This is a genomic window from Sphingomonas rustica, from assembly GCF_039652585.1.
GTDB classification, from domain to species: domain Bacteria; phylum Pseudomonadota; class Alphaproteobacteria; order Sphingomonadales; family Sphingomonadaceae; genus Sphingomonas; species Sphingomonas rustica.
In genome coordinates, this window is the sequence record NZ_JBDIZK010000006.1 from 112220 (window position 1) to 306554 (window position 194335).

The window sequence follows — 194335 nt, forward strand, 5'->3', positions numbered from 1 at the left end:
AGGTGCCCGAGCCGAGGATGCGGAGTTTCATATGAGCGCAACCTTCGAGAGGACAGGCCCTCCCCTAGCCCCTCCCGCAAGCGGGAGGGGGACTGGGTGCGCTTGGGTCATCCGCGGGTCTTGTTGAAGAGCGTGTGGAAGTTCTGGCGGGTAACCTCCGCCAGATCTTCGGCTTTTTCGCCGCGCAGTTCGGCAAGGAAGCGGCAGGTGTCGGCGACGAAGGCAGGTTCGCCGGTCTTGCCGCGATGCGGGACGGGCGCGAGGAACGGGGCGTCGGTTTCGATCAGCAGCCGGTCGAGCGGCAGCCGCGCCGCGGTGTCCTGCAGGTCCTTGGCGTTCTTGAACGTCACGATGCCCGAGATCGAGATATAGAGGCCGAGGTCCAGCGCGATGTCGGCAAAGGCGGCGCTCGCGGTGAAACAATGGATGACGCCGGGAAAGGCCCCCTTCCCCATCTCCTCACGCAGAATCGCCGCCGTGTCGTCCTCGGCATCGCGGGTGTGGATCACGATCGGCAGCTGCAGCGCGCGCGAGGCGGCGATATGCGAGCGAAAGCTGGCGCGCTGGCGGTCGCGGTCCGAATGGTCGTAATAATAGTCGAGCCCCGTCTCGCCGATACCGACGACGCGCGGATGCCGCGCGCGATCGACCAGCTTGGCGGTGTCGACATCGGGATGCTGGTCCGCCTCGTGCGGGTGGATGCCAACCGTAGCCCAGACATCCGCCTCGCGCTCGGCGACCGCCAGCACATCGTCCCACTCGCTCTCGCGGGTGGCGATGTTCAGCATCGCCTCGACACCGGATGCACGGGCGCGGGCCAGCACCTCGGGCTGCGCCTCGGCCAGGCCCTTGTAGTTCAGGTGACAGTGACTGTCCGCGAGCCTCACTTTTCCTCCGCCGTGCCGAGTTCCAGACGAGGGAAGATGGGGCTTGGCGCGGTGATGTTGAAGGTGCCGGTCGCCGGATCATGGCCCAGCTGCGCGATCAGCTTCGCCGACGATCCCGGAACGACCGGCTGGATCGTCAGCGCCAGCCGGTGAATCGCCTTCAACAGCGTCGAGAGTACGGCATGCATCCGCTCGGCATCGGTCTTGCGCAGCGCCCAGGGTGCCTGGACGTCGATATACTGGTTACAGGCGAACACGCCGGTCATCCAGCTTTCGATCCCCTGGCTCAGCGCCAGATCCTCGAACGCCTTGCCGAAACCGGCACAGGCGGCATCGACCTCGGCCAGCAGCGCGTCGTCCGCCGGCTCTGAGCGGCCGGCCTCGACCTTGCCGTCCAGGTTCTTGGCGATGAAGGCACAGACGCGCTGGCCGAGATTGCCGAAGCTGTTCGACAGGTCGGCATTGGCGCGGGTGACGATCGCCTCGTCGCTGAACGTGCCGTCATTGCCGAAGCTGACGTCACGCAGCAGGAAATAGCGCAGCGCATCGACGCCGTAGAGCCGCGCCAGCTCCATCGGATCGACGACATTGCCGACCGACTTCGACATTTTTTCCCCGCGGTTCAGCAGGAAGCCGTGGCCGAACACCTGTTTCGGCAGCGCGAGCTTCGCCGACATCAGGAAGGCGGGCCAATAGACTGCGTGGAAGCGGACGATGTCCTTGCCGATCAGGTGCAGGTCCGCCGGCCACCATTTCTCCATCGCGGCGGCATCGTTCGGATAGCCCGCGCCGGTCAGGTAGTTGGTCAGGGCATCGACCCAGACATACATGACATGGCCGGGCGATCCCGGGACGGGCACGCCCCAGTCGAAACTGGTGCGGCTGACCGACAGGTCGACCAGCCCGCCCTCGACGAAGCGCATGATCTCGTTGCGGCGCGAGTCCGGGCGGATGAAGTCTGGCTGGGCCGCATAGAGGTCGAGCAAGGGCTGCTGATATCTGGAAAGGCGGAAGAACCAGGTCTCCTCGGCGGTCCACTCGACCGGCGTGCCCTGGGGCGACAGTTTCTGGCCGCCCTCGCCCTCGACCAGTTCCTTCTCCTCGTAGAACGCCTCGTCGCGGACCGAATACCAGCCCTCGTAGCGATCCAGATACAGGTCGCCGGCATCCGCCATCGCCTGCCAGATCGTCTGGCTCGCGGCGTGATGATCGGGTTCGGACGTACGGATGAACCGATCATAGGAAATGTCGAGAGCATCGGCCATCTCATGGAAATAGCTCGACATTTCATCCGCAAGCTCACGCGCGGTCATGTCGCGGTCGCGCGCGGTCTTGACCATTTTCAGGCCATGCTCGTCGGTGCCGGTCTGGAAGCGGACCTCGCGGCCCTGGTCCCGCTGGAACCGGGCGATCGCGTCGGCGGCGATCATCTCATAGGCATGGCCGATATGCGGCCGGCCATTGGGATAGTGGATCGCGGTGGTGATGTAATAGGGTCGGGACATGCGCGCGCTGTAGGGGAAGTCGGGGGCACGAGTCACCCCTCTGCCCCCAGCAAAATCAGGGTCGGCCCAGCCGCGCGATCAGCCCGCCCATCTCGAACACGGTTCCGCTTGCGTCCAGCGACAGGCCCTGCGCAGCCCCGGCCAGATTGCGGGCGGCGGCATAGGCATCGAGAGCGACGCGCAGCGGCTCCCCCGACAACATCCGTGCGCGTTCGGCGATGAAGCTGGGTGCGCGTTCCAGGAACGCTTCGTAGCGCGGCTGAGCTGCCTTGAGCCCGAGCAGCCGGGACAGCCGGGACCGAACCGCGTTCGACGGGTCGCCCGTGGTGGCAATCAGGGTCATGTCCGCCTCGAGCGCGGCAAGATCGAGGCCGGCAAAGCCCAGCGCGCGGCCGGGGGACCCTTCCCCTGCCCGCACCAGCGCGTCGATCTCGCTTGCGGTCGCATCGGGCAGTTCGGCGCGCAGGATCGGCGCGACCTCGGCCGCGGTCAGCGGATCGAAGCGCAACAGCCGGCAGCGCGAGCGGATGGTCGGCAGCAGGCGTCCCGGCGAATGGCTGACCAGCAGGAAGATCGTGCCCTGGGGCGGCTCCTCCAGCACCTTGAGCAGCGCGTTGGCGGCGCCCGGGCGTTCGACCTCGTCGATCGAATCGATCACCACCACGCGGCGCTCCGAAAAGCTCGGCTTGGTCGCGAAGCTGGCGATCAGCTGGCGGACCTGGGCGATCGGGATCGACCGCGCCAGCCCCTGGTCGGGCTTGTCGGCATCCTTGGGCAGCCGGCGCATCTCGCGATAATCGGGATGCGCGCCCGATGCGAACAATTGCGCGGTCTGGCTGGTGTCGGGGATATTCCAGCCGGGCGAGAGCCGATCCGGCTCGGCGCCTTCGGCCAGCATCCGCCGGGCCGCCATCCGCGCGAAGCTGGCCTTGCCGACGCCCTCGGGGCCGGCGAGCAGCCAGGCATGATGCAGCGCGCCCGACGCCATCGCGGCGGCCAGCGCGGCGCGCGCCGCTTCGTTGCCGATCGGATCGGTCATCATCGCCTCATCGACCGGACCCGGACGCCGTGACGGTGCCGGGTCCGCGGTGTCGCATCAAAGCCCGAACATGCCCCAGAAGCCCAGCCAGGCGCGGCGGAAGAAGCCCGCCTCGGCAACATCGGCCTCGGCCACCAGCGGCAGCGTCTGCGGACCGCCATCGGCGGTGGCGATCACCAGGTCGGCGACATGGTCGCCCGCCTTGATCGGCGCCTTGATCGGCCCGGTATAGACGATCTTGCCCTGCATCGCCGGGCTGGTGCCGCTGGGCACGGTGATCGCCAGATCCTTCGGCGCCACCAAGCCCACCAGGGCCGACCCGCCGCCCTGGACTTCCGCATCGCCGACCTTGCGACCCTTCGCGACCACCTTGTGCGGGGTCCAGGCGCGGAAGCCCCAGTTCATGAACTTCACCGATTCGGATGCACGGCCGTTATAGGAGTCGAGCCCGGCAACGACCATGACGAGGCGGCGGCCATTCTGTTCGGCCGAGCCGGTGAAGCCATAGCCGGCCTCTTCGGTATGACCGGTCTTCAGGCCGTCCGCGCCCGCGACCACGCCCAGCAACGGATCGCGATTGTCCTGCTTGATGACCTGTCCGGTGCTCAGCGTGCGGGTATAGTTATGCTGGCTGTAGAACTGCTTGTAGAGCTGCGGATGGTCCTGGATCGTCGCCTGCGCCAGCTTGGCCAGGTCGCGCGCGGTCACGAAGGTGCGACCTTCGTCGGGCCAGCCGTTGGAATTGCCGAAATGGCTGTTGGTCAGGCCCAGCTTCTTGGCCTGCTGGTTCATCAGCTCGGCAAAGGCGGGCTCGGTACCCGAAATCCCCTCCGCCAGCACCACGCAGGCATCGTTCCCCGACAGGGTGACGATGCCGTACAGCAGTTCCTGAACGCTCACCTGCTCGCCGGTTTCCAGGAACATCGTGGATCCCGCCTGCGGGCCATGCCATTTGCGCCAGGTCTCGGGCGCGACGGCGAACTTCTGGTCGAGCTTCAGCTTGCCCTGCTTGATCAGGTCGAAGGCGACATAGACGGTCATCATCTTGGCCATCGATGCCGGCGGAATGCGGCGATCGGCATCCTTGGCGAACAGGGTCGCGCCCGATGACAGGTCGACCATATAGGCAATGGGCGCCGGCGTGTCGAAGACCGGCCCGGCCGCCTGGAGCGGCATGGCCAGCGAAACGGCAATCAGGGACGCAGCGGCGAAATACTTCTTCATGGAGGTCTCGAATCCAACGCAGTCGGGGGTTTCGACGACCTTCCTAGGCGGTGATCACCGCCGGGTGAAGACCCGTGCGTCGCCGAAACCGGCCTGAGCGGCGCGCGCACGGCCGCGGCCCGCCTCGGCTGCGGTGGCGAACGGCCCCAGCTGGACGCGGTTCAGCCCGCCGCCCGGCGTCACGAACCCGCCCAGCCGACGCGCCAGCGCCTGTGCATTGGCGGCGTTCGAAAGCGCCGCGACCTGGACATAATAGCGCCCGCCGCGCGCCGCCGGAGCGGTGCTGCGCGCGGGTGCGGATGTGGGCGCCGTCCCGCGCGTGGATTGCTGGACATAGGCGCGCACCGGCTGACGTCCGGTCGTCGCGGGTGCCGGCGGAGCGGCGCGGGTTTCGTCGGCCAACTGGCGGCGCAGCGCGTTCAGCAGCACCGGCGGCGTATCGGGCCGCTCGCCCGCCGGCCTGCCCGCAAAGAGCGCGGCCTGGTCGCCCGCGGTCGGGGTCGAGCGGCGCACGCGCACCGCAACCGTGTCGCGCGTCGCGCCCAGCAGCCGGGCGGCGGCGGGCGACAGCTCGATCAAGGGGGCGGGCTGCGTTGCGGGCTGGCCCGACGTGCCGGTGACCAGCACCAGGATCGTCTTTCCGGTGTCGAGCGAGGTGACCTCGACAAAACTTCCCTCGGCCAGGGTCGGGCTGAGCGCAACCACCGCGCCGGCGGTCGCCTCGCCGCCCTCGACCGGGCGGATCGCCGCCTGTCCGACCCGGTCATAGCGGTCGCTGCCGCGCGAGGAAGCGGCGGGACCGGCGGCGCCCAGCGTCGGGTCGCGCCAGCCATCCTGCGCTGGTGCCGGTGCCGATGCTGGACGGGTGCCAGGCCGCGAATAGCTGGTCCCCGCGGCGTCCTGCCCCGGCTGAGCGCGGACCGGCTCGGCCCAGGGATCATAATCGTCGACCGGCGCCGAAGCCGCGATCGGCGCGAGCGAAGGCTCGCCGGACCCGGCAGCTGCGGGCTGCGGGGGCGGCGCGGATGCCGCGCGGGGACCATAACCATAGCCGCCGCCACAGGCGGACAGCATCAGACTGGCAGCAAGAATGCTAGCGTTCGACCTCATCGGCGAGCAGGCCTACCGACAAAGCGTAAAAATTTGAGCAATTATAATCGAGGATCACGCGATAATTTCCGGTGAGCAGATAGGCGGTCTTTCCCGGGCCATCGGGCTCGAGCAGCGTCGCCTGGATCCGCTCGTCCGGCCAGGACCGGCCGATCGGCACGATCCCCATCGCCCGCCATTCGGCCAGCGACTTCCACTGGCTGTGCCGCTCATGCACCCGCGGGCATCGCGGCGAGGTGACCTTACCGCCGATCGCCGCGCGGTTCAGGCCCGCCGGAACGCTGACCGCGAAGCCCCAGGGCTGGCCCGGGCGCCAGCCGGCATCGACGAAGTAGTTGGCGATAGAGGCGAGGGTGTCGGGCTCGCTGGTCCAGATATCGGCCATGCCGTCGCCATCGCCGTCGCGCGCGGTGCGCAGATAGACCGAGGGCAGGAATTGCGGCCCGCCAAACGCCCCTGCCCAGCTGCCGACCAGCTTCTCGCGGGGCACGCCGCGGTCGATCATCTTCAGCGTGGCGATGAATTCGCCCGCGAACAGGCTGCGCCGGCGCCCCTCATAGGCAAGGCTGGCCAGCGCGCGCGGCAGGTCGAAATTGCCCATCACCCGCCCGTAATTGGTCTCATGGCCCCAGATGGCGACCATGATCGATTCGGGCACGCCGGTCTCGCGCTCGATGCTGGCCAGGCGCGGGCGCTGCCGCTGATAGGCGGCACGGCCGCGCGTGATCCGCGATGCATCGACATGCTTCAACCGATAGGGCTCGAACGCCGGGATCCGGGCGTTGGGGCTGGTCTCGGGCTGTTGCCGGTCCAGTTCGACCACGCGCGCATTATAGGTCAGCGTCGGGATGACCATGTCGATCGCCCGCCGGCTGACCCCCGCCGCCGCCGCCTCGCGCGCCAGCTGGGGCAGATAGGCCTGGAACCCCGCCTCGCTCAGCGGCGCGCTCTGCTGCGCCTGGACGCAGGACGGCAGCGCCACCGTCGTCATTACCGCCAGGGTGACGGCCCCCAATCCACGCAACGCAACACCGAATTTGAGCATGTCGGGCATAGTGACACAGCGATTCCCGCGGATGAAGCCCCCGATGGATCGTTTCATCAACAATTCTGCCCGCTTGCGCTCACCCCCTCCCCCGCGCTAGCGCACGCGCCAACGGAAGAGTGGCCGAGTGGTTTAAGGCAGCGGTCTTGAAAACCGCCGTGGGTGCAAGCTCACCGTGGGTTCGAATCCCACCTCTTCCGCCAGCGCTGCCCTACCTACTAGGAAATTGAAAACCTATGAGCGGACCGCCGTCTGTCTTTATCTCTTACTCGTGGGACAGCGACGAGCATAAAGTATGGGTCCGGGAATTAGGCGAGCGCTTGGTGCTAAATGGCGTCCAGGTGAAGCTTGATCAGTGGGACTTGGTGCCGGGTGATAGTCTCACGCACTTCATGGAAAGCCAAATTGACGCCTGCGATTTCGTCCTAGTTGTCTGCACACCCAGTTATGCCAGGAAATCGATCTCCCGATCTGGGGGCGTTGGTTACGAGCAGCAAATTATATCGGGAAGCCTTGCGAGCGGCGTCGAACGCAGGAAATTTATTCCGCTCGTTCGAGACGGCGAAATGAGGGCTGGCCCGGAATTTGCCATCCCACCTCATTTTCAAGGCATTCTTGCGATAGACATTCGAGGGCCAAATGGTCTGGATAGTCAGCTTGAGAGTTTGCTTCGTGCGATCTTCAAAGTGCCTGCCGCCGCTGCGCCCGCTCTCGGGCGCCCCCCAGCTTTTGTTCAGGAGGCACAAACTGGGAGCGTCTCCGACAAGCCTGACAAGCCTGCGCGACTGTCTATGATCGAATTTGACGGCTGGCAATTGATCAGCGGTGTTGCGATGAACGAGCAATACCCGAATACATTCTCTATTCCGACAGCTGAACAGCGTGCAAAAGTAGTGCCGTCAGATTTCGTGAAACTTAGCTTTGAAGTGGGTGCATACGACCCAGAGGAAGAAGATGCTGTAACGACGCTTGGCGAGAGGATGTGGGTTGAGGTCAAGGGCGCCTACGGTCCCTACTTGTGGGGCACACTCTCAAACCTACCAACGTTTGACGGGGCAGAAATCGGACTCGAATTTGGGTCTGAAATTGTGTTCTTGCCTGAACACATAATCGACATTGCCAGTGCGGAACAGCAAGCGCGAGACGAAGCTGACATGTTAGTGCGGAAGAAAGCCGCGAAGGATCCCGAATAATTAGTTAGGGCTGCAGAAATCGCGTACATCCTGTCTCTACAGACCTTAGCGTGGACGCACACGAATGAGTTCTGGAGCAGGCTATAACCGCACCTATGACTATGCCAGCGATTGGTCACGGTAACATAAATCAAGGCGGGATCTCGGATGTTGGCGCTGAACTTGACCGATTGGCTTTCAAGGAAGTCTATTGAGGCTTGAGCCGCACTGCGAGAGGAGCACGCGCTCTCACACGCCCGCCGGCAACCCCATCAGCATCTCGTCCAGCATCCGCTCATGCCGCGTCTCCGCCTCGGCGATCGCGGCGCAGCGGGCTTTCCACGCCAGTCGCCGACCCGGCGTATCGGGCTCGACCCGCATCCGCAGGATCTGACGATACGCAGGCGCTTGGTGGTGGCGCAGCAGCGGCACGATGCGGCCTGCGCCGTCGTCGGTGATACGGTCCGCGGGCAGCCGCTCGAGCAGGCGGACGCCGGCCGTGGTCATAGCGTCCACCGCGGCGCGGGCGTCGGGGCTGTCGCTGCCATCGTCGGCGCCGAAGGGCAGGATCGGTTCGGCATCGAGCGACTGGCCGTCGAACAGCCAGCCTTCCTCCCACACCGCGCCGATCCGCGTCAGCAGGGTGATCCGCGCCCAGAAGCTGCGCCAGGGTTCCTCGGCCTCGGCTTCGCAGTGCGCTTTGGTCCAGCTCCCCCCGGCGAGGCGGAAGATGCCCGACCGGAGGCTCCACAGGTGCCAGCTTCCGACCGCGCCGGCCAGCGCGCTGTCTTGCTCTCCGGCCTGGACGAGCCCGCCGCGATAGGCATGGATCGGCACGCCGTGCGTCGCGTCGGTCGCCACCAGTCCGTACAGGTCGATCAGCATCCGCAGCGCCAGCGGGTCGCCCGTCTCGCGCACCCGGCGCAGCACCGGCGTTTCCCCCGCCAGCCCGGTGACCAGCGCGACCGGCAGGAAGATCGCATCGGCATCGCGGTCCAGCCCGGGAAGGTCATAGACCGGGCGCAGCTTCGTCCAGCCCGCGCTGCGCGCCACCAGCCCGGCCGCGATCAGCTCGTCGATCGCCTTTCGCGCGCGCGGCTTGCCGATTCCGAGATGCGTCTCGCACGCCTTGGCCGACCAGCGGGTGCGGGCATGGCCGCTGCCGGTGCCCGCCAGCAGCACCAGCCATACCAGCGCGAGCGTCATCCGGTTGCCCGTCTCCGCCTGCCACACCCGTTCCCACAAATCGCGGCCGAGGACGAAGAAACATCCTCCCGTCCCGGCCCTTCTCCCGCCGCCACTTCCCTTCCCCTCGCCCATCGCACCGTTCCGCATTCGCCCGGACCCGGCCAGTCGACCCCATCAAGGCGGTCAAGGTCCTCAAGGCGACCAAGGAGATAGAAGAGGGAATCCAGTTTCCGTTGCGGAGCGCACAGTCGTGCGGGGAATGACGATGGGTGCGATGGATTTGCGGACGAGCGTTGCGGTGGGAATTGCGCGCCTCGTTGCGAAGCATGCCCCCGCCCGACGCGATCCGTCACCCCGGCCGGAGTGCCGGGGGGGCTACCCGTCCTCCATCCCACAGCCCGGAGGTGAGCCACCACAGCCGGGGCACGATCGCGTCTCGGCGGGCACCTCGTGTCCGCGATGCGCCGCACGGTGGACCGCGGCATTGCCGCCGGGGTGACGGGGCGGACGGCACAACCGCCACGATACGCTAACCGCCGCCGACCGCCGAACACCGGAGACGGGACAAGGACGGGACACCAACGGGACGGTCCCGGGACATCCGCGGACGCGCGAGTCCCCGCCCCGGACTGTGCGCCTCGCTTGAACCCACAACGCGATGCGCTACGGGCCAGCCGTGCTGGTGGTTCAGACGATCCGCAGACTGGGCGGCGACGTCAGCCAGACCGCATCGGCGGGCACGACGCTGCGGCTGGGCATCGCGCGGCCAGGGTGCCCGACGATCCGAATTGATCCAGCCGGATCGCCCGGGCACAGCGACCATTTGCCAAACATCCGCGGCACCTATATGGCTGGTATCGCGGGCAATACTGTAGTCGGCGTTAACCAAAAATTAACCACAGCAATCGATATCAGGCGCCGTCTGACGTGGTTCTCGCGAATCGCGTCGGCAACTATCTGGTCACAGCGATAACGTCTGGGCCGCTCGCAAACGGTTGGGTCGCAATGTCGTATATCAATAGTGAGGAACTGCTCGCGCAGGCCGCGCAGCTGCGTTCAATGGCGTCCGGCGATGCCGCCGCCGATCTGAAACTCGCACTGACGGAAATGGCGGATCGCTACGAGCGACGCGGGAGGGCTGCCCGCCAGGCGGGTAGCTGAACGCCGCGGATTCCCGGGCGATTTCGGCGTGATCAGACCGGTTGGCCGTTTATCTTGAACCGGCAGGCGGATGCGCTACGGGAAGCCGTGCTTCGCTCGCTCCCGCCCCTGCCCAGCTGGTCCGCCGCGCTGATCGCCGCCGTGATCGGGTTCGGCGGCACGGTGGCGCTGGTGGTGCAGGCGATCCGCACGCTTGGCGGCGACGTCACCCAGACCGCGTCGGCGGTCACGGCGCTGTGCCTGGGCATCGCGCTGGCCGGGGCGCTGCTGTCGTGGCGGTTGCGCATGCCGGTGGTGCTGGCCTGGTCGACGCCCGGCGCGGCGCTGCTCGCGGCGAGCGCGCCGGGGATGGCGTGGCCGGTCGCGGTCGGCGCATTCGCCGTGGCAGGCGCGCTGACGGTGGTGCTGGGCCTGCTGCCCGCGCTGGGACGCCTGGCCGAGCGGATTCCGGCATCGGTGGTCTCGGCGATGCTGGCCGGGGTGCTGCTGCCCTTCTGCCTCGGGCTGTTCCGGGCCGCGGGGGTCGATCCGCTGCTGGTCGCGGCGATCGTAGCGGTGTTCCTGATCGCGCGGCTCAGGGCGCCGCTCTATGCGCTGCTGCTCGTGCTGGTCACCGGGATCGTCCTGACGCTGGTGCGCGGCGACATGGCCGCGCTGCCGCACGGGCCGCTGTTCGGCACGCTTTCGCCCGTCATGCCCGCGCTCGACCTGCGCGCGATGATCAGCCTCGCGCTGCCGCTGTTCCTGGTCACCCTGGTCTCGCAGAACCTGCCGGGGCTCGTCGTCCTGCGCAGCGCCGGATATGCGCCGCGACCGGCGCCGCTGCTGATCGGCACCGGGATCGCCAGCGTCGCGGTGGCGCCCTTTGGCGGCCATGCGGTCAACCTGGCGGCGATCACCGCGGCGATCTGTACCAGCCAGGATGCGCATCCCGATGCCCGGCGGCGCTGGACGGTGGGGCTGATCTATGCCGGCTTCTATCTCGTGCTGGCGGCGTTCGCGCCCGCGCTGGTTCGGTTGTTCCTCGCGCTGCCGCCGGCGGCGATCGCGGCGCTGACCGGTGCGGCGCTGATCCCGGCGTTGATCGGATCGATCGAGACGATGCTGGGCGTGCCCGAAGAGCGCGACGCGGCGATCGTCACCTTCCTGGCGGCGGGATCGGGCCTGGCGCTCTGGGGGCTCGGCTCGGCTTTTTGGGGGCTGGTCGCGGGTTTCTTCGCACTGGGCACGAAGGCGGTACTGCGCCGGCGCTGACCGGTCAGTGCACCGCCGCCTCGATCGCGTCGAGCAGACAGTCGGGATCGATCGGCTTGGTCAGGAACGCCAGCGCGCCGCCGGCCAGCGCCTGATCGCGCGCGGCTTCGGTCGGGAAGGCGGTCATCAGGATCAGCGGGTTCGGCCAGCCGCGGCGCAGCATCTCAGCCTGCAGCTCGAGCCCGTTCATGCCGGGCATGTGCAGATCGGTGACGATGCAGGCCAGACCCGCCTGATCGCCGCAGTCCAGCAGGTCCTCGGCACTGGAAAAAGCGCGCGTGGTCATGCCGACCGATCGCATCAGGCTGTCGAGGCTGCCGCGCACGCCGGCGTCATCGTCGACGATGGCGATGACTGAAGATGAAGACACTGGCGATACTCCTGGATACGCGGCACGGGTCGTGGAAGGGGACGGGAACGGCATCACGCCGATGGGGCGAAGCGGTGGATGGTCGCGTCGCGCACGCCCAGCGCCTCCGCCATGCGCACCAGATCGGCCAGCGACTGCGCCTCCATCTTGCGCATCACATTGCCGCGGTGGATCTTCACGGTGATCTCCGACAGGTCGAGCCGGGCCGCGACCTGCTTGTTCATCAGGCCGGTGACGACCAGGCTCATCACCTCGCGCTCCCTGGGGGTCAGCCGATCGTGATGCTCGCGCAGCTTCGCCACGCCGGCGCCTTCCGCGCGGCGGACGCGATCCGCCTCGATCGCCCGGTCGACCGCCTCGAGCATCTGATCGTCGCTGAACGGCTTGGGCAGGAAGTCGAGCGCACCGGCGCGCATCCCGCGCACGGTCATCGGGATGTCGCCATGCCCGGTCATCAGCACGACCGGGATCGCCATGCCCAGCTCGACAAGCCGTTCCTGGAAATCCAGGCCATTCTCCCCCGGCAACCGCACGTCGAGCACCAGGCAGGCCGGGCCCGCAGGCACGCCGGCGGCGACGAAGGCATCGGTGCTGTCGAACAGGGCAACCTGCATCCCGGTCGAGCGGAACAGGCTGCCCAGCGATCCGCGCACCTCCGCATCGTCATCGACGATGCACACGGTTGCTGCGACTGAGCGGTCGGAGGTCATGCGGCTTCTCCCTGGGGCAGGCGGTCGAGGATCGGCAGACGGAAGCGGAAGGTCGCGCCGCCCTCGGGATTGTTGATCGCGGTCAGGCTGCCGCCATGCTGCTCGACGATAGAGCGGCAGATCGACAGGCCCATGCCCATCCCGTCGCTCTTGGTGGTGAAGAACGGGCGGAACAGGCGCTCCGGCTCGCCGGCGATGCCCGTGCCGCAATCGCGCACCTCGATCGTGACCAGCGGCCCGTCCGCCGCGGCGCGGACGCTCAGCGCGCGCCGTTCGGCATCGACCTCGCCCATCGCCTGCACCGCATTGAGCAACAGGTTCATCAGCACCTGCTGCACCTGGATCCGGTCGCCCGCGACCGCAGGCAGCGCCGCCGGAATGTCGAGGGTCAGCGCGACGCGGTTCGCGCCGATCTCGCGGTCGAGCAGGGCGACGGTCTCGTCGACGATCGCGGCAAGATCGATCTCGCCATGCCGCGGGTCGGCCTTGCGCGACATGCGGCGGACGCGGTCGATCACGTCGGCGGCGCGCAGCCCGTTCGACACGATATGGCCGAGGCAATCGGAGACTTCGGCCGCGCCCGGCGCCTCCTGCTTCAGCCAGCGCTGGCCCGACTTGGCATAGGTGACGATCGCCGACAGCGGCTGGTTGACCTCATGCGCGATCGATGCCGCCAGCTGGCCCAGCGTCGTCATCCGCGCGACATGGGTCAGCTCCGCCTGCGCCTCGACCAGCCGCGCCTGGATGCGGTTGCGATCGGTCACGTCCAGCGCCATCACCAGTACCCGCGTCCAGGCATCGTCGCCGGGCGGCAAGGTGACGCGCAGCACCACGTCGAACGGTTCGCCATCGGCGCGCAGGAAGCGCGTCTCGCGCTCGACCAGCGTCTCTCCCGCCAGCAGCGCGGTCAGGATCTGCCTCAGCGTCGCGACGCCTTCCTCGGTATGATGCGCGACGGTCAGCGACCCGACCAGATCCTCGCGCGACGCCAGCCCGAACATCTGCGCCGCCGCGCGATTGGCGTCGCTGACGCGCGACTGATCCGCCACGATCCGGGCAAAGCCGTCGTCGAGCGGCAGTCCCTGGTCGATCAGGTCGAGGGCGATGCGCCAGTCGACTTCCATGATCGGAAAGCCGGCGGCGTTGAAGATCGAACGATAGCGCAGGTCCGAACGGCGGCGCGCCTCGGCGGCGCGGCGCTGTTCGGTCAGATCGGCGCTGGTCTCGATCACCCCGATCGCCCTGCCGGCAGCGTCGTGCCGCGCGAGCCAGCGGCTGGCCAGGACGATGCGTTCGCCGTTCTTGCGCACCCGGCTGATCTCGCCGGACCAGCCGCCGCCGGACGGCATGGTCGCGGCCGGGTCACCCTGCCCGTCCATCCGCGTCTGCAGCACCTCGCCGGACCGCCGGCCCAGCACCTCGTCCCGGCGCCAGCCATAGAGACGCTCGGCGCCCTCGTTCCAGTAGAGGATCCGGTCGTCGGCATCGCGGATGATGACGGTGTCATGGGTCAGTTCCAGCGTCCGCGCCTGTTCGGCCAGCGTGTCGCGCGCGGTCCGGTCGCGCACCGACAGGGCGGTGGTGATGCCGATCGCGGTCAGGCTGACCACCAGCCGCATCGCGGCGCCGTCCAGCGGCTCGTCCCAGTGGCTCAGCGCATAGCCGAGCAGCGCCAGCAGCGCGCAGGCCACCCCCGCGGCGACCACCGGATCGCGTCGATTGAGCCGGGCGACCAGGAGCACGACGGCGGTGTAGAGCACCGCGACCGCGCCCTGGAGCGGACTGATCACGTCGAGTGCGAAGATGCCGATCGCCATCAGTCCCGCCGCGGCGATTTCCCACCGCACCGGCCATCCCGTCCCGCTCATCGCCGCTCCCCGCCAGGGTCTGGCCCAGCTCGTCCAGACGGGCTCGACGCTGGAGGATTCGTCCCGATTCCGCAACCGCCGGAGCGGCGGCGGCATGTCCGGCCGCCCATTCGGCCCATATTGCGGGACCGGTCCGCTCATGGCCGGCCGGAGATCAGGACGAAGCGGGTGCCGGGCCGGGCGTCCTGCCAGCAATGCGCCGCGTTCAGCCGTGCGGCCATCAGGTCGATCAGCCGCGACCCCATGCCGCTGCCCCGGGTCGCCCCGTCGCCCCGGCCATGGCCGCGATCCTCCACCTGAAGGCGGTAGCCGCCGAACGGCATCGCGTTCAGCGTGATGCGGATGTCGCCGTGCGTGTCGGGGGCATAGGCATATTTGCAGGCATTGGCGACCAGCTCGGACACCAGCACGCCGATCGCATTGGCCGTGTCGGGCGGCACCGCGACCGCGTCGGCGCCCACCAGGACCCGCCGCGCGGCCGCGCCCTGCCCGCATCCCTGCTCCAGATCGGCGGCCAGTTCCTCCAGGTAATCGCCAAGCGCGACATGGGTTGCGGCATGGCTGCGGTACAGATGACGGTGGACGTTGGCGATCGCGCCGATCCGCTGGCCGGTCATCTGCAGCACCGCGCGGGCATGCGGGTCGATCACCGCCCGTGCCTCGACCGAAACCATCGCCATCACCAGCTGCAGGCTGTTGGCGATGCGGTGGTTCATCTCGTCCGCCGCGCTCGGATCGCCGATCGGCGGGAGGACCACCACGTCTCCGGTCGTCGATGGGGTGAAGCCGTTCGTCATGCGCATCGCCTGGCCCTTCTGCCTGCCGCCGGGACGGTGGGGATGCGCCCTTTATCCGCCGATGCCGGGCGAGCGACTATCATACTCAGGTTTGGCGCGACCCGGCATTGGGTTAGACTTTGATATGATAGTCATGGAGGATCGGAGCGGTTTGGATAGGGCATGCACTGCTTCAGGAGGACGCGATGACCGGTTGCCGCCACAGCATGACAATTACCGACGTGACGCCCAGCGCGAAGGGGTGCGAGGACTGCCTGAAGATCGGCAGTCCGTGGCTGCACCTGCGGATCTGCCGCAGCTGCGGGCATGTCGGCTGCTGCGACCAGTCGCCGCATCGCCACGCCCGCGCGCATTTCGATGCGACGCGCCACCCGATCATCGAGGGCTATGACCCGCCCGAAGGCTGGGGCTGGTGCTATGTCGACACGGTCGAGGTCGACCTGCCCGACCAGACCCCGCAATGGGGCCCGATCCCGCGCTATTACGAAGGGTGAGCCTGCGGCACTGGTGATCGCCCTTCCCCGGTCCCATCTGGGCGCTGAAGAGGACCGATCGCCAGATGCCACGCGCCAATTCCTATTATCAGGGCCCGGTCTCAGACCATTTCGACGGCCAGCGCTTCTTCAACCCCGGCCACCCCGATACCGACCGGTCGCTGCGACAGGTGCTGAGGTGGAAGTGGCGCGAGAAGGCGGCGGCCTGGCCGAAGTCCGTCGAGATCCGCCAGGTCGTGCCGGACGCGCGGGTGGACGGGTTGCGCGTCACGATGATCGGACATGCGACGGTGCTGATCCAGTCGGCGGGGCTGAACCTGCTCACCGATCCGGTCTGGTCCGACCGGGCCAGCCCGGTGCGCTTCGCCGGACCTCGCCGGGTGACGGCACCGGGAGTCGCGTTCGACGACCTGCCGCCGATCGATGCGGTGCTGTTGTCGCACAATCATTACGACCATCTCGACGCCGACACGCTGCGCCGGCTGCATGCCGTCCACCGGCCGCTGATCGTCACCCCGCTGGGCAATGACACGATCGTGCGCCGGATCGTGCCCGACGCGCGCATCGCCGTCGGCGACTGGTGGGACGGCGTTGCGCTGTCCGATGGCGCCCGCGCCGATATCGTCCCGGCATATCACTGGTCGGCACGCGGCCCGGGCGACCGGCGGATGGCGCTCTGGGGCGGGTTCATGCTGCGGACCCGCGCCGGCCTCGTCTATTTCGCAGGCGACACCGGCTATGGCGACGGCGCGATCTTCCGCCGGATGCGCGAGAGATACGGGGCGGTCGACATCGCGCTGCTGCCGATCGGCGCCTATGCGCCGCGCTGGTTCATGGCGGACCAGCATACCGATCCGGACGAGGCGGTCCGGATGCTGATCGACCTTGAGGCGCACGGCGCGATCGGCATCCATTGGGGCACGCTGCAGCTGACCGACGAGGCGCGCGACGAGCCCGAGGCGCTGCTGCGCCGGGCGCTGTCCGATCGCGGCATCGCCCCCGATCGCTTCCCCGCCGCCCTGCCGGGCCAGAGCTTCGACCTGACGGTTGATGGCGGCGACCGGCTGCTCGTCCTGCGCGACCGCTAGGTGGCGTGGATGAATTCGTACCGGGCGGCAGCAGTTATCATGTCACGGTTGCGCAGAGCGGATCACGTTCACCAGTACCAGTTCATCCTCGGCTAAAGTCGTCCAGCACCACACACCTGAAAGTCCCTCGAGGGGCACGATGTTGCGCTCTCTTTCATCGGCGTCGCGTGCAATCTGATCCGAGACTCCCTCAATCGGCTGCTCCCGTCGCAACAGGGCGGCCCATGCGGTTATCGCATTCTCCTGATCCGATGCCCGGACCTGCGAGATGTACGTTCCGCCAGCATAGTCGCACACGATCGTGAAGAGGGTCGAGGTCATCAGGCTGGCATACAGCGTCCGAATCGCCGCCGCCATAACAACGCGGGCCGATATCATGGCGGGAACCTGCCATTGAAGCATGAACGGCACAGCCGTCCGCGACCAAATCCAGGCACCGGGCGGAAAAGCGGCATGGACCTTCTCTCAGCCGCTCAACACCCAGGCCCCAGCGTCGGGCACGATGCGGCGCTATAAAGGCAGCGGAACCGGATCGAACCCGTCTCGGCCATTTCACAGTCAACCGGGGCCGTCTGCACCCGTTGCGGCCAGCCTCCCAGCGGCATCCTCAGAAGGGCAGATCGCGTCACCGCCGGATAGCTGTTCGAACTTGTCGACGCCGGTTAAGCCTTGCGTACACCCGCCCCAAACCTTGGTTTGGATTGGCGCAGCCGGAACGATCCGTATCTCTTGTCCTGTCGGCAGGACATCGACCCTGCCCTGCACAAGGAGAAAGACGATGGCGAACACGGTGTCACTCGCAGAGCGTTTTCTGGGCACGCCGACCGATCTAGGCGCGGACGCGACCCGCGACATTTCCGCAGGACTTGGCGGCTTGTTGGCCGATGTCTTCGCACTGTATCTGAAGACCAAGAATTTCCACTGGCACATGAGCGGACCGAATTTCCGCGACTATCACCTGCTGCTCGACGAGCAGGGCGACCAGATCTTCGCGATGACCGACGTGATCGCCGAGCGCGCGCGCAAGATCGGCGGCACGACGATCCGCTCGATCTCCGACATCGCCGGCCGCCAGCGCATCCTCGATAATAACGAGCCCTATGTCGATCCGCAGGACATGCTGGCCGAGTTGCACGGCGACACCAAGCAGCTGGTCGCCGAGATGCGCCGCGTGCACGAGCTGTGCGACAGCTACCATGACGTCGCCACCGCCAGCCTGATCGAGGTCTGGATCGACGAGAGCGAGCGCCGCGCCTGGTTCCTCTACGAAAGCTGCCGAACCGCAGTCATCCGCTGATCGGCCAGCGGCGGCGTGGTCCCTCCCCCGGCCCCCTCCCATGGGCCGCGCCGCCAAGCGATTGATAACATTCATAAATCCTCTCCCGGAGGGAGAGGGGGACCGCGAAGCGGTGGAGAGGGGGTTTCCGCACCACGCAGGTCTCGTTTGGGGTAACCCCCTCTCCACCAGCCTGCGGCTGGTCCCCCTCCCCCTCCGGGAGAGGATTTTCGACTAATTGTCAAACACTTGAACCGCTGCCTTGAGCGCCAGCCACCACTGTCCCCAACATGCGCGCTGCCGCCTGCACCAAATCTGCACCGACATCTCACCGCGCCGACGATCGGCTCTCGATCCGCCCACGCGATTGCAGTCGAGATGAAGGAGATGGTCGGGATGCGAGTGGCAGGTACGGCGCGAGGGAGTTTCGCGATCAAGCAGGCGGCGGCGGCGCTGCTGATGGTTCTGGGCAGCTGGTTGTTCTACGATCAGTGGATCGGGGCGACCTTGGGCGGGTTCGCGCTCGCATGGCTGGTCGTACTGGTGGTGGCGGTTCGCCCGGTGCGGCGCAACCGGCAGGCGATGATCGCGGTGCTGGTTGCGGCCTTCTTTGCCGTCACCCTGATCGAGGCACCCGGGCTGCTTGGCTGGACCCTGTTCTGGACGGCGATCGGCAGTGCGGCGTTGCTCCCGCGCCGGCGGTTCGACGATGCGTGGCGGTGGTTGAACCGGCTGGTGTTCGCGACCGGCTATGGCCTGGCGCGCCCGATCCTCGATGCAAAGCAGCTTGCGAAGATCCGGACCCGCCGGCGGCATACGAACATCGGGCGGGTGGCGGCGGTGCTGGCGCTGCCGGTGATCGGCGGGGCGGTGTTCATCGCGCTGTTCGCCGGCGCCAACCCGCTGATCGGCGAGATGCTGGGGCGGGTCGAACCCGCATCGCCGGTCGGCCTGATCCCCAGGCTGGTGGTCGCCAGCCTGATCGGGCTGGCGATCTGGCCGACGCTGCGACCGCACCCGTTCTCCACACGGATCGAGCTTCGCGAGGCGAGCATGGGACGCGGACTGCCGGTGCCGGTGATCTCGATCACCCTGTCGCTGGTGACGTTCAACGCGATCTTCGCGCTCCAGAACCTGTCGGACATCGTCTTTCTGTGGAGCGGTGCGCCGCTGCCGGGCCAGGTCACGCTGGCCGATTACGCCCATCGCGGCGCCTATTCGCTGATCGCGACCGCGCTGCTGGCCGGGCTGTTCGTGCTGACCGCGCTGCGTCCCGGCAGCGAGAGCGCCAGCCGACCGGCGATCCGCGCATTGGTGGCGCTGTGGGTGGCGCAGAATTTGTTTCTGGTGGCGTCGTCGATGCTGCGCACCTGGGACTATGTGCAGGCCTATTCGCTCACCGGGCTGCGCATCGCGGCGCTGGCCTGGATGATGCTGGTGGCCGTCGGGCTGGTGCTGATCTGCTGGCGCCTGCTGGCCGGCAAGTCGTCTGGCTGGCTCATCAACCGCAACGCGCTCGCCGCCGGGCTGGTGCTGGCCGCGACCTGCGTGGTCGATCTCGGGTCGGTCGCGTCTCACTGGAACGTCCGCCATGCGCGCGAGGTGGGCGGCGCCGGACAGCATCTCGACCTGTGCTATCTGCGCCAGCAGGGACCGTCGGCGTTGACCGCGCTTGCCGAACTGGAAACGCGCGTCACCACGCCGGTCCTGCTCGACCGGATCCGTGCCGTCCGAAGCGATATCCTCGACACGGTGGAATATAGCCAATCCGACTGGCACAGCTGGACCTGGCGCAACGCCCGCCGGCTGGCGGCAGCCAAAGCGGCGCTCGGGGCAACGCCCCCGACCGCGGCTCACGCGCCCAACGGCCGCGACTGTGACGGGACGCCCTTCCGAGAGCCCGAACCGGTGCCGCCGGCGTCGGTCGCATCGCCCGATGCTGCAACCCCCACGCCCATCGAAGGCGCACCGCAGCCGCCCAGCCCCACGCCGTCCCCGTTGACGGGAGCCGCACGATGATGATGATCCCGCAGTCCATGTCCCGCACCATCCTCGTCGTCGATGACGATCCCCATATCCGGCAACTCCTCGTCTTCGCGCTGGCCAAGGCCGGTCTGGAGTCGATCGAGGCGCCCGATGGCGAACAGGCGCTGGCGATGGCGTACAGCCATGCGCCCGACCTGGTGGTGCTCGACATCAACATGCCCCGGATGGACGGGCTCGAGGTCTGTCGAAGGCTGCGCGCCGAGGGCGAGGTGCCGATCCTGTTCCTGTCGTCGCGCGACGACGAGATCGACCGGGTCTTGGGGATCGAACTGGGCGCCGACGATTATGTGGTGAAACCCTTCAGCCCGCGCGAGGTGGTGGCACGGGTGATGGCGATCCTGCGCCGGACGGGATCGCAGGCGCAGGCGCAGGCGACCGGGGCGGCGGAACCGGCGATGCGCCAGGGCCGCCTCTCGCTGGACCTCGACGGCTGGCGCGCGGACTGGGCGGGGCATGAGGTGTCGCTGACCGTCACCGAATTCTCGATCCTGAAGCTGCTGGCCGGCACCCCGGCCAAGGTGTTCAGCCGCGACGCGATCATCGACCGGCTGCACGGGCCGAGCTTCGCGGTGACCGACCGCACGATCGACAGCCATATCCGCAACTTGCGCGGCAAGTTCGGCGCGGTCGGGGGCAGCGACGTCATCGAGACCCGTGCCGGCATCGGCTATCGCCTTGGCCCCTGTACCGGCGGCGGCGGGTGATCGGCCGGCTGAAGGAGGCGATCAAGCGGCGCTGGCCGCCGCTGCGGCTGCGCACGATCCTGTTCGCGACGCTGCTGGTCGTCGCCACGCTTCCCGGCGTCGGCGCGGTGTTCCTGCGGGTGTACGAGAATACGCTTGTCCGCCAGACCGAGGCCGAACTGATCGCCCAGGGCTCGGCACTGGCCGCAACCGCGCGGGCGGTGTGGCCGGGGGCGCCGCCGCTCGCCTATCCCGACGAGCATGACTATCATCCCGAACTGCCGCGGATAGACCTGAACGCGACGCCGATCCTTGGCGTCCGTCCCGACGGGGTCCAGGATGGCGGCACCGTCGAACCCGATGCGCGTGAGGCGTCCGCGCGGCTGTTGCCGATCTTCGCGGTCACCGGCCAGACGACCTCCGCGGCGCTTACCCTGATCGACTCCAGGGGACGGGTCGTGAACGGATCGGAGGCGGGGCGAAGCTATGCGGCGCTTCCCGAAATCCGCGCCGCGCTGGCCGGCAAGTCGGATACGGTGCTGCGCCGGCGCGGCAATTACCGGCCCGTCTACGCGCTGGAATGGCTGTCGCGCGCGGCGGCGATCCGGATCGACCACACCCGCCCGATCATCGTCGAGGGTCGCGTGGTCGGCGTCCTGCTGCTGTCGCGGTCGGCGCGGACGCTGTTCAAGGGCATGTATGACGATCGCGGCAAGATCATGCTGGGCGTGCTGCTGATCCTGGCGACCCTGGTCGTGCTGAGCGGGCTGATCTCGCGCGGCATCGCCCGGCCGATCGAGGCGCTGAGCGCGGCGACGCGCGATCTGGCGCGCGGTCGCGGGAGCGTGCCCGAGGCGTCCCGCACCGCCGCGATCGAGATCCAGGGCCTGTACCGCGACTTCGCCGCGATGGCCCAGGCGATCGACCGGCGCTCGCGCTACCTGCGCGATTTCGCCCATGCGATGAGCCACGAATTCAAGACGCCGCTTGCCGGCATCCGCGGCGCGATCGAGCTGCTCGAGGATCATGATGCGACGATGTCGCCCGAGGATCGCCGTCGTTTCCTGGCCAATGCCGATGCGGGCGCGGAGCGGCTGTCGGCGCTGGTGACGCGGCTGCTCGAACTGGCGCGCGCGGACATGACCCGGCACGATCTTGCCGCTGCCACGCCACTGGCGCCGGTGCTGGCCCGGGTTGCCGACGCGATGCGCGGCGACGGGTTCGAGGTGACGGTCGCGGTGGACGGGATCGGCGATGTCGCCGTCCCGGAAACCACGCTGGAGGCGATCGCGACCACCCTGGTCGAGAACAGCCGCCAGGCACGCGCGAGCGCGGTTCATATCCTCGGCGCGCGCAGCGGCGATCGCGTGACGCTGACGCTGTCCGACGACGGATCGGGCATCGCGCAGGCGGATCGCGAGCGGATCTTCGAGCCCTTCTTCACGACCCGCAGGCCGGAAGGGGGAACCGGCCTGGGCCTGTCGATCGTCGCGTCGCTGATCGAGGCGGCGGGCGGATCGATCCGGCTGGGCGAGCCGCACGGCAGCGGCGCCTGCTTCGTGCTCGAGCTCAACGCGGCGCGGCCAGCGCCTCTTCGGTCGGGGTGAAGGCCGATCGCCCCGGCCGATCGGTCGGCACGTCGGTTGCGAAATAGGCGACACCGGTGCCCGAGGCAGGATCGACCCACAGCCCTGACTTGAGGCGATAGGCGTCGCCAGAATGGCCGAAGCGCGCGACGCCGTCGCCGAACGGGTCGTCGTGGCAACCGGTCACCGGCGTGACCAGGAAATGGACCGCCAGGCCGTAGCTGCAGGTGAAGCCGCCGGTCGGCGCATCCACCGATCCGTCGCCGCCGATATCGCCATTGGCGTCCGCGCCGGACGCCCCGTTATAGGTCCAGAGCGGCGTCTCCAGCAGCGCGAAGCTGCGCGGCGACAGGATCCGGACCCCGTCGACACTGCCCCGCCCGAGCAACAGGCGCCCGATCTTCGCCAGGTCGCGCGCCGAGATGCGCAGTCCGCCCTGGGGCGAGAAGATCGCGCCATTGGCCCCTGCCCGCCAGCGCGACAGGTCGCAGGTGCCGTCGGCGGCGGGCGTGACCGAGCAGGCCGGCTTGGCGCCGTGATTGTCGTCGCGAACCGGCTTGCCGTCGCGGTACAGGACGACCGCTCGCGCTGCCGTGGGCGCGGCGCAGCGCTCCCAATTGTAGCAGGCCTTCAGCTTCAGCGGACGCAGCACGAGCCGGTCCATCAGCCGGTCGAACCGCTCGCCGGTCGCGCGCTCCATCACCGCCGCGATCACCGGGAAGTTGAGGTTGGTATAGCGGAACCAGCGCCCCGGCGGATGGGCCGCGTCCCACGCTTTCGGATCGGCCAGCACGGTGCGCATGTCGGCGTCGAGCGGCAGGACATAGTCGATCCCGTCCACCAGGCTGGAGCGGTGCGACAGCAGCAGCCGAAGCGTGATCGGCACGTCGGGAAAGGCCGGGTTGCGAAGCCGCCAGCCGAGCAGCCTCGACACATCGGCATCGAGATCGAGCCGCCCCTGCTCCACCAGCTTCAGGACCGCAATCGACACCACCAGCTTCGAGATCGAGGCCACCCGCACCGGATCGTCCGCGGTGACCGCGCGCGCCGCAGCGACATCGGCATGGCCGCGGGTGAGGATCGCGGTTTCGCCCTTGCGATCGAACTGCACCCGGACGATCGCCGCGGGGCGTGGCGGGTCGGGCGTGGCAACGGGGGTTGTTTGGGACAGGGCAGCGGCAATCACGATCGGCAACAGCGGCATCGCGGCTCTCCTCCAACGACAACGGGCGAAGGGTTGCCCCTCCGCCCGTGATCTCATCGATTACCCGACCGCCCTGCCAAAGGCGGCGCGGTCGAGCAAACCGGTCACTTCAGTTCGAAGCGCACACCGACGCGGAAGGTCCGCCCGAGCATGTCCGAATAGGTGCTGTTCGCGGCAAGCCCGGTCTCCGGCACCAGCAGCGGCCAGCGGTTGAACAGATTGGTTACAGTAAAGAAGAACTGCGCTTCTGAATCCCAGTTGGTCTTGATCTTCTGCGAAATGTTGAAGTCGACGTAGAACAACCCCGACACATGATTGTCGTCGTAAGTCGGGAACTGCGTCGTCGAGACTGGACAGCTCGTCTGGCACTCGATCCCGTTCGCGACATACTTGCCCGCGCTGACGCCGCGACCGACCACCGTCGTCGAGAAGGTGTCCGTGTCATAGCTCACGCTGCCGCGGAAGAGCCACGTCGGCGTGCTTCCCTGCCCGCCGTTTGCACCCACTGTGCTGACGGGAATATTTCCGACGATCCCCGGATCGCTGATATTCTCGATATAGCGTGTTGCGACACCGCGCAGGCTCAAGTTGCCAGGGCCGACCGCAACGCGATACGCTGCATCGATGTCGACACCCCGAACCAGTCGCCGGGCAAAGTTGAACGGCTGGCTGGTGAACAACAACCTCGAACTGTTGTTCGGGTCCTGTACCATGGCGGCACAATATTCTGCCCGACCTTCGAAGCAGCGGTTGATGATTTCCTGAGCACTCAGACTATCGATGGCATCCTTCATGTCGATCCGGAAGTAATCGACCGATGCCGTAAATCCGGGCAGGAAGCGAGGCGAGAACACCGCGCCGACGTTCCACGAGTCTGCCTTTTCCGGGCGGAGGTTGGTATTCCCGGTGACCGTCGCCGAGTAGGAAATGGTGGCCGGATACGTAGCATTACCCGGCCCAGATCCGGGGGTGAAGGGATTACGGACGGAATCGCTGTTGGACGATCCGGCCTGATATAGATCATTCAGGTTGGGCGCACGAATATCGCGCGAGCGCGTGACCCGCAGCCGGATATCATCGATCGGCTGCCATGTTGCACCCGCCTTCCAGGTCGTCACGTAACCCGAGGTCGAATAGTCGGTGGCACGAACGGCACCGTTAAACTCGAGCCCCAGGCCGAGCGGGATCACAGTCTCGAGATAGGCTTCCTTGACGTTGTACCCGCCGATGGTGGGCAGATAATTGCCGACCGACCATTGATTCGCCGTCGTGCGTCCTCCGCCGGGGTTATTGGTCGTCACGGGCGCAAATTCGACCGGGACGGAGCCCGTGATCTTCTCCTCGCGATATTCGCCGCCGACCGAGATGCTGACGTCGCCAGCCCAGGTCGCGAATGGCGTAAGCGCGAGGTTGATGCCTGCCACACGCTGCTGGACGACCTGATCGCGATAGGGATCACCGAGGACATAATCGATCGCAGCCGGGTTGGCGACGCCGACACCCAGGCGATTGAGCGGCACGCAGGCGCGATCATCGTTGGTGGTTACCGTATCCACGTTCACCCGGCACTGGATCGAGCCCACCGCATAGCCGCCGGCATTGCCAGCAGCGGCAAATACCGCATCGGTGGCATTCGCCATCCGCTGGGTATGCATGATATTTCGGAGTTGCTCACGGAGATTGGCCCGCCCGTACTGACCATAGATGTCCCATCGCGCGGATTTCCCGAACGCCTCGAACTGGCCTTGTGCGCCCACGACATAGCGTTGGACTTCGCGTCGGTTGTTGATCGCACGAAACGGCAGGTCGACTGCAGTGGTGGCAAGCGTGACGGTGTTGATGCCGTTCAACCGGCTCGCGCCCAACGCGTTGACCAGAAATGCGTTATCCCGCTGAAGCGTGATGCCCGTCGCCAGGTTCGGGCCCGCGTTGAACAGCACTTCCTGCCAGTTGTAGGAGCCCTCTGCGAACAACTCCACGGAGTCGGAGACTTCGAAGCTCAGACGTCCGTACACACCGTGGCGATCGTCCTTGGGCTGAAGACCGATGCGCCGGCCGGAATCGTTGACCTGCCATGACCCGCCCTGGGTCAGTGACGGCGCAGACGCCCCAGTCGGCGACGGATAGGTCAGCGCACCATATTGGAACTGGTTGAGCGATCCACCCTGCCCGAAGTAAATACCGCGAAGGTCGTTCGCGGTCCGCCCGCTTCCGGCAATCACGCTGTTTCCGGTAATCAGGCCGCCAGGGGTCGAGTTAGCCGCGCCGACCTGACGACGGATCAGGAACTGCGGTGTGGTACTGGTCGCGGTCCAGTTGGGGTCCTGGATGCGGACATAGCCCGTCTGGTTCCAGTCGCGGTCGATCTCGAAGATGCCGTCGCGATGTGCGATTTCACCGCTGAGCAGGATGTGCCCCCGACCGCCGGCGAATGATTTTCCGAAAGCGGCATCGAACGAATAATTTCCGCCGTCGCCATAGGTGCTGATGCCGGTATCCCCGGTTACCTTCAGTCCTTCATACTTTTTGTCGAGGATGAAGTTGACGACGCCAGCGACCGCGTCCGATCCATAGGCTGATGACGAGCCGCCGGTCGCGATCTCGACACTTTTGACGAGCGATTGCGGGATCGTGTTGATGTCAACAAGGCCGGTAATGGTGGAGCCGACCGATCGCCGACCATCGATGAGGACCAGCGTGCGGACCTCGCCCAGGTTGCGCAGGTTCAGGGCGTTGATCCCGGCCTGGCCGCTGCTGAGGTTCAGGCGGGAATTCTCCGGGCGGGTCGAGCCTGCCAGCGCGGGCTGCTGATTGATCAGGTCGGCCAGGTTGTTCGACGGCGACTGGTTGAGGATTTCCTCGGCCGACACGACGTTCAGCGGCGTCGGCGACTGGAAGCCGCTGCGGACGATGCGCGAACCGGTGACGACGATCTCGCCGTCCTGCTCGACCGTCGATTCTGCCGGCTGCGCCTGGGTGGCGCTGTCCTGGGCCATGGCCGGTGCCGCAGCAGAAAGTGCGACCAGTGCGCTCCCCGTTACCAGAGCCAGTCGGAGCGATGTCGATCGTACCATTGTGCTTACCCCCTTCAACTCGCATTTTTCGATGCGTACCCCGATATTAAGTAACAAGAATGTTGCGGCGCGCCATAGTTTCTGTTCCGCCCGCCATAACCTCGCGGCATCCGTTACCCCCGCGCCCCTTGAAAGCGTGACGTCGCGGCAACAGTGGCCGGACAAAGCGCATTGACTGTCCCGCCGCGTCGCTGGAACCTGTGCGAAACCGGGTGCGGGAAACATGCAAATGCAAGTGAATCTGCCAGACTATCTGAGGCGTTACGCGTGATTGACGCCAAAATGGGCGGAGTCGCGGCGGCCCCGCCGGTGGTCCAGTCGCGCGGCGCGCGCATGGCGCTGTACGTCCTGCTCGGCTTCGCGGCGGGCCTGCCCTTCTACATGTTCTCGACGATCCTGTCGGCGCGGCTGACCGAGCATGGCGTGGCGCTGGCGGTCATCGGGTTCTTCGCCTGGGTGCAATTGCTGCCGACCTTCAAGTTCGTCTGGGCACCGCTGCTCGATCGCTATGACATTCCCGGCTTCGGCCGCTTCTGGGGGAAGCGCCGCGGCTGGATCATGCTGTCGCAGCTCGGCATCTTCACCTCGATGCTGGCGATGGCGTTCACCTCGTCCGATGCCAGCCTGCCGCTGACCGCGCTGTTCGCGATCCTGCTCGCCTTCTGGACCACCACGCTGGAGGTCGCGGCGGACGCGTGGCGCATCGAGCTTGCCCCGACCCAGCAGGAACAGGGACCGGTCGCCGCCGCCAATCTGTGGGGCTATCGCACCGCGATGGTCGCAGCGGGCAGCGGGGCGATGCTGCTGGCCGACCAGGCCGGGCGGTTCTCGGCCACGCTGGGATCGGTCGGCATCCTGCCGGGCTGGACCTCGTCCTATCTGCTGATCGCGGTCGCCGCCTTCATTCCCTTCCCGATCCTGGCGGCGATGCGCCCCGATCCGGCGCATGGCGGTGGCCGCATCGTCGCGCTGATGACCGGCATCGCCGCGAGCGTCCTGATCCTGGGCCTGGTCGCGCTGGGCACCGCCGCGATAGGCTGGGTCGTGCTGGAGACAGCCGGTGGGATGGGGTTCAGCAGCAAGACCAACGTCACCCCCTGGGTGCTGGGGATCTGCATGTTGCCCTTCGTCGTCATGGCGATTGCCCTGCCCCGGATCCGAAAGGCCGGGCCGGACTCGGCGATCCGCACCTCTGCCGCGATCGGTCCCTATGTCGATTTCTTCTGGCGCTACGGCTTCACCGCGATCGCGCTGATGGCGTTCGTCTCGGTCTATCGCATGGGCGACGTGCTGGCGCTGAACCTGTCCAAGCCCATGATCCTGAACCTCGGTTATACCAAGACCGAGATCGGGCTGGCCGACGGACTGGTCGCGCTGATCGCGAGCATCGTCGGGGTCGGCATCGGCGGGTTCATGACCACGAAGCTGCGCTTTGCGGTGACGCTCAGCATCGGCGCCTTCTTCGCAGCGCTGGGCAATTTCGGCTTCGTCTGGCTGGCGCATGTGCCCAAGAGCGACCTGGCGCTCTACATCGCCACCGCGCTCGACCAGTTCGGCAACGGCATGGCCGGGGCGGTGTTCGTCGTCTATCTCTCGATGCTGGTCAATCCGCGCTATCCGGGGGCGCAATATGCCTTTCTGTCGGGCTTTGCCTTCCTCCTCTCGCGCCTCCTGTCCGGTGCGGGCGGCGCGGTAATCGAACGGCTGGATGCGGCGGGCTATAACGGGTTCGACATGTTCTTTCTCGCATCAGGCGTGATCAGCCTTGCCGCATTGCTCTTCCTGCCGATCGTCGCCCGCGCGACGCCGCGTCCGGACGACCGGCCATGAGCGGGATCGACGCCGCCTTCGCGCCCGCCGAGCGCTATCTGGCCGAGGGGCGCATCCCCGGCGCAACCCTGGGCGTGGTGACCGCCGACGGGCAGCGCTGGACCCGGACCGCCGGCATGGCGGCGCTGGTGCCCGAGGCCGAGCCGCTGACCGAAGATCACTGGTTCGACCTCGCCTCGGTGTCGAAAGTCGTCGCGACCACCACGATGATCCTGACGCTGGCGGACCGGGGCGCGCTCGACCTCGACCGGCCGCTGACCGACGCCATCCCCGATCTGCGCCAGTATGACGTCGCCAACGCCGCCGAGCGCCGGCTGACCTTTCGCGACTGCCTGGCGCATCGCAGCTTCTTTCCCGCGGTCGAGCCGATCTACACCTATGGCGACGATCCCGACCGACTGCGCGCCTTCGTGCTCCAGCGCGAATGGCGTCACGGGCCACCGGTCTATTCGGACATCAACTTCATCCTGCTGGGCATCGCGATCGAGCGGATCACCGGGCGGCCACTGGGCGACTGGCCGCTGGGCAAGGGATTGAGCTTCGGCCCGCCCCCCGGCCCCACGGTCGCGACCGAGCGCTGCATGTGGCGCGGCCGCGTGCTGAAGGGTGAGGTGCATGACGAGAATTGCGCGGCGATGGGCGGCCAGACCGGCCATGCCGGGTTGTTCGGCACCGTCGCCGGCGTGCTCGACTTCGCCCGGGGCCTGCTCGACGGCAGCGGTGCCAGCCCGGCGATGATCGAGGCGATGCGCACGCCCTGCTACGAGCACCGCACCTGCGGCTGGGAACGCAAGTTCGCCGGCTGGTCGGGCGGCGAGGGCTGTTCGGACGAGACGATCGGGCATACCGGCTTTACCGGCACCGGGCTGTGGGTCGATTTCGGGCGCGGGATCGCCTGGACACTGCTGACCAACCGGGTCCATCCGACCCGCCATTTCGACAGCGGCATCTTCGAGCTTCGGCCCGAGACGGGCGATGCGGTCGCCGCCGCCTTTGCGTGATCAGGAAAAGGGGAAAGACGATGATTGCCAGGACGCTGCTCGCTTTGCCGCTGCTGTTCGCGCTCACCGGCGCTGCCGATGACGAGGTCAGCGCGGAGGATCGGCTGATCCACGAACAGATGCTGGTGCTCGACACCCATCTCGACACGCCCGAATTTTTCGAACATCCCGGCTGGCGGTTCGATCGCTGGCATGACTGGCGCTTCGACAAGAGCCAGGTCGACCTGCCGCGGATGGAGGCCGGCGGGCTCGATGGCGGCTTCTTCGTCATCTACACCTCGCAGGGCGAGCTGACCCCTGCGGGCTATGCCAAGGCGCGCGACGGCGCACTGACCCGGGCGATGTGGATCCAGCGGGTCGTCGCCGCCAACCCCGACAAGCTCGCCTTCGCCACCACCGCCGCCGATGCCGATCGGCTGCACAAGGCAGGCAAGCGCATCGTCTATCAGAGCATCGAGAACAGCTACCCGCTGGGCGAGGATCTCGGCCTGCTCCAGACCTTCTTCAACATGGGCGTGCGGATGGCCAGCCCGGTCCATTTCCGCAACAATCAGTTCGCCGACAGCGCCACCGACAAGCCGCGCTGGAACGGCCTCAGCCCTCTTGGCAGGCAATGGGTGGCGGAGATGAACCGGCTGGGCATGGTCCTCGATGCCAGCCATGCCTCGGACGCGGTGTTCGACCAGATGCTGGCGCTGTCGAAGACGCCGATCATCCTGTCGCATTCGGGGCCGCGCGCGATCTACGACCATCCGCGCAACCTGGACGACGACCGGATGCGCAAGCTGGCGAAGTCGGGCGGCGTGCTCCAGATCAACAGCGTCTATCTGGTCGCAGGGGACCGCAACGCGGCGCGCAATGCCGTGTCCGATCGCCAGGACGGCTGGTGGGCGCTCAGCAACGCCGAACAGCGCAAGCTGATCGCCGACCGCACTGCGGCGCTGGCGAAGGATCCCTATGCCGGCGCCGATTTCGAACTGTTCATGAAGAGCCTCCTCCATGCCATTGCGGTCATGGGCGTCGATCATGTCGGCATCGGTGCCGACTGGGACGGCGGCGGCGGGGTGCGCGGGATGGAGGACATCACCGCCCTGCCCCGGATCACCGCCCGGCTGCGACGCGAAGGCTATAGCGAGGCGGACATCGCCAAGATCTGGAGCGGCAACGCGCTGCGCCTGCTGCGCCAGGCCGAGGCCTATGCGGCGAAGCGGTGATCCCGCTAGTACGGCTCGGTCGTCATCTCCACGGTGATCCGGAACGTCTTGATCTGCCCCCAGTCCTCGCGGCGGCTCACCGGCGTCTCGTCGGACACCATCGCAATCATGAACGATCCGCGTTGCGGGTCGACGAAGCCGACCGGTGCCGAGTCCCACTGGCAACAGGAACGCTTCAGCGGTTTCAGTCCGACAGCCCGGATCAAATACGCCTCCACCGCAGCCGTATCGCGGCCCGCGACGTCGTAGGTCGCGCGGACTGGCGCACCGAGATCGTCGGGAACGGCGGCGCACCCGGTGTAGCGGGCTCCTTCGGGCTTTCGGCCGAGCCGTCCCAGCAGGTCGCCGCACCCTTTGGCGACAGCTCCCGCAGCCGGTGCGCGGCCGGCTCCAGCCTACGGAGGCGCGGCTTGGGCGCAGCCAAGCAAGGACAAGGCCGCGAGCGCGAGCGGCAGGCCTGTCATTTCCGCACGACTAGCCTTCCGACACGCCGGCCCTGTGAACCAGGCACCCTTTGTGCGATCAGGTATCGATATATCGCCGTCCATTTCTCCAGCTCGTAAACTGCGGCCCGGCGCCGGTCAGTTCGCTTCGGCGATCGCGACCAGCGCCGCGTCCATCGCCTGGGTGGCGTTGACGCCGTCGGGCACGTCATTGGCATAGGCGGAGAAGGTCAGCGTCCGGCCGCTCTTCGCGACCATCCAGCCCGACAGGCCGTTGCTGGCGTTGATCGTGCCGGTCTTGGCGAAGATGCGCCCCTCCAGCGCGGTACCGAGGAAACGGCGGCTGAGCGTCCCGTCCCTGCCGCCGATCGGCAGCGTCGCGCGATAGGCAGCGCCCCAAGGCTGCGCCGCGACCCAGCCGAGGAAGCGGGTCATGCCGCGCGGCGCGACACGGTTATAGGACGACATGCCCGACCCGTCGGAGAAGTCATAGGCGGTGCGCGGCACGCCCGCCGTCGTCAGCATCGTCCGCACCTCGGCCAGCCCGTCCTGGGTCGATCCGGTACCGCGCACCAGCGCGACCCGGCGCAGCAGCAATTCGGCATGAAGGTTCTGGCTGACCTTGTTGGTCAGCGTCAGGTCCTCGGCCAGCGGCGGTGGGGTCAATGCGGCCAGCGGCTGGGCGCGGGGCGGCCGAACCACCGGCGCCCCCTTGCGGATCGCGGGATCGTCGCTGGCCTCGGCGTCGCGATGACGCGACATCACCAGGCCGGTGACTCGTACGCCACGCGCCTCGAGCAGTGCCTTCAGCCGCCAGGCGGCATAATGGGCCGGATCGTCGATCCCGACGCGCAGCGTGTCCGCCGGCGCGCCTGCCTTGATGGTGCCGGTGATGCGCAACATCATGTTGTTGGGATAACGATCATAGCTCAGACCGGTGGCGCCATCGGCTACGGTGACCGCGCGATTGTCGATCGCGTAATAGTCCACGCTCTCGATCTTCGGCGGCTGGCCGACATTGCCCGGGGTAACCGTCAGCGCGATCTCGTTGTCGTCCAGCGTCAGCGCCGAGATGCCGGTGCCATAGCGCGACGGGATGTTGTTCCAGCTCATCCCCAGGCTCCAGCGCTGGTCGGGAAAAAGGCTGTCGTCGCCTACGACATCCTCGACCCGCTTCGTCCGCGCCGCGACGGCGTCGGCAAGCTGCGCGAGGCAATCGGTAACGCAGTCCGCCGCGCTCGACAGCCGGGCATCGCCGCGGCCCTCCAGCACCACATCGCGTCCCTCGATCCGGACCGCGGCGCCGCCCGCGGCGTCGGGCTGATCGATCGCGGGGATCAGATGGAATGCCGCCGCGGTGGTGAACATCTTGGTGTTCGAGGCAGGAATGAAGCGCTGGTCGGGATTGACCGCGACGATCTCGCGCCCCGCCTCGTCGGTGACGACCAGGCCATAGCGAACCCCGGGACCGGCGCCGGCGAGCACGGTTTCGACCCGCTGCTGCAGCGCGGACGCGGTCTGCGCCAGGGTCGGCTGGGTGAGCGAAGCGGAGACGAGAAGCGCAAGCGCCAGAACGGGTCTGTTCATGAGGCGCGACCCTAAGGCCAAAACCGGCCGGTGCAATTCATTCAGAGCCTTGGCGCGTCCATAACCGCCGGGAATGGCTGCGGGTTTGACGTCTTGCCCGCACCGCGCCGCCGCCTAGTCTGCCGCCATGGGTCTGCACAACTGGCTTCGCGGCGCGATCGGCGCATTGGGATTGATCGCGGCAGCGCCGCTGGCGGCACAGCCTGCCGCCGCGCAGGCGTCGGCGCCCCGGGCATCCGATCCGCTGGCCGAGGCGCTGGCGCTTCCCTTTGCCAATGGCCTGACCGGCGCGAAGGACCGCGAACGCTTCGCCTGGGTCGTCAACCAGGCGGGCGTGCGCAACCTGTGGGTCGCCGATGCCGGCAAGCCTGCCGAGCCGGTCACCCGCTATCGCAGCGACGACGGCCATCCGCTCTATCATGTCGCGATCAGCGACGACGGTCAGCGACTTGCCTGGGTCAAGGGCGGCGATGACGAGTTTCCCGACGGCGCGCCGCTGAACGCTGCGGCCGAGGCGGTCGTGCCAAAGCAGCAGCTCTGGCTTCAGGCGCAGCCCGGCGCAGATCCGGTGGCGATCGGCGAAGGCCATTCGCCGACCTTCTCGCCCGACGGGGCGCGCATCGCCTTTGTCCGGCGCGGCGAGATCTGGCTTCATGACGCCAGCGGCGCCCGGCGGGTGTCGGTCATCGGCGGGACGGCCAGCGATCTCCACTGGTCGCCCGACGGCACTAACCTGCTGTTCGTCGACAATCAGGGCGACCATGCTTTCGTGACGCTGCTCGACCCGGCCTCGGGTGCGCTGAAGCGGTTCGGGCCGGCGCTCGGCTATTCGGTGGAGCCGACCTTCTCGCCCGACGGGCGGCAGGTCGCGTTCATCCAGTATCTCGATCCGCCGGGCGGCCCCGGTGCGGAGGGTGGCGCCTATTGGTCGCTGCGCATCGCCGAGGTCGCGAGCGGCGCGACCCGCACGCTGTGGCGCGCGCCGACCGGCATGGGCCGCCGCTATGCCGGCACCCGGATGCGCAACCTCTACTGGACGCGCGACGACCGGCTGATCTTCCCGTGGGAGCGCAGTGGCTGGCTCCATGCCTATGCGATCGACGCCGGCAAGGGCGGCGAGCCGCGCGAGCTGACGCCGGGCGCGTTCGAGGTCGAGACCTTCATCCTTGCCCCCGACGGGCGCAGCCTGGTGTTTGCCGCCAATCGCGACGAAGCCGATCGTCGGCATCTGTGGCAGCTGGGCGCGGACGGGAAGCTCGTCCGGCTGACCGGCGGCACCGGCAGCGAGTCCCTTCCGGTATTCGCGGGCGGACAGCTGGCCGCGATCGCGACCAGCGCCTCGCAGCCGGCGCATCCGGTGCGCCTCTCGGGCGGGCGGCTGACGCCGCTCGGCCAGGCGCCCGCGCTTCGCCGCTTCGTCGAGCCGCAGCCGGTGACCTATACCGCCGAGGATGGCGTCACCGTCCACGCCCAGCTGTTCCGCGCCTCGGGCAGCGGCCGGCATCCTGCGGTGATCTTCGTCCATGGCGGGCCGCGGCGGCAGATGCTGCTCGGCTTCCACCCCTATGTCTATTATTCCAACGCCTATATCCTGAACCAGCATCTGGCGGCGCAGGGTTATGACGTGCTGTCGATCAACTATCGCAGCGGCACCGGCTATGGCCGCGATTTCCGCGATGCGCCGGAGACGGGCCGCGACGGTGCCTCCGAATATCGCGACGTGGTTGCCGGAGGACGCTGGCTGGCCGCGCAGGCGCATGTCGATCCTGCGCGGATCGGCATCTGGGGCGGCAGCTGGGGCGGCTATCTGACCGCGCTGGCGCTGGCGCGCGACAGCGCGTTGTTCGCGGCCGGGGTCGATTTCCACGGCGTCCACTCGCTGCTGCGCTCGCCGTCGAACAGCCAGTCGCTCGAGGCCCAGGACAAGGCGCGGCGGCTTCAGTGGGACGCCTCGCCGATCGCGTCGATCGACCGCTGGCGCTCGCCGGTGCTGCTGATCCATGGCGACGACGACAAGAATGTCGATTTCGCCCAGTCGACCCTGCTGGCCCGCGAACTTGCCGCGCGTGGCATTCCCTATGAGGATCTGGCCTTTCCCGGGGATCGGCACGACTTCATCGTCTGGGGCAACTGGCTGACCAGCTACCGAGCCACAGTCGATTTCCTGAACCGCAATCTGAAGGACAAGCGGCCATGAAGCGCCTTTTCCTCGCCCTGGCCGCTGCCCTCACCTGCATAGGCGCCGCGCCCGCCGAACGCGCCACTCTGATCCACGGCGCCCGCGTCTTCGATGGCAGCGGCCGACCCGCCCAGGTCCGCGACGTGCTGATCCGCGGCGACCGGATCGTCCAGGTCGGCACGCATCTGAAGGTGCCCGACGCCGAAATCGTCGAGGGGGGCGGCATGACCCTGATCCCCGGGCTGCACGACCTGCATATCCACACGCCCGGCGAATATTTCGGATCGGCCGACGCGATCGCCACCGGCTATGGTCCCTATCTCGCCGCCGGCGTGACGTCGGTGAACGAGTTTTCGGTCGGACCGGAGATGCTGGCTCCGATCCGCAGCCTGTCCGCGCCGCTGCCGCATCTGTCGCTCGCGCTGCGGCTGGGCGTACCGCACGGCCACGGCACCGAGTCCGATTTCACCAACGGCATCACCGCCCAGGTCACCACGCCCGAGGCGGCGCGCACCGAGATGGCCCGGCTGCTGCCGTACAAGCCTGATGTGATCAAGGTGTTCACCGACGGCTGGCGCTATGGTCGCGATGCCGACCGGCCAAGCATGGACCTGCTGACGCTGACCGCGATCGTCGAGGCCGCGCATGCGCAGGGCGTGCCGGTGGTGACGCATACGGTAACGCTGGCCGGCGCCAAGATCGCCGCGCGCGCCGGGGTCGATGCGCTGGCGCACGGGATCGGCGACCTGCCCGCCGACGCGGAGCTGATCGCGCTGATGAAGCGCCACCGCACCGCCTATGTCCCGACCATGGCAGTCTATGAGCCGCAGCAGGACCGCAGGTTCCTGAACGACGAATGGGTCCGCCTGCGACCGCAGGATCGCGCCCGCGAAGAGACGCGGCTGGCCAGGCCGATCGAGCCGGTGCCCGATTTCGCGGCCAAGCGCTGGTCGATACTGCAGCAGAATCTGCGCATCCTGCACAAGGCTGGGATACCGATCGCCACCGGCACCGATACCGGCATCGGCGGCGTCTATCCGGGCATCGCGCTGATCCGCGAGATCCGCCTGTTCGTCTCGCTGGGCTTCACGCCCGCAGAGGCGCTGCGTGCGTCGACCGCGACCAGCGCGGCGATCATGGGCAAGTCGCGCACCCATGGCCGCATCCTGCCGGGCCAGCGCGCCGACCTGGTCCTGATCGGCGGCATGCCCGATCGACGGATCGAGGACATCTATCAGGTGCGCCGGGTCTGGGTGTCGGGAGAGGAAGTCACCCTTCCCGCGCGCTAGACGTCAGGGGGTCTGGTAGCCCAGCGCGCGCAGCGCCACGCTGCCCGATCGGGGATCGGAGCTGAAATAGAGCCCGCCTTCGGCCGTGCCGTTGCCCGGAATGTAATCGATCGTCGCGCTGCTGGTCTGTCCGGCGCCGTTGCCTTTGTTCAACGCGCCTTCGACCACAACCGCCGCCGCCGATCCGCGCGAGATATTGCGCGCCTCGAACTCGACTACGAAGCCGGAGCCCGCCGGCGTCACCCGCTTCATCGCGACTTCGATGACCGGTACCTCGTCGGGTTCGCCGGTCATCGCCTCGCGCGCCAGCACGCCGAAGATCGCCAGCGTCAGCAACAGCCCGATCGCGGCCGCGACCCATTCCAGCAGCGGCGTCCTGGCACCGAGAGAGTCGTTATCGGCCATCCGCCCCCCTAGATCACGAGCCGGGCGACGGCCGCGCCGATCGATGCCGGGAAGCCCAATACGACGAGCGATCCGACGATCGACGTCGCAGCATTTCCATCCAGGCTGCCGAACGTCCACAGGATGTAGGCGCTGATCGTCAGCGCGATCGCATAGCCGGGCAGCGTATAGGCCAGGAACAGCCGCATCGGGCCATAGCCTTCAGGTGCCTCTTCCTGCCCCGCCAGACCGATCGCGAAGACCAGTGCGTGCAGCATCAGCAGCGAGAACGCCATCAGCGCCAGGCTGTGCCACGCGGTCATCTTCAGGCCGATCAGCACTACTTCCTCGGTCGGCGCGACGTTGAACGCCAGGAACAGGGCACCCGCCACCATCAGGAACAACTGACCGGAATAGCCCGCTGCCCGCGCCTTCTGATCCTCATCGCGCTGCTCGGCCTCGCCGCCGCTCAACTGCTTGCGGGCGATCATTGCACCGAAACTGGCCGGGACGCTCTGCACCGCGACCATGCCGACCAGCTCGTCGAGCGGTGTCCGCGGTCCGGCGAGGCCGAACAGCGTCAGGATCAACGCGGCAGCGACGATCCCGACGCCATAGGCGGCCAGCGCGTCGAGCACATCCTCGGCCAGGCTGGCGGTCGGCTCGAACCCGCCGAAGCGCGACAGGATCACGAGGATGACGAAGTTCAGGATGAGGAACAGCAGCAGGCGCGCGGGCTGCGCGTTCAGGCCGATCGACCACATCTCCATCGTCATCAGCAGCGGCAGGCCGAACAGGATCGCGCCGGCAAAGGCGCGCGCGAGCCCAAGGGCATAATCCATATCCGGAGTTCGCGCGGCGCTGGTCATTTCGCGTTGGCAACCATCGGCGGGTGCCGGCGGTTCCGGACGATTACGCGTCGGCAGTCGAACGGTAGATGGCCTCATCCAGTTCGCCTTCCCAGCGCGCGACCGTCGTTGCGACGGTCAGGTTGGCGCTGGCGCTGGGCACCGTGCGGGTCATGTCGAGCAGCCGGTCGAACGGCAGGACGAAGCCGACCACCAGAGCGGTCTGTTCGGCCGACACGCCGACCGCGGACAGCACCGCCGCCAGCATGAACAGCGATGCCGAGGGGACCGGCGCCGTGCCGAACGCCGCCAGCGCGCCGGTAAGCAGCACCAGCGCATAGACCGTCGGCGTCAACGGAACGCCGAATGCCTGGAGCGCGAACATGCTGAGCAGGCCGACATACATCGCCGTCCCGTCCTTGCCGATGCTGGCGCCCAGCGGCAGCACGGTCGAATAGACGGGCCGGGCGATGCCCAGATTCTGCTCGGCAACGCGCATCGCGACGGGCAGGGTCGCGCCGCTCGACGCGGTGGAAAACGCGACGACCAGCGCATCGACGATGCCGCGGAAGAAGGGCATCAGCGGCAGGCGGGCTAAGAATTTGAGGATCAGGCTGTGCACCAGCAGGATCTGGATGAGCGATCCGAGGACCACGGCAAGCGCCAGCCAGCCGACATTGACGAACACCTCGACGCCCTTTGACGCGACCGCGCCCGCGACCAGTGCGAAGACGCCGAACGGCGTGGCCTCCATCACGATCGTCACGATCTTGAGCAGCACCGCCGAGGTCGACTGGAGCAAGGCGGCGAACGGCTTGCCCGCCTCCCCCGCCACCACCGTGCCGCACCCGACCAGGATCGCGACGAAGATCAGCGCCAGCATGTCCCCCTTGGCCAGCGCCTCGACGATGTTGAGCGGGATGATGCCGATCAGCTGCTGGTACGGCGTCACCGGTTCGCCCAGCGCGTGCGCGGTCGCGGTGCCCAGCGGCGCGCCGACGCCCGGCTGCACCAGCGTCGCCACCAGCATGCCGACCGACACGGCGACGGCGGTGGTCAGCGCGAACAGACCGATCGTCCTGCCGCCCAGCCCGCCCAGCCGCTTCGGATCGGCCAGCGCGGTGATCCCCGCGGCGATCGTCACCAGCACGATCGGCGCGACCAGCATGCGGATCGCGCGAACGAACAGGTCGCCCATGAAGGCGACATAGGGGGTGCCCGCCGGCCAGACGATCGCGAAGAAGAGGCCGAGCGCAAGCGCGCCGAGCACGCGCTTCCACAGCGGCACCGCGAACCACCAGCTCATGGGCAGCTGCCAGGCTTCGGCCTGTGCGGCAGTGCGCGGCCCGCCGCCTTGCCGGTCAGCGCGCCATTGTCGACCGCGACCACGCCGTTGACGACGACGGTGCGGACGCCCGACGCCAAGCGTGTCGGCTGCTCATAGGTCGCCTGCGAGGCGTAGCTTTTGGGATCGAAGACGACAATGTCGGCGAAATTGCCGGCGCGCAGGCGTCCGCGTCCTTCCAGCCCGAACCAGTCGGCGGTCAGCGTGGCACTGCGCTCGATAAAGTCCTTCAGGCTGATGACATGCTCGGTCTTGACGTACTTGTCATATTTGCGGGCGAAGCTGCCATAGATGCGCGGATGGCCGCCCGACGCATCGGACCCGGTCATCACCCAGGGGCGCTTCATGAAGGCGGTGATGTCCGCCTCGCTCTGGTTGAACGACACGACGCCGGGATCGGCGATCCGGATCACCGCGATCGCCGCGGTCACCGGGTCCTCGCCCCGCTCCTTCGCGACATCCGCCAGGGTTCGATTGAGATACTTGCCCTCGACGATCAGCAGCTTGTCCGCCCCGCCGCGCTTGCGCAGATTCTCGGTGATGCCGGCGCGCAGCTTCTCCGCCAGCGACGCATCGTCGAACCGCTTCAGCAGCGCCGGACGGCCGCCATCCTGGGCCCAGAGCGGCATCAGCGAGGCGACCAGGCTCGTGCCCGATGCCGACCATGGATATTGGTCGGCGGTGATGTTCAGCCCCGCGGCGCGCGCGGCCTCCACCTTCGCGATAATCTCCGGCGCCTCGCCCTGCACGTCGACGCCCAGCGCCTTGATATGGGCGATATGCGCGGGGATCGACGCCTCGCGGGCGATGGTGATCACCTCTTCGATCGCGCCGACCAGGCCAACCGTGTAGCTGGATTCGTCGCGGATATGGCTGTCATAGACGCCGCCATGCGCCGCCGCGACGCGCGACAGCTCGACGACTTCCCTTGTCTTTGCAAAGCTTTGCGGCGCATAGAACAGACCGGTTGAGAGGCCCAGCGCGCCTTGGCACATCGCCGAGCCGACCAGACCGTTCATCGCCGTCATCTCGGCATCGGTCGGCGCGCGGTCATCCTGGCCGATCACCTGCGACCGGACCGCGCCGAAGCCGACATAGGCGGCATAGTTGATCCCGACCGGCTTCGTCGCGGCGCTCTGCAGCAGCGTGCCGACATCGGGCGTCCCGCCGCCGTCATTGCCGATGAACGCGGTCGTCACGCCCTGCATCAGGAAGGCCGGGATCAGTCGCTTGGCCGGATCGTCCGAGGCCAGATCGTCGCCCATATGGGTGTGCGGATCGATGAAGCCCGGCGCGACGATCATGCCGCGTGCGTCTATCGTCCGCCTGGCCGAGATCTTCAGGGCCTTGCCGACCTTGACGATCCGGTCGCCGCGAACCGCGACATCGCCGACGAACGGCTCGCCCGTTCCGCTATAGACGGTGCCGCCGCGGATCAGCAGGTCCGTCTCGACCTTCGGCGCGTCGGCCGCGCCCAGCGTCAGTACCGCGAATCCACACAGGAGCGCCGTGCGCCATGCCGTCATGCCATTCCCCAGAAACCCGGTGCGGGCGGAACCATATAGCCGTCCCGGTCGCGAACCCCGCCCGGCCGATCCTCCCTGAGCCAGATCGGCCCGTCAAGGTCGACGAAATCGGACATGCGCGCGATGTGCAGCGCCGGCGCGATCGACAGTGAGCTGCTGACCATGCATCCGGTCATCAGGCCCAGGCCGCGGGAGCGTGCGGCCCGGGCCAGGAGCAGCGCCCCGGTGAGGCCGCCGGTCTTGTCCAGCTTGACGTTCACCACCTGATAGCGCCGCGCCAGTTGATCGATGTCGCCCGCGACATGCGCGGATTCGTCGGCGCAGATCGGCACATCGGGCCTGAAGCCTTCCAGCCAGCCATCCTCCTCGGCCGGCACCGGCTGTTCGAGCAGGTCGACCCTGAGCTCGACCAGCAGCGGCTGGATCGCGCGCACCAGCGCCTCGTCCCAGCTTTCGTTGGGATCGACGATCAGCCGGGCATCGGGCGCCGCGGCGCGGACCGCGGCGAGTTGCGCGTCGGGGGCGTCGGCGTTGACCTTGACCTTGATCAGCGGGGCGGCAGCGATCTCGCTGGCTGCGGCGCCCATCGCACTGGGCTGGTCGATGCCGATGGTCAGCGCGCTTGCCAGCGTTTCTGGCTGAGGATTGCCGATCATCGCCGCGACGCTTCGGCCCGACAGTCGCGCCTCGAGGTCCCACAGCGCACAATCGACGGCGTTGCGGGCAGCCCCCGGCCGCATCGTCGTCAGCAGATCGTCGCGGGTCGCCCCTGCCTCGATCGCGGCGCGGGCCGCCTCGATCTCGGCCAGCGCACGCTCGATGCTCTCGCCATAGCGCGGATAGGGAACGCCCTCGCCCCGTCCGACGACATCGCCCTCGGCGATCTCGACCGTCACCACATCCGCCGCGGTCTTGACCCCGCGCGAGATGCGGAACGGGCGGCTCAGCGCGAAGCGGTCGTGCTGCGCGCGGAGGGAGCGGTGCATAGCAATTCGTCCAGGATGGCATCGGTGCCGAAGGCAATGGGATCGGTCGTCGGCAGGCCCAGTTCGTCCGCGGTCCGCGCGCACAGGTCACGCGCCTCGGCCGGGTCCATCTGCGACGTGTTGAGGCAAATGCCCACTGCGCGGACGTTCGGGCTGGTCAGCCGCGCAACCTGAAGGTTCGCGTCCAGGCATTCCTTCAGCCCCGGCAGCTTGCGACCCGGAATGCCGCGCATATGCTCACGCAGCGGATCGTGGCACATCACGATCGCCTCGGGCTGGGCGCCGTGCAGCAGGCCGGTGGAAACGCCGGCGAAGCTGGGGTGGAACAGCGATCCCTGCCCTTCGATCAGGTCCCAGCCGTCATCGCTGCGCGCGGGGGTGATCATCTCGATCCCGCCCGAGATGAAATCGGCGACGACCGCGTCGATCGGCACGCCCGACCCGGCGATCAGGATGCCGGTCTGGCCGGTCGCGCGGAAATCGGCGACGATGCCGCGGGCGCGCAGCCCCTCGGTCAGCGCCAGCGTCGTGTACATCTTGCCGACCGAACAGTCGGTGCCGACTGTCAGCAGCCTGTGGCCGGCGCGCGGGTTGCCATTGCCCACGACCATATTGGCCGGCGCGTCGCGCACATCGAACAGCTGAAGCCCCTTCGCCTTCGCCAGTTCCGCCAGGCGCGGCACGTCGCGCAGCCGCTGGTGCAATCCGGCGGCGACGTTCATCCCCGCCTCCAGCGCAGCGGCGGCGTCCTCGACCAGGTCGCTGCCCAGCGTGCCGCCCGAATTGGCGATGCCGAGCACCAGGGTCCGCGCGCCCCGGGCAGCGCCTTCGGCGATGGTCAGGCGCGGCAGGCCGAGCGTGAGCGGACAATCGTCGTGGCGAAACTCGCCGACGCAATCATCGGGACGGAAGGCGGCCAGTCCGCGCGAGGTCTTGATGCCCGCGAAGTCGGTGCTGTGGCCGAGATAGAGGAGATAGGGTGCTGGTATCATGTCGATCCGACCGTAACTTGCCCGTTCGCCGGACCATCATAGTCTCTGCCACGGCGGATATGCTTTTCCGTTATGGCAGGTTGATGACCTGGGCCAGCGTCTTGAGGAAGTCGGTCGCCAGCGCCGTCGGCGGGCGGTTGAGCAGGAACATCGCCTGCACGTCGAAAGTGATCTGCGGGCGCAGCGGACGCATCGACAGGCCGGGCGACAGCGACGCCTGGGCGGTGAAGCTGTCGACGATCGTCATGCCCACCCCCTGCCGCACCAGTGCGGTGGCGATGTAGAAGGTGCGCGCGGACACGATCTCGTCGAGTTCGAGGTCGATGCGCAGCAGTTCCTGGTTGAAGATCTGTCCGATCGGGCCGCTGTTGCCGACGCTGATGAAGCGCTTGCCGCGGAGCGCCTCCAGTTCGATCCGCGGTGGCGCGTCGGGCATGTCCTCCTCGCGGTAGAGCAGGACCAGTTCGCCCTCCCCCAGCCAGCGATTGCCCAGCGGCGTCGCCGGCGGCACTTCATAGGCGATCGCGATGTCGGTTTCGCGCTCGTATAATTTGCGCAGCAGGTCGTCGTGATGGACGGTCTGGAGGTCGAACTTCACATCCTGGTGCGTGCGCATGAACCAGGCAACCGCGGTGGGCAGCGCCGACAGCGCCAGCGACGGCAGCGCCGAGACGCGCAGCGTGCCGCCCGCCCCGCGGCGCAGGTTGCGGGCACCCTCGCGCAGCGCATAGACCCGGTCCTGGATCTCGCTGACCTCGGTGAACAGCGTATGCGCGTCCTCGGTCGGGACGAGGCGGCCATTGGTGCGCTGGAACAGCTGGAAGCCGAGCAGGCTCTCGGCATGGCGCAGCATCTTCGAGACCGAAGGCTGCGAGACGTTCAGCGCGCGTGCCGCGGCGCTCACCGATCCGTTGACATAGACCGCGTGGAAAATCTCGATGTGTCGAAGGTTCATCGGCTCAGCCTAGACCGATGATCCGCGCGGGGAAAGCGGCGCAACCGCCGGCGCGCAGGGCCGTCCGGAGACAGCCGGACGCGTGACCGCGACCCGCCGGCGCCTGGCGCCGGAAGGCCGCAGCCACGCGAAAATCCGTCTTACTTCTTGCCGCCGAGCGACAGACCGCCGAAGCGCTTGTTGAAGCGAGCCACCTGACCGCCCGCATCGAGCATCTGGCCGCGGCCGCCGGTCCATGCCGGGTGCGCCAGCGGATCGATCTCGAGCTGCATCGTGTCGCCTTCCTTGCCCCAGGTGGAGCGGGTTTCGTACACGGTGCCGTCGGTCATCTGCACCTTGATCGTGTGGTAATCGGGGTGGATGTTCTTCTTCACGTCGAATTCCTCGAAAAGCCGCTGGTTCCGACCAGCAGCGGAGGCGCGCGCGTAGCAGCACGCGCGCCGAAGCGCAACCTCGTCAGACCTTCCGCGTCAGGCCTTGGGCGGATCCGCGATCATCGCGGTGAACTCGCATTCGGCCGCGATCTCGTCACCCAGCTTGGCCTTGCCCGCGAACTTGCAGACGCGCGACCGCTTCTGGACGAACTCGACCTCGAGGCGGAGCAGCACGCCGGGTTCGACCGGCTTGCGGAACTTCACCCCGTCGATGCTCATGAAATAGACGAGCTTCCCCGAACCCGCCAAACCGAGCGACTCAACCGCGAGCACGCCGGCGGCCTGCGCCAGCGCCTCGACGATCAGCACGCCCGGCATGATCGGACGACCGGGGAAATGCCCCTGGAAGAACTGCTCGTTGATCGTCACCGCCTTGATCGCGGTGATGCGCTGGTCGAGGATCAGTTCCTCGACCCGATCGACGAGCAGCAGCGGGTAGCGATGCGGCAGCGCCGCCATCACCCGTCCGATTTCGAACGGGCCGATATTCGTACCCGCCGCCGCTGCTTCCTCGCTCACCGGCCCGGGGGCGGCGTCTGGGTTGCCGGACGGGCCGGAGTCGGTGCCGGGGTGGCCGGACGCGTACCGGCCGGAGCAGCGCCTGCAGGCTGGGCCTGCTGCTGACGTGCGGCCTGAACCTGCGCGATGCGGTTCTCATATTCCTGGATCTGCTGATACAGCTGGGCCACGGTCTGCGACGGGTTCCAGCCGGCCGGCGGCGTCGTGGCGACGGTCGGCACCAGCTTGTCGAGCTCGGCCGCGACCAGCTGGGTCACGTCGGTGCCCTGCGGCGCATACTGGAATGCCGACGGCGCCAGGATGACGCTGATCTTGCGCGCGTTCACGACGTTGGTCTGCGCCGTGTTGTACTTTTCGAGGATCTTCTCGATCGCGAACATCTGCGCACGGATCAGCGGCACGCTCAGGCGGTTGATGTCGGCCTCGGCCTTCTGCTCGGCTGCCTGGATCGTGTTCAGCACCGGGTTGCGCGCGGTCTGGGCGGCCTGCAGTTCCTGCTGCGAAACCTGGCCGTCCTTGTTGCTGTCCATCTGCAGGTACAGCGGACGCACTTCGGTCTGGAGCGCGGTCTGACGGGCAGTGATCTGGTCGATCGCCGGCTTCTGCGCGGTGCCGATCTGCTGCATCGCGGCCTGATAGGCCTTCGACCCGATGATCGCCAGCGGCGGGGTCACCATGGCGATACCCTGGGTCTGAGCGGCTGCCGGCACCGCAACCATGATGGCGGGGGCCGCGAGAATGCCCGCGAGAATGAACTTGCTAGTCATCAGAACTGGGTTCCTACGTTGAAGGTAAACAGTTTGGGATCGTCGCCCGGCTGGGTCAGCAGGGCCTTGGAAACGTCGATGCGAAGCGGGCCGAACGGCGAGTTCCAGTTCACGCCAGCACCGATCGACAGGCGAGGACGGGCAGAATTGCCCAGGAACTGCTCGTAGAACGGCTGGGTCGGGATATTGTAGACCGCGTTGATCGAGGTACCCGCGCACGGACCGCCCGAAGTCGGCGAATAACCGACCTGGCAGGTCGTGAGCGAGCCCCCATTCGTCGGGTCGCTCCCGCTGACGAGATAGAGCTGTCGCCCGAACGAATCCTTGATCAGGTTATCCTTGGGCAGCAACGTCGGCGAACCATCCGCGTTCACGGCAGGCTTGCCATCGGGGCCGAGCAGCTGCTCGAAATCGATCGTCTTACCCGGGTCACGGACGTTCCACAGTGCACCGGTCTGAATGAAGATCGACGGACGCAGGCCCATTTCGGCCGCACCGGCGCCCAACGGGATCTCGAGCTCGGCCTTGCCCAGATAATAGCCTCTCCCGCCCAGCGCATCGTCCTGGAACTGTTCGCGGTCGGTGATCAGAGCCTGGGTGCCCAGCTTCGGATCGCCGGTGTAGCGGATGCGGAGGACGCGCGGTCCGACGCCGCGAATGTCGAAGCCGCGGAACTGCGGTTCACCCAGATAGAAGCGGTCCGTGATCCGGACGGTGTCGACTGCCGGATCTCTCGACTTCTCGAACGAGTGAATATAACCGCCCTCGGCGGCGAGGGAGAAGATGAACCCGCTACCCAGACCCCAATATTTATTGGCGTTGAAGCGTCCCCGAGCATAGCGGACGTCGCCGCCAAGACCGGCGAAGTCAGCGCCGAGCACGACACGCTGGCCACGTGTCGGGCGCAATCGGCTGTTCAAACTGTCGTAAATCAGTGAAAGCCCGACCAGCGACGTGATGCGCTTGCCGACGGCGTCGCAATAATAGCGTCCCGCCTTGACCCGGTCGCATACGCCATCCGTGTAGAAGGTAGCCTCGTTCAGGCTAACGTCGTCCTGCGCCAGATAATAGCGACCCGAGAAGGTCCAGTATTCGGTCAGCGGCACGCCGGCCACGACCTGCGCACCGGTCGAGATCTGGCTGTAGGTCGTGTTGCGATCCGAGCCGATATAGTTGAACGCGTTGAAATCGCGACGGAACAGGGTGACGCCCAGCGCGACGTTCTTGTCGAACAGATAGGGCTCGGTGAAGCCCAGCTCGACCGACTTCGAATAGCTCGAATAATCGACCGAGGCGGACAGCGTCTGCCCCTTGCCGCGGAAGTTGCGCTGGCGGATCGACGCCTGGAGGATGAAGCGCTCGAGGCTCGAAAAGCCTGCCGACAGCGTAAGTTCGCCGGTCGCGCGCTCTTCGACATTGGCCGACAGCACGATCCGGTCGGGCGCCGAGCCTTCCTTGCGCTCGATCTCGAACTTGTCCTGGAAGAAGCCGAGCGAGTTGATGCGATCCTGCGACCGCTTGACCAGGAAGGTGTTGAAGGCGTCGCCCTCCGCCACGCGCATTTCGCGGCGGATTACCTTGTCCTGGGTCTGGGTGTTGCCGGTGATCTCGATCCGCTCGATATAGGTGCGGTTCGCCTCGGCGATGTGGAAGTTCAGCGACATCGTGAGGCTCTCACGATCGCGCTGGAACTCGGGACGCACGTCGGCAAAGGCATAGCCGAACAGGCCGGCGGTCTCGCTCAGCCCCTCGACCGTGTCCTCGACCGCCTTGGCGTTGTACCAGTCGCCCTTCTTGATCGACAGGCTGGCGGCCATGCGCTTGTCGTCGAAATCGCGGATCGCGCTGTCGACGGAGATGTCGCCGAATTTGTAGCGCGGGCCTTCCTCCACCACATAGGTGATGATGAAGTCCTTCTTGTCGGGCGTCAGCTCGGCAACGGCGGATACCACGCGGAAGTCGGCATAGCCCTCGGTCAGGTAGAACTGACGCATCTTCTGCTGGTCATAGGCCATGCGATCCTGATCATAGCTCGTGTTCGAGCTCAGGATGTGCATCAGGCTGGACGTCTTGGTCGCCATCTCTCCGCGCAGCTTGCCGTCGGAGAAGACCTCGTTGCCGATGATGTTGATCTGGCGGACCTTGGACTTGGGTCCCTCGCGAATCTCGAAGATGACGTCGACGCGGTTCTGGTCGAGCATCACCATCTTCGGCTCGATCTCAGCGGCGAAGCGGCCCTGGCGGCGATACAGCTCGACGATGCGCGCCACATCGGCGCGAACTGCGGTCCGGGTGAAGATCTGGCGCGGCGCCAGCTTCACTTCCTTCGTGATCTTGTCGCTCTTCAGGCGCTTGTTGCCCTCGAAGATCACGCGGTTGATGATCGGATTCTCGCGGACGCGGACGATGATGTCGCCCGTCTCGACGCCCTGGATCTCGACATCGGCCAGCAGATCCGACGCGATCAGGTCCTTGATCGCCTGGTCGATCGTCTCGTTGGTGTAGGACGATCCGACGCGCAGCTGCGTGTAGGACAGGATCGTCTCGGGCTCCAGGCGCTGGGCGCCCTCGACCCGCAGCGAGCGGATCGTGCGCTGCACCTGCGGCGCGACCGCGGGCACCGACTGAGGCGCCGCAGCGGGTGCAGTCGTCGGCGCGACCGCCGGCGGCGCCGCGGGAGCGGTCTGCGCACCGGCAGGCATCACTGCCACGCCGGCCGACAAAATCGTGCCCGCGAGGAGCGTCTTGGCGCTCACGCCCATAATCATCGCCTTTTTAGCAGTCACCAAACCCACCCTAGTCGGAAATCAATCATTCAGCCGGTCCGCACGGCGGCGCACCGCCCTGCCCCAAGCGCGTCAGCCGATCAAGCCGGCCAAGTTCCTCCACACGCCGAAGGCACCCAGATCGTTGAACGTTACCAGAACCATCAATGCCAGAATCGCGACCAGTCCGCCGCGAAAGGCCCATTCCATCACCTGTGGCTCGACCGGGCGCCTCCGAACGCCCTCGATGGCATAGAACAGCAGATGACCGCCATCCAGCATCGGTACTGGCAACAGGTTGATGAAGCCCAGATTAATCGAAATCAGCGCGACGAAGACCACGAAGGATTCGAAGCCGAGCGACAGGCTCTCGCCCGACATCTTGGCAATGCGCATCGGGCCGCCCAGTTCGCTCACCGGAACGCGTCCGGCGATCAGCTGCCCCAGCCCATCGACCATCATGCCGACCAGCGAGAAGGTGCGTTCGACGCCGACGATCGGCGCCTGCCAGACCGGAACGGTCGACCGGACGATCTCAGCCGGCGCGGCGATGCCCAGCACGCCCCGGCGGACCTCGTTGCCGAACCGGTCCTTCGACACGTCCTGACCGATCACCGTCTCGGTACGGGCCTGCTGCCCATCACGGACATAGTCGATCTCGACGCGCATGCCGGCACGCATCGAGGTAAAGGCCGCCATGTCATTGAAATTGTCGAATTCGCGCCCGCCGATCGAAAGGATCCGGTCGCCTTCCCTGAGCCCCGCGGTCGCGGCCGGCGTACCGGCTTTGATCGGGCCGGCAACCGGCGGAATCGTTATCGTGCCATAGGCAGCGGCAAAGGCGCCGAGAATGACGATCGCGACCAGGAAATTGGCGATCGGCCCCGCCGCGACGATGATCGCGCGCTGCCACAGCGGCTTGGCCTGAAAGGTCCTCGCCCGCTCGGCCGCCGGAAGGGCAAGCCAGTTTGGATCGGGCTGACTACCCGGGTTCATGTCGCCGGCGAAGCGGACATAGCCGCCCAGCGGCAGCATGCCGAATTTCCAGCGTGTGCCGCGCTTGTCGGTAAAGCCGCCGATCTCGCGGCCGAACCCCACCGAGAAGACCTCTGCCTTCACGCCGAACCAGCGTCCGGCGAGATAATGGCCAAGCTCGTGCAGAAAGACGAGCGGTCCCAGCGCCAGAACGAAGGCGATGACCATCATCAGGATGCCGGGGGATTGGCTCAAGCGACGCAGTCCTTCACTCGCTCGATCGCCACCCGCCTGGCTTCCGCATCGACGGCCAGCACGGCGTCGAGCGTCTCCGGTGCGGGCGGATCGTAGCGGCTCAGCGTATCGGCAACGATTGCGGCAATTTCAAGAAAACCGACCTTCCCCGCCAGGAACGCCGCCACGGCCACTTCGTTGGCCGCATTCAGGATCGCCGGACGGGCGCCCCCCGCCTTGAGGGCAGCGCGGGCAAGCGCCAGGCACGGGAACCGCTCATAGTCCGGCGCCTCGAAGTCGAGCCGGGCAATTCGGGCGAGATTCAGGCGCTCGCACGGAGTTTTCATCCGGTCGGGCCATGCGAGCGCATGCGCGATGGGGATTCGCATGTCCGGCGCACCCAACTGCGCGAGCACCGATCCGTCGACATATTCGACCATCGAGTGGATCACCGACTGCGGATGAACGATCACGTCCAGCTGGTCGGCGCTCACCGGGAAGAGGTGGAACGCTTCGATCAGTTCCAGCCCCTTGTTCATCATCGATGCGGAATCGACCGAGATCTTTGCCCCCATCGACCAATTGGGGTGCTTGACCGCCTGCGCCGGCGTGATCGCCTTCATCTCGTCGAGCGACAAGGTGCGGAACGGGCCGCCGCTCGCGGTCAGGATGATGCGGGCGACGCGGTCCGGCGCCCCGTCCTCGAGACACTGGAACACCGCATTATGCTCGGAATCGACGGGCAGCAGCGTGGTGCCGCGCGCGCGCGACGCCGCCATCACGACATCGCCCGCCGACACCAGCGATTCCTTGTTTGCCAGCGCGACCGTGCCGCCCGCCTGCAGCGCCGCCATGACCGGCTTCAGCCCGGCAGTCCCGACGATCGCGGCCATCGTCCAGTCGGCGCCCATCCGTGCGGCGTCGCACACCGCATCGGCCCCGGCGCGCGCCTCGATCCCGGTGCCGGCAAGCCGGTCCCGCAACCCGTCCAGGCAGCGCTCGTCCGCGACTGCCGCCAACCGGGCGCGGGTGCGGATCGCAGCCGCCGCAAGCTTGTCGACATCGCAATTGGCGGTCAGGGCCACCACCTCGAACCGCTCCGGCTCGCGCTCGATCAGGTCGAGCGTCGAGCTTCCGACCGAACCGGTCGCCCCCAGGATCGTCACCGTCTTCATCGCAAAAGCACCACCAGCAGCGCCGCAACCGGCGCAACCGCGACCAGGCCGTCCAGCCGATCGAGCAGTCCGCCATGGCCAGGCAGCATCGTACCCGAATCCTTGACCCCCGCCACCCGCTTCAGATGGCTTTCGTACAGGTCGCCGACCTGCGCCAGCATCGCCAGGAACGGCGTCGCGATGGCAAGCGCGACCGGCAGATGGAACCAGATGGCGAGCACCGCGGCGAAAAGGCCCGCCGCAGCCACCCCGCCGAAAAAGCCCGCCCAGGTCTTGTTGGGGCTGATCGAGGGCGCCAGCTTCGGCCCACCGATCGCGCGGCCCGCGAAATAGGCACCGCTGTCGCACGCCCAGACCAACGCCATCGCCCACAAGGTGAGCAGGAAACCCGAGGGGGCCAGCATATCGGGCTCGTGCCGCAGCATCACCAGCGCCAGCACCGGGATCCCGACATACAGCACGCCCCAGGCCAGCCGCGAATGGCGGGTCACCGCGCCGACGAAGAACATCGCGCCCAGGACGAAGCCCAGGGCGAGAAAGCCCGGCCCTGCCGCCGCGGGCGACATCAGCGCGATCGGAACGGTGAGCGCATATTGGGCAAGTCTGCGTTGACCCGCGGTCGCGCCGACCAGATTTGCCCATTCGTAGAGCATCAGGATGCCACCGACGGCGACAAGCACGAAGAAGATCCAGCCCCCCCACCACAGCGCGCTGAATGCGACAGCGATCATCACGATCGCCGCCGATAATCGCCTGGGAAGATCGGGACTGGGATTCACAACCCGCCGAACCGGCGCTGCCGGCGGCCGAACTGGTCGATCGCATCCGCCAGCGTCTCGGCATTGAAATCGGGCCACAGCGCGTCGACGAACAGCAGTTCGGCATAGGCCGCCTGCCACAGCAGGAAGTTCGACAGCCGCTGTTCGCCCGAGGTGCGGATCATCAGGTCGAGCGGGGGCAGGTCGTGGGTCGCCAGCTCGCTCTCGAACATCGCCTCGTCGATGCGATCGGCGGTCAGTTCGCCCGCGGCGACGCGTTCGGCCAGACGCCGCGTCGCCGCGACAATCTCGGCCTGCGAGCCATAGTTCAGCGCGATCACCAGCATCGGCCCGGTGTTGGACGCGGTGCGCGCCATCACCTCACGGATCATCTCGACCAGATCGGCAGGCAGTGCCTGCCAGCCGCCGATGACCTTCAGCCGGACATTCTCGGAGATCAGTTCCTCGACCTCCCGCTTCAGGAACCGGCGCAGCAGACCCATCAGGTCGCTGACCTCCTCCGCCGGACGCCGCCAGTTCTCCGACGAGAAGGCGTAGAGCGTCAGGACCTCGATCCCCATGACGCGCGCGGCACGGCTGACGCGGCGCACCGCCTCGACACCCTGCTTGTGTCCGGCGATGCGCGGCAACAGACGCTTCTTCGCCCAGCGGCCATTGCCATCCATGATGATGGCCACATGCCGGGGGATCGAGCCCGTGATCGACGCAGGAACGGCGCTGGTCGCCATTAGAACGGCCTAGACCCGCTCGAAGCGAGAAAGAAAAAGGCCGGCCAAGTCGCTCACTTGCCCAGGATTTCCTTTTCCTTCGCCGATGCGACGGCATCCAGTTCGGCGATCGTCGCGTCCGTCAGCTTCTGCACCTCGGTCTCGTGACGCTTGCGCTCGTCCTCGCTGAGCACGCCCTTCTTCTCGTCGACCTTCAGGCTGTCCATGCCGTCGCGGCGGACGTTGCGCACGGCAACGCGTGCCTTTTCGGCATATTGGCCGGCCAGCTTCGCCAATTCCTTGCGGCGCTCCTCGGTCAGGTCGGGAATCGGCAGGCGCAGCGTCTGGCCGTCGACGATCGGATTGAGTCCGAGGCCCGCCGAACGGATCGCCTTGTCGGTCGGGCCGACATTGGTCTTGTCCCACACCTGGACCGACAGGAGCCGCGGCTCGGGCGCCGAGACGGTCGCGACCTGGTTCAGCGGCATGTGCGCGCCATAGACCTCGACCGTCACCGGATCGAGAAGGGCGGTGCTGGCGCGGCCGGTACGCAGCCCTCCCAGGTCATGCTTCAGGGACTCCACCGCACCATTCATGCGGCGTTCGAGGTCGGATTTGTCGTAGGCGGCCATTGCCGGCTCTCCTTATGCGGTCGATTCGGTTTCGTTGCGGACGATCGTGGACGTGCCCCGCCCTTCCAGAACCTCGGCCAGGTTACCGGATTCGCGGATGTTGAACACGACGATCGGGATATCATTGTCGCGGCACAGCGCGACGGCGGTGCCGTCCATGACCTTCAGATTGTCCTGGAGGACGCGGTCGAAGCTGAGCGAGTCGTAGCGCGTCGCGCCGGGCACCTTCTTGGGATCGGCATCATAGACGCCGTCCACCGAAGTCCCCTTGAACAGCGCTTCGCAGTTCATCTCGGCCGCGCGCAGCGCCGCCGTCGTATCGGTGGTGAAAAACGGAAGCCCGGTGCCCGCGGCGAACAGGACCACCCGGCCCTTCTCCATGTGGCGCTCCGCCCTGCGGCGGATATAGGGCTCGCACACCGACGCCATCGGGATCGCCGACTGGACGCGGGTGTCGACGCCGACCTTTTCCAGCGCATTCTGCATCGCCAGCGCGTTCATCACGGTGGCCAGCATGCCCATATAATCGGCGGAGGCGCGGTCGAAGCCCTGAGCCGCCCCTGCCAGGCCGCGGAAGATGTTGCCGCCGCCGACGACCATGCAAATCTCCAGGCCGCTTTCCTTGGCCGCCTTCACTTCCAGCGCCACGCGCTCGCAGGTGGCCGGATCGATGCCGAACTGGCCCTGGCCCATCAGGACCTCGCCCGACAGTTTAAGCAGGATGCGTTTGAAGCGGGGAAGCGTCATGAGTTCCGTAATGCTGTTGGGGAGCGGCGCGGACCTTAGATGCGACCGTCCGGGATGCCAAGCGAAGATGGGATGCAGATCGCGTGGATTTTCCACCGACCCGGCGTCGTTCCGTCGTCAGAACCAGGGAAATTCGCGCAGGAAGGTCTGGCTGTTCTGCGATGCCTGGTTGCACATCGGATCCTCCAGGCTGGCTTCGCCGCCCAGCACCAGCGCGCCGTCGCGGTCATAGGCGAACTGGGTGCGGCGGCCGCGGCCGCGCTCCTCGACCGTGGTGCCGCTGGCATGCTGCACCTCGACCAGATGGTCGCCGCTGCCGAAGCGCCGCGTACCGAACGCAGGGTTCGCCCCGCCGCCCCATTGTCGTGTCAGTGCCTCGACCGCAGCGCGTGCCTCGCTTCCATGGTCGGGAATATAGCGGATCTGGAACAGCTGCGGACAGCGTTCGTGGACCGGGTTGGCCGGGTCGCTCTCGTAATAGACTTCGAACCCCTCCGGCCCGACGGCGCAGGCGACCAGCGTCAGCCGTCCCACCGACGACGGAAACGCCCGCCTGGTGCGCTTCTCACGATAAGTGCGCCTGCCATCGGGCAGCGCGGTAGTGTCGAAGAGCGCCGGCGTGCAACTGGCATCGCGGCTGCGGGCGTGCGCCTCTGGGTCGGGCGGCATCGCCGGTGACGCGGCGAGGAGAAGGAGCACGGGCGCGAGGATCATGCCGTTGCCTAGCTGCTCGCCCCTGCCCCGCCAAGCCGACCGGACATGAAAACGGGCGCGGCCACCGCATGGCGGCCGCGCCCGTCGATCATTCAGCCGAAGCTCAGAGGCCGGCGGCCGCGGCGACCTCGGCAGCGAAGTCGCTCTCTTCCTTCTCGATGCCTTCGCCGAGCTGGAAGCGGACATAGTCCTTCAGCACGATCGTGGTGCCGGCATCCTTGCCCGCCTTCGCGACGACGTCGGCGATCGGGGTCTTGCCGTCCATCACGAACAGCTGGCTGAGCAGCGCGTTTTCCTTGGCGAACTTCTTCACCGAGCCTTCGACCATCTTGGCGATGATCTCGGCGGGCTTGCCGCTCTCGGCAGCTTTCTCGGTCGCGATCGCGCGCTCGCGCTCAAGCACGTCCTGGTCGAGGCCGGTGTCGTCCAGCGCCAGCGGGAAGGCGGCCGCGATGTGCATCGCGATCTGCTTGCCCAGCGGCTCGAGCACGTCGGCGCCCGCATCGGACTCGAGCGCGACGAGCACGCCGATCTTGCCGAGGCCCGGAGCGGCGGCGTTGTGCACATACGGCACGACCGCGCCCTTGGAGACTTCGATCGCCTTGACGCGGCGGATCACCTGGTTCTCGCCGATGGTCGAGATGTTGCTGGTCAGCACCTCGTCCACGGTGCCGCCCTGCGGCATCGCTTCGCCCTTCAGCGTGGCGAGATCGTCACCCTTTTCGAGCGCGATCGCGGTCACGTCGCGAACGAAGTTCTGGAAGATCTCGTTCTTGGCGACGAAGTCGGTCTGCGAGTTCACCTCGATCGCGACACCCTTCGGACCTGCGACGGCAATGCCGACCAGACCCTCGGCGGCGGTGCGGCTCGACTTCTTGGCGGCAGCGGCCAGGCCCTTGGTGCGCAGCCAGTCGACTGCGGCTTCCATGTCGCCATTGGTCTCGGCAAGCGCCTTCTTGCAGTCCATCATGCCGGCGCCGCTCTTTTCGCGGAGCTCTTTCACGGCAGCAGCGGTGATCTCGGCCATGTCTCTATCCTCGATATGGTCGCGCGAGTGCGCGACGCTGTTCAGAAATTCCGTTCGCCCCGACCAGGTCCAGGGGCGCATCTCCGCCGGCACGCGCCATGCGAAGGAACCGCCCCTCGACACGCTCGGGGCGAAACGGGAAGGGTGCGACGCCGCTACCCTTCCCGCATGACAGTTCCGCGACGCGGATCAGGCGTCGAGCTGACGCTCGCCTTCGGCAGCCGCAGCCGGCTCGGTCACGGCAGCAGGTGCTTCCGGCTCGGCAGCGGCAGGCGCTTCCGGTGCGCTCAGGGCCGGCTCGACCGGAGCTTCTTCCTGCGCGCCCAGATCGACGCCGAAGCGTGCCTGGCGATCCTGGTTGCCGCGGGTCGCGGCGACCGCGATCGCTTCGCAGTACAGGCGGATCGCGCGGCTGGCGTCGTCATTCGCCGGAACCGGGAAGGCGATGCCGTCGGGCGAGACGTTCGAATCGAGGATCGCGACGACGGGAATGCCCAGCGTGTTGGCTTCCTTGATCGCCAGCTCTTCCTTGTTCGCGTCGATCACGAACATGATGTCGGGAACGCCGCCCATGTCGCGGATGCCGCCGAGCGAAAGCTCGAGCTTGTCGCGCTCGCGGGTCAGGTTGAGCACTTCCTTCTTGGTCAGGCCGTGCGTGTCACCCGACAGCTGCTCCTCGAGCGCCTTGAGACGCTTGATCGAGTTGGAAATGGTCTTCCAGTTGGTGAGCATGCCGCCCAGCCAGCGATGGTTGACATAGTGCTGGCCCGCGCGCTTCGCCGCATCGGCGATGGCTTCCTGGGCCTGGCGCTTGGTGCCGACGAACAGCACCTTGCCGCCGCCGGCGACGGTCGACGACACGAACTCGAGCGCGCGTGCGAACAGCGGCACGGTCTGCGAGAGGTCGATGATGTGGACGCCGTTGCGATCGCCGAAGATGTAGGGCTTCATCTTCGGGTTCCAGCGGTGCGTCTGGTGGCCGAAGTGCGCGCCCGATTCGAGCAATTGCTGCATGGAGACGACAGGTGCCGCCATAGGGATAAATCCTTCCGGTTGTTCCTCTGGGAAGCGTGCACCAGGCAATGCCTGGCACCGGGTTATGATGCTTCCCATGCGGGGTTGAGGGCGCGCCGTTAGCGCCAAGTCGGGCAGAATGCAAGCGTTCGCCCGGCATGGCCGATCACGACGCAGCCTTGTGAGCCGATAGATGCGTATCGGCGAGATGGTTTGCAAGCGGTGCGCGGGCGGAACGTTCCTGCGCGATGGCATCACCGATGAGAATATTCGGATCGACTCTTTGCGGCCTCACTTCGTCGCGGCGGGAATTCCCGTTCCGGAACAAGAGACTAACGCGTGGATTGCGGTATTGATGTCGCGCGGAACATCGCGAACATCATGAGAACAAAAGCGTTGACAAGGGAAACATTGAGGGAACATAAAGGGCTCGACGCCGACATGGTCGGTGAGTGCAAAGGAACGTACGATGGTGACGCTTCTCGGGACGATGTTCTTCCTTGCGGTGATGGTCGCTTCGATCTGGACGATCGTCGAGACGGTCCGGCCACGCATGGGCCGGATCCTGTTCATGCTTCGCTATGGTCCGGTGATCGCGCCGGCGCTGCCGCAGCAGCACCGGGTCACGGTTCGCGGGCGTTCGGTTCCGCTGCGGATGCAGGTGCCGGCCCGGCTGCGCGCAACCGCCTGACCCGGCGATAGGATCGCACGCTGAACGGGATCGACCCGAGATAGAGGAGCGCAATGGCGGTCAGCGACTGCCAGGGCGCAGAGACGATGGCGGCGGCCAGGACGACCAGGACCGCGATGGCCTCGAACCGGATGCGCTGACGCAGCTTGAGCGCCGAGCCCGACCAGGTGGCGATGCTCGACACCATCAGGACCGCCACCAGGAACAGCCAGGGCGCGACCAGCATCGGCTCGCGGAACAGCGGCAGTTCGGTCACCAGCCACAGATAGATCGGCACCATCGCCAGCATCGCGCCAGCGGGCGCAGGCACGCCGGTCAGGAAGCCTGCCGACTTGTGCGGCTGTTCGGTCTGGTCGATCTGGGCATTGAACCGCGCCAGGCGCAGCGCACAGAACAGCGCATAGACCAGAGCGACCAGCCAGCCGATCCGCGGCACGTCGTGCAACGACCACAGGAACAGGATCAGCGCCGGGGTCACGCCAAACGAGATCGCGTCGGAGAGGCTGTCCAGCTCCGCCCCGAACCGGCTCTCGGCCCGGACGAGCCGCGCGATGCGGCCATCGATTCCGTCGAGCACTGCCGCGATCAGCACCATGACGACCGCCGTGTCCCACATCCCGCCGATCGCGAAGCGTATCCCCGACAGGCCGAAGCACAGCGCCAGCGCGGTCACCGCATTGGGCAGGATCGCGCGAAGCGGGATGCCCCGCTGAAGACGCGGCGTCCGGGTGCGCCGCGCCGGACGGGGCGGGCGATCGGTCACTGAGCCACGCCACTCGCATTGGCGATGCCGCGCGCGGCAAGAACCGTTTCGCCGGCAACGGCACGCTGGCCCAGCGCGACATTGACGCCATAGCCTTCGGGCACGAACACGTCGACGCGGCTGCCGAAGCGGATCAGGCCGATGCGCTGCCCGGCAACCACCATGTCGCCCGACTTGGTGAAGGCAAGGATGCGGCGCGCGATCAGGCCGGCGATCTGGGTGAAGCCCACGCGCACGCCGTTGCGGTCCTCGACCACGAAATATTGCCGCTCATTCTCCTCGCTCGCCTTGTCGAGATCGGCATTGAGGAACTTGCCCGAGACATAGATGACCTGGCGGACGATGCCGGTGATCGGGGTTCGGTTGATGTGCACGTCGAACACCGACATGAACACCGACACGCGCACCATCGGCTGGTCGCCCAGCGCGTTCGGCCCGGCCAGCTCGCGCGGCAGCGGCACCCGCTCGATCATCGTGATCAGCCCGTCGGCCGGCGAGACGATCAGCCCGTCGCCCTGCGGCGTGACGCGCACCGGATCGCGGAAGAAGGCGGCGATGAACAGGGTGATGCCCAGCATCGGCCAGATCAGCAGATCGGTGAACCAGAAAACGATGAACGTGACGACCAGCGCGATCGCAACGAACTTGCGGCCTTCGGGGTGAACGCTGGGGAACCGCCACTTCACGGTGGAGGTGCCGACGGGGGGCTTGTCTAGGGATGCCATCCGCTGCGTCTAGCTGCCTCTCTCGCGCTTGCCTAGTTTCTCGAATCGCACCGCCGCACGTGCAGTTCCCGCGACGCGCGGGTGCCCGGGCGGGGCAACCCGTTGTCCGCCGCGCGACGAACTGTACCGCGACGCTTGATCCCCTGCCCTCTTTGCTCCTAGGGACCTCGCCAAACCTCCCTAAAACAGGAAAGCGAGCATATGGCGAAGATCAAGGTGGCAACGCCGGTCGTGGAGATCGACGGCGACGAAATGACGCGGATCATCTGGCAGTGGATTCGCGAGCGCCTGATCCTCCCCTATCTCGACATCGACCTCAAATATTACGACCTCTCGATCGAGAATCGCGACGCGACCGACGATCAGGTCACGATCGATTCCGCCAAGGCGATCCAGCAGTACGGCGTGGGCGTGAAGTGCGCGACCATCACCCCGGACGAGGCGCGCGTCGAGGAATTCAGCCTCAAGAAGATGTGGAAGTCGCCGAACGGCACGATCCGCAACATCCTGGGCGGCGTCGTCTTCCGCGAGCCGATCGTGATCCAGAACGTGCCGCGCCTGGTCCCGGGCTGGACCGACCCGATCGTCGTCGGCCGCCACGCGTTCGGCGACCAGTATCGCGCGACCGACTTCAAGGTGCCCGGCGCGGGCAAGCTGACCATGAAGTGGGTCGGCACCGACGGCCAGGAGCTGGAATTCGAGGTGTTCGACTTCCCGTCGGCCGGCGTCGCGATGGGCATGTACAATCTCGACGATTCGATCCGCGACTTCGCCAAGGCCAGCCTGAACTACGGCCTGGGCCGCAAATGGCCGGTCTATCTGTCGACCAAGAACACCATCCTCAAGGCCTATGACGGCCGCTTCAAGGACCTGTTCCAGGAAGTGTTCGACGCCGAGTTCGCGGACAAGTTCAAGGAAGCCGGCATCGTCTACGAGCATCGCCTGATCGACGACATGGTCGCATCGGCGCTGAAGTGGAACGGCAAGTTCGTCTGGGCCTGCAAGAACTATGACGGCGACGTCCAGTCGGACACCGTCGCGCAGGGCTTCGGCTCGCTGGGTCTGATGACCTCGGTGCTGATGTCGCCGGACGGCCGCACGATCGAGGCCGAGGCGGCGCACGGCACCGTCACCCGCCACTATCGCATGCACCAGCAGGGCAAGGCGACCTCGACCAATCCGATCGCGTCGATCTTCGCCTGGACCCAGGGCCTGTCGTTCCGCGGCAAGTTCGACAACACCCCCGACGTCACGCGCTTCGCCGAGACGCTGGAGAAGGTCTGCGTGTCGACCGTCGAGAGCGGCAAGATGACCAAGGATCTCGCGATCCTGATCGGTCCGGACCAGCCCTGGATGACGACCGAGCAGTTCTTCGAGGCGATCCGCGAAAATCTCGAGACCGAGATGGCCAGCTGGAACTGAGCTGACCTCTCCAACGACCGAAAAGGCCGCGACACCCGCAAGGTGTCGCGGCCTTTTTCATGCCCGGATCGACGTGGGATCGATTTTTCTTCGGCGTTTCGCACACATGTCATGACAAGCGCGGAACGAGCGGCTTTAATGCCGTCATGCTCAGTCTGGAGAATAGCAGTTTCAGCGACGCGCTGGTGATCCTCGGCGCGGCCGGCCTCGTCATCCCGGCATTCGCCCGGTTCCGCATCAGCCCGGTGATCGGCTTCATCCTGGTCGGCCTGCTCGTCGGCCCCGCCGGGCTCGGCAAGCTGGTCGGATTCGCGCCCTGGCTCTATTATTTCACCATCTCCGACCCGCATTCGATCGAGCCCTTCGCCGAGTTCGGCATCATCCTGCTGCTGTTCTCGATCGGCCTGGAACTCTCGTTCAAGCGACTATGGGCGATGCGCGGGCTGGTCTTCGGGGTCGGCGCGGCCGAACTGTTCGGCGCGGGCCTGATCCTGGCCGCCGCCCTCTACCTGACCGGGCTCAGCGCCGGCGGCGCGGTCGGCCTCGGCCTGGCGCTGGCGCTATCCTCGACCGCCCTGGTGGTCCCGATCGCGGGCACGACCAGCGCCGTCGGCCGCGCCGCCTTCGCGATGCTGTTGTTCGAGGATCTGGCGCTGGTCCCGATCATCTTCCTGCTCGGCGCGATGGCGCCCGCCGCCAGTGCGGCCGGCTGGGCCCCGCTGGGGATGATCCTGGCCAAGGGCGCTGCGACGGTGGCGGTGCTGTTCATCGGCGGCCGCTTCCTGCTGCCCCGGATGTTCGGCCAGGCGGCACGCACCAAGAGCCCCGAACTGTTCCTGGCGGCCAGCCTGCTCGTCGTGATCGCCGCCAGCCTGGCGACGGCCGCCGCCGGCCTGTCGCCGATCGTCGGCGCGCTGATCGCCGGACTGCTGATCGCCGAGACCGAATATCATACCGAGGTCGAGGCGATCACCGCGCCATTCAAGGGGCTGGCGCTCGGCGTGTTCCTGATCACCGTGGGCATGCGACTGGACCTGGAATTCGTGTTCGATCACTGGGTGACATTGCTCGGTGCCAGCCTGCTGGTGATGGTGGTGAAGACCTGCGTGACGATGGGGCTGCTCAAACTGTCCGGCGCACGCACCGGCACCGCGGCGGAGACCGGCGTACTGATGGCCAGCCCGTCGGAGACGACGCTGATCGTGCTGGGCGTCGCCGGTGCCGCCGGGCTGCTCAGCCCGAACAGCATGGCGTTCTGGACCACGGTGACCGCGATCGGCCTGACGATGACCCCGGTGCTTGCGAAAGCGGGACGAATCCTCGCCCAAAGGATCGAGCGCCGCGAGGTCGACGGTGCCGCCGCCAAGGTCGAACTCGATACGACCGCGCTCGGCACCGTCGTCATCGGCTTCGGTCGGGTCGGGCGGACGATCGCCGACATGCTCGAACGCCACGGCCTACCCTATATCGGCGTCGATGCCGATGTCGACAATGTGAACGCCGCCCGCAAGGAAGGCTATACGGTCATGTTCGGCGACGTGACCCGTGCCGAATTGGTCGACCGGCTGAACCTCGGCCATGCCAAGGCGCTGATCCTGACGATGGACGATCCGGTACTGACCGTGCGGCTGACGCGACGGGTGCGTGGCTGGGTCCCCAACCTGCCGATCATCGCCCGCGCCCGCGACGCGAAGCACGCCGCCGAACTCTACAAGGCCGGCGCGACCGATGCCGTGCCCGAAACGCTGGAAAGCTCGCTGCAATTGTCCGAGGCGCTTCTGGTCGACCTCGGCATCGCGGTCGGGCCGGTGATCGCGTCGATCCATGAGGAGCGCGACCGCATGCGCAAGGCGATCAAGGAAGCGGCGGGGCTGGAACGAGAGCCGCGTATCCGCCGTGTGCGTCGGGGAAGCGATGTCGAGGCTGGCGCTTGACGTCGTATCCGGGCAGTTCAGGTCCGGGAAACCCGTGGGCGACCATGACCGTCGGCCAGGTCGCCGGACAAGCGAAGGATAGTCCATGTTCGAAGCCGCGTTGCTGATCGCCTCCCTCCTCGGGACCCAGGCCGATGCCGATCCGCTTGCCCCCGCACGCGCGGGCAAGCTGCGCTGCGTCCAGCCCGATGTCGCGGCAAAGACCTGTGCGACGATCGTTCGCTACACCGTGCGCGACGATGGCGGGTTCGACGCCGCCATTTCGGGCGTGGTCAATCTCGCGCCGCTGGTGGTGATCGATTACAGGACCAGCGGCACGATCGAGGACGGTGCGGTCTGTTCGGTGGTCCGGCCCGCAGATTTCACCGCGGGACGACTGACCAAGGACAGCGCCCCCGTGACCGCCGCCGTCGAGGCCACGGTGCGGCCGCGGATCATGGCCGCGCTCCAGCCGCTGGCCGGCAAGAAGCGCTGCTACCGCGACAAGGCGGAGGGCAATTTCCTGATGTCCGACGTCACGGTCAACGGCGTCTACACCGCCGACCTGCGCCAGCGTGCCATGTGGGTGTCGCCCGAGGACGGCTACCGCACCGGCATGTGAGGAACCGGGCCGGCCGCGATCCGCGCCGGCCCGTTCGTCGTGATCAGGCCGCCGCGCGAGCCTGGGCGAGGACCGACTTCATCGCCTCGATCGCCTCGGCGCCCTTGGTGCCGTCGGGGCCGCCGCCCTGGGCCATGTCGGGCCGGCCACCGCCGCCCTGCCCGCCCAGCGCAGCGACTGCCGCCTTGACCAGATCGACTGCGCTCAGGCTGCCGACCAGGTCGTCGGTCACGCCCACCGCAACCGATGCGCGGCCGTCATTGACCGCGACCAGCGCTGCGACGCCCGAACCGATCCGAGCCTTGGCCTCGTCGACCGCGCCGCGCAGTGCCTTGGGCTCCAGTCCGTCGAGTACCTGGCCCGAGAAATTGATGCCGTTGATCTGCTCAAGACCCGCCGCGGGTGGCGAACCGGCCCCGCCGCCCAGTGCCAGTGCCTTCTTTGCATCGGCCAGTTCGCGCTCCAGCCGGCGGCGCTCGTCGAGCAGCGCAGCGACGCGTGCCGGCACCTCGTCCGGGGTCGACTTCAGCACCGAGGCGGCCTCGCGCAGGCGCTCGTCGCGCTGGGTGAGCCACAGCCGGGCGGCATCGCCGGTCAGCGCCTCGATCCGGCGAATGCCCGACTGAATGGCGCTCTCGGTGATGATCTTGAAGAGCGCGATATCGCCCAGCGCGTTGACATGGGTGCCGCCGCACAACTCGACCGAATAGGACGAATCCTCGCCTAGTCCCATCGAGAGCACGCGAACCTCGTCGCCATATTTCTCGCCGAACAACGCCATCGCGCCTGCGGCAACCGCGTCGTCCGGCGTCATCAACCGCGTGGAGACTTCCTGGTTCGCACGGATATGGGCGTTCACCTCGGCCTCGATCGCGGCAATATCGTCCGGGCTGAGCGCTGCATTGTGCGAGAAGTCGAAGCGCAGGCGATCGGGCGCGACCAGGCTGCCTTTCTGCGTGACATGCGCGCCCAGCCGATGGCGCAGCGCCGCGTGGAGCAGATGGGTCGCCGAATGGTTCGACCGCACCTGATCACGGCGCACGACATCGATCGCCAGATGCACGCTGTCGCCCACTGCGATCTCGCCTGCCTCGATCGTCGAGTGATGCGCGTGAAGCCTGCCAAGCGGCTTCGACGTGTCGTCAACGACCGCCCGCAACCCCTTGTCGGTGCTGATGATTCCGGCGTCACCCATCTGTCCGCCGGACTCGCCGTAGAAGGGCGTCTGATTGGTCAGCACGATGACGCTGTCGCCGGCGGTCGCACGCTCGACCCGGGCGCCGTCCTTGATCAGCGCAACAACCTGGCCCTCGCCTTCGGTCGACGCGTAACCGGTGAATTCGGTCCCGCCGAGTTCGTCGGCAATGTCGAACCAGACTTCCTCGCTCGCCTTTGCGCCCGATCCCTTCCAGGCGGCGCGGGCATTTGCCTTCTGCTCGGCCATCGCCGTGTCGAATCCGGCACGGTCGACCTGCAGCCCCTGGCCGCGCAGTGCATCCTCGGTCAGGTCGTAGGGGAAGCCGAACGTGTCGTATAGCTTGAAGGCGGTGGCACCGGGCAGCGTGTCGCCCTCGCTCATGCCCTGCGTCGCTTCGTCGAGCAGGCGCAGGCCGTTCGACAGCGTCTGGCGGAACCGGGTTTCCTCCTGCAGCAGCGTCGCCTCGATCAGCGGCTGTGCCCGGACCAGCTCGGGAAAGGCAGCGCCCATTTCGGCGACCAGGCTGGGCACCATGCGGTGCATCAGCGGATCCTTGGCACCCAGCAGGTGCGCGTGGCGCATCGCGCGGCGCATGATGCGCCGAAGCACATAGCCGCGGCCCTCATTGGCCGGCAGCACGCCGTCGGCGACCAGGAATCCCGCCGAACGCAGATGATCGGCGATCACCCGGTGGCTCGCCTGATTGTCGCCCGTCGTCACCGTGCCGGTCAGCGCGCCGCTCTCCGCGATCAGCGCCTTGAACGTGTCGGTGTCGTAATTGTCGTGCACGCCCTGCAGCACCGCCGCGACGCGCTCCAGGCCCATGCCGGTATCGATGCTCGGGCGCGGCAGGTCGCCGATGATCTCGTCATTCTCCTGCAGGAACTGCATGAAGACGAGGTTCCAGATCTCGACGAACCGGTCGCCATCCTCCTCGGGCGATCCCGGCGGGCCGCCCCAGATATGATCGCCATGGTCGTAGAAGATTTCCGAACACGGTCCGCACGGGCCGTCCGAACCCATCGCCCAGAAATTATCCTTGGTCGGGATGCGGATGATCCGCTCCTCCGGCAGGCCGGCGATTTTCTTCCACAGGTCGAATGCCTGGTCGTCGGTGTGATAGACGGTCGCGGTCAGCTTGGCCGCGGGAATGCCCCATTCCTTCGTGAGCAGCGTCCACGCATGCGTGATCGCCTGCTCCTTGAAATAGTCGCCGAACGAGAAGTTGCCGAGCATCTCGAAGAAGGTGTGATGGCGGGCGGTGTAGCCGACATTGTCCAGGTCGTTGTGCTTGCCGCCGGCGCGAACGCACTTCTGGCTGCTGGTCGCGCGGTTGTACGGGCGCGTTTCCAGCCCGGTGAACACGTTCTTGAACGGCACCATGCCCGCATTGACGAACATCAGCGTCGGATCATTGTGCGGGACGAGCGGCGCCGACGCCACCCGGGCATGGCCCTGGCTTTCGAAATAGTCGAGAAACGAGCGGCGGATATCGTTGGTGGACGTCATGCGTGCGACTTAGGGCGGAGCGCGGCTTCGCTCAAGTGAAACGCATCGATGAGCGCGATCGAACCCGACGGTGTTGCACCGGTGCGTCAGCCCAGTGGCCGGTCGATCGTCGAGGGCGGCTCGCTGAACCATTTCGGACCGGCGGCAGTCATGTGGAAGCAATCCTCGATGCGGATGCCGAAGCTGCCGGGAATGTAGATGCCGGGCTCGTTCGAGAAGCACATGCCGGCAGCCAGTCTGGTCGTCTCGCAGCGGACCAGGTTGACCGGCTCGTGCCCGTCCATGCCGATGCCGTGGCCGGTGCGGTGCGACAGGCCGGGCAGCTTGTAGTCGGGGCCGTAACCGAGCGTCTTATAATAGGCGCGGACCGCATCATCGACGCTGCCCGCGGTTGCGCCAATGCGGGCGGCGTCGAAGGCGATCTGCTGGCCGCGGCGCATCTGGTCCCAGACCTTGCGCTGCTCCGCGGTCGCCTCGCCAAAGGCGAAGCTGCGCGATACGTCGGCCTGATAGCCCTGGACGGTGCAGCCGCAGTCCATCAGCACGATCTCGCCGCGCCGAACCGCCTGCGGCTTGCCCGAGCCGTGCGGATAGGCGGCTGCCTCGCCCAGCAGCACCAACGCGAATTCGGGCCGCCCGCCCAGCTTGACCGTCGCCGCATTCATCAGCGCGCCGATCTGCGCCGGAGTCATGCCGGCCTCGATCCTCGGCACGGTGAAGCTATAGGCTGCGATCGTCACGTCGGTCGCCTGCTGCATCAGCGCGATCTCGGCGGGCGTCTTGATCATCCGGCATCCGCGGACCACCGGATTGGCAGAAACCAGCCTGGCACCGGGCAGCGCGCGTTGCAGGCCCGCCACCGCGAAATAGCGCACCGTTTCCTCGATCCCGACCGGGCGCGTCGCCAGCCGCCGGTCCTTCAGGAAGCCAGCGACGACCGCCAGCGGATCCTCATGCTCCTGCCAGACGCGAACCTCCGCCGGGATGCCGAGCGATTCGCGGACCGACGGTTCCTCGAAGAACGGGGTGACGATGCAGGGCTCGCCCTCGACCGGCAGGATCGCGGCGGTCAGCCGCTCGCTGCGGCTCCAGCGGACGCCGGTGAAGTAGATCAGCGACGATCCCGGCTCGATCAGGACTGCGCCGATCCCGTTCGCCTTCATCAGCGCCTGGGCCCGGGCGACGCGCCGGGCGCGCTCATCGGGACCGATCGGGACGGCACCTTGCGTCAGATCCTGCAACGCCTCCAGATCGGGTTCCGCCGCGCGCAGCATCGACGAGACGCCGAACAGGGGCAGCGTCGCTGCAGCGGCGATCAGGGAGCGTCGGGTCAGGGTCATCGGGTTCCTCCTGGCACCGCGATACGGTTCTTGACCCGGCGACAACAATCCCCTTCCTTGCGCGCACGTGTGTAAAGGGGATCCCGAGTGGGCAAGCGACTAACCTGGTTCATTCTGGCCGGCCTGATCTTCGGCGGACTGATCGGCTGGGTCCTGAACATCAGCCTGGACGACAATGGCGGCGCGGGCACGCAGCAGCTCGCCGATATCGCCTATTATCTCGACATCCCCACCCAGATGTTCCTGCATCTGATCAAGATGATCATCGCCCCGCTGGTGGTTTCGACGCTGGTCGTGGGCATCGCCCATATGGGCGGCGGCGGCGCGATCGGCCGGGTCGGGCTGAAGGCGTTCCTGTGGTTCGTGACCGCCAGCCTGGTCTCGCTGACGCTGGGGCTGTTGCTGGTCAATCTGCTCGAACCGGGCGTCGGGGTGAACCTGGCTTTGCCCGCGCGCGATGCCGCCAGCGGGGTCGACCGCTCCGGCTTCGATGCCGCGAAATTCTTCATCCACCTGATCCCCACCTCCGCCATCGACGCGATGGCGAAGAACGACATTCTTCAGATCGTCATCTTCTCGCTGTTCTTCGGCGTCGGCCTGGCCGCCGTGGGGGAAAAGGGCGCGCCGATCGTGCGCGGGATGGAAGCGCTGGTCGCAGTCATGCTGACCGTGACCGGCTATGTCATGCTGTTCGCACCGATCGCGGTGTTCTGCGCCGTCGCGCGCACGCTGGCAACCAAGGGGTTCGGCGTCGTCGGCCAGCTCGCCTATTTCATGGGCAGCTTCTATATCGGTCTCGCCGTGCTGTGGGCGGTCCTGCTCGGCGCCTGCTATCTCGTCATCGGCCGGCGGACGGGCACGCTGTTCCGCTATCTGCGCGATCCGATCCTGCTGGGCTTCTCGACCGCATCGTCGGAGGCGGCCTATCCGCGCACGCTCGACGCGCTGGACCGGTTCGGCGTGCCGCCCAAGATCGCCAGCTTCGTCCTGCCGCTGGGCTATTCGTTCAACCTCGACGGCTCGATGATGTACATGACCTTCGCGTCGATCTTCATCGCCCAGGCCTATGGCATTCAGCTCGACTGGGGCACGATGATCACGATGCTGCTGATGCTGATGATCACCAGCAAGGGGATCGCCGGTGTGCCGCGCGCCAGCCTGGTCGTGATTACCGGCACGCTGTCGCATTTCGACATTCCGGAGGCCGGCATCCTGTTGATCCTGGCGGTCGATCATTTCCTCGACATGGGCCGCACCGCGACCAACGTCGTCGGCAATGCGGTGGCCGCCGCAGTCGTCGCGCGCTGGGAAGGCCAGCTCGACGCCCCCCAGCCGCCCGACATGGACATCGTGCCTGCAACTGGCACGCCGGTGACGCCCGAAGTCGACAAGTTCGAGGATTATGGCGAGACGCCGCGGGGGTGATGGCGGGGGGCTGAAGGATATCGGGTCGCTATGGAAGTGGCCCGCGCGCATCGAGCGGTATCGCTCACGCATTCGATCCAAAGCGACAATCCTCTCCCGGAGGGAGAGGGGGACCGCGAAGCGGTGGAGAGGGATTGCCCACCAACGCTGGTCTCGTTCGAGGCAGCTCCCTCTCCACCATGCTGCGCATGGTTCCCCTCTCCCTCCGGGAGAGGATTTGGGGCCTTAGTCGTTTAGGTCTTTCAAGGCCTCATCGGCGCGCTTTCGGTGACGTCGGAGTCCGCTGGCCCGCCATGTGGCAACCCGCGTCTCGGCCCACACCTCAGGCATATGCGTAAGGCCCGCCCTTCTCCAGCGCGGCCTGATAGGCTGGGCGGGCGTGGATGCGGTCGAGCCACGCCTTGATCGCCGGGCGACCTTCGGTTGCGCCGGAGCGGGTCACCGCCGCCTCTAGCGGGAAGCTCATCATCACATCGGCGGCAGTGAAGGAGTCGCCGGCAAACCACTCGCGGCTGGCCAGTTCGGACTCGACCCAGTCGAGATGGACGTCGACCATTGGCCGGAACTTCTTGAGCGCGACCTTGCCCATCAGCGGGACCTTGCCGAGCACCAGCGTGACGAACAGCACCGGCATCAGCGAGCCCTCGGCATAATGGAGGAAGTGGCGATAGCGCAGCGCATCACCGCGATCGCCCGGCGCGCCAAGCCGACCGTCCGCCTTCTCGACCAGATATTCGATGATCGCGCCGGTCTCGGCAATCGTCTGGCCGTCACCGGTGATCACCGGTGACTTGCCCAGGGGATGGACCTGGCGAAGCTCCGGGGGTGAGAGCATCGTCGCCTTGTTCCGCTCATAGCGCTTGACCGTATAGGGAAGCGCCAGTTCCTCGAGCAGCCAAAGCACCCGCTGCGACCGCGAATTTTCCAGGTGGTGGACGGTAATGGTCATGGCGATCGAGTCCCCTGCAATAACCGACCCAGCCTAGCGAACCCACCGGCTTTGTCGAATGCCGAGCGTGGTGACGCGGCTTCCGCATTCGGCCGTGCGGACAGACGATTGCCTGTCCTGCCTGCCAGGCGTCAGGCGACCGAAGCCGGCCCATCCACGGCGACGAGATTCGGGCACAACGCCGAGAGCCCGGCGCGGGCGGGCGCCGGGCTTCCCGATGGGACGGGTCCCGTGACCACCGCCGACACGAGCATGTCGGCGCGGCCGAAACTGTCGAGGGAAGGCGGGGCAGCGCTCGGCCACCCCTGCCCTACTCAGAGATCTTCGTCGTCGCCGTCATCCGCGTCAGGACCGGCCATCATCTCTTCGGCCACCTGGGCGGTGCGGTTGCGGATCGCGGCTTCGAGCCGGGCGCAGAGCTCGGTATTCTCCTTGAGGAAATTCTTCGAATTCTCGCGGCCCTGGCCGATGCGGACGCTGTCATAGCTGAACCATGCGCCCGACTTCTCGACCAGACCGGCCTTGACGCCGAGGTCGAGGATCTCGCCGATCTTCGAAATGCCCTCGCCATACATGATGTCGAATTCGACCTGCTTGAACGGCGGGGCGACCTTGTTCTTCACCACCTTCACGCGGGTCGCGTTGCCGATGATCTCGTCACGGTCCTTGATCTGGCCGGTGCGACGGATGTCGAGACGAACCGAAGCGTAGAATTTCAGCGCGTTGCCGCCGGTCGTGGTTTCCGGATTGCCGTACATCACGCCGATCTTCATGCGCAGCTGGTTGATGAAGATCACCATGCAGCGCGAGCGGCTGATCGATCCGGTCAGCTTGCGCAGCGACTGCGACATCAGCCGGGCCTGAAGGCCGACATGGCTGTCGCCCATCTCGCCCTCGATCTCGGCGCGCGGCACCAGTGCCGCCACCGAGTCGACCACCAGCACGTCGATCGCGTTGGAACGCACCAGCGTATCGACGATTTCCAGCGCCTGCTCGCCGGTATCCGGCTGTGACACGATCAGCTCGTCGATGTTCACGCCAAGCTTCTTGGCATAGACCGGATCGAGCGCATGCTCCGCGTCGACGAACGCGGCGGTGCCGCCGGTCCGCTGCGCCTCGGCGATGACGTGCAGCGCCAGCGTCGTCTTGCCCGAGCTTTCCGGGCCATAGACCTCGATCACGCGGCCGCGCGGCAGCCCGCCGACGCCGAGCGCGATGTCGAGCCCCAGCGATCCGGTCGAGATCGCCTCGACCTGCATCGTCTCCTTCGACCCGAGCCGCATCGCCGAGCCCTTGCCGAAGGCGCGGTCGATCTGCGCGAGTGCGGCGTCCAGCGCCTTTTGACGGTCGTTCGAAGTCGCCATCTTGTTGTCGATCACCTTGAGTGAAGCAGCCATTCGAGGTCCCCGTCGCTAATCGGTTTGGGTCGTGGGTACAACCGTGTTGGAAACGACGTATTCCATTTGTTCTGGCGGAACAAGGGTAGAACTGAGATTCTGGAACAAAAAGTGTCCAAAACCGATGCGACTGCGATTGCAATCAGAAAAGCATGCGCAGCGGATTGGCCGGATCCGCCAGCAGTTTCACGGTCAAGGCCACCGACATGATGACGAGCAGCGGCCTTACGCCCCGTCCGCCGAAGCGGATCGCCAGCCGCGCGCCCAGCTGGTTGCCGACGATATTCGCCGCGGCCATCGACAGGCCGAGGACCCACATCACCTTGCCGCCGCCGATCATCGCCAGCAACCCGGCGACATTGGTCGCGAGGTTGAGGAACTTCGCATTGGCGATCGCGCGCACCAGCCCCAGCCCGCCCAGCGCGACCATCACCGTGATCAGGAACGATCCCGCGCCCGGCCCGAAAAAGCCGTCATAGAATCCCACTCCGGCGACCGCCAGCGAGAGCCCGGCCCGCCCCAGTCGCGCATGACGATCGACATCGCTCATCGGCGGGGCCAGCAGGAAGTACAGCCCCATCAGGATCAGCAGCACGGGAACGAGGCCCGCCAGGATCGAGGGATCGATATGCTGAACCGTCACCGCGCCCGCCACCGACCCGGCAAAGGCCGATGCGGCCGGAACCGCGAAGCGGCGCAGGTCGACATGTCCCGCCTTCCAGAAGGCGAGGAAGGAGGATGCCGTGCCGATGCTGCTCTGAAGCTTGTTGGTCGCCAGCGCGGAGACCGGCGGCACGCCGATGGCCATCAGCGCCGGAATGGTCAGCAATCCGCCTCCGCCGGCCATCGCATCGATCGTCCCCGCCACCAGGGCAACCGTCATCAGCAAGGCGAGCAGTTCGAACGTCAGGTCCATCGCGGCGCCGATAGTCGCCCTTCACCGCCACGGCCAGCCCGCTTCGTCGACCGACGCGTTCAGCCTCAGTGACGCGCCGCGCCGTCGAGGTGTCGCAACTTGTCGGGATTGCGCTGGATATAGATGCCGATGATCCGGCCCTCGCGGATCTCGAACGCCGTGGTCTGGATCAACCCATCCGATTCGCGACTGATGAATCCGGGCAGGCCGTTGATCACGGCATAGCGCAGAAGCTGCGACGGCCCCTTGCGGAACAGCACCGCAAAGCCCTTGTGCAGCTTCGCCACAAGATCGGCACCCTCGATGATCGCAGGCGCAGCCGGCCGCACCCCGCCCCCGTCCGAATGCATGGCGACGTCCGCCGCCAGCAACGCGCTAAGCCCCTTCATGTCGCCGCTGCGCGATGCCGCGAAGAAGGCCCGGGCGATGTCCATCCCGTGCGGCTCGCTGACCTCGAACCTCGGACGGTCGGCGCGGACATGGGCCCGCGCCCGGGTGGCCAGCTGGCGACAGGCAGCGGGTTCGCGCCCGATCGTCACGGCGATCTCGTCGAACCCCACCCCGAAGACGTCATGCAGCAGGAAGGCGGCGCGTTCGAGCGGCGACAGTCTTTCGAGCGCCAGCAGCAGCGGAAGGGTCACGTCCTCGACCTCCCCTTCCCCCTCCTCGACCACCGGCTCGGGCAGCCAGGGCCCGACATAGGTCTCGCGCCGCACCCGGGCGGACTTGAGCTGGTCGAGGCACAGCCGCATCACCACCCGCCGCAGCCAGGCTTCCGGTTCGGCAATGACCGACCGGTCGGCGCGGTGCCATCTGAGATAGGCCTCCTGGACCATATCCTCGGCATCCGCGACCGAGCCCAGCATGCGATAGGCGACCCGGCTGAGCCGGGGACGCAGCGGATCGAAGCTGGCGGCGGCATCCGCCTCGCGCCCGTCCCCGGCCTCGCCCGGCATCAGGCCGCCGCCCGTGCCGGGGCGCTGCCGGGATGGCTCAGCCGAAATCCGGCGCCGATCCGGTTGAAGGCGTTGATCGCGCCGATCATCAGCGTCAGGCTGACCCGCTCGGCTTCACTGAACTCGGCCTCGACCATTGCGTAATCCTCGTCCGCCACGCCCTGCGGCGTCAGCCGGGTCAGCGCCTCGGTCCAGGCCAGCGCCGCCCGCTCCCGCGCGGTATAGAGCGGCGATTCGCGCCAGGCGTCCAGCATGAAGATGCGCATCTCGCTTTCCCCCGCCTTGCGCGCGTCGAGAGCGTGCATGTGCAGGCAGATCGCGCAGTGATTGAGCTGCGAGGCGCGGATCTTCACCAGTTCCTGCAGCGGCGTCTCGATCCCGCTGTGCCGCGCCGCGGTCATCGCGAAGTCGATCAACGGCTGGGTCAGTTGCGGCTGGGTCAGATACGGATTCATACGTTCGGTCATCGTCACGGTCCTTGTCGGTCGGGCTCATTCCCGCCGTCATGACGATATCGCGGCGGCGCGTGTGACATGGCCGGCCGGCATCGCGGCACGATCCTGTACAACCCGTTGAATGAGCGCGTGATATTTATCGCGATCGAACTGTGCCGGGACCTGCACCGCACCGCCCTCTCAAAAAGAAGCATTGTGGCGAAATCGCGCGTTGCGGTCCGCGCCGAAACCCCTAGAGGCGCATCATGGCTCAGCACCCGCTTCGGTTTGCCAATTTCCGCTATTATCTGATCGCCCGCTTCTGTTCGACGCTGGCGCAGATGGCGATGGTCATCGTCATCGGCTGGCAGGTCTACGACATTGCCCGCCGCACCATGGGCATCAAGGAAGCCGCGTTCCAGCTCGGCCTGATCGGCGTCGCCCAGTTCATCCCGCTGCTGTTCCTGTCGCTGTTCGCCGGCTGGGTCGCCGACCGGATCGACCGGCGCTGGATCGCCCGATCGGCTGTCGGGCTCGAGGCATTGTGCGCGCTCAGTCTCGCCTGGCTCACCTGGTCGGATACGGTCAGCCTGCCTGCCCTGTTCGGCATCGCCTCGTTGCTGGGGGTCGCCCGCGCCTTTGCCGGACCGTCGCTCGGCGCGCTGGCGCCGAACCTCGTCCCGCGGGAGATCCTTCCGACGGCGATCGCGCTGAGTTCGAGCGCCTGGCAGGGCGCGGCGGTGATGGGTCCGGCGATGGGCGGCTATCTCTATGCCGCCACCGACTGGCTGCCCTATGCGGTTTCCGGAACCCTGTTCCTCCTGTCCTTCACCATGTTGATGCTGATCGGCCCGGTCCCGCGGACCAAGGTCGTCAGCACCGCCAGCCCCTGGCGGCAGATGGTCGACGGCCTTTTCTACGTGCGGCGCAACCGGCTTGTGCTGGGCGCCATCTCGCTGGATCTGTTCGCCGTGCTGCTCGGCGGGGCGACCGCGATGCTGCCGGTCTATGCCCGCGATATCCTGATGGTCGGCGCCGATGGGCTGGGCCATCTGCGTGCGGCCCCGGCGCTGGGCGCGGTCAGCATCGCGCTGATCTTCTCGTGGCGCCCGCTGAAGACCGAGGTCGGCAAGAAGATGCTGATCGCGGTCGGCGTCTTCGGACTGGCGACGATCGTGTTCGGCCTGTCCGCGCCGATTCTCATCCGCCTGCTCGGCCCTTCGGCGATCGGCAGCGACCTGGCGCCCGCGGTGCTGCTGGCGCTGGTCGCGCTGTTCGTGCTGGGCGCCGCCGACATGGTGTCGGTCTATGTCCGCCAGTCGCTGATCCAGATCTACACGCCCGACGAGATGCGCGGCCGCGTCGGCGCGGTGTCGACCCTCTTCATCTCGGGATCGAACGAGCTGGGCGAGGCCGAGTCCGGCTTTCTCGCCGCGCTGGTCGGTCCGGTCGCCGCAGTCGTCGGCGGCGGAATCGGCGCGATCCTTGTCACGATCGCCTGGGCCAGGCTATTTCCGGAACTTCGGCGGGCACGCACCTTTGATCCCCCTGAAACTCTGGAATTGCCCCCCAAGGAGATGACCACATGAAGGCGAACACGATCCTCGAGACGATCGGAAACACGCCCCATATTCGTGTCCAGCGCCTGTTCCCCGGTTCGGAAGTCTGGATCAAGTCCGAGCGATCGAACCCCGGCGGCTCGATCAAGGACCGGATCGCGCTGGCGATGGTCGAGGCGGCGGAGGCCGATGGCAGCCTGAAGCCCGGCGGCACGATCGTCGAACCGACCAGCGGCAACACCGGCGTCGGCCTGGCCATGGTCGCCGCGGTGAAGGGCTACAAGCTGATCCTGGTCATGCCCGAGAGCATGAGCCTGGAGCGTCGCCGCCTGATGCTCGCCTATGGCGCCAGCTTCGACCTGACCCCGCGCGAGAAGGGCATGAAGGGCGCGATCGAGCGGGCGATGGAGATCGTCGACTCGACGCCCGGCGCCTGGATGCCGCAGCAGTTCGAGAATGGCGCGAACATCGATGTCCATGTCCGCACGACGGCCCAGGAAATCCTGAACGACTTCGCCGACAGCCCGATCGACGTCGTGATCACCGGCGTCGGCACCGGCGGCCACATCACCGGCGTTGCCGAGACGCTGAAGAAGGCGTGGCCGGGCGTGAAGGTCTATGCGGTCGAACCCGAGCTCTCGCCGGTGATCTCGGGCGGCCAGCCGGGCCCGCACCCGATTCAGGGCATCGGTGCCGGGTTCGTCCCGCGCAACCTGCACACCGACGCGATCGATGGGGTGATCAAGGTCGATGCCGCGATCGCCAAGGACATGGCCCGCCGCGCAGCCAGCGAGGAAGGCATGCTGGTCGGCATCTCGTCCGGCGCCACGCTGGCCGCGATCCTTCAGAAGCTGCCCGACCTGCCCGAAGGCAGCCGGGTGCTCGGCTTCAATTACGACACCGGCGAGCGCTATCTGAGCGTGCCCGACTTCCTTCCGGAAGCCTGATCGCCTTGGCGCGCGTGCGGGATTGGCCGCTTGGCCGATGCCGCACGCGCGGCCTGATTATTTCGGCATGGTTCCAACTTGCGCATCCGTGCGTTAAGGCGCGCGGCCCGACGCCCCATGGAGCATGATCTTGACCGACCGTCCGACTTTCCCTCACCTGCCCGTCGCACGCTGAGAGCCGGACCCTCGCGCATGAAGATCGCCGCCACTCGATCGGGCACGCCCCTGCCCATCCTCGTCATCCTGCTGCTGATCGGCCTGGTCGCCATCGCTGCTCCGGTCCTGATCGTCAGCCTGACGCCGCGGGTGGTGGTCACCAAGCCGCCACGGGTCGTGATCTCGACCCGCATCGTCCCGCGCACCGAACTGCCTCCGGTCGAACCGGTCGAGCTGCAACCGGTCGATCCCGATGATGCGCGGTCGGTCAATGCCGCCATTCCGTTCTCGACCAAGCCCAATCCCGCCGCCCGCCCCTTTCGCGTCTTCGGCAGCGCCGACAGCCAGGCGCGCGCCGTCGATTGCCTGGCGGCCGCGGTCTATTACGAGGCCGGAAACGATGCCGTCGGCCAGCGCGCAGTGGCCCAGGTCATCCTCAACCGCATGCGCCACCCGGCCTTTCCGAAAAGCGTCTGCGGCGTCGTATTCCAGGGCTGGGAACGCAGCACCGGATGCCAGTTCACCTTCACCTGCGACGGTGCGATGTTCCGCTACAAGCCGAGTGCGGCGTCCTGGACGCGCGCGCGCGACGTCGCCAGCACCGCGCTGAACGGATCGGTCTACGCCCCGGTCGGCCACGCCACCCATTATCATACCGACTGGGTCGTCCCCTATTGGTCGTCCAGCCTCGAGAAGATCACCGAGGTGCACACGCATCTGTTCTTCCGCTGGGCGGGCTGGTGGGGCACCCCGCCCGCCTTCAACCGCAGCTATACCGGGGCGGAACCGAACATCGCGCGCATGTCGCTGCTCTCCGCATCCTTCTCGGGCGATCCGGGCGCGCCTCCAACGCCCGCGACGGAGCCGACCGAGGCCTCTCTCGACCCGCTTGCGTCGGTCGATCCGGAGTCGATCAAGGCGACCGATGTGCCCGAGGCAATGGGTGCGGACCCCGACAGCTTCCTCGTCACCCTGCCCAAGGGGATGAACGCGGAGAATTTCGCGAGCCTTGCGATCCGCACCTGCGGCGAGCGCAAGAAGTGCAAGTTCATGGCGTGGAGCGAGGCCGGCCAGACGCCCAGGACGCTTCCGCTCGACAGTGGCCAGGTCTCGACCATGGCGTTCAGCTACCTGCGCGATCTCGACACCGGCTATGCCAAGGCGCTGTGGAATTGCCGGCTTCATCGCCGGCCCAGCCCGGTCCAGTGCATGCGCGACCAGCCGCTGGGGCGGCCCGCGACGCCGGCCGTCGAGGCGGCACCGACGGATCTGGAAGGCAAGCCGACCAGCCCTGCGGGCCTGAGCGGCGTGCGGCGCCGGGAGCCCGCGGCCGCACCTGCCCCCGCACCGATGCCCAGCCCCGCCGCCGCGCCCGTTGCCGAACCGGCGCGGTCCGGACGGGTGCAGCGCAGGTTCAGGCTGCCCGCGGCGGATCCGTCTCCGGTACCGACGCCGACGACCCGCTGACGCAATAATTTAGTTCGTGCCGGGTTGCTCCAGGCGGAGCAGTTCGCTCATCGTCACGGCGCGATAGCCGCGGTCCTTCAGGCCGGTGAGGATCAGCGGCAGGGCCCGGCGCGCGGTATCGCGGCGTCGGTACATGGCATGGATCAGGATGATCGAGCCGGGGCGGACCTGCTTCAGGACCTGGTCGGAGAACGCCTTCGGATCGCTCGTCTCCGGATCCTCGATGTCCCACATGATCGTGCGGTGTCCGGTACGGGCAAGCGCGATCGGCAGGCCGGTCAGTTTCTTGCCATAGGGCGGCCGGAACAGCAGCGCGGCGTCGCCGCCTTCCCGGCGCAAGAGCGCGTCGGTGTCGCGGATGTCACCCTCATAGGCATCTGGGAAGAGACCCCACATCCGCTCGTGGCGATAGCTGTGATTGGCGATCTGGTGGCCCGCCGCGACCAGGCGGCGCGCCTGACCCGGATCGGCGACCAGATCGGCGCCGGTCAGGAAGAAGGTTGCCTTCGTGCCCTCAGGCGTCAGCGTCTGCAGGAAATAGTCGACACCCTCGGGGGTCGGGCCGTCATCGAAGGTCAGCGCGACGATCTTCTCGCTGGTCTCCACCCGACAGACCGGGGTGCCCACCCATTGCCAGCATCGTGCCCGGCTGGTCAGGAACCCGCCCAGCACCAACACCACGACGAGGATCAGCAAGATGCCGGGGATCCACCAGCGTCGGCGGATCCGCGTCATGTCAGTTGAGCGCCTCGAGCGCCTTTTCTACTGCGTTCATCGTGAAGGGCTTGCCCAGCACAGGACGTCCCCTGTGCGCTTCCGCCACCGTATCGCCGCTTCCGCCGGTCGCCAGGATGAACGGGATTCCGTCCGCCGCCAGCCGATCCGCGATCGGCCAGCTCTGTTCGCCGCCCCGAAGGTTGACGTCCATGATCGCGGCGTCGATCCCGCCCTGGGCGATCAGATCGAGCGCGCCCGAAACGCTGTCGGCAGTGCCGGCAACCTGACGGTCGAGCATCTCGAGGAAATCCTCGAGCATCATGGAGATGAGCGGTTCGTCTTCGACGATCAGGATGCGATTTAGCGCTGACATAGATGCCGGCCTTCGCAGATTGCGGCCGTAACGCCAAGCTATTTCGGTGCGAGAACGTCTCTCGCGGCTTCCGCAAGTTGCTGCACCGAAAAGGGTTTCGGCAGGAAAGCGACATTGTGAAGGTCGATCGAGCGGCGCAGCTGTTCTTCCGCATAGCCCGACATGAACAGGATCGGCAGGTCGGGGTAACGCTCGCGCACATGGCGGGCCATGGTCGGCCCGTCCATGGACGGCATGACCACGTCGGAGATCAGCAGTTCGGGTCGTTCGACCTGATCGAGCAGCTCCAGCGCAGCCTCGCCATTCTCGGCGGTCAGCACCGTATAGCCCTGGCGGGTCAGCGCCCGCTCGGCGATGGCGCGCACCATGTCGTTGTCCTCGACGACCAGGATGGTGCCCGTGCCCCAGGTGTCGAGCGACCGTTCCTTCGTCGGTGCGGGCAACTTGGCGATGGTCGCCTCGGTGGCGGTGTGAACGGGCAGGTAGATGACGAACTCGGCACCGCCCGATGGCTGGTTGCCCGCGAAGATGAACCCGCCCGACTGCTTGATGATGCCGTAGACGGTCGACAGCCCCAGCCCGGTTCCCTTCCCCTTCTCCTTGGTCGTGAAGAACGGCTCGAAGATCTTTCCCAGGATGTCCGCAGGGATGCCCGCGCCGGTGTCGGCGATGCGCAGCGAGGTATAGTCGCCGACCGGAAGGAAATCGTCGTCCATCTGGCGGACCTGCGACGCCGCCACCGCCGCCGTCTCGATCGTCACCGTGCCGCCGCCGCGCTCGCTCTTCGTCAGCATCGCGTCGCGGGCGTTGACGACCAGGTTGACGACGACCTGCTCCAGCTGTCCCGGATCGGCACGCACCGGCCCCAGATTCCGGCCGTGCCGGACCTCCAGATGCACCGTCTCGCCCAGCAGGCGCTTCAACAGGTTCGACACTTCCGAAATCACGTCGGGCAACTGCAGCACCTGCGGGCGCAGCGTCTGCTGCCGCGAAAAGGCGAGCAGCTGGCGCGTCAGGCTGGCGGCGCGGTTCGAGTTTGCGCGGATCTGCTGGATGTCGTCATAGTCGCTGTCGCCCGGCGAGTGGCGCGACATCATCAGGTCGCAGTGCCCGATGATCGCGGTCAGGATGTTGTTGAAGTCGTGGGCGACGCCGCCGGCCAGCTGTCCGACCGCCTGCATCTTGATCGCCTGGGCGACCTGGCGCTTCAGCTTCCCTTCCTCGCCCGAATCCTTGAGGCTGATCAGCACCGCCGCATCGCCCAGGCCGCGCGCGGCCGCGATCGTCAGCGCGACCGGTTCCTCGGGCGCGTCGGTGAAGCGGACCGTCATCTCGGCGGACTGAGCAGAGCTGCCGGCGAAACGCCGCACCGTATCGGCCAGCGCCGACTTGTCCTCGCGAACGACGAGATCGCCGGGATAGAGCGGCGGGTTCGCCATGTTGATTCGCGCGGCCCGGACGAACGCATCGTTCATGTGAACGAACCGGCCGTCGCGATCGATCAGCGCCATTCCCGCCGGCAACAGCGCGATCAGCGACCGGACATGCGCCGCCGCGCTTCCGCCGACCGCCGACCCGGCAAGGGTCTGGGGTTCCTCGTCCAGCGCCGCGACCAGCATCGGCGCATCCTCGCCGTCCAAGAACGGGATCTGGAGGATGCGGATCGGCAGGCCCGCGGCGCCGTCGCGCTCGAAACGCACGCGGCCGCTGGCATCGGTCGCCATCAACCGGGCAAAGTCCCTGCCCTCGACCTGCGCCTCTGCATTGCCGGTCGCGCGGGCTCGGAAGACGCGGTTGGCGGATCGAATGCGCCCCTCGGGCGTGATCATCGCCAGCATGATCCCGGCAGCGCCCATGCGGTCGCCCGTCTGCCCGGACAGCAACGTCTCGACCTGCGTGGCCAGGTCCAGCGCCTGGACCCCGATGAAGCGCCACACCAGCGTGTCCTCGCCAACGCGGGCGACGCGCACCGTGACCGGCGCCCCGAACACCTGGATCCCGGCCGTTCGCGCCTCGCCGTCGCGCCATGCGGCATGACCGGCCTCGGTCAGTCGCGAATTCGCGATCTCGCCGATCGGCAGGTCGGGCGGGGTCGGAAAGCCGGCAAACAGGACCTCGTACCGATCATTTGCGCATACCAGGCGCCCGGCACGATCGGTGACGGCAAGCGCATCGTTCGATGCAGCCGCCAGGGCGTGCGCGACCGACCAGTCGATCACCGTCTCCGGCACCTCGACGGTCTGGAACAGCCGCCTGGATGCCAGGAGGACGCCGGCGGCCAGGATCCCGGCGGCGACGAACCCGATCGCGACCGGGCGCTCCCCCAGGCTCAGCAGGATCACCGCCCCTGCCACGAACCCCGCCATCACTGCCGCGAGCAAGGGCAGCAACGATCGCGATGGAGCGGGGGGAGTTGCGGGAAGGGTCGCCATGTCTCGTGTTGAGACGGCATCGCGTGGCGGTCAAGAGAGAGACAAAAATCTCGCCCGTCCCGACGCTTCGCGGCGAATGGCGTGCAGGACCGCCCCCTTTCGCCGGAGCGAAGGGGGCGGCTGTGACTTACCAGATCCGGACGCGTTTCTCAGGCGTCAGGAACAGCTTCTGGCCCGGCTGCGGCTGGAAGGCGGCATACCAGGGATCGAGGTTGCGAACGACCGCGGCGCGCTGCTCCGACGGCGAGTGCGGATCGGTCAGCAGGCGCTGGCGCAGGTTCGGCTCGCGATAATTGCGACGCCATACCTGTGCCCAGCCGAGATAGAAGCGCTGATCGGCGGTGAACCCGTCGATCACCGGCGCCTCGGCACCGTTCAGCGACGCCTTGTACGCATCATAGGCAACGGTCAGTCCGGCCAGGTCGGCGACATTCTCGCCCAGCGTCAGCGCGCCCTTCACATGCAGGCCCGGCAGCGGCTCATAGGCATCATATTGCGCGACGAGCTGATCGGTTCGCGACTTGAACGCGGCGACGTCGGCCGGAGTCCACCAGTCGGTCAGGCGGCCCTCGGCATTATATTTGGCGCCCTGATCGTCGAAGTGATGGCTCAGTTCATGGCCGATCACCGCACCGATCCCGCCATAATTGACCGCATCGTCGGCATTCGGATCGAAGAAGGGCGGCTGCAGGATCGCCGCGGGGAAGACAATCTCGACCATCCCGAAATTGGCATAGGCGTTCACTTCCGTCGGGGTCATGCCCCATTCGGCGCGATCGATCGGCTTGCCCAGCTTGCCGACATTATAGTCGTGCGCCCAGTTGTTCGCCCGGACAGTGTTGCCATAGGCGTCGCCCGCGACGATCCGCAGCCCGGAATAGTCGCGCCAGCGGTCGGGATAGCCGATCTTGGGCGTGAACGCCGCCAGCTTGGCATGCGCCTTCACCTTGGTTTCCGGCGCCATCCAGTCGAGTGCGTCGATCCGGCGGCCCATGGCGGCGATGACGTTCTTCACCAGCTTGTCGGCCGCCGCCTTGGTCTCGGGCGGGAAATATTTGGCGACATAAACCTTGGAGACCTCGTCCTCGAGCGCGTTCGAGGTGAAGTCGACGGCGCGCTTCCAGCGGACCTGCTGCTCTGGCGTGCCCGACAGGGTGGTGCCGAAAAAGGCGAACTGTTCCTTGTCGAACGCGGCGGGCAGCACGTCGGCGAAGCCATCGAGGCTGCGCACCAGCAACTGGTCCTTCAGCACCGACAGCGGCGCCGCGCGGACCTGTGCGGCGATGCCCTTCACCGCGCTGGGCTGTGCCACGATCACCGTGTCGACCGGGGCGCCGATGCCGGCGAAATAGGCCTTGAAGTCGAAGCCCGGCGCGGTGCGCGCCAACTGGGCGACGGTCATCTTGTTATAGGTCTTGGTCGCGTCGCGGCTGTCGACCCGGGTCCAGTGCGCCCGCGCGATCTTCGTTTCATGGTCGAGGATCGCCTTGGCGCGCGCAGCGGCATTCGCTTCACCCGCCAGCGTCAGCACATTGGTCAGGTGCGTGAGATAGGCGGCGCGGGTCTCGACCATCTTGGCGTCGGTGGACAGATAATAGTCGCGGTCGGGCATGCCCAGGCCCGACTGGAACAGGCTCAGCGCATAGACCTCGGGCTGTTTGTCGTCCTGGCCGACATAGCTGCCGAACGGCGTGGGCACGCCGTTGCGATCGGCCTGGGCCAGCAGCGCGGCATAACCGGCCTTGGACGACAGGCCCTTGATCTGGTTCAGCCAGGGCGCGATCGGCGTCAGGCCCTTCGCCTCGATCGCCCCGGTGTCGAGGAATGCGGCATAGGCAGCGCCGATATTCGAATTGGGATCGGCCTTGACCCCTTCCAGGATCTCGTGCGTGCGCGTCTGCGACAGGTCGGCCAGCACGTTGAACGCGCCATAATTGGACTTGTCGGCCGGGATCGGCGTGGTCTTCGCCCAGGTACCGTTGGCGAAGTCGTAGAAATTGTCGCCGGGGGTCGCGCCGCGATTCATGCCGGCCTCGTCGAAGCCGAACGATCCGATCTGCGGCTTGGGACGCATGGGCTCGGGCGCCGGCGGCGGCGAAACGACGTCGACGACCGGGCCGGCGGTCTGCGCCGCCTGGTCGGTCGCGCACGAAGCGAGCATCAACGAGCCCGCCAGGATGGAAGTGGAAAGCAGCGAAAGGCGCATTTGGGCATATCCCGTCAGAAAATCTGGATGCGCCGTCTTACGCCACCATGACGGTTCGTCAATCAAGCGGGCCGGCGCTTCGCCCAGCCCTAACCCACAATGTTTCTACGCTTTTTCCGCTCGTGCCAGTGCACGCTTTTTCCATTTGCTCGCGATCCACCAGCGCCATGCCAGCCGCGTGACGAAATAGCCGAGCACGGTCAGGACCGCGGTGACGGTCACCAGCCCCAGCAGCAGCGCGGGCCCGGCATCGTTGAACAACCAGTCGAACCACCCCTGCCCCTCGACCGGCGGCCGACCGGACCCGCCCGCACCCTGGCCCAGCATCATGCTGCCGACCCAATAGGCGAACAGCCACAGCGGCGGAGTCGTCAGCGGATTGGTGAAAAAGGTCGTCGCCGCGGCGGCGGGGATATTTGCGCGCAGCGGCAGCGCCAGCAGCGCCGATGCGGGAATCTGTCCCATCGGCACCAGGATGCCGGTCACCATCCCCAGCGCAACGCCGCGCGGCACCGACCGCCGATTGAACCGCCACAGCGACGAGTGGAGCAGCCGGTGTGCCAGTGGCTTCAGCCAGCGATTGCTCTCGATCGACTCGCGGGTGGGGACATTATTGTCCACCCAGCGTCGGAGCCGGGACCGCGGATCGATCTCTTCAGCCACGATCGCGCAGGATCCGCTGCTGGTCACGCTTCCAGTCGCGTTCCTTGATGGTCTCGCGCTTGTCATGGGTCTTCTTGCCCTTGGCCAGGGCAAGTTCGACCTTCGCACGTCCGCGTCCGTTGAAATAGATCGACAGCGGGACCAGCGTCATGCCCTCGCGCGCGACCGCACCGTGCAGCTTGTTGATCTCGCGCTCGTGCAGCAGCAGCTTGCGCGGCCGCTTCGCCTCGTGGTTGAAGCGGTTGCCGTGCGAGAATTCGGGGACATTGGCGTTGATCAGCCAGACGCCCTTGTCGTTGACCTCGGCATAGGCCTCGGCGATCGATCCCTCGCCGAAACGCAGCGACTTCACCTCGGTCCCGGTCAGCGCGATCCCCGCCTCATAGGTCTGCTCGATGAAATAGTCGAAGCGCGCGCGCCGGTTCTCGGCGACGGTCTTTACCTTGTCGAATGTTGCGGGACGGGGACGTGCCATGGGAGGTGCGATGTAGGGAGGCGAAACGAAAAGGGAAAGCGCCGTCTTCGACATGTCCGACAAGGCGGTCGATCGGAGAGCCTTGTCGCCGCGCCGAATGACCGTCCCGATCGCAGCCTCAGATCAGTCCGGCATGCGCCAGCGCCGCGTCGACCGCGGTGCGGCTCGCCTCGCTCGCAGGCGTCATCGGCAGGCGCAACTCGGTCGGGAAACCAGGCCGGATCCGGCTCAGGGCATATTTGACCGGACCCGGCGATGCGTCGGTGAACATCGCGATGTGCAGCGGATACAGCCGGTCCTGATAGGACAGTGCCAGCGCATAGTCGTCGGCGGCCAGCGCTGCCTGGAACTCGGCGCAAAGCCGCGGTGCGACATTCGCCGTCACCGACACGCATCCCACCCCGCCCATCGCATTGAACGCCAGCGCGGTCTCGTCATTGCCGGACAGCTGGATGAAGTCGGGTCCGCAGGCGGCCCGCTGTTCGCTGACGCGCCCCAGATTGCCGGTGGCGTCCTTCACCGCCGGGAACTTGCCGGGAAAGGCCGCGACGATCCGACCCATCGTCGCCGGCTGGATGTCGGTGACGGTGCGGCCCGGCACGTTGTACAGCATGATCGGCAGCTCGCACTCGGCGGCGATCGCCTCGAAATGACGGAAGATGCCTTCCTGGCTAGGGCGGTTGTAATAGGGCGGCACCATCAGAACGGCATCGGCACCCGCTTCCTTCGCCGCGCGCACGTTGGTGATCGCGACCTGGGTATCGTTCGACCCGGCGCCGGCGATCACCGGCACCCGGCCCCTTGCCTGATCGACACAGACCCGGACGACCTCGAAATGTTCCTCCTTGGGCATGGTCGCGCTCTCGCCGGTCGTCCCGCACGGGACCAGCGCCGACGATCCTTCGGCAATCTGCCATTCAACAAGGTCGCGATAGACGGACTCGTCGAAGCTGCCGTTACGGAACGGCGTGACGAGCGCAGGAATGGAGCCCGAGAACATGATCGCGAAAATGTCCCTGTATCGACAATTCAGGGGTGGCCAATAGGGCGGGATTCCGTATCATGTCCAGCATGCTTGCTCCCGTATTCAAGAGCGCAGCCCTGTTTGTTGGCGTATCCGCTCTAGCCGTCTCGTCCCAGATGTTGTCAGGGCAATTCGCCTGGTATGAGGCCGCGCTCGCCGGAGAGCTGCCGACCGCGCCTTCCACGATGCAGAGCGACCAGATCGCCCCCGCGCTCGACGAATGGCGCCGGCTCCAGCAATCGGACAACTGGCCCTTTGCCGATTACGCCAATTTCATGCTCGCCCATCCCGGCTGGCCGGGCGAGAACAGCCGCCGCGCCGCGGCCGAGACCGTCCTTCCCAGCGGCAGCGACGCGTCGGGCCTCGCCGTGCGGTTCTTCCAGCGCTTTCCCCCGGTCACCGCTGCCGGCCGCGTCCGCTATGCCGAGGCGCTGGCGGCCTCGGGTCGCCGCGCCGAAGCCGAGGAGCAGGCGCGCCGCGCCTGGCGCGCGGGCACCATGCGCGCAGCCGACGAGACGCGGCTGCTCGGCGCCTTCTCCGGCGCGCTGTCGCCGCAAGATCACGATGCCCGCGCCGACATGCTGATCTGGCAGGGTCAGGCGGTCGCGGCCCAGCGCCTGCTGGGCATGGTGTCGCCCGGCCAGCGCCCTTTGCTCGAGGCGCGCATCGCCTATCGCACCAACGCCGCCGACGCCGCGACCAGGGGTGCGGCGGTCGAGGCGGTCGGCCGCAGCGATCCCGGCTACATCGCCGATCGCGCGACCTGGCTGCGTGCCAACAACCAGGGCGTTGCCGCGCGCGCCTATCTCGCCCAGCCGAGGCGCCTGTCCTCGCTGCCCGGCCATGTCGAGAAATGGTATGAAGTGCTGCTGACCGCAGCCCGCGGCGCCCAGGCGGACGGGCAATATGACGTCGCCTACCGCATCGCCAGCCAGGTCGACGACGCCTATGCCCCCGGCACCGATGTCAGCGACAAGTCGCTGGGCGAGCGCGACGACTACACCAGCCTCACCTGGCTTGCCGGCACCGTCGCCCTGTACGATCTGCGCCGCCCGCAGGATGCGGTCGGCATGTTCGACCGCTATGGCCGTGGTTCCAAGACGCCCCAGACCCGGTCCAAGGGACTATACTGGGCCGCGCGCGCGGCCGAGGCAGCCGGACAGCAGGCTGCATCCACCGGCTTCTACGAACGCGCCTCGGGCTTTCCCGACCTCTATTACGGCCAGCTCTCGCTGGAACGGCTCGGCCGCCCGCTGCGCGCGCCGGCGGTGCTCACCAATCGCGTCACCGATGCTGCCGCCCGCGACAGCTTCTACCGGCGCGAGACGGTGCGCGCGGCGCAATTGCTCGGCACGCTGAACCGCTATGACGAACAGGGCCTGTTCATCCGCCAGATCGCGCGCGACGCGACGACCGACAACGACCATGTCCTTGCCGCCGAGCTCAGCCGCGCGATCGGCCGTCCCGATCTGGGCGTGATGGTCGGTCGCAGCGCGCTGGAGAACGGCCTGTCCGACTATACCGCCGCGGGCTATCCGTCGGTGAAGGTGCCGGCGACGCAGCAGGACTACTGGTCGATCATCCACGCGATCGCGCGCCAAGAGAGCCAGTTCGACCGCGCGGCGGTCAGCCATGCCGGCGCCCGCGGGCTGATGCAGTTGATGCCCGGCACTGCGCGCGAGACTGCCGGCAAGCTGGGCCTGAGCTATAATCGCGACTCCCTGACCGTCGACACCGATTACAATATCCAGCTGGGCTCCACCTATTTTCAGCGCATGCTGTCGCTCTATGGCAGCTATCCGCTCGCGGTCGCCGCGTACAATGCCGGGCCCGGCAATGTGAACAAATGGCTGCGCGCCAATGGCGATCCGCGGCAGTCGGGCGTCGATGTCGTTCGCTGGGTCGAGCAGATTCCGATCTTCGAGACCAAGAACTATGTCCAGCGCGTGCTGGAGAATGCGGTGGTCTACGACCTGATGAACCCCCAGCATTCGCGGAGCAAGGCACCCGCCAATCTCAGCTGGTACCTCGGCAAGCGACCGGGCTGATCGCCGGGCTTGAGCCTGCCGGTCGCCGGCCGCATAGCGGCGCGATGGATCGCCCCAACTATATCACCCCCGCCGGCTATGCCGCGCTGAAGGCGGAATATGACCAGCTGTTCGGCGACGAGCGGCCGAAGCTGGTCGAAACGATCTCCTGGGCGGCGGGCAATGGCGATCGCTCGGAAAATGGCGACTATATCTATGGACGCAAGCGGCTGCGCGAGATCGATCGCCGGCTGGGGTGGCTGTCGCGGCGGATGAAGGCGGCGAAGGTCGTCGACCCGACCCGGCAGGAGGATCGCAGCCGCGTGTTCTTCGGCGCGACCGTCACCATCGCCGACGAGGACGACAATCAGCGCATGCTGACGCTGGTCGGCGACGACGAGGCGGATGCCGGCGCCGGCCGGATCGGCTGGAACTCGCCCCTGGCGCGCGCACTGCGCGGCGCCGGGGTGGGCGACCTGCGCCGCGTCCAGCTTCCCGCGGGCGAGCGCGAATATGAAGTGATAGAGGTTCGCTATTCCTGAAACGCGGCGGAAAATGGCGCGCTTGCGGCGAAACGCGCATTCGCCATGCTGCCCATTGCGGAGGCCATGCTAAGGGTCGCGCCGGGCCGGAAACAGACCGGCCCGTGTGAGCGAGGGGACTATGGCGACACAGCGTATTTTCGTGTCGGGACGCGTGCAAGGCGTGACCTATCGGGACTGGACGGTCCGGACGGCAAAGAAGTTCGGCCTGACCGGCTGGGTGAGAAATCTGAGCGACGGTCGGGTGGAGATCCTGGCCGATGGCGAGGAGGAAGCGATCGGCCAGCTGGTCGAGGCCTGTCGCGAGGGGCCGACGATGGCCCGCGTCGACAATGTGTCGGCGGTGCACGACACCGACAAGCCGGTAAAGGGCTTCACCAAGCGGTTCACCGCGTCGGTTTGACGCATCGTCCGGGATCGGATCCGCCGCCCGCAGACAGGCGCAGACCCGATCCCGGACGCCGCAGGCGCTTGATCGCCATCATTGCGTCAACCTTGCGTTTCGCGGGTGTCGATTGACGATTGCCCCCCGTCGTGGGACCTTCCGCGCCTCACGAACGGGAGTTCCCCAATGCCCATTCCCGCCTCCTGGTCCCCGCGCCTGCTCAGCCTCCTGCGCATCGTCGCCGGGCTCGCCTTCCTGCAGCACGGCCTGTCGAAATTCTTCGGCATCCCGCCCTTTCCGATGCCGCTCAATCCGCTGCTCTACACGGCGGGCGCGATCGAGCTGGTCGGCGGCGCGCTGCTGGTCATCGGCCTGTTCACCCGCCCGGTGGCGTTCATCGCCTCGGGCATGTGCGCGGTCGGCTATTTCCTCGCGCATGCCGGCAACGGGTTCTTTCCCGCGGCCAATGGCGGTGAGGCGATCCTGCTGTACTGCTTCATCTTCCTGTATCTCGCGGCAGCCGGCGGCGGCTCGCTGTCGGCCGATGCGGCCCGCGGCAGTGCCTGACGCCGTTCGCCGTCATTTGACCCGGAGCGTCGCCCCGCGCTAGCGGTGGCGACGCGTCCGCACGCAAGTGACAGAGGAAACAGCGAAAACATGAACACCGGGTCCTGGTCAGCGTCTGTGCTGCGTCTGCTTCCCCTCGCGGCCCTGCTCGCCTCTGCCGCTCCGGTCACGACGACCGATCCGGCGGCGCTGTCTCAGATGGTCCGGACGCTCGCCTCGCCCGAATTCGAGGGACGCGGCCCCGGCACCCCCGGCGAGGAACGGACCGTCACCTGGCTGGTCGAGCGGTTCACGTCGCTGGGTCTCGAGCCGGGCGGCGAAAAGGGCAGCTTCATCCAGCGCGTGCCCATGGTCCACACCCGCATCACCGACGGTGCCATGGCGTTCGGCAACGACGCGGCGGACCAGTTCAAGTCGGTCAGCGTCACCACCGTCCGGCCGCAGCCCAAGGTCGCGATCGATGCGCCGATGGTCTTCGTCGGCTACGGCGTCCATGCGCCCGAGGCCGGCTGGGACGACTTCAAGGATGTCGACCTGAAGGGCAAGGTCGCGGTCTTCCTGATCAACGACCCCGATTTCGAGGCGCAGCCCGGCGACGCAGCAGCCGGCAAGTTCGGGGGGCGGCGCATGACCTATTATGGCCGCTGGACCTACAAGTTCGAGGAGGCGGCCCGGCGGGGCGCCGTCGCCGCATTGATCGTCCATGACAGCGCCGGCGTCGGTTATGGCTGGTCGACGGTCATCGCCAATAACGGCGAATATTATGACATCGTCCGCGGGCCCGAGGATCGCAACCTCGCGCTGCAGGGGTGGATCGAGCACGATGTCGCCGACGGCCTGTTCGCCCGCGCCGGGCTCGACCTGGCCAGGCTCCGCATCGCGGCGCGCCAGGCGGACTTCCGCCCGGTCGAGCTGAAAGGCATTCCCTTCCGCGCCGACCTGTCGGTCAAGGTCGACCGGATCGAGAGCCGCAACGTCATCGCGAAGCTGACCGGATCGAAATATCCGCAGGAAACGGTGATGTTCGGTGCCCATTGGGACGCCTATGGCAAGGCCGCCGACGGTACGATCCGTCCCGGTGCCAATGACGATGCGCTGGGCAGCGCCGGCGTCATCGATCTCGCGCGCCAGTTCAAGGCGGGCAAGCGGCCCGAACGTACGCTGGTCTTCGCGCTGTGGACCGGCGAGGAACGCGGCCTGCTCGGCTCAGAATATTATGGGGCGCATCCGCTCTATCCGCTCGAGACGACCGCCGCGAACCTGACGCTCGACATCCTCAACACCGGCGGCCTGTCGAGGAACGTCGTGCTCGTCGGCAACGGCAACTCGTCGCTCGACGCGATGCTGGCCGACGCTGCCAAAACCCAGGGGCGCGTCGTCACGCCGGAGACCTTTTCGGAAAAGGGCCTGTTCTTCCGCGCCGATCATTTCTCGGTCGCACGCCGCGGCGTGCCATCGCTGCTGATCATGCAGCTGGGCGGCGCGCCCGATCTGGTCGAGGGCGGCCTGCCCGCCGGCCAGCGCTGGCTCGACGGCTATATGAAATGCTATCATCAGGCATGCGACGCCTGGGACGCGGGATGGAACTTCGCCGCCGCCGCCCAGGATGTCGACCTGTTCCACGCCATGGGCAGCCGGATCGCCAATTCGCGCGACTGGCCGGCATGGCGTCGGGGCTTCGAGTTCGAGAAGATCCGGGAGGAAAGCGCGGCGCGCCGCCGCTGAACGACAGACGCGGCGCCGTCGTCCTCCGGTCGTGATGACGAGAGGATGGAGGGCGACCTGTGACCGAAACGCTGACACCTGCCGAATCGCTTGCCCGGGCGCGTGCGCCGGCTTTTGCGAACGAGAGCGAGGCCTATGCCCGCGCGCGCCAGGCGTTGCTGGCCGAGGAGATCGAGCTTCGCCGCCACCTGACGCGCGTCGTCGACCAGCGCCGGGCGCTGCCCGACGGTCCGGTGATCGACAAACCCTATCGCTTCATAGACGCCAATGGCGAGGATCGCGGCCTGTCCGACCTGTTCGGCGATCACGACACGCTGGTCGCCTATTTCTGGATGTACGGGCCTCAGCGCGAACGGCCCTGCCCGATGTGCACCAACTGGCTCGGCGCGGTGAACGGCAATGCCGCGGACATCAAGCAGCGCGTCGCGCTCAAGATCCTCGGCCGATCGCCCGTCGCCCGCCAGATCGCCTTTGCCCAGGAACGCGGCTGGCGCGACCTCGATTTCGTCCAGACCGTCGGCGACGACTATGGCAGCGATCTCGGCGTGCTGCCCGGCGACGGCAGCGAATATCCCGCGCTCACCGTCTATCGACGCGACGGCGACACCGTCCGCCTGTTCTGGGCAAGCGAGATGCGGATGGAGATGGCCGACCCCGGCCAGGACCCGCGCGACGCGCCCGACATCGCCAGCCTGTGGTCGATCCTCGACCTGACGCCGCACGGCCGCGGCACCGACTGGTATCCCAAGCTTCGCTACGACTAGCGCCTGCTCAGTTCCAGCGACGGATGACCTGTTCCAATCCGGTCACGACGCGCGCCAGTCGGTCGGTATCGACCTTGTCCGGCGTATCCTCGACGCTGTGATAATAGGGATAGCGGAATGGCGCGGTGTCGGTGATCATCAGCGCGGGGAAGCCGTTACGCTCGAATGCCCAGTGATCCGACCAGTCGACACCCTGCACAAAGCCGGGCGCAGTCCCGCCGACGCTGGGAAAGCGCGCCACCTCCCGGAACGATCCGACCGCGCGCCGCACCAGCGGACGCGACGAGGTGGTACCCACGAACGCGATGAAATTGCCGGTGCCGGGATAGAGCAGGCTCAGCGGAAACGGGTAACGCTGGCTGCCGGGCCGGTCGCTGTAAAAGCCCATTGTTTCCAGTGAGAACATGCCGGACACCGCTTCGCCAGAAGCCTTGAGCGCCCTGGCATAGACCAGGCTGCCCATTTCCTCGGTCTTGAAGAAGGGTGGCTCCTCATTCACGAACAGGACGAGCCTGATGCGAACCGGCGCCTTGCCCTTCAGGTCCGCCAGGCTGCGCGCCAGTTCGACGACGGCGGCGGTGCCGCTGCCATTGTCGTTCGCGCCGGGCGCTCCAGAGGCACTGTCGTAATGGGCACCGACCACCAGGGTCTCGGCGTCGGCCCGCGCCGGCTCGATCACGACCTCCAGATTGCGCGCCCGACCGTTCAGGAAGGTCTGGCGCCGGACCTGATGCCCCATGCCGGAGAGGGTCGATTCCAGATAGACCGCCGCACGCTCGAGGGTGTCCGGATGCGCCAGATTGTGCGGCTCGCGCCCGATCGCCTCGACGTGGCGCCGCAACCTCGCCGAAAGCTGGGCCTCCGACGGGCTCAGCCTGGCAAATGCGCCTCGATAGGAGGTGCCCGGAACCGACGTCATCCATAGCAGCGCCAGGATCGGGGCCGCGAACAGCCCGCACAGGATCGCCAATGTCACAAGTCGCGTCCGCCAGCTGATCATCGCCGCCCCCACCCCGTGTCAGGAACAGGCTAGGCGATCCATAAGCCGCAGTCACCGGCATCTATCGGAGAAGCCCGGTCCCGAGGGACAGGGCTTCTCCAATCGGTATCAGCGCGTCAGCTTCTTGTAGGACAGCGCGGTCGGGCGATCCGCGGCGTCGCCCAGGCGGCGGCGCTTGTCTTCCTCATAGGCGCCGAAATTGCCCTCGAACCATTCGACATGGCTGTTGCCTTCGAAGGCCAGGATGTGCGTGGCGAGGCGATCGAGGAAGAAGCGATCGTGGCTGATGACCACGGCGCAGCCCGCGAAATTCTCGATCGCTTCCTCTAGCGCGGCCAGCGTCTCGACATCGAGATCGTTGGTCGGTTCGTCGAGCAGCAGCACGTTGCCGCCGCGCTTCAGCATCTTGGCGATGTGGACGCGGTTGCGCTCGCCGCCCGACAGCTTGCCGACGTTCTTCTGCTGGTCCTGGCCCTTGAAGTTGAACGCGCCGACATAGGCGCGGGTCGACATGTCGTGGCCGTTGACCTTCACATAATCGAGCCCGTCCGAGATTTCCTGCCAGACGTTCTTCGACTGGTCGAGATGGTCGCGGCTCTGGTCAACATAGCCCAGGCGAACCGTGCTGCCGATGTCGATCTCGCCCTCGTCGGGGGTTTCCTGGCCGGTGATCAGCTTGAACAGCGTCGACTTGCCCGCGCCGTTCGGCCCGATGACGCCGACGATACCGCCCGGCGGCAGCATGAACGACAGATTCTCGAACAGCAGCTTGTCGCCATAGGCCTTGGTCAGGTTCTTGGCCTCGATCACCTTGCCGCCCAGGCGCTCGGGCACCTGGATGACGATTTGGGCCTTGCCCGGCGAACGATTGTCCTGCGCCGCGACCAGCTGCTCGAACTTCGAGATACGCGCCTTGGACTTGGTCTGGCGGCCCTTGGGCCCCTGACGGATCCACTCCAGCTCGTCGTTGATCGCCTTCTGACGGCCGGACGCCTCGCGGTCCTCCTGCTGCAGGCGCTTCGACTTCTTCTCGAGATAGGTCGAGTAGTTGCCCTCGTACGGGAAATACTTGCCGCGATCGATCTCGAGGATCCAGCCGACGACATTGTCCAGGAAATAGCGGTCGTGGGTGATCATCAGCACCGCGCCGGCATATTCCTTCAGATGGTTTTCCAGCCAGTTGACGCTTTCCGCATCGAGATGGTTGGTCGGCTCGTCGAGCAGAAGGATCGACGGCTTCTGGATCAGCAGCCGGGTCAGCGCGATGCGGCGCTTCTCGCCGCCCGACAGGTTCTCGACCGACCAGTCGCCCGGCGGACAACGCAGCGCTTCCATCGCGATCTCGAGCTGGTTGTCGAGGCTCCAGCCATCGACGGCATCGATCTTGCCCTGGAGCTCGCCCATCTCCTCCATCAGCGCGTCGAAATCGGTATCGTCCTTGGGATCACCCATTTCGGCGGAGATGGCGTTGAACCGGTCGACCAGATCGGCGGTCTCGCGCGCGCCGTCCTTGACGTTCTCCAGCACGGTCTTGGCAGGATCGAGCTGCGGCTCCTGCGGCAGGTAGCCGACGGTGATGTTGTCGCCCGGCCAGGCCTCGCCGGTGAAATCCTTGTCGATGCCGGCCATGATCTTCATCAACGTCGACTTGCCGGCGCCGTTCGGGCCGACGATGCCGATCTTGGCACCCTGGTAGAATTGCAGGTTGATGTTGCTCAGCACCGGCTTCGGCGCGCCGGGAAAGGTCTTGGTCATGTCCTTCATGACGAAGGCGTATTGCGCTGCCACGGGCTAGCTCCGTTTTTTCGGGGAAATTATATGCGGGAAAATCCGGCTGCGATGTAGCGATGGGCAAGCCGATTGGCAACGCGGACAGCCTCCGTCCGTCGTAGCGGGTCGCTGGCCCGGCTCAGGCCTTGTAGAGTTCCGTGTTGCGGCAATCATGGGTGCCGCGCACATCGACGATGTCACCCGGCGCCGTTTCGATCGGCTGGGGAAAGGCGGTGACGATCGCCGACCAGGACGAGAATGCCTCCGGCCCGGGCCGGTTCTCATAGGTTCCGCCCTGGCCGTCCATGTCCAGCCACAACCACTGGATCACGCCCGTCACCCGACCGCCCAGCGAGCGACAGGCAACGACATGTTCGTCCGGCTGGTACCGCGCACCGGCAAAGTCGAAGTCGAACAGGTCGATCGCGTCGCTGCGCAGCGTGACGCCGGCCGCATTGGGCCGGGCGGTCCGGACCACGGGCGCCAGTCGGTTATAGGGGGACAGGTCGAACCCGGCGACCTCCGCCAGCGGCCGGGCCTGTTCGCGCTGATCATCGACCAGCGCGATCCGCACCGCCCCGCGCGCCGGCACGACCGGCGCGCCGGGTGCCAGGAGGCGCCGCACCGCATCCTCATGCGCGGGCAGCACATGCTCGCTCAGCAGGTTGTTGCTGATGATCTCCGAAACCAGCAGGTCGGCACGCCGCCCGTCCAGGTCGCGATCCAGGTCCAGCGCATCCGAATGCGTGTTCACCACGCGAATCCGATCGGCATAGCCGTTGCGCGCGATCACCTCGCGCGCCGCCGCGGCGATCGATGGATTGCGTTCGCAGGTAATGACCTCCGCGGCGCCGGCCCGAGCCGCCATCATCGCCAGGATGCCCGATCCGGTGCCGATCTCCAGCACGCGCATGCCGGGTTTGACCACGGCGCGCAGCGCAGCGTCATATGCCGCGTTGCGCGGCGAGTCGCGCAGGATGACCAGATGCCAGTCGGGCACGCCGACGCTGAGGAACCGGCGAATCTCGACCGCCAGGGCCGGGTCCAGATCGGGATCGGCCAGCAGATCGCAGCACAGGTCGGTCGCGCGCTCGTGATCGTCATGCGTTCTTAGCAATGCGGCCACGCGGAACATCGCCCGCGGATTACCTTCCGCCTGCCGTAAAAATGCGTCGATCGTGCTGCTCCCCGGTTTCATCGGTCCGGCTGTGCCATCGGCGGCTGCCGCGGACAAGCCGAATGCCGGATTGGCAAAGGGTCGAACCGGCGATAGCGATAGGAAATGCGCACCTTCCCCCTGCTCGCCGCGGCCGCCGCCCTCGCCTTCGCCGTGCCCGCCCTTGCCCAGACGACGCCGGCCGATCTGCGCGACGCGGCGCTGAAGGACGATATCGCCTGGGACATCACCGAAGGGCTGACGACCGAGATCGGCCCGCGCCTCGCCGGCACGCCCGACGAAGCCCGTGCGCGCGCCTGGGCGGTGGAAAAGCTGAAGGCGCTCGGTTTCCACAATGTCCGGATCGAGACCTATCGCATGCCCGTCTGGGTCCGCGGCGAGGAGAAGGCGGAAATCCTGGGACCCTTCCCGCAGCGGCTGGTACTGGCGGCGCTGGGCAATTCGGGGTCGACCGGCACCCGCCCGCTCGAGGCCGAGATCGTCTATTTCCCCACGCTCGCGGACCTCCAGGCCGCGCCCGACGGCAGCCTGAAGGGCAAGATCGCCTTTGTCAGCCACGCGATGCACCGCACCCAGGACGGCTCGTCCTACGGCCCCTATGGTCAGGTCCGGCGCGCCGGCCCCGCCGTCGCCGCACGCAAGGGGGCGGCCGCCATCCTGATCCGCTCGATCGGCACCGATTATCACCGCAACCCCCATGCCGGCGGCACCAGCTGGCCCGAAGGCGTGAAGCCGATTCCGGCGGCCGCGCTGTCGCTGCCCGACTCGGAGCAGCTGGAACGCGTGATCAAGCGCGGCAAGCCGGTGAAGGTGCGCCTGACGCTGACGCCGCAATTCGTCGGGGAGCGCGAATCGGGCAATGTGATCGCCGAGGTGCCGGGCAGCGACCCCGGCGCCGGGATCGTCCTGGTCGGCGGCCATCTCGACAGCTGGGATCTGGGCACCGGCGCGATCGACGATGCCTCCGGGGTCGCGATCACCGCCGCCGCCGCCAAGCGGATCATGGAGTCGGGCCAGCCGCGCCGTACGATCCGCGTCGTCTGGTTCGGTGCGGAGGAAGTCGGCGTGTTCGGCGGCCGCGCCTATGCCGAGGCCCACAAGGGCGAGCGTCACGCTGCCGCTGCCGAATCGGATTTCGGAGCCGACCGCATCTGGAAGTTCGACGTGAACCTGCCGGCATCGGCCGCTGCCGTCGGCGACCGGCTGGCGACCGCGCTGTCGCCGCTCGGTATCACCCGTGGTCGCGACATTGCCGGCGATGGCGCCGATGTCGGGCCGATGATGCAACGCGGGGTCGCGGCGATCGACCTGGCGCAGGACGGCTCACGCTATTTCGACCTGCACCACACGCCCGACGATACGCTCGACAAGATCGATCCCGAACAACTGCGTCAGAACGTCGCAGCCTGGACCGCCATGCTGGCAATCGTTGCGAACGCGCCTGAGGAAATCGGACCGGTCACGCCGCGCCCCTGACTCCCACACTGCCGTTACGGAACCCCAACGGCAGCAGTGCGTTCGTGGCTGGTTCGCGGCTCAAATCGGGCAGAAATTTGTCCATCAGCTTGCGCTTGGATGAATTTGACATTGACCCCGTTGCGCGCTGCGGTATTCAATCCCCCGTCGCGCCGTAGGGTTACCGGGGGCGGACACAAGAATTTTGCATTGGGAGCAATCGAATGAAGAAGGTCCTCATCGTCGCCGCGGCGGCCGGTCTCGTCTCGCTCGCCGCCTGCAACGGCGGCACGACCAACACTGCGGTCGAGAACGAAATCGCGAACCAGGAAGCCAACGCGGAAGTCTATGACGCGCTGGGCGACAACGCGACCACTCCGGCTGCCGAGAATGCGTTCCAGAACGCCGAGGATGCGGCCGAGAACGCTGCCGAGGCTCTCGAGAACAAGCAGTAAGAGGCATCCCGGTCCCGCTCGGGACTGGATCCTTGCATGGGGCGCCCTTCCGGGCGCCCCGTTTTGCACTGCGGTATGATTGCCCGGGTCAGTCAATCCGAAACGGCCGCATTCCGGCCATCGAATTGCAATTGACGCAGGCGTAACGACCGTTATTGCACGAAATTCGCGAACGGCATTCGGGCCGCCGCGAAACTTTAAACGTTTCCATTGGGAGCAACCGAAATGAAGAAGGTCCTCATTGTTGCTGCTGCCGCCGGCCTGACCGCTCTCGCCGCCTGCACGCCGTCGAACACCAACAACACCACGGTCGTCAACGAGACGAACCTGATCGTCAACGAAGCGGACGTCGATATGAACTCGACCACCGTGATTGACAACGCAGTCGCCCCGATCGAGGCGAACGTGGTCGAAGCGAACGTTTCGAACGCGATGTAATTCGCATCCGCCGCGCTTGCGCGTCGGAATCGATACAGAAAAGGGCGTCCCTCGCGGGGCGCCCTTTTTCTTTGTCTGCAGGCTCCCGGTTCCCGGCCGAGCAGCCTTGCGCGCGCCCAATACAAGACCGCCCGGAACCGTCGAGCTAGGCAGATGCTCGCGGTTCCGGGCGGTGGGACCGGCGGCGGAGGGGGACTAGCACCCCGCCGCCGGTCCAGGTCGATTCGGGCTATTCGTAGCGTAGCGCGTCGATCGGGTTTGCCCGGGCGACGCGGAAAGCGTGGCCGGCGATGGTGCCTCCCGCAATTGCCAGCGCCAGCCCGCCGGCGAGCAGGAACGGGACCGGCGTCAGGCTGATCCGCCCGTCGAACGTGTTCAGCCAGCCGCGCATCACCCACCAGGCGATGGGCCAGGCGATCAGGTTGGCGATCACCACCGGCTTCGAGAATTGCCACACGAGCAGCCGGACGATGTCGATCGTCCGCGCGCCCAGGACCTTTCGCATGCCGATCTCCTTGGTCCGTCGCTCGGCGGTGAAGGCGGCTAGGCCGAACAGGCCCAGACAGGCGACGATGACCGCCAGCAGCGCGAATCCGGCAAACGTCTTCGCCCGTGCATCCTCGGCCGCGTAGAGCCTGCCGATCACGTCCTCGCTATATTCCGCCTGGAACGGAACGTCGGGGGCGATGCTGAGCCAGGCCTGCTCCACCGCGCGCCGAACGGTCGGGGCGTCGCCGTCGAAGCGGACCATCAGGTGCGACTGGCGTTCGCTCGCGGCATAGAAGAACATCGGGTCCAGCGGCGTGCGAACCGAACGGAAGCGCGCATCCTTCACCACGCCGATGATCCGCACCGGCATCATCCCGACCCGGTCGTCGAGCAGCCCGACCTGAAGCGGCTTGCCCACGGCATCCTCGGGCTTGGCAAAGCCCAGCCGCCGCGCCGCCATCTCGTTGATCACGACGACGCCGCCGCGCGCCTGGATCTTCGCCTCGGCATCCAGATCACCGGAGGGATAGGGCAGATCGATCAGGTCGGCTTCCCTGTCCTGTGCGAACCACCGGCCCGCGGCCATCGACAGGCCCATCGCGTCCTTCAGCCCCGCGCTGACCGAATAGAAGTTGATCGTCGCCGGCTGGGCGTTGCCCGGCACCAGCACATTGGTGTTGCTGTTGTTGGGCGTCGAGATTCCGATGCCGGTGCGTCCCACCGCCGTCACGCCGGGAATCCGCCGCACGCGGTCCTCGATCGCCTTGCCGCGAGTCAGCATCGAATATCGGTCGAGTCCCGATACCTGCAGGATATGATCGCGCTTGAACCCCGGATCGGCCGAACGCGCATAGACCGTCTGGCTGTAGACCACGGCGGTGCACACGATCAGGCCGATCGACACGGCGAACTGGGCGACGACCAGGATGGTGCGCAACCGCCCTGCCCCGGCGGTCTCCGTCGCCGACTTGTTGGCCCTCAGCACCTGAGCCGGCTGATAGCGCGACAGGAAGAAGGCGGGGTACAGCCCGCTCAGCACACCGACCAGGACCATCAGCACGACAACCGGCAGGATGATCCCGTCGGTGCCGAAATAGGACACATGGATGTCGGCATCCAGGAAGCTGGCAAGCGCGGGCATCGTCAGTTCGACCAGCGCGAGCGCGATCAGCATCGCCAGCGCGGAGATCAGGATCGATTCGCCGATGAACTGCATGACCAGCTGGCCGCGCGTCGCCCCAAGCACCTTTCTGAGCGCGACCTCGCGTGCGCGCTGGCTGGCGCGCGCCGTTGCCAGATTGGTGAAGTTCACGATCGCCATGCCCAGGATCAGCAGCGCGATCACCGCAAAGGTCAGGATCGTGCCGCGGTCGTTGCCGGGCGTCATCGCCCCGCCCTGCGCAGTCCCCAGATGGATGTCGCGCGCATTGACCAGCTGAAAATCCTGATCGTCGCCCGGATTATATTTTATCGTCCCGGAGGTCTGGTCGGGAATGTTGCGCTTTTCCCAGGCTGCCATCCGGGACTGCATCGCCGCGATGTCGACGCCCGGCTTCAGCTTCATCCAGATATAGCCGCTCTGGCATCCCCAGCATGACATCAGGCTCTGGTCCTCGCCGAGATAGCTGGGCAGGTCGAGCCGGGCGACGGTGTTGAGGGCCAGATGCGAGTATTTGGGCAGGTCGCGGAACACGCCGGTGATCCGCAGGTCCCGCTTGTCCCCCCGCGCCACCACCGTCAGCGTCCGGCCGACGACGTCCTCGGTTCCGAACCGGCGCACCGCTTCGGCCTGGCTGAGGATCACCGCATTGGGTTGGCCCAGCGCGCGCCGGTCGCCGCGGACCAGCGGCAGGTCGATCACCTGCAACAGGTCGTCATTGACGATCATGAACCGCTCCGACCGGCTCGGAACGCCGTCCTTCAGCACGACTGGATTGGCGGTCATCCCGTAGACCCAGGCCTCGACCTCGGGGAAATCCTTCTTCATCGCGGGGCCGGCGGCATAAGGCACCATCTGCAGTTCCGGGTCGCCCCCGGTGCCGAGATTCTTGTACCAGCTCTGGATCTGGTAGACATTCTCGCCGCCGTTCAGCCACTTGTCGTAGCTGAACTCGTACCGCACGAAGAGCAGGATCATCAGGCAGGCGGCCATGCCGATCGCCAGACCCAGGATGTTGATCAGCGCATAGGTGCGATGCTTCAGCAGCGCCCGCACGCCGACCGTCAGATAGTTGCGCCACATAAAGCGTCTCCTCCCTCAGCCTGAATGACGCGCGCCTCAGGCTGCGCGCCGGCGCTCCTGCAGGATGCGGCCGTCCAGCATGTTGACGACCCGCGTCGCGTAATCGGCATGCGCCGGCGAATGGGTGACCATCACGATCGTGGAGCCTTCCGAATTGAGCTGCTGGATCATCCGCATCACCTCCTCGCCATGCTGGGTATCCAGGTTGCCGGTCGGCTCGTCGGCCAGGATCAGCTTGGGGCTCGCGACCAGCGCGCGCGCCACGGCGACGCGCTGCTGCTGCCCGCCCGACAGCTGGCTCGGCCGGTGCCGGGCACGGTGGGCAATGCCCACCCGGTCCATCACCTCGTCGGCGCGGCGGCGGCGCTCGGTCGCCGACACGTCGTGATAGAGCAATGCGAGTTCGACATTCTCGCGTACCGACAATTCGTCGACCAGATTGAAGCTCTGGAAGATGAACCCGATATTCGCCTTGCGCGTCTGGGCGAGCCTCGCCTCGGTCAGCCCGGCGACTTCCTTGCCGTTGAACAGATAGGACCCGCCGCTGGGGCTATCGAGCATCCCGATCAGGTTGAGCAGCGTCGATTTGCCGCATCCCGACGGCCCCATGATCGCCACGAACTCGCCTTCGGCGATATCCAGGTCGATCCCGTCGAGCGCCGTCGTCTCGACCATGTCGGTGCGGTAGACCCGCGAGAGCTTTCGCATCTGAAGCATCATTGATCCTTTCACTGGGTCTGAAGATCGAGCCGTTCCTTGTCGGCGAAACCGGTATAGGGGCTGGTGATGACGTGCTCGCCGGGGTCGAGCCCCTCGAGCACCTCGATTACGTCGCTGTTGCGGCGGCCGAGCCGGACCTGGCGCTTCACCGCGCTGCGGCCGTCCGCCGCCACGACGAACACCCACGCCCCACCCGTCTCGCTGTAGAAAGCACCGTTCGGGATCAGCCGGGCCGCGGCGGAGTCGCCCAGGACCAGCCGCGCCTGCAGCGACTGGCCGCGCTGGATATCCCTGGGCTCGTCGCCGGTGAATTGCAGGTCGACCTCGAACTGCCCGTTCTGCACCTGCGGGTAGATCTTGGTCACCCGTGCGTCGTAGCGCCTGCCGCTCATCTCGACGCTCGCCTTCTGCTGCAGCCGCACGCGGCCGAGATAGAATTCGTCGACGCCCGCGATCAGCTTGTTGCGGCCGGGACTGTCGATCTGGCCGACCCGTTCGCCCCGGCGCAGCGACTGGCCGACCTGCACCGAAAAGCCCGACAACTGCCCGGCCACCGGTGCGCGCAGCTGCAGCGCGTCCAGATTGGCGCGCGCGATTGCCAGGCCCGACTGCATCGACTGCGCCGCCTGTTGCTGCTGCGACAATTGTCCGGCCTGCAGCCGCTCGTCGGTCGACTGGCTCCGCCGCAGCACCGCCAGCCGGCGCGTCTGATAGCGATACTCATCCTCGGTATCGGCAAACTGGCGTCCCGAGACGAAGCCGCGCTCAGCGAGCGGCTTCTCGCGTTCATACTGGCGACGCGACCGCTGGACCGCCAGTTCGGCCTCCAGCACCGCCCGCTCGTTGCCCAGGCGCGTCTGCGACAGCGCCAGCTCCTGACTGCGCATGTTGTTGATCTGCTGCTCGACCTCGGTCTGGCGCGCGAGAGTAGAGAGTTGCAGCTCGGCATTGGACAGGAGCGCGATCGGCTGGCCTTCGCTGACCGTCGCGCCGTCCTCGACCAGCATCTTCTCGACCCGGCCGCCCTCGACCGCATCGATATAGACGGTCAGCAGCGGGGTGACGCGCGCACGCAGCGGCAGGTAATCGTCGAACCTGCCGTTGCGCACTTCGGACACCGTCAGCCGGCTCGCCTCGATCGTCTGGCTTCCGCCGCGCGGCGCGAACCACAGGAATGCCGCCACCAGCAGCGCCGCCACCGCCACGCCCGCCGCAATCTTGTAGCGCGTCGGCATGGTCCGCCGCTCGACCACCCGGTCCATGCCGCTGCCGCTCACCGCGGCACCCGCATCGGGCTCCTTGGGACGGTTCAGCTTGAGCACGCTCATGCGTCCGCCTTCGTGTCCGCTTCCGGACAGTTGCGTCCGATATCGAACGCCAGCGTGACGAATGCGGCGCGCAGTTCGACCGATACCCCGCCCCGCTGCATCGCCAGCGTCATCCCGCTCTCCTGCATGCCAAGCGAGACTGCGGCGCTCAGTGCGGCGGCCAGCACCAGCACGGTCTTTCCCCAGTTCCTGATGGTCGGCTTGTCCGGCATCGTCTTCCTCCAGCCCCTGCTGTCGGTGACATCGCTGCACGGTCCGTGCCAAATGCGGATGCCCTCGCCTCGCCTCGATCTGGCATGCAAATTGATTGTCCGGCTCCGCACACCAGTTGTACGGGAGGGTTCATGGGGAGCAGTGCCGAATTCGATCTTTGCATCGTGATCGACGATGACGAGGACATCCTGCTGGCGGCGCGCCTGTTGCTGAAACGCCTGTTTGCGCAGGTCGTGACGGCACGGTCGCCCGAGGAGGCGATCGCGGCGATGGCCGGGCGCGAGCCCGACGTGCTTCTGCTCGACGCCAATTTCGCGCGCGGCGCCACCGATGCGAAGGAGGGGCTGGCCTGGCTCGACCGGCTGCTTGCCGCCGACCCCGACATGGTGGTGGTGATGATCACCGCCCATGCCGGCATCCAGCTGGCGGTCGAGGCGATGAAGCGCGGCGCGACCGATTTCGTGGCGAAGCCCTGGTCCAACGAACGGCTGCTCGCCACGGTGCGCACCGCCGCGACGCTGCGTCGATCGCGCGACACCGTCCGTACCGAGCGGGCCAAGCTGGTCGTCGCCAGCGCGGCGCCGGGCGATCCGTTCCCTCTGCTGGGCGACTCCCCGGCGATGGCGCGCGTCCATTCGCTGATCCAGCGTGCCGGGCCCACCGAAGCGAATGTTCTGGTGCTTGGCGAGAACGGCACCGGCAAGGAACTCGTCGCGCGCGCGCTGCATCGCCATTCGCGCCGCGCCGATCAGGCGATGCTCACGGTCGATCTTGGCGCTGTCTCGCAGGACCTGATCGATTCGGAGCTGTTCGGCCATGTGAAGGGCGCCTTTACCGACGCGCGCGCCGACCGGATCGGCCGGGTCCAGGCCGCCGATCGCGGCACCCTGTTCCTCGACGAGGTCGGCAACCTGCCGCTCCACCTCCAGCCCAAGCTGCTCACCGTCCTCGAACAGCGCCGCGTGACCCCGGTCGGCGCGAACAGGTCGGTACCGGTCGATATCCGCGTCATCGCCGCGACCAACCTGTCGCATGCGCGCCTGACCGACGAGAGCGTGTTTCGCCAGGATCTCCTGTTCCGCCTCAACACGGTCGAGATCCTGCTGCCCCCGCTGCGTGAGCGGCGCGAGGATGTGCCGATGCTCGTCGCCCATTTCCTCGATCTCTATGCGCGCCGCTATGAACGCGACGTCCCGCGCGTGGCGGACGGCGCGATGCGCGCGTTGGTCGCCCATGACTGGCCCGGCAATGTGCGCGCCCTGCGCCACGCGGTCGAGCGCGCGGTGATCCTGGGTCGCGGCGCACAGCTCGATTCGGAGGATTTCTCGCTGTCCGCCGCAAGCGCGCCGACCCCGCCGCGCCTGTCCCGCGAGGCGGTGGTGCCCGCAGCAGCCGAGGACCTCAACCTCGACCGGGTCGAGCGCCGCCTGGTCGAAAGCGCGCTGCTCAAGCACGGCTATAATATCTCGCTCGCCGCATCGGAACTCGGCCTGTCGCGCGCCGCGCTCTATCGCCGCATGGAAAAACATGGGCTCTGACTTCACCGTCCAGCTCGCGCTGCGGCTGCTGCTGGTCCAGCTGCTGCTCGCGGCGCAGGCATGGGCGATGCTGACTCCCGGGCTGGCGGCGGTGCGGATCGTCCTCCTGCTGCTGGTCGTCGGTGCAGGCTGGCTGCTGTGGCGCCATGTGCAGCGGACCAACCACCAGGTCGCGCGCTTCGTCGAGGCGCTGCGCCATGGCGACGGCTCGGCCCATTTCAGCGGCCGGTCGGGCTCGGGCTTCGACGCGATGGGCCGGGCGTTCGACGACGCGATGCGCGCGCTTCGCGACGAACGCCGCGCCGCCGGAGACCAGCTCAATTTCCTCGGCGCGCTGGTCGACGATACCCCGATCCCGCTGCTGACCGTCGATGCCGACGGAAGAATCGACCTGGCGAACAAGGCAGCCCGCCGTCTGTTCACCGAACATGAGGCGTTCACCCAGGAGGGGTTCCGCATCTACGGCGCGACCTTCGCCAATCGCCTCGACATCGCCGCGCCGCTGCGCGAGGAGGTGCTGATCCTCACGCTCCAAGGTCGCGCCAGCCGCGCGATCGTGCGTTCGGCGGCACTCGCCCGGCTGGGCAACAACATCCATGTGGTGATCGTCCAGCCGGTCCAGGAGACGCTCAACGCGATCGAGATGACAGCGCAGACCGACCTGGTCCGCGTCCTGACGCACGAGATCCTCAACTCGCTCACCCCCGTCACCTCGCTCGCCGCCACTGCCTCGACCCTGATCGCGCAGGTCGACGATCCGCGGCTCGAGGATGCCCGCCTCGCCGTCGCCACGCTCGAACGGCGCGCGGAGGGACTTGCCCGCTTCATCAACAGCTATCGCCAGGTCGCCAGCGAGCCCGTGCTGGACCGCCGCCCGTTCCAGGCCGCACCCTTTGCCGCCGAACTGGCCCGGCTGTTCCGTGCCGAACGTCCTGACGTGGCGCTCGACCTGCTGCTCGACCCGAGCGACTTCGCGATCGATGCCGACCCCGATCTGCTCGCTCAAGCGCTCATCAACCTGCTGCGCAACGCCGGCGAGGCGGCGTCAGGCCACGCCGCCTCGCCGCGTGTCCTGTTCGACCTGCGCCGCTCCAGCGCCGGGGAGATCGGCATCGCCGTTGCCGACAATGGTCCGGGCGTCCCGCCGGAGCTTCGCCGCGACATCTTCCTCCCCTTCTTCACCACCCGCGCCACCGGCACCGGGGTCGGCCTCAACCTCGTCCGCCAGATCGTCTTCGCCCATGGCGGGACGATCGATCTCAAGGACGATGCGCTCGGCGGCGCGCGGTTCGAAATCCTGCTCTGAACGGCGCCGTGCAAAAGCGATGGCGCTTTCTGCCGGGGAAATGCGTTCATGGGCCGGTCGCAAGGAGAAATCATGCCAAGTAACAGCCCCGCCAAGCTCGAGGTACGCAACGCCGTCCCCGCCGACGTCACCGGCATTCTCGCGCTGATCGCCCGCGCCTACCCCGATGCCGAAAACTACAGCTCGGGCCAGATCCGCGGTCAGATCAACAACTTCCCCGATGGACAGTTCGTCGCGATCTTCGAGGATCAGGTCGTCGGCTATTGCGCCTCGTCGCGCATCGACGAGGCGGTCGCGCTGGCGCCGCACGACTGGGCGACGATCAGCGGCAATGGGTTCGGCAGCCGCCACGATCCGACCGGCGACTGGCTCTACGGGATCGAGATGGCGGTCGACGACCGGGTGCGCGGCCTGCGCATCGGCCAGCGCCTGTACGATGCGCGCCGCGCGCTGGCCGAACGGCTCGAACTGCGCGGCATCGTTTTCGCCGGACGCATGCCGGGCTATGCCCGTGTCCGCCGCAAGGTCGACGGCGCCGAAGACTATCTGGCGCGCGTCCAGGCCGGCGAGTTTCGTGATCCCGTCCTCGGCTTCCAGATCTCCAACGGTTTCACCCCGATCGGCGTGCTGCCGCGCTACCTGCCCGGCGACAAGCCGTCGGCCGGCTATGCGGTGCACATGGTGTGGCGCAACCCCTATGTCGATCCGAACGAGCCCCCCGCCTTCCGCGTGCCGCGCGACGTCGAGAGCGTCCGCCTTGCCACGGTCCAACTCCAGGCGCGCGCGGTCAAGGATTTCGCCGAGTTCGTCCACAACATCGAATATTTCGTCGATGTCGCCGCCGATTATCGCTCCGATTTCGTCGTCTTCCCCGAACTCTTCACCCTGTCGCTGCTGTCGTTCGAGGCCGCTGGACTCTCGCCGATGGAGGCGATCGACCGGATGACCGATCATCGCGCGCCGATCGTCGCCGAACTGTCGCGCATGGCGCTGCGCTACAACATCAACATCGTCGGCGGGTCGCACCCGACCCGGACCGAGGACGGCAGCATCCAGAATGTCGCCTATGTCTGCCTGCGCGACGGATCGGTCCATGCCCGGGAAAAGATCCATCCCACGCCCAACGAAGCCTATTGGTGGAAGGTCAAGGGCGGCAGCTCGGTCGACGTGATCCAGACCGATATCGGCCCGATTGGCGTCCTGATCTGCTATGACAGCGAATTCCCCGAGCTGGCGCGCCGCCTGGTCGACGAAGGCGCCCGGATCATCTTCGTCCCCTTCTGCACCGACAACCGCCAGGGCTATATGCGCGTGCGCTATTGCGCCCAGGCCCGCGCGATCGAGAATCAGTGTTTCGTCGTCCTGTCGGGCAATGTCGGAAACCTCCCCGGGGTCGACAATATGGACGTGCAATATGCCCAGTCCTGCATCCTGACGCCCTGCGACTTCCCCTTCGCCCGCGACGGCATCGCCGCGGAGGCGAGCGAGAATATCGAGACGCTGACCATCGCCGACGTCAATCTGGCCGACCTGACCTGGGCCCGGGCCGAGGGCACCGTCCGCAATCTCGCCGACCGCCGCTTCGACCTGTACCGCATCGACTGGAAAAAGCCGACGGGCGGCGGCGCGCCACGCGAGACCAGCAGGCCGCGCGGAACCAAGGCGCCAGGCGGCGGATGACCGCGGCGGCGCGTGCAAACCGGTGATGGAAGAAGTTGGTCGGGGAGACAGGATTCGAACCTGCGACCCTCTGGTCCCAAACCAGATGCGCTACCAGGCTGCGCCACTCCCCGACGGCACGGCGCTTAGACCAGAAATTTCGCCACGCCTAGCCGTCTCGCGCCATCTTGCGGACTGCCTCGCGCTTCCGCTATCGCCGGCCATCGCTGGCGGGGCCTGTAGCTCAATTGGTTAGAGCTGGCCGCTCATAACGGCTAGGTTGCGGGTTCAAGTCCTGCCGGGCCCACCAGCGTCGCTTCGATCAGTTCGTCCAGGCCGGCGGGGCGAACGCCCAGCCGGTCGAGCAGGTCGAGCACTGCATCCCACCAGCGATGAAATGCGCGCAGGTCCGCTGTATCCCGGACATAGGGCGTGTTCCCGGGCTGAAGCGAAGGCGAGTGGAAAGCGAAGTTGAGCAGGCGCAGCCCCTCGCCCACCGCGACGCGCACCGCCTCGGTCGCCTCGTCCAGCGGCATGCCCTCGGGCGTCAGCGACACGCGCGAATAAAGCCCCAGTCGCGACGCAACCCCGCGTCCATGCGGAACCCGGCCCAGCCCGCGGTGCAGCGCCACGCCGCCGCGGCGCAGTCGACCGCGATGCACGGTCGTGAACGGCAGCTCGACGATCCTCCCCAGCCGGAACGCCGCGTTCGGCACCGCCGAAAAGTCCGGCCCGCCCTCGTCCGAATAATCATAGCCCGCACGCATCGAGCTATCGATCCGATAGCCTTGGTCCGCCAGCATCGCCGCCGTCTGCGGCCCGATGCCGTAACGCCCCGCACGAAATGCCCGCGGTCGGGCGCCAAAGGCGTGCTCGATCTCCTGCGTCAGCGCCGCCAGCTTGGCGGCCTGCAACCCGACGGGAAGATTGCAAAGGAAGCTGTTGATCCCGCTTACGATTTCCTCATGCGGCGGATTGACCCAGGGGTGAAGCTGCGCGCCGATCGCGGAGCGGCCATCCTCCAGGCACCCGGTCAGCACCGCGACCGAACGCGGGTCGGTCGCCACCGGATGATCGACCAGATAGGTGATCGGCACGCCCCGGTCGGCGAAACGGCGATGCGCCTCGGGAAGCGCCGCCATCGCTTCCGTGTTGCGCCGGGCCCGGTCCAGCGGCTGCGACCAGTCGAATTCTTCCTCGGTGTCGACGAAGATCGCAAAGCGCGTTCCGAACGCTGCCGGCCATTCGATCCGGTCCTGCGGCGCGGGCCCCGGGACGCGATACGGTGCGGGGGAAGCGTCTCGCCCGGCGCTCAAACGGGCTCGGTCCGCTCGCCCTGTTCCTGCTGCGCCACCGGAAGCGACAGGGTGATGCACCCCGTGCCGATCGCCAGGCTGCCGCCCAGTTCGCGCGCCAGATTATGCCCCAGCCGCAGCGCGAACCCGGTCCCGAGCAGCGCGGTATCCCCCGCCTCGTCGTCCAGATCGAGCAGCGTCTCGCCCGGTTGATGCATCAACGCCTTCGGACGATCGATCGTCGTTGCGATCATCGATTCGGCCGCTGGCGTGATCCGGACCGCAATCTGCTCGCCCTGCCCGCTTGCCGACACCAATGTCGCCATCAGCCGGGCGACCAGCCGCTCGACCGCACGGCGGTCACCGCTGACCGCCGCATCGTCGCCCTGCACCAGGATCGTCGATCCGCGCAGCTGCGTCAGCGGCGCCAGATCCTCGACGACCGCCTTGAGCAGCGGGCGCAACCGCACCGGTGCAGGCACCAGCGCAAGCGCGCCGCCGTCGATCCGCGCGGCCAGGTCCAGGTCGTCGATCGCGCCGATCAGGTCGCGGGCCTGCGTCCGAATGACCGACGCCCGCTCCCGATAGGGGTCGGCAACCGGACCCAGCATCTGCGCGTCGATCATCTCGGCAAAGCCGGCGATGGCGTTGGTCGGGGTGCGAAGCTCGTGAACCAGCTGGCGCAGCGAATCCAGCGGCGTCGCCCCGGGACCGCGCATCGGCTCGGCACGCTCGTCGCGCCGGGGGCGTCGCGCGGTGCCGCGATAGCCGGTGAACCGGCCGGTCGATGATTCGAATGCGGGCAGTGCGGAGATCAGCCAGTCACCGGATGCATCGCTCTCGCCGCCGATCGCCATCCGGGCATCGCTGAACGCGGCACGCTTGCGAAATGCCCCGGCGGCAACGCCATCGATGCGCGATTCTGCGCCGCGCTCGATGTCGCGCTCCAGCGAGAGGCCGATCAGCGGCCCGCGGCTGACGCCCTCGACCCAGCGGACCACCCCGGCGGAATCGGTTTCGAAGCGGAAGTGCTGCGACAGGACCGGCGCGCGCGGCGCGGCATCGACGCCATGCGCCTCGCGGTCGCGCCAGAAGGCGTCGATCCGGGCGACCACGTCGGAAATGCTAAACGGGCCGTCGATGCCGGCGCCATCCTCGATGCCGCCAGCCGGCGCGCCGCCGTCATCGTCATCGCGCTCGACGCGGGCAGTCGTCGTTTCGACAGGCTCGACGCGTGCAGGAGCCGGGTCCTGCACAACGCCCGCCAGCGCAAGCCAGGACAGGTCCGGCTCGTCACTGCCTGCCACCGGGATTTCGGGCTCGGCCTCCGGCCGCTCTCCGGCTGCCGCGCCGGGTGCCGGCGCTGTCGGCTGCGGATCCGCCTCGCTCGTCGGTGGCGCCGTGGTTTCCGACGTCATCACCGCCTCGATCCGCGTCAGCAGTGCGGAGAGCGATTCCGCTGCATCCGCTGCATCTGCGGGGTGAGGGACGTCGGCGATGCCCAAGGCGGCTTGTTCCTGTTCGATCGGCTCGGCCGAGGCCCCGATCGCGTCGCGGCCTCGCTGTTCTGCTTCGCCCTCCGCGGGCGATTTTGCAAGCGGGTGCGCATCATCGGCAGGGCTTTCGGCCGTGGAAACATCGTTACCGCCGTCGATTGCCCCACCGGGAGCCGCGATCCACCCGCTTTCATCGGTCAGGACGAAATCGACCGGCCCGAACGCCTCCAGCGCCCGGGCCACTGCCGGACCCAGATCCCGCCGGTTGCGCAGCACCGACCGCGCGCTCGGCGACAGGTCGGGCAGCAGTGCGATCCACTCCCTCTCCGCCATCCGCGCGTGGCGCAGCACCGGCAGCGCGATCCCGATCTCGTCGGTCGCAAGCATCCTCACGATCGGCTCGGGGGGCCGCGCATGCTCCAGGCCGCGCGCGCTTGCCGCCCGCACCGCGACAGGCACCTCGTCCTTTAGTTGCCGCAACATCGTCATTGCCCGGATATCCAGTTCGACCCTGCGCCGCCCCAGCAGGTCGACCAGCTGGAGCCAGGCCGACCGCTTCCCGACCGGACTGTCCAGATTGCCCGCCAGCACCGTTTCCAGAGTATCGTCGAAGCGCAACGGCCATCCCTGATCGGCACCTTGAACGCTGCGCCGCAAGGAATCCTTAACTGTCCCCGGAACGGCCCGAAACCGCTCATTTCGGCACGTCGCAATGTGGGACAAAGTCGTTGCGTTGTAATAATATTATGCGTAACGGGTTGGCGACAGCATGAATGCAATTCACCAACGCTGCAATTACAGGGAGTGAGCGCGCGATATGCGTTTCGATGACATCGACATGCGGATTCTCGCGTTGCTTCAGGAAAATGGCCGGATGACGAATGTCGAGCTGGCCGAGCGCGTCGGGCTCACCGCCCCGCCCTGCCTGCGCCGCGTCCGCGCGCTCGAGGAAGCGGGCGCGATCCGCGGCTATCACGCGGCACTCGAACCCGCCCAGCTCGGCTACAACCTGATCGTCTTCGCGCTCGTCAGCCTGAAGAGCCAGGCCGAGACCGATCTTCAGGCGTTCGAAAAGCTGGTCGCCGAAATTCCCGAAGTGCGCGAATGCCATATGCTGAATGGCGAGATCGACTTCATTCTCAAGATCGTCGCGACCGACCTGCCGACCTTCCAGAACATGCTGACGTCGAGCCTGACGACGGCCCCGAACGTGGCGCATGTGAAGACCAGCTTCACGATCCGCACCTCCAAGTCCCTGCCCGGCGTGCCCGTCCCGGCCTGAGCCGCGGCGTCAGCCATCCCGCGTGCCGCTCCTCTTCGATCCTCTGCCGACGGACCGGAGGGCCACAAGCCGCATGGTCGAGCACGCGTCTCTCCGCAGAATACTCACGAATAGGGGTGGCCCTTAGGCCACCCCATCTCGTTCCGGTCCGGGAAGCTGCGGCCCGGTGGGCCGGCGACGGCACCATCAGATCAGCAGCGTCTCGCTGTGCCCGCGCGCACGGCTCGAGAAGTGAGCCAACCGCTACTCGACCACCTTCCACTTGCCGTCGGCGCCCTTGCCGACTTCCACCACCATGGTCCGCGTGGTCTCGGAGGCGTTGGGTGGCTTGATCGTCACGTCGACCATGCAGGCATAGACGTCAGGCTTGGCCGTATTGCACATTCCCTTTTTCGAAATCGTCGCATCGCGCGCGGCCGCTGCCATCGCGGCGCTCTGCGCCGGGTCGTCGGTACCCGGGTTGCGGATCATTTCCTGCCGCGCCAGATCTTCGATCTCCTTGTCGCTCGGCCCAGAAATCGCACCGCATCCCGCAAGGGTGAACGCGATCGCCACTCCCGACATCATCGATCTGACCATGCATCCTGCTTCCGTTAGAGTTCGAGGCGCGCGTTGATCCCTGCGGCTCGGTCACCAGAACCATCGGCTCGCGAAGCAGTTGCGACGATCGGCTCGAAAGCCGCGCCCGAACCCCATCTGCACCACCAAAAAGGGGCGACCTCGCGGCCGCCCCTTCTCGTTCCGTTTCGGACGCTTCCGCTTACTGGAGCGGCGGCAGGTCCAGCCACAGAGTCCAGTATTTCGCGATGTCGTTCAGCGGTGCCGCCTGGACCTTGGCAAGCGCTGCCTTGGCCTCGTCCTTGCGGCCGGCCTTGGCCAGCGCCACGCCCAGGTGCAGGTTGGTCTGGTCGGCAGGCGCGCCGCCGCTCAGCGCCGTCTGGTACAGCTCGATCGCGCGCGGATAGTTGCCGGTCGCGGCGAAAAGGTCGCCGACGCTTGCCTGCTCCTTGCCGCTCTTCGCTGCCTTCGCCAGCGCATCGGGCGATCCGTCCTTGGCCGCCGAGTCCTTCGACAGACGCTCGATCTGCGCCGCGGTCGGCTCGCCACCCGGGATCTTGCCGGCCTTGCGACCCTCGTCCAGCACGGCCAGCGCCTCCTGCGGCAGACCCGCCGACTGCGCCAGCGAGGCATAGTCGAGATAGTCGTTCAGGTCGGCCATGGCGCCGGTACCGCGCAGCAGGCGATAGATGTCGAGCTTGGCATTGCGGTCCAGCTGCGCACCGCCGGTCCCGGCGGAATTACGATACTGGATGATGATCTGGCGCCAGTTGGCCAGCGTCGGGAAGTCGCGAATCTGGCGCAGCTGCCAGTCGGCAAGCGCGGAACGATCGCCCGTTGCGGCGACGCGCCCGACCGCCCAGCGGTACCAGCTTTCCTGGACCGGCTGGCCCGATGCCTTCACCGCCTCGATCACCTTGGCCATCTCGGCCACGCCCTGCGGGCGACGGTTGGTCGAATCATAGATCTGGGCGAGCATCAGCGACAGGTCGGGGCTGTTCATCCCCTGCTCGCGCGCCTTCACCAGGAACGGCTCGGCCTGGGCATATTGCTTCAGCTCGAACGATGCCTGGCCGCGATAGAAGTTGTACGCGCGCAAGTTCGCCTGCGGTGCCGCAGGATTGGCCAGCATCGCGTCCGCCGCGGCGATCAGCCGCTGGTTGTTGCGCGGATTGCGATTGACCTCGACCTCGAAGCGCAGGATCTGCGCATAGTTCTTCTCGTCGTCATTCTTCGCGACGGCTTCGGCCGCAGTCAGCTGGGTATCGGCCGTCGCCCAGTCCTTCGCGCCGATCGCGACGCGCGCGGCCTCTGCAGGCTTGCGGAACTCCTCGCTGACCTTGATCGCGGGGGCCTTGTCGTCCTTCTTCTGCGCCAGAGCCGGGGTCGCCGAAACGCCCAGGCTGAGGGCCATGGCAATCGCCAGCTTAGAAACCATCTTCATGATCTAAAACTCTCCTGCACGGGTCGCCGCTTGGTAGGGGGATCTGCGCACGCTCTAGAGGCCCAGCCGCCCCCGTTCAAGCGCACGCTTTGCCCTGTGGAAATGACAATCGTCGGGTGAACAAGCGTTGAACGATCGATTCCTATCCGAACCGATGACGAACTGGTCCGTGGACAGGACGAACCGAAAAACGGCCATGGTTTCAACGTCCCGGCGGGTAGCCGCCGGCGGGGATCCGGGCCCGCCCAGTGGGCAAACGCGCTGTATCACCATCGCACATGCGCGCGCACGCGTGGGCGCGCATGTGCGAGGCTTGGCAGTAGGCCCGCACCCGGCTAGAGCCGCCATGAAACTGCAACACCAACCTACCGGAAACCCGATCCCTTGACCGACGAGACCATCCTCGCCGACCCGTCCGATATCACGCCGATCTCGATCGTCGACGAGATGAAGACCTCGTACCTCGATTACGCGATGAGCGTGATCGTGGCGCGCGCGCTCCCCGATGTCCGCGACGGTCTGAAGCCGGTCCACCGCCGCATCCTCCACGCCGCGCAGGAAGGCGGCTATGTCGCCGGGCGGCCCTATCGCAAGTCCGCCCGCCTGGTCGGTGACGTGATGGGTAAATACCATCCGCACGGCGACAGCTCGATCTACGACGCCCTGGCCCGCATGGCCCAGGACTGGTCGATGCGCGTGCCGCTGATCGACGGCCAGGGCAATTTCGGATCGATGGATCCCGATCCGCCCGCCGCGATGCGCTACACCGAGGCGCGGCTGGCCAAGGTCGCCTCGGCGCTGATCGACGACATCGACAAGGATACGGTCGACTTCCAGGACAATTATGACGGCTCCGAAAGCGAGCCGACGGTCCTGCCCGCTCGTTTCCCGAACCTGCTGGTCAACGGCGCCGGCGGCATCGCGGTCGGCATGGCGACCAACATCCCGCCGCACAATCTCGGCGAGGTCGTCAACGCCTGCCTCGCCTATATCGACAATGGCGCGATCACCATCGAGGAACTGATGGAGATCGTTCCCGGTCCGGACTTCCCGACCGGCGCGCAGATCCTCGGCCGTTCCGGCTGCCGCTCGGCCTATCAGACCGGACGCGGCTCGATCATGGTGCGCAGCCGCTACATCACCGAGCAGCGCGGCGAGCGCCGCTCGATCGTGCTGACCGAGATCCCGTTCCAGCAGGGCAAGAACGCGCTGGTCGAGAAGATCGCCGAGGCCGCGAAGGACAAGCGGATCGAGGGCGTCAGCGACATTCGCGACGAATCCTCACGCGAGGGCGTCCGCATCGTCATCGACCTGAAGCGCGATGCGACCCCTGAAGTCGTCCTCAACCAGCTGTGGCGCCACACCCCTGCCCAGTCGAGCTTCCCGGCGAACATGCTGGCGATCCGCGGCGGCCGTCCCGAACTGCTGAACCTGCGCGACATCGTCGAGGCGTTCGTCAAGTTCCGCGAGGAAGTGATCACCCGCCGCTCGAAGTTCGAGCTGGCCAAGGCACGCGACCGTGCGCACATCTTGCTCGGCCTCGTCATCGCGGTCACCAATCTCGACGAGGTCGTCCGCATCATCCGCGGGTCGTCGAGCCCCGCCGTCGCCCGTGAATCGCTGCTGTCGCGCGAGTGGCCGGTCGCCGAGATCGCGCCCTATATCAAGCTGGTCGAGGCGATCGAGGTCGAGGCGACCGGCGAGACCTATCGCCTGTCGGATCTTCAGGTCCGCGCGATCCTCGACCTGCGCCTGCACCGCCTGACCGCGCTGGGCCGCGACGAGATCGGCGACGAGCTGCGCGAGCTGGCCGATACGATCGGCGAACTGCTCGAGATCCTGGGCAACCGCGCCCGCCTGTACGAGGTGATGGTCGAGGAACTGACGCTGGTCCGCGATCAATATGCGACCCCGCGCCGGACCGAGATCGCCGCCGCCGCGGACGGGATCGAGGACGAGGACCTGATCGAGCGCGAGGACATGGTCGTCACCGTGACCATGGAAGGCTATATCAAGCGGACCCCGCTCGAGACCTTCCGCGCCCAGCGCCGCGGCGGCAAGGGCCGTGCCGGCATGGCCACCAAGGACGAGGACGTCGTCACCAATTTGTTCGTCACCTCGACGCACACACCGGTGCTGTTCTTCTCTACCGCGGGCAAGGTCTATCGCATGAAGGTGTGGCGCCTGCCCGAGGGCGGGCCGGCCACGCGCGGGCGCCCGATGATCAACCTGCTGCCGCTGGCGGCGGGCGAGACCATCTCGACCGTGCTGCCGCTGCCGGAGGACGAGAATGAGTGGGGCAAGCTCCACGTCATGTTCGCCACCGCCAGGGGATCGGTGCGCCGCAACTCGATGGATGCGTTCACCAACGTGCCGTCGAACGGCAAGATCGCGATGAAGTTCGAAGGTGACGATACCGACGACCGCCTGATCGGCGTCGCTTTGCTCGACGAACAGAATGACGTGCTGCTGGCCACCCGCGGCGGCCGCGCGATCCGCTTCGCCTCGACCGACGTGCGCGAGTTCCAGAGCCGCAACTCGACCGGCGTTCGCGGCATCACCCTGCTGGGCGATGACGAGGTTATCTCGCTGTCGGTGCTGCGCGGGTTCGCGTCCACCACCGAGGAGCGCGAGGCCTATCTGAAGGCTGCCCCGTGGAAGGAGGGCGAGCGCGAAAAGACGCTGTCGACCGAGCGCATGGCCGAGTTCGAGGCGATCGAGGAATTCATCCTCACCGTCTGCGCCAACGGCTATGGCAAGCGGTCGTCGGCGTTCGAATATCGCCGCACCGGCCGTGGCGGCCAGGGCATCACCAATATCGACAACCTCAAGCGCAACGGCCCGGTCGTGGCCAGCTTCCCGGCGCATAATGGTGAACAGCTGATGCTGGTCACCGACCAGGCCAAGCTGATCCGCATGTCGGTCGGCGACACCCGCGTCACCGGCCGCGGCTCGGCGGGCGTGCGCCTGTTCGACGTCGCCACCAACGAGCATGTCGTCTCCGCGGCACGAATCGAGGAGAGCGAGGAGGAGGCGGAAGCCAATCTCGGTGACGGTCCCGTCGCCGGCGACCCCACCCCCGATGCGATCGTCGGCGAGGATGCGGCCGAGGGCGAAGCCTGAGCGCAGCGCGGATCGGCGACACAGGGAAAGGCCGGGGAGCGATCTCCGGCCTTTCGCTTTTACTGCGGAAACCATCCCTCCAGCCGGCGAGTTGAAAACCCATGAGCACTCCGACCGAAACCACCGCCTACAAGATCCTGAGCGACCAGGAGATGGAACAGCTCGAGCATGACGGCGAGTTCGCCGGCGCACCGGTCGATCTGGCGGATGGCTATATCCACCTCTCGACCGCGTCTCAGCTGCAGGGAACGCTCGACAAGCATTTCGCCGGCCGGGCCGATCTGTGGATCGCCGCGGTCGATCTCGAGGCGCTGGGTGACGCCGTGAAGTGGGAAGTCTCGCGCGGCGGCGAGCTGTTCCCGCACATCTATGCGACGCTGCCGCTCTCGGTCGTGACCGCCTATTCGCCGCTTCACCGCAACGCCGACGGCAGCGTCGCCCTGCCCGTCGCGGGCTGATCTATTCGGGGCGGTGCGACACCGCCTCGACGTTCATCCCGTCGGGATCGATGACGAACGCGCCGTAATAGTTGGGATGGTAATGCGCACGAATGCCCGGTGCGCCATTGTCACGCCCGCCGGCTGCGATCGCGGCGGCATAGAAGGCATCCACCTCGGCCCGGCTCGCCGCCGTCAGCGCGATATGCGTGCCCTTGCTGACCTGTGCGCCGGCATCGCCGATCCAGAAATCGGGCTTGCCCCCCTGGCCATAGCCCAGATGGGTGCTGCCATCGCCGGTCATCTCGGGCGTGACCGTCATCTGGATCGACAGGCCCAGCGGGGCGAGTGCCGCATCATAGAATGCCTGCGACGCGGCGATGTCCGACACGGTGTAACCGACATGATCGAGCATGATGGATCTCCTTCAGGGAACCAGATCGACGACGTCCATGTCGCCGCCTTCAGCCTGCAGCAACAGCGTGCGGTGGCAATGACAGGGATCACGTTCGTAACACAGCAACGCAGACGGCTTGTCCCGCGCCAGGTCGCGCATCCGCGCCGCTTCCGCCTGCGCCTCGGGCAGGCCCAGTTGCACGTCATAGACGGCGCGCAGCGTCCCGACGTCCCCCTTCTTGGCCGCGTCGCGCCCCGCCTTGGGCGTACCCAGCGCACGCAGATGGACATAGCCGATTCCGGCATCCTTCAGGCTGGCCGCCAGGATGGTCTTCGAAAAGCCCGGCCGCCGCGACAGCGGCAGCGCGCGCACGTCGATCACCTGCTCGACCCCGGCCGCCTTCAGCGCCGCCAGGAAGTCGGCCATCGTCGTCTGCTCATATCCGATGGTGAAGACGCGCGTCATGCTTTCTCCCGCTCCAGCGTCGTGACGACGCCGTGCGCGATCAACGCCTGGCCTGCGAAATAGGTCGGCCAGATCAGCAGTTCGGCCAGGCGCAGGTCGAACGCCCCGCCCTTGCCGAAGATCAGCAGGTCCGACAGCACGAACAGCATCGCGCCCAGCGCCACCTGATGCCGGGGGAAGCTGCTGGTGCGGGCGGTGCCCGCCATCAGGCCCAACCCGGCGGCATAGACCGCGACGCCCGTCGCCGCCTCGCGCTCGACTGGCAGCAGCCAGGATACGACGACCACGGCCGCAGCGATCACCAGCGCGTGCCAGACCGGCACCGCGCGGTTGCGCAGGTACAGGCCGACCGCGACCAGATGCCCGGCCAGGAAGGCGATCGCGCCGATCGCCAGCCCATGCGTTTCCAGCAGCACGTCGCCCAGCGCCCCCAGCGCCAGCGCCGCGGTGATCAGCCAGCCGTCCAGGCTGCGCGCATGGAGCGCCGCCCACAGCGCGAGCAGCGCCACGCCCGCCCCCTTCCACACCACCAGCAGATCGGGCGGGATCACCAGCCAGCGGCTGAGATAATAGCTGGCGCCGGCCGCCAGTGCGAAGATGAAGACGGTGCTGCGCATCGCCTTACCATGCCCGGCGGCTGGCCCTATGCCAAGCAGGCCGCTATCTGCCGCGCAATGACTCACGATATCCATATCATCGGCGGCGGCCTCGCCGGTTCGGAAGCCGCCTGGCAGCTTGCCCAGGCCGGGTTCAAGGTTCGCCTTTCGGAGATGCGCGGCTCGGGCAGCATGACCCCGGCGCACCAGAGTGACCGGCTGGCCGAGCTGGTCTGTTCGAACAGCTTCCGCTCGGACGACGCGGAGCGCAACGCGGTCGGGCTGCTGCATCAGGAGATGCGCGATCTCGGCTCGCTGATCATGGCGCAGGGCGACGTCCACAAGGTGCCGGCCGGCTCGGCGCTGGCGGTGGACCGCGACGAATTCGCCGACGGCGTCACCGCCGCGCTGGAGGCACATCCCAACATCACCATCGTCCGCGAACGCATCGACGCGCTGCCCGAAAACGGCCTGACGATCGTCGCCACCGGCCCGCTGACCGCGGAGAGCCTTGCCGGCAGCATCGGCAGCGCGACGGGCAAGGACCAGCTCGCCTTTTTCGACGCGATCGCCCCGATCGTCCATTTCGACTCGATCGACATGGAGACCGCCTGGTTCCAGTCGCGCTGGAACAAGGTCGGACCCGGCGGCACGGGCAAGGATTACATCAACTGCCCGATGACCAAGGACCAGTATATGGCCTTCCATGCCGGGTTGATGGCGGGCGAGAAGACCGAGTTTCGCGAGTGGGAGGACGTCCCCTATTTCGAAGGGTGCATGCCGATCGAGGTAATGGCGGAGCGCGGGGTCGAGACGTTGCGCTACGGTCCGATGAAGGGCGTCGGGCTCGACGATCCCAGGACCGGCCGCTGGCCCTATGCCGTCGTCCAGCTGCGCCAGGACAATGCCAGCGGCACTTTGTGGAATATGGTCGGCTTCCAGACGAAGCTCAAATATGCCGAGCAAGTGGCTCTGTTCCGGACGATTCCCGGTCTCGAGAACGCCGAGTTCGCGCGGCTGGGCGGGCTGCACCGCAACACCTTCATCAAGTCGCCCGAGCTGCTCGACCCGACGCTGCGGCTGAAGTCGGCGCCGCACATCCGCTTCGCCGGCCAGATCACCGGCTGCGAAGGCTATGTCGAAAGCTCGGCGATCGGCCTGCTCGCCGGCCGCTTCGCCGCAGCCGAGCTGAAGGGCGTCGAGCTGACCCCGCCGCCTGCGCAGACTGCGCTCGGCGCGCTGCTGCGCCACATCACCGGCGATGCCGAGGTCGAGACCTATCAGCCGATGAACGTCAATTTCGGCCTGTTCCCGCCGATCCCCGGCAAGAGCAAGAAAGCCGACCGCAAACTGATGTATACGTCGCGTGCGCGCGATGCATTCAGGGGATGGCTCACGGCCTGAATTGCCGCTGTCGGATCATAGGAAGCTTCCTATGAACTGATATCATCATTTTCGTCGTCCGCGGCCGGTGTCGCGGTCGGTTTCGGACAGGCGCAGCGCGGCTGTGCCGCTCGGCGTTTCGGCGCGGTGGTGGCGAATTCGGCCCGGGTCAGCGAGCCTGACCGGTCCTTGTCCGCCTCGGCGAAGCGGGTGGTGGTCTTCACCGCCCATTCGTCGAAGCTCAGCCGCCCGTCGCCGTCCTTGTCGAGCCTGGCAAAGGCCTTCCGCCGGGTCGCGAGATATTCCTCGCGCGTGATCGCCGCATTCTTGTCCTTGTCGACCCGATCGAACCGCTTCTGCTCGCGCGTCTTGTCGGCGGCCCGCGGCGCTTCCGCCGGCAGCGGATCCTCGGCACCGTTCACCACGCTCGCGGCCGGAGCCGGCGGCGGCGCCGTCTTCGCCTCGGTCGCGGCGACACTGCGGAACATGAACATGCCCGCAAGCGCCAGCACCAGCGCGCCCGCGGCTCCGACAAGATATCGCCACATCGTCCGACTCCCCTTGGCAGGGGACCAGACTAGCGCGTCCGGCGGTCAGCGCCCACTCAATCGGAACCAAATCAGACGCAATAGCCGCCCCGGCGACCCGATCGGCGCCGGGGTCCCCGCGGGCAGGTCGAGATCGCGCAGCGCCAGATGCGCTATCGCCCCCAGCGCGCGGCCCCGCCCGCTCCACCTGCGGGTCGTGGCGGCTTGCAACAGCGGCCGCGCGAGATCACGGGCGATCTCCGCGTCGCCGACAGTGCCGAGGTGGCGGGCCAGATCGGCGAGCGCCCACCCCTGCCCCGCCTCGGCCAGCGGATCGGTGCCTGCGCCCATCGAGCTGCTCCCCGCAGCGACGAACAGGTGCCCGCGTCCCTCGCCGAACCGGCGCAGCGCATCGGCGTCCAGCGCCTCCTCGAGCAGCACTTCCCAACCGTCGACGATCGGCGCGAGCGATGCTCCGGACACCCCTTGGGACACGACATGATCAGCGATGCCGCGAAGCACCGGCTCGGCAGGTGGCGGCTTGACGTCGAGATCGGCCAGCCGCTCGCGCCACCACGCCAGACGGATCTGGCCCAGCGCGGGCTCGCGCGTCGTCTGGAGCAACTGCGCCAGCGCATCGTCCAGCGCCAGCAGCGCGGCAAGCGCCGGGCGGCCGGCCGCCGGGGCATAGGTCAGGACCAGGTCGCGTTCGGGATGCGGCGAGGTCATGCGGCCAGCGCCTCCGCGCGCGAGCGGTAACGCCGGCTTAACCGCAGCGGCTTACCCGCGATTAACGTCACCCGGCGCATGTCCGGGTCTGATCGGGGAAGAGCATTCGGCATGTCGGCATCACAGGACAGCAATCGATCCGGGGCTTCGGCGTTCCTCACCCGGCTGGCGCGCGACCGGCGCGGCAACACGCTGGCGATGCTGGCAGTCGCGCTGATCCCGCTGCTGGGGCTGGTCGGTTCGGCGGTGGACACGGCCCGGCTCTACGTCGTCAAGGTGCGTTTGCAACAGGCTTGTGACGCGGGCGTGCTCGCCGGGCGCAAGTTCATGGCAAGCGGCGCCTCGACGACGCTGGACACCAATGCTGCCGATCAGGCGCGCGCGTTCTTCAACAATAATTTCAAGGCAGGCATCTTCGCCTCGACCTCGGTATCGTTCACGCCGTCGAAGACAGCGGACAACCAGGTCGCCGGCACGGCCAGCGTGACCGTCCCGATGACGCTGACCCAGATGATGGGGTTCGGCCCCACCCGTATTTCGGTCGCGTGCGAGGCCCGATACGACGTCGCCGATCTCGATATCATGTTCGTCCTCGATACCACCGGATCGATGGCCTATGCCGCCAGCGACACGACCCTGAGCGGCCAGACCGTCACCGCCTATACCCGCGCGGACGGGACGACCGGCTATTATACGGCGGAGAAGAGCAACGCGCGGATCAAGGCGCTGCGCACGTCGGTGCTGAACTTCTACGACACGATGGTCGCGTCCGCCGACGCCACGACCAAGATCCGCTACGGCTTCGTGCCGTACACCTCGACGGTCAATGTCGGGAAGATCATCCCGAGCAGCTTCCTGTTGTCGACTTCCTGGAACTATCAGACGCGCATTCCCATTCCCGACAAGACCTGGGGATCGTCCAGCAGCACGACGTACACGAAGACGTCGCAGAGCAGCTGCAACGGCTATGCGAGCCGAACGCCATCCAGCGGCTACAACAGTTCGGGCCAGTACACCGTGAAGTCGGTGAGCTGGTCGTCGAGCAACAGCGGCACCTGCACCGTCACGACCCAGACCTGGCAGCAATATTATACGTTCGGCGAACTGAAGACCGATATCTCCCAGTTCGTGAAGGGAGGCTGGGTCACCGATCCCAGCAAGACCGACGGGTCGACCAGCAAGTGGCAGGGCTGCATCGAGGAGCGCAAGACGACCGCATCCTCCTCGTTCAGCCAGAGCGCGCTGCCGGCAGACCTCGATCCGACGCTGGCGGCGACCAGCGACGACACCCGCTGGCGCCCGATGTGGCCCGAGATCATCTATGAGCGCAACGGCCAGACGGGTCCGATCGACGTGACCAGCACGACTGCGGCCGGCAGCAATTATGAAAGCATCGGAGCCAAGGCAAGCACCGGCTATGTCAGCTGCGGCAAGGAAGCCAAGCGGCTCAGCGTGATGACCCGTACCCAGGTATCGTCGTTCGTCAACGATCCCGATTTCCGCCCGATGGGCGGCACCTATCACGATACCGGCATGATCTGGGGGACGCGCTTCCTGGATCCCAAGGGGCCGTTCGCCACCGACACGGCCGCCTGGGCGGGCCGCAAGGAGCCGATCCGCCACATCGTCTTCATGACCGATGGCGAGATGGCGCCCAGCTACGACATCTACGGCATGTACGGCTATGAACGGTACGACAAGCGCGTGACCAATGGCGACTCCTCGGTTCAAACCGCGCGCCACAATGCGCGCTTCGTCGCCGAGTGCGAGGCCGCGAAGAACCGCAACATCACGGTATGGGTGATCGCATTCGGCCAGGCGCTCACCCCCGAGATGAAGCAATGCGCGTCGAGCACCGCAACCGCCTTCACGGCGGCCAGCGATGCGCAGCTGAACACTGCCTTTCAGACCATCGCGTCGCGCGTGGCGATGCTGCGGCTCTCCAAATGACGGCGCCCCTGGCTCGATCGCTGCGCCGGCTGGCGCGGGACCGGCGCGGCGTCGCAGTCACCGAGTTCGGCATCCTGGCGCCGGTGTTCGTCGTCTTGCTGCTGGGGCTGATGGACCTGTCCTACCAGGCCTATACCCGCGCGGTGCTGGAAGGCGCGATCCAGAAGGCCGGCCGGGATTCCGGGATCGAGGGCGCCCAATCGTCGACGATCGACGCCAAGGTCACCGCCGCCGTCAAGCAGGTCGCGAAGAACGCGGTGCTGACCTTCGATCGCAAAAGCTACTCGACCTTCAGCGACATGAAGCCCGAGCGCTTCACCGACACCAATGGCAACGGAAAGCGCGACGCCAAGGAATGCTATGACGACATCAACGGCAACCAGCAATGGGATGCCGATCCGGGCAAGACCGGCCAGGGCGGTGCGAACGACGTGACGCTCTACACCGTGACGGCCACCTATACGCGCCTGTTCCCGCTGGGGAAGCTGCTGGGCTGGTCCGACAAGGAGACAGTGTCGGCCAAGACCCTGCTCAAGAACCAGCCCTATGCCTCCCAGGCCATTCCGACCGTGGTAACCCGATGCAATTGAGCGCCTGCCTTCGCCGCTTCCGCGACAACCGTTCGGGCGTCACCCTGCTCGAATTCGCGTTCGGCCTTCCGCTGTTCCTGACCGCCGGCATGTGGGGCGTCGAACTCACCAACATGGCGGTCACCCATCAGCGCCTGAGCCAGCTCGCGCTGGAACTGGCCGACAATGCCTCGCGCGTCGGCCTCTATAGCGGCCAGGCGACGGTCCAGCTGCGCGAGATCGACCTGAACGACGTGCTGCAGGCGACGCGCACGCATGGCTCGTCCATCAACCTGACGGCCAATGGGAGGATCATCCTGTCGAGCCTGGAGAATATCAACGGGACCCAGCGAATCCACTGGCAACGCTGCATCGGCGCCAAGAGCGGCGCGGGCTATGATTCGAGCTATGGCACGACGAGCACGACCGCCGGCACCACGACGAACGCAAGCGATGCGGGAACGCCGGCCGCGACGGGGATGGGTGAAGCTGGTGCCAAGGTCAACGCGCCGCTCAACTCCGCGGTGATGTTCGTCGAGGTGAATTATCTCTACACCCCGATGATCGGCAATGGCTGGTTCGCCTCGCCCCGCAAGCTGAAATATGTCGCCTCGTTCATCGTCCGCGACAATCGCGACCTGACCCAGCTCTACAACCCCTCCCCCGCCGCGACCCGATCGACCTGCAATTTGTACGGCGCGTGAGCCGCGGGCACGCCGGTTCGGGTCCAGCCCTAATTCGACGCGCCGACGTCAATCTGCGGGTTGGCAACGGATCGATTTGAAAACCAGGGGCCAGGCGCTGTCCCAGGCAAAGCCGGACGGCGGCCGGCAAACCTCTCGCCTATGAAAAGAGCGCCGCCCGGGATCCCGGACGGCGCTCTTTCCGATTGCAGCCTGGAGAGAACCGGACACCAACGCCCGGCCCGCTATCCAATCAGCGATAGGTGACCTTCTTGACCGCCGCGACGACGCGGGCCGCGTCGACCAGCGCCAGCTTTTCGAGGTTCGCCGCATAGGGGAGCGGCACGTCCTCGTTGGTGACGCGAAGCACCGGGGCGTCGAGGTCGTCAAAGCCCTGTTCCATCGCCACGGTGACGATTTCCGATGCGATCGAGCAGACCGGCCAGCCTTCCTCGACCACGACCATGCGGTTGGTCTTCTTCAGGCTTTCCAGCACCGTCGCGGTGTCGAGCGGGCGCAGCGTGCGCAGGTCGATGACCTCCGCCTCGATGCCCTCGCCTGCCAGCGTCTCGGCCGCGTCGAGCGCGACGCCGACGCCGATCGAGTAGCTGACGATCGTGACGTCCTTGCCCTCGCGGACGATGCGGGCCTTGCCGATCGGGAGGACCCAGTCGTCAACCTTGGGCACGTCGAAGCTGCGGCCATAGAGCAGTTCGTTCTCGAGGAAGACCACCGGGTCCTCGCTGCGGATCGCAGCCTTCATCAGGCCCTTGGCATCGGCCGCGTCATAGGGAGCGATCACGATCAGGCCGGGGACGCTGGCGTACCAGGGGCCGTAGTTCTGCGAGTGCTGCGCACCGACGCGGCTGGCCGCACCATTGGGACCGCGGAACACGATCGGACAGCGCATCTGGCCGCCGGACATGTAGTTGGTCTTGGCAGCCGAATTCACGATGTGGTCGATCGCCTGCATCGCGAAGTTGAACGTCATGAACTCGACGATCGGCTTGAGCCCGCCCATCGCGGCGCCGGTGCCGACGCCGGCAAAGCCGTATTCGGTGATCGGGGTGTCGATCACGCGCTTGGCCCCGAACTCGTCGAGCAGGCCCTGCGTCACCTTGTACGCGCCCTGATATTCGGCGACTTCCTCGCCCATCACGAAGACGCGCGGATCGGCGCGCATTTCCTCGGCCATCGCGTCGCGCAGCGCTTCGCGCACGGTCTGCTTCACCAGCTCGGTGCCCTCGGGCAGGTCAGGATCGCGCACGGTGGCCGACTTGTCGCTGGCCAGCTTCGCGGTGCCGCTCTCGGCCTTTTTCGGCGTTTCGGCGGTCTGGGCCTCGGCGGCCTTCTGCTCGGTCGCGGGCGCCTCGGCCTTGTCGGCCGGAGCCGGCGTGGACGAAGCCTCCTCGTCGTCGCCGTTCAGCGTGGCGATGACGGTGCCGACCTTCACATTGTCGGTCCCCTCGGCGATGAGGATCTCGGCGATCGTGCCTTCGTCCACCGCCTCGAATTCCATCGTCGCCTTGTCGGTCTCGATCTCGGCCAGGATGTCGCCCGACTTCACCGTGTCGCCGGCCTTCACCAGCCACTTGGCGAGCGTGCCTTCTTCCATCGTGGGCGACAGCGCCGGCATCTTCAGTTCGATCGCCATCTCAGTAGGACTCCACCAGCACGTCGGTATACAATTCTGCCGGCTCCGGCTCCGGCGTGGATTCCGCGAAGTCCGCGGACGCGTTGACCACCTTGCGAATTTCCGCCTCGATCGGCTTCAGCTCGTCTTCCTTGACGCCCATCGCCTCGAGCTCGCGCTTCACCGCCTCGATCGGATCGGACTTGTCGCGAACCGACTGCACCTCCTCGCGGCTGCGATACTTGGCCGGGTCGGACATCGAGTGGCCGCGATAGCGATAGGTCTTCATCTCGAGGATGATCGGGCCCTTGCCCGCGCGGACCCAGGCAAGCGCCTCTTCGGCGGCGCCGCGGCACGCCAGCACGTCCATGCCGTCGACCTGGATGCCGGGGATGCGGAAGCTCTCGCCGCGCTTGTACAGCTGATCCTCGGACGAGGAGCGGTTGACGCTGGTGCCCATCGCATACTGGTTGTTCTCGATCACGTAGATGATCGGGAGCTTCCACAGCTCGGCCATGTTGAAGCTCTCATACACCTGGCCCTGGTTCGACGCACCGTCGCCGAAATAGGCCATGGCGACGCCGCCATCCTCGTTATACTTGTGCGCGAACGCCAGGCCGGTGCCGAGCGACACCTGAGCGCCGACGATGCCGTGGCCGCCGTAGAACTTCTTCTCGGTCGAGAACATGTGCATCGAGCCGCCCTTGCCGCGCGAGATGCCCGCGGCGCGTCCGGTCAGCTCGGCCATGATGACCTTGGGATCGATGCCGTAGGCGAGCATGTGGCCATGGTCGCGATAGCCGGTGATGACCGAGTCCTTCTCGCCGTCGAGCGCGGACTGCAGGCCGACCGCGACGGCTTCCTGGCCGATATAGAGGTGGCAGAAGCCGCCGATGAACCCGAGACCGTAGAGCTGGCCCGCCTTTTCCTCGAACCGGCGGATCAGCAGCATCTCCTTGTAGAACTGGAGCAGCTCTTCCTTGGAAGCCTTGTACCGATCCGGTTCGCTGGGACGCTCGCGGTTGGATAGGACGGGTTGGGGGGTTGGCGTTTTCGCCGGCGCTTTTGCCACGATCGGATGATCCTCATTCCCGGGGAGGGGGTGTCAGGGGGGTGCCTATAAGCGGGTTCATGGCCCGGACGCAACGTCAACGCGCACGGGGTTCGGCGCGAGGATGACGTAGCGGATACCGGTTACCGGCGAATTGGTTCGCGGGAGAGGCGGGTTGGTGCGACTCGCCAGGGCCATTGTTTCATTTTGTGAACGGGGCGGCCAGGGATCGGTATTGGCGGTGGTAAAGGCTCGTGTCCGCACCTCACCCGTCATGCCGGCCAAAGTGCCGGCATCCACCGGGCGGCAAATCCCGGAGGCGCGATGCGGCGCATCGTTCGAGTCCAGCGATGCTGGACTGCAGTTGCGGAACCCGATGATCCGGGATGGAGGATGGGTGGACCCCGGCACTCCGGCCGGGGTGACGCAGTTTTTCGGGTAAGCGCCTGCGCTCCCCGACACCGTCCAGGGGAAGCTAAAGCCCCTGCCCTATTTCAGCTTGACGACGACCTCGTCGGAGCGGGCGGCGCCGAGCTGCTTGCGCAGCAGTTCCTCGACCAGGTCGGGGTCGGCGCCCTTTTTCGGGTCGAGGAGATTGACGCGGTTGCGGAGCTCCGCACGCTTCTTGTCCAGTTGCTGATATTCGGCGGTGCGCGTGCCGACTTCCTGCGACACGTCCTTCATCGCGATGATGCCGTTCGGCCCCAGCACGGCGTTGTAGCCGAAGAACGCCATGATCACGATCGCCACCGCGGGCAGGCCCGCGCTGCGAAGGATATTGCGAAACCTGCCGGTTTGACGTCCCATGGCTCGATTCTTTGCCGAAATGGCACAGTTAATCAAGCGACAGGACGCCCCTCACCTCATTTAAGGATCGATTTTCCGGCATAGACCGCTGCGTCGCCCAGTTCCTCCTCGATGCGGATGAGCTGGTTGTACTTGGCGAGCCGGTCCGAGCGGGCCAGCGAGCCGGTCTTGATCTGACCGCAGTTGGTCGCGACCGCCAGGTCGGCGATGGTCGCATCCTCGGTCTCGCCCGAGCGGTGCGACATGACCGCGGTGTAGGACGAGCGCTGCGCCAGGCTGACCGCCTCCAGCGTTTCGGTCAGCGATCCGATCTGGTTGACCTTGACCAGCAGCGAGTTCGCAAGTCCGCGGCCGATGCCATCAGCCAGGCGCTTCGGGTTGGTGACGAACAGGTCGTCGCCGACCAGCTGGACCTTGCCGCCGATCCGGTCGGTCAGGATCTTCCAGCCTTCGAAATCATCCTCGCTCATGCCGTCCTCGATCGAGAAGATCGGGTAGCGGGCGCACAGGTCGGCGAGAAATTCGGCATTCTCGGCCGGGGTGAAGGTCTTGCCCTCGCCGGTCATGCGATAGGCACCGTCCTTGAAATATTCGGTGGCGGCGCAATCGAGCGCGAGCATGACGTCGTCGCCCGGCTTGTACCCGGCGGCCTCGATCGAGCTCATGATGAAGTCGAGCGCGTCGGTGGTCGAGGCAAGCGCCGGGGCGAAGCCGCCCTCGTCGCCGACCGAGGTGGCCAGGCCCTTCTCCGACAGCTTCTTCTTGAGCGTGTGGAAGATCTCCGACCCGCAGCGGACCGCCTCGGCGATGCTCTCCGCACCGACCGGCACCACCATGAATTCCTGGATGTCGATCGGGTTGTCGGCATGTTCGCCACCATTGATGATGTTCATCATCGGCACCGGCAGGACATGCGCGTTGACGCCGCCGACATAGCGATAGAGCGGCAGGCCGCGGGCATCCGCCGCCGCCTTCGCCACCGCCAGGCTGACGCCCAGGATCGCGTTGGCGCCGAGGCGCCCCTTGTTCGCGGTCCCGTCCAGCTCGATCATCGCACGGTCGACATCCGCCTGATCCTCGGCATCGAGCCCGAGGACCGTGTCGGCGATCTCGTCGTTCACGGCCTCGACCGCCTTGGTCACGCCCTTGCCCATCCAGCGCGACTTGTCGCCGTCACGCTTTTCGACCGCTTCATGCGCGCCGGTCGAGGCGCCCGACGGAACTGCGGCGCGACCGAAGCTGCCGTCCTCGAGCATCACATCGACCTCGACGGTGGGGTTGCCGCGGCTGTCGAGAATCTGACGAGCGTGGATGTCGATTATTGCGGTCACGAAATGGTCTCCCTAGGTAAGGGCTGATGCCTTGCGGGCGTGCCTCTAGCCATTTGCAAGGGAACTCGCAAACGCCGCCGCTGTTGTTCGGCATGAAACAAGGAAAGGCTTCGGCATGGCTGACCAGAATAAGATCAACCCGGGCGATGTGAGCTTCGACGCGGATCCCGCGCTCGAGACCGGGACCACCGGCGGCACCGATGCAGGCGTGGCATTCGACGCGGACGAGTCGATCGGCGAGACGAAGCGCAGCGCGACGCAGACGATCAAGGACGAAGCGAGCAAGCTCGGCACCAAGGCGGCCGACAAGGCGCGCAGCTTCGCCGCAGAGAACAAGGACAAGGCAACCGGAGCCCTGGACGAGGTTGCCAAGCTGGTCCAGGCGGCGGCGAACGACGTCGACGAGCGGCTGGGCGAGCAATATGGCCGTTACGCACGATCGGCGGCCGACGGCATCACCCGCTTCTCCGACGGTATCCGCGACAAGGAGGTCGACGACCTGATCGCCGACGCGTCGGACTTCGTGAAGAAGAGCCCGGTCATCGCGGTCAGCGCGGCAGCCGCGATCGGCTTCGTGCTCGCGCGGCTGGTCAAGTCGGGCATCGACGCGGCATCCGACCTGGCGGATCCCGAACCGAAGGACGCATCGCCGTCCAAGGCGCCGAACGCGACCACCGGTGACGGTTCGAGCGGGGCCAGCGGCGCCGGCGTCCAGGCATAAGGGCGGAACCGGAGTGACCGAACCGAAGCTGACGCCACCTGGCGACGAGAGCCTGGGCGAACTGTTCGGTCGGCTGGTCGAGGATGCGAAGGCGGTCGGGACTGCGGAAGTCGCCTATTACCGGGCACTGGCGCAGTCGCGGCTGGACGATGTCCGGTCCAGCCTGTGGATGGGCGCGGCGGCAGCCACGCTGATGATGGCGGCGTTCGTCGCCCTGTCGGTCGGGCTGGTGCTGACGCTGATCCCGCTGGTGGGCCCGGGCCTTGCTACGCTGATCGTGGTGGGCAGCTGCAGTGCGGCCGCCTATCTGATGGGCAGGCTGGCCTGGCGCCACGTCAAGCGCGTGCTGGGGCTGGTCCGATGACCGACATCCAGGCCGCCGAGGCACGGGCAAAGGCAGCACGCGAGCGGCTGTCGAGCACGATCAACCAGCTTCAATACCGGCTGAAACCCTCCACGCTGGCACAGGGCGCGATCGACACGGCGACCGAAAGCGCGAAGTCGATCGCGCTGAAGGGTGCGACCGAGGTGCGCAATCGCCCGGTGGCGGCAGCGGCGGTGGCCGGCGCGATCGGCCTGTTCCTGTCGCGCGGATGGATCAGCCGGACGCTGGCGAAGCGAAAGAAAGCCACGAACGACGGTGAAACCGATCCGCCCCGGGCGGGTTGATCTTCAAACGGCGCATTCGAAAGGACGAAGACGATGACGAACGAGACCGGTCGAAAGAACAGGAGCGTAAGCGAGTTCGCCGCGCAGAATCCGCTGGCGCTGGTTGCTGGCAGCGCGGCGCTGGGCGTGATCGCCGGCGCGCTGCTGCCCCGCAGCGAAAAGGAGCGCGAAGTGCTTGCCCCCGTCGGCCAGCGGATCGCGCAGCGCACCAGCGACACGATCACCGCGGCGAAGGAAGCGGGCCGCGCCGAGATCGAGGCGCTGATCCCCAATCGCGAATCGACCAAGGAGAAGGTCACCCAGCTGATCGGCAACGTGATCGACGCGTCGAAGCACAAGGGCCAGGTGCGCGAAGCCTGACCCGGCGGGCCGGGACAGGCCCGCCCGTCATCGGAAACACAGGGCGAAAAGGCGCGGCGCGATCCGCGCCTTTTCCGTGGCCGGCGGCGATGCAGCGCACGAGCCGATGAGCCTGGGGACTTGAGCCCCCTGCCCCAGCCGCTAAGGGAGGGGCGAAAATTCCCATCCCCGGAAGGCATTTCATGAGCAAGCTCCACCTCGTCTTCGGCGGTCGCGTAAAGGACCCCCAGGCGCTCGAATTCCAGGATCCGTCGAAGCTGGATATCGTCGGTATCTTTGCCGACTATGCCGAGGCAGAAAAGGCCTGGCGCGGCGCCGCGCAGCGGACCGTCGACGATGCCGAGATGCGCTATGTTGTGGTTCACCTGCATCGCCTGCTGGAACCCGACGCCTGAGGCCGCCTGCGCTGCAGGCGCAGAATATATTTGCGCGCAGAGACGCGGAGACGCAGAGAGCCAGTGAGGAGATCGGCCGGAGCCGACCTGCTCATGCAGGAAAGGGCTGCCGCGGGCACATCCTCTCTGTGCCTCTGCGTCTCTGCGTGAATAAATTTCCCGTAGACCGAAGCCGGGACGACCGCGCACAAACGAAAACGGAGCGCAGGCAGGTGCCGGCGCTCCGTTTGCGATCGGGCGTGGCGATCAGATGAATTCGATCTTCGACACCAGATAATAGCGGTCGCCGGCCGGGACCGACACTTCGACGTCCTCGTCGACCTTGCGGCCGATCAGCGCGCGGCCCAGCGGCGAATTGTACGAGATGCGGCCCTTGTTCGCGTCCGCCTCGGTCTCGCTGACGATCTGGTAGCGGATCGGCTTGTCGTCCTCGTCCAGCAGGGTGACGGTGGCACCGAAGACGATGCGGTCGCCCGACAGGTCGCGCGGATCGATGATCTGGGCACGGCTGAGCTTGCCCTCGATATCGGCGAGCGACGCCTCGATCTGGCCCTGACGCTCCTTGGCTGCGTGATATTCGGCATTTTCCGACAGATCGCCGTGCGCGCGCGCTTCCTCGATCGCGTCCACGATCAATGGCCGCTCTGCCTTCAGGCGTTTCAGCTCTTCGCTGAGCTTCTCATAGCCTTCCGCCAGCATCGGCAACTTATCGACCGTGGCCATTGCACTTCGTCCTTCGTCAATACCCTCTCCACCAAGCGTCCCATGAAACAGGCCGCCCGCACACCAAGATAAATTTGTGGGAGTCAAATTGTGCGTCTGCGAATGATAAGGCCGCGCGGGCCGCTTCGCAAGGGTTGCGCGCGCAAGTCCCCAAGCTCCACACTCGCGAGAGTGCGGAGCGGAAAGGATATTCTTGTCGCGGGCGCGGTGTCAGGCGGTCGGGCCGCCCTGCCGCTCCGCATAATAGGACTGGAGCGGACGCACGCCGAGACTGCCGCGGCCGAGCGCCTGGATCGCCTGAGCCGCCGCGACGCTTGCCTGCGCCGTGGTGAAATAGGGGATCTTTAGGTTGAGCGCCGAGCGACGGATGTCGGACGAATCCTTCAGCGACTGCCAGCCTTCGGTGGTGTTAAAGATGATCGCGACATCGCCGTCGACGATCCGGTCGACGATGTGCGGCCGGCCCTGCGCCACCTTGTTGACCTCGGTAACCTCAAGGCCCTGCTCGCGCAGATAGGCGGCGGTGCCGCTGGTGGCGATGATCGAGAAGCCCATCGACGCCATCAGCTGGACGCCCGGCAGGATCACCGGCTTGTCGGTATCCTTGACGCTGACGAACAGCGTACCCGACGACGGCAGCACGGTCCCTGCCCCCAACTGCGCCTTGGCGAAGCTGGTCGCGAAATCCCGATCGATTCCCATGACTTCGCCAGTCGACTTCATTTCCGGGCTGAGCACCGGATCGACGCCGGGGAAGCGATTGAACGGGAACACCGCTTCCTTGACCGCGATATAATCGATGTCGCGATCGATCTTCGGCAGGTCCTTCAGCTTCTCGCCCGCCATCACCCGGCTGGCGATCTTGGCGATGGGCACGCCGATCGCCTTGGCGACGAAGGGAACGGTCCGGCTGGCGCGCGGATTGACCTCGATCAGATAGACGATGCCGTCCTTCACCGCGAACTGGATGTTCATCAGGCCCTTGACGCTGAGCGCATGGGCCAGCGCCTCGGTCTGGCGCTCGATCTCGGCGATGATGTCGGCCGGCAGGCTGTAGGGCGGGATCGAGCAGGCGCTGTCGCCCGAATGGACGCCGGCTTCCTCGATATGCTGGAGCACGCCCGCGACCACGACATCGTCGCCGTCACAGATGGCGTCGACGTCGACCTCGACGGCGTCGCGCAGATACTGGTCGATCAGCACGGGCGAGTCGCCCGATACCTGGACCGCGGTCTGGATATAGTCGTCGAGCTGCTGGAGCCCGTCGACGATCTCCATCGCGCGGCCGCCCAGGACATAGCTGGGCCGCATCAGCACGGGATAGCCGATGCGATCGGCCACCGCGACCGCCTCGTCGCGGCTGCGGGCGATACCGTTGGCGGGCTGGTGCAGGCCGAGCTTGGCTACGAGCGCGGCGAAGCGCTCGCGGTCCTCGGCCAGGTCGATCGCATCCGGGCTGGTGCCCAGGATCGGGATGCCAGCTTCCTCCAGCGCGCGCGCCAGGTTCAGCGGGGTCTGGCCGCCGAACTGGACGATCACGCCGACCAGTTCGCCGCGCGACTGTTCGACATGCAGGATCTCGAGCACGTCCTCGGCGGTCAGCGGCTCGAAATACAGCCGGTCCGACGTGTCATAGTCGGTGCTGACCGTCTCCGGATTGCAGTTGACCATGATCGTCTCGTAGCCGGCGTCGGCGAGCGAGAAGCAGGCATGGCAGCAGCAATAGTCGAACTCGATGCCCTGGCCGATGCGGTTGGGCCCGCCGCCCAGGATCACGACCTTGCGCCGGTCGGACGGCATCGCCTCGTTCTCGGGCTCGCCGAAGAAGGGCGCCTCATAGGTCGAGTACATGTACGGGGTGCGCGCGTCGAACTCGGCGGCGCAGGTGTCGATCCGCTTGAACACCGGGCGGACACCCAGCTTGTGGCGATGCGCGCGGACATCGGCCTCGGTCGCGGCGCCGGTCATCGCGCGGACGACCTCGCCGATCAGGCCCGAGCTGCGCGCCATCGCCTCGCTGCCGGTGCGCAGGTTCGCCGATTGCAGCGCCAGCCAGGCGAGCCGCTTGTCGCTGAAGCCCATCGCCTTCAGGCGGCGCATGCCGGCTGCGTCCTGCGGCAGGCCGTCCTTGCAGACTTCTTGCTCGGCAGCGACGATCTCACCGATGCGCGCCAGGAACCACGGGTCGTAGCTCGTGAACTGATGAACCTCGGCCTCGGTGAAGCCCTCGCGCAGCGCCTGCGCGGCGATCAGCAGGCGATCGGGCGAGCGGACCGACAATGCCGCCTCGATGTCGGCGCGCGGCGCACCGGCCAGGCGATCGACATTGTTGAAGCCCACGAGCCCGGTCTCGAGCCCGCGCAGCGCCTTCTGCATCGATTCATGGATGTTGCGGCCGATCGCCATGACCTCGCCAACCGACTTCATCGCGGTGCCCAGGGTGGCCTCGGCGCCCTTGAACTTCTCGAAGGCGAAGCGCGGGATCTTGGTGACGACGTAATCGATCGTCGGCTCGAAGCTGGCCGGGGTCGCGCCGGTGATGTCGTTGGTGATCTCGTCGAGCGTGTAGCCGACCGCCAGCTTCGCGGCGACCTTGGCGATCGGGAAGCCGGTCGCCTTGGACGCGAGCGCCGAGGAGCGGCTGACTCGCGGGTTCATCTCGATGACGACCAGTCGGCCGTCCTTCGGATTCACTGCGAACTGAACGTTCGAACCACCTGTTTCAACGCCGATCTCGCGCAGCACAGCGATGCTGGCGTTGCGCATGATCTGATATTCCTTGTCGGTCAGCGTCAGCGCCGGCGCAACGGTGATCGAGTCGCCGGTGTGGGTGCCCATGGCGTCCACATTCTCGATCGAGCAGATGATGATGGCATTGTCCGCGCGGTCGCGGACCACCTCCATCTCATATTCCTTCCAGCCGAGCAGCGATTCCTCGATCAGCACCTCGGTGGTCGGCGACAGGTCGAGACCGTTGCGGACGATCCCGATGAATTCCTCGCGATTATAGGCGATGCCGCCGCCCGATCCGCCCATGGTGAAGCTGGGGCGGATGATCGCGGGCAGACCGACGGTCTCCAGCGCCGCCAGCGCCTCGGCCTCGGTATGGGCGATGGCGGAACGGGCGCTTTCCAGCCCGATCTTCGTCATCGCGTCCTTGAACTTCAGCCGGTCCTCGGCCTTGTCGATCGCCTCGGCATCGGCGCCGATCATGATGCAGCCGAATTTCTCCAGCGTGCCGTCGTTCGCCAGCGCCAGTGCGGTGTTCAGCGCGGTCTGGCCGCCCATCGTCGGCAGGACCGCGTCGGGGCGCTCCTTCTCGATGATCTTCGCCACGATCGCCGGGGTGATCGGCTCGACATAGGTCGCATCGGCCAGCTCGGGATCGGTCATGATCGTCGCCGGGTTCGAATTGACCAGGACGATGCGATAGCCCTCTTCCTTCAGCGCCTTGATCGCCTGCGTGCCCGAATAGTCGAACTCGCATGCCTGGCCGATGACGATGGGCCCTGCGCCGATGACGAGGATGGAGGAGATGTCGGTGCGTTTTGGCATCAGTTGGCGCTCTCGCGATACAGGCGGACATGAAGCGGCGTGCTGAACGACGCCGGGCAAATGTCTGAATTGAAATACGAAACGGTCATGGCATCAGTGCCCAGGCCCATCGGCTTGAGCAGTGCCATCCTCACCGCATCATCCCGACGAAGCGTTCGAACAGGTAGAAGCTGTCCTGCGGGCCGGGGCTTGCCTCGGGGTGGTACTGGACGCTGAACGCGGGGCGATCGGTCAGTTCGAAGCCGCAATTGGAGCCGTCGAACAGCGAGACGTGCGTTTCGCGGGCATTGGCCGGCAGCGTCTCGGTCTCGACCGCGAAGCCGTGGTTCATGCTGGTGATCTCGACCGAGCCGTCCGACAGGCGCTTGACCGGGTGGTTGGCGCCGCGATGGCCCTGGAACATCTTGGTCGTGCTGGCGCCGACCGCCAGGCCGAGCAGCTGGTGCCCCAGGCAGATGCCGAACAGCGGCTTGCCGGTCTCGAGCAGCTGGCGGATCACCGGCACGGCATATTCGCCGGTCGCGGCGGGATCGCCCGGGCCGTTGGACAGGAAGATGCCGTCCGGATCGAACGCCATGACCTGGTCGAAGGTGGCGGTCGCCGGCAACACGGTCACCTTGGCGCCGGCCTGGACCAGGTTGCGGAAGATGTTGCGCTTCGATCCATAGTCGATCGCGACGACGTGCGGGCGATCGTCCTGCGCGGCGCCGGCGTCATAGCCGAAGCCCAGCCGCCACACGCCGCCTTCCCAGCCGAAATGCGTCTCGCAGCTGACGGTGATCGCCAGGTCCATGCCCTCCAGCCCCGGCCAGTCGCGTGCCATCTGGAGGAGGAGCGGGATGTCGAACTCGCCGGTCGGCGAATGCGCGATCACGCCGTTGGGCGCGCCCTGCATGCGGATGCGGCGGGTCAGGGCACGGGTGTCGATGCCGGCCAGCCCGATGCGGTCATGCTTCTTCATCCACGCGTCGAGCCGCTCGGTGCTGCGGAAGTTGGACGGGTCGGTCACGTCCTCGCGCACGATCATGCCCAGCGCGTGCGGATCGTCCGCCTCGATGTCGTCGGGATTGGCGCCGACATTGCCGATATGGGGGAAGGTGAAGTTGATGATCTGACCGGCGAAGCTCGGATCGGTCATGATCTCCTGATAGCCGGTCATCGCGGTGTGGAAGCAGACCTCGCCGACGGCCTGGCCCTCGGCCCCGAACCCTCGTCCGAACACCACGTCTCCACTCGCAAGCACCAGGATTCCGGTCGCTCCAGCGGGCACGGACATGGGTTTGGCTTCGGCCATTGAAGGGTGGCGCTCCAGTTAGAATTGCGGCGATGTCGCTAAGGCCCGCCCGCTAGACCCCCTGCCCCCGCCCGTCAACCGGTTCACGCACCGTCGCGCTTGGTCTATCGTGCTTCCCTTTCCGACTATCGACAGAGAGACGCATGATTCGCGACGACATCAAGGCCGCGCTGGTGACTGCCATGAAGGCAGGCGAGAAGCAGGACGTGGCTGCTATCCGCCTGATCCAGAGCGCGATCAAGAATCGCGACATCGAGGCGCGCACGGGCAAGGCGCCCGAGGACGACGACGCGCTGGTCGTCGAGGTGCTGCAGAAGATGGTGAAGCAGCGCCGCGAATCGATCGAGATGTACGAAAAGGGCGGCCGCGCCGAACTGGCTGCCGTCGAGGCGGCCGAGGTCGCGGTGATCGAGCGTTTCCTGCCGCAGCAGATGAGCGAGGATGAGACCCGCGCCGCGATCGAGGCGATCAAGGCGGAACTGGGCGCCGGCGGCATGAAGGACATGGGGCGGGTGATGGCCGAGCTGAAGGCGCGCCACGCGACCACGCTGGACATGAGCAAGGCGAGCGGCCTGGTGAAGGCCGCGTTGGGGTGAGCTGACAAACGCCCCTCCCGCTTGCGGGAGGGGTCGGGGGAGGGCCTGTTGGACAAGGGGTCGAGGCGATCCACCGTCAGGGCGCGCGATCTGCGCAACAACCCGACCCTGGCCGAACGGGCGCTCTGGGCGCATCTCAGCAGCCGCCAACGTCTTGGCGTTCGGTTCAACCGCCAGGTCCAGCTCGGCCCCTATTTCTGCGATTTCGTCGCCCGATCGATCCAGCTGGTGGTCGAGGTGGATGGTGGCCAGCATGACTGGCAAAGTGCCGAAGACGCGACTCGAACGCGTTTCCTTGAATCGATTGGTTTTCGCGTGATCCGCTTCTGGAACAATGACGTGCTGGAGCGCACCGAGGGTGTGGTGGCCGAGATCGACCGGGTGCTTAGCGGAATGATTACTGGCGATGCGCGTTTGGACAGGCCCTCCCCTAGCCCCTCCCGCAAGCGGGAGGGGAATCAGTGAGGCGCGCGACTCCGTTGCGGCTTGAACACCAGCCCCCTCCCGCAAGCGGGAGGGGGAGTGAATGAGCCTCACGCCGCAATTCCTCGACGAACTCCGCTCGCGCACCCTGCTTTCCAGCCTCATCGGCAAGACGGTGAAGCTGCAGAAGGCGGGCCGCGAGTTTCGGGCCTGTTGCCCGTTCCACAACGAGAAGACGCCCAGCTTCTACGTCAATGACGACAAGGGCTTTTATCACTGCTTCGGGTGCAGCGCGCATGGCGACGCGATCCGGTGGCTGACCGACCAGCGCGGCCTGCCCTTCATCGATGCGGTGAAGGAACTGGTGCAGGCCGCCGGCATGGAGATGCCCGAGCAGGATCGCCATTCGGCCGAAAAGGCCGAGCGGGCCAAGGGCCTGCACGAGGCGATGGCGGATGCCGCCGCCTGGTTTACCGAGAAGCTGAACGGGATCGAGGGCGGCGAGGCGCGCGGCGTGCTGGAGCGGCGCGGCATCCGCGCGGAGACGGCTCGCGACTTCGGCATCGGCTTTTCGCCCGATTCGCGCGGCAAGCTGAAGGAAGCACTGAAACATTATGGCGATCCCGCGCTGATCGAGGCGGGACTGCTCATCTCGGTCGAGAACAAGGAGCCCTATGACCGGTTTCGCGGCCGGTTGATGATCCCCATCCGCGATGCGCGCGGCCGGACGATCGCGTTCGGCGGGCGCGTGATCGGCGAGGGCGAGCCCAAATATCTCAACTCGCCCGACACCCCGCTCTTCGACAAGGGGCGCACGCTCTACAATCTCGACCGCGCGCAGGCGGCGGCGCGCAAGGCCGGCCGCGTGATCGCGGTCGAGGGCTATATGGACGTGATCGCGCTGGCCCAGGCAGGGTTTGGCGAGGCAGTCGCGCCATTGGGCACCGCGCTGACCGAGCATCAGCTCGAGCGGCTGTGGCGCATGGCCGACATTCCCCTGCTGTGCTTCGACGGCGATGCAGCCGGACAGAAGGCGGCGATTCGCGCGGCGCACCGTGCGCTGCCGATGCTGCAGGCGGGCCAGAGCCTGGCCTTCGTCACCCTGCCCGAGGGGATGGACCCGGACGATCTGGTCCGCACCAAAGGCGCGCAGGCGTTCGAGGTGTTGCTGAGGGAGCCGCAGGGCCTGGCCGACCGCATCTGGGCGAGCGAACTGGCTGCCGAGCCGACCGACACGCCCGAACGCCGTGCCGGCTTGAAGAAGCGACTGATGGCGCTGGCCAGGTCGATCGGCGACCCAGACGTGCGTGATGAATATGTCGCGGAGTTCCGCAACCGTGCCGACGCGCTGTTCGCGCCGCCGCAGCGCGAGTTTCGCCCGCGCCAGGGCGGCGGCACGATGGGCGGCGGCACGCGCGGCGGCTATAACCGCGCCGGCAAGTGGCAGCCGCCCGAGCCGCCGCCCTCCGAGCGGGCGCGCAGCGTCCATGCCGGCGGGCTCGACCCGATCCTGGCGCGGGCGGTGCTGGCCGGGCTGATCCGCCACCCCGCCGAAATCGCGCGCCATATGGAGGTGCTCGGCAGCCTGCGCTCTGCCTCCGGGGCGCTCGGCAAATTGTTCGAGGCGGTGATCGAAGTCGCGTTGGAGGACCGGCAACTTGATAGCGCGCGTATCCTCACCATATTGGCGCGGTCCGGGTTCGATCAGGTGGCAGTCGATCTGTTGAGGGCCGACACGCTGCCCTTTTCGTTCACCAAGTCCCAGATGGTGGACGAGGTCCGGGCACGCGAGGATCTGAAGGAAGCGATCGAGGTGATGGTGACGCAGCCCATGGTGGATGCGGCCCTGGCCCAGGCAACCGCAGTGGTTGCCGAGCATTTCACCGAGGATGCGTTCGCCCGTCAGGTGTCCCTGTTGCAGCAGCGGCAGGAGCTCCAGGCGCGGCTTGCAAATCTGATGCTTGCGGATGAAGAGGAATTTGACGATTAGGCGGCTAGTAAAATTGCCGCCATCCGATTTTCGAGGATTTTAGATGGCGAAGGCGAACATGGCGGACGCGGATACCGGTGAGACGGGCGACGCGCCGCTGATCGATCTGAACGAGGGCTCGATCAAGAAGCTGGTCGCACGCGCGAAGAAGCGCGGCTACATTACCGTCGACCAGCTCAACGAGATGCTGCCGCAGGACCAGATGAGTTCGGAGCAGATCGAGGACGTCATGGCGGCGCTCAACGACATGGGCGTCAATGTCGTCGAGAACGAGGAAGCCGGCGAAGACGGCGATCAGGAGGAAGAGTCGGCCGACGAAGCCGAGTCGACCGATGCCAACGACGACTCGGCCCCTGCCTTCGAGACCACGAAGAAGAAGGAAACGGTCGATCGCACCGACGACCCGGTGCGGATGTACCTGCGCGAGATGGGCGCAGTCGAGCTGCTGTCGCGCGAGGGCGAGATCGCCATCGCCAAGCGGATCGAGGCCGGCCGAGACACGATGATCCTGGGCCTGTGCGAAAGCCCGATCACCTTCAACGCGATCATCGCCTGGTCGACCGCCCTGAACGAAGGCACGATGCAGCTGCGCGAGATCCTGGATCTCGACGCCATGCTCTCGAAGGATCCCGCCCCCGAGGCGCTGTCGGAGGACGGCGAGGACGATGACGGCGAGATCAGCGAGAAGAATGCGGGCCCGTCGTTCAAGGAAGAGGAAGAGCCCGAGGAGGAATCCGCCGACGGCGACGAGGATTCGATGACCGAGCGGCGCACGCCGCGACCGTCGGACGACGAGGAGGAGGACAATACCCTCAGCCTCGCCCAGATGGAGGAGACGCTCAAGCCGCAGGCGCTCGAGAAGTTCGCCAACATCACCTCGGTGTACAAGAAATTCTCGAAGATCCAGCAGCAGCGGCTCGATTCGATGGCCGCGGGCGGCGAACTGCCTGCGTCCGAGGAGCGCAAGTACCACAAGCTGCGCGAGGAACTGACCGCCGAAGTCGAGTCGGTGCAGTTCCATCAGGCGAAGATCGAGTATCTCGTCGACCAGCTATACAGCTTCAACCGGCGCCTGACCGCGCTGGCGGGCCAGATGCTGCGCCTGGCCGAACGGCACAAGGTGAGCCGTAAGGACTTTCTTGACCGCTATATCAACCATGAGCTGGACGAGAGCTTCCTGACCACGGTCGCCGGCATCGACAAGAAGTGGCGCGCCTTTGTCGAGAACGAGTCCGAGGCGGTCGATCGCATCCGGGCGGAGATTTCCGAGATCAGCCAGCAGACGGGCATGGCGCTGATCGAGTTCCGCCGTATCGTGAACATGGTGCAGAAGGGCGAGCGCGAGGCACGCATCGCGAAGAAGGAGATGGTCGAGGCGAACCTGCGCCTCGTGATCTCGATCGCGAAGAAGTACACGAACCGCGGCCTGCAGTTCCTGGATCTGATCCAGGAGGGCAATATCGGCCTGATGAAGGCGGTGGACAAGTTCGAGTATCGCCGCGGCTACAAGTTCTCGACCTATGCCACCTGGTGGATTCGTCAGGCGATCACCCGTTCGATCGCTGACCAGGCTCGCACGATCCGCATCCCGGTCCACATGATCGAGACGATCAACAAGCTGGTTCGCACCAGCCGCCAGTTCCTCCACGAGCAGGGCCGCGAGCCTACGCCGGAGGAAATGGCAGAGCGGCTGAGCATGCCGCTCGAGAAGGTGCGCAAGGTGATGAAGATCGCCAAGGAGCCGATCAGCCTCGAGACGCCGATCGGCGACGAGGAGGATTCGCACCTGGGCGACTTCATCGAGGACAAGAATGCGGTCATCCCGGTGGACGCGGCGATCCAGGCGAACCTGAAGGAAACGGTCACCCGCGTCCTGGCCAGCCTGACCCCCCGCGAGGAGCGCGTGCTGCGCATGCGCTTCGGCATCGGCATGAACACCGACCATACGCTGGAGGAAGTCGGCCAGCAATTCTCGGTGACGCGCGAGCGTATCCGTCAGATCGAGGCCAAGGCGCTGCGCAAGCTCAAGCACCCGAGCCGCAGCCGCAAGATGCGCTCGTTCCTCGACCAGTAAAGAGCGGTTCGGTTCAGCGAAATGCCGGCCGGAGCAAGGCTCCGGCTGGCGTTTTCGTATATTCGCCAGTGTAGGTCGGTCAAGGAGCGACCGAACGACACCTTGCGGACATCGACCGCGGATGCCCATCATCGACCCCGTAATTGGCGCTAAGTGCGGCTGGCGCTCTGACGACCGGGTTGCCGGCGTCGCGGAAGGGTTGCGCGTGCCGATCCACGTATATGCGTCACCATGGGTCGGTCAGACGACTTTACTAAAAAGCCCGCTGATCCTTTCTCGATAAAGTCAAAGGCAATTGCAGACTCAAATTGTTAACGATATCATCTCTTCAAAATAGGGAGAGGAACGATGCGCCTGCTTTATGGGGTCGCCGCGATTGCGGCGCTGACCTTCGCAACTGCCGCTCATGCTCAGGGGACGCCGCCTTCTGCGGCGCCGCCGGCTGGCGGCGGCGGCGGAGCGCCGGAATTTCGCGGACCCGACGAGCGGTTGATGGACCTTAATCGGATGAGCGACGACGTGAACCGGCGCTCACCGGGCAAGACCAGTTCGTCCCGTCCGGTTCCGGCGCGTCCCGAGGATGTCATCCAGGGCAGTGAAGTCCGTGATTCAAGGGGCGCGGTCATTGCGTCGGTGGAAAAGGTCGGCAACGGCTTCGCGGTGCTGTCCAGCCCGGGCGGCAAGATCGAGGTCGAATTCGCCTCGCTCGCGGTCAACAACAAGGGCCTTCTGATCAACATGCCAAAGGCCAAGTTCGATGCGATCCTGTCGGGCGGCAAGCCGAAATAGCTGCGAGCGCGGCGGCGGGCCTGGACCGGACCCTGCCGCCGCGGTCGTTCGACAGCCCCGATGATGGCCGGCCAAGACGGCCCTGCACCAATGGAGAGCCCCGTGGGTCTGACGGACATCGATTCCTTCGTCGCCCACTGGTGCGCCGCGTGGAACGCCCATGATGTTGAGACGGTACTGGCGCATTTTCACGATGACGCTTTGTTCGCGTCGCCCTTCGGTCGGCTGGTGATCGAGGGGAGCGACGGGATCTTTCGCGGGAAGGCGGAAATCCGCCGATACTGGCAGACGGCCTTGGCGATGGTGCCCGACCTTCACTTCGAGGTGGTTCGGTATTGTGTCGGCGTCGATGCCATCGTGATCGAGTATCGCAATCAGCGCGGGGTCGTCGTCGACGAGGTACTGATCTTCGATGGCGACCGCATCCGGCAGGGCTATGGGACCTATCCCCCCGAGATACTGCCGCACAGCTGATCCGCCGTCCGGCCGTCCGCCGCGAGATTACAGGCGAAACGCATGTTCGCTCGACCGGCCGATCAATCGAGTCCAATCCTGCGCGAACGGCTTGTCTTGAAGCCGGCGGACAACCTAGATTAGCGATCAATCGACGAACAAGTTTTCGTGATCACGCAAAGTATAGCGTGCTCGAATGATTGTGGTGTTGATCCACAGGGGGATCGGACAATGAGCAATCTGGCCGGCAAGGCCTATGGCATGAACGTGCTCACGCCGATGCGGCCTGGCCGTACATGGATCAACAACTTGCTGTTCATGGCTGCGCGAGCGCTTCCCAAAACCCTGTCCGGCCTGCTCGGCCTCGGTTTCATTCACTTCGCACGGTGGGTGATCATCCGACGCGACCAATGGCCGCAACTGGGCCAGCCCAAGGCCGATCTCGCCAATGATTACATGCTGTTCTGCAGCAATTTCAACGGGACATGGGACCAGTATATCGACGCCTTCGCCGACGGCATCCCCGGCGGGCTCGACCTGTTCTGGTATTCCAGCACCAAATATCCGAACTCGATCCCGATCACCCCGTTCAAGAACTATATCCGCGCCAATCAGATCGATACCGGCTATTATTACAATGCCACGCCGGGCAGCGGGCAGCGTGACATCAAGCTCGCGCTCAAGCTGGGCCACGACCTGGCGCAAGTCGCCGACCGGGCGGGCGTTCTGCGGGACAGCGAACTGGCCGCGGCGTTCGAGCGGTTGCTGATTGCCAATCAGGGCGGGCTCGGATCTCCCGGATATGCGCCGGTCGCAAGCTGCGACACCGCGGCTGCGGATCGCAATCGCGCCGATGCCGAACTCGGGCTGTGGGGAGAACGCGGCACGGGCGCGATCGAAGCCGATCGAGCGCTGGAGCCGATCCCGATGCAGGCGGTGCTGGCATCGTCCGCGGGCGACGACGATGCGTCGCAAGCGGCTGTCCGCGCCGTGGCCGATGCCGTGCTGTCGTCGAACAGGCCCGGCGATCCGCCCAAGGCAAGGGATCCGGAAGACCCCTCACCACCCCCGCCCGCTCCGGATTCGGGGGAGGAGCGTCATGGCTGATATCGACGTCTGCAGCTATTTCTTCACCGCCGCGATCCCGGTCTGCAACGAGGGCATCGTCGAGCATGACGGGATGAAAAGCTCGCCGATCCATGTCGTGCGGCAGGTACTCGAGACGCTGCCGACCGCGCTGCAATCGCACGCGACCCAGGAAATCGGCATCAACAGCCCCTTCTCGCGCAACCTCAGGACGCATTTCACCCGCTTCATCGTGCTCGACCAGCCCTATTTCAACGGGCGCGACCACAGCAACGCGCTGGTCAATGCGGCGATGGCGACCAACCTGCTGGACCCGCAGCCGGTCGACCAGATCCCCTGTCCCTATATCCTGTGGACCGCGGATTTCGACCTGCTCGACCCCGCCGGTACCGGCGAGCCCGGCCGCTACCTGGAGGAGCTGTGGCTCGAGATGGAGCCCGAGCTTCGATCGATCTTCCAATATTGCTATCAGTTCGACACGGTGACCGACCCGGCCAGCTTCGCCCGCTACATCATGCGGTGCCAGGTCGAGACGACCATGCCCTTCCACGATTACTGGTATGTCCCGCCCAAGCTGAAATCCATCTCCATCCCCGGACTTGCGGCGATCCCGGTCCTGGGTCTGGCGCTGCTCGCGGGAACGCTGATCGCCTGGCTGCTCCGGCTGGCCGGCTGGGCCTGGGCCGCCGGTTTTGCGCATTGGGGCGGCTGGTCATGGGCACCGTGGGCCGGCATCGCGCTCGTCGTGATCGGCGTGGCGATCGGCTATCATCGCATCCTGAGTTGGGGCGCCCGCCCCTATCCGGCCGCCCCCGGCAGTGATCTGCGCCACGTCCTCAAGAGCCTGTACCTGCAACAGGCGTTCACCCGATTCGCGATCGAGCAGCAGCATCGCGATCCCGGCGAATGGGGTGCTGCCTTCCGGCGGTTTCTCGAAATTCATCGCCCCGCCGATCTCGACGGACCGACCCAGCCGCCGGGCGTGATACGCAGCACGCTGTCGGGAGATGCGGCATGACCAACGCGGCCAATGCGGCGCCCGCCGCCACGCTTCTCGACCTTGCCGATATCCAGGGCGGCATCCTGCGCACCTATGGCGACGGTTTTCCCAAGGGGCGCAATTTCTATCTGACGGTGCGCGACGCCAGGAAGGGCCGCGCCTTTGTCGAGGCGCTGCGCCCGAAGATCACCACCGCCGCCCGCTGGAAGGACCCCAATCGCGAGGAACCTTTGCTGCGCACCCGCAATCCGCGGGTGAAGGACATCGCCCGCGCCGAGGGCCTGCCCGACTATCCGGGACGGGTGCAATTGTGGAAGCCGAAGGTGACGCTCAATATCGGCTTCACCTTCATGGGCCTGCTTGCCCTGGGCGTGCCGACGCGCACGCTGCGCGGGATGCCCGACGAGTTCATCGACGGCATGGAAACCCGCGCCGCCATCCTGGGCGACGACCCCTTTCTGAAGCAGCGCGATACAGTGTGGCAGGAGTCGAAGGGCGACAAGCGCGTCCACATCATCCTGACGCTCTATGCCCAGATGAACCCCGACGGGACCGCCTGCGACGAGTTGCAGCACGAGACCGACGCGATCGTCGCGCTGTGCGACAGCCTGCACGGCGGGGTGGTCCTGCTGGACGGCGTCGGGCCGGACAAGGGGCGGTGGCAGGACCTGTCGGCGGTCATGCGGCAGGACGGCGACCGCTGCTGGCCGACCAACAAGGAGCATTTCGGCCTGTCCGACGGCTTCGGGGATCCGGTGTTCTCGGGCCAGTTCTCCGGCGAGGCCGAGCGGCTGCGCGTGGCGGGCGGCGGCAAGCTGATGGCGGACGGCAGCTGGGAACCGCTGGCGACAGGCGAATTCCTGCTCGGCTATCCGGACGAGGCGCAGGAAATCCCGGGCGCGGCGATGCCGATCGCGTTCAGCCGCAACGGCACCTTCATGGCCTATCGCAAGCTGCACGAGGCAGTCGGGACCTTCCACGACTATATCGACGACCAGGCCAGCCGCTATGCCCGCACGTTCCAGGTGCCGCAGGACGAGGCGGTGCTGACGATCAAGGCGAAGATGGTCGGCCGCTGGGAAGACGGCGTGCCGCTGATGGTGGCGCCGACCTATGGCGCGTGGCGCCGGTTCGTCGCCGAGCTGGACCAGGCCCGCGCCGCCGGCGACAAGCCGAAACTGGCGGAGATCGCGCTGCGCTTCACCAACTTTACCTATGCCAGCGATCCGGTCGGCTCGAAATGCCCGTTGACCTCGCATCTGCGCCGCGCCAATCCGCGCGACACGCTGGGCCCGACCTTCGACGCATCGGGCCGGTCGCTCGACGGGTCGGCGATCATCAACCGCCGCCGCATCCTGCGGCGCGGCCTGCCTTACGGCGCGTTCGACCGGAACACGCCCGACACCGGTGGCGACCATGGCATCATCTTCATGGCGCTGTGCACCAGCCTGTTCCGCCAGTTCGAGTTCGTCCAGCAGCAATGGATGCAATACGGGCTGGACTTCAACACCGGCAGCGACACCTGTCCCGTCATCGGCAATCATGCGGTGACCGACGAACCCAAGCTGGTGATCCCGGTCGATCCCGATGCGGGCCGCCTGCCCTTCATCTGCGATCACCTGCCGCAATTGGTCGAGCCGCGCGGCGGCGACTATTTCTTCATCCCGAGCATGACCGCGCTGCGGATGATCGGAATGGGGATCATCGATCCGACCTGATCCGAACCCGCCCTTAGAGGAGGCGCCCGGTGCAATGGCTACTCAACCTGCCGATCGTCCTGTGGCGCCGGCTCCTGCTGCTCCTGCAGGGACTGGGCGCCCTGGCGGCGCTGATCGGCAGCGGGATCGCCGCGTTGTTCGGCAAGGGCGGCACCGCAGCCGGGCGGATCGGTGCGGCGTTGACGAGCCCGACCGGACAGCGCCGGGTGTTTGCGCTGCTGCGGCTGGTGCAGCCAAATCTGGTGCTGAACCGGCGGACGATTAGCTCGTACGAGAATAACGGCATCACCGCGCTCGCCACGCGCCGGGCCGACGTCATCGACATCCTCTCCCGCGATGATGACTTCGGTGTCGTCTATGCCCCGCGGATGAAGATGATCACCGGCGGCGAGAATTTCTTCCTGGGGATGCAGGACACGCCGAGATACACTCGCGACGTTTCCAACATGCGGCTGACCATGCGGCGCGAGGACGTGCCGGTGATCGTCACGCCCTATGTCGAGGCAAAATCCGCCGACATCGTCGCGATGCTGCCCGGCGTGATCGACGTGCCACAGGCGCTGACCCAGCCGGTCGCGGCGGGGCTGCTCGACCGTTATTTCGGCACGCCCGGCCCGTCGGAGGCGGCGATCGCCGAATGGACGACCCTGCTCTTCTGGTATCTGTTCATCGACCTGCAGGCGGATCCCGACCTGGATGCGCGGGCGCGGGTCGCGGCGGCGGACTTCCGTGCCTGGCTGGACCGTCATATCGCCGCGCGTCGAGCGTCGGGAGAGATAAGGGACGATGTGCTCGGCCGGTGCCTGGCGATGGGCAGCGCGGACATGCCGGGGATGAGCGACCTGGACATTCGCAACAACCTGATCGGCCTGTTGATCGGCGAGCTGCCGACCTTGTCGGGCACCGCCAACCTGGCGCTCGACGAGTTGCTGAACCGCCCGGAACCGTTCGCCGGCGCCTGCGCCGCCGCGCGAGCGGGCGACGACGATCTTCTCGCGGCCCATATCTTCGAGGCACTGCGCTTCCGCCCGTTGAACCCGGTCGTCTATCGCCGGGCGATGCGCGACACGACGATCGCCGGCGGGTGGCTGAGGCGCAGGCGTATCCGCAAGGACAGCATCGTGATGGCGTCGAACCTGTCGGCGATGTTCGACCCGCTGGCCATCCCCGATCCGGCGCGGTTCCGGACGGACCGGCCATGGGAAACCTATATGCTGTGGGGCTATGGGATGCACACCTGCTTCGGCGCCCATATCAATCGCGCCGTCCTGCCCGCGATGCTCAAACCCCTGCTCGCGCGTCCCAACCTGCGCCGCGCCGCCGGCGCGCGGGGGCAGATCGATACCGACGGAACGCCCTTCGCCCAGCATCTCCACCTGGAATTCGACAGTTAGGTCGGGGAGAAGGACGCGCGGCCGTCCCGCGATTGACGCGCATCGCAAGCTCCCCGATGATCTGGCGCGATCGGCGTTAACCGACATGCCGGCTGGAGATGGAGACCGAACGCGCATGACGGACGATCCGCCGGTCTTTCCCGATGCCTTCAACATGGCGGACTATTTCGTCTTCTCGAACATCGCGGCGGGTCGCGGCGCGAAGACGGCGCTGATCTTCGAGGATCGGGCGATCAGCTATGACGAGGTGGCCGGGAATGTCTCGCGGGTCGCCGAACGCCTGCTCGCCGCCGGCCTGCTGCCCGAGCAGCGGGTGCTGCTGTGCACCCGCGACTGCCCCGAATTCGTCTATGCCTGGTTCGGCGCGCTGAAGGCGGGCGCGGTGGTGACGCAGGTCAATCCGATGCTGCCGGCCGCCGACTATTCCTATTATCTCGGCTATGTGAAGCCGCAGTTCGCGTTTATCGACGAGACGAGCCGCGAGGCTTTCGAGGCGGCGCGCAGGGAGTCCCGCTTCTGCCAAGCGCCCGGTTCGGTAGTCCTCGTCGGTGACGGCGACAGTGGCGACCTTCCGCACTTCGACCCGTGGATCGCCGCCGATCACCCCCCTGCCCCGCCACCCTGGCCGACGCGCAAGGACGACCCCGCCGTCTGGCTGTTCACCAGCGGCACGACGGGACAGAGCAAGGGGGCGGTCCACGCCCATTTCCATTTCGCCTATAACAGCGAAGTCTATGCTAGGCGTTTCATCGGCATAAGCGAGGACGACATCACCCTGTCCGGACCGCGGCTCTATTTCGGCTATGCGACCGGCACCAACCTGATGTTTCCCTTCGCGGTCGGCGCCACCGCGATCCTGTTTCGCGAGCAGCCGACGCCCGAGCGCCTGTTCGACCTGATCGCGCGCCATCGTCCGACGGTGCTGACCAATGTGCCGACGCTTATCGGCAAGATGCTGGAAGCCGAAGCGCAGGCGCCCGACCTGTCGAGCCTGCGCATGATGTGGAGCGCGGGCGAGGCGTTGCCGCGCGACCTGCACGAACGGTGGAACAAGCGGTTCGGGGTGCCGATCATCGACGGCATCGGCAGTGCGGAGAGCTTCCACATCTATATCAGCAATCGTCCCGGCGACGTCCGCCCCGGGAGCCTGGGCAAGCTGGTGCCCGGCTATGAGGCCGATCTGCTCGGCGACGACGGCATGCCAATTACCGAGGGGGAGATCGGCGTGCTGCGCGTCCGCGGGGACTCCGCCGCGCTCCATTATCATGGCGACTATGCCAAATCGAAACGCCATCTGGGCGGCGGCGCGATCGTCAGCGGCGACCTGTTCCGGCGCGATGCCGATGGCTACTGGTATTATGAGGGACGCGGCGACGACATGATCAAGAGCGGCGGCATCTATGTCAGCCCGCTGGAGGTCGAAGCCTGTCTCGGCGAGCATCCCTCAGTGCTGGAATGCTGCGTCTTCGGCCAGGCGGACGCGAATGGCCTGGAAAAGCCGGTCGCGATCATTGTGCGTCGAGAAGACGGCGGCGACGAGGATGAGATCCGGCAGGACCTGCTGGCCTATGCGCGGGAACGGCTGGCGCGATACAAGGTGCCGCACCGGCTGTTCTTCACGACCGAGCCGCTGCCGCGCAACGATCGGGACAAGATGAACCGCAAGCTGATGCGCGAGCTGTATCGATGAACCTCGGCGACCTGCCCTGGACCCGGGTGAAGGCGACGGTCGATGACGGCCGGCCAGTCGTCGCGATCCTGCCGCTGGGCGCGGTCGAGGCGCATGGACCGCACCTGCCGCTGAACACCGACATCATCATCTCCGACGGGATGGCCCGGCGGGCGGCCACGCTGTTGCAGGCACGCGATGTCGAGGCGTTCGTGCTTCCAGCGATCGCCTATGCACCCGCGCATTACGCGTCCGAATTTGTCGGCACCATTTCGATCTCCGAGGCGACCGCCCGAGCACTGATCCTCGACATCGCGCGCAGCCTGAAGGGACAGGGCTTTGCCTGCCTGGCGCTGGCCAACAGCCATTTCGACCCCGCCAATGTCGCGATGCTGCGCAGCCTGGCGCCCGAATGCGCCGCGATCGGCCTGCCGCTTGCCTTTCCCGATTTCACCCGGCGCGCGCTCGCAGCGCAGCTGACCGCGGAGTTCGTGTCGGGCGCCTGTCACGCAGGCCAGTTCGAGACCAGCCTGGTGCTGGCCGACCGGCCCGAACTGGTCGACGATCCGGCGCGGGCCGGACTGGCGGACAACCCCTCCAGCCTCGTCACCGCCTTTGCCGCGGGGGCGACCAACTTTACGGAGGCCGGTGGGCCGCACGCCTATTTCGGCTCACCCGCCGGGGCGACGGCGCAGGAGGGCGAAGCCACCTTCGCGATCATGGCCGAGGCGCTGGCGGCCTCGGTTGTCGAGGCGATCCGCTAGCGCTCAGCCGGCATCGGACCAGCCGAGCCCGAGCGCCTTTTGCAGCGCGACGAAGTCGTTGGTCAGCGCCGCCACCGCCGTCGCGACATTCTGTTCCGCCACGACCCGCTGGCGCTCTGCATCTAGCGCGTCGATCAGGGTCGCGGTGCCCGCGCGCTGGCGCTGCTGCATCAGCTCCGCCGCACGCTCGGCCGATGCACGGACCTGTTCGAGCGAGGCGATCGCCCGGCGGCGGCTGCCGAAGCGGGCCAGCGCGTCCTCGGCATCGCGCAGCGCGCCGAGCACCGCCTGGCGATATTGCGCCTCGGCTTCGTCGCGGCGTCCCTCAGCCTGACCGACGCGCGCGCGGCCGCGGCCGAAGTCGAGGAACTGCCATTGCAGCCGCGGCATCGCCAGCGCGCTGAGATTGTCGAGATCGACCAGGTCCGACGGCGAGGTTCCGCCCAGCCCGATCATGCCCATCAGGCTGAGCCGCGGGAAGCGCGAGGCCTCGGCCACGCCGATCTGTGCGGTCCGCGCTGCCAGGTTGCGCTCGGCGGCACGAATATCCGGGCGGCGCTTCAGCAATTGTTCGGGATCGCCGATCGCGATCTGCGCCGGGGGCAGCGGGACCGGCCGCGTCTCGTCGAGCATCGGGTCGAGCGCGCCCGGCCGGTCGCCCGCCAGCACCGCCAGCGCATTCTTCAGCGCCACGATCTCGGCCTCGATCGGCACCGCCTGCGCCTGGGTCGCCCGCACCTGCGTCTGCAGCCGCTCGACATCGAGATCGGACGAGGCACCGCGGCTGCGGCGCTGGCGCACGAGATCCAGCATCTGCTGCTGAAGCGCGACGGTCCGCTGCGACAATGCGAGCTGCGCCTGGCGGTCGCGCAGATTGATATAGGCCTGGGCGATGTCGGCGGTCAGCTGGACCTGCGCATCGGCGACATTGGCCTGTGCCGCCTCGACCGAGGCGCGCGATGCCTCCACGGTGCGCCGGCTGCCGCCGAACAGGTCGATTTCCCAGCTCGCGTCGAATCCCAGGTTGAAGAAGTCGATCGAACCGAGATCGAGTGCATTGGCGCTGCCGCTGCCGCCGGAATTGCCGCTGCCCGACGAGCCCAGGTCCAGCCCCGGCAGCTCGGCATGAACATACATCCCCTGCGCGCCCAGCGCCGGCGCCCGGTTCGCGCGGTCCAGGCGCAACGTGGCGCGTGCCTGCCGCAGGCGCGCTTGGGCGACCGCCACCCCCGGGCTGGACGACAGCGCCCGGCGCTGGATGTCGTTCAGCGTGGCGTCGTTGAACGCGGTCCACCACTCCGCCACGTGCGGGGCAGTCGCGACGAAGTCCGGCTCCGCCCGGACGAAACCGGCGGCGGGCGTGGATCCGGGCGCAGCGGGCGGCCCCTTGTAATCGGGGCCCATGGTGCAGCCCGACGCGAGCGCGAGCAGGATGAACGGTGATAGGCGGCGCATGAGCATGTCCTCAGTGCATGACGATCGGCCCGTCCTTCGGGAGCGGGCGCAGGAAGAGCACGAGCGGGGTGATAAGCAGGATGCCGATCGTCAGGAGCCAGAAGATGTCGTTATACGTCATCACCAGTGCCTCCTTCTGGATCGTGCCGCCAAGGCTCAGCATCGCCGCATCGGTGCTTCCCAGATTCTGGGAGAGGCCGGCGACATAATCCTGGACCCCGGGCGAATTGGCCTGAAGCGATTCCTCGATCCGGCGGGCGTGGAAGAAGCTGCGCTGGTCCTGGATCGTCGCCAGCATCGCCAGCCCGATCGAGCCGCCCAGGTTCCGAGCCGCGTTGAACAGCCCGGCGGCGTCGCCGGCATAGCGCGTCGGCACCGACCGGATCGCGGCCTGGTTGAGGAACAGCATGACGAAGATCGTGCCGACCCCGCGCAGCAGCTGGGAATCGGTAAAGGCGCTGCCGTCGGACTGGGCGGTCAGTCCGACGTCGAGAAAGCAGCTGAGCGCCATCACCGCCATGCCGAAGGTCACCGCGATGCGGATGTCGATGTAGCGCATCATCAGCGGCGTGAACGGCATCAGGATCAGGCTGGGGATTCCCATCAGCAGCAGCACCTGCCCCGCCTGAAGCGCGTTATAGCCGGCGATGATCGAGACGAACTGCGGAATGACGTAGGAGGTGCCGTAGAGCACGACGCCGAGGACCACGGCCATCGCCGCGACGCTGCCGAACTGGCGGTCCAGCAGCAGCTGCAGCCGGATCACGGGCTTTCGCGCGAACATCTGGCCGGCAGCCAGCAGCGCAAAGCCCAAGGCGGCAAGGAAGGACAGCTGCCAGATGAATTCGGACTCGAACCATTGTTCGCGCTGTCCCTCTTCCAGCACCACGGTCAGCCCGCCCAGCCCGAGCGCCATCCCCGCAATTCCCATCCAGTCTGCCTGGCGGAGCTCGGACCAGTCCGGACGCTCGTGCGGAAGGCCGATGAACAGGAGCGCGACCAGCAATGCGCAGACCGGCACGTTCAGGAAGAACGCATAATGCCAGCTGACGGATTCGGTCAGCCAGCCGCCGACCAGCGGCCCGATCACCGGGCCCAGGATCGCCGTCACGCCGAACATCGCGGTTCCGATCGGCTGCTGGCGGGGCGGAAGCCGCGTGGCGATGATCGTCATCGCCGTCGGGATCAGCGCACCGCCGGTCAGCCCCTGTCCGGCGCGCCCGATGATCATCATCGTCAGGCTGGTCGAGAGGCCGCACACGACCGAGAAGACCGTGAACAGCGCGCAGGCGATCAGCAGGAAGGTACGCAGGCCGAACAGCCGCTCCAGCCAGGCACTGAGCGGGATGATGACGATTTCGGCGACCAGATAGGAGGTCGCGATCCACGTCCCCTCGGTCCCGCTCGCCCCGATCTCGCCCTGGATGGTCGGCAGTGCCGAATTGACGATCGAGATGTCGAGCGTCGCCATCAGCGCGCCCAGGCTGCCGGCGGCGACCGCCAGCCAGGCGCCGAGGTCCGCCTTCTGGACGGGCGCCGATGCCACGGAGGCCGAATCCGGGGCTGCGGCCGCGGTCACTGCCGGCCTTTCGTCCGCTGCTCCTGCTCGCGCTCGATCGCCTCACGCGCGCCCTTGGCCGAACGGGTGTCGACGCTGACCTCGACCGACATGCCGGGGATCAGCAGCTTGCGCGTCTCCGGACCGACATCGATCGCGATCCGAACCGGCACGCGCTGGACGATCTTGGTGAAGTTGCCGGTCGCATTCTGAGGCGGCAGCAGCGAGAATTGCGCCCCGGTCCCCGGAGAGAAGCTTTCGACCCGGCCATGGATGCGAACGCCTTCGAGTGCATCGACCGAAACCGTCACCGGCTGACCGATCCGCATCAGGCCGAGCTGGGTTTCCTTGAAGTTGGCGGTCACATACAGCCGCTCGACCGGAACGATCGACATCATCCGGACGCCCGGCTGGACGAACTGCCCGGGCTGCACCGTCTTGCTGCCGACGCGGCCATCGACGCTGGCGCGGATGACCGTCGCGCCCTGATTGACGCCGGCGGCGCTCAGCTGGGCCTCAGCCGCGCGGCGCTGCGATTGCGCCTGCCCGATCTGTGCCGAGAGGGTGCCGACGCGACGCCTTGCAGCGACCAGCTGGGCGCGGGCGGATGCGACCTGCGCCGCAGCCTGGCGTTCCTGATCGCGAAGCTGGGCAAGTCGCTCGCCGGTTTCGGCGCCGCTGGCAGCCAGGGGGGTGTAGCGGGCGACCTCGTTGCGGGCGAAGCCAAGGCTGCTGGTAGCCGCGGCGAGCTGCGCCTGCGCGCTGTCGATCGCGGCGTCCTGCTCGCGGATCTGGGCGCGGACACCCTCGGCATTGGCGTCGGCGATGCCGATCTGGGCCTCCGCCTGGCTGACCTGCGCCTGATATTCGCGTCCGTCGATCTCGACCAGCGGCTGCCCCTTGCGGACCCACTGGTTGTCGGCGACCAGGACCTGCTCGACCCGGCCGCTCAGCTTCGAAGAGACGATGACGGCGTCACTCTGAATATAACCGTCGTTGGTCGACTGCTGATATTTGCCATAGGTCTGATTGCGCCAGTACCACAGGCCGCCACCGACCAGCAGCGCGACGACGACCAGCAACAGGATCAGCCGGACCCTGGGATTTTTCAGCGGGGAAGTTCGCGGCGGCGGGGCACTTTCCGCCGTTTGCGCGTTCTCGTCGGACATCGACTCATCCAGTTGCAACCGAAGGGTCGGGTGCCCTTACGCCGGTTGCAGTTAATGGCAATCCCATTTATTGAGGGCCCTCACAAATTCATGAGCGACCTCGATCTCCTCGCCAAAAGCTATGGAACGCTGTTCCTGCGGATGCACCGGCTGCTCGACCGGCGCATGGCGGCCGGCGGCGCGTCGCTTGCAAAGACCAAGATGCTGATGTGCGTCGACCAGCGCGGCCCGATGCGCGCGGCGGATATCGCCGATTATCTCGGCATGGCCCCGCGCACCGTGACCGAGGCACTGGACAAGCTCGAGCGCGACGGCTTGCTTGTCCGCAGTCCCGATGCGTCCGACCGGCGGGTGAAGCAGATCACCATAACCGGGAAGGGCGAGCAGGCGATTGCGGCGACCGAGCCGTTGCGGGTCGAGCTGGTCGACCTGATCTTTGGCAGCCTGGATGCCGAACAGCGGGCCAGTCTGGCGACGATCATCGAGCAGTTATCGGCGAAGGTCGACAAAGTCGAAGGTATCGACCCAGACTGAACACCCACGGCTATACGGCTGAGGTTCCGAGGATTTCGTGGTAGAGAGCGAGATAGGCATCGGCCATGTGATCGATGCTGAACCGCGCCTCGACCGCGCGGCGGCAGGCGGCACGGTCGATCTCGCCGATGCGTTCGACTGCCGCCACCGCCTCGTCGAGCGAGTCGACCAGGAACCCGGTGATGCCGTCGTCGATCAACTCCGGCATCGATCCACGGCGCGTGGCGATCACCGGTGTCCCGCAGGCCATCGCCTCGATCACCGACAGGCCGAAAGGCTCGTCGAAGTTGATCAGGTGAAGCAGTGCCGCCGCGCCGCCCAGAGCGTCGATCCGTGCCTGTCCGCCAACTGCGCCGTGATAGCGGATCGCGCCGTCGCCCAGTGCGGTCTCGACATGGTCGCGGTGATAATCGCCGTCCTGGACGATGCCATACATGTCGAGGGTGCGGCCGCTTCGCCGCGCCGCGTCGATTGCCTCCTTCGCGCCCTTGTCGGGATGGATCCGACCGAAGAACAACAGGCCCTCGCTTCCCCGCTCGTCGAACGCGAACTGATCCAGCGGGATGCCGTGGTGAATCGTTGCCGCATAGCTGAGCCGCGGATGCCGGTCGGCATCACTGATCGCGACATAGTGGATGCGATCCTGAAACGGTTCGTACATGGGCAGGATGCGATCGGACGAGAAGCCATGGATCGTGGTTACCATCGGCGTCGCGACGAGTGGGGAAAAGGCGTGCGCCGGGAAGTCCGCCTGGTTGTGGATGATGTCGAACCGATCGGCCTGGCCGAAGACATGCGCGAGATGCCGGAATTCCCACACCTTGGCATCGATCGCGGGGTCGTCATTATAGGGCGCCGGCACGATCCCATCGAGGGTCGCGTCGGTGATGCTGTCCAGCGTCGCGAACAGGGTGACATCGACGCCGCGGGCCACCAGCGCCTCGGTCAGCAGGCTGGTGACCAGTTCCCAGGGGCCATAATGGCGCGGCGGGGTGCGCCATGCGATCGGTGCAATCATCGCAACCCGCATCAGGCGGCGGCCAGTTCTAGAATCATGGCTTCGTTTCCAAACAGCGTTCCGTCGATCGGACGGGGGTCCAGGGTGGACAGAAGCAGGCGCGGGCTGCCCGCATCATCGGGTAGCAGCAGCCGTCTTGGCGCGTCGGCAAGGTTGAGCGCGATAAGCAACCGCCGTCCGGCATGGCGGCGTTCATAGCAGAGGACGTCGGCGTCCGACGGAACGATCGCAAAGTCGCCGACAGCGAGCGCGGCATGGTCGCGGCGAAGCGCGAGCAGGCGGCGATAGAGATCGAGCATCGATCCCGCGTCCTGCTCCTGCGCGGCGACGTTGCGCGTGCGCCAGTCGTCGCCGAGCGGCAGCCAGGGCTCGACCGTGCTGAATCCGGCGAAGGGTGATGAATCCCATGGCATCGGCGTCCGCGACCGGTCGCGTCCCAACCCCATGCGCGGCTGCCTCAGATCCTGGGGATCGCGGATCCGGTCGGGCGGTATCGCCACCTTGCCGATGCCGATCTCGTCGCCCTGATACAGCGTCGGCGTTCCGCGCAGCGTCAGCAACAGCACGGCAGCGACCCGCGCCTGCGCCTCGCCCAGGCGGGCGGCGATGCGCGGCGCATCGTGACTGCCCATCACCCAGTTCGGCCAGCCGCCGGCGGGCAGCGCCGCTTCATAGGCGGCGATCATCGCCGACAGCGCAGCGGCATCCCACGGGGTGTCGAGCAGCTGGAAATTGAACGGCAGATGCACCCCGGGCGCCTCCCGCCCGTAATAGTGCATGAGCGTATCCAGTGGCAGACAGATCTCGCCGACCAGCAGGCGATCGCCATACTCGTCCGCGAGCGCCCGGAACGCGGCAGCGATCTCGTGAACCTCGGGCTGATTGGCGGAATGGTGCTGCAACACCTTCAGCTTCTCGCCCAGCTCGGGGCGATAATCGGGGTTGGGTGGATTGTCCGGCAGCCCCTCCGCCTTGATCATGTGCCACAGGACGTCGATGCGAAACCCGTCGATGCCGCGGTCGAACCAGAAGCGCAGCACGTCGGTCATCGCCGCGCGAACCTCCGGATTGCGCCAGTTCAGATCCGCCTGCTCGCGCAGGAAGGCGTGGAGATAATATTGGCCGGTGTGGGGATCCAACTCCCAGGCCGGACCGCCCATGTCGCTGATCCAGTTGTTCGGCGGGCCGCCACCGGGCGCAGGATCGCGCCAGATATACCAGTCTCGCTTCGGGTTATCGCGCGAGGAGCGGCTCTCGACAAACCAGGGATGCGCGGTCGAGCTGTGGTTCGGCACGAAATCGAGCAGCAGCTTGAGCCCGCGCGCGTGAACCGCCGCCAGCAGGCGATCGAAATCGGCAAGCGAGCCGAAGAGGGGATCGACCCCGCAATAATCCGCGACATCATATCCGAAATCGGCCATCGGCGAGGGAAAGATGGGCGACAGCCAGATCGCGTCGACGCCGAGCGCCGCGACATGATCGAGGCGCCGCTCGATCCCGCGAAGGTCGCCTACCCCGTCGCCGTCGCTGTCCTGAAAGGATCTGGGATAGATCTGATAGATCACCCCCGGCTCCCACCATGGCGTGTTCGTGTCGTGATTGTCCGTCAAGTTGCTCGCCCGCATCACGGGCACAATGCATCGATGAGCGAATGGCTCCGGCCGGCTTGCCAGTCGGGCGGATTTAGCGCGAGGCGGCTAGTCGGACAGGCGGTCGAGATAGGCGAGCGCATCGAGCAAGGCGATTCCCCCCAGCGCCACGAGTGCGATGGCGGCGTCGCCGCGCGCGCCGTCGCGTGCCAGCAGCACCGGCGCCACCTCGGCCATGTCGAGCAGATCGGACGCGACCCGTCCACCCAGCGCGATCTGGCGACCGGCCTGAACCAGGCTGCTCTCGTCGAGAATCTCGCGCAGGCCGCTGGCGCGTACCGGTGCGCGACGCACATCCAGGCCAAGCGCCCGGCCCACCGCGCCCGGTGCGGCACGTTCGGCAAGCCCGACCGCGACGCTGAGCCATCCAAATGCCCGCGCGAGCGGGTCGCCGGTTTGCCCGACTGCAGGTTCTGCAGGTCGGGCGGAGTCCGAAGGGTCGACCGCAAAAATCATCGAAGCACCTGTGATGAACGCGAGACGGGGCGTGAACGGCGCAGCCGGGACACCGTTCCCGAGTGGAACGGTCCATTGGCCCTCATCACGCCGCAGGACGCGTACTGCGTGGAGTCCGGCGAACCTCAGGCGGCGGCGAGTTCCAGCGGTGCCAACTGCTCGGCCCCTACCCCCCTGTCCCACAGCTCGGTCCGATAGCGATCGAAGCAGCGCGCGCCGCACCGAAGACGGATCAACGCACCTTCGGCCATCGCGGTGGCGCGGCGAGGATCCTCCGCGACCGCCGGTCGAATGGCATCACGATTCCAGTCCTCGCTATGCTTCACGTCAAGCACCGCGTGGAGCGTGAAGTAACGCGCTTCCTTCGGCGTCAGGCCCACTCGCTTGAGACCCTCGGCAACCAGCGCTGCGCGCCCGGGGGCGGTGAGTTCGATGACGCCGAGTGCGCCGACCGAATGCCAGGCATAGCGTCGGTTCACGGCCATTGCCGTCATCGCATTGGCGAGCGACAGGCTTTCCCACACCGTCTTTTCTATGACCGGCTCGACCTCCAGCGTTTCGACCAGAGCATCGAGCATCGGGCCGTGCATGCCCTTGGCCGTGCCATGACCCATCTCGTCCCAATAGTTGCGGGCAAGCTCGAGCTTCGGCAACGTCGGCAGCTTGACCTGCGTCATCGCGACGAGATCGTCGAAACCAGCCTCACCGGCAGCTTCTTGTTCGAAGAACCAGCGCAGCTGGTCGCGATCGGCCTCGGCGGCGAGCCACGGGAACAGCGGATCACCCTGCCCCGGCCCGTTCTCCTTCAGCGCCTCGAACCACTTGATGAATCCCTCGACATCGGTCGGAGCCGATGCGGCTTCCTCGGACACCTGGGCACGAAGCGTTTCGATGAACGCGCCCTCCCTGCGTGCGGTCCGCGCATCCTGACCCATGCGGTCAAGCCAGTCATCGGTCGGGAGGCCGGGCTGGAGGCGATCGCGGTTCCAATATGCAAGTTCCTGCTGGAACGAGTCCGTGAAGAACTGCGACCTGACCATTTCGATGCGCTTATTGAGACTGGACAAGGGAAGCTCCTGGGATCTGGGCCGGTTCAACGTCCCGACAATCGCAGTGTTCCCATCCTCACATATGCTAAGATCCTGCTTTGGAATGGGAATCAAATCTTCCCTGTTCGCGTTGCCAATCGGGCAGAGAACCAGTCGTCATACGACTATTCCTGATGGCCGTCTTTTCAGGCCCGAACTCAATCGAAGCGACAATGCGAGTATGGGGCAAGCGCGCGCGCAAGGCCAGTGCACGCTTGTGGGTGGCAGCGGCGCGTTGCGAATGACTCTTCCCGGGATCAAAAAATCCCGACCGTCGGCAGTGAAAAGACGCTCGGCATCGCCCTTCGATCCTCGTCATTCCCGAAAGATGATCTGGCCCAGACCCTGATTTAGATCAGCATGCAAAAGATGTCAGAACATTGCCGAATTCATATTTTTGCAGATGATCTCGAATAATTGCGGCTGCCAACCGATTTCAATCGCACTGACTGTTGCATTAACGCGCAACAAGCGACATGACCGGCTCCGGTGGGGAATATTACCGGGCGACGGATTCGAGGGCGCCCGTAAAGTATAAGGATTACCCGATGTCGGAAGATACCTCCTTGAACGCCGTGGAGCTCGCAACCGAGCTGACTATCGCGTGGCTCGGAAATCAGAATAATCGGGTTCAGGCCGATGATGTTCCTGCATTTCTTCGCACGATGCATGCGACGCTCGCTGAACTCTCCGGCGGCGCCCCGGGCGCGACGGATGCGGATGCTGGCGATTCGGCTGCAGGCGAGACCTTCACACCTGCGGTTTCGGTTCGCCGGTCGCTGGCATCGAAGGATCACATCATCTCGATGATCGACGGAAAGCCGTACAAGACGCTCCGCCGCCACCTGTCGACCCATGGCATGACGCCGGAACAATATCGCGAGCGGTATAATCTGAAGTCCGATTATCCGATGGTGTCCGAAACCTATTCGGAACAGCGTCGCGAGATGGCGAAGAAGATCGGCCTTGGCGCACGCGGACGCGCCGCCCGGGCCCAGGCATCCGACGCGGTCAACCCGCCCGCCAAGCGCGGTCGTCCCAAGTCGGCCTGACGCCTTCAGCACCGCGCGGTGACCCGCGCGGTGCGCCTTGCCGGCCATTGAACAGGCCGTTCACGCGACTGCGCGCGGCTTTGGGACCTGGTTCAGCTCGTGCCTGACCCAATCCTGGTCGGTGAAGCAGTAGCGGACATGATTGCCGCGCTCGAAACCGGTGCCGTTCCAGACGACGACCTGAAGCTCGATATCGTCGCTGCCGGTCGTGTGGATCCAGTTGAAACTCTGTGGCTCGTCATTGCGCAGCCGGGTCGAGGTGGTCGTTCCGGCCTGGATCACCAGTGCCCCGCCCGCCTTTTCCACCATCTTGCGCGCGGATTCGGCGTAGGTGCGGTGGAAATGGCCGGCCAGCGCAATCCGCACGCCCGCCTCGCAGACCGCTTCGACCGCCGCATCGTGGCTTCCCACCGCCTCGCTCAATTCATTGCCCTTGCCGATCGGCATGGCGAACAAAGGATGATGGGTGACGAGGATGCGCGTCTTGTGCGCCGGTACCCGTGCGAAGCGATCACGCAGCATCGCGATCTGATCTGAGTTCAGCCGGCCGTCCTTGAAGGTCAGCGACCGCGCGGTGTTCAGGCCGAGCACCGCGACGTCGTCGTCCTCGAACCAGGGGCAGAGCTGGTCGTCGATATAGCGGCGATAGCGCTTGAGCGGCGACAGGAACCGGCGCGCCACATCGTAGAGCGGGATGTCGTGATTGCCCGGCACGACCAGCAGCCGGTGCCCCGCGTCACGCAGACGGGCGAGCCAGGCGGAAGCGGCGCGGAACTGGGCAACCCGAGCGCGCTGGGTCAGGTCGCCGGAGACGATCACGAGGTCCGGCCTCGCCTCCGCAAGCCAGGCTTCGGTTCCCGCGACCATCGCGGGGTCGTTTGCACCGAAATGAATGTCGGAAAGATGTGCGATACGGGCCATCGCTGCTCAACGACAAACACACCTCTCAGTTCAACCCCGCCAGTCCATTGCGGGCCGGTAGCGAAAATTTGAATTGCCGCGGGAAAGGGGAGAACGTCTTTGCCATCGGTGCGTTGTCCGCTGCGGATCGCGCATCAGCGCAATTTGGAGATCATCATGACCGAAGAGACCGCCGCTCCGACCTCGAACGGCAAGACCGCCCTTACCGACGATTTCCGCACGCATTTCTCGGGCGACGCGCCGCTGACGGAGAAAGCCAAGGGTTTCGCAAAGGCGCGTCCCTGGACCAGCGCGGCACTGCTGGGCGTCGCGGCGATCGCCGTGCTGAACACGCTGCGCGGCAAGCGCGCCTGACCGGTCGGGGCCTGCAGCTGCGGGCCCCTTCCCCGGTCGCCGCCGACGGTGCTTTTTGCTGTCCCGGCTGCTTAGACTATGCGCCCCGCCTTTCCTGATCGGGATCAAGCACATATAGCGGGTACAGGTTTTGCCCATTCGGGAATCGGGTTAACGATGGCGTCGTCCTTCTGGGATCGGTTGATGAAAGCGCTGGCACCGGAGCCGGCCCCGACGGCCACCGAGCCTGCCGCCGCCCCCGATCCGTCACCGACGACGATCGATCCGCGCGACGAGCGCATTCCCGATGTCTGTCGCCCCAAGCTGTTCCAGATCATCGGCATGATCGAGGAGACGGAGGCGCTGGCCCAGCGCCATGCCAAATTCGCGCAATATGTCGGCGAGGTCCGGCAGATGCGCGACCAGCACCTGCCCAAGCTGGTCACCAGCTATATCGACATCCCGGCGCAGCACCGCGCCGAGATCTTTCGCCGCACGGGCAAATCTGCCAGCTTCGTCCTGAACGAGGCGCTCGACAGGATGATCAAGCGGCTCGACGAGATGGGCAAGTCGATCGCGTCCGACGATATCGATACCTTCACGCAGAATCTGGGCTTCATCGAATATCGCTACGGCGACAGTCCGTTTTCCTGAGCCCCTATCGCGTTCGTCAGAACGCCACCTCGATCTGCACCACCCCGCGCCGCAGCCTGTTGGTGAGCTCGCGTGGGCTCATCCCGTCGCTGCTCAGGTTCGTTGGGAGTTCGAAGCCATGCGCCGACAGCAGTTCCTGGACCAGGCAAGCCTTGATCGCGAAGTTCACATTTTCCGAATTGGCGCCGTGGTCGCGAACATTCTGATGCGCGAGCGATGCGGCGGTCACACCGACCAGCCGGCCCTGCTTGTCGACCACCGCGCCGCCGGACGAACCCGACCCGATCGGCGCACTGAACTGGAACCGGGACAGATCGCCACCCAGCCCCTTCAGCCCGGACACATGGCCGCCCGTCACTTTCAGGTCGGCACCCAGCAGATCGCTGAGCGGGTAGCCCGCGGCCATGATGTCCTCCCCCAGCCAGACCGGATCGGCAATCCGCACCGGGATCGGGTCACCGCTGAACTCGCCCTCGATCAACGCCAGGTCATGCATGGGGTCGACGCCGACCACCCGGCAGGCGTCGCGCGCGACCGGTACGCGAAAGCCGGTGGCGTCCTCCAGCACATGCTCGTTGGTCACGATCAGCGTCGGCGTGACCAGGATGCCGCTGCCGCTGCCCCGGCCGCCACGTGAGGGCGGCAGGTCGCGATGGCCCGGAACGTCGGTCGGGGCGCTGCGCTGATGCCGCGGCGGTTCGATGTTGCGCGCCCTGGCATAGGCATCGATGCCGAAGGCATGGCCTTCGTTCGATGCCTTCAGCCGGGTGACGCCGTCCTTGCGATACAGCTGGCACAGGATGATCGAGCGCAGGCTGCCGATCGGCTCGGGCATCGACCATTCGCTCTCGCCGATCCGCATCTGCGCGGGATAGACGTCATTGGCATGGCCGATCGCGGTGTCCTCGAGGAACACGAGAATCTCGGCATCGTCGCCATGGCGCGACAGGCTACGGAAGACCTGCCAGGCGCCGTCGATCTCGGGCTCGACGAACCGGCCGTCGCGCGTGACCAGCGTGAGGCGAACCTGGGGCCGCAGGTTCAGCCTGAACCGGATCTCGTCACCCTCGTAGCGGATCCGCTCGCCTGCCTTCAGCTCGCTCATCGCTGCCTGTCCCCTTATGCCGTCAACCGGACGTCCGGCCCGGACACCGGCGCCGTATCGTCGGCACCCCTGACGCCGAACCGCTCGGCGCGGCGCAGGATCGTCTCCGCCCAGGGCGAATGCGTCTTGGGCTCGCACATACTGCCATTGACCGAAAAGACGCCGTCCGCCTCGGGCCGCAACAGGGCATGGGCCTCGGCAAGCTCGAACTCGCCGACCATCAACCCGCGATTGATCACCATCGCCTGGCGGGGATGGATGATCGTCTTGTTGAACATGCCGTGGTCGATGTCGCGGTCGAACTCGTCCGCCAGCAGCGAGTCCGACAGGAAATGCTCGAACACCGGCGCGCTGACCGGGAACCCGGCCGGAATGAACTGGGTGACGATCGATCCGATCACCCCGCCCAGGGGACCTTCATAGGCAGTGTACCGCGGCGACCGCCGCGCGTTGAGCAATGCCAGCAGGTCGTTGCCGCCGATCCGAACCATGTCGATCGTCGCCGGGGTTTCGAGGAGCATCGCACGCACCTCGCCCAGCTGCGCGGCATCGAACGCGATGGCGGTCTCGATCGTCGGCATGACGCTTAGCCGCGCATCCGCAGCGGCTTCGAGCCAGCCGGGAAGCGTCGCCGCATCGACCTTGGGCGCAACGATGCCGCGCACCGCGCCCAGCGCGCCGAGATCGGCGAGCCGCCGAAGCAGATCGGGTTCGCGGAACCGGACATAGAGCGGCGGTGCCTGGTCGGTCGCGGCTGCCAGCAGGATCGGCAGCGTCGCGGCCGCAGCCTCGACCTCGTCATCGCGCACCGCGTCCTCGAGGCAGATCACGCCGGCGGCGAGCCCCTGAACCTCGCCCCTGACCAGTGCCATGACCGCGGACCGCCGCGTGGCGGGAGCATAGAGGGTCGCGCCGAGCATCATTCGCTGACTTTCCGGATAACGGTGATGGATCGATAGGGCGAGTTGTCGGGCATCGCGTCGATGCGCAGCCCTCGCTCGATTGCCAGATGACGAAGATGGGCGAGATCGGGGTCGTCGCCCGCCGCGAGGAAGAGACGGTCGGGCATGCGCCGCAGGATCGCGCGCGTGGATTCGGCAATGCCCGGCTTCACGCGGTTGCGATCGGCGACGCCGTGGTCCGTCATGATCCGGTCGACCGTCGCCCTTGCCCGCGCCGCGACCGTTGCCGGGTCCCCGACCGTGCCGACACCGGGAATGGGTGCGGCGGTCTCGATCGCCTCGATGAAGGCGATGCTGCGGTCGGCGCCCTCATGCTCGGACAGGTACAGGCAGGCATGGTAATCGCCCGGACCGACATAGCGGCTCGACAAAACGGTCCGGCTGATCAGGCCCGACACGATCCCGTTGAGGATACCCGACGGGATCAGATAATCCTCGTGCGTCGCGGCGATGTCGGCGACGCCGGCGGGATCGGCCACGACGGCGAGCACTGGCGCGAAGTCCGGCACATGCGCGAGTGAGGCGTCCAGTTCATCGCGGATGGCACCCTTGCCGGTCCAGCCATCGACGAAGACCACGCTCGCGGGATCACGTTCGGCGCGGATGGTGTCCAGCGCAGCCTCGTCGATGCCGCGGTCGCGGATGATCGAGATCGAATAATGGGCGCTGTCCCGTCCGCGCCGCCGCAATTCGCGGTGAAGCAGCACCCCGATCGGCGTGCCTGCCCTCGCCAGGCTGACCAGAGTCGGGTCTGCGCCGACCCGGTCGACGATCCGGTCGGCGAGCAGTTCGATGTCGGCGCGCAGCCGCCCGGCGTTCCGCGCCAGGGCAGCGTCGTACAGTTCGAGATAGCGCGCATCGGGCACCTGTTCCGGGGACAGCATCTCCGAATAATGCAGCCGGCCCGACTGGATTGCGTCCTCCTTGGCCGCGACCGCGGTCAATGCGATCCGCGCGGGCTTGATCAGGAACTGGACATCGTCCGGCGAATAGCTTCCCGAAAAGCGCGGCGCTGCCGGGTCTGCCTTACGCGGCTGCATCGAGCTCGACCTGTCGAATGCTCTCCGCGATCTGCCCGCGGGAGGGGGTCATCATGTAATCGCATTCGCTGAGGAACCCGATGTCCGAATGACTGTCGCCCATTCCGATCACCGGCGCATGCGGGTGATCGGTGCGGATACGGTCGAGCAGGAAGCGGACCGCCGAGCGCTTGCCCAGCCAGCGCGGCATGATCGCGAGATTGTTACCGTTGAGGTGGATCGCCCAGCCATCCCCCAGCGCGGCGCGCATCGCCCTGCCGAGCGGGGCAAGCGCCGCCTCTTCGCGCGCTTCGTGCTTCACGACGATGTAGAGCGTCAGCGGCGACTCTCCCTCGATCGGCTCATCGACGATCCAGTGGCGATAACCCGCAGCCTCTCCGATCTCGGCTTCCAGCAGCGCATAGGCCGAGGTGACGTCCAGCGCACTGGCCGACTGGACCGCGCGGACCTGGGCCAGCCAGTCGCGGTCGATCTGCCCGTCGGCGGCGACGACCAGCCCGCCATGGGCACACACCGCCTCCGCGCGCCAGGCGATGTCGACACGGCGAAACGCGTCGAGCGACCGCGCGGTCACCGGGATCACCGTCCCCAGTTCGAACAGGCTTTCGAGCATGTGCTTCTGTCGCCGGGTGAAATAGCCCGAAGGCGACCCGTCGATCAGGCGGCTTGCCAGCGTCAGCCCCTCGCTTTGGTCCTCAGGCACCTTGCGGCGGGTGCCGAACAGGCAGTCGTCGAGATCGGTCAGGATGAAAGGCTTCACTTCGATACCTCGACGACATGGATCGATACGGATCTGGCGGCATCGCGTGCCGCCGCTTCGAGTTCCGCACGCTGGCACGCGACGCGCTCGACGACGCAGACGATTGCATCCGGATCGGACAGGAAAAGATTATAGGCGAAGCATGGCGCGCCCGAGCCGTGAGAGTCGCTGAACGCGTGCCGGCTGGTCATCGCGCCGCCAAGCGCCGCGGGCGAGCGCGTGATCGACTGAAGCACGCAGCGATGCCCTTCGGCCTCGAGCCGCTCGGCGATCAGCAGCGCATCATAACCATTCTCGCCATCCGCGAGCACCACGACCCGCGATGCCGCCGGCAATGCGGGAAGCGGCGGCATATCGCGAACGAGCCGGCGATAGCCCGTCCGCGCCGCCGAGGCGCCGGCGAGGGTGTCGCCCGGCCGATTGAGCCGGGCCGTCGGCGCCGGCGCATCGAATCCGGCGGCATCGTCGGCGATCCACTCGATCGCCCCTCGCATCAGCGACAATCGGCCTGGCCGAGATTCGGTCCAGTCGGCGATGACGAGCTGCCAGGCACGCTGCAGCGCCGGGAGGCGCGCGCGCAACGCCGCCTCCAATGCGTCCATCGTCAGTCCGGTCGAGGCCTCGTCGTCGATCAACACCAGCGTTGTCGTACGATCGATCAATTCGCGGTCGGCTGCGGCAATCGGGACATGGACGATGTGCGTGCTCGCGTGGCTGTGAGCCTCTTCGAAGCGCAGCAGCACGTCAAGGTCGGGTGCCGTCTGTCGCGTCGTCGACAGAAACAGCGCCGGCGCCTTGTGCTCGCGCGTCCAGGCGGCATGAACGCCCTGCCCCAGACCGACCGCAGTTTCGGCCATGCCGATGAACAGCACGGGCCCGTCGCCCAGATCGGGGAGCTGACCGGCAAGCGCTGCCATCGTCTCGCGCATCGTTTGAGGACGGGTCGGAAGATGGCGACCGATCAGCTTGGAAACGATCAGGAAACCACGCTTCCGGTTCAGCCGGCTGGCGAGATCGAAGACGGGATCAGGATTGGTCAGTGCGCTGGCGGGATCGATCGCCACTCGCATCGTGCCGGCATCGAGGACGAAGTCGTGACGATGCGGAAGCGGGGTCATCAGGTTCACGCCGCCACCTGAACGGGGATGGCCAGTTCACGTCGCTCGCCCACCTGAACGATCGCATCGATCGAGGGTCGCGGCACTTCGGCGGGCTTGAGGCGTCCCGTAAGCAGGCGCGTCCAGCTCTCGACGAGCCGTGCGCCGGCCAGTTCGCTGTTGACGATCCCGCCGGCGGCACGGGGATTGATTTCCAGCACGCGCCAGCTGCCATCGACTGCCTTGCGATACTGGATGCTGGCCAGCCCGTTCAGGCCGAACCGTCCCGCGAGCATCGCGGCATGCGGCAACATCGCATGGTCATTGGCGATATGCTGGACGCCGATATCGGTCTTGGTCCGTGCGACGCCGTGAAGCACTTCGCCGCGCCACATCAGCAGGTCGATGCTGACCTCGGGCCCGGGGAGCCACGGCATCAGCACATGCGGGATCAGCGTCCCGCTGCGCTCCGCCTCTGCCACCAGCCAGCGGAACGCCGCGGGATCGATCTCGCGGCGGTCGGGCTCTGCCAACTGCGACAGCGCGGTTCCCGGCACCAGTTGCCAGAATCCGTGGCCGAATACCCCGATCTCGGGCTTCACGCACAGCGAGCCGAATGGCGCAAAGCGTGCGGTGGCGGCGTCGAATTCGGCGAGCGTGGCGAAGCGTTCGGTCGGCAGCGCGGAGTCGTCGGCCCAATTGGCCAGCGTCGTGGCGAAATCCGCCTTGCTCGCGATGGTGGCAAGCGCATCGGTGCCGGCCGGCAGTTCGAGCCGCTCGGGTCCCAGCGCATCGGCGAACAGGGCGTGCCGACGCTGCGGCCACACCTTGTCGATCTTCCGCTCAGCGACAATCTGCGCCACCTCCGCCACGCTCTCCGGCTCCGGCAGGCCTGTCACGCGGCGCGACACGGCAGGCAGTTGCCGCTCGCTCATGAACAGTTCCAGATCGGGGTCGGCGGCCAGCATCATCGGTGCCAGCTCGCGAATGGAAAATCCCCGATTGATCCACAATCGCACTTCGTCGTGATCCTTGCATGAAGACGGGGAGCGGTGCGCAAGCCCCACTCCCCGTCTCGAGTTCAGGTTGAAATCAGGCGGCGTCGAGGCCGTAGATGCCCGCGACTGCGGCTAGGCCGCCCGCCTTGCCCTGGCCCATCGCGTTGAACGACCAGCCGCCGTCCTTGCGATAGAGCTCGGCGAAGATCATCGCGGTCTCGGTCGACGCATCCTCGGTCAGGTCGAAGCGGAGCGCCTCCTGGCCGTTCGCCGCATCGACGACGCGGACATAGGCGGATTCGACCTGGCCGAACGACTGGCGGCGCTGGTCGGCCTGGTCGATCGTGACGAGCACGACCGCCTTCGTGATATCTGCCGGCAGGCGCGCGAGATCGATCTTGATCGTCTCGTCGTCGCCATCGCCTTCACCGGTGCGGTTGTCGCCCAGATGCTCGACCGCGCCGCCGAACAGCGACTTGTTGTTGTAGAAGCAGAAATGCTCGATGCCCTTGGCCTTGCCGTCGGGGCCGCACAGGATGACCGAGGCGTCGAGATCGAACTCGGCGCCGTCGGTCTGGCGAACGTCCCAGCCCAGGCCGATCTGCGCGACCGTCAGGCCGGGTGCGGTCTTGTCCAGGCTGATGCGCTGGCCCTTGGCGAGTGAGATGGCCATAATCGTCCTTCCTCTAGTTTCGTTTCATTTCGTTTCCGGCGATCGCGACACGCGGTCGCTGGTCGCTGCCGGAATGCGACCGGTTATCTTCGGGCGAGGTTTCAGTTCGGTGTCACGATCTTCCCGTCGGGAAGCGCGCCCTCGCCGTCCTCCTCATCGATATATTCTTCCGGATGGCGCCGGCGATGCGCCACCGAACTGCGCCAGGCGGCGGCGATCAGCAAGGCGCCGATCAGGCCGGTGACGACTTCGGGAATGTGGAAGCGCACGCTGAGCAGCATGATCGCGGCGAGCGCGATGATCGCCCAGAACGCGCCATGCTCCAGATAGCGATATTCGGCCAGATGCCCGCCGCGGACCAGCGCGATCGTCATCGAACGGACGAACATCGCGCCGATGCCGAGGCCCAGGGCGATGATCAGGATGTCGTTGGTAATCGCGAACGCGCCGATCACGCCGTCGAACGAGAAGGAGGCGTCGAGGAATTCGAGATAGACGAAGCCGGCCGCGCCCGACCGGACAACCTGCCCCGCTTCGTCCTTGCTGCTCATCATGTCGCCGAGAAGCTGGACGCCGAAATAGACCGCGATGCCCGAGACCGCGGCGATCAGGAACGAGACCTGCTCGGCCGGCGGGCACAGGAACGACACGGCCCCGGTGATGACCAATGCAGCAACATAGGGGCCGAACGGGATGCTCGAGAGCGCCGCCGCGGGCTTTTCGAGGAACGGGATCCAGTGATGCTCCTTCTCGCCGGACAGGAAGAAGTTGAGCCCGACCAGAAGCAGGAAGGCGCCGCCGAAGCCCGAGATCCCGATATGCGCACCGGTGACGACCGCCTCGTAGCGATCGCGATCGGTCAGCGCGATGTCGAGCGCCGCCCAGGGCGAGATCCAGCCCGCGATGCTGACGACCGCCAGCGGGAAGACGATGCGCATGCCGAACACCGCAATCGCGATGCCCCAGGTGAGGAAGCGCCGCTGCCACACCGGATCCATGTCCTTGAGGACCGTCGCATTCACCACCGCATTGTCGAGGCTGAGCGAGGTTTCCATCACGCCCAGCACGCCCGCGATGAAGACGAGCTGCAACGCCATCTGAAGCCCGCCCTGGCTCCAGCCGATCCATCCCGCCAGTATCAGGCAGACGATGGTGAAGACCAACGACCCGCCAAAATTCTTCATCAAGCCCTTCATGTTCCCCCCGAACTTATTTTCGTCCTGCGGCCCAGCGCAGGAAGATGCCGATATCGTCGGCATATTCTCTCTGGTCGCGATACATCCGCATCCAGTTGGTCAGCTTCAGCTGACCATTGTCGTTGTCGATCAACGCCAGCCCGCACAGTGGCAACCGGCTGCCATGCTCGCTCATCTGGACGATGACCTCCGGATTGTCCGGGATCCTGAGTGTCGCGACCGCATCGGTCTTCTGCCAGTCGGGCACACCGTCATAGATCAGCGCGAAGACCCCCAGACGCTTGATCTTGTCGAAATAACGGCCGTTGACCCGGATGGTTTCGCCCCCGGTCACCGATCCGGTGCGATCGTCGCCCGACAGCTGGATGAACGGCTCCTGTTCGAAGCTGCCGAACTGGCGGCCGAGCGCCTGGATGCATCCCTTGAAGCCATCGTGAAACTCGAACATGCAACCAAGGTCGAGATCGACCGAGCCGCCGCCGAAAAAGCCGCGCTTGCCCTGGTTCCAGTTCAAGTTGAGCTCGATCTCGCCGAACGACGCACCCTTCTTCGCCAAGCTGATCGACTTGCTCTTCTCGAGCGTGATCTTCTGGAGGCTGATCGGCGACGCGGGCGGCGGCGCGGGTGCCGGAGGCGGCGGCGGAACCGGCGCGGGCCGGGGTGCCGGAGCGGGGGCAGCGACGGGCGCAGGGGACGGCGCCGGCGGCGCATCGACCTCACCGCCGAAATGACCGATCAGTTCGGCCAAGCCGCCGTTGAAGCCCTGCGCGATCGTGCCGAACCGCCACGCGCCATTGTGGCGATAGAGCTCGACCAGCATCACCGCCTTCTCTGCCGACAGCACCGACCCTGCATCGAAAGTCGCATTGCCCGCGGTCACGAGGATGGGCCCGCATTGGGCAACCGGAACATCGTCATGCGTCGCGGTGATCACCACCCGCTCGATCTCTTCGGGCAGTGCCGCGGTGTCGATGTCGAATCGTGCGGAGCTGGGATCCGAAGCCAGCCGGATCTCGCCGCGCGGCGACGACGGGTTGCTGAACAGGACGACATAACGGTCGTCCCCGATCCGGCGCCCCGTCTTCAGCCCGAAGGCGGCAATGTCGGTCCCGCCCCGGCCGAAATCGACGCGCACCTGCACCGACGCGCCGACGCCGAGATCGGCCAGCGGGCGCTTCTCACCCTTGCCAAGCTGCATGATGGTCCTGCCCTCGGATCGATCAGTAGGACGAGACGATCCGGTCGAGCTGACCGGACATGTCGTGGAAGGTCCGGCCGGTGGCGCGCTCGCCGATTGCCTTGAACTCCCAGGTCGATCCGGTCCTGCGCACCGCGCCCAGCACCAGTCCCGTATGCGGTCCCGCCTCGGACAGCGAGATCCGGCCAAGCTCGGTACCGCTGTTGTGATCATAGGCGCGGCAATAGGCGTTATCGACACGGTCGAACGCTTCGCCGGTGAAGCTGTTGACGGTCAGGACCAGCGTATCGACATTGGCCGGCAGATCGCTCAGCCGGACGACGATCGTCTCGTCGTCGCCGTCACCCTCGCCGGTGCGGTTGTCGCCCGAATGAAGGATGCTGCCGTCCTGGCTGCGCAGCTGGCGGAACCAGACGGCATCGACCATGTCGCGGCCCGCATAGACGAGGCAGGATGCATCGAGATCGATGCTGTCATTGCCGCCCCCCAACAGTCCCTTCAGGAAGCCGCCCGACTTGCGGACGTCCCAGCCCACGCCGAACGCGACGACGCTGAGCCCGTCTCCACCCGCCTTGCTGAGCGAGATTTTCTGGCCCTTGGAAAGACTGATCGCCATCTTCGATACTCTCCCTAATCATTACGCAAAAAGGACATGCGCAACCCAATGGGCCGGACACTGACGTGCCGGCTCATTCCCCGTCGCCCTCGGTTCGCAAAGCCTAGCCGAAATCCTGCCCCCGGCAAGCGACTTGAGTTGAGCCGGATGAATTGGCCGTTGATCCTTCAGGAACCTGCGGTTCCGGCGCGTGCGTGTCGCTGGAGAACGCCAAATCCCGCCCTCGCGACGAGTTCGTCCGAGACGGCGCTTGCACGCTGCGCCGACACGCACCGACGCGGATGCTGGACTTCACCGTGCGCCGGATTATCCACTGGGCACAGTGACCCCAGCCGTGCTGACCGAACCGGAACGACCGACGCGAACGCGCCTGCTGCTGTTCGCATCGGGCGACTTCGCCTTCAATCTCTACTGGCAGAGCGTCATGCTCTTCCTTCTCTTCTACTATACCGATGCGATCCGCCTGCCGGTCGAGACCGCCGCGCTGACCTATCTGATCGCATCGATCTGGGACGGCATCGTCAATCTGATAGCCGGCATGGTGGTCGATGCGGGGGGAGCGCGGCGGGGCCATTCGCGCTGGCTGGTGCTGGGCGCCGCTCCGCTGGGGCTGTCCTTCGCGGTCATGTATCTGCCGCCGCCGGACATCTGGTGGGCGGCGGGCGCCGTTCTGGCCGGGCACATCCTGTTCCGCACCGCCTATGCCTTCGTCAACGTGCCGTATCTCGCCATGTCGGCGCGGATCAGTCAGGACAGCGGCGACCGTGCGCTGGTCGCCGGAATGCGCGTGCTGTTCGGAACGGCGGCGCTGTTCGTGGTGACCCAGGGGCTGATGCGGATCGGCGGCGGTTTCGCGGCCGGCGACGTCGCCAATGTCTATTTCGCTGCCGCGATCGCCTTCGGCATCGTCGGAACGATCCTGCTCGTCATGGTCGGCATCACCGTTCGAGAATTGCCGGTCGCCGACCGCGCACGTCCGCCATCATTGGTTGCATGCGTCGCCAGCCTGGCGGGAAACCGCGCCTTCCTGACGCTCAGCGCGGCGATGATGGCGATGGTCGCGGCGTCGACGGTGCTGAACAAGTCGGTACTCTATTATTACAAGTATCTCCTGAACGACGAAGCGTCGGGACGGGATGCGCTGGGCATGATGGGCCTGGCAGGGGTCGTGGCGGTACCGATCTGGATCCTCGCGCGGCGACGCCTGGGCAATCGAGGCACCTGGTTCCTGGCAACCACCGCCGGCGTCGCCATCCTCGCGACCTTCGCGATCGCACGCCCCGGCGATACGATGACCACCCACCCCTTCATGATGGGTCTGCAGATGGCGATGACGGGGCTGAACATCATCTTCTGGGCGATGCTACCCAACACGATCGAATATGGCGAGCGTACCACCGGGCTTCGGGTCGAGGGCACGGTGTTCGGTGTCGCCGCACTGCTTCAGCGCGTCGCGATCGGGGCGGCGACCGGGCTGCTCGGCGTCGCACTCGGCTCGGTCGGCTATGTCGCCAACGTCCCGCAAGGCCCGGCCACGCTGGAGGGAATCCGCTGGTCGATCATCCTGCTGCCGATCGGCTTCTTTGCGCTGTCGGGGGTGTTGATGTGGTTCAACCCGCTCACTCGGAACGCTCATGCCGCGATCGTGGCCGAACTCACCCAGCGGCGTGAAAGCCACGCAGACTGACCACCCGCCCGGCCGGATGACGCCGGATCGGACATTCGGGCGGTTGCCGCCGATGCCGGGTCCATGGCATACCGGGATTACGAAAACGAAGGAGAGGATCATGGCAACCGCGCTCCAGTCGCGCCCGCAGGTCACCGAAGCCGAGTGGGAAGCGCGCCAGCAGCTCGCCTCCTGCTACCGGGTATTCGACATGCTCGGCTGGTCGGAGATGATCTACAACCACATCACGCTGAAGATACCGGGCGAGGACGGCGCGTTCCTGATCAATCCGTTCGGACTGCACTTCAGCGAGGTGAAGGCGTCGAACCTCGTAAAGATCGACATCGACGGCAACAAACTGGACGACAGTCCCTACCCTGTGAACCGCGCCGGGTTCGTCCAGCATGCGCTGTTCCATCGCCATCTGCCCGACGCCCATTGCATCATGCACAGCCACACGACCGCCGGCATGGCGGTGTCGAGCCTGGAAGGCGGCCTTCAGCCGGTCAATTTCTATGCCTGCAACTTTATCGGACAGATTGCCTATCACGACTTCGAAGGCGTGACCGTGCGCGACGAGGAAGGTGAGCGGCTGCTGGCCAATCTGGGCAACAAGCGGATGATGCTGCTGCGCAACCACGGCATCCTGGTGATGGGCCGCACCCTGCCCGAGGCCTTCATCAAGCATTGGTCGCTGCAACGCGCCTGCGAGATCCAGGTGGCGACGTTGTCGATGGGCCGGCCGCTCGCCATTTCAGAGGACGTGGTCGCGGTCCACCAGCGTGACCTGCATATGGCGCAGGTCCCCGGCGGGCCCGGCGCGGCCGATTTCGCGGCGATGGTCCGTCTGGTCGACCGCACCGACAAGAGCTGGCGCGATTGAGCGCTCCTCAGCCGAACCGGTAGCCCGACACCACCCAGCCCATCACGACGTCGCGATAATCGCGCACCGCGGGATCCGCGCCGCCCGCCCCCAGCGCGACCATCAGCGGCAGCAGATGCTCCTCACGCGGATGCGCGAACTGCGCATGCGGCAGGTCGGCCCAGGCCGCGACGCGATCGGCCCGGCGAGCGGGATCGGGGTCCGTGACCGCGGCGGTGAGCGCCGCATCCCATTCGTCCGCGACCGCGGTCACCTGCGGCCCGCGCGCGCGCAGATTGTGGAAGCTCATGCCCGATCCGACGATGAGCACGCCGTCATCGCGCAGCGGGGCGAGTGCCCTGCCGATCGCGATATGCGCCGCCGGATCCAGATCGCGGCGCAGCGACAGCTGGACCAGCGGGATGTCGGCACCGGGAACCGCGACCATCATCGGGATGAACACGCCGTGATCCCAGCCCCGCTCGCGCTCCACGCCGACCGGAAAGCCGGCGCCTTCGATCAGCGGTCTGGCCCGCAGGGCGATCTCCGGCGCACCCGGCGCCTGCCAGCTCAGCCGGTAGGTATGGTCGGGAAAGCCATGATAATCGAACAGCAGCGGCTGTCCGTCGCCGAGGTGGACGGTGACCTGCGCCTCTTCCCAATGGCCGGACACCAGCAGGATCGCCTTCGGCCGCTCCCGAAGGCTGTCGATCAGCCCGGCAAGATAGACCTGCATGGCGCGCCACATCGGGTCCGGGGGTCCGCCGTCCGGGTCCATGAAGAAACAGGGTCCGCCGCCATGGGGAATGAACAAGGTTGGTTGGGTCATGGCACCGCATGTCGAGACCTGCGCCGTTTCATGCAATCGTCGAAACGGAAACGACCCGTTTCGGATCGCCCACTTTGGAGCTAGGACCGCTGCGATGACCCGTTTCACCGTCAACGACAAGCCGGTCGAGTACAAGCTGGACCCGCGCACGCCGCTGCTATGGGCGCTGCGCGACGCCTCCAACCTGACCGGGACCAAATATGGCTGCGGCACTGGCGCATGCGGGGCGTGCACGGTCGATATCGACGGCACGCCCCGGCTTGCCTGCCAGGAGCCGATCGGCGCGCTGGAGGGAACCTTCGTGACGACGATCGAGGGACTGTCCGAAAATCGCAGCCATCCGGTCCAGCAGGCGCTGATCGCCGCAAATGTCCCGCAATGCGGTTACTGCATCCCCGGAATCGTCATGGCGGCATCGATCCTGCTGCGAAACAATCGATCGCCGAGCGAGGCCGACATCAAGGAAGCGGTGACCAATATCTGCCGCTGCGGAATTTACCCGCGTCTTGTTTCCGCGATCGAGCATGCCGCACGGATCTCGCGCGGGGAGGAAAACGTTCCAGGTTTCGGCGAATGAGAAAGCTTTCAATCTGCTGTCAGTACAGTTCAGCGTGATGACATACCGGTTCATCTAGACGCCAACTGTACGAGAGCACCGGCAGCCCGCCGGACGAGCGGAGACGAGACAATGTTCAAGCCCATTATCGCGGCACTGATCGCCGCAACGGCCCTGGTGCCGCCTGCGCTTGCGCAGGATCGGGGCCGGGGAGACCGCGGGGGCGAATGGCGCCAGCGGTCGGACAATGGCGGCCAGCGCCAGCAGGCGCCGCAGCAGCGCAACTGGAATCGAGGCGATCGCGGCCAGCAGGGCTGGACCCGCCCTGCCCAGCCGCAGCAGCGCCCGGACCGCGGCAACTGGCAGCGGCCGGACCGCCCCCAGGCACAGCCCGGTCAGCCGGCGGCGCGTCCCCAGTGGAACGGCAATCGCGGCAATTGGCAGCGCCCGGATCGCCCCCAGGCCCAGCCGGGTCAACCCGCACCGCGCCCGCAGTGGAACGGTGATCGCGGCAATTGGCAGCGTCCGGATCGTCCCGGACAGCCGGGCGGCTGGAACCGCGCCGATCGCGGTCCCGGTGGCGCCTCGGGCGTGGTCGGGCCGCAGCGTCCGCAGAACCAGGACTGGCGCAACCGCGATGGCCGTGACGGCCGTGACGGTCGCGACCGCAACTGGAACAATCGCGGGCAGGACGGACGCGACTGGCGCAACCGAGGCGATCGGGGTCAGGACGGGCGCGACTGGCGCAACCGGGACGACCGGGGACGCTGGGACAATAACCGTGGATCGCAGTTCAGCCGGCGCTATGGCGACTGGCGAGACAATGATCGCAACCGCGGTTCCTGGAACGACAATCGTCGCTGGTCCAACGGATGGCGAGGCGATAACCGCTACAACTGGCGCAACTATCGCAACTCGAATCGCAATATCTATCGCCTGCCCCGCTATTACGCACCGCGCGGCTATAATTACGGATATTCGCGATTCTCGATCGGCGTGACGCTGGGGTCGCTGCTGTTCGCGCCGGACTATTGGATCAACGATCCGTTCTACTATCGCCTGCCGCCGGCCTATGGTGCCTATCGCTGGGTGCGCTACTATAACGATGCGCTGCTCGTCGATATGCGGACCGGCACGGTGGTCGATGTCGAGTACGACATCTTCTGGTAAGCCCGCGTCCGTCGCAGCGGCAAATGGGAGGCCCGGTTCGCGGTTGCGGATCGGGCCTTCGCGGCATTCGCGACCATCAAAGCGCGCCGCCCCTTGCCAAGCCGGTCGTGCAGCGCAATCTGGGGCGCGATGAGCCTGTTTTCACGCAAACCCAATGATGCAGCGCTGCGCGCCAAGGCCGCGCGGAAGGTGGCTGAGCGCCTCGAATCCAACCCGGCGATCCGCCGCGCCCCGATCGATGCCGCGCAACTCTATCTCTATCCCGGCTATTTCGACGATGCGCAGTGCGAGACGCTGGTCCGGTTGATCGATGCCAATCGGCGACCGTCGACATTGTTGGCCACGCATGACGATCCGGAATTCCGCACGTCCGACAGTTGCGATCTCGATCGCTGGTCGCCCGAGATCGAGCCGCTCGACAACGGGCTGGCCGACCTGCTCGGCATTCCCCATGCCCGCGGCGAGACGATGCAGGGCCAGCGCTACGCCCCGGGTCAGCAATTCAAGGCGCATTGCGACTATTTCCACGAGCAGCAGGGCTATTGGGCGGACATGGTCAACGCCGGCGGCCAGCGAACCTGGACGGCGATGGCGTATCTCAACGAGGTCGAGGAAGGCGGTGCCACCTGGTTCCCGCGCGCCGGTTTCCGCATTGCGCCCAAAAAGGGCCTGCTGGTCATCTGGAACAACATGAAGCCCGACGGCACCGGCAATTTCGACACGCTTCACGAAGGCATGCGGGTCATCGCAGGGACAAAGTATATCATCACAAAATGGTTTCGCGAACGCGACTGGGTCCGCACCAGCTTTCCGACCTATTGAACGCGCCATGACCCTCGTTCTCAATATTCAGCGATCGATTTCCGGGCAGGCATGGCGCTGGCGCGGGCTGGCCGCGGATACCCGCGATGCCGGTTTTGCACCCGACGATCTGGTTACCCAGCTGTTACTCACGCGCGGCTGTCCACGCGAGGAACTGGATGCGCACCGGTCGCCCAGCATCCGGGCCTTCATGCCAGACCCCTCGATCTTTCGCGACATGGACCGGGCCGCCGACCGGCTTGCCGATGCGGTACAGGGCAGTGAGCAGGTCACGATCTTCGGCGATTACGACGTCGACGGCGCCACTTCGGCGGCGCTGCTGATCCTGCTGCTGCGCGATCTGGGACTGGAGGCGACGCCCTATATCCCCGACAGGCTGATGGAGGGCTATGGCCCCTCGGGCGAGGCGCTGGTGCGGCTGCGCGGCGAAGGCGCCAGCCTGATCGTCACCGTCGATTGCGGTGCGCAGGCGTTCGAGGCACTGCAGATGGCGCGCGATGCGGGCGTCGATGTGATCGTGTGCGACCATCACAAATGCGCCGCCGAACTTCCCGTGGCGCATTCGATGGTCAATCCCAACCGGCTGGACGAAGTCGAAGGCGCGGAACATGGCCATCTGGCCGCGGTGGGCATGGCGTGGCTGCTGGGCGCGGCGCTGGTCCGCACCCTGCGCGCACGCGGCCATTTCGCGACGCGGCCGGAGCCGCGGATCCTCGACCTGCTCGATATCGTCGCGCTGGGCACGGTGGCCGATGTCGCGTCGCTGCGCGGTCTCAACCGCGCCTTCGTCGCGCAGGGCCTGAAGGTGATGGCGCAGCGCCGCAACCTGGGGCTGACCGCACTGATCCAGGCATCGCGGTTGACCCGCGCGCCGACCTGTTCCGACCTGGGCTTCGCGCTTGGGCCCCGAATCAATGCCGGCGGGCGGGTCGGCCGGTCGGACCTGGGCGTTCGACTGCTGACGACGCGCGATCCTGACGAGGCGCGCGCGATCGCCGAGGAGCTCAACCTCCTGAACGAGGATCGCCGCGCGATCGAAGCCGAAGTCCAGCGCGCCGCCGATGAACTGGTCGAGCGGCAGGCGAATCGGGCGGTGGCACTCGTCGCGAGCGAAGGCTGGCACCCGGGTGTGATCGGCATCGTCGCCGGGCGGTTGAAGGAGCGGCTGGGCCGGCCGGCGATCGTCATCGCGCTCGACGGCGGGATCGGCAAGGGATCGGGCCGATCGATCCCCGGCGTCGACCTGGGCGCCGCGATCCTCGCGGCGAAGGATGCCGGGTTGCTGATCGCCGGCGGGGGCCATGCAATGGCGGCGGGTGTGACCTTGGCCGAATCGCAGGTCGAGCCGTTCGCGGAGTTCCTGCAGGAGCGGCTTTCGGAGCGAATCGCCCAGGCGATGGGCGACCGCGCGCTGTTGCTCGACGCCGTGCTCGCGCCCGGTGGGGTCAATCCGGAACTGGTAACCGCGATGGAAGCCGGCGGCCCGTACGGCATGGGCTGGCCGGCGCCGCGCGTGGTGGCGGGTCCGGTGGGGATCATCAAGGCCGATGTGGTGGGCAGCGGCGGCCATGTTCGCCTGATCGTCTCGGGCCAGGACGGCCGCAGCCTGAAGGCAGTCGCCTTCCGTCAGGCCGAGACCGAATTGGGCCAGGCGCTGCTCTCCGCCCCGCGCCATCGCAAGCTCTGGCTCGCCGGACGGGCCAGGATCGACGACTGGGGCAGCCGCCCGGCAGCCGAATTGCATATTGATGACGCGGCATGGGCAGATTGACTTGACGAGCGCCGGAGCTTTCCGTAACCGGCGGCTCCACGCTCCGGCATGGCCCCTTCGTCTAGCGGTTAGGACGCGGCCCTTTCACGGCTGAAACACGGGTTCGATTCCCGTAGGGGTCACCATCGTCAAGCGGAAAGTCGCAGATTTCTGCCGCTTTCGACGATGGAGGCGAGTTCGCCTCCACATTTCGTCCCACAATCATTCCCGGCTTTGATGGAACGCTGTGGCATGCCCTGGCTCCTGCGATCGCGCCCTCGCGGATATGCAGGTTGAATGCGCCGCCCACTTCGGTCGCCTATTGGGCCGTCTTCTGCCCGTCCGGTTTCTGGCGTGCAGATGGGCTAAGAGACCGTTTTGAAATGCGCCTGTTGGCGCATTACGGTGCCGGCCCGCTCCCCCACCCGACCACCCACAGAATACTGCCGCTGGGTGGTCGGGTGGGGGAGCGGGCCGGTGCCGCCTTGAAAATCGCTCTTTCGCGATTTTCCAAACAGTCTCTAAGCAGCCGTCGGCAAACCCCTGCCTACCTCGGCAGCCGACCAAGACGGGTCGTTCGCCGGTCGCGCTCAACGGCAGCTTTTGCCAAAAACTGCCGCTCGGTCGGCGTAAAACGGTCTGTCAGCAATGCGCACCAATAGTGGCGGGACAAGGTGCCTTGACGCGATCCTAAACCCTGTCTTCCGCTGATGCCGTTTTGAAGGGCAGCAACGGCACGGGGCTATTTCTCGTAAGCCAAAGCCACGACGCTACAGACGGTCGAACGCAACGTCGCCAGCTTCGGCACAACCAGGATTTTGGTCGGCCATACCAAGGTCGATCGGCTCACCAGGCTACACGGCGGCAACGTGATCGCGGTGCAGGTCTATCCGTACCGCGCGGCCAATGGTGCGCCAATTCTCGATGGCGCACTGCACGAAGGCAGTCACCGGTATCGGGTCGCCGCAACGGGCGCACGCACGCCGCTTCCCCTAAACGACACTGCGCCAGCGCATCGTCAGTCGGCGCCCGGTACATCGATCAGCAGGTAGCTGGAGTGCTGCCCCGCTAACCGTCAACGTAGAAGTGGAGCGCTGCTTCGTTGCTGCTTGGCGACCAACAACCCATAGCCGGACGCGAGTATCCCGGACGCATCCTGCGCCTCACGCATCAATCTGGCCAGCGTCGGAAACCCTCGACTATCGAGCCGATCGGCGTGCGCAGAGATACTGCGGTTCGATCCACCCCCTAGCGACTGCGCCAGCGCCGGTCCGGTCTCGACGCAATCGAGCAACTGACGCCATGCTCCGGCAAGTGCCGCATCGCTGGGATCGCGTGGATATCGGCTGAAGCGCCGTCCGCCATTGCGGCGCAAACGGGCCAACCAATCACGCATGCTGCCGACTCCCACACCGCGTGCGCCGATATTATGCTGACGCCATAGCGTAAGATCGATGGCGCTCTCGCCGGCGAATAGCGTGAGCGGATGCACCGATAGAGCATCGCCGGCACGGCTAAGGCGGACGAGAACCATACCCCTCCAGCCACGATTCGCGTTGGCCTCAAGCGCCTGGATGGCGGTTGCGAATGTCTCGTCCTGGTCGATCGTTAACGCCAGCCAGTCGCCATCGGCGTCACGCACCGGCCAGACCAGCTGTTGGGCGAGATCGTCGAAATAGGGCAAAGCGGTCTCGCTGGGTACGATCAGGCAGGCAGCTGCACTCTCGCGCGCATCGAGGCCAAGCCCGGTCTGACGTAGCCACGCGCCGCGCAGGTCGCGCCAGCGGCGCACGACGCCCGGCCAGGCCGGATCGGGGCGGATGTCGCGCGCCACGATCGTCGCGCGCGCGCTCGCCGGTGCGGACAGCCGGTCGTCGCTGGAACGGCGCGCATCGGAAAGGTCGATCCGCGCATGCGCCAACACCGCGAGCGGTTCGGTCTGCCAGAATGGCTGGACGCGCCACGCTTCGATCGGCTTGAAGTCGGGATCCTGGCCGGGGCCGCGCGCGATCGTAGTGGATAGCCAAGTGCCGGTATTGGGTTCGAGGAACCAGGCGGTCACCCCGCGTGCGCCGGTATCGGTGCGCCAATGCTCCCCACCGCAGCCGATCAGATCCAGCGACGCGATGGGCGCGAAATCGCGCCGGACCTTGCCGGCAAGGCTCGCTCGCCGGTCGGGCGGGCCCGACGCCAGCGCGCGAACCAGCGCATAGGCTGTAGCAGCCAGTTCGAGCATCCGGTCGGGATCGAACGCCAGCGCGCGCTGGCGACGTAGTCGGATTTGCGCAGCGATCGCACGCAGCATTGCCGATAGCCGCGGCAGGCTGTCAGCGCGCGACGACACCGAGAGTTCGAAGAGTGATTCTTCGAGCGGAAGCGGGGCCAGGTTGAATCCGAGCGTTGCTACCTCGCGCAGGCCCGCAGCGACGCGATCTAGAAAGTTGGGATCGATGTCGACCACAACCGATGCGCCAGCGTCGGATTCGTCGTCTGCCTCCGGCAAGGACGCGCCAAAATGCGCGCGAGCGGCCAGCACCGCCGCGCCATGATAGGCCTTGGTTCGCGCCTTGGGTGCCTTGGACACGATACCGTCAAAGCCCTGCCCACGCAGGAGCCGGACCGGACCGTCGAGATCGGCAAAGGTGACGGCGATGGCGTTGGCCAAAGGCTCAACCGTAACCACCGTACCAAGCAGTTCGAGTGCCGCGCGCCAACTGGACTTGCCCGCCCAGCGTTCGAGCGTGGCCGGGTCCAGGGCGGCAGCGATTTCCGACGGGACGGCAGTCCCGCACTCGTCATCGGCGGTACTCTGCTCGACTGTTTCAATGGCGGATTCACTTTCCGGCACAGCTTCCAGTGACCCGACGACCGGTGCGTCCGTCAGACCAAGCAGATAGAGCACCGCCGCGATGCGGTGCCGGCAGACCGAAGCGGATGTGCACGCGCAGTTTGCGGCGCGCGGACCGCGACCATCGAGTTCGACGAGCTGGCCGTCAGCCTCGACCGAAGCCCGCCCCACGCCGACCGAGACCAGCTTGACCTTGCCTTCCTCGACATCGCGGTGCGCGCGGCGGACGAGCCCCACATTGGCGAGCGTCGCCAACGCGGCGTCGTCGAACGCCGCCAGACTGGCACGAAGCGCCGCATCGATCACGCGATCACGCCTCCGATCCATTCGGCAAACCGGTCGGGGGTCAGCGCCGAGACCTGCATCCCGGAGGCGACCAGCCGCTCGGCCATGCGGCGATCATAGATTGGGGCGGCATCGTCGCTCAGCGCGCCCAGCCCCAGCATGGTGACACGCGCCGCCGCCATGCGCCGCGTCGCCGCCAGCATGTGCGAGACCGACCCGCCCTCCTCGAAATCGCTGACCAGCACGAACACGGTCCGGCTCGGCTGGGTGATCAGCGTCTCGCAATATTCCATCGCGGCGGCGATGTTCGTGCCGCCGCCCAGTTGCACCGACATCAGCACCTCGACCGGGTCGTGCGCTTCGCTCGAGAGATCGACGATCGCGGTGTCGAACACGATCAGCTTGACTTCGACCGCCGGCAGCGCCGTCAGGATCGAGGCCATCACCGCCGAATAGATGGTCGACGCCAGCATCGACCCCGACTGGTCGACGCACAGGATGATGGTCCAGGGCAGGCGTCGGCGACTGCGGCCATGGAAGCGTAGACGGTCGGCGACAATAACACCGCGTTCGGCATCCCAGTTCTTGAGATTATCGCGGATGGTGCCGCGCCAGTCGAAATTCTGCATCGATTTGAGCTGACTGCGGCGGAAACGGTTTGGCCGCCCGGCGAGCGCCGCTTCGACGCGGGGACGGAGCCGGCGGACGATGTCTTCGACGATCTTGCGGGTGACCTCGCGGATCTTCTCGCGCATCCCCGGATCGGCCGCGCCCTTGAAGGCGATCAGCGCCTTGAGCAGATCCCTGTTGGGCTCGAGCGCGTCGAGCACCGCTGGATCGGACAGCAGCTCGCGCATGCCCAGAGTGTCGATTGCATGCGCCTGCACGGTTTCACACACCGATAGCGGGAAGAGATCCCGGAGTTCGCCGAGCCAGCCGAGCGGCGTCAGCTGGCTGGGGTCGAGCGAGCCCGAACGCCCCGTATCGCTCCGGCTGCGTCGAAGTCCGCGCCGCTCCATCTCGCGGGCATAGAGGTAGTCGAGCGCGCGGTCGGCGCGGCGTTCCGCGCCGCTCATCCCGTGGGCGGGCAACGAGCGATCGGCATAACGGCCGAGCGCCAACCGCCAGCGGCGCAGCAGGACCGGATCGCTCATGCGACGCCGTCCCGGACCAGTACCGCGGCGAGCTCGCGATCAAGGTCCAGATTGCGGGCAAGATCGGCCTCCGAGATATCGACCTGAGTGGCGAGCTCTTCGGGGCGTGCGCCGACGCGGGTCGCGACATCCTCTGCCAGACGATCGACCTCGCGCGGATCGAGCGGCATCAGGGCGAGGCGCAGATGCGGCAGCAGGGCGTGGAACGCTTCCTCGTCCACCTGTGCGATCACTTCATTGAGTGCGGTGACGATCTCCGGCACTGCCCAGAGCAGTTCGCGCGCAATCGCGATCACGCCGCTCAGAAAGGCGAGGCGCTCGCCGGGATCGACATAGCCGCTCGCCAGCTCGCCGCGCAGGCGCGCGCCCAAAACCGCTGCGTCCTGCTGGCCATCGATCGATGCGAAGGCGGTGACCGCGCCGTCGAGCATCGGCGCGAGCGGTGCCGCCTGCAGCCGCGCAAGCGCCTCGTCGAACAACGCGAGATCGATTCCCGCTTCCGACGATCGAGCCAGCTCGATGACGCCGCGCAGATCGACAAGCGCGCCCACCGCGTCATGCAGCTGTTCCTCGCCATGATCGGCGAGTTCGGGGAGGAGGATCAGCACGCGACGCCACGCCACCCCGATGAGGTGGTCGAGCGCACCGGTTGCGGTGATCCCCAGTGTCTCATGCCCACGCCGCAACAGCACGAGGTCGGTCAGCGCGGCCACCACCGACGCCAATTGCGGATCCTCGATCACCTGGGTTTCGACCACCGCCAGTACCGTATCAGCCGCCGCGCCCATGCCGGCGCGGCACGCAGCGCAGAACAGGTCGATCGCCGCGAGCGCGTTACGTCCCTTGCCATGCTCGCGCAGTTCGGCAAGCTTCTCCGTCACCACGAACGCCAGCGCCTCTTCCAGCGTATCGGCGGTCTCGGACAATTCGATCAGCCGCGTTTCGACCAGTGGCGACCAGCAGACCGACCAGGTCTCATGCAGCCGGTCAAGCGCGGCATCGTTGCGGAAATCCGGCCCGGCGGTGCGCTGGCTGAATTGCGCGTCGATCAGCGTCATGGCATGGCAAAATCGGCTCGCGGCGCGATGCCGGGGCTTGCGATAGATATCAAGCGCGCGGCTGCGGCGCTCGCCATCGGCGACGCTGAAACCAAGCGAGCGGGCGGTCGTGCGTACGGCCTCGACCAACGGTGGCGATCCGGCCGATGGCGGCACCTCACCGATCGCCGCGCCGGTCAGCCAGATGCGCAGCTCGTTGAGCAACGGCACCTGTTCGACCGGAATCTCGTCCTTGATGAAGCTGGAGCGGATCGCATCCAGGATATCGTCGCGTCCGGGAAAGGGACGCTCTCTCAGCATGGCGAGGCGCTCGGCTTGTTCGACGGCATTGGCGACTACCGGAAACGAGACCGGCTCGGCTCTGCCCTTTGCTCGCAAATGCGCCGCGAAGCCGCCGATCAGATCAAGCGCAAGCCCCTGCCCGCCTTCACCGCGCACCTGCCACAGCCGATCGTAGAAGCCAGGCAGCGGCAGGCCCGCACCATAGCCGCTCAGCGCATCGAGCTGCCGCATGCCATAGCGGATCATATAAGCGCGGCCTGCCCCGGCGCGTGCCGCGACCGGCTTGGTCGTAACGGTCTCAAACAAGGCCGTCGCATGGAAGCCGCCGACCACCGCGACGATCGGCCCGGTCAGCATCGCCCGAACCTCGGCGAGGACCGCGCGCATCTGCGCCTCGCGCGCCAGCGTACCGTCGCTTTCCATCTGCCTCGCATTGGTCGCGCCGCGAATACACGCGCAATAGCGCGCGACGTCGCCGAAGAAGTCCTGCCAGTCCGGCTGTGCGATACGCGTTTCGAAGAGATGGTCCCACACCTCGTTGCCGTCGCGACAGCCCAGTTCGCGCGCCAGCGCGGTTACATAGCTGCCAGCGTCGAACAGCTGCTCATCGCCGAGCAGCGAGCGCGCCGGTTCGCCGGTCTCGTCGAGCCCCATCTCGCGCGCGGTCGAAGGCAGGTCGATAAAGCGTGCCGGAATGCCCGCCGTCGCTGCGGCCTGAAGCGCGATCAGCTCGGGGCTATGCGCGCAGAACGGGAAGTAACTCGCGACGCGCCGCGTGCCCTGGCCGGGCTCGGCTTCCCGAAGCGCGACGATGGCGACGGGGGCCCGCGTCCGCGTGTCGCACAACAAGTCGATCAGCGGATCGAAGTCGCACGGTCCCTCGACCAGGATCGCGGCCGGTTGCACGGCAGCGAGCAACCGCTCCAGCTGCGCCGCGCAGGCCGGACTATGGTGGCGGATCGGCACCACCCACAGCGCCTGCGCCGGATCGTGGAGCTGCACCTGCATCCGTTCAGCCGAGCTTGAGCGACCGTGCCGCCTGATAGAAGTCCTTCCACGCGCTTGAACGGCCGGCGCGCTCCTTGACGATATGGTCAACATAGGCGCGCAGGCGCTTGCCGTCCTCGGGCGAATCCTTGAGCACGACCCCCTGAAGCTGCCGCGCGACATGCGCCGCCGACAGCTTGCCATCGTCGAGATAGGCGGCCTCCAGCGCGGCGGCGTGCAGCACATTGACCGCTTCGGCCGTCGACATCACCGCATCTGGCCGGTTGAGGCTCGCACCCTCGGCTGTGCGACCGGTCCTAAGGTCCTGAAAGGTGCGTACCAATACCTCGGCGACATCGCGCTCGCCCGACACCGTCACCCCGATGCTGCCGAGCCGTTCGCCAAGCTGCTTGAGCACCAGTTCACGCTCGAATTCGGGGTCGGCGATCGGATGCACCGTCTCGAAATTGAAGCGGCGCTTGAGTGCACTCGACATCTCGTGGACGCCGCGATCGCGCAGATTGGCCGTAGCGATGACGTTGAATCCCGGCACGGCGCTGGCCACCGCATCAGCACCCAGTTCGGGCAGGGCAAGCGCCTTTTCCGAGAGGACCGAGATCAGTGCATCCTGCACCTCGGGCGGGCAGCGCGTGATTTCTTCAAACCGGACCAGCCGCCCACTGCGCATCGCGTTGAGCACCGGCGAAGGCACCAGCGCACGCTCGCTCGGCCCCTCGGCGAGCAGCAGGGCATAGTTCCAGCCATAGCGGATATGGTCCTCGGTCGTCCCCGCCGACCCCTGTACCACCAGCGCCGAGGTGCCGCTGATCGCCGCGGCGAGCAGTTCGGAGAGCAGCGACTTGGCAGTCCCCGGTTCGCCGACGAGCATCAGCCCCTGCTGGCTCATCAGGCTGACGATCGCGCGATCGACCAACGGATCGTCACCATAGAATTTGCGCGAGATGCCGGTCTTGGCGTCGCCGAGCAGGAAACGGCGCACCGCACGCGGCGACAGTTTCCAACCGGGCGGCCGGGGAAAGCGATCGTCGCTGGCCAGCGACGCGAGTTCGATCGCATAGCGTTGCTCCGCCGGCGGCCGGATCGATTGCGGTTCGGCCATCACATATACGCCTTTTTCTGCCACTCGGGATCGAACCCGGTTCCCTTGCCCGCGATATCGTGCAGGTCGCGCCAGCATTCGGCGAGGAGCACCGGCGGGACATCGCCCAGCGCCACCTGTCCCCCGCCACCGCTAGCGCCCGCACGCACCTTGCGGAAGCTGATCGATTGCAGCGCGGTCGGGCGGTTCTCCTCGGGCAGCGGACTGCCGGTGAACTCGATCTCGACGAGCAGGCCGGCCTCGCGATAGGTCTTCTCGTAAGTCAGAAACCAGCCGCCATCCTGCGCCTGTCCGCGCTGATAGCCCAGCCTGGTCGCCGCACCGCGCAGCTTGAAGCTTTCGATCATCCAGCCTTCACGATCGGAGATCGCGCGCGCCTTGTCCTGCCCCTCGTCAAGCTGAGGCAGATCGCGACTAAGCTGATCGAATGGTGGCTCGACCGCATAATCGGCGAGATGGCTGCGCCACGCCGCGATGGTCGTGGCATCGAGCAGCGAGGAATGCGCCAGCTCGATCTGCGTGAACGCCGCCAGATCGACCTCGCCATCGGTGGAATCGGTATAGCTGCCATCGCCGAGCGGCCGAAAGCTGCCGAGCACCTGCCCCTCGCCATCCACGCCCTGCCATACCAGCCGCGCCGCGATGCGCCCGACGATCGGGTGACCGGCGACGAAGCTTTCCCATTCGGCGCGGGACCAGCGCCGTTGCAGGCACATCGCTTCCTGTAGACGTTCGGTCTGCGCGGCCAGCACCTGCTTCACTTCCTTGCGCGCGTTCGCGAGCTGCTTCTTTGCTGCATCGACGGTCGGACGCTCATCATCGATCCGCGGTCCCGGCAGCGCCTTCACCTCGCGCCCTTCGGCATTCAGGATGATCACCGCATCCTGTGCGTCGAGCTGGAGACGGTAGCTACGGTTCTCGCCGCAATCGAGTTCCTGCGTGCCATCGGTACCAAACCCGCCGGTCGGGATCGTTCGATCGGCGAGTTGCGCCGCGCTCCAGCCATTCTGCTCAGCGACCGCTTCGACCAGCGCTGCGGCATGCGCCTGCACGCTGCGCTGCTTCGAGCGATTGGCGGCGGAGAGCAACAGTTGGAGCGCCGATCCCGTGCCGATCGCCGCGAGCAGCTCGATCAATGCTTTGGCTTGCGAAACACGCGACCCGTGATCTTTCAAGAAGATGCGGATGCGCTGCGCGGCGTCGGCGCCGTTGACGCGCGTCGCAAGCGCCAGCACGCCCTTGCTGTCGGCCGCACTACCGAGATAGGTGCCCGCCTTGGCGCGTTTGAGCTGTGCGAACAGCACGGCGCGGTCGGTTGGCCAATAGTCCGCGCTGCCCGGATATTGCTTCACCAGGCGCAAATTCTGCTGCAGCATCGCATCGACATTGGCGGCGGCATAGGCGTTCGCCTCCTCGTCGGTCGGCGTGCGCGTGTCCTCATCGATCCAGCCGGTCAGGATCAGCCAGCCAAGGCGATGCGCATCCTGAGGCATCAGGCGATCGAGCCACAGATTGATCAGCGCGTTGCCCCCCGGTTGCTTGAGCTTAACGGCGAGCACCGCCCACCATTCGGGCAGCACCGGGTCGACCGACGTGCCGTCGCGCCAAGCCAGCGCGGGAAGACTCGCGAACGGGAGCCAGTCGAACCCCTTGGGTCGCGGCTTGGCAAGGCCGGCCTTGGCCTCCTTTGCGAGCGCGGCGTGATCGAAATATTCGCTGACATCCTCGCCCAGCCGCTCGAGCGCGGTGATCATCGCGGCGCGTGCGCGATCGCTGCGTTCCTTCGTCAGCGCGGCTCGGATCGCTGGCGCATGTTCGCGCTCGCCCCGCGCCGCCAGCCAGTCCGCCGCCAGCGCCCGCGTTTCCTGCCGCCCATCCTGGAGTTGCACCGCGATCGCGCTGCCGATCCCCGGCGTGTCCTGAAGCAACGCACGCGCGCCTTGGCGCAGCCGCGCGGAGCTGTCGCCCGCAAGCAGCATCAGCGGTCCGCGATAGCGTTCGGGCAGCTTGGGAAACATGCCGAGCAGGTCGATCGCGGGCTGGCGCTGCATCGCGTCGGCGCCGCTCTGCGGCACCATGCCGAGCGCTTCGTCGAGCTGTCCGAAGCGCTCGCACAACACAGGCCAGATCGGTGTGTCGAGCTCGGGCATCGGCCAGTACCAGCGGCGGGTGAGGTGCTCGTGGATATGATCGTCGCCACCCGCCCTGCGCCACAGTGCCAGGACGGTTCGGACATCTGCGCCCTGCGTCAGCCGGTGCTGGACGGCGGCGCCGATCGGGCCGCTCCAATCACCGAACAGGCCCTGGATATGACCGTTGGTCATCGCGACCGCGATCCGCATCAGGTGATAGAGCGACAGACGTGGATCCTGCAAAAACGCGCCGACCGCCGGGTGCTTGAGCTGGTGCCAACGCATCCAATCCACTGCGGTGCGCTTGCTATTGGTCTCGATCGGCCAAGTGCCCTCGGCTAGCTTGGCGAGATTGTTGAGGTCGCGCGAATCCTTGGCGCTGAACTGGCGGCTCCAATGCCAATGCTTGACCGACTTCGCCTCAGCTTGCCCGATTGAGAGCAAGCGGTTGAACTCGGCGAGCGCTGGCTCGAGTAAACGCAACACCTCGGCCGGTACCGGAGTGGACTCGAGCAAGGGCTCGGGCGCGGCAAGCTCGACCCAGCTGCCATCCACTGCGACATAGCCTTGCGGACCATCGACGCGCCACGGCGAGACCGGCTGTGCGCCAGCCGCCGGTTGGGTCGGAGCCAGGCTTGCCGACACGCGATCGAGCGCGGAAACCACTTTGGCGGCGGATTCGCTTTCCCGCCACTCGGTAAGCAGCGGCGCAGCTGCCGCGCCCAACGCCGTTGCCGCAACGTCGATCAGCTCAGCCTTGCGGCCCGGCGTAGCCCCCCCGAAATGCGCCCGCAGTGCCTCGGTCAGCGCAGCACCATCTGCCCCGGTCAGCGCCTGACGCGCACTGGTGCGCGCCTTCTTGGACGAGCCGATCGCGGTGTCGAGCAACACGTCGAGATAGATGCTGTGGATCCTGAGTCGGCCGATCGCAGCGGCAAGTTCGGCGCGAACATCGGCAGCAAGGCCCGGGAGCGCCGCATGCACTGCCTCGCGCGCGCTTGCCAGCCAGTCGCCGACCCCTGCGAAACGATCGACGCTGTTGCTCGAACCGTAACTTGCCGTATCCCGGCAGAACAGAATGTCGAGGGTCAGCGCCGTCTCCTGGCCGCTATTTTCAACCAGCCCCAATAACGTGGTGATCGGCTGATCCTTGCGCCCATGGCCGAGCCAGAGGGTGACGACATGCCGCAGCCAGTCAGGGGACTTCTTGGTGCCGAAAAAGCCATAGTCGTAACTGATCGGCTCGAGCGCCGCATGCGCTTCGCCGAGCCGCCGCATCTGGTCCGGGTGCCAAAGCAAAAGGTTGGTGAAGAGCTGGGATTCGTCGCGACGCGGATAATAATGGGTGCGCGATTGCCATGCCTGGCGAACGGCAGCGCCCTGCAGCGTGGACAAAATCGAGGAGTTATCGCCGTCGATTACAAAGCGCGCGACCTGGCCGGGCATCCCGAACCCGGCCTTACCCAGCTCCTTGAAGTGGGCGGACAGCTTCGAAGCCGGAGGACCATCTCCGCCGCCGCTTGTTCCATCGCGCGATAGGCCGAGGCCCTGACGAAGCCTGCTCAGCAATCCGGTCATCCAGCCCTCACTCTACACGCCAATTTGAGCTTGGTAACGAAAATTCCAGCGCGTTGCAGCAACTGCGCACTGGATTGGCGTAGTGCCCGCTCGGTTACTTCGAACCGGCAGTCCGCAGCGCCGTGAGCACCTGCTCGCCGCGCGGGCGATCCTGCAACTCGACGACGAGATCGAGCACCGCCCGTTTTGAAATCGACTGCAAAGCTCATCCGCTCATGGGCGACATCGACGATATTGGGGCCTGAGCATGACCGGCATGGTCGCGCCTATGATGCTGGACGGGCCGATCAACGGCGATTGGTTCGAAGCCTATGTGGCGCAGGTCCTGGTGCCAGAGTTGCGGCCCGGCGACGTCGTCATCATGGACAACCTCTCCAGCCACAAGCGGGCTGCCGTGAAAGAGCGGATCGAAGCGGCCGGAGCAACCCTGCGCTTCCTCCCGCCCTACAGCCCCGACTTCAATCCCATTGAAAAGGCCTTCTCCCACCTCAAGGCCATGCTGCGCAAGGCGGGCGAACGAACCGTCAGCGGGCTGTGGGGGTTGATCGGCAGGCTCGTCGACATCTTCCAGCCCGCCGAATGCGCCAACTACTTCAGCTCGTGCGGATATGAACCGGAATGAGTGGAAACCGCTCTGGGCGGCGCGTGATATTGTGGGGTCTGCTGACGTGGACTGGGCGAAAGGCTGTCGGAGCATGACGATTGCCTGCTTTACTCTTGACAGAACATTTGGGGTGGGCGAAATTTTCGCCCGGCCAATCGCAGTGGCCTGCCGCCTGCATCAGCGAAGCCTTCGTGGCGCTGCTTGAGATTTTACCCGCACGTTTTTCGTGGCTTCGGGCAACGGTAGCAGGCGACGTTTTTCCGATGCCGACGGAGAATGAGCGATGCCCTACGTTTATACCAAGCTTGACGACCTTAAGAATCGAGCGCGCAGAATTGCTCGCGAGGAGGGTGTTCCGCGCCACGAGGCGCTTGCTCTCGCCGCCCGGCGCGGCGGTTTTCAGAACTACGCGCATGCCCGCGCCCAGTTGCCGGCGGAGGGCGCGCCATTGCGGTGTCCGATTGAAATCCGCCAACGTTGGCGCTCGCACGGGCGCGAGCCGCGACTGCACGGTCTCGCATCTTATGTGGTCTGGCTGGGGGCGCCGCTGAACGAGCTGGTACGGAGCCACCAGCTTGCCGGATATCTAGGCGGATGCACGATCCTGGGCGAAAATGTCCTCGTGAGTGATGGCTTTATGCGCGATCGCAAGGAGACCCAGATCGATCTCGGCAAGATTGCACGCGCGTTGCAGTTCATGGATGCGACCGGATTGAAACCGTCCCGCGCGAAGCGGCTCTATCCCAAGGGGCGATGGGACAATCGACCACCAATCGCTGATCACGATCACGGTTGGTACGATCCCGAGGCACGGGTTCACGTGCTGTCGACCGAGCCCTATAGCGAGCATGCCGAGGAACGTCCCGAGCAGAAAGCTTGGGAACAGCGGCATGGATGGACCACGCTGCGGGTCGAATGGGGGAGCATCTATGGGTTCGGCACAGAGTTGCTTCTCCTTTGCCCGCAGGACTATGCCCCTACTCTTCGTCGTAAGGTCGCGCGGCTGGAGCAATTCCCCGCTGCGATCCGGACTGATGACATTCCCGTCGAGGACGGGATGCCTCGGCAGAACGCCGCCTGAACGAGCGGCAGCGCGGGACCTAGTCGCGCGCTGCCGCTGTTCCGTGACGGGCGATGATCTGATGCTAGAGTTGCGACGCGACGCGAGGCTCGGCGCATGAGGATCGATCGGGCCGAAGCCATCTGCGGGGTTAGCCCTTTGGTTCTCAAGCGGCTGCTCAGTCGCGAGAGCTTCTCTACGCCGACGGCAATGGCGTATCTGAAGCTCTCCGAGCCCCAAGCGAGCGAAACGATGATCGCGTTGATGCGTGAATGGTGGATCGAGCATGTCCGAACGACAGCGCATGTCGACCACTGGCAATCAACGGACCAGGGAAATCGGCTTACCGCAACGAGGCTTATCAAGCGCTTCCCGGTACGCGAGGGGCGTGCGATCGTCGATCACGTCATTGCAGAGGCGCGAGAGATCAATGGCGATCCGGATAGCTCCTGTCGAATCGCGGAGATACTGCTGTTCGGTAGCGTGCTGACAGGTGCCGATGATGACGCCGGGGACATTGACCTCGTGGTCAAGGTTGCGCGTCGCCAGCTCCCCAAAGCAGAACTCAGGCGACTTCAGGAGGCCGAAAAGGCACAAATGCCCTCATGGCTCGACTTTTTTCAGCGCCAGTTTCGCGTCGAGAGCGAGTTGCTGCGTCGCATCAAGAAAGTGTCGGGTCGCATCGGGCTCCATCCCGAAAGCGATATTGCCTCCACCGGCGCGCCATTCCGTCAGGTCTATGCCTTCGATCTCGCCAGCGAGACAGAGGCACCTGTCGATCCTGAAATCCGCACGATGTGTAAGGAGGCGCGGGAGGAGCATCCGAGCTTAGAGGCAGCAAAGTCGGTCCTTCCCGAATTCTCGCTGCGAGCCACTTGGCCTGTCGCGCCGAACGAAGAAGCGCGGCTAAAGCATGTCGATCAATCCGAGCTCGATCTTATGCAGCACCTGTGGGTACGGGGCGCCGATATCGCAGCGATAGCTGCGCGAACCGGTCGTCCATCCGAAACCGTCCAAGCCTATCTGGCGAGTCGCGCCAATGTCGGACTACCGTCGGCGTTCAGGTTCGACGCAAGCTTGCGCGCAACGGTCAGCCAAGCCTTGCGACCGCGCGCGGGCTATATGAAGCTTAATGTAGAGCTGCGCCCGGGCCAGAAGCCGCTGGTCGACACCGCCTATTACGAACGCAACCCCGAACAACCATATCTCGCACGGATACGACAGCTGGCGCCGCGTGATCTCATCGTGAGCGGTCGCCCGGACCTTCTCCCCTTGATCGAACCCGTGCACGAGCTGGCCTGGCAATGGCTCGAACGCATGCGACCATATTTCAAGGGCCTCGGACTCTCGGTGGGAACCGGATTCTTCCCCGATCAGGGCCCGGAATCCCTCGATCATCCTAAGCCGGTTGATTTTCGGCCTCTTGTGCTGCCGCTCTACGAATTGCTGCGCGCGCAATTGCCGATCGATCTTGAGCGCTACGCAATATATGAGCACCGGCTAGTCATCGAGCTTGGACAGCCGCTCCGCATCGACCATTGGGTTGGCGAGCCAGCCTATGGCAAGGCAAAGCGGCAGCGTGTCCTCAAGGCCGATGCCTCGTTCGCGTGGGAGGCGCTTACTGCGCTTCTCGAGAAATATCGCGTCGAGCTAGAGGGCGGCGAGTTGCTTACCGTGACCGCATTCGGTGGGGAGATCGCTGGCGCCGACGAGCGCTGATGCGAGTTTCACGGACCGGGGGTTCTCGGCGTGCGCGGCGCGCGTCGGCGAACCGGGGGCTGCTTTTGTTGCGCGAGCAGTTCGTCCATTGTTGTAGCGGCTAGCGGCGGGAACAACGCCTCGATCTCGGGATCGCAGCGCAACGCCAGCGCTGCCTGGACCAAATCGGCGATCGAGGCTTTGCCTTCGGCTTCCATGCGTCTCCAGGTACTGAAGGAGAATCCCGAACGCTGAGCTGCCAGAGCCTGACTTATACCAAGTCCCACTGATCATCAGCCATGAGCCCATTGTCGCATTCCGATGGAGATGATGCGCCATGGCTGATCGAGGAGACGGTTCCAGGCGAAGCATGAGTGGTCGAGGATGTCGGCATAGGATGTGAAGATCCTGTTCGACAGCCAGTTCTGTCGCATGAACTGCCAGATATTCTCGACCGGGTTGAGCTCGGGGGTAAGCGAGGTCTGAAGGCCGCCTTGCGGGCGGGGCCATCGACGGGCTGATAGCCGCTCTTTGAGCGGGGCGGTGATGTCGGACGAGATCGGGTTAGCTGACGATGGAGCGAGTAGTCATACGAGGTCTCGTATGACTACTCGGATGGAGATTGTTGGCCGGGTGTCAGGCCGTCGGCACTGGACCGTCGAGCAGAAGCTGGCGATCCTGCGCGATGCCTTTGGGCCGGAGGGCTCAGTCCGTGCGGCCATCGAGCGCCATGAGGTCGGCAGTGGCGCGATCTATACCTGGCGCCGCCAGGCGCTGTCGGGTGCCCTGACCGGGGTCACCAGGCCAGCGGTACCGAGCTTTGCCGAGGTCCAGATCAGCGAGCCCACAGCGATGTTGCCGGCGCCGGGGTCGGCCGGGCCGGGCAGCGGGCAGATCGGTATCGAGCTGCCATCCGGCGTGCGCCTAACCGTTGACGCATCAGTCGATGCCGAGGCGTTATCGCGGGTGATCGGCGTCCTGGCAC

At 66.5% G+C, this 194335-nt stretch carries 173 protein-coding genes, 4 tRNA genes and 3 pseudogenes (1 of these 180 only partly in view); 76 read left to right on the forward strand and 104 right to left on the reverse strand.

Annotated features, from left to right (window positions below; translation table 11 throughout):
- The 7 genes from TPR58_RS11450 to TPR58_RS11480 form a co-directional block, all read right to left on the reverse strand.
- Positions 1-31 carry the 5' portion of an MBL fold metallo-hydrolase gene (locus TPR58_RS11450; RefSeq protein WP_346246799.1) on the reverse strand. The gene continues 734 nt to the left of window position 1, outside the view, so only the first 31 of its 765 coding nucleotides appear in the window; the start codon lies at positions 29-31; its stop codon lies beyond the left edge, outside the window.
- Positions 32-107: 76 nt separating this feature from the next.
- Positions 108-887 carry a TatD family hydrolase gene (locus TPR58_RS11455; protein ID WP_346246800.1) on the reverse strand — a complete coding sequence of 260 codons (780 nt, stop codon included), beginning with the start codon at positions 885-887 and terminating at the stop codon, positions 108-110.
- Positions 884-2392, reverse strand: a complete 1509-nt coding sequence (gene metG, locus TPR58_RS11460) for a methionine--tRNA ligase (RefSeq protein ID WP_346246801.1) — start codon at positions 2390-2392, stop codon at positions 884-886. The genes TPR58_RS11455 and metG overlap by 4 nt, the downstream gene beginning before the upstream one ends.
- 55 nt (positions 2393-2447) lie before the next feature.
- Complete coding sequence (locus TPR58_RS11465) at positions 2448-3431, reverse strand: AAA family ATPase (protein ID WP_346246802.1); 984 nt, start codon at positions 3429-3431, stop codon at positions 2448-2450.
- A gap of 57 nt (positions 3432-3488) precedes the next feature.
- A complete protein-coding gene (locus TPR58_RS11470) occupies positions 3489-4655 on the reverse strand; it encodes a D-alanyl-D-alanine carboxypeptidase family protein (protein WP_346246804.1) in 1167 nt (388 codons plus the stop codon).
- A gap of 54 nt (positions 4656-4709) precedes the next feature.
- A complete protein-coding gene (locus TPR58_RS11475; protein WP_346246805.1) occupies positions 4710-5765 on the reverse strand; it encodes an SPOR domain-containing protein in 1056 nt (351 codons plus the stop codon).
- A complete protein-coding gene (locus tag TPR58_RS11480) occupies positions 5749-6756 on the reverse strand; it encodes a lytic murein transglycosylase (RefSeq protein ID WP_346246974.1) in 1008 nt (335 codons plus the stop codon). Before TPR58_RS11480 ends, TPR58_RS11475 begins: the two co-directional genes overlap by 17 nt.
- Positions 6757-6923: 167 nt before the next feature.
- Here TPR58_RS11480 and TPR58_RS11485 point away from each other — a divergent pair.
- Both TPR58_RS11485 and TPR58_RS11490 read left to right on the forward strand, forming a co-directional pair.
- Positions 6924-7013 (forward strand) — tRNA-Ser (locus TPR58_RS11485).
- 33 nt (positions 7014-7046) lie between these two features.
- Positions 7047-8003, forward strand: coding sequence for a toll/interleukin-1 receptor domain-containing protein (locus TPR58_RS11490; RefSeq protein WP_346246807.1), 957 nt, complete (start codon positions 7047-7049; stop codon positions 8001-8003).
- A 228-nt stretch (positions 8004-8231) separates the two neighbouring features.
- On the opposite strand, the gene TPR58_RS11495 is transcribed toward TPR58_RS11490, so the two are convergent.
- Positions 8232-9302: a hypothetical protein gene (locus TPR58_RS11495; protein ID WP_346246808.1), complete on the reverse strand. Its 1071-nt coding sequence runs from the start codon at positions 9300-9302 to the stop codon at positions 8232-8234.
- A gap of 795 nt (positions 9303-10097) precedes the next feature.
- On the opposite strand from TPR58_RS11495, the gene TPR58_RS11500 reads away from it, so the two are divergent.
- Entirely contained in the window at positions 10098-10331 is a 234-nt protein-coding gene (locus TPR58_RS11500; protein ID WP_346246809.1) for a hypothetical protein, read from the forward strand.
- 87 nt (positions 10332-10418) lie between these two features.
- Positions 10419-11585, forward strand: a complete 1167-nt coding sequence (locus tag TPR58_RS11505; protein ID WP_346246810.1) for a benzoate/H(+) symporter BenE family transporter — start codon at positions 10419-10421, stop codon at positions 11583-11585.
- A gap of 4 nt (positions 11586-11589) precedes the next feature.
- Here TPR58_RS11505 and TPR58_RS11510 read toward each other — a convergent pair whose 3' ends face one another.
- The 4 genes from TPR58_RS11510 to TPR58_RS11525 all read right to left on the reverse strand — a co-directional run bounded on the left by TPR58_RS11510 (position 11590) and on the right by TPR58_RS11525 (position 15336).
- A complete protein-coding gene (locus TPR58_RS11510; RefSeq protein ID WP_346246811.1) occupies positions 11590-11955 on the reverse strand; it encodes a response regulator transcription factor in 366 nt (121 codons plus the stop codon).
- 53 nt (positions 11956-12008) lie between these two features.
- Positions 12009-12665, reverse strand: coding sequence for a response regulator transcription factor (locus tag TPR58_RS11515; protein ID WP_346246812.1), 657 nt, complete (start codon positions 12663-12665; stop codon positions 12009-12011).
- Positions 12662-14533: a PAS domain-containing sensor histidine kinase gene (locus tag TPR58_RS11520; protein WP_346246813.1), complete on the reverse strand. Its 1872-nt coding sequence runs from the start codon at positions 14531-14533 to the stop codon at positions 12662-12664. The genes TPR58_RS11515 and TPR58_RS11520 overlap by 4 nt, the downstream gene beginning before the upstream one ends.
- A 137-nt stretch (positions 14534-14670) precedes the next feature.
- The gene (locus TPR58_RS11525) at positions 14671-15336 is read right to left on the reverse strand and encodes a sensor histidine kinase (RefSeq protein ID WP_346246814.1); all 666 of its coding nucleotides are present in this window, start codon (positions 15334-15336) and stop codon (positions 14671-14673) included.
- A 200-nt stretch (positions 15337-15536) separates the two neighbouring features.
- Between TPR58_RS11525 and TPR58_RS11530 the strand changes: the two genes are divergently transcribed.
- Complete coding sequence (locus tag TPR58_RS11530; protein ID WP_346246815.1) at positions 15537-15824, forward strand: UBP-type zinc finger domain-containing protein; 288 nt, start codon at positions 15537-15539, stop codon at positions 15822-15824.
- 65 nt (positions 15825-15889) lie between these two features.
- On the forward strand, positions 15890-16912 hold the full coding sequence (locus TPR58_RS11535) for an MBL fold metallo-hydrolase (protein ID WP_346246816.1): 1023 nt from the start codon (positions 15890-15892) through the stop codon (positions 16910-16912).
- A gap of 42 nt (positions 16913-16954) precedes the next feature.
- On the opposite strand, the gene TPR58_RS11540 is transcribed toward TPR58_RS11535, so the two are convergent.
- Positions 16955-17314, reverse strand: a complete 360-nt coding sequence (locus TPR58_RS11540) for a hypothetical protein (protein WP_346246817.1) — start codon at positions 17312-17314, stop codon at positions 16955-16957.
- Between the two features lie 376 nt (positions 17315-17690).
- Here TPR58_RS11540 and TPR58_RS11545 point away from each other — a divergent pair, with 376 nt between their 5' ends.
- The 4 genes from TPR58_RS11545 (at position 17691) to TPR58_RS11560 (ending at position 22524) form a co-directional block, all read left to right on the forward strand.
- A complete protein-coding gene (locus TPR58_RS11545) occupies positions 17691-18209 on the forward strand; it encodes a Dps family protein (RefSeq protein WP_346246818.1) in 519 nt (172 codons plus the stop codon).
- Between the two features lie 375 nt (positions 18210-18584).
- Positions 18585-20207: a DUF4153 domain-containing protein gene (locus TPR58_RS11550; protein WP_346246819.1), complete on the forward strand. Its 1623-nt coding sequence runs from the start codon at positions 18585-18587 to the stop codon at positions 20205-20207.
- On the forward strand, positions 20204-20938 hold the full coding sequence (locus tag TPR58_RS11555) for a response regulator transcription factor (RefSeq protein ID WP_346246820.1): 735 nt from the start codon (positions 20204-20206) through the stop codon (positions 20936-20938). Before TPR58_RS11550 ends, TPR58_RS11555 begins: the two co-directional genes overlap by 4 nt.
- Positions 20935-22524: a sensor histidine kinase gene (locus TPR58_RS11560; RefSeq protein WP_346246821.1), complete on the forward strand. Its 1590-nt coding sequence runs from the start codon at positions 20935-20937 to the stop codon at positions 22522-22524. The genes TPR58_RS11555 and TPR58_RS11560 overlap by 4 nt, the downstream gene beginning before the upstream one ends.
- On the opposite strand, the gene TPR58_RS11565 is transcribed toward TPR58_RS11560, so the two are convergent.
- Together TPR58_RS11565 and TPR58_RS11570 are read right to left on the reverse strand one after the other, a co-directional pair.
- Positions 22487-23707, reverse strand: a complete 1221-nt coding sequence (locus TPR58_RS11565) for a serine hydrolase domain-containing protein (protein WP_346246822.1) — start codon at positions 23705-23707, stop codon at positions 22487-22489. The genes TPR58_RS11560 and TPR58_RS11565 overlap by 38 nt on opposite strands.
- A 104-nt stretch (positions 23708-23811) precedes the next feature.
- Positions 23812-26703, reverse strand: coding sequence for a TonB-dependent receptor plug domain-containing protein (locus TPR58_RS11570; RefSeq protein WP_346246823.1), 2892 nt, complete (start codon positions 26701-26703; stop codon positions 23812-23814).
- A 345-nt stretch (positions 26704-27048) separates the two neighbouring features.
- Between TPR58_RS11570 and TPR58_RS11575 the strand changes: the two genes are divergently transcribed.
- From TPR58_RS11575 to TPR58_RS11585, 3 genes are read left to right on the forward strand one after another with little or no spacing between them, the layout of a single operon-like run.
- The gene (locus TPR58_RS11575) at positions 27049-28611 is read left to right on the forward strand and encodes an MFS transporter (RefSeq protein ID WP_346246824.1); all 1563 of its coding nucleotides are present in this window, start codon (positions 27049-27051) and stop codon (positions 28609-28611) included.
- A complete protein-coding gene (locus tag TPR58_RS11580) occupies positions 28608-29612 on the forward strand; it encodes a serine hydrolase domain-containing protein (RefSeq protein WP_346246825.1) in 1005 nt (334 codons plus the stop codon). The genes TPR58_RS11575 and TPR58_RS11580 overlap by 4 nt, the downstream gene beginning before the upstream one ends.
- 20 nt (positions 29613-29632) lie before the next feature.
- Positions 29633-30826: a dipeptidase gene (locus TPR58_RS11585; protein WP_346246826.1), complete on the forward strand. Its 1194-nt coding sequence runs from the start codon at positions 29633-29635 to the stop codon at positions 30824-30826.
- 5 nt (positions 30827-30831) lie between these two features.
- Here TPR58_RS11585 and TPR58_RS11590 read toward each other — a convergent pair.
- Positions 30832-31179 (reverse strand): annotated as a pseudogene (locus tag TPR58_RS11590) (DUF4952 domain-containing protein); the annotation flags it as partial.
- A 228-nt stretch (positions 31180-31407) separates the two neighbouring features.
- On the reverse strand, positions 31408-32856 hold the full coding sequence (gene dacB / locus TPR58_RS11595; RefSeq protein ID WP_346246827.1) for a D-alanyl-D-alanine carboxypeptidase/D-alanyl-D-alanine endopeptidase: 1449 nt from the start codon (positions 32854-32856) through the stop codon (positions 31408-31410).
- Positions 32857-32983: 127 nt separating this feature from the next.
- Between dacB and TPR58_RS11600 the strand changes: the two genes are divergently transcribed.
- Together TPR58_RS11600 and TPR58_RS11605 are read left to right on the forward strand one after the other, a co-directional pair.
- Positions 32984-35053, forward strand: a complete 2070-nt coding sequence (locus TPR58_RS11600) for a S9 family peptidase (RefSeq protein WP_346246828.1) — start codon at positions 32984-32986, stop codon at positions 35051-35053.
- Complete coding sequence (locus TPR58_RS11605) at positions 35050-36324, forward strand: amidohydrolase family protein (protein ID WP_346246829.1); 1275 nt, start codon at positions 35050-35052, stop codon at positions 36322-36324. Before TPR58_RS11600 ends, TPR58_RS11605 begins: the two co-directional genes overlap by 4 nt.
- A gap of 3 nt (positions 36325-36327) precedes the next feature.
- Here the strand turns inward: TPR58_RS11605 and TPR58_RS11610 are convergent, their stop codons facing one another.
- The 20 genes from TPR58_RS11610 to rpsB all read right to left on the reverse strand — a co-directional run bounded on the left by TPR58_RS11610 (position 36328) and on the right by rpsB (position 55870).
- Positions 36328-36729, reverse strand: coding sequence for a hypothetical protein (locus TPR58_RS11610; protein WP_346246830.1), 402 nt, complete (start codon positions 36727-36729; stop codon positions 36328-36330).
- A gap of 8 nt (positions 36730-36737) precedes the next feature.
- Entirely contained in the window at positions 36738-37550 is an 813-nt protein-coding gene (locus TPR58_RS11615) for a TIGR02587 family membrane protein (protein ID WP_346246831.1), read from the reverse strand.
- Positions 37551-37620: 70 nt separating this feature from the next.
- Entirely contained in the window at positions 37621-38862 is a 1242-nt protein-coding gene (locus TPR58_RS11620; RefSeq protein ID WP_346246832.1) for a dicarboxylate/amino acid:cation symporter, read from the reverse strand.
- Positions 38859-40427, reverse strand: coding sequence for an N-acyl-D-amino-acid deacylase family protein (locus TPR58_RS11625; RefSeq protein ID WP_346246833.1), 1569 nt, complete (start codon positions 40425-40427; stop codon positions 38859-38861). The genes TPR58_RS11620 and TPR58_RS11625 overlap by 4 nt, the downstream gene beginning before the upstream one ends.
- The gene (gene dgcA, locus TPR58_RS11630; RefSeq protein WP_346246834.1) at positions 40424-41413 is read right to left on the reverse strand and encodes an N-acetyl-D-Glu racemase DgcA; all 990 of its coding nucleotides are present in this window, start codon (positions 41411-41413) and stop codon (positions 40424-40426) included. Before dgcA ends, TPR58_RS11625 begins: the two co-directional genes overlap by 4 nt.
- Positions 41371-42405 (reverse strand): N-acetyltransferase DgcN, encoded by a 1035-nt coding sequence (gene dgcN / locus TPR58_RS11635; RefSeq protein ID WP_346246835.1) that lies wholly within the window; start codon positions 42403-42405, stop codon positions 41371-41373. Before dgcN ends, dgcA begins: the two co-directional genes overlap by 43 nt.
- A gap of 70 nt (positions 42406-42475) precedes the next feature.
- Entirely contained in the window at positions 42476-43360 is an 885-nt protein-coding gene (locus TPR58_RS11640; RefSeq protein ID WP_346246836.1) for a LysR family transcriptional regulator, read from the reverse strand.
- A gap of 140 nt (positions 43361-43500) precedes the next feature.
- The gene (gene rpmE, locus TPR58_RS11645; RefSeq protein WP_346246837.1) at positions 43501-43734 is read right to left on the reverse strand and encodes a 50S ribosomal protein L31; all 234 of its coding nucleotides are present in this window, start codon (positions 43732-43734) and stop codon (positions 43501-43503) included.
- 96 nt (positions 43735-43830) lie between these two features.
- Positions 43831-44313, reverse strand: coding sequence for a 3-hydroxyacyl-ACP dehydratase FabZ (gene fabZ, locus TPR58_RS11650; RefSeq protein WP_346246838.1), 483 nt, complete (start codon positions 44311-44313; stop codon positions 43831-43833).
- Positions 44310-45080 (reverse strand): OmpH/Skp family outer membrane protein, encoded by a 771-nt coding sequence (locus tag TPR58_RS11655; protein WP_346246839.1) that lies wholly within the window; start codon positions 45078-45080, stop codon positions 44310-44312. Before TPR58_RS11655 ends, fabZ begins: the two co-directional genes overlap by 4 nt.
- On the reverse strand, positions 45080-47842 hold the full coding sequence (bamA, locus tag TPR58_RS11660; RefSeq protein WP_346246840.1) for an outer membrane protein assembly factor BamA: 2763 nt from the start codon (positions 47840-47842) through the stop codon (positions 45080-45082). Before bamA ends, TPR58_RS11655 begins: the two co-directional genes overlap by 1 nt.
- Before the next feature lie 96 nt (positions 47843-47938).
- Positions 47939-49075, reverse strand: coding sequence for a M50 family metallopeptidase (locus tag TPR58_RS11665; protein WP_346246841.1), 1137 nt, complete (start codon positions 49073-49075; stop codon positions 47939-47941).
- Positions 49072-50229 carry a 1-deoxy-D-xylulose-5-phosphate reductoisomerase gene (locus TPR58_RS11670; RefSeq protein WP_346246842.1) on the reverse strand — a complete coding sequence of 386 codons (1158 nt, stop codon included), beginning with the start codon at positions 50227-50229 and terminating at the stop codon, positions 49072-49074. The genes TPR58_RS11665 and TPR58_RS11670 overlap by 4 nt, the downstream gene beginning before the upstream one ends.
- Positions 50226-51008, reverse strand: coding sequence for a phosphatidate cytidylyltransferase (locus TPR58_RS11675; RefSeq protein WP_346246843.1), 783 nt, complete (start codon positions 51006-51008; stop codon positions 50226-50228). The genes TPR58_RS11670 and TPR58_RS11675 overlap by 4 nt, the downstream gene beginning before the upstream one ends.
- Positions 51005-51736, reverse strand: coding sequence for an isoprenyl transferase (locus TPR58_RS11680; RefSeq protein WP_346246844.1), 732 nt, complete (start codon positions 51734-51736; stop codon positions 51005-51007). The genes TPR58_RS11675 and TPR58_RS11680 overlap by 4 nt, the downstream gene beginning before the upstream one ends.
- 53 nt (positions 51737-51789) lie before the next feature.
- A complete protein-coding gene (gene frr / locus TPR58_RS11685) occupies positions 51790-52347 on the reverse strand; it encodes a ribosome recycling factor (protein WP_346246845.1) in 558 nt (185 codons plus the stop codon).
- Positions 52348-52359: 12 nt separating this feature from the next.
- Entirely contained in the window at positions 52360-53094 is a 735-nt protein-coding gene (gene pyrH / locus TPR58_RS11690) for a UMP kinase (protein WP_346246846.1), read from the reverse strand.
- A gap of 117 nt (positions 53095-53211) precedes the next feature.
- Entirely contained in the window at positions 53212-53808 is a 597-nt protein-coding gene (locus TPR58_RS11695; RefSeq protein ID WP_346246847.1) for a hypothetical protein, read from the reverse strand.
- 103 nt (positions 53809-53911) lie between these two features.
- Positions 53912-54835, reverse strand: a complete 924-nt coding sequence (gene tsf, locus TPR58_RS11700; RefSeq protein WP_346246848.1) for a translation elongation factor Ts — start codon at positions 54833-54835, stop codon at positions 53912-53914.
- A 189-nt stretch (positions 54836-55024) separates the two neighbouring features.
- A complete protein-coding gene (rpsB, locus tag TPR58_RS11705) occupies positions 55025-55870 on the reverse strand; it encodes a 30S ribosomal protein S2 (protein WP_346246849.1) in 846 nt (281 codons plus the stop codon).
- 172 nt (positions 55871-56042) lie between these two features.
- On the opposite strand from rpsB, the gene TPR58_RS11710 reads away from it, so the two are divergent.
- Positions 56043-56234, forward strand: coding sequence for a hypothetical protein (locus TPR58_RS11710; protein ID WP_346246850.1), 192 nt, complete (start codon positions 56043-56045; stop codon positions 56232-56234).
- Positions 56235-56318: 84 nt separating this feature from the next.
- Positions 56319-56540, forward strand: a complete 222-nt coding sequence (locus TPR58_RS11715; protein ID WP_346246851.1) for a hypothetical protein — start codon at positions 56319-56321, stop codon at positions 56538-56540.
- Here the strand turns inward: TPR58_RS11715 and pssA are convergent.
- A complete protein-coding gene (pssA, locus tag TPR58_RS11720) occupies positions 56473-57303 on the reverse strand; it encodes a CDP-diacylglycerol--serine O-phosphatidyltransferase (protein WP_346246852.1) in 831 nt (276 codons plus the stop codon). The genes TPR58_RS11715 and pssA overlap by 68 nt on opposite strands.
- Positions 57300-58028 (reverse strand): phosphatidylserine decarboxylase, encoded by a 729-nt coding sequence (locus tag TPR58_RS11725; RefSeq protein WP_346246853.1) that lies wholly within the window; start codon positions 58026-58028, stop codon positions 57300-57302. Before TPR58_RS11725 ends, pssA begins: the two co-directional genes overlap by 4 nt.
- A 201-nt stretch (positions 58029-58229) precedes the next feature.
- Here TPR58_RS11725 and TPR58_RS11730 point away from each other — a divergent pair, with 201 nt between their 5' ends.
- The 3 genes from TPR58_RS11730 (at position 58230) to TPR58_RS11740 (ending at position 61985) form a co-directional block, all read left to right on the forward strand.
- Complete coding sequence (locus tag TPR58_RS11730; RefSeq protein WP_346246854.1) at positions 58230-59450, forward strand: NADP-dependent isocitrate dehydrogenase; 1221 nt, start codon at positions 58230-58232, stop codon at positions 59448-59450.
- A 146-nt stretch (positions 59451-59596) separates the two neighbouring features.
- On the forward strand, positions 59597-61384 hold the full coding sequence (locus TPR58_RS11735) for a cation:proton antiporter domain-containing protein (protein ID WP_346246855.1): 1788 nt from the start codon (positions 59597-59599) through the stop codon (positions 61382-61384).
- A gap of 85 nt (positions 61385-61469) precedes the next feature.
- Complete coding sequence (locus TPR58_RS11740) at positions 61470-61985, forward strand: hypothetical protein (RefSeq protein ID WP_346246856.1); 516 nt, start codon at positions 61470-61472, stop codon at positions 61983-61985.
- 43 nt (positions 61986-62028) lie between these two features.
- Here the strand turns inward: TPR58_RS11740 and alaS are convergent, their stop codons facing one another.
- Together alaS and TPR58_RS11750 are read right to left on the reverse strand one after the other, a co-directional pair.
- Positions 62029-64692: an alanine--tRNA ligase gene (gene alaS, locus TPR58_RS11745; protein ID WP_346246857.1), complete on the reverse strand. Its 2664-nt coding sequence runs from the start codon at positions 64690-64692 to the stop codon at positions 62029-62031.
- A gap of 86 nt (positions 64693-64778) precedes the next feature.
- Positions 64779-66032: a M24 family metallopeptidase gene (locus TPR58_RS11750; protein WP_346246858.1), complete on the reverse strand. Its 1254-nt coding sequence runs from the start codon at positions 66030-66032 to the stop codon at positions 64779-64781.
- Positions 66033-66119: 87 nt separating this feature from the next.
- On the opposite strand from TPR58_RS11750, the gene TPR58_RS11755 reads away from it, so the two are divergent.
- The gene (locus TPR58_RS11755; RefSeq protein WP_346246859.1) at positions 66120-67457 is read left to right on the forward strand and encodes a dicarboxylate/amino acid:cation symporter; all 1338 of its coding nucleotides are present in this window, start codon (positions 66120-66122) and stop codon (positions 67455-67457) included.
- Positions 67458-67779: 322 nt separating this feature from the next.
- Here the strand turns inward: TPR58_RS11755 and TPR58_RS11760 are convergent, their stop codons facing one another.
- The 5 genes from TPR58_RS11760 to TPR58_RS11780 all read right to left on the reverse strand — a co-directional run bounded on the left by TPR58_RS11760 (position 67780) and on the right by TPR58_RS11780 (position 72142).
- A complete protein-coding gene (locus TPR58_RS11760) occupies positions 67780-68406 on the reverse strand; it encodes a glutathione S-transferase family protein (RefSeq protein ID WP_346246860.1) in 627 nt (208 codons plus the stop codon).
- Positions 68407-68720: 314 nt separating this feature from the next.
- Positions 68721-69803, reverse strand: coding sequence for a recombinase RecA (gene recA / locus TPR58_RS11765; protein ID WP_346246861.1), 1083 nt, complete (start codon positions 69801-69803; stop codon positions 68721-68723).
- A gap of 142 nt (positions 69804-69945) precedes the next feature.
- Positions 69946-70719, reverse strand: coding sequence for a TSUP family transporter (locus TPR58_RS11770; RefSeq protein WP_346246862.1), 774 nt, complete (start codon positions 70717-70719; stop codon positions 69946-69948).
- A gap of 65 nt (positions 70720-70784) precedes the next feature.
- Positions 70785-71675, reverse strand: a complete 891-nt coding sequence (locus tag TPR58_RS11775) for a sigma-70 family RNA polymerase sigma factor (RefSeq protein WP_346246863.1) — start codon at positions 71673-71675, stop codon at positions 70785-70787.
- Positions 71675-72142 (reverse strand): carboxymuconolactone decarboxylase family protein, encoded by a 468-nt coding sequence (locus TPR58_RS11780; RefSeq protein WP_346246864.1) that lies wholly within the window; start codon positions 72140-72142, stop codon positions 71675-71677. The genes TPR58_RS11775 and TPR58_RS11780 overlap by 1 nt, the downstream gene beginning before the upstream one ends.
- Positions 72143-72375: 233 nt before the next feature.
- Here TPR58_RS11780 and TPR58_RS11785 point away from each other — a divergent pair, with 233 nt between their 5' ends.
- From TPR58_RS11785 to TPR58_RS11795, 3 genes are all read left to right on the forward strand, one after another.
- The gene (locus tag TPR58_RS11785; protein ID WP_346246865.1) at positions 72376-73698 is read left to right on the forward strand and encodes an MFS transporter; all 1323 of its coding nucleotides are present in this window, start codon (positions 72376-72378) and stop codon (positions 73696-73698) included.
- Positions 73695-74615, forward strand: coding sequence for a cysteine synthase A (cysK, locus tag TPR58_RS11790; RefSeq protein WP_346246866.1), 921 nt, complete (start codon positions 73695-73697; stop codon positions 74613-74615). The genes TPR58_RS11785 and cysK overlap by 4 nt, the downstream gene beginning before the upstream one ends.
- A 192-nt stretch (positions 74616-74807) precedes the next feature.
- Complete coding sequence (locus TPR58_RS11795; RefSeq protein ID WP_346246867.1) at positions 74808-76238, forward strand: cell wall hydrolase; 1431 nt, start codon at positions 74808-74810, stop codon at positions 76236-76238.
- 9 nt (positions 76239-76247) lie between these two features.
- Here the strand turns inward: TPR58_RS11795 and TPR58_RS11800 are convergent, their stop codons facing one another.
- The 7 genes from TPR58_RS11800 to dapA form a co-directional block, all read right to left on the reverse strand.
- A complete protein-coding gene (locus TPR58_RS11800) occupies positions 76248-76973 on the reverse strand; it encodes a polysaccharide deacetylase family protein (protein WP_346246868.1) in 726 nt (241 codons plus the stop codon).
- A 1-nt stretch (position 76974) separates the two neighbouring features.
- Positions 76975-77328, reverse strand: coding sequence for a response regulator (locus TPR58_RS11805; protein ID WP_346246869.1), 354 nt, complete (start codon positions 77326-77328; stop codon positions 76975-76977).
- 38 nt (positions 77329-77366) lie between these two features.
- A complete protein-coding gene (locus TPR58_RS11810; protein WP_346246870.1) occupies positions 77367-79760 on the reverse strand; it encodes a hybrid sensor histidine kinase/response regulator in 2394 nt (797 codons plus the stop codon).
- Positions 79761-79887: 127 nt separating this feature from the next.
- The gene (locus TPR58_RS11815; RefSeq protein WP_346246871.1) at positions 79888-81966 is read right to left on the reverse strand and encodes a M13 family metallopeptidase; all 2079 of its coding nucleotides are present in this window, start codon (positions 81964-81966) and stop codon (positions 79888-79890) included.
- Between the two features lie 105 nt (positions 81967-82071).
- Complete coding sequence (locus TPR58_RS11820) at positions 82072-82632, reverse strand: DUF2062 domain-containing protein (protein WP_428835714.1); 561 nt, start codon at positions 82630-82632, stop codon at positions 82072-82074.
- On the reverse strand, positions 82622-83104 hold the full coding sequence (gene smpB / locus TPR58_RS11825; protein WP_346246873.1) for an SsrA-binding protein SmpB: 483 nt from the start codon (positions 83102-83104) through the stop codon (positions 82622-82624). Before smpB ends, TPR58_RS11820 begins: the two co-directional genes overlap by 11 nt.
- A gap of 118 nt (positions 83105-83222) precedes the next feature.
- Positions 83223-84104, reverse strand: coding sequence for a 4-hydroxy-tetrahydrodipicolinate synthase (gene dapA / locus TPR58_RS11830; RefSeq protein ID WP_346246874.1), 882 nt, complete (start codon positions 84102-84104; stop codon positions 83223-83225).
- A 71-nt stretch (positions 84105-84175) separates the two neighbouring features.
- Between dapA and TPR58_RS11835 the strand changes: the two genes are divergently transcribed.
- From TPR58_RS11835 to TPR58_RS11860, 6 genes are all read left to right on the forward strand, one after another.
- Entirely contained in the window at positions 84176-86176 is a 2001-nt protein-coding gene (locus TPR58_RS11835; protein WP_346246975.1) for a lytic transglycosylase domain-containing protein, read from the forward strand.
- Positions 86177-86220: 44 nt separating this feature from the next.
- On the forward strand, positions 86221-86697 hold the full coding sequence (gene greB / locus TPR58_RS11840) for a transcription elongation factor GreB (RefSeq protein ID WP_346246875.1): 477 nt from the start codon (positions 86221-86223) through the stop codon (positions 86695-86697).
- Positions 86698-86818: 121 nt separating this feature from the next.
- Positions 86819-87100 carry an acylphosphatase gene (locus TPR58_RS11845; RefSeq protein ID WP_346246876.1) on the forward strand — a complete coding sequence of 94 codons (282 nt, stop codon included), beginning with the start codon at positions 86819-86821 and terminating at the stop codon, positions 87098-87100.
- A gap of 168 nt (positions 87101-87268) precedes the next feature.
- A complete protein-coding gene (locus TPR58_RS11850; protein WP_346246877.1) occupies positions 87269-87649 on the forward strand; it encodes a DoxX family protein in 381 nt (126 codons plus the stop codon).
- 90 nt (positions 87650-87739) lie between these two features.
- On the forward strand, positions 87740-89374 hold the full coding sequence (locus TPR58_RS11855) for a M28 family peptidase (protein WP_346246878.1): 1635 nt from the start codon (positions 87740-87742) through the stop codon (positions 89372-89374).
- A gap of 59 nt (positions 89375-89433) precedes the next feature.
- Positions 89434-90138: a DUF899 family protein gene (locus TPR58_RS11860; protein ID WP_346246879.1), complete on the forward strand. Its 705-nt coding sequence runs from the start codon at positions 89434-89436 to the stop codon at positions 90136-90138.
- Between the two features lie 7 nt (positions 90139-90145).
- Here the strand turns inward: TPR58_RS11860 and TPR58_RS11865 are convergent, their stop codons facing one another.
- The 3 genes from TPR58_RS11865 to TPR58_RS11875 all read right to left on the reverse strand — a co-directional run bounded on the left by TPR58_RS11865 (position 90146) and on the right by TPR58_RS11875 (position 94043).
- Positions 90146-91138 (reverse strand): M28 family peptidase, encoded by a 993-nt coding sequence (locus tag TPR58_RS11865; RefSeq protein ID WP_346246880.1) that lies wholly within the window; start codon positions 91136-91138, stop codon positions 90146-90148.
- Between the two features lie 108 nt (positions 91139-91246).
- Positions 91247-92926, reverse strand: coding sequence for an energy-dependent translational throttle protein EttA (gene ettA, locus TPR58_RS11870; RefSeq protein ID WP_346246881.1), 1680 nt, complete (start codon positions 92924-92926; stop codon positions 91247-91249).
- Positions 92927-93047: 121 nt separating this feature from the next.
- A complete protein-coding gene (locus tag TPR58_RS11875) occupies positions 93048-94043 on the reverse strand; it encodes a 50S ribosomal protein L11 methyltransferase (RefSeq protein ID WP_346246882.1) in 996 nt (331 codons plus the stop codon).
- Between the two features lie 147 nt (positions 94044-94190).
- Here TPR58_RS11875 and TPR58_RS11880 point away from each other — a divergent pair, with 147 nt between their 5' ends.
- The 3 genes from TPR58_RS11880 (at position 94191) to TPR58_RS11890 (ending at position 96433) form a co-directional block, all read left to right on the forward strand.
- A complete protein-coding gene (locus TPR58_RS11880) occupies positions 94191-95561 on the forward strand; it encodes a M20/M25/M40 family metallo-hydrolase (protein ID WP_346246883.1) in 1371 nt (456 codons plus the stop codon).
- Positions 95562-95764: 203 nt separating this feature from the next.
- On the forward strand, positions 95765-95995 hold the full coding sequence (locus TPR58_RS11885; RefSeq protein ID WP_346246884.1) for a hypothetical protein: 231 nt from the start codon (positions 95765-95767) through the stop codon (positions 95993-95995).
- Between the two features lie 225 nt (positions 95996-96220).
- Entirely contained in the window at positions 96221-96433 is a 213-nt protein-coding gene (locus tag TPR58_RS11890) for a hypothetical protein (RefSeq protein WP_346246885.1), read from the forward strand.
- Between the two features lie 229 nt (positions 96434-96662).
- On the opposite strand, the gene TPR58_RS11895 is transcribed toward TPR58_RS11890, so the two are convergent.
- From TPR58_RS11895 to TPR58_RS11910, 4 genes are read right to left on the reverse strand one after another with little or no spacing between them, the layout of a single operon-like run.
- On the reverse strand, positions 96663-99164 hold the full coding sequence (locus tag TPR58_RS11895; protein ID WP_346246886.1) for an ABC transporter permease: 2502 nt from the start codon (positions 99162-99164) through the stop codon (positions 96663-96665).
- A 36-nt stretch (positions 99165-99200) separates the two neighbouring features.
- On the reverse strand, positions 99201-99881 hold the full coding sequence (locus TPR58_RS11900) for an ABC transporter ATP-binding protein (RefSeq protein ID WP_346246887.1): 681 nt from the start codon (positions 99879-99881) through the stop codon (positions 99201-99203).
- A gap of 11 nt (positions 99882-99892) precedes the next feature.
- Positions 99893-101212: an efflux RND transporter periplasmic adaptor subunit gene (locus TPR58_RS11905; protein WP_346246888.1), complete on the reverse strand. Its 1320-nt coding sequence runs from the start codon at positions 101210-101212 to the stop codon at positions 99893-99895.
- Positions 101209-101424, reverse strand: a complete 216-nt coding sequence (locus TPR58_RS11910) for a hypothetical protein (protein WP_346246889.1) — start codon at positions 101422-101424, stop codon at positions 101209-101211. The genes TPR58_RS11905 and TPR58_RS11910 overlap by 4 nt, the downstream gene beginning before the upstream one ends.
- 132 nt (positions 101425-101556) lie before the next feature.
- Between TPR58_RS11910 and TPR58_RS11915 the strand changes: the two genes are divergently transcribed.
- From TPR58_RS11915 to TPR58_RS11925, 3 genes are all read left to right on the forward strand, one after another.
- Positions 101557-102963, forward strand: a complete 1407-nt coding sequence (locus TPR58_RS11915) for a sigma-54-dependent transcriptional regulator (RefSeq protein WP_346246890.1) — start codon at positions 101557-101559, stop codon at positions 102961-102963.
- Positions 102953-104269: a sensor histidine kinase gene (locus TPR58_RS11920; protein ID WP_346246891.1), complete on the forward strand. Its 1317-nt coding sequence runs from the start codon at positions 102953-102955 to the stop codon at positions 104267-104269. Before TPR58_RS11915 ends, TPR58_RS11920 begins: the two co-directional genes overlap by 11 nt.
- Positions 104270-104341: 72 nt before the next feature.
- Positions 104342-105949 carry a nitrilase-related carbon-nitrogen hydrolase gene (locus TPR58_RS11925; protein ID WP_346246892.1) on the forward strand — a complete coding sequence of 536 codons (1608 nt, stop codon included), beginning with the start codon at positions 104342-104344 and terminating at the stop codon, positions 105947-105949.
- Positions 105950-105985: 36 nt separating this feature from the next.
- Here TPR58_RS11925 and TPR58_RS11930 read toward each other — a convergent pair.
- Positions 105986-106062, reverse strand: a tRNA-Pro gene (locus TPR58_RS11930).
- A gap of 99 nt (positions 106063-106161) precedes the next feature.
- On the opposite strand from TPR58_RS11930, the gene TPR58_RS11935 reads away from it, so the two are divergent.
- Positions 106162-106238, forward strand: a tRNA-Ile gene (locus TPR58_RS11935).
- On the opposite strand, the gene TPR58_RS11940 is transcribed toward TPR58_RS11935, so the two are convergent.
- Together TPR58_RS11940 and TPR58_RS11945 are read right to left on the reverse strand one after the other, a co-directional pair.
- Positions 106204-107244, reverse strand: a complete 1041-nt coding sequence (locus TPR58_RS11940; RefSeq protein ID WP_346246893.1) for a polysaccharide deacetylase family protein — start codon at positions 107242-107244, stop codon at positions 106204-106206. The genes TPR58_RS11935 and TPR58_RS11940 overlap by 35 nt on opposite strands.
- Positions 107241-109337, reverse strand: coding sequence for a histidine kinase dimerization/phospho-acceptor domain-containing protein (locus tag TPR58_RS11945; protein WP_346246894.1), 2097 nt, complete (start codon positions 109335-109337; stop codon positions 107241-107243). Before TPR58_RS11945 ends, TPR58_RS11940 begins: the two co-directional genes overlap by 4 nt.
- 199 nt (positions 109338-109536) lie before the next feature.
- Between TPR58_RS11945 and TPR58_RS11950 the strand changes: the two genes are divergently transcribed.
- Positions 109537-110001, forward strand: coding sequence for an Lrp/AsnC family transcriptional regulator (locus TPR58_RS11950; protein ID WP_346246895.1), 465 nt, complete (start codon positions 109537-109539; stop codon positions 109999-110001).
- 243 nt (positions 110002-110244) lie between these two features.
- On the opposite strand, the gene TPR58_RS11955 is transcribed toward TPR58_RS11950, so the two are convergent.
- Positions 110245-110556: a hypothetical protein gene (locus TPR58_RS11955; protein WP_346246896.1), complete on the reverse strand. Its 312-nt coding sequence runs from the start codon at positions 110554-110556 to the stop codon at positions 110245-110247.
- 205 nt (positions 110557-110761) lie between these two features.
- Positions 110762-112003: a tetratricopeptide repeat protein gene (locus tag TPR58_RS11960; protein ID WP_346246897.1), complete on the reverse strand. Its 1242-nt coding sequence runs from the start codon at positions 112001-112003 to the stop codon at positions 110762-110764.
- A 384-nt stretch (positions 112004-112387) separates the two neighbouring features.
- On the opposite strand from TPR58_RS11960, the gene gyrA reads away from it, so the two are divergent.
- A complete protein-coding gene (gene gyrA / locus TPR58_RS11965) occupies positions 112388-115126 on the forward strand; it encodes a DNA gyrase subunit A (RefSeq protein ID WP_346246898.1) in 2739 nt (912 codons plus the stop codon).
- A gap of 101 nt (positions 115127-115227) precedes the next feature.
- Positions 115228-115584 (forward strand): DUF952 domain-containing protein, encoded by a 357-nt coding sequence (locus tag TPR58_RS11970; RefSeq protein ID WP_346246899.1) that lies wholly within the window; start codon positions 115228-115230, stop codon positions 115582-115584.
- A gap of 1 nt (position 115585) precedes the next feature.
- Here the strand turns inward: TPR58_RS11970 and TPR58_RS11975 are convergent, their stop codons facing one another.
- Genes TPR58_RS11975 through TPR58_RS11985 form a run of 3 tightly spaced genes read right to left on the reverse strand, consistent with a single transcriptional unit; the run spans position 115586 to position 117042 of the window.
- Positions 115586-115978, reverse strand: coding sequence for a VOC family protein (locus TPR58_RS11975; protein WP_346246900.1), 393 nt, complete (start codon positions 115976-115978; stop codon positions 115586-115588).
- Between the two features lie 12 nt (positions 115979-115990).
- Complete coding sequence (locus TPR58_RS11980) at positions 115991-116425, reverse strand: DUF488 domain-containing protein (RefSeq protein ID WP_346246901.1); 435 nt, start codon at positions 116423-116425, stop codon at positions 115991-115993.
- The gene (locus TPR58_RS11985; protein ID WP_346246902.1) at positions 116422-117042 is read right to left on the reverse strand and encodes a lysoplasmalogenase; all 621 of its coding nucleotides are present in this window, start codon (positions 117040-117042) and stop codon (positions 116422-116424) included. Before TPR58_RS11985 ends, TPR58_RS11980 begins: the two co-directional genes overlap by 4 nt.
- A 57-nt stretch (positions 117043-117099) precedes the next feature.
- Between TPR58_RS11985 and trmFO the strand changes: the two genes are divergently transcribed.
- Positions 117100-118425: a methylenetetrahydrofolate--tRNA-(uracil(54)-C(5))-methyltransferase (FADH(2)-oxidizing) TrmFO gene (trmFO, locus tag TPR58_RS11990; RefSeq protein WP_346246903.1), complete on the forward strand. Its 1326-nt coding sequence runs from the start codon at positions 117100-117102 to the stop codon at positions 118423-118425.
- Between the two features lie 29 nt (positions 118426-118454).
- On the opposite strand, the gene TPR58_RS11995 is transcribed toward trmFO, so the two are convergent.
- A complete protein-coding gene (locus TPR58_RS11995) occupies positions 118455-118952 on the reverse strand; it encodes an EF-hand domain-containing protein (protein ID WP_346246904.1) in 498 nt (165 codons plus the stop codon).
- Between the two features lie 45 nt (positions 118953-118997).
- Positions 118998-119660, reverse strand: coding sequence for a squalene/phytoene synthase family protein (locus TPR58_RS12000; protein WP_346246905.1), 663 nt, complete (start codon positions 119658-119660; stop codon positions 118998-119000).
- 111 nt (positions 119661-119771) lie between these two features.
- On the opposite strand from TPR58_RS12000, the gene TPR58_RS12005 reads away from it, so the two are divergent.
- Genes TPR58_RS12005 through TPR58_RS12015 form a run of 3 tightly spaced genes read left to right on the forward strand, consistent with a single transcriptional unit; the run spans position 119772 to position 122883 of the window.
- Positions 119772-121610 carry a TadE/TadG family type IV pilus assembly protein gene (locus TPR58_RS12005; RefSeq protein WP_346246906.1) on the forward strand — a complete coding sequence of 613 codons (1839 nt, stop codon included), beginning with the start codon at positions 119772-119774 and terminating at the stop codon, positions 121608-121610.
- Complete coding sequence (locus TPR58_RS12010; protein ID WP_346246907.1) at positions 121607-122200, forward strand: TadE/TadG family type IV pilus assembly protein; 594 nt, start codon at positions 121607-121609, stop codon at positions 122198-122200. Before TPR58_RS12005 ends, TPR58_RS12010 begins: the two co-directional genes overlap by 4 nt.
- Positions 122191-122883 carry a TadE/TadG family type IV pilus assembly protein gene (locus TPR58_RS12015; RefSeq protein WP_346246908.1) on the forward strand — a complete coding sequence of 231 codons (693 nt, stop codon included), beginning with the start codon at positions 122191-122193 and terminating at the stop codon, positions 122881-122883. Before TPR58_RS12010 ends, TPR58_RS12015 begins: the two co-directional genes overlap by 10 nt.
- Positions 122884-123115: 232 nt before the next feature.
- On the opposite strand, the gene TPR58_RS12020 is transcribed toward TPR58_RS12015, so the two are convergent.
- From TPR58_RS12020 to eno, 4 genes are all read right to left on the reverse strand, one after another.
- Positions 123116-124516, reverse strand: a complete 1401-nt coding sequence (locus TPR58_RS12020; protein WP_346246909.1) for a pyruvate dehydrogenase complex E1 component subunit beta — start codon at positions 124514-124516, stop codon at positions 123116-123118.
- A 1-nt stretch (position 124517) separates the two neighbouring features.
- The gene (gene pdhA, locus TPR58_RS12025) at positions 124518-125567 is read right to left on the reverse strand and encodes a pyruvate dehydrogenase (acetyl-transferring) E1 component subunit alpha (RefSeq protein ID WP_346246910.1); all 1050 of its coding nucleotides are present in this window, start codon (positions 125565-125567) and stop codon (positions 124518-124520) included.
- A gap of 468 nt (positions 125568-126035) precedes the next feature.
- Positions 126036-126353 (reverse strand): FtsB family cell division protein, encoded by a 318-nt coding sequence (locus tag TPR58_RS12030; protein ID WP_346246911.1) that lies wholly within the window; start codon positions 126351-126353, stop codon positions 126036-126038.
- Positions 126354-126409: 56 nt separating this feature from the next.
- The gene (eno, locus tag TPR58_RS12035) at positions 126410-127684 is read right to left on the reverse strand and encodes a phosphopyruvate hydratase (protein ID WP_346246912.1); all 1275 of its coding nucleotides are present in this window, start codon (positions 127682-127684) and stop codon (positions 126410-126412) included.
- Between the two features lie 115 nt (positions 127685-127799).
- Here eno and TPR58_RS12040 point away from each other — a divergent pair, with 115 nt between their 5' ends.
- From TPR58_RS12040 to TPR58_RS12060, 5 genes are all read left to right on the forward strand, one after another.
- Positions 127800-128405 (forward strand): hypothetical protein, encoded by a 606-nt coding sequence (locus TPR58_RS12040; RefSeq protein WP_346246913.1) that lies wholly within the window; start codon positions 127800-127802, stop codon positions 128403-128405.
- A gap of 13 nt (positions 128406-128418) precedes the next feature.
- The gene (locus tag TPR58_RS12045; RefSeq protein WP_346246914.1) at positions 128419-128769 is read left to right on the forward strand and encodes a hypothetical protein; all 351 of its coding nucleotides are present in this window, start codon (positions 128419-128421) and stop codon (positions 128767-128769) included.
- Complete coding sequence (locus TPR58_RS12050; protein WP_346246915.1) at positions 128766-129074, forward strand: DUF3618 domain-containing protein; 309 nt, start codon at positions 128766-128768, stop codon at positions 129072-129074. Before TPR58_RS12045 ends, TPR58_RS12050 begins: the two co-directional genes overlap by 4 nt.
- Positions 129075-129107: 33 nt before the next feature.
- Positions 129108-129434: a hypothetical protein gene (locus TPR58_RS12055; protein ID WP_346246916.1), complete on the forward strand. Its 327-nt coding sequence runs from the start codon at positions 129108-129110 to the stop codon at positions 129432-129434.
- A gap of 182 nt (positions 129435-129616) precedes the next feature.
- The gene (locus TPR58_RS12060; RefSeq protein ID WP_346246917.1) at positions 129617-129829 is read left to right on the forward strand and encodes a DUF4170 domain-containing protein; all 213 of its coding nucleotides are present in this window, start codon (positions 129617-129619) and stop codon (positions 129827-129829) included.
- A 246-nt stretch (positions 129830-130075) separates the two neighbouring features.
- Here the strand turns inward: TPR58_RS12060 and greA are convergent, their stop codons facing one another.
- From greA to carA, 4 genes are all read right to left on the reverse strand, one after another.
- Positions 130076-130552, reverse strand: a complete 477-nt coding sequence (greA, locus tag TPR58_RS12065) for a transcription elongation factor GreA (protein ID WP_346246918.1) — start codon at positions 130550-130552, stop codon at positions 130076-130078.
- Positions 130553-130762: 210 nt separating this feature from the next.
- Positions 130763-134107, reverse strand: coding sequence for a carbamoyl-phosphate synthase large subunit (gene carB / locus TPR58_RS12070; RefSeq protein WP_346246919.1), 3345 nt, complete (start codon positions 134105-134107; stop codon positions 130763-130765).
- Positions 134107-134235 (reverse strand): hypothetical protein, encoded by a 129-nt coding sequence (locus TPR58_RS12075; protein WP_346246920.1) that lies wholly within the window; start codon positions 134233-134235, stop codon positions 134107-134109. Before TPR58_RS12075 ends, carB begins: the two co-directional genes overlap by 1 nt.
- Before the next feature lie 2 nt (positions 134236-134237).
- Complete coding sequence (gene carA / locus TPR58_RS12080; RefSeq protein WP_346246921.1) at positions 134238-135401, reverse strand: glutamine-hydrolyzing carbamoyl-phosphate synthase small subunit; 1164 nt, start codon at positions 135399-135401, stop codon at positions 134238-134240.
- Between the two features lie 143 nt (positions 135402-135544).
- Here carA and TPR58_RS12085 point away from each other — a divergent pair, with 143 nt between their 5' ends.
- The 12 genes from TPR58_RS12085 to TPR58_RS12140 all read left to right on the forward strand — a co-directional run bounded on the left by TPR58_RS12085 (position 135545) and on the right by TPR58_RS12140 (position 149357).
- Positions 135545-135997: a GatB/YqeY domain-containing protein gene (locus TPR58_RS12085; protein ID WP_346246922.1), complete on the forward strand. Its 453-nt coding sequence runs from the start codon at positions 135545-135547 to the stop codon at positions 135995-135997.
- Between the two features lie 48 nt (positions 135998-136045).
- On the forward strand, positions 136046-136462 hold the full coding sequence (locus TPR58_RS12090) for an endonuclease domain-containing protein (RefSeq protein WP_346246924.1): 417 nt from the start codon (positions 136046-136048) through the stop codon (positions 136460-136462).
- A 61-nt stretch (positions 136463-136523) separates the two neighbouring features.
- On the forward strand, positions 136524-138410 hold the full coding sequence (gene dnaG, locus TPR58_RS12095) for a DNA primase (protein ID WP_346246925.1): 1887 nt from the start codon (positions 136524-136526) through the stop codon (positions 138408-138410).
- Positions 138411-138453: 43 nt separating this feature from the next.
- Positions 138454-140484 (forward strand): RNA polymerase sigma factor RpoD, encoded by a 2031-nt coding sequence (gene rpoD, locus TPR58_RS12100; RefSeq protein WP_346246926.1) that lies wholly within the window; start codon positions 138454-138456, stop codon positions 140482-140484.
- A 348-nt stretch (positions 140485-140832) separates the two neighbouring features.
- Entirely contained in the window at positions 140833-141273 is a 441-nt protein-coding gene (locus TPR58_RS12105) for a hypothetical protein (RefSeq protein WP_346246927.1), read from the forward strand.
- A gap of 102 nt (positions 141274-141375) precedes the next feature.
- Complete coding sequence (locus TPR58_RS12110; RefSeq protein ID WP_346246928.1) at positions 141376-141747, forward strand: nuclear transport factor 2 family protein; 372 nt, start codon at positions 141376-141378, stop codon at positions 141745-141747.
- Positions 141748-141957: 210 nt separating this feature from the next.
- A complete protein-coding gene (locus tag TPR58_RS12115; RefSeq protein WP_346246929.1) occupies positions 141958-142833 on the forward strand; it encodes a hypothetical protein in 876 nt (291 codons plus the stop codon).
- Positions 142826-143830 carry a hypothetical protein gene (locus TPR58_RS12120; protein ID WP_346246931.1) on the forward strand — a complete coding sequence of 335 codons (1005 nt, stop codon included), beginning with the start codon at positions 142826-142828 and terminating at the stop codon, positions 143828-143830. Before TPR58_RS12115 ends, TPR58_RS12120 begins: the two co-directional genes overlap by 8 nt.
- A complete protein-coding gene (locus TPR58_RS12125; protein ID WP_346246932.1) occupies positions 143827-145530 on the forward strand; it encodes a Dyp-type peroxidase in 1704 nt (567 codons plus the stop codon). Before TPR58_RS12120 ends, TPR58_RS12125 begins: the two co-directional genes overlap by 4 nt.
- A 29-nt stretch (positions 145531-145559) precedes the next feature.
- Positions 145560-146924, forward strand: a complete 1365-nt coding sequence (locus tag TPR58_RS12130) for a cytochrome P450 (RefSeq protein WP_346246933.1) — start codon at positions 145560-145562, stop codon at positions 146922-146924.
- Positions 146925-147039: 115 nt separating this feature from the next.
- Complete coding sequence (locus TPR58_RS12135) at positions 147040-148614, forward strand: benzoate-CoA ligase family protein (RefSeq protein ID WP_346246934.1); 1575 nt, start codon at positions 147040-147042, stop codon at positions 148612-148614.
- Positions 148611-149357 (forward strand): creatininase family protein, encoded by a 747-nt coding sequence (locus TPR58_RS12140; protein WP_346246935.1) that lies wholly within the window; start codon positions 148611-148613, stop codon positions 149355-149357. Before TPR58_RS12135 ends, TPR58_RS12140 begins: the two co-directional genes overlap by 4 nt.
- A 3-nt stretch (positions 149358-149360) precedes the next feature.
- On the opposite strand, the gene TPR58_RS12145 is transcribed toward TPR58_RS12140, so the two are convergent.
- The 3 genes from TPR58_RS12145 to TPR58_RS12155 are packed head-to-tail and all read right to left on the reverse strand — an operon-like array spanning position 149361 to position 153539.
- On the reverse strand, positions 149361-150812 hold the full coding sequence (locus TPR58_RS12145; protein ID WP_346246936.1) for an efflux transporter outer membrane subunit: 1452 nt from the start codon (positions 150810-150812) through the stop codon (positions 149361-149363).
- A 10-nt stretch (positions 150813-150822) separates the two neighbouring features.
- The gene (locus tag TPR58_RS12150; RefSeq protein ID WP_346246937.1) at positions 150823-152391 is read right to left on the reverse strand and encodes an MDR family MFS transporter; all 1569 of its coding nucleotides are present in this window, start codon (positions 152389-152391) and stop codon (positions 150823-150825) included.
- Positions 152388-153539: an HlyD family secretion protein gene (locus TPR58_RS12155; protein ID WP_346246938.1), complete on the reverse strand. Its 1152-nt coding sequence runs from the start codon at positions 153537-153539 to the stop codon at positions 152388-152390. Before TPR58_RS12155 ends, TPR58_RS12150 begins: the two co-directional genes overlap by 4 nt.
- Positions 153540-153551: 12 nt before the next feature.
- Here TPR58_RS12155 and TPR58_RS12160 point away from each other — a divergent pair, with 12 nt between their 5' ends.
- Positions 153552-154073, forward strand: a complete 522-nt coding sequence (locus TPR58_RS12160; RefSeq protein ID WP_346246939.1) for a MarR family winged helix-turn-helix transcriptional regulator — start codon at positions 153552-153554, stop codon at positions 154071-154073.
- Positions 154074-154083: 10 nt separating this feature from the next.
- On the opposite strand, the gene TPR58_RS12165 is transcribed toward TPR58_RS12160, so the two are convergent.
- From TPR58_RS12165 to TPR58_RS12180, 4 genes are all read right to left on the reverse strand, one after another.
- Positions 154084-155103: a glycosyltransferase family 4 protein gene (locus TPR58_RS12165; RefSeq protein WP_346246940.1), complete on the reverse strand. Its 1020-nt coding sequence runs from the start codon at positions 155101-155103 to the stop codon at positions 154084-154086.
- Positions 155103-156716: an alpha-amylase family glycosyl hydrolase gene (locus TPR58_RS12170; protein WP_346246976.1), complete on the reverse strand. Its 1614-nt coding sequence runs from the start codon at positions 156714-156716 to the stop codon at positions 155103-155105. The genes TPR58_RS12165 and TPR58_RS12170 overlap by 1 nt, the downstream gene beginning before the upstream one ends.
- 72 nt (positions 156717-156788) lie before the next feature.
- The gene (locus TPR58_RS12175; RefSeq protein WP_346246941.1) at positions 156789-157196 is read right to left on the reverse strand and encodes a hypothetical protein; all 408 of its coding nucleotides are present in this window, start codon (positions 157194-157196) and stop codon (positions 156789-156791) included.
- 125 nt (positions 157197-157321) lie between these two features.
- The gene (locus tag TPR58_RS12180) at positions 157322-158236 is read right to left on the reverse strand and encodes an iron-containing redox enzyme family protein (RefSeq protein WP_346246977.1); all 915 of its coding nucleotides are present in this window, start codon (positions 158234-158236) and stop codon (positions 157322-157324) included.
- A gap of 596 nt (positions 158237-158832) precedes the next feature.
- Here TPR58_RS12180 and TPR58_RS12185 point away from each other — a divergent pair.
- Positions 158833-159336, forward strand: coding sequence for a Ros/MucR family transcriptional regulator (locus TPR58_RS12185; RefSeq protein ID WP_346246942.1), 504 nt, complete (start codon positions 158833-158835; stop codon positions 159334-159336).
- Positions 159337-159396: 60 nt separating this feature from the next.
- On the opposite strand, the gene TPR58_RS12190 is transcribed toward TPR58_RS12185, so the two are convergent.
- On the reverse strand, positions 159397-160257 hold the full coding sequence (locus TPR58_RS12190) for a metallophosphoesterase family protein (RefSeq protein ID WP_346246943.1): 861 nt from the start codon (positions 160255-160257) through the stop codon (positions 159397-159399).
- 156 nt (positions 160258-160413) lie between these two features.
- Here TPR58_RS12190 and TPR58_RS12195 point away from each other — a divergent pair, with 156 nt between their 5' ends.
- Both TPR58_RS12195 and TPR58_RS12200 read left to right on the forward strand, forming a co-directional pair.
- On the forward strand, positions 160414-160611 hold the full coding sequence (locus TPR58_RS12195; protein WP_110150378.1) for a hypothetical protein: 198 nt from the start codon (positions 160414-160416) through the stop codon (positions 160609-160611).
- 183 nt (positions 160612-160794) lie between these two features.
- Complete coding sequence (locus TPR58_RS12200) at positions 160795-161244, forward strand: hypothetical protein (RefSeq protein ID WP_346246944.1); 450 nt, start codon at positions 160795-160797, stop codon at positions 161242-161244.
- Positions 161245-161260: 16 nt separating this feature from the next.
- Here TPR58_RS12200 and TPR58_RS12205 read toward each other — a convergent pair whose 3' ends face one another.
- From TPR58_RS12205 to TPR58_RS12250, 10 genes are all read right to left on the reverse strand, one after another.
- Complete coding sequence (locus tag TPR58_RS12205) at positions 161261-162349, reverse strand: S1C family serine protease (RefSeq protein WP_346246945.1); 1089 nt, start codon at positions 162347-162349, stop codon at positions 161261-161263.
- 14 nt (positions 162350-162363) lie between these two features.
- Complete coding sequence (locus TPR58_RS12210; protein WP_346246946.1) at positions 162364-163272, reverse strand: HpcH/HpaI aldolase/citrate lyase family protein; 909 nt, start codon at positions 163270-163272, stop codon at positions 162364-162366.
- Positions 163269-164351: a cysteine protease StiP domain-containing protein gene (locus tag TPR58_RS12215; protein WP_346246947.1), complete on the reverse strand. Its 1083-nt coding sequence runs from the start codon at positions 164349-164351 to the stop codon at positions 163269-163271. The genes TPR58_RS12210 and TPR58_RS12215 overlap by 4 nt, the downstream gene beginning before the upstream one ends.
- Positions 164338-165111 (reverse strand): HAD family hydrolase, encoded by a 774-nt coding sequence (locus TPR58_RS12220; RefSeq protein WP_346246948.1) that lies wholly within the window; start codon positions 165109-165111, stop codon positions 164338-164340. The genes TPR58_RS12215 and TPR58_RS12220 overlap by 14 nt, the downstream gene beginning before the upstream one ends.
- On the reverse strand, positions 165108-166229 hold the full coding sequence (locus tag TPR58_RS12225) for a phosphoribosyltransferase domain-containing protein (protein WP_346246949.1): 1122 nt from the start codon (positions 166227-166229) through the stop codon (positions 165108-165110). The genes TPR58_RS12220 and TPR58_RS12225 overlap by 4 nt, the downstream gene beginning before the upstream one ends.
- Positions 166230-166234: 5 nt before the next feature.
- Positions 166235-167227 (reverse strand): ATP-grasp domain-containing protein, encoded by a 993-nt coding sequence (locus tag TPR58_RS12230; protein WP_346246950.1) that lies wholly within the window; start codon positions 167225-167227, stop codon positions 166235-166237.
- 73 nt (positions 167228-167300) lie between these two features.
- A complete protein-coding gene (locus TPR58_RS12235; RefSeq protein WP_428835712.1) occupies positions 167301-167879 on the reverse strand; it encodes a TerD family protein in 579 nt (192 codons plus the stop codon).
- Positions 167880-167980: 101 nt separating this feature from the next.
- Entirely contained in the window at positions 167981-169063 is a 1083-nt protein-coding gene (locus TPR58_RS12240; RefSeq protein WP_346246951.1) for a DUF475 domain-containing protein, read from the reverse strand.
- 25 nt (positions 169064-169088) lie between these two features.
- Complete coding sequence (locus tag TPR58_RS12245; protein ID WP_346246952.1) at positions 169089-170273, reverse strand: TerD family protein; 1185 nt, start codon at positions 170271-170273, stop codon at positions 169089-169091.
- Positions 170274-170295: 22 nt separating this feature from the next.
- Positions 170296-170889 (reverse strand): TerD family protein, encoded by a 594-nt coding sequence (locus tag TPR58_RS12250; RefSeq protein WP_346246953.1) that lies wholly within the window; start codon positions 170887-170889, stop codon positions 170296-170298.
- Between the two features lie 334 nt (positions 170890-171223).
- Here TPR58_RS12250 and TPR58_RS12255 point away from each other — a divergent pair, with 334 nt between their 5' ends.
- Together TPR58_RS12255 and TPR58_RS12260 are read left to right on the forward strand one after the other, a co-directional pair.
- Complete coding sequence (locus tag TPR58_RS12255; RefSeq protein ID WP_346246954.1) at positions 171224-172576, forward strand: MFS transporter; 1353 nt, start codon at positions 171224-171226, stop codon at positions 172574-172576.
- Positions 172577-172676: 100 nt separating this feature from the next.
- Positions 172677-173438 (forward strand): class II aldolase/adducin family protein, encoded by a 762-nt coding sequence (locus tag TPR58_RS12260; protein WP_346246955.1) that lies wholly within the window; start codon positions 172677-172679, stop codon positions 173436-173438.
- A 7-nt stretch (positions 173439-173445) separates the two neighbouring features.
- Here the strand turns inward: TPR58_RS12260 and TPR58_RS12265 are convergent, their stop codons facing one another.
- Positions 173446-174246: a DODA-type extradiol aromatic ring-opening family dioxygenase gene (locus tag TPR58_RS12265; RefSeq protein WP_346246956.1), complete on the reverse strand. Its 801-nt coding sequence runs from the start codon at positions 174244-174246 to the stop codon at positions 173446-173448.
- A 94-nt stretch (positions 174247-174340) separates the two neighbouring features.
- On the opposite strand from TPR58_RS12265, the gene TPR58_RS12270 reads away from it, so the two are divergent.
- From TPR58_RS12270 to TPR58_RS12290, 5 genes are all read left to right on the forward strand, one after another.
- Positions 174341-174823 (forward strand): (2Fe-2S)-binding protein, encoded by a 483-nt coding sequence (locus tag TPR58_RS12270; RefSeq protein ID WP_346246957.1) that lies wholly within the window; start codon positions 174341-174343, stop codon positions 174821-174823.
- A gap of 111 nt (positions 174824-174934) precedes the next feature.
- On the forward strand, positions 174935-175972 hold the full coding sequence (locus tag TPR58_RS12275; protein ID WP_346246958.1) for an RcnB family protein: 1038 nt from the start codon (positions 174935-174937) through the stop codon (positions 175970-175972).
- A gap of 129 nt (positions 175973-176101) precedes the next feature.
- Entirely contained in the window at positions 176102-176794 is a 693-nt protein-coding gene (locus TPR58_RS12280) for a prolyl hydroxylase family protein (RefSeq protein ID WP_346246959.1), read from the forward strand.
- Between the two features lie 7 nt (positions 176795-176801).
- Positions 176802-178565: a single-stranded-DNA-specific exonuclease RecJ gene (gene recJ / locus TPR58_RS12285; protein WP_346246960.1), complete on the forward strand. Its 1764-nt coding sequence runs from the start codon at positions 176802-176804 to the stop codon at positions 178563-178565.
- Between the two features lie 50 nt (positions 178566-178615).
- Positions 178616-178690 (forward strand) — tRNA-Glu (locus tag TPR58_RS12290).
- A gap of 929 nt (positions 178691-179619) precedes the next feature.
- Here the strand turns inward: TPR58_RS12290 and TPR58_RS12295 are convergent.
- The 5 genes from TPR58_RS12295 to TPR58_RS12315 are packed head-to-tail and all read right to left on the reverse strand — an operon-like array spanning position 179620 to position 189805.
- Entirely contained in the window at positions 179620-181698 is a 2079-nt protein-coding gene (locus TPR58_RS12295; protein ID WP_346246961.1) for a hypothetical protein, read from the reverse strand.
- A complete protein-coding gene (locus TPR58_RS12300) occupies positions 181695-182831 on the reverse strand; it encodes a VWA domain-containing protein (protein WP_346246962.1) in 1137 nt (378 codons plus the stop codon). The genes TPR58_RS12295 and TPR58_RS12300 overlap by 4 nt, the downstream gene beginning before the upstream one ends.
- Positions 182828-185179 (reverse strand): DUF5682 family protein, encoded by a 2352-nt coding sequence (locus tag TPR58_RS12305; protein ID WP_346246963.1) that lies wholly within the window; start codon positions 185177-185179, stop codon positions 182828-182830. The genes TPR58_RS12300 and TPR58_RS12305 overlap by 4 nt, the downstream gene beginning before the upstream one ends.
- 4 nt (positions 185180-185183) lie before the next feature.
- A complete protein-coding gene (locus tag TPR58_RS12310; protein ID WP_346246964.1) occupies positions 185184-186278 on the reverse strand; it encodes an AAA family ATPase in 1095 nt (364 codons plus the stop codon).
- Positions 186278-189805 (reverse strand): DUF4132 domain-containing protein, encoded by a 3528-nt coding sequence (locus TPR58_RS12315; RefSeq protein ID WP_346246965.1) that lies wholly within the window; start codon positions 189803-189805, stop codon positions 186278-186280. Before TPR58_RS12315 ends, TPR58_RS12310 begins: the two co-directional genes overlap by 1 nt.
- Positions 189806-190181: 376 nt before the next feature.
- On the opposite strand from TPR58_RS12315, the pseudogene TPR58_RS12320 reads away from it, so the two are divergent.
- From TPR58_RS12320 to TPR58_RS12330, 3 genes and pseudogenes are all read left to right on the forward strand, one after another.
- Positions 190182-190610 (forward strand): annotated as a pseudogene (locus tag TPR58_RS12320) (transposase); the annotation flags it as partial.
- A 265-nt stretch (positions 190611-190875) separates the two neighbouring features.
- Entirely contained in the window at positions 190876-191673 is a 798-nt protein-coding gene (locus TPR58_RS12325; RefSeq protein ID WP_346246966.1) for a hypothetical protein, read from the forward strand.
- Positions 191674-191769: 96 nt separating this feature from the next.
- Entirely contained in the window at positions 191770-193371 is a 1602-nt protein-coding gene (locus TPR58_RS12330) for a hypothetical protein (RefSeq protein ID WP_346246967.1), read from the forward strand.
- 8 nt (positions 193372-193379) lie between these two features.
- Here TPR58_RS12330 and TPR58_RS12335 read toward each other — a convergent pair whose 3' ends face one another.
- Both TPR58_RS12335 and TPR58_RS12340 read right to left on the reverse strand, forming a co-directional pair.
- Positions 193380-193568 carry a hypothetical protein gene (locus tag TPR58_RS12335; RefSeq protein ID WP_346246968.1) on the reverse strand — a complete coding sequence of 63 codons (189 nt, stop codon included), beginning with the start codon at positions 193566-193568 and terminating at the stop codon, positions 193380-193382.
- A 75-nt stretch (positions 193569-193643) separates the two neighbouring features.
- Positions 193644-193823, reverse strand: a pseudogene (locus TPR58_RS12340) (IS630 family transposase); the annotation flags it as partial.
- Positions 193824-193965: 142 nt separating this feature from the next.
- Here TPR58_RS12340 and tnpA point away from each other — a divergent pair.
- A partial coding sequence (tnpA, locus tag TPR58_RS12345; RefSeq protein ID WP_346246969.1) for an IS66-like element accessory protein TnpA occupies positions 193966-194335 on the forward strand: 370 nt, incomplete at its 3' end.

What these genes read in the sequence shown, in the direction of transcription:
- TPR58_RS11625 (WP_346246833.1), bottom strand. Translation starts at nt 40,427, where the DNA reads ATGACGGCATGGCGCACGGCGCTCCTGTGTGGATTCGCGGTACTGACG.
- TPR58_RS11640 (WP_346246836.1), bottom strand. Translation starts at nt 43,360, where the DNA reads ATGAACCTTCGACACATCGAGATTTTCCACGCGGTCTATGTCAACGGA.
- TPR58_RS12265 (WP_346246956.1), bottom strand. Translation starts at nt 174,246, where the DNA reads ATGACCCAACCAACCTTGTTCATTCCCCATGGCGGCGGACCCTGTTTC.
- TPR58_RS12330 (WP_346246967.1), top strand. Translation starts at nt 191,770, where the DNA reads ATGAGGATCGATCGGGCCGAAGCCATCTGCGGGGTTAGCCCTTTGGTT.
- TPR58_RS11495 (WP_346246808.1), bottom strand. Translation starts at nt 9,302, where the DNA reads ATGGGCGAGGGGAAGGGAAGTGGCGGCGGGAGAAGGGCCGGGACGGGA.
- TPR58_RS11970 (WP_346246899.1), top strand. Translation starts at nt 115,228, where the DNA reads ATGAGCACTCCGACCGAAACCACCGCCTACAAGATCCTGAGCGACCAG.
- TPR58_RS11785 (WP_346246865.1), top strand. Translation starts at nt 72,376, where the DNA reads ATGGCTCAGCACCCGCTTCGGTTTGCCAATTTCCGCTATTATCTGATC.
- cysK (WP_346246866.1), top strand. Translation starts at nt 73,695, where the DNA reads ATGAAGGCGAACACGATCCTCGAGACGATCGGAAACACGCCCCATATT.
- TPR58_RS12040 (WP_346246913.1), top strand. Translation starts at nt 127,800, where the DNA reads ATGGCTGACCAGAATAAGATCAACCCGGGCGATGTGAGCTTCGACGCG.
- TPR58_RS12275 (WP_346246958.1), top strand. Translation starts at nt 174,935, where the DNA reads ATGTTCAAGCCCATTATCGCGGCACTGATCGCCGCAACGGCCCTGGTG.
- TPR58_RS12015 (WP_346246908.1), top strand. Translation starts at nt 122,191, where the DNA reads ATGCAATTGAGCGCCTGCCTTCGCCGCTTCCGCGACAACCGTTCGGGC.
- TPR58_RS11610 (WP_346246830.1), bottom strand. Translation starts at nt 36,729, where the DNA reads ATGGCCGATAACGACTCTCTCGGTGCCAGGACGCCGCTGCTGGAATGG.
- TPR58_RS11480 (WP_346246974.1), bottom strand. Translation starts at nt 6,756, where the DNA reads ATGACGACGGTGGCGCTGCCGTCCTGCGTCCAGGCGCAGCAGAGCGCG.
- TPR58_RS11725 (WP_346246853.1), bottom strand. Translation starts at nt 58,028, where the DNA reads ATGGCATCCCTAGACAAGCCCCCCGTCGGCACCTCCACCGTGAAGTGG.
- TPR58_RS12235 (WP_428835712.1), bottom strand. Translation starts at nt 167,879, where the DNA reads ATGGCCATCTCACTCGCCAAGGGCCAGCGCATCAGCCTGGACAAGACC.
- TPR58_RS11960 (WP_346246897.1), bottom strand. Translation starts at nt 112,003, where the DNA reads ATGAAGATGGTTTCTAAGCTGGCGATTGCCATGGCCCTCAGCCTGGGC.
- TPR58_RS11810 (WP_346246870.1), bottom strand. Translation starts at nt 79,760, where the DNA reads ATGGCGACCCTTCCCGCAACTCCCCCCGCTCCATCGCGATCGTTGCTG.
- TPR58_RS12185 (WP_346246942.1), top strand. Translation starts at nt 158,833, where the DNA reads ATGTCGGAAGATACCTCCTTGAACGCCGTGGAGCTCGCAACCGAGCTG.
- TPR58_RS11950 (WP_346246895.1), top strand. Translation starts at nt 109,537, where the DNA reads ATGCGTTTCGATGACATCGACATGCGGATTCTCGCGTTGCTTCAGGAA.
- TPR58_RS12140 (WP_346246935.1), top strand. Translation starts at nt 148,611, where the DNA reads ATGAACCTCGGCGACCTGCCCTGGACCCGGGTGAAGGCGACGGTCGAT.
- TPR58_RS11580 (WP_346246825.1), top strand. Translation starts at nt 28,608, where the DNA reads ATGAGCGGGATCGACGCCGCCTTCGCGCCCGCCGAGCGCTATCTGGCC.
- TPR58_RS12180 (WP_346246977.1), bottom strand. Translation starts at nt 158,236, where the DNA reads ATGGTCAGGTCGCAGTTCTTCACGGACTCGTTCCAGCAGGAACTTGCA.
- TPR58_RS12175 (WP_346246941.1), bottom strand. Translation starts at nt 157,196, where the DNA reads ATGATTTTTGCGGTCGACCCTTCGGACTCCGCCCGACCTGCAGAACCT.
- TPR58_RS12060 (WP_346246917.1), top strand. Translation starts at nt 129,617, where the DNA reads ATGAGCAAGCTCCACCTCGTCTTCGGCGGTCGCGTAAAGGACCCCCAG.
- TPR58_RS12170 (WP_346246976.1), bottom strand. Translation starts at nt 156,716, where the DNA reads ATGCGGGCGAGCAACTTGACGGACAATCACGACACGAACACGCCATGG.
- TPR58_RS12310 (WP_346246964.1), bottom strand. Translation starts at nt 186,278, where the DNA reads ATGGCCGAACCGCAATCGATCCGGCCGCCGGCGGAGCAACGCTATGCG.
- TPR58_RS12155 (WP_346246938.1), bottom strand. Translation starts at nt 153,539, where the DNA reads ATGTCCGACGAGAACGCGCAAACGGCGGAAAGTGCCCCGCCGCCGCGA.
- greB (WP_346246875.1), top strand. Translation starts at nt 86,221, where the DNA reads ATGGATCGCCCCAACTATATCACCCCCGCCGGCTATGCCGCGCTGAAG.
- TPR58_RS11605 (WP_346246829.1), top strand. Translation starts at nt 35,050, where the DNA reads ATGAAGCGCCTTTTCCTCGCCCTGGCCGCTGCCCTCACCTGCATAGGC.
- TPR58_RS11670 (WP_346246842.1), bottom strand. Translation starts at nt 50,229, where the DNA reads ATGAAGACGGTGACGATCCTGGGGGCGACCGGTTCGGTCGGAAGCTCG.
- recJ (WP_346246960.1), top strand. Translation starts at nt 176,802, where the DNA reads ATGACCCTCGTTCTCAATATTCAGCGATCGATTTCCGGGCAGGCATGG.
- dnaG (WP_346246925.1), top strand. Translation starts at nt 136,524, where the DNA reads ATGAGCCTCACGCCGCAATTCCTCGACGAACTCCGCTCGCGCACCCTG.
- recA (WP_346246861.1), bottom strand. Translation starts at nt 69,803, where the DNA reads ATGGCTGCTTCACTCAAGGTGATCGACAACAAGATGGCGACTTCGAAC.
- dapA (WP_346246874.1), bottom strand. Translation starts at nt 84,104, where the DNA reads ATGTTCTCGGGCTCCATTCCTGCGCTCGTCACGCCGTTCCGTAACGGC.
- TPR58_RS12335 (WP_346246968.1), bottom strand. Translation starts at nt 193,568, where the DNA reads ATGGAAGCCGAAGGCAAAGCCTCGATCGCCGATTTGGTCCAGGCAGCG.
- dacB (WP_346246827.1), bottom strand. Translation starts at nt 32,856, where the DNA reads ATGAACAGACCCGTTCTGGCGCTTGCGCTTCTCGTCTCCGCTTCGCTC.
- pyrH (WP_346246846.1), bottom strand. Translation starts at nt 53,094, where the DNA reads ATGACGCTTCCCCGCTTCAAACGCATCCTGCTTAAACTGTCGGGCGAG.
- TPR58_RS11680 (WP_346246844.1), bottom strand. Translation starts at nt 51,736, where the DNA reads ATGGCGACCAGCGCCGTTCCTGCGTCGATCACGGGCTCGATCCCCCGG.
- TPR58_RS11835 (WP_346246975.1), top strand. Translation starts at nt 84,176, where the DNA reads ATGCTTGCTCCCGTATTCAAGAGCGCAGCCCTGTTTGTTGGCGTATCC.
- TPR58_RS11900 (WP_346246887.1), bottom strand. Translation starts at nt 99,881, where the DNA reads ATGCTTCAGATGCGAAAGCTCTCGCGGGTCTACCGCACCGACATGGTC.
- TPR58_RS12280 (WP_346246959.1), top strand. Translation starts at nt 176,102, where the DNA reads ATGAGCCTGTTTTCACGCAAACCCAATGATGCAGCGCTGCGCGCCAAG.
- TPR58_RS12085 (WP_346246922.1), top strand. Translation starts at nt 135,545, where the DNA reads ATGATTCGCGACGACATCAAGGCCGCGCTGGTGACTGCCATGAAGGCA.
- TPR58_RS11615 (WP_346246831.1), bottom strand. Translation starts at nt 37,550, where the DNA reads ATGGATTATGCCCTTGGGCTCGCGCGCGCCTTTGCCGGCGCGATCCTG.
- TPR58_RS11475 (WP_346246805.1), bottom strand. Translation starts at nt 5,765, where the DNA reads ATGAGGTCGAACGCTAGCATTCTTGCTGCCAGTCTGATGCTGTCCGCC.
- TPR58_RS11925 (WP_346246892.1), top strand. Translation starts at nt 104,342, where the DNA reads ATGCCAAGTAACAGCCCCGCCAAGCTCGAGGTACGCAACGCCGTCCCC.
- TPR58_RS12005 (WP_346246906.1), top strand. Translation starts at nt 119,772, where the DNA reads ATGTCGGCATCACAGGACAGCAATCGATCCGGGGCTTCGGCGTTCCTC.
- dgcA (WP_346246834.1), bottom strand. Translation starts at nt 41,413, where the DNA reads ATGCACCGCTCCCTCCGCGCGCAGCACGACCGCTTCGCGCTGAGCCGC.
- TPR58_RS11800 (WP_346246868.1), bottom strand. Translation starts at nt 76,973, where the DNA reads ATGACGCGGATCCGCCGACGCTGGTGGATCCCCGGCATCTTGCTGATC.
- rpsB (WP_346246849.1), bottom strand. Translation starts at nt 55,870, where the DNA reads ATGGCGGCACCTGTCGTCTCCATGCAGCAATTGCTCGAATCGGGCGCG.
- TPR58_RS11750 (WP_346246858.1), bottom strand. Translation starts at nt 66,032, where the DNA reads ATGACCCTGACCCGACGCTCCCTGATCGCCGCTGCAGCGACGCTGCCC.
- greA (WP_346246918.1), bottom strand. Translation starts at nt 130,552, where the DNA reads ATGGCCACGGTCGATAAGTTGCCGATGCTGGCGGAAGGCTATGAGAAG.
- TPR58_RS12325 (WP_346246966.1), top strand. Translation starts at nt 190,876, where the DNA reads ATGCCCTACGTTTATACCAAGCTTGACGACCTTAAGAATCGAGCGCGC.
- TPR58_RS11555 (WP_346246820.1), top strand. Translation starts at nt 20,204, where the DNA reads ATGATGATGATCCCGCAGTCCATGTCCCGCACCATCCTCGTCGTCGAT.
- TPR58_RS11715 (WP_346246851.1), top strand. Translation starts at nt 56,319, where the DNA reads ATGGTGACGCTTCTCGGGACGATGTTCTTCCTTGCGGTGATGGTCGCT.
- TPR58_RS12190 (WP_346246943.1), bottom strand. Translation starts at nt 160,257, where the DNA reads ATGGCCCGTATCGCACATCTTTCCGACATTCATTTCGGTGCAAACGAC.
- TPR58_RS12300 (WP_346246962.1), bottom strand. Translation starts at nt 182,831, where the DNA reads ATGAGCGATCCGGTCCTGCTGCGCCGCTGGCGGTTGGCGCTCGGCCGT.
- TPR58_RS11470 (WP_346246804.1), bottom strand. Translation starts at nt 4,655, where the DNA reads ATGAAGAAGTATTTCGCCGCTGCGTCCCTGATTGCCGTTTCGCTGGCC.
- TPR58_RS11730 (WP_346246854.1), top strand. Translation starts at nt 58,230, where the DNA reads ATGGCGAAGATCAAGGTGGCAACGCCGGTCGTGGAGATCGACGGCGAC.
- frr (WP_346246845.1), bottom strand. Translation starts at nt 52,347, where the DNA reads ATGGCCGCCTACGACAAATCCGACCTCGAACGCCGCATGAATGGTGCG.
- TPR58_RS11740 (WP_346246856.1), top strand. Translation starts at nt 61,470, where the DNA reads ATGTTCGAAGCCGCGTTGCTGATCGCCTCCCTCCTCGGGACCCAGGCC.
- TPR58_RS12020 (WP_346246909.1), bottom strand. Translation starts at nt 124,516, where the DNA reads ATGGCGATCGAACTGAAGATGCCGGCGCTGTCGCCCACGATGGAAGAA.
- TPR58_RS12200 (WP_346246944.1), top strand. Translation starts at nt 160,795, where the DNA reads ATGAAAGCGCTGGCACCGGAGCCGGCCCCGACGGCCACCGAGCCTGCC.
- TPR58_RS11975 (WP_346246900.1), bottom strand. Translation starts at nt 115,978, where the DNA reads ATGCTCGATCATGTCGGTTACACCGTGTCGGACATCGCCGCGTCGCAG.
- TPR58_RS12165 (WP_346246940.1), bottom strand. Translation starts at nt 155,103, where the DNA reads ATGCGGGTTGCGATGATTGCACCGATCGCATGGCGCACCCCGCCGCGC.
- TPR58_RS11890 (WP_346246885.1), top strand. Translation starts at nt 96,221, where the DNA reads ATGAAGAAGGTCCTCATTGTTGCTGCTGCCGCCGGCCTGACCGCTCTC.
- TPR58_RS12225 (WP_346246949.1), bottom strand. Translation starts at nt 166,229, where the DNA reads ATGACCCCGCTTCCGCATCGTCACGACTTCGTCCTCGATGCCGGCACG.
- TPR58_RS11600 (WP_346246828.1), top strand. Translation starts at nt 32,984, where the DNA reads ATGGGTCTGCACAACTGGCTTCGCGGCGCGATCGGCGCATTGGGATTG.
- TPR58_RS11770 (WP_346246862.1), bottom strand. Translation starts at nt 70,719, where the DNA reads ATGGACCTGACGTTCGAACTGCTCGCCTTGCTGATGACGGTTGCCCTG.
- TPR58_RS11545 (WP_346246818.1), top strand. Translation starts at nt 17,691, where the DNA reads ATGGCGAACACGGTGTCACTCGCAGAGCGTTTTCTGGGCACGCCGACC.
- TPR58_RS11850 (WP_346246877.1), top strand. Translation starts at nt 87,269, where the DNA reads ATGCCCATTCCCGCCTCCTGGTCCCCGCGCCTGCTCAGCCTCCTGCGC.
- TPR58_RS11760 (WP_346246860.1), bottom strand. Translation starts at nt 68,406, where the DNA reads ATGACCATTACCGTCCACCACCTGGAAAATTCGCGGTCGCAGCGGGTG.
- TPR58_RS11815 (WP_346246871.1), bottom strand. Translation starts at nt 81,966, where the DNA reads ATGCGCCTTTCGCTGCTTTCCACTTCCATCCTGGCGGGCTCGTTGATG.
- TPR58_RS11540 (WP_346246817.1), bottom strand. Translation starts at nt 17,314, where the DNA reads ATGCTTCAATGGCAGGTTCCCGCCATGATATCGGCCCGCGTTGTTATG.
- carB (WP_346246919.1), bottom strand. Translation starts at nt 134,107, where the DNA reads ATGCCAAAACGCACCGACATCTCCTCCATCCTCGTCATCGGCGCAGGG.
- TPR58_RS11525 (WP_346246814.1), bottom strand. Translation starts at nt 15,336, where the DNA reads ATGCGCATGACGAACGGCTTCACCCCATCGACGACCGGAGACGTGGTG.
- TPR58_RS12260 (WP_346246955.1), top strand. Translation starts at nt 172,677, where the DNA reads ATGGCAACCGCGCTCCAGTCGCGCCCGCAGGTCACCGAAGCCGAGTGG.
- TPR58_RS12120 (WP_346246931.1), top strand. Translation starts at nt 142,826, where the DNA reads ATGGCTGATATCGACGTCTGCAGCTATTTCTTCACCGCCGCGATCCCG.
- tsf (WP_346246848.1), bottom strand. Translation starts at nt 54,835, where the DNA reads ATGGCCGAGATCACCGCTGCTGCCGTGAAAGAGCTCCGCGAAAAGAGC.
- TPR58_RS12010 (WP_346246907.1), top strand. Translation starts at nt 121,607, where the DNA reads ATGACGGCGCCCCTGGCTCGATCGCTGCGCCGGCTGGCGCGGGACCGG.
- TPR58_RS11620 (WP_346246832.1), bottom strand. Translation starts at nt 38,862, where the DNA reads ATGAGCTGGTGGTTCGCGGTGCCGCTGTGGAAGCGCGTGCTCGGCGCG.
- TPR58_RS12145 (WP_346246936.1), bottom strand. Translation starts at nt 150,812, where the DNA reads ATGCGCCGCCTATCACCGTTCATCCTGCTCGCGCTCGCGTCGGGCTGC.
- TPR58_RS12125 (WP_346246932.1), top strand. Translation starts at nt 143,827, where the DNA reads ATGACCAACGCGGCCAATGCGGCGCCCGCCGCCACGCTTCTCGACCTT.
- TPR58_RS11490 (WP_346246807.1), top strand. Translation starts at nt 7,047, where the DNA reads ATGAGCGGACCGCCGTCTGTCTTTATCTCTTACTCGTGGGACAGCGAC.
- TPR58_RS12250 (WP_346246953.1), bottom strand. Translation starts at nt 170,889, where the DNA reads ATGGCGATCAGTCTTTCCAAGGGCCAGAAAATCTCGCTCAGCAAGGCG.
- alaS (WP_346246857.1), bottom strand. Translation starts at nt 64,692, where the DNA reads ATGACGTCCACCAACGATATCCGCCGCTCGTTTCTCGACTATTTCGAA.
- TPR58_RS11775 (WP_346246863.1), bottom strand. Translation starts at nt 71,675, where the DNA reads ATGCCGGGCGAGGCCGGGGACGGGCGCGAGGCGGATGCCGCCGCCAGC.
- trmFO (WP_346246903.1), top strand. Translation starts at nt 117,100, where the DNA reads ATGACTCACGATATCCATATCATCGGCGGCGGCCTCGCCGGTTCGGAA.
- TPR58_RS12305 (WP_346246963.1), bottom strand. Translation starts at nt 185,179, where the DNA reads ATGCAGGTGCAGCTCCACGATCCGGCGCAGGCGCTGTGGGTGGTGCCG.
- TPR58_RS12000 (WP_346246905.1), bottom strand. Translation starts at nt 119,660, where the DNA reads ATGACCTCGCCGCATCCCGAACGCGACCTGGTCCTGACCTATGCCCCG.
- TPR58_RS11530 (WP_346246815.1), top strand. Translation starts at nt 15,537, where the DNA reads ATGACAATTACCGACGTGACGCCCAGCGCGAAGGGGTGCGAGGACTGC.
- TPR58_RS11905 (WP_346246888.1), bottom strand. Translation starts at nt 101,212, where the DNA reads ATGAGCGTGCTCAAGCTGAACCGTCCCAAGGAGCCCGATGCGGGTGCC.
- TPR58_RS11655 (WP_346246839.1), bottom strand. Translation starts at nt 45,080, where the DNA reads ATGACTAGCAAGTTCATTCTCGCGGGCATTCTCGCGGCCCCCGCCATC.
- TPR58_RS11735 (WP_346246855.1), top strand. Translation starts at nt 59,597, where the DNA reads ATGCTCAGTCTGGAGAATAGCAGTTTCAGCGACGCGCTGGTGATCCTC.
- smpB (WP_346246873.1), bottom strand. Translation starts at nt 83,104, where the DNA reads ATGGCACGTCCCCGTCCCGCAACATTCGACAAGGTAAAGACCGTCGCC.
- TPR58_RS11980 (WP_346246901.1), bottom strand. Translation starts at nt 116,425, where the DNA reads ATGACGCGCGTCTTCACCATCGGATATGAGCAGACGACGATGGCCGAC.
- carA (WP_346246921.1), bottom strand. Translation starts at nt 135,401, where the DNA reads ATGGCCGAAGCCAAACCCATGTCCGTGCCCGCTGGAGCGACCGGAATC.
- TPR58_RS11465 (WP_346246802.1), bottom strand. Translation starts at nt 3,431, where the DNA reads ATGACCGATCCGATCGGCAACGAAGCGGCGCGCGCCGCGCTGGCCGCC.
- TPR58_RS11855 (WP_346246878.1), top strand. Translation starts at nt 87,740, where the DNA reads ATGAACACCGGGTCCTGGTCAGCGTCTGTGCTGCGTCTGCTTCCCCTC.
- TPR58_RS11910 (WP_346246889.1), bottom strand. Translation starts at nt 101,424, where the DNA reads ATGCCGGACAAGCCGACCATCAGGAACTGGGGAAAGACCGTGCTGGTG.
- TPR58_RS12105 (WP_346246927.1), top strand. Translation starts at nt 140,833, where the DNA reads ATGCGCCTGCTTTATGGGGTCGCCGCGATTGCGGCGCTGACCTTCGCA.
- TPR58_RS12135 (WP_346246934.1), top strand. Translation starts at nt 147,040, where the DNA reads ATGACGGACGATCCGCCGGTCTTTCCCGATGCCTTCAACATGGCGGAC.
- TPR58_RS12115 (WP_346246929.1), top strand. Translation starts at nt 141,958, where the DNA reads ATGAGCAATCTGGCCGGCAAGGCCTATGGCATGAACGTGCTCACGCCG.
- TPR58_RS12195 (WP_110150378.1), top strand. Translation starts at nt 160,414, where the DNA reads ATGACCGAAGAGACCGCCGCTCCGACCTCGAACGGCAAGACCGCCCTT.
- TPR58_RS12205 (WP_346246945.1), bottom strand. Translation starts at nt 162,349, where the DNA reads ATGAGCGAGCTGAAGGCAGGCGAGCGGATCCGCTACGAGGGTGACGAG.
- TPR58_RS11515 (WP_346246812.1), bottom strand. Translation starts at nt 12,665, where the DNA reads ATGACCTCCGACCGCTCAGTCGCAGCAACCGTGTGCATCGTCGATGAC.
- TPR58_RS11895 (WP_346246886.1), bottom strand. Translation starts at nt 99,164, where the DNA reads ATGTGGCGCAACTATCTGACGGTCGGCGTGCGGGCGCTGCTGAAGCAT.
- TPR58_RS11710 (WP_346246850.1), top strand. Translation starts at nt 56,043, where the DNA reads ATGCGTATCGGCGAGATGGTTTGCAAGCGGTGCGCGGGCGGAACGTTC.
- TPR58_RS11845 (WP_346246876.1), top strand. Translation starts at nt 86,819, where the DNA reads ATGGCGACACAGCGTATTTTCGTGTCGGGACGCGTGCAAGGCGTGACC.
- TPR58_RS12050 (WP_346246915.1), top strand. Translation starts at nt 128,766, where the DNA reads ATGACCGACATCCAGGCCGCCGAGGCACGGGCAAAGGCAGCACGCGAG.
- TPR58_RS11865 (WP_346246880.1), bottom strand. Translation starts at nt 91,138, where the DNA reads ATGATCAGCTGGCGGACGCGACTTGTGACATTGGCGATCCTGTGCGGG.
- TPR58_RS11520 (WP_346246813.1), bottom strand. Translation starts at nt 14,533, where the DNA reads ATGAGCGGGACGGGATGGCCGGTGCGGTGGGAAATCGCCGCGGCGGGA.
- TPR58_RS11995 (WP_346246904.1), bottom strand. Translation starts at nt 118,952, where the DNA reads ATGTGGCGATATCTTGTCGGAGCCGCGGGCGCGCTGGTGCTGGCGCTT.
- TPR58_RS12075 (WP_346246920.1), bottom strand. Translation starts at nt 134,235, where the DNA reads ATGGCACTGCTCAAGCCGATGGGCCTGGGCACTGATGCCATGACCGTT.
- TPR58_RS11570 (WP_346246823.1), bottom strand. Translation starts at nt 26,703, where the DNA reads ATGGCCCAGGACAGCGCCACCCAGGCGCAGCCGGCAGAATCGACGGTC.
- TPR58_RS11885 (WP_346246884.1), top strand. Translation starts at nt 95,765, where the DNA reads ATGAAGAAGGTCCTCATCGTCGCCGCGGCGGCCGGTCTCGTCTCGCTC.
- TPR58_RS11550 (WP_346246819.1), top strand. Translation starts at nt 18,585, where the DNA reads ATGCGAGTGGCAGGTACGGCGCGAGGGAGTTTCGCGATCAAGCAGGCG.
- TPR58_RS12215 (WP_346246947.1), bottom strand. Translation starts at nt 164,351, where the DNA reads ATGCAGCCGCGTAAGGCAGACCCGGCAGCGCCGCGCTTTTCGGGAAGC.
- TPR58_RS11795 (WP_346246867.1), top strand. Translation starts at nt 74,808, where the DNA reads ATGAAGATCGCCGCCACTCGATCGGGCACGCCCCTGCCCATCCTCGTC.
- TPR58_RS12055 (WP_346246916.1), top strand. Translation starts at nt 129,108, where the DNA reads ATGACGAACGAGACCGGTCGAAAGAACAGGAGCGTAAGCGAGTTCGCC.
- TPR58_RS11535 (WP_346246816.1), top strand. Translation starts at nt 15,890, where the DNA reads ATGCCACGCGCCAATTCCTATTATCAGGGCCCGGTCTCAGACCATTTC.
- bamA (WP_346246840.1), bottom strand. Translation starts at nt 47,842, where the DNA reads ATGGGCGTGAGCGCCAAGACGCTCCTCGCGGGCACGATTTTGTCGGCC.
- TPR58_RS11695 (WP_346246847.1), bottom strand. Translation starts at nt 53,808, where the DNA reads ATGATCCTCGCGCCCGTGCTCCTTCTCCTCGCCGCGTCACCGGCGATG.
- rpoD (WP_346246926.1), top strand. Translation starts at nt 138,454, where the DNA reads ATGGCGAAGGCGAACATGGCGGACGCGGATACCGGTGAGACGGGCGAC.
- TPR58_RS12245 (WP_346246952.1), bottom strand. Translation starts at nt 170,273, where the DNA reads ATGCAGCTTGGCAAGGGTGAGAAGCGCCCGCTGGCCGATCTCGGCGTC.
- metG (WP_346246801.1), bottom strand. Translation starts at nt 2,392, where the DNA reads ATGTCCCGACCCTATTACATCACCACCGCGATCCACTATCCCAATGGC.
- dgcN (WP_346246835.1), bottom strand. Translation starts at nt 42,405, where the DNA reads ATGATACCAGCACCCTATCTCCTCTATCTCGGCCACAGCACCGACTTC.
- TPR58_RS12030 (WP_346246911.1), bottom strand. Translation starts at nt 126,353, where the DNA reads ATGGGACGTCAAACCGGCAGGTTTCGCAATATCCTTCGCAGCGCGGGC.
- TPR58_RS11780 (WP_346246864.1), bottom strand. Translation starts at nt 72,142, where the DNA reads ATGACCGAACGTATGAATCCGTATCTGACCCAGCCGCAACTGACCCAG.
- TPR58_RS11585 (WP_346246826.1), top strand. Translation starts at nt 29,633, where the DNA reads ATGATTGCCAGGACGCTGCTCGCTTTGCCGCTGCTGTTCGCGCTCACC.
- TPR58_RS11920 (WP_346246891.1), top strand. Translation starts at nt 102,953, where the DNA reads ATGGGCTCTGACTTCACCGTCCAGCTCGCGCTGCGGCTGCTGCTGGTC.
- TPR58_RS11880 (WP_346246883.1), top strand. Translation starts at nt 94,191, where the DNA reads ATGCGCACCTTCCCCCTGCTCGCCGCGGCCGCCGCCCTCGCCTTCGCC.
- TPR58_RS12240 (WP_346246951.1), bottom strand. Translation starts at nt 169,063, where the DNA reads ATGAAGAATTTTGGCGGGTCGTTGGTCTTCACCATCGTCTGCCTGATA.
- TPR58_RS11805 (WP_346246869.1), bottom strand. Translation starts at nt 77,328, where the DNA reads ATGTCAGCGCTAAATCGCATCCTGATCGTCGAAGACGAACCGCTCATC.
- TPR58_RS11875 (WP_346246882.1), bottom strand. Translation starts at nt 94,043, where the DNA reads ATGTTCCGCGTGGCCGCATTGCTAAGAACGCATGACGATCACGAGCGC.
- TPR58_RS12270 (WP_346246957.1), top strand. Translation starts at nt 174,341, where the DNA reads ATGACCCGTTTCACCGTCAACGACAAGCCGGTCGAGTACAAGCTGGAC.
- TPR58_RS11915 (WP_346246890.1), top strand. Translation starts at nt 101,557, where the DNA reads ATGGGGAGCAGTGCCGAATTCGATCTTTGCATCGTGATCGACGATGAC.
- TPR58_RS11565 (WP_346246822.1), bottom strand. Translation starts at nt 23,707, where the DNA reads ATGCCGCTGTTGCCGATCGTGATTGCCGCTGCCCTGTCCCAAACAACC.
- TPR58_RS11985 (WP_346246902.1), bottom strand. Translation starts at nt 117,042, where the DNA reads ATGCGCAGCACCGTCTTCATCTTCGCACTGGCGGCCGGCGCCAGCTAT.
- TPR58_RS12210 (WP_346246946.1), bottom strand. Translation starts at nt 163,272, where the DNA reads ATGATGCTCGGCGCGACCCTCTATGCTCCCGCCACGCGGCGGTCCGCG.